Source organism: Kitasatospora sp. NPDC097605, from assembly GCF_040302725.1.
GTDB lineage: Bacteria > Actinomycetota > Actinomycetes > Streptomycetales > Streptomycetaceae > Kitasatospora.
The window spans coordinates 1-185,206 of sequence record NZ_JBEOSF010000016.1; the positions used below are offsets into that span (position 1 = coordinate 1).

Below are 185,206 nucleotides of genomic sequence, written 5' to 3' on the forward strand. Positions count from 1 at the left end.
CGAGGTGGTGCCTGGGGCGCAGGCGCAGGTTGTCGACCAGCGCCTCGGCCTCGATCTGGTGCGGCAGCTTGAGGGTGTACGGGCTGGGCGGCGGGCGGGGCGATGAAGCAGTACGCGCCGGTGTCGCCGTGGGGGACGCTGCTGCTGCTCTGCGCGCTCTCGCTCGCGGTCGGCGCGCCGGCAGCCGCCGTGCCCGCCCGCCCGCCGGGCGGCCGCGCCGCGCCCGCCGGAGGCCGTCGCCGAGGCGTGACGACACCGCTCCGGGCCGACCGCAAGCGGCCCGACGCGGTTCGCCCACGGAACTGTCGGAGCATCAACATCCCTCTGTGAACCGCCCATTACGACATCGCATCGGTTCTCCGCGAGCTCTCCCGAAGCGGCGGAACGGGCCGATCCGCCGCTGCTATCCTCGCCGCGAACCCGGGCCGGAACCCTCACCGCCGGCGGGGTGCGTCCAGGGGGTGGAGCGTGGCCGAGCCGGTGCTCGTGGTGGACTTCGGAACGTCCTCCTCGGCGGCCGCCCAGGACATCCTCACCGCCGACGCCGATCAACTCGCCTCCATGGAGGAGCAGCTGCGCGGCATCGCCGGGCAGGGCGACTTCGGCCCCCATCTCCCGCCCGACCTTCCGCCCGACCTCAGAGGACCCGCATGACCCCCGGCGCCCCGCCGTCCCCCGCCCGCGCCCTCGACGCCCTGCGCGCCGAGACCCTCGCGCTCTACGCCGCGCTGCGCCCGGTCACCACCGCCGGCGGTGCCCGGCACGCGCTGACCGCCGAGCGGCTGGCGGCGGCCGAACGGCGGCTGCGCGAGGGGACGTTGACCGTCGTGGTGTGCGGGGAGTTCAAGCGCGGCAAGTCCAGCCTGCTGAACGCCCTGCTGGAGGAGCCCGACCTCTTCCCCCGCGACACCTACTTCGCCACCAGCCTGGTCACCACCGCCGCCTTCGGGCCCGTCGAACGGGTGGTCGTCACCCTCGACCCGCCCGAGGAGCAGCCCGACGGCGAGCCGGAGCAGTTGGAGATCCCGCGCGAGCGGATCGCCGAGTACGCCACCGAGTCCGGCAACCCGGGGAACGTCAAACGGGTGCGGCTGATCTCCGTCCACCTGCCGAACCCCCGGCTCGCCACCGGCCTGGTGCTGGTGGACACCCCGGGCGTCGGCGCGGTCTATCAGGCGCACACCGCCGTCACGGCGGGCTTCCTGCCGCAGGCGGACGCGCTGGTGTTCGTCGCCGACGCCACGCAGCCGCTGACCGAGAGCGAACTGCGCTTCCTCTCCCGGGCGGCCGCCGCGTCCCGGGCGCTGGACGGCACCGACGGGCTGGTCTTCGCCCTCACCAAGATCGACACCGTCGGCGACTACACCGCGATCCACGCCAACACCCTCGCCAAGCTCGCCGCCGCCACCGGCCTCGCGCCGCAGGACGTTCCGCTGGTGCCGGTCTCCGCCCGCGCCAAGCTCGACTTCCTCGCCGACGGTGACCCGGAGGACCTGGAGATCAGCAACTTCGAGGAGTTCGAGCGGGTGCTCTGGGCGGCGCTCGCCCGGCGCCGGGCCTCGCTGCTGGTCGGCGGCGCGCTGGCCGAACTGGAGGCCTCGGCGCGGACGATGCTCGAACCGGTGGAGGCCGAGCTGCACGCCCTGCTCGACGACACCCGCACCAGGCTCGCCGAACTCCAGGCCGACACCGGGGAACGCGAGCGCCGGATCGCCGAACTGGCCTCCTCGCAGGCCGGCTGGCGCCGCGAACTCGTCGACGCCGTCGCCGATCTGGGCCGCTCCCTGGGTGTGCGGGCGCAGCAGGAACTGGACCAGGTCTGGCACCGGTTCCGCACCGAGTACCTCTACGACGACGCGATGCTCGCCGAACCGGACCGACTGGTCGGCCAGTTGGCCGCCGACGCGGCCCTGGTCACCGGGACGGTGGGCGAACTCGCGGGGCTGCGGGCGGCGGAGCTCCAGGGCGACTTCGCCCGCCGCAACGGCCTGGAACTGGACGCCCGCCCGAGCAGCCGGCTGCCCGAGCCGCCCGTCCCGCCGCTGACCGTGACCGGCCGGCTGGGGGAGGGGGAGCGGCAGGCCCGGGGCGGGGGCCGGCTGCGCGCGGTGTCCGCCGGCTCCGGGATGGGGACGACGGCGGGCGGCCTGGCCGCGGGCGCGATCGGCGCGATCATCGGCACGCTGGTGCTGCCCGGCGCGGGGACGGCGGTCGGCGCCCAGATCGGCTCCTCGATCGGCTCGGTGGTCGGCGCGCTGTTCGGCGGGGTCACGGGGTACCGGGGCGCCGTACGGGACCAGCAGATCGCCGACAAGGTCGCCCGGCGGACCAGCCTGCGCACCGAACTGGAGGCGATGCGAGCCGGCCAGTACGCCCATCTCGCCAACGCCGTCCGGGATTTGACCCGGACCCTGGCGGAGGCGGTGCGGTCCGAGCTGGAGAGCCGGATCGCCCGCGAGCAGGCCTCCGCCCGGGACACCTTGAGCCGGCTGGAGTCCGCCCGCACCGCGACCCGTGAGCAGGCGACCCGGCGGGCCGCCGAACTCGGCCTGGAGCGGCGGCCGTTGACGGAGGTCCGGGCGGGGGTGGACCGGCTGGGCGCCCGGCTCGCGGCCCTGCTGGAGGACCCGCGGTGAGCCCGGCGGGCGGCGGGCGCTGGTGGCGGTTCGGGAGGGGCGGCGGGGAGCAGCCGCCCGCGCCGCCGCACGCCCCGGTCCCGCCGGTGCCCGGGCCCGCGCCGGACCCGTCGCCCGAGCGCTCTCCCGATTCCTCGCCCGAGCGCTCTCCCGATTCCTCGCCCCATGCCTCGCCCGACCCCGAACCGGGTGTGCGCGAGGCCACCGAACGCGCGGTGGCGGAGGCCGCCTCCCTGCTCGGCCCCCGCCACCGCGCCCCGGCGGCCCTGCTCCCCGCCCTTGACGCGCTCGACGGCTACCGCGAGCTGGCCGTCCGCCCGATGCGGGTCGCCCTGGTCGGCCGGGTCAGCGCGGGCAAGTCCACCCTGGTCAACGCCCTGCTCGGGGCCCACCGGGTGGAGACCGGCGCCGAGGAGCTGACCTTCAACGTCAGCCGCCTCACCCACGGCGCCGAGCGCACCGTCACCGTCCACTACAAGGACGGCCGCCCCGCCGACCGCCACCACCCGGACGAGCTGCGCGCCCTCACCGCCCGGGCCCGCGACGACGACCGGGCCGGGCGCGCCCGGCTGCAGGCGATCGACCACCTGGTGGTCACCGACCCCAGCCCGTACCTGCGCTCCTTCGACCTGGTCGACACCCCCGGCCTGGACTCGGTGCTCGGCGCCGACTCCGCCAACACCCTCCGGTTCCTGGGCCGTTCGCCGGACGAGGTGCGGGCGGACTCGATCGGACACGCGGGCAGCGCCGACGCCCTGGTGCTGGTCTTCGCCCGCGGCCTCGCCCAGGGCGAGGAGGAACTGCTCGCCGACTTCACCGGCGCCGGCTTCGGCCCGGGCGCCCCCGGTGGTCCCGGCGCGCCCGGCGCCCCCGGCGGCGCGCTCACCACGGTCGGCGCCCTCACCAAGGTCGAGCTGTACTGGCCCGAGCACCCCGACCCGCTCGCCGAGGGCCGCCGGGTCGCCGACCGGGTGATGACCGCCGCCGGCGGCACCCGGCTGATGTACGACCTGCGCCCGCTCTGCAGCCTGGTCGGCGCCGCCGCCGGGCAGCTCACCGAGGCGGACCACGCCGACCTCGCCGACCTGGCCACCGTCGAACCCGCCCTGCTCGCCCGCCGCGCCGCCCGCGGCCCGTACTTCACCACCCGCCCCTACCCGGACCTCCCCGTCCCGGCCGACCGCCGCGCCCACCTCTTCGGCCTGCTCGCCGGCTACGGCCTCACCCTCGCCTGCGGACTGATCCGCGACGGCGTCGACGACCTGCCCACCCTGCGCGCCGAACTCGACCGGCGCAGCGGCCTGGCCGACTTCCGCCGCCTGCTCGCCGACCACTTCGGCGCCCGCGCCGACCTGATCAAGCTGCGCCGCATCGTCGACCGCGCCCGCACCCTGCCCGACACCCTCCCGGCCGACCTCCTGCCGCCCGACCCGCCCTCCGCCGCCCGCCTCCGCGCCGCCGTCGACCGGGCGGTGGGCCGCTTCGTCGACCTGGAGGTCCAGCAGCACGCCTTCCGCGAGCTGACCGTCCTGCGCGACTGCTACGACGGCCGCCTGACCGGCCTCTCCGATGCGGACATCCTCGAACTCCGCCGAGTCATCGGAGAGTTCGGCACCACCACCCCCGCCCGCCTCGGCCTCCCGCCGCACACCCCCCGCCCCGACCAACGCCGCACCGCCCTCACCCGCCTCGCCCACTGGTCCACCCTGACCACCGACCCCACCTTCGCCGGCCCCACCCGCCGTGCCTGCCAAGTCGTCCGCCGCACCTACGAACGCCTCGCCACCACCCTCTGATCCGCCCCATCCACCGCAGCGACGACCACCTCGCCGCCACCCTTGCCCGACCGCCCGGACCTCTGGCCGGTCCTGCCCGCCCCGGCACTCGGCGCCGAGCCGCCCTGGCCACCGACTCCACCTTCGCCGGTCCGGCCTGTGCCGCAGCTACGGACGTCTCACCGCAGCCCTGGCGTGTCGGAGGGATGTGGCACCATCCTCGTCGTGCTCGATCACCTCGACGACGCGGAGTGGCCCGGACTCTTCCACGCCCTCGGGTCCGCCGACGACACGCCGCGGCATCTGACGGCGCTCCTCGGTGATGACCTCAAGGCCTTCACAGCCGCGTACTCGCACTTGTGGTCCACGACGCTCCGTCACGAGGGCAAGGCCTGGCCCGCCACGGCGCCCACCGCGCTGCGGGTCGCCGAGCTCCTGGACGAGCCGCGGCCGGCGCCGGCCGATCCGTCCCTGCCGGACGGGTTGCTCGCCTACCTCTACGCGGTCGGCCTCGCCGCCGACCTCGGTGACCGGGCCGCGGAGATCCGTGCCCGGGTCGAGGACCGCGCGTCGGAGCTGCGAGCCTGGACGGACGAATACCTGGCGGCCGATCCCGAGGGCCGGTCCCGGATGCGGCAGGACGGTACCGGCCTGGGCGAGCTCGTCCTCGACCAGGCGGCGCTCGCCTGCTTCGACCTGGCGCCCACCCTCCTGCGGCGCGTGCTGCCGCACCTCGCCTCGGACCGCGCCATGCGCCGGGCCTGCGCCGCCGCAGCCGCCGGATCGCCGGCCCGCCACCCTGCGGCCTCGGTGCAACGCCCCACGATTTCGCGGCAGTTGACATCGATGGCCCGGTCCGCAGAGTGCCCGTACGAACGCGCGACGATCCTGATCGCCCTCGGCCACCTCGGCGGCGATACGCGCTCCTGGCTCGCCGACCCGCACAAGGGCGTCCGAACCTGCGCGGCCTTGGCGCCCGGCCTCGCCGGCGATGGCGCGGCGGACCGGCTACTGCGGGAACTGGCGCGATCACCAGGCGAGTTCGCCGAGTCCTTCGGTGACATGGCCCCACCGTTGCAGCTCCGGTTCGAGCCGTACCTCCGCCGGTCCCGCGAGGCCGGATGACGGCGGCGCGCCGGGCGGCCGCCATGCGGATGACGGCGGGACCTGGCACCGTCGGGAGGGGCCGCCCCGCCTCGTCCGAACCGACCCTGAGGGAGCGCATGATGACGATCACGATCCGCCCCGGAAGCACCGTGATGTTCACCGGCGACTCGATCACCGACTGCCGGCGGCGCCTCAGCGAGGACGGCCTCGGGGCCGGATATCCGCTGCGGGTCGCGGGGGAGTGGGGGCTCCGGCATCCGGACCGGCCGGTGACCTGGCTGAACACCGCCGACGCCGGCGACAAGGTGAGGGACCTGGAAGCCCGCTGGCAGGCGGACGTGCTGGACGCGCGCCCGGACGTGGTGTCGATCCTCGTCGGGGTCAACGACGTGCGCTGGCACACCCTCGACCCCGAGGGGCACCTGATCCCGGCCCGGGACTTCGAGGCGGGCTACGACCGTCTCCTCGCACCCCTCGCCGAGGCGGGCACGGAGCTGATCCTCATCGAGCCGTTCCTCCTGCCCGTCGCAGGCGTCGACGGCGTCGACGAGGTCGGTGCGGCGATCGTCGGACCGGAGCAGCGCGAGGAGTGGCGCACCGACCTGGACCCGAAGATCCAGGCCGTGCGCAGGCTCGCCCGCCGTTACGGCGCCCACCTCCTCGCCGCCGACGGCATGTTCGCCGAACTCGCCGCGACCGGCGGAGCCGGGCACTGGGCCGCCGACGGCGTCCACCCGACACCGGCCGGCCACGCCGCGCTCGCGGCGGCCTGGCTGCGCTTGGTGGCGTGACCGGGGCGCCGATGGCCGTCACACCAACGAGAGGAAGGCGTCCACCTCGCGCTCGAAGAGGTCCGGCCGCTCCAGCGGGACCATGTGCGCGGCGCCGGGCAGCACCAGCTCCCGCGCGTGCGGGGCGGCGTCGGCCACGGCGCGGGCGTTGGCGAGGATGTCGGCGCCGTCCAGCTCGCCCACCAGCACCAAGGCCGGCACCGCCAGCTCGCCGAGCCGCTCGGCCGCGCCCGCCTCCAGCGGGCGTCCGGCGCCGAAGCCGGCGGCGTGGCGCAGCACGTTGGCGGTCACCGACGCGCGCAGCCGCTCCCGCAGCGCGCCGTCCACCTCGGCGGGGGAGCGGTGCGGGCCGTCCGCCCACATCCGCAGGAAGTGCTCCACGAACCGGCCCACCCCCTCCTCGCCGCCGGCGCCCAGCGCGGCGATCTGCTGCTCGGTGTGGTGGATGACGAAGGGGTCGGTGAACGGCCGTCCGCTCACGCCCGGCGCGGTGAGGACCAGGCCCGCCACGCACTCGGGGTGGGTGAGCGCGGTGTCCAGGGCGATGCGGGAGCCGAGCGAGAGCCCGACCAGCACGGCGCGCGGGACGTCCAGGTGGGCGAGCAGGGTCCGCAGGTCGTCGTGGTGGGCGTGGTCGCCGCTGACGGTGGAGGAGCGGCCGTGGCCGCGGGCGTCGTAGCGGACGACGTGCCGGCCGCGGGCGGCGAGCCGGGCGAAATCCTCGTCCCAGCTGTGCCGGTCCAGCAGGCCGCCGTGCAGCAGGACGACGGCCGGCCCCGTGCCCTCCGCGACCTCGTAGGACAGCTCGCCGCCCGCGACGGGTACGGCGCCGGTGCGCAGTTCGGTCATGTTCCGTCCGTTTCCCTGTCGTTCCGATCGCGATCTCCGGCCGCCCGCTCCAGCTCGTGGAACACCTCGCCGAGCCGGTCGAGCACCCGCAGGGCGGTGGCCACCTCGGCCGGGTCGAGGTCGCCGAGGTGGCGTCGCAGCGCCTCGTGCTCGGCGCCCTGGAGGCGGGCGAGCACGTCCTCCCCCTGTGCGGTGAGCCGGACCAGGGAGGAGCGCCGGTGCTCGGGGTTGGTGACGGTCTCGGCCAGCCCGAGCGCCTTGGCGTCGTTCACCAGCCGCTGCACGGGCTGCCGGTCCAGGTCCAGCGCCCGCGCCAGCTGCGGCACGGTGCGGGGCCCGCCGCGCCGCAGCGCGTCCAGCACCGCGTGCTGCCCGGCGGTCATGCCCGTCCCGGCCAGCCCGCGCTCGACCGCCCGCACGATCACCCGGTGCACCGGCCACAGCCGACGGATCACGTCGTGCAGCAGCCCCTCCACGGCCGGCCCGCCCTCGCCCACGTCCTCACTGACACTCATGGTGTCATCATGACATCAGAGGTGTCATCTGGGAAGCCGGCCGTCCTTCCTTGAGGGCCCGGATGTCCTCGCCGCCGGGGCGACGGCCCTGTCCGCCTCGCTCGACAGCACCCCGCCGCCCTCACCGCCCTCGCCCTCACCGCCCTCGCCCTCACCGCCGCGTCCTCGCCGCCACCGGCGCCACCGCCTACGCCCCGCCGGGCCCAGGCGATGATGGGCGCGTGTTCTACGAAGATCTCAGCGAGTACGACTATCAGCCCTACGACACCTTCGACGACCCGGAGTCGGGCGTCTGTGCGCTCCGGTACCGCCCGACGTACACCCGGCTGAACGTGGGCTGGCTGGAAGCCGGACACCCCTACCCGACCGGCCCGGTACCCCCCGCCTTCCTGGAGAAGCTGAAGGCCGTCCAGAAGGTCCAGTGGATGAACGTCTGCCTCGGCCGGCACGACTGCGACCTCTGCCCGGACGGGGAGACCCCGGAGGGCAACGGCGAGGTGCGGATCCCGGGCGGGCCCGGCACCGCCTACGCCGCTCCGTTCCTGATCACGCACTACATCACCGCCCACGGCTACCGGCCGCCACAGGTGTTCATCGACGCCGTCCTAGCCGTCGACCTCGATGCCTGGGCCGCCGCCCGCTGGCCCGACGTCCCCTTCCCGTGGGTCCCCGAGGACGCCGAACACCTGTCGGCCTGAAGCGACGTGACTTCAAGTGCGCTCCAGTCCCAGCCTCCCGGTCATGACGAAGGCACTGGTGACCGGCGGGACGAGCGGGCTCGGGCTGGCCATGGCCGCCGCCCTGACGGCGGCGGGGGCGGCGGTCGCACTGACCGGCCGCGCCGGGCGGCGGGCGGAGGAGGTCGCGGCCGGGCTGCCCGGGGCGATCGGCCTCGAACTCGACGTGCGCGACGAGGCGTCCGTGACCCGCGCCGTCGACCTGGCGTGGTCACTTCCCCGCGTGGCTGCGCGAGCACGAGCGCGCCCGAGCCCGCCGCCGGCCGAAACCGGGTTGCCCTCCGAGGGTGTGATCACCTTGGCTGGGCGGCATGACCGAGCTGCACACCGACCGCCTCCTGCTGCGCCGCTGGCGCGACGCCGACCTCGACCCCTGGGCGGCGATGAACGCCGACCCCGAGGTCCGCGAACACCTCGGGGACGTCCTCACCCGGGCCGAGAGCTACGTCTCCGTGGCCCGCTACGAAGCCGACTTCGTGCGGCGCGGCTACGGATGGTGGGCCGTCGAGGTCCGGGCCACGGGGGAGTTCATCGGCTTCGCGGGCCTGGACGACATCGACGACGGCCTGCCGTTCACCGGCGTCGAGATCGGCTGGCGGCTCGCCCGGTCGGCCTGGGGCCACGGCTACGCCACCGAAGCCGCCAGGGCGGTCCTCGCGTTCGGCTTCGACACGCTCGCCCTGCCCGAGATCCTCGCCGTCACCACGGCCCGCAACCTCCGCTCCCAGGCGGTGATGCGCCGGCTCGGCATGACCACCGACCCGGCGGACGACTTCGACGACCCCCACGCCCCCGAGGGCCCGCTGCGCCCCAGCGTCCTCTACCGGCTCACCCCGGCAGGCTGACCCGGTGCTGCTCCCCGCCTTCCCCCGCACCCCCCTGCGGCCCGCCGAACGGCCCGCGATCGCCACGCCGTTCGGCCCGCTGGCCTTCGCGACGACCCTCCCGGGCGCCGCCCTGCCGCCGCTCCCCGACGAGCTGTTCGAGTTCCCGGGCGGCGGCCGGATCGCTCGGTGGACCCACCCCTCGGCCCGCGTCGAACTCCTGCTGACCGCGTACGACCCCGACCTCGACCCCGAGACCTGGCGGCCGCTGACCGACTGCCGGGCGGCGGTCTGGCGGATCGACGCGCTGGCCCCGCTCACCGGCGTGCGGTTCGAGGCCTCGCTGCCGGCTCCGCTCCCCGAGGGCGCGGACACCGGTTGGGACGGCGGCCAGGCACTGGCCGCGTTCACGGTCGAGGACGAGCGCACCCGCCTCACCGTCGGCGGCCACGACGAGGAGGCGATCTGCTGGGAGGGCGGGACGCGCGAACGGCCCCGGCGCTGGGCCGCGCTGCTCGACGAGGTCCACGCCCGGTCGTTCAACGGCTGGGGCGTCGAGTCCGGCGACCACCACGCCATGGCGTGGACCCTGCCGCCGCTGGAGCCCGGCGACCACTGCGAGCTCCCGGTGGTGGCCGCGTGGGGGTCGGTCGACGACGAGACCGAGAACACCTGGTACGCCGTCATGCCGTCTCCGACGGTCCTGCTGCGGCAGGTCGCCGACCGGGCTAGGCTGCGGCGATGACGCGTTCCACCGGCGATGCCGAGACCCCCCTCCCGCCCACGGCCCCGGCCCGGGTGAACGACTACGACGGCTTCGCCGAGGCCTTCTCGGCCGAGACCGAGAACAACCTCCTCAACGCCTATCACGCCCGGCCCGCCGTCCTCGCCCTCGCCGGCGACGTGACCGGCCGCCGCATCCTGGACGCCGGCTGCGGCTCGGGCGCCCTGTCCGCCGAGCTGCGCGACGCCGGCGCCACCGTCAGCGGCATCGACTCCAGCGCCGGCATGCTGGAACTCGCCCGCCGCCGCCTCGGCGAGGACGCCGACCTGCACGTGGGCGACCTCGGCGACCGCCTGCCCTTCGAGGACGCGGCCTTCGACGACGTGGTCGCCTCCCTGGTGCTGCACTACCTGGAGGACTGGGGGCCGACGCTCGCCGAGCTGCGCCGGGTGCTCAGGCCCGGCGGCCGCCTGATCGCCTCCGTCCAGCACCCGTTCGTCGACTACGCCATCCAGAACCCCCGGCCCGACTACTTCGCCACCACCAGCTACACCGACGAGTGGACGTTCAACGGCCGGTCCTACCCGGTGACCTTCTGGCGCCGCCCCCTGCACGCGATGACCGACGCCTTCACCACCGCCGGCTTCCGCCTCACCACCCTCAGCGAACCCCAACCCGACCCGGCCGCCCGAGAGTTGTTCCCCAAGGACTTCCACCACCTCTCGACCAAGATGAGCTTCCTCTTCTTCGTCGTCGAGGTCCCGCAGGCGGCCCCGGCGCCGTGAATCCGTCCGGATCCTGAGTACGCGTACTCACGACCGGCCGCGGCCGGCCCTGGGACGATCCCCGGATGCCGACCTGGTTCCCGGACCTCCGAGGTCACCAGCCGTGCCAGTGGACCAGCAGGAAGTCCTCGACGCACAGGTCCCTGAGTGCGGCCGTCGGCGGCGAGCGCGATCATCGCCCGGCCGCGCAGTTCGACGGCGTCGGCCGGCGCGGGGGCTCGGTGCAGAGCGCTTCGACCTGCCAGCGCGGATCGCTGGTCGCCGCGGTGCACCGGGGCGCGTACGCGTGCACGATGGCCGCGCGCACGTCCTCGGCGAGCCCGGGCACCTCCACCCGTGGCCGCCCCAATCCCTCGTACGAAAGCGGCAGTTCGGCGGTTTCCCCGGTCCGCCGGTACCGCGTCAGCACGGCCCGCAGCCGCTCGTCGACGTCCCGCTCGTCGGCGAGGGCCGTTCCGTCCGTGATGTCGTCCGTGATCTCCTCCATGGTCTTCCACGCCGACGGCCAGGTGGACGGTTGCGGGGCCCGAGGCGGGCATAGGGTGTCGGGTGGATCATCACCTCCAGTGGAAGGTTCGGCACGGATGAGCGGGACGGTCGCCGCGGTCAGCAGCAACGGGGAGTACTCCTTCACCAAGCCCAACCGGGAGAGCATCACGCTGCTCACCGGGCTCGGGGTGGAGGGGGACGTGCACGCGGGGGTGACCGTCAAGCACCGCTCACGCGTCGCACAGGACCCGACGCAGCCCAACCTGCGGCAGGTCCACCTCATCCACGAGGAGCTGTTCACCGAGCTGGCCGAGCACGGATTCACGGTCACCCCCGGGCAGTTGGGCGAGAACATCACCACCCGCGGTATCGACCTGCTCGCCCTCCCGGCCGGCACCCTGCTGCGGATCGGCGCGGAGGCAGTGCTGGAGGCCACCGGCCTGCGCAACCCGTGCCTGCAGATCGACCGCTTCCAGGACGGCCTCCTGAAGCAGGTCGTCGGCCGCGACGAGGCCGGGAACGTGGTGCGCAAGGCCGGGATCATGAGCGTGGTCCGGACCGGCGGGCCGGTCCGCCCCGGCGACGCGATCGAGATCGAACTGCCGGAGGAACCGCACCGCCCCCTCGACCGCGTCTGAACCCCATGCCGGTAGCAGGCGGCGGACCCTGGCGGACGACTTCGGGGACCGGGCGCGCGTAGCCGAGGTCGGTAGGGGTGAGCGCGTCGGCGGGGCCGGCGGCGCGTAGGACGACGTCGAGGAGGTGCGGGCAGCCCGGCCGCTACTCCGTGGCGGGCTCGCTCGCCGTCTCCCCTGAGGTCGGGCCGGACGCGCTCGCGTTCGCCGCGGACGTCCTCGCGGCGGGCGGCCTGCCGAGCGCCGCCGTGGTCGACGTCGGCCAACGGGCCGACGGCACCTGCACCTGGGCGGTGGTCGAGGCCAACCCCGCCTGGGCGAGCGGCGGCTACGCCGCGCCGGGAACAGCTTGTCGACCGGCGGCTTGAGGAACGCCGGCCGGCGCAGCCGCCGCGCCTCGGCCGGCGTGGTGCACTCCACCCGGCGGGCGAGCAGCTCGGCGGGCAGCGTGGTGAGCCAGTCGGCGGGCGGCTCCAGCGGGACGACGCCCAGCACGTCGGCGGTGACGTCCGCGACAGCGGCCCGCCGTACAGGTGCGCGGGCCGCAGCCCGGCGAACTCGGCCGGGACCTCCCAGCGCACGGCGGTGTGCCCCGCAGCCCGCGCCGACGGGCGCGGGTGAGCAGCTGGAGGCCGGTCTCGTTGATCCGGGGCGCGAGCATCAGGAGCGTCATGGGACGGCATGGTGGTCCACCACGTGCGGCCCCGGCCAGCGGGTTTCGGTCAGTACCGGGGCCGGTTGCGGCTCAGGTCGCGGGCGTGCAGCAGGGCCTCGCGGACCAGGGCGGTGAGGCGGGCATTGCCCTCGGTGCTCGTGCAGTTCTGCGGGAAGGGGTCGACGGACCGCCACTCCCCGTCGGTGAGTGGTGGCCTCGGCGGCCCGGGTTCGATTCCCTCGGGGAGGGCCGGCAGCCGGACCAGGAGACCGAAGGTGCCGTACGCGAAGGCGGCGGCCACGCCCTCGAACGCCAGGACCGGCATGCCGTAGAGGGCTTCCACGGGGTGGCGGGGGGCCAACTCGGAGAGCCGGTCGCAGAGGTCGGGGTGCGTGTGCAGCTGCCAGGGGCCGAGGGTGTAGTCGCCCGGGCCGCTGGGCAGGGCCGCCTGCTCGCGGAGGTGGGCGACTAGCTCGCGGTTCTCCGGAGCGTCGAGGAGCGCCGTCACCGGGGCGGGGGCGGGGCGGTGCTTCCGCTTGGGCATGCGAACGATGGTAACCGTTACTGCGCAAGGTAGTTGTGGAGTTGCGCCGCCGCGTGCAGCATCGCCAGCCCCCGGTCCGTGAGCCGCTGCTGCCACCCCGCGAGGGCGGCGGCGAGCGCGCTCGTGCCGCCGGCGGTGCGGATCTGCTCGACGACCGCCGCGATGTCCGCCAGCCGGTAGCCGCCGCGGCGCAGCAGGTGGGCGAGGTCGGCGTCGCGGACGTCGCTCGCGGCGAAGAGGCGGTAGCCGGTGGCGGGGTCGCGCACGGGCCGCAGGATGCCGGCCGCCTCCCAGGTGCGCAGGGTGGCGGGGGTGAGCCCGAGGCGGTGGGCGAGTTCGCCGATGGTGCGGGGGAGCGGGTCGGCGGGGTCCCCGGGGACGGTCGCCGTGGTGAGGTGGTCGACGGCTCCGCGTACGGCGTTGAGGGTCTCGCGGTCGCGGAGCAGCTGGCCGTGCCCGCGGTGGACGGCGGTCAGGGCGTCGTCGGTCCGGTCGTCGTGGACGGCGTTCATGATCGCCCCGGCGGTACGGTGCCCGTACGCTCGCACGAGTGCGAGGAAGGTGCGGAGCGCCACCGCGTGCAGCTCGGTGTAGATCCGGTACCCGGTGGGGGTCCGTTCGGCGGGCGGGAGGAAGCCGTCCTGCTCGTAGTTGCGGACGGCTTGCGCGGAGAGGCCGTGCTCGCGTGCGAGGTCGGCCGGGCGCAGGTTCTTCGTCGTGCCGGGGATGCCAGGGTTGCTGACCACTTTGAGACTTTATAAGAGATTCCTCGGGCTGGGACCGAAAAAGTCTCAACCGGTCTTTCAAAGATACGCTTGAGACTCATGACACAGGACATCCGAGACTTCCTGCCCTCGTCGTGCGGCCTGGTGGCGTTCGGCGAACCGACCCACCAGGAGCCGGCCTTCGGGCGGGCCCGCAACGAACTGTTCGGCCGGCTGGTCGAGCGCGGCTTCCGCTCGATCGTCCTGGAGACGGACCGGGTGGCGGCACTCGCCGTCGACGCCTTCGTCCGGGAGGGGGCGGGGTCGCTGGAGGACGTGATGCGCGACGGCTTCTCCCATGGCTGGGGGGAGCAGGAGCCGAACCGGGAGCTGGTGGCGTGGATGCGCGCGTACAACCGGAACCGGTCTCCGGAGGACCGCCTGGCGTTCCACGGCTTCGACGCCCCGACCGAGAACACGATGGCCCCGAGCCCGCGCCGGTACCTCGAACACGCCCGTGACTACCTGGGGGCCGACCTGGACGTGGCGGCGCTGGTCGGGGACGACGAGCGGTGGAGCCGGGAGGAGGCGGTGCTGGACGCGGCGATGTCGCCGGGCGCCTCGGCGGAGGCGGACCGGCTGCGGGCGGTCGCGGACGATCTGCTGGGAGTGCTGTACGCCCGCGCGGCGGAGCTGATCGCGGCCACGTCGCGGGAGGCGTGGGAGACGGCGCGGACACATCTGACGGCGGGGGCGGGGCTGCTGCGCTACCACCGGCAGGCGGCGCGCCCGATGGAGCCGAGCGACCGGTTGGCGGGGCTGCTCGGCACCCGGGACGAGATCATGGCCCAGAACCTGCTCGCCATCCGGAACGTGGAGGCGCGGCGCGGCGGCACGTTCGTGTTCGCCCACAACGGCCACCTGCAACGGAACCCGAGCGTGTGGCGGATGGGGGAGAAGGACGTGACGTGGAACGGCGCCGGCCGGATCGTGGCAGCCCTGGTGGGTGGGGAGGACTACTTCTTCGTGGCGGGCGTGCTCGGCGGTTCCGGTCCGTGGTCCCTGACCCCGGCGGACGAGGAGCCCCCGCTCGTTGAAGCCGACCTGGTCATGCAGGTGTCGGAGACGAGCTGAAACCGAGCGGGGCGCCGAACTCCCCGGCACGGACGGCGGTCACGAAGGACTGCCAGGAGGCGGAGGGGAAGAGGAGGGCGGGCCCGTCGGGGTCCTTGGAGTCGCGGACGGGCATGAGACCGGGGTGCCCGTCGGCCACCTCGATGCAGCCGTTCTGCCCGCCGCTGTAGGAGCTCTTCCGCCAGGAGCTTCCGATCAGGTTGAGTTCCATGCCCGGTCCTCTCAAGACGTTGGCTCGGAGTGGGAAGTCGACGGCTTCGACTTCCCACTCCCAGCGGCGGGTGTCAGTTGTCGAACTCGCCGGCGCGGACGGCGGTCACGAAGGACTGCCAGGAGGCGGAGGGGAAGAGGAGGGCGGGCCCGTCGGGGTCCTTGGAGTCGCGGACGGGCATGAGACCGGGGTGCCCGTCGGCCACCTCGATGCAGGCGCCGCCACCACCGCTGTAGGAGCTCTTCCTCCAGCAGGCCTCAGTCAGGTTGACATCCATTCAAGGTCCCTCCTTGCAGAGCGAATCATCGCCAGGGAGTCGGCCTGGTTCATGGCCTCGATCTGGAGCCGATCGTAGCCCCTGACCAACGGAAGGACGGCTTCTGCCTCGCGATCCAGGAATCCACGGTGTTCGTTCTCGGAATATCCGAGCACCTTCTGGTCCGGCATGGTAAGGAGGAAAACCATGCGCATGAAGGGTCGGTTCTCGCCCAAGCTGAACGGGGCGATCTGGATCACGATGTTCGGCCGCTGCGCCAGTTCCTCAAGGTGGAGGAGTTGGGCGACCATGACATCCTGGCCTCCGACGAGCCTCCGGATGCAGCTTTCGTCGAGGACGGCGTGGACGAGCGGCGGCGGAGTGCGGTCGAGGCACTGCTGCCGCGTCTGCAGGAAGCTGACACGTTCATCCGCCTGCTCCTGGGTTGCGCCACCCTGTCGGACGTGGCCGGCTTCTAGCGCGGTCGCGTATTGGAGGGTCTGAAGCAGCCCTGGGACGACATCGATCTCGAACATGCGGATCTCGGCCGCCCGCGCCTCGTAGTTGGCGTACTCGGGGAAGCCCGGGACCAACGCCGTGTGCCTGTGCTGCCAGTACATCAGCGTCAGCGTGCCACCGGTCTCCAGCACCTCGTCCGCCTTCATGGCGAACTTCAAGCTGGGCGGGCGGTGGGAAAGTTCGACGAGCGAGACATGGGACGGGTCGCACCCGATCAGCCTCGCCAGTTGGGCCTGCGTGAGTCCACGCGCCTCGCGTGACCTGCGGAGCTGCACTCCGAAGGGAGCCCAGGGGCTCGACTTGGGGTCAAGTTCCTTCTTGTTCATGGTGGTTCCCCCAACGTTCCCCGCAAGCGGGGTCAAGTCGTTCGGCGCTTCCGATGCTAACTCCTCCCGCGCCACCATGGGTACAGAACGTGAAAACCCGACTGCGGAGGGTTCCCATGAGACCTGCCCGAATCCAGCCCCCCACCAAGCTCCACGGCTACGGCGTGCGCTGGGACCCGGGGGCCCGGTGCTACCGGGTGCGCAACGAGTCCTCGGGGGAGTGGCTGCTCGACAACTCCGGCCTCCTCGCGGGGTTCTCCTCCTTCACCGCCGCCGAATCGGCCTACCGGGCCTTCGAGCCGCGCCGGGGAGCCGCCTGATGGGCGCGATCCTCGACCGCGCCACCGCCGACCAGCGGCGCGAGGCCGCCCACGCGGCCGCGGACCTGACCGCCGTCCTCACCCTCGCCGGCGCCAAGCTGCCCTCCCTCGAAGTCGACTGGGACTTCGGCCGCCGCACCGGCTGCTACCTCATCAGCCTCGGCGCCGCCCGCCCCGACCAGATCGAGCGCATCACCGACCTCCTGCGGAAGGGGCTGCGCCATGAACAAGCCCGGCAGCAACCGGCCGACGGCCACTGAACTCCTCACCACCCTCGGCATCTTCGCCGCCGCCGGCCTCGTCGCCCACCTCGCCGCGGCCCTCGCCGACCCCCGCTCCTCCCGCCTGGTCTGGTGGCTGTTCTTCGCCGCCTCCCTCATGACCGGGTTCAGCCGCACCACCACCGGAAAGTAGCCCCCACCATGCGCACCCTGCCCCTGCGCGACCCCCGCCTGCTCGCCAAGCCGCCCGTCTGCCGGCTCGGCACCCAGGTCCTCCTGCGCACCACCGACGGCCGCGTCCTCCTCGTCGACCCCGACTTTCTCGACGGCCACCTCCTCCCCGGCGGCGCCTGCCGCACCAACGAGCCCCCGCACCACGCCGCCACCCGCGTCCTGCACGCCCAGACCGGCCTGCACCGCCCGGTGACCCACCTCCTCGCCGTCGACTTCACCCCCGCCGACCGCTACCTCGAACGCCTCACCCTGGTGTTCGACGGCGGCACCCTCACCGACCACGACGCCGCCCGCATCACCGTCCCGCCCCGCCACCGCAGCAACCTCTTCGGCGCCCGCCTCGCCGACCCCCGCGACCTCCCCACCCTCCTCAGCCCCGCCCAGCACGCCCGCACCCGACAAGCCCTCGCCACCCTCGGCCGGCCCCTCCCCCTCCTCACCCACGGCCAACACGCCGCCGCTTGACCAAGTGCTGTGCCCGGAGTGGGAAGTCGGCGGGCCCGACTTCCCACTCCGGCAACCGTCACACGCCGGTGGCCCCGTCGACGCGTTCCCGGACCAGGTCGGCGTGGCCGTTGTGGCGGGCGTACTCCTCGATCATGTGGACGTAGATCCAGCGGAGGCTGACGTCCTGCTCCATGAAGCGGCCGGTGTCGGTCAGGGCCCGGCCGGCGCAGAGCTCGCGGGAACGCGCGATCTCCGCCTGCCAGGTGGCGAGGGCGGCGTGCAGTGTGGCGTCCTCGGCCAGGTGGAAGCCGCCGTCGGGGGCGGACGGGTCGGCCTGCGGGTCGTAGATGGACGGGACCTGTTCTCCGGCGAACACCCGGCGGAACCAGTTCCGCTCCACCTCCGCCATGTGCTGGACGAGGCCGGTCACGGTGAAGCCGGACGGCGGCACGGACGCGATGGCGGCCTGCCCGTCGTCCAGGCCCTCGCACTTCATGGCGAGGGTGATGCGGTGGAAGTCGAGCCAACTCTCGAGCGTGGTGCGCTCGTCGGCGTTCAGCGGCGGCAGCGGGCGGTCGATGGCACTCATCGTTCGATTATCGCGGCCAATCCGGAATCTCGGCGCACCGACCACACAACAGTTCTCACGCGCGGGAGTACGGCCACAACGGACCCGCCCCGTCTCCGCGGCGGCGCAGCGGGGCGGGTCAGCCGATCAGTCCGACCCGATGCGGGCTCTGGCCGCCTCGGTCGGAGCTCCGTCGGGTGCCGTGGGGTCCGGCTCAGCCGCCGTGGCCGGCCCAGCCGCCGTGGCCGGCTCCGGTGACGGCGACGGGACGTTGTGCGTCTCCCAGGGCCATGACTCCGGGGGCGGGCCGAAGGCGCGACGGCCGGCCCGCACGGTCAGGGTGGCGATGGCGGCGTTGGCGCCACCGCCGATCACCGCGCCGATGCCGAACGGTGCCACTCGGCCGAGCACGATGATTCCCTGCTTGGTCCCGTACTTCGTGACGAAGTTCTTCCCGAGGATCTTGTTGATCTGACGCAACGTCTCGATCGGGACCTTGGCGACGACCTGACGTCCCCAGTGCTGCCCCGTCCGCTCGGCGACCTTGGTGATGGTGGCGGAGCCGCTCCCGCCGAGCATGACGCCCATCACGATCGTCCGGCGGCGCTCGAGTTCGTCGATGGGGACTCCGTGGACCTCGGCGAGCGAGAGCGCGTAGAGGGCGCTCAGCTCAAGGGAGGAGAGGGTCTCGCCGGCTGACAGCGCCAGCGCGACCCCGGTGCCCACGCCGGGCGCCGCCGCGGTTCCGCCGACCGCGGCGCCCGTCCCGGTCAAGGCGCTGACGTACATCCGCTCCAGAGTGCGGATCACCTCCGCCGGTGTCGCCCCGGGGTTCCGCTGCCGGGCGCGGGCGATGTTCTTGCGCACCAGCGGGGTCTGGAGGCCGATGGCCTTGTCCACGAGGTCGAGGACCCGCTGCCCGCGGGCGGCCGCCGCCGGAGCCGGTTCGTCGGGAGCACCTGTTGCCATGCCTTGAACTCCTTGGGTCGTCACGTTCCGCAGAGTCTCCCACCCGAACCGGCCGAGTGGACCTCGCTTCCGGTGAACGAGACCCTCAGGCGTCGTCGAGCCGTTCGTGGAGGTCCTCGCCGAAGCGGGAGCGGTAGACGCCGTGGACGATGGCCGCGGGGGACTGGTAGCCCCGGTGCCGCGGGTCCGACACCACCTCGTCCCACGGTGCCGCCTGGTCCGGGAGCGGCGGCGTGCGGCCCGGATACAGTCGCGCGGCCTCCTCCAGCGCCAGGTCCCCCGCGACCACCGCGCTCCACAGTCCGCGGCCCTGGCCGACGACCCACAGGCACAGGTCCTCGGTGCTGTCCTCGGACCAGACGTCCCCGTCGACGCTCACGCCTTCCGAGAAGTCGGCCAGCTCGTCCGCCGCGGACTCGTAGGCGAGCGCGAAGGCTTCGAGGGCCTCCCGCGGCCGGGACCCCAGCCACGACTCCAGGGCCGACAGCTGAGGGTGGGTCGTCTCCAGGACCTCCCAGAACCAATCGCGCGCCTGATCCGGTTCCATCGGCGGTCAGGAAGCTCCGACGAGGCGGAACGCCAGGCAGACCACGGGCGTGCCGTCCTCCACCCGGGTCCCCAGCCGCTCCCAGTAGCCGCGGTGGCCGGTGCGCCACTCCTCCAGGGAGGCGTCACCCTCGCCCTCCGCCCGGGCGTGCTCCCAGGTGACCTCGGCGAACGGCCTCACCTCCACGCCGGTGATCTCGATGACGCCGACGAGCTCGCCGTCGTCGTCGAGCAGCGCCAGCCGTTCACCGGGGTACTCCAGGCCCTCCGCCTCCTCGGCGTACTCGGCCAGCAGGCCGGTGGTGGCGGTCTTCCGGCCGGCCAGCGCCAGGGCGTTCAGCTCGGCCCTCACCGGGCCCGGGGTGCCCAGCTCCATCGAGCGCAGGCCGTTGACGCGTGGCCACATCCCCTCATCACCTCTTCTTCCGGGTGCCGCGATCGTGTCTCCGGCCGACGATACGGCGGCGGGGCGGCGGGTGGGAGCGAATATGGGTGAAAGTAGGTTAGCCTTACCTAAATTCAGGTGAGAGGAGACGGCCCTGACCAGCACCACCGCCCCCGCGCGCTTCCTGCTCTTCCCGCTCCAGGTGGTCCGGGCCACCCGGGTCACCCCGCACATGGCCCGGATCACCCTCGGCGGCCCCGGCCTCGCCGGATTCGTCAACGGCGGCCTCGACCAGCGGGTCAAGCTCCTGCTGCCGCTCCCCGGACAGACCGAACCCCTCATGCCCGAGGGCGAGGAGGAGTTCGGCTGGTACCAGAGCTGGCGGGCCATGGACCCCGCCATCCGGCCGGTGCTGCGCACCTACACCGTCCGCGCGCAGCGCCACGACCCCGACGAGGTCGACATCGACATCGCCGTCCACGGCGACCACGGTCCTGGCTCGCGCTGGGCCGGGACTGCGGCGCCCGGCGACCGGGTGATCGTCTGCGGGCCGGCGGTCGAGGACGCCGGCGGCGTCGAGTTCCGGCTGCCCGACGGGGCGGACTGGGTGCTGCTCGCGGGCGACGAGTCCACGCTGCCCGCCGTCGCCGCGATCCTCGACGAACTGCCCGAGAGCCTCCCGGTGAAGGTGTTCGCCGAGGTCGAGGGGCCACGGGAACACGCCTACCTGCCCGCCGACCGCCCCGCCACCGAGATCACCTGGCTGCACCGGGGCGCACCGGACACCCCCGCGCTCCCCGACGCCGTCCGCGCCGCCGACCTGCCGGACGGCGCGCCGTACGCGTGGATCGCGGGCGAGGCGGCGGCCGTCCGCGAACTGCGCCGTCACCTGGTCCGCGAGCGCGGGTACGACCGGCGCGCGGTCTGCTTCATGGGCTACTGGCGCCTCGGCCGCACCGAGGACCAGCGGGCCGACGAGCCGGTGGAGACGGACGCGGACTGACGGCGGCGGCGCCCGGATTCGAGGGAGGTCGAAGGGCTTTGCCCGGCCGGCTCGCGCGCGGTGAGACTGGCCGGGCCGACGCGGTCCCGAGCGGGAGCGGCGGCAGTGTCCGGGTCCCACCCAGCAGCGACTTCAGGAGAGTGCCCGTCATGAGAATCGCGCGTTCCCTCGTCCCCCGTGCCGGTGTCGCCGCCGGTGCCGTGCTGATGGCGGCCGGGCTGCTGGGCGGTCCCGCCCAGGCCGCCGACGGCGCCCCGGCCGCGAGCGCACCCGCGGCCGCCGCCGCTGCCGCGGTGTCGGACGCCAACCAGACCGTCATCTACGGCACCGCGAGCCTCAACCGCGGGGAGAGCTGGTCCTCACCGGACGGCAGCACCGTGCTGTACCAGCAGTGGGACGGGCACGTGGTGCTGTACAAGAACAACGTCGCCATCTGGACGGCCGTCGGCAGCTACGGGGTCGGCACCTACCTCTACATGCAGGCCGACGGCAACCTCGTCGCGTACGACGCCGCCATGCGCGCCGTGTGGAACAGCCGCACCCCGTACCACCCGGGCGCCTACCTCGCCGTCCAGAACAGCGGCAACCTGGTCATCTACGCCGGCAGCACCCCGATCTGGTGGTCCAACTACCGCCCCGGCGGCGACCCGACCGACCCCGAGTGCCGCCCGGGCCGCCTCTGCCCGTGACCCGGTAGCGCCGCACCCCCGCGATCCCGCCCCGCCCGGCCCCCGTCCGGGCGGGGCGTACGTGTCCAGGGTGACGCCGGGCGGCGCAAGAACGTGTCGAAGCGGTGTCAATACTCCCTGTCGTCATCTCTTTGAATCGGATACAGCCAACTACCGGCGTTCTGCACCACTCCTGATGCGGAGTCGCCATGATTCTGGTGACTCCGCAGGGCGACGGCTCTGCTGCTGTCGGTCGGAGGAAGCGCTCCGCCGTCCCCGGCCGGCCGCCAGTGGTGGAGTCGTGCGACCGTACGGCCGCCGGTCCCCGGGTCCTCCGGACCCGCCGTCGGCGTGCGGACCGATGAGGGGAAGTCCCTTGCCTTCTGCACCTGCCCGCACACGCCGGCCCTTCTCCGCCCGGGGGCGCCGCCTGATCTCCTTCGCCACGGGTGGCGCCCTGGCCCTCTCGGGATTGGTGGCGCTGGGCGCGCCCGCGCACGCCGCGACCGGCCCGCTCGCCTACGTGGCCAACCTCGGTGGCAACACCGTCTCGGTGATCGACACGAGCACCAACGCCGTCACCGCCGGCGTCACGGTCGGCAGCGGTCCCGCCAACGTGGTGGTCTCCCCCGCCGGCACCCGGGCGTACGTCACCGACTTCGGAGGCAACACCGTCTCGGTGTTCGACACCGCGACCAACGCGGTGACCGCGACCGTCCCCGTCGGCAGCAGCCCGCTCACGGTGGCGCTGACCCCGTCCGGAGCGCTCGCGTACGTCACGAACAACGGCACGGACACGGTCTCGGTCATCGACACCGCGACCAACACGGTCAGCGCCACCGTCACGGTCGGAAGCGGACCGAACGGGGTGGCGGTGAACCCGTCGGGCACCACCGCCTACGTCACGAACAACTACACGAGCACGGTCTCGGTCATCGACACCGCGACCAGCACGGTCACCGCCACCGTTCCGGTCGGCAGCGCCCCCTCGGGCGTGGCCGTCAGTCCCACCGGGGCCTTCGCCTACGTCACGAACAACGGCGGCTCCACGGTCTCGGTCATCGACACCGCGACCAACACGGTCAGCGCCACCGTCCCGGTCGGGACCGCTCCCAACGGCGTGTCGTTCAACGCGGCCGGCACCCGGGCCTATGTCGCCGACGCCGGCAGTGCCACCGTCTCCGTGGTCGACACCGCGACCAGCACCGTCACCGCGACCGTCCCGGTCGGCAACAATCCGGCCCAGGCCAGGATCAACCCGTCCGACACGGCCGTCTACGTCACCAACCAGTCCGACAACACGGTTTCGGTGATCGACACCGCCACCAACACGGTCACCACGACGATCACCGGGTTCACCGGCCCCTACGGCATGGCCTTCGAGCCCGCGCCGCAGACGGCGGACATCGCCGTCGCGCTCGCCGCCCAGCCGCACCTGGGCATCCTGGTGCCCTACCTCCGCTACACCCTCACCGCCCACAACACCGGCCCCGGCGCCCTCGCATCGGCGACCCTCACCGCCACACTTCCGGCCGGTACCTCGGCCACCGCGCTCGCCGCCGGATGCACCTCCGTGGCCACCACGGTGACCTGTGCCTACGGCCCGATCGCCGCCGGCGCGAGCGTGAGCAAGACCTTCCGCGTCCCGCTGAGCCTGCTGACCCTCGGCCCGGTCACCGTCACCGGCGTGCGGACCGCCTCCGCGCCCGTCGACCCCAACCCGGCCAACGACACCGCGGCCGTCACCTGCACCGCCCTCTCCATCGTTCTCGTCAGCTGCCCCTGACCCGACCAGGAGGGGGGTGAGGCCGCAGAGCATCCCCCTGTGGTGTCGTGCGTGGTGAGCCGGTCGGGTTGCCGCGCACGACACCACGTCGTCCGCCACGACCGGAGCGCCGTGGAGCGGCGTGGAGCGGCGTGGACCGGTGTGGACCGGCGTGGAGAACGCGCGTCCGGCCCGACTGTGCGGCTCAGCGACGCGGCGACGACTCAGCGGCGGGGTGGGTCGATCCGGGTGCGGGCCGGGGCGAGGAGGCGGTTCAGCAGCTCGGCGCCCTCAGGGGTGTCCAGGGGGACGGGGGCGGTGCCGAGCGGCTTGACCAGGGGAGTGGTGGCGTCGCGCTCGTAGAGGATGCAGGCGCTGCTCCCCAGGTCCCGCTTGGAGGGCCAGCGCAGGCCGAGCGCCCACGGTGCCTGGCCGCGGATCCAGGCCGCCCAGCGGCGGGTGTGCGGGTAGGCCTCGGGGGTGGAGTGGATCAGCCACTCGTCCTGGTGGACGGCCGCGAGCTGGTCGAGCGTCATCAGGCCGACCAGCGGGATGTCGCAGGTGGTCTCGATCCGCGACAGCACCCGGCCCCGTACCGAGGCGCGCCGGATCCGTCGCCATCCGCGCTCGTCGAAGGGGACGCCGCGCACCAGCGTCTCCATCACCGCCGTCCGCTCCGAGAACCCGGCGTACAGGTACGGCAGATGGGTGCCGTCGCCCTGGTAGGAGCAGAACCGGCCGCCCTCGTAGTGGGTGTCGGACGGGTACGGGTTGAACGAGGTGGCTGGGTAGGCGGCGGAGTGCACCCGGTGCAGGACGGTGCCGGCGGGCAGCACCTCGCGGTGCGGGGTGGCGCGCACGGTCGCGGCGGGGACCTTCACGTCGGGCATGCCGTCACCACTCCGCGATCTCGGCGCGGGCGGCGGCGAGCAGCGCGTGCTCGCCGGTGGTGCCCAGCAGACGGGCGGGGACGGCTTCCAGCCAGGCGTTGGCGCCCAGCCACCAGTCGGCCACGCCCCACGGGTCGTCGTCGGCGTCGAGCAGGCGGTTGACGGCGACGACGACCGGCAGCGGGCGGCCGGAGGCGCCGTCGAACTGGAACGCCGGGAGGCGGACGGTGCCCTGGCGGTCGGTCAGCCGGATGAGGTCGGGGTCGCCGGGGTCGTGCCCGCCGGCCCGGTAGTCGGCGGCGCTGACGGAGTCCGCCGCGAGCAGCCAGTCGTCGGCGTCGGGCGGGGGTGCGGAGTCGCCCGGGGGCGCGCCGTCCGGGGGCGTGGCGCGGTCCGGGGGCGTGGCGCCGGCCTGGGCTGCGGCGTGGTTCGGGGGGGTGGCGCCGGCCTGGGGCGCGATGCGGTTCGGTGGTGTGGCGCCGGCCTTCGACGAGGAGGACCGGAGCAGGGCCGCGGCACCGGTCTGGATGGTGCCCATGGAGTCCCCGTCGCCGTGCACCACGATGCCGATGTGGCCATGAGTGAAGCGCACGGAGTCGCCGAACAGCCCGCGTACCGGGTGCCCGTCCGGAAGGGCGCTGAGCACCAGCCGGATGATCCTGCGCGCGACGCGCGTCGGATCGCCGGTCGTGTCCGCGACGAGTTCCGCGAGCGCGGCCCGGGAGCGTTCGTCGATCGACTCCCAGATCTCGTCCCAGTGCGCGCGCAGCGTCGCCAGCACGATCTCCGGCTCCATCGCCCCCACCCCCGCCCGATCCCGATCCGCGCCCGTCGGCCGTGCGCCAGGGTAGCGGGTCTGGGCGCTGCGCGGGTGGTGATCTCGGATTCGCAAAGGTGGGACGGCCTGGCCGGATCTGCGGCATGATGATGCCTCAGCAGCACCTCGGGGGCGGTGCAGGGTCGCGCGCGGTCAACTGTCGCGTGTCGTCACTCACGACCCGCAACCGGCCTCGGCGGCGCGTGCGGGGGTCCGGACCGTCGGTGTGCCCCCGGTCCGCTCCGCAGGTCACGACTCGCGCTCGGAAGGCGGCCGGTGAGCAGTTCCGCGGGATACGGGTGGTCCTATGTCGACCAGGAGGCCGAGCGCCGCCGGCGGTTGCGCGCCCGGCTGGCCGCCGAGGCCCAGCGCGCCGAGAACCTCCGCCGGGCCGAGGAGCGGCGGGCGGACCTGCGGGCCCGGCTCGGTGAGCTGAGCGAACAGGCCCAGGGGCTGCGCGGCGAGGCCAAGCAGCTGCGGCGCGCGTACCGGACGGCCCGGGTCACCGTGGAGACGGTCACCGTCGGGGCGGGGGCGGACGAGGCCGAGCTGACGCGGGCGATCGAACGGGCGCGGGCGGCCAACGCCCGTGCGGCGCGGGAGCTGGCGGAGGCGGTGCAGGACGTCTGGTCGGCGGTGCTGCCGGAGGCGGTGGCCGAGCCGGAGCGTCCGCGTACGGTCCGCACGGACGGAAACACCGCAGCACAGGCAGCCGGGGCCGCTCAGGCCGCCGAGGCCGCCGAGGCCGCCGGACGCGAGCGGGCCGAGCGGACCGAGCGGGTCCGCGCCGGCGCCCTCGCCGAGGCGCAGACCGTCCTCGACCGCGACGTGCCGCGCTGCGACCCGGCCGACCTCGAACGCGTCGCCGGCCTGGTGCGCGCGCTGAAGGCGGCCGGCACCGTCTCCGACGTGCGGACGACGCTCAACGACCTCGCCGCCCTCGTCCAGCACTCGGTGCGGCGCCGAGCCCGCGAGGAGGAGCGCGCCGAACTGCGCGCCGCCCTGGTCGAACTGGCCCAGGACGCGGAGCCGGCCGACCGGGACCGGCTGGTCGCGGACCTCGCCGCCGCCGACGACCCGGCGTACCTGCGGCCCGCCGTGGAGGCGGCCGTGGCCCGGGCGGACGCGCACCGCCACCGGGCGCCGGTGGCGGAGGCGCTCGCCGAGGTGCTGCGCGCGCGGGACTACCAGGTGGGCGACGGCTTCGCGGACCTGCTCGCCGAGGAGGGCGAGGTGGTGGTCCCGTTCGGCGACCCGGATCCCGGGCAGGCGGGGGCCGGCGCGGGGGAGGCGGACGGCGAGCCGCCCGCCCCCGGGTACGGGCTGCGGCTGGTGCTGGCGCCGGACCGGGCGACCCTGTCCACGGCGGTGGTGCGTCGCGACGACACCGGCAGCGGTGACCGGGAGCAGGACGAGGAGCAGGACGAGGCCGTCCAGCAGTGGTTCTGCGACGAGCAGTTGCCCGCCATCGAGGACGGCGTCCGGGAGCGGGGCGTGCGGCTGGAGCGGACGTCCGCGATGCCGCCGGGCGCGCTGGCGGCCGGTCTGGTCCCGGGCGGGTGGTGGCCGCAGCCGCCGTCCGAGGCCGCCCCGCCGCGCCGCCGCAGGAAGACGGGCGGCGCCGGGAACGAGTCGACCGGCGTCCGCCCCAAGCCGCAGGAGCGTCACCGTGACCGCTGAGCCGCCGCCCCCGTCCGCCGACCGCGCGGACCTGCGCAAGGACGCCGCGCCCGAGCCGTCCGACGACAACCCGAGGCCCGCCACGCCCAGTTGGATCCGCGAACTGGACATGGCGCTCACCGTCTACCCGCAGGTGCTGCTCACCGGCAACGTCCGCGACCAGTACCTGCTGCCCGACGACCACGCCGCCGGCAGCAGCGAGACGCTCGCGCCGTACAGCCTCGGCGGGGTGATCGAGTCGATGTGCGCGGCCCGCGGTTACGGCGCGATCGCCTTCGTCGACCAGGTCAACGACCGCATCGCCCTGCTGCGGCTGAGCGCCACACCGGAGCAGATCCCCCAGGTGATCCGGGAGTTCGTCGAGCGCGACGAGCGGTGGCGGCGCGGCGGGGGACCGGAAGGCTCCGGTGGCAGCGGCTCCGGTGGTAGCGGCTCCGGTGGCAACGGCTCGCGCGGGCACGAGGGCGAGCGCGAGCATGAGGACGACGGCGAGCCGGACATGCTGGACCGCCTGCGCGACGCGATGGTCGGCGTCGTCCAGCACCCCGGGCCGCCGATCGCGCTGGTCGTCCCGTACGCGGGCCGGCTCGGCTCGCCGCAGGCGCCCGTCGCCGGCGAGGCCGCCCGACTCTTCGCCGCCGCAGAGGAGTTGGGCCACACCGCCCGGCCGGTGCAGGGATCGACCGCGGTCACGCCGTACAACACGGTGTTCTGGGTGGTGGAGCGGCAGGAGGAGCTGCCGAGGGAGTTCGCGGTCGGCAGCCGGGCCCTGCGGGTGATCAACGTGCCGCAGCCGCCGCACGACCAGCGGCTGGCCGCGGCCCGGCACGTGGTCGGCGGGCTCGCCCGCTACCAGGCGGTGACCGGCGGACCGTCCCTCGGCGAGGCCGAGACCGCGGTGGCGGCCAAGGCGCTCGCCGACTCCTCGCACGGGATGGGCAGTTCGGAGGTCATGGCGATCGGCCGGATGGCCCTGGACCGCGGCCTGCCCGTGCAGCGGCTCGACGAGGCCGCCCGGCTGTACCGGATCGGTGTGCTGGACAACCCGTGGGCGACCGCCGAACTGCGCGAACGCATCTCCGCGGGCGAGGAGTTCCTCAACGGCAAGGTGATCGGCCAGCCGCACGCCGTCCGCCGTACCCTGGAGATCTTCATGCGCTCGGCGGCCGGGCTCAACGGCGCCCAGGCGTCCAGCTCGCCCAGCCGGCCGCGCGGCACGCTCTTCCTGTCCGGCCCGACCGGCGTCGGGAAGACCGAACTCGCCAAGGGCGTCGCCGAGATGATCCTCGGCAAGGACGCCCGGCCGATCCGCTTCGACATGAGCGAGTTCGCCGAGGAGCACGCCCGGGACCGTCTGATCGGCGCCCCGCCGGGCTTCGTCGGCCACGACGCCGGCGGCGAACTGACCAACGCCGTACGGGCCAACCCGATGAGCGTGCTGCTCTTCGACGAGATCGACAAGGCGAACCCGCGGCTGTTCGACCTCTTCCTGCAGATCCTGGAGGACGGCCGGCTGACCGACGGGCGCGGCGCCACCGTCTACTTCACCGAGTGCGTGCTGATCTTCACCTCCAACCTCGGTGTGAAGGCCGTGGTGATGGACGACCCGGCGAACGACGGGACCGGGGAGGGTGGCGGGGCCGAGGCGGCCGGCTCGGGTGGGACCGGCGGGACCGCGCCGCGCACCACCAAGCGGGAGTTCAACCGCCACGACGATCCGATGCTGGTCCGTCAGGGCCTGCGCGACGCCTTCGACGCCTTCTTCAACGAGCAGATCAAACGGCCCGAGCTGCGCAACCGCTTCGGTGACAACTTCATCCCGATGGACTTCATGCAGGAGAAGTGGGTGCCGCAGATCCTCGACAAGGCCATCGCCTCGGTGGCGGCCCGCGTCCAGGAGGTCCACGGCGCCGCGCTCGCCCTCTCCGACGACGCCTGGGAGGTGCTGCGGGTCGAGGCCACCCGGCGGCTCGACCACGGAGGGCGCGGCGTGCTGACCGCCGTCGAGTCGGCACTGGTCAACCCGCTCGCCAAGGAGGTCTTCCGGACCCCGCCCCGGCGCGGCGAGCGCATCGAGGTGGTGGCCGTCGAGGGCGACGAGGACGGCGAGGGATACCGCTTGGAGGTCGAACGGTGGCCGGGCTGAGCGCCGACGGCGCCGCCGGTGCCGCGTCCGCCGGTGCCCCGGTCGCCGTGGTCGCGCAGGTCTCCCGGCCGGTGACCGCGCTCGGACCCGGCCGGCGGCTCGGCGTCTGGTTCCAGGGGTGCACGCTGGCCTGCCCCGGCTGCATGTCCCGGCACACCTGGGACCGTTCCGCGGGAAGGGAGTTGACCGTCGACCGGTTCGCCGCGCTGTGGCGCGCCGCGCTCGCCGACGGCCTGGACGGCCTCACCGTCAGCGGCGGCGAACCGCTGGAGCAGCCCGCCGCCCTCGCCGCGCTGCTCGCCGCCGCCGACGCGGAGCGCCGCCGGGCCGGCGCCACGGCCGACCTGCTGGTGTACACCGGCTGGGAACCGGAGGAACTGGCCGCCGACCCGGTCACCGCCGCCGCCCTGGACGGGGCGGACGCGGTGATCACCGGCCGCTACCGGGCCGGGCAGCCGACCCGGCTGGTCTGGCGCGGTTCGGCCAACCAGCGGCTCACCACCCGTACGGCGCTCGGCCGCGAGCGGTACGCGCCCTTCCTGGAGCACCGGCCGGAGCGGCCCGAACTCCAGGTCCGGGTGAGCGGGGGCGAGGTCCGGGTGATCGGGGTGCCGCGCCCCGGGGACCTGGGCCGGATCGAACGTGACCTGGTACGGCGCGGCGTGACCCTTCGGGAGACCTCGTGGCGACCGTGATCTACCGCTGCCCGGTGGGCGCGCCGGGGGAGTGTCCGACCTCCGGCACCCGGGGGTACTGCCAGGTGCACATGTTCCAGCAGTTGGAGCGGTACGACCCGGCCGAGGACATGCCTCCGGAGCCGCCGGTGCCGCCCGCTCCGGCTGCTGCGGTTGCTCCGGCTGCTGCGGTCGGCGGTCCCGGGCCGGCGACCCGCCCGGCCCCGGCGCGTCCGGCCCGTCCGGCGCGCCCGCCCCGGGCGCCGGAGGTCCGGCTGGCGCTGGTGATCGCCGGGGTCCTGCTGCCCGTCCGCGCCGAACACCGGCGCGGGGGCGGCGGACTGGCCGTCGGCCGCGACGAGCCCGACTGCGCCGCCGTCCCCGGCCTGGCCGGCCTCGACCAGCTCTCGCGGCACCACGCACGGCTGCGCTGGATCGACGGCGCGCTGCACGTCGAGGACCTGGACTCGACCAACGGCACGTTCGTCGACGGCCGCCGGATCACCGGCCCGACCCGGATCGGGCCGGGGCAGCGGCTGCGGTTCGCGATGGACGTGGACGCCCAGGTGATCGAGATCGACGAGTTCGGCGCTCCCCGGTGAGCCGGGGGCGCGAGGAGGAGAACGGCGCGATGGCCGACACACCGCCGGAGCCGAGCCCGCCCACCCGCAAGCAGGGCCGAGGACAGGGGCGCGGGCAGGACCGAGGACAGGGGCGCGGGAACGCCCCTGCCGAGAGCCCGCGCACCCGCGTCCAGCGCGGCCCCGGCGGCCCGAACGGCGGGGCCGCCGACTCGGCGAGCCCGCGCACCCGCGTCCAGCGTGAGCGCCCGGACCCCGCCGCCGACGGCGCGGTCCCGGGCCCGCGCACCCGGGTGCAGCGCGGTGCGGCCACCCGCGTCCAGCGGCCGGGCGGCCCCACCGCCCCTGCCGACTCCTCCGACTCCACCGACTCCGCCGCCTCCGCCGAGTCCGCCACGCCGCCCGCCGGAGCGCCCACCGACCCGGCCGGTGCGTTCCCGACCGCCCTCACCGACCGCTACCGCCCGCTGAGCCCCGTCGGCTCCGGCAGCGAGGGCACCGTCTGGCACGTCCGCCGCGTAGACGGCGGCGGCGACGCGGCGGTGAAGGTCGGCAACCCCGGCGTGCGGGCCGACACCGAACTGCTCGCCCACCTCGCCGGCGACCCGGCCTTCCGCCGGCACGTCCCCGAGATTTTCGGCCACGGCCAAGTCGAGCACGCGGGCGCGCTCTGCGACTGGATGGCGATGGAGTACCTCCCGGTCACCCTCGCCGACCACGTCGCCGAGCTGCGCGACCGGCGCCGCCTGGACCGGCCCGGCGAGGGCGAGCGGATCATCCGCGAGCTGGTCGACCTGCTGGCGTTCTGGCAGACCACCATCGCGCGCAACCCGGTCGACTTCAAACCCGCCAACATCCTGGTCCGCCCGGCCGGGAAGGGCGGCCGCTCCGCCGCCCAGTTCGTGGTGGCCGACTTCGGCGGCGTCGCCAAACTCACCGCCAGCCGCCGCTTCTCCACCGACATGCAGGTCACCGTCGCCTACATGGCGCCGGAACAGCTCGCCGGCCACAACCACCCGGCCGGCCCGTGGTGGGCGCTCGGCACCATCCTCCACGAGGTGTTCACCGGCGCCGGCCGCTACCGGCGGGCGGACGGCGGGCTGATCAGCGACGAGGCGCTGCAGATCCGGCTGGTGATGGACGCCGAGGTGGACGTCTCCGCGGTCGCCGACGAGCGCCGCCGGCTGCTGCTCCAGGGCCTGTTCACCAAGGACCCGGCCGACCGCTGGACGGCCGAGCAGGTCCGCGCGTGGCTGGGCGGCGGCAGCCCGGAGGTGGTGCGCAGCCGGGTCGACCCGCCGCCGTCCGAGCCCGCGCCGAGCGGGCCGGCGCACCGTCCGCTCGCCTTCCGCGGCCAGGACTTCCACCAACCGGCCGCGCTCGCCGAGGCGATGCTCGGGCGCTCGGCGGACGCGGCGGCGTGGCTGGTCAGCGGCGGGGCACGGCGGCTGCGGGACTGGCTGCGGGACGAGGTCAAGGACACCGTCCTCGACCTGCACTACCTCAAGGACGTCGAACGCGGCACCCCGGCCGAGAAGTCGGCGGCGGCCTCCCGGGCCGTGCTGGCGCTCGGCGCGGCGTTCACGCCGGAGGCGGTCCCGCACGTCCGGGACCGCCGGGTGGACGCCGCCGGACTTGCCGAACTGGCCGGAGAGCCAGACGGGTTGGCGTTCGTCGACGAGCTGGTCGCGGCCGGGCTGCCCGCGCTCGCCGCCCGCTTCGACTGCGGGCACGGCGCCTGCCCGGAGCGGGCCTGCGCCCGGCTGCTCGGGCTCACCCGGCTGGCGGCCGCGCTGACCGCAGTCGAGCGCGAGGCCCGCACCCTCGGCGGCCGGGGCGGCGGCAACGGCGACGGCCGGCTCACCGCGAGCGAGCGCAAGGCCGCCCGGCGCTGGGTGCTGCTGCTCACCGTCCAGCCGGACCAGCAGCGGCGCGCCGTCGTCGGGCGGCTCTCGGTGCTGCCGGGCCCGCTGGCCGGGCTGCCCGGGCCCGCCCACGCGGCGCTCGCCGCCGTCGGCGGGGCGGTGGGCGCGGTGGCGGCGCGGGTGCGCGGCGGTGGGCGGGAACGGTTCCGCCGGAACTGGTCGGAGCTCAGCCGCCGGGCCTTCGCCGCCGATCCGGCCACGGCCGACGGCCGGGGCGTGCTCGCCGCGGCGGCCGTGCTGCAGGTGCGCAGCGTGCGGGCGGGCGGTGCGCGGCGCGGGCGCAACCGGGGGGAGTGGAAGGCGGACGCGCGCGCCTGGTGGGGAGGCGCACGCAGCGCGCTGCCCCGGCGTGCGGTGGCGGCCGTGCTGCTGTTCCTCGCGCTCGCCATCACGCTCTGGTCGGGGACGGTCTGGCGGTTCGCCGTCGACTTCGGAACGGGAGCGCAGGTGCTGCCCGGCGGACCGTTCGGCGGACCGCTGCGGACCGCCGGCGAGTCGGCGGCGCGGGCGACGGCCGGCCAGCTCGGCGCGGCGCTGGTCGCGGCGGTGGCGGTGACGACGTTCCCGGCCCGGGTCGGGCGGCGGATGCTGTTCCTGGCCGTCGCCGCCTCCTTCACCATCGGCTACCTGCGGCTCGGACCGCCGATGACGGTGCTGAAGCCGCCGCAGGCGGTGGTGGACCGCGTGGTCATGTTCGAGGGCGGGTTGGGGAGTTGGGCGGGCGTCGGCGCGGTGGGGGCGGTCGTGCTCGCGCTGGTCCTCAACGGGCGCTCGGTGCGGTGGCTGCTGACGCCCGCCCACGAGGCGTCGGAACGGGCGGCCGGCGACCGTCGCCGCCTCGCCGCCCGCCGCCGCGCCGCCCGCGCGGGCGGGACGACCGGCTTCCGTGACCGGCTGCTGTTCGGCCTCGGCGGGACGCTCGCGCTGACCCTGCTGCTGTGGGCGGCGGTCGAGGTCCGGCTCGCCGTCGTCGACCGGGACCGCCACCTCACCCCGGAGTCCTGGGGCACCGGCCAGACCGGCGCCGGTTACCAGGCCGACTACCTGCTGCTCCTGGCCTTCCTCGCCCTCCTCGCGGCCTGCGCCACCCCGCGCGCGGCCCGCCGCCTCCTGGCCGCCGCCGCCGTCGGCACGGTCACCCTCGGCGCCTGGCCCCCACCCCTGGGCCCCCTGGAAGCCCTCCGCATCCCCGTCCTGGCCCCCCTCTTCCACGACCTCGCCACCCCCTGGGGCCACGCCGCCTTCTGGGCCGCCCTCCTGATCATGCTCCCCCTCTCCGCCCACCTGGCCCTCCACGCCACCCGCCACTTCACCACCCCCACCCCCTGAAAACCCGGCCACCCCGCCCGACTCCCCACTCCACCCCCACCAAGGGCCACCACCACCCTCCCGCACCCGCCAATCTACGCGCATAGATAGCGCACCCGAACGGCGAGCCGGACTCAAAAGTCGGACCCGCCGACTTTCTGCTCCGCCGCCCACTGGGCGCGCACCGCTCGCGGGCGCATGCGGTCGGGCCCCGACTGGCTTTGTGTGTCGTTTACGCCATAGATGTCGCGCGCGAACGGCGAGCTGGATTCAAAAGTCGGCCCGCCCGACTTCCCACCCCGCCGCCCGCCCAGGGCCGACCCCGCCGGTGTGCTTGCCGACCCATCCCTGCCCCTCTCGCACATCGATCTACGCGCATAGATGGGCGGCGAAATGGCGGGCCGGATTCAAAAGTCGGGCCCGCCGACCTTCTGCTCCGCCGCCCACCGGGGTAGCGCCACTCGCGGGCGCACGTGGCCGGGCCCCGCCTGGCTTTGTGTGTCGTTTACGCCATAGATGTCACGCGCGAACGGCGAGCTGGATTCAAAAGTCGGCCCGCCCGACTTCCCGCTCTGCCGCCACGCGCATAGATAGGGGGGATGAAATGGCAGGCCGGACTCAAAAGTCGGGCCCGCCGACCTTCTGCCCCGCCGCCTACTGGGGTAGCGCCACTCACGCGTGCGCGTAGGTGGCATGGGCGAATGGCGGGCCGGATTTAAAAGTCGGCCCGCCCGACTTCCCACTCCGCCGCCCGCCGAAGGCCGGCGTCGCCCACCGGCGTGCGTGGCCAGCCCATTCCCGCCCCTCCAGTGCACCGATCTACGCGCATAGAATAGGCGGACGAATGGTGAGTGGGATTGGAAAGTCGGCTCGCCCGACTTTCCAATCCACTGCCAGCCAAGGGCTAGCCCGCCTGTCGGTGTGCGTGGTCGGCCCGCCGCCCGACCGTCTACTCCATTGCGAGGGGTCCGGGCGGCCAAACTACGCGCATAGATCGCGGGGTGAATGGCGGGCTGGATTGAGAAGTCGGCCTGGCCGACTTCCTGTTCCGTGCTGTGCGGCCGAGTGTCGTCGGGGGTGCCCAGGGCCCGCACCTGCGCGGGGGTGCACCTTGGGGGCGTGGGCTGGAATGGGAACTCGGCGTATCCGACTTCCTGATCCGCCCCTGCGCCGTTGCCGGGTTGCATCCCTGGTCTATGCGCGCTGCTCCGGGGGGCGGAGGCCGGTGAGGAGGACGGTGAGGATGTGGTCGCGGGCGGTGGGTGTGGGGCCTGCGTGTTCCAGGGCGGCGTTGGCGCCTACGAGGAGGGCGAGGAGTTCGGGGAGGGTCAGTTCGGGGCGGACGGTGCCGGCGTGTTGGGCGCGGTGGAGGAGGTCGGCGAGGAGGTCGCGGATCGCCGTCGAGGGGGCGCGCAGGGAGGTGTGGACGTCCACGCCGGCGGCCGCGAGGGCCTCGGCGAACGCGGTCTTGCCCACCGACTGTTCGGCGATCAGCCGGAAGCAGGCGAACAGGGCCTCGGCGGGCTCGGAATCGGCCGCCGCCCGGGCTGCGCCGGTCGCGATGATCTCCAGCCGGCGCACCATCACCGCCTCCAGCAGTGCCTCCTTGGTGGGGAAGTGCCGGAACAGCGTGCCGACCCCCACGCCGGCGGCGCGGGCGATCTCCTCGGTGGGGACGCCGACGCCCCGGGTGGTGAACACCTCGGTGGCGGCGTCCAGCAGCTTGGCCCGGTTGCGGGCCGCGTCCGCCCGGAGCGGGCGGTCCTGAGTGCCGCTCAACTCTCCAACTCCCTTTCCTGATCGATGGCGGGAACGACGGGCGCCCACCCCTGGACAACCGGAGTCGCCAGTCCGTATGGTCTAAACGGAGTCGCTGGTCCGGTTCTGGCGGCGCACATCATTCCGGGGGTTGATCATGTCCGAAACACGGTCGCCGCGCGAGGTCTTCCGCGCACTGCTCGACGGCATCACGGCCGGGCGGTTCGCCGAGCTGGACGGGTTCTACGCCGAGGACGCGGTGGTGGAGATGGTGTTCGAGCCGGTCGGCCCGCGCCTGGTGGAGGGGCGGGCGGCGCTGCGGGAGCGGTTCCTCGCCCTGGGCGAGCGCACGCCGCTGGAACTGAGCGCCCGCGACATCGTGGTCCGAACCACCGACGACCCCGAGGTGGTCGTCGGCGAGTGGGACTACCACGTCCGCCACCGCGGCACCGGCCAGGAGTTGACGGTGGCCAACATCCAGGTGCTGCGCGTGCGCGACGGCCTCATCGTGCACAGCCGGGACTTCCACGACCACCTCGCCCTCACCCGCCTGCTCGGCACCGTGCCCCAGCCGGTCGCCGACCCGGACGCGGGGTAGCCGGCGGCAGCGGCCGCTCAGCGCGCGAGGACCCGGCGCAGCCAGCGCAGCCGCGCGGCGAGGGCGTCCCGGCTGACCGCCGCCCCGGGCGCGACCGTGTCGAAACCGTGGAACGCGCCCGCCCAGACGTGCAGTTCGGCCTCGCCGCCGGCCCGCCAGACGGCGTCGGCGTACGCCACGGCCTCGTCGCGGAAGGTCTCGGCCGACCCCACCTCCAGGTAGGCCGGCGGCAGCCCCGAGAGGTCCGTGGCCCGCGCCGGGGCCGCGTACGGCGGCAGGTCGGGGGCGCCCCGGCGCTCGCCGAGCGCGGCCCGCCAGGCGGTCGCGTTGGAGGTGCGGTCCCAGGTGTCGTGGCCGGCCAACTGGTGGGCGGAGAAAGTGTTGTTGCGGTCGTCGAGCATCGGGCTCAGCAGCATTTGCCCGGCCGGGACCGGTCCGCCGCGGTCACGGGTCAGCAGGGCGAGCGCCGCCGCGAGTCCGCCGCCCGCGCTCTTGCCCCCGACGACGACGCGCCCGGCGTCGATGCCCAGCCGGTCCGCGTGCCCGGCTGTCCACCGGAGCCCGGCGAAGCAGTCCTCCACCGCGGCGGGGTACGGCGCCGCCGGGGCCAGCCGGTACCCGACGGAGACCACGGCGATGCCCAGCGGTTCGGCCAACTCCCGTAGCAGCCGGGGAAGTACGGACCAGGCGTTGCCCGTGACCAGCCCGCCGCCGTGCAGGTAGTAGAGCAGTGGCAGCGGCCCGTCCGACCCGGCGGGCCGCGCGCTCACCAGTCGCACGCCCGCCGCGTCCAGCTCCGCCACCTCGAACCGCCCGCCGTCCCGCAGCGCCTCCACGGTGGGCCGGGGGCGGGTGGCGGCGTCCCGCCGCTGCCAGGCGGCGAGGGTCTCCGGCGTGACCGGCGCCCGCGCCCCCACGCCCAGGGCCGTCAGCGCGGCGTCCAGCTCCGGGTCGAACGGCGGGGGAGCCGCCACCCCGTGGTCCCCGGCCTCCATCAGTGCCCCCTCGCCGGATGCCCGCCGGCACCCCGATCCGTCGAGCTTGCCAGGCTACGCGACGCATGACGGTGCCGGAGTGGGAAGTCGGCCGGTCCGACGTCCCACTCCGGCGCCCGGGGCTACGGGCCCGGCGGGATGTCGTAGACGTGGCCGGGCGTGACGATGCCCGTGATGGCCCGGCCGAGCAGGGTGCTGGGCTCGGCGTTGTCGGCGACGATGTCGGCGTTGAGCAGCACGACGAGGGTCGCGCGCTGCTCCGCAGGTGGATGGCGAGGCTCTCGAAGCCGAACAGCGCGCCGGTGTGGCCGATCCAGCCGTTGATGTGGCGCCTCGGGCGACAGCACGGCGGTGGCGGTGAAGGTCTTGGTCTCGCTGCCGAACCGCATGGTCATCCGGTCGGTCATGGGCGCGCAGGTCTCCTTGTCGGCCACGCCGAAGGCGCGCAGGTAGCGGCCCTGTCCGGGGAGCCACAGGCCGATCCGCACACCGGGGACGCCCGCCCTGCGCATCACCTGCTGGATGGCCTCGTCGAGCCTCGCCCGCAGCGCCGGGCTCAGCTCGCGGGCGTCGGCGGAGTCCTCGGGCGAGGCGCCGGCGCTGTACGCGGCCGGGGCGGCGGGCGGGGCGGCGGGCGGGGCGGCGGGCGCCAGCGGCACGAGTGCGGCGACGGCCAGCGCGGCCGCCGGGAGCGTGCGGGTGGGGGCCGGGCGGTGGAACGGTGCGCGTCTTCTCGTGGTCCGGGGCCTCTCGGTGGCTCGGTGGAGGGGGCTGCTCGGCCGATCGTCGGAGACGAGGCGCCGGCGCTGTACGCAGCAGCCGACGACCCATCCGATCGGCCCTGCGGGACGTCAGCCGGCCGCCGGGTGCTTCGCGCGGTGACGGCGGACGGCGTCGCGGTTGGCGCAGCGCGCGGAGCAGTAGCGGCGGCGCCCGGTCCGGGAGGTGTCGGCGAACACCGTGGCGCACTCCCCGACGGCGCAGCGGCCCAGCCGGTGCATCCCGCGCCCCACCAGATGCAGGGCGGTGCCGGTCGCGACCAGCGCGAACAGCAGGTCGCCGAGCGGGAGGTCCTCGTCGCGGTAGTGCAGGTGCCAGCCGCTGCCCGCGTGGTCGGTCACCCGGGGGTGGGCGGTGCCGGCGGCGAGCATCAGGTTGAGCCGGGCCGCGCGCTCGCGCTCGTCCGCCGCGTCGACCACCGCCTCCCAGGCGTCGAGCAGGGCGTGGGTGCGCGTCAGGTCGGCCGGCGTGCCGGGCCCTTCGACCAGGAGACCGGCCGCGCGGCAGCGGGCCACGAGTTCGCCGGCGCTCTCCGGACGCCGGTTCGTCAGCGCGGCGGCCAGGTGGACGGCGTCCTCGCCGTAAGGGTTGAGGTGCATAGGACCATGACAGCAGCATGGGTCGGCATGAGTCACCACCAAGTCGCCCTCGCGGCCCCCGCGGCCGCGCCGCCCGCGCCCGGCTACCGCTGGGTGATCCTCGGAACGGCCACCTTCACCCAGGCCGCCGCGTGCTTCTTCGTCCAGGGGATCGGGGCGATGGCCGTCCCGCTGCAGGACGCCCTCGGCCTCGGTGCGACCCAGCTGGGCCTGCTCCTCTCCGCCTCCCAACTGATGCCGCTGGTGGGCCTGGTGGTGGCCGGAGAGCTGTTGGACCGGTACGGCGAGCGGTGGGTGGTCGGCCTCGGGGCCGGGGTCGTCGCCGCGGCCCTGCTGGCCGGAAGCCTGGCTCCGGGCTACGCGTCGCTGCTCGCCGTCCTGCTGGTGGTCGGCGTGGGGTACAGCACGATCCAGCCCGGCGGCAGCAAGTCGGTGGCGGCCTGGTTCGAGCCTGCGCGCAGGGGGTTCGCGATGGGCGTCCGGCAGGCCGGGCTGCCGTTGGGCGGGGCACTCGCGGTGGCCGTCCTGCCCCCGCTCGCGGCCTCGCACGGCTGGCGGTCGGCCCTGCTGGCCGGCGGGCTGGTCGCGCTGGCGGGGGCGGGCGCGTTCGCCGCGCTCTACCGGCGGCCGCCCGGGCAGGCCGTCCCCGTCCCCGACCTCCCTTCCCCGGCGGCGAGTTCCGCCCCCGTCGCGGACCGTCTGCGGCTGCTCCGCGAGCCCGCCCTGGTCAAGGCGCTGCTGTCGGGGCTGGCCATGGTGTCGGTGCACAGCGGCCTCGGTGTGCTCGGCGCGCTGTACCTGCACGACGCCACCTCCCTCGGCGCGGGCGCGGCGGGCGCGGTGCTGGTGGCGTCCCAACTGGCGGGCATGCTGGGCCGGATCGGTCTCGCGGCGTGGAGCGACCGCAGCCGTGCGGGGCGCTACCGCCCGGTCCTGGCGAGCATGGTGGCGGCCGTGGCGGGCCTGCTCGCGCTGACCACCCCGCTCGGCCACCATCCGGTGGGCGCCGCCGTCCTGTTCACCTGGCTCGGCTTCTTCGGCATCGGCTGGTACGGCCCGTGGGTCGCCCACCTCGCCGAAGCGGCCCCGCCGGGCCGGACCGGTCTGGCCCTCGGCCTGGTGATGGCGGTCAACCAGGTGGCCGTGATCCTCGCCCCGCCCGCCCTCGGCCTGCTCCGCGACACGACCGGGGACGGCCCGGGCGGCGGGTACACCCCTGCCTGGGCGGCGCTGGCCGCCGTCACCGCGCTGACCGCGGCCCTGACCGCCCGCGAGGGCCGGACGGCAGGGCGGGCGCCCAGGACGCCGGGGCGGTGAGGTCGGCGGTGGTCGGGCCGGTGCGGGCGTCCACCGGGGGGAGGGGGCCGGGCCTGGGTGGTGGGCGTCGGCGCAGGCGCGGTCCGGCCCCGGGTGGGGCGAGCGAGGAAGGGCCGCCACTCGGCCGCTCGTGCCCGAATCGTCGGCGGTTCGGGGGACAGCGGCCGGGAATCCGACACGGGAGGGGCGGGCGGGGGATCCATGGCACGGAAGGGCGTCTACCGGTTGTGCGTCCTCGGAAGGGAGAGCAGTCATGCGTCGTCGGATCGCCGTGGTCGGGATGCTGGCCGTTGTCGGAGTGCTCGCGTCCGCCGTGCCCGCGCAGGCGGCCACGGGGGTGCTGGTGGTGAACGGCGTGGCGCGCCAGAACCCGGCACGGGGGTGTTACCCGACGCTGTCACCGGTCATCGTGCAGAACCTCACCGACGCCACGGTCGATGTGTATTCCGCGGCGAACTGTCAGGGGACGCTCACGCGGGTGATCGCACCCGGGATGTCCGCGGCGACGGTCGGATTCAGCTACTTCGTCAACTGAGCGCCGGACGCCAGGGTGGCCGCCCAGGATGCCAGGGCGGTGAAGTCGGCGGGGGTCAGGCCGGTCCGGGGGTCCACCCGGTGGAGGAGGGCCGGGCCGGGGTGGTGGGCGGCGACCCAGGTGCGGTCCGCTTCGGTGATCAGGTCGTCGACCCAGGCGAACGGGCGGCCGTGCGCCCAGTCGACGATGTCGGGCGTCTTCCAGAACACCCCGCCCTCCGGCTGCGGCCGGGGGTCGGACCAGGAGATGACGGGGAGCTCGGGCAGGCCCAGCAGGGGCGCGAGGAAGTCGTTGGCCTCCTGCTCCCAGAGCGACGGTCGACCTTGCACCTCCAGGATGCAGGCCCGTGCCGCTGACTGGAGAGTGGAACCATGGCTCGCAAGCCTGCCGGACTGGTGCGATACCTCGACCTGCTTCTGCGGAAGTCGCAGGTCGTGAGGGGTACAGCTGCCCGGGACCTCCTGTCGCTGAAGGCTCAGGAGGTGCGGGGCCGGGCGTGGGGCAAGGACAACGGCTACACCATCCGCCGGATCTACCGCGAGAACCTTTCGGCTTACAAGAAGGGCGTGAAGCGCCCCGAGTTCGAGTCGGCGGTACACGCGCTGCTCGAAGGTGAGTCGGACTGCCTGTGGGTGTACGACTCTTCCCGCTACTCCCGTCAGGGTGCGGGCGACGTGCTCAAGATCCTGGACGTCCCGGGCAAGCGCCTGGTGTTCGACCTGGACCGGCTGGACACCGAGATCCCCGCCGACCGCATGCGCATCGTCGGCAAGGCGGAGGACACCCGCGAGTACAGCCGGGTGCTGTCGGAGAAGGTCCGGGACACGAAGGCCACGCAGCGCGAAGAGGGCATGTGGCTGGCGATGCCGCCCTACGGGCTGAAGGTCACGAAGAAGCGCAAGCTCAAGCACGGCAAGTTCTGGCCGGTGATCGAGCGGATTCACCGGGAGGCAGCAGAGGGGAAGTCGAACCGGAAGATCGCGCTGGGGCTGACTGCCGACGGCTTCCGGGCGACGCGGGGCGGGCCGTTCCGCTCGAACACGGTCGGCAAGATCCTGCGCAACCCGGTGTACTTGGGGTGGCAGGTGGTGACGGTGAACGGGCACCACCAGCTCTACCTGAACGCCAAGGGCAAGCCGGTGCCGGTTTTCGCCAAGGGAGTGGAGAGGCTCTGGCGCGAGTTCCGTGAAAGCTGCCCGCGGACCTTGACGGTTGGCGATCATGTCGGGTGTCTGTAGCTGATCTTCTGGCTGTCCTCTTCCCCCAGTTCACGCTGTTGCACGTCGAGTTGGTCAGATCGGTTGGCGGGTCGGTTCGAGTTCACGCCCGGGGCCGGATGCCGGGGGCGACGTGTCCGGGCTGCGGGAGTTGTCTGAGCGCGTGCATTGCGGCTACGAGCGGCGGGTCGGCGACGCTTCGGTCTGCGGGCAGGAGCTGGTGCTTCACCTGCGGATCCGCCGGTTCTTCTGCGACAACGTCGAGTGCGGGAAGCGAACGTTCGCTGAGCAGATCCCGGGGCTGACGTTCTGGTACGGGCGTTGCACGGTGGGGCTGCGGAAGGTTCGGGAGGCAGTCGCTCTGGCACTGGGTGGTCGGGCCGGCGCCCGGCTCGCCGAGCAGATGGCGGTCGGGATCAGCCGGGACGTCCTGATACGCCTGATCCGCTCGTTGCCGGACCCGCTCATAGGGCGGGTTCACGTGCTCGGCGTCGACGATTTCGCCCTGCGCAAGGGCCACAACTACGGCACGGTCCTGGTCGACATCGAGGGCGGCCGCCCTGTCGAGGTCCTGCCCGAGCGGTCGGCCGACGCCTTGGCTGAGTGGCTCACCGAGCACCCCGGCGTTGAGGTGGTCTGCCGCGACCGTGCCCGCTACTACGCGGACGGGGCGGACCGCGGCGCCGGCACGGCGACGCAGGTCGCGGACCGGTTTCATCTCTGGCAGAACCTCGGTGAGGCGGCCGAGAGGCTGGTCGCCCGCCTGCGCCCGCAGTGGGTCCCGCCCATCCCGGAGAAGGAGAAGGTGGTGCTGCCCGACGGACTGCGGGCCCGGCGTATCCGCGAGCGTCACGCCGCGGTTCACGCGCTGATGGACAAGGGCATGGGGCACAGCCAGATCGTGTCCGAGCTGGTCCTGGACCCGAAGACGGTGCGGAAGTTCATGAGGGCCGTCACGGCCGAAGAGTTGATCGGCGACCGTCTCACCGGCCTGCAGAGCAGCCTGGACGGCCACGCCGCCTACCTGATCGCCCGGTTCAACGAGGGCTGCACCAGCGCTGACCGCCTCCACCGGGAACTCGCCGAACGCGGCCTGACCGTCAGCGAGCGGACCGTCCGCCGGTTCGTGCACCGGCTGCGAGACAACGCCAAGTCGGCCACCCGCCCGCCGGTCCCCAAGGTCCGCGAGGTGACCAGGCTGATCCTCACCCACCCCGACAACCGCCCCGAGTCAGGCCGCGTCCTGCTGAAGGAACTCCGCAACCGGTGCAGCGAGCTGGACGACGCCTGCGACCTCATCGCACGGTTCGCCTCGATCCTCGTCAACCGCCGCGGCAAAGAAGACCTCGAACAGTGGAGCGCAGACGCCCAGGCCAGCCACCTGCCCGAACTGCCCGGCTTCGCCACCGGCCTGCGCAAGGACTGGGACGCGGTCATGGCCGGCCTCACACTCCGCTGGAACTCCGGACCCGCCGAGGGTCACGTCAACCGCATCAAGATGCTGAAGCGAGATGTTCGGCCGCGCCAAACTCGACCTCCTCCGCAAGCGCGTGCTCCTCACATCCTGAAGATCACCGAGCGCAGCTTGTCCGAGAGAGTTGGTAAGTCCTTTGACCAGGAGTTCTTCGTCGGTCACCATGCTCCGGTGACAGTTGAGACCACCCTCGTCAAGGTTGACGCGGACCTTCGCGCCGGTCGGATACCCGTTGCTCGTCAGCGCCTGCGCGGCCTGGTGGCCTCGTATCCGGCAGACCTGACGGTCAGGCTGCGGCTGGCCGAGGTCTACCGGTTGTACGGCGAGCCAGCCGAAGCGGGCCGCTGGGCCTATCTCGACGCCGACCGGGACCCGGCCGAGACGGCGGCGTTCGAGGCCCGCCACCCCGACCCACTCGACCAGATGGCAGCCCTCGCCTGGCGCGGTTCCGAGCGGTCAGCGCAAACGGAGACCGCCCGCGAGCGGCTGTGCGGGCTCCGTGAGGCGGCCTCAGTACACGCAGGCCGCCCGATCCACTGGCACCACGTGTACGACCACGCCCAGGATACGGGCCAGGATGACTCGGCCGGGCCGCTGTTCTGCGTTGGTCTTGCCCTCGTCGGCCTGGTGCTCTTGGGCTTCACGGCTCTCGGCGTCGTCACCTTCGTTCGCTGGTGGCTCTGACCCTTCGCCGTCGGCGTCGCTGTCCCGGAGAGCTTTCACGGAACTCGCGCCAGAGCCGTACGAGATCCGGGAGAACGGCCACTTCATTTCCCGCCACCCCTACCGCCACCAGGCCGACGCCGCCGTGCAGCAGTTCCTCGCCGACGGCGTCGAGATCGGGCCGGGGGCACCAAGCCCCACCCCCGCGGCCTCGACCCACCGCTGCTCCACCAGCCCCGCCGGCCGCTGGCACCAAGCCCCACCCCCTCCAGATCGCGTCACCGCTGGCTGCGGCCCCAGGTCTGCCGAGGAACGGAGGGGCGAGTGGGGCCGTCCCCCTACACACTCGGCTACTTGCGCCATCGCCGGGCGCTGGGGGGCTGAGCTGGCGGTTCGTCAAAAACAGAACACCTGACAGGCAGGTCGTGTACGCGCCAGGATGAGCCCACCGGTTGTGCAACTAGGCGGAACCAGACTCACAGGGAGCATCGTGGAGCCTCTACAGTTCATCGGGATCATCTCCAACACGCCGGAGGTCGACTCGCCGACCATCTGGCGCGACCCGGAGAACGGCGATCTGCTCATCCAGTCCTACAAGGCCAGCGATGAGGACTTGAGCCGCTGCAAGGAGGTTGGGTCGATCCCGGGGCACTCGACTGACGTGCCCGACCACGAGACCGTAATCCGCCTCCCGGAAGAAATGATCAAGTTCATCGTGGACCTCGCCGCAAGGCTGGCCACTCAAGAGGACGAGAAGGAGTAGCGTGGCCAATCCGATCGCCACGGCCATGGCGGAGGCTAAATTCTCTGCCGTGCACCTGGAGATGCGCGACAACTACACGCCGAACGACCCACAGTTCCAGCGCTACCGCGAGGGTCTTCGCCACAACCCGGGCGACCGGCCGGAGTGGTTCCAGTACTGGACCAACTTCGCTGGAGAGGCGATTGGCCGCGGTGTGGTCATGCGCCGGGCTCGGATCGTCTCTGAGCCGGTCACGGAGTACATCCGTTACGAGCACCACGTGACCTTCCTGAACGCGGCTATCGGCGAACAGGTTCGCTGGCTTCCGCGCCGGTTGGCGGCAGACATTGCTCTGCCCGGAACCGATCTGTGGATGTTCGATGACTCCAAGATCATGTTCACCTTCTTCTCGGGTGACGGGGATGTGGTGGACCGAGAGTGGACGACCGAACCTGCCGTGGTTCAGCTCGTGAAGAACGCCTTCGAGACCGTGTGGCATAGGGCGACTCCGCACGAGGACTACGTGCTCAAGTAGCCGAAAAAGATGCGTACTTCTCGCTCATCGAGCGTTCATCAGGCCCGGAAGGCTCTAGCCGAACGGCTTAAGGAGATCCGGAAGGACTCCGGGCTTACCGGGCCTGCTCTCGCCCTCGCCTGCGGTTGGAGCAAGTCGAAGTGCTCCCGCATCGAGAACGCGATCACCGCACCGTCCGAGCAGGACATCCGGGATTGGTGCCGCGCCTGCGGAGCAGGCGACCAAGCCGCAGACCTGGTGGCTTCCCTCCGCTCAGTAGAGACCATGTTCACCGAGTGGCGACGCGTGGAGCGGAGCGGGCTCAAGCGCGCCCAAGAGATGGTGCTGCCGCTATACGAGCGAACTACCCGGTTCCGGGCCTACACACCTGGAATCCTGCACGGTCTCCTCCAGACCCGGGACTACACCCGCTCGGTACTCCAAGCCACCCAACGCCGTCGTGTTGCCGTGGACGATGTGGAAGAGGCCGTCCAGGTGCGTATGGAGCGGCAGGAGATCCTGAGAGACCACGGGAAGACCTTCGCCTTCATCATCGAAGAGGCATGCCTGTATCACGGTCTTGGCGGCACGGCGGTAGCCGCCGGCCAGCTCACCCACCTGATTGCTGTCGCGGGCCTGGCGAACGTGAGCCTTGGAATCATCCCGAGGGGCTACTTGCGTCACTCGATGCACGTCGAAGCGTTCTCGCTCTACGACTCGTCGCAGGCCAACATCGAACTCGTCTCCGGGTACCTCCAGATCACACAGCCCTCCGAGGTGGCCATGTACGTCAGCCGGTTCGGGGAACTGTCCATGGATGCCGTGCACGGTGCTGCCGCTCGCAGCCTGATCACAGAGGCGATTGACTCTCTCGGGTGACTGCTGTGCAACCACGTGCAACTTCGTGGCACCGTCTGTAGCCGACTCCCTACGGTCTATCACGCACCCCCACCGCCACGGCGAAGGAGGACAGATCGGTGGCGAGACGCAGCCCCAAGCGTGAGTACCGCGAGGTCGTGAGCGGTCCGAGCAAGAGCGAGTCGAACCGCCCGCCCGCCGACTGGAACCCGCTGGACGACTACCGAGCGGCCAACGCGGCCGGTCAAGCCCCGTCCGCCGGAACGCCGCTCCAGATCGCCGCTGTGCGCTCCACCTGCACCTGTCGGGACTGCGCGGCTCGTCGCACCGGTCTCGCCAACCGCGCCCGGGTGACCCGGAACAGCTCCAGCAACCCCAACCCTCAGCCGGTCTCCCTGAAGGACTTGGAGCCTGCGGAATGAGCACCCTGTCGACCCTCCGGGTGGCTGAAGCGGACGTTGTCGCGGACCGGCCCGACGGCTACCGACGGCACCTGCTGGGCCTGCCAGCGGGAGACCCTGGTCTGCGCGGGCACGCTCCTCCAGGCCCCCGGTGACGACCGGAGCACCTGCCACATGATCTGTGACGACTGCATCATCCGGGCCCGAAGCCCGCGCCGCCTCGCCGCGCTGCGGGCCTCGCTCGCCACGCGGCCGGCGTAGGCCGTGGACGACGGCCAGGACGACTACCGGGAGGCGGCCGAGCAAGCCGCTCGCGGTGAACCGGCCCCCGTACCGGTCGCCGTCGCCTACACGCTCGCCCTGTTCTCGCTGATAGCGCTGGCAACGGCGCTCATCTTCTCAGGACGCTTCTAGCCGACGACCGCTCACCCGCATCCGCCGCACCACCCCGACCCGAGGGAGGCGCACCATGACCACATCGACGCTGAGGTCCCCGAACACGGTGCTCGCCAACGCCGTTGAGGACGCCGTTGACGTCCTGCGGCCCCGCATCGTGGACTCCGACATCGAGAGCATCGACTTCTCGGTGGGCACGCAGATCAACGGGCACCCGCACCTGGGAACCCACCTCGTCCAGAGCCTCGCCTTCCTGCTGGCGGAGCGCGCCCGCGACGAGTTCGGTGTCGACACCCGCGTGGACTTCTGCGCGCTCGACAACTCCCCGGCGGAGACCGTCCGGGCCGACGGCCGGCGGTACCAGCGGGCCTACGCCCACAGCCTGAGCGCCGACGGGATCACGGCGCTCGTCGCCCGGCACTACCTTCCGCTGTTCGACGCCTGCCGCGCCCGGACGAACGTCTCGTACACGGTCAGCACCTACACCCAGCAGCAGGCCACCCCGGCCTTCCGGGCCGAGTTCCTCCGAACGCTGGAGCTGCTGGAGGTGGTCGGCACCTGGCTGTCGCCGAACAGCGGCAGCGCCCACATCCGGCTGCCCTGCCCGGTCTGCAGCTGGGCCGAGAAGTACGCCGACCGGACGCGGCTGGTGGAACTGGACGAGGCCGGCGGCCTGTTCGAAGCCCACTGCTTCGAGCACGGCAGCTACGAGAACGACATCACGCCGCTGGGCGGCGGCTACCTCGACCTCGCCACGCTCTACCGCAACGTCGTCAAGGAACGCTCCTACCGGCCCGACGACCGCACGCTGCACGTCATGGTCAAGGGCGGCGACTGGGTGTTCGGCTGCCAGCTGGTCGACGGCGCGCACGCGGCCCTCGGGCTTCCGGCCGGACCCCTCCCGGTCCGGATCTTCACCCCCCAGATCCTCGGCAGCGACGGCGGCAAGCTCTCGAAGAGCCTGCTGCGCGAGGCCGCCGACCTCGGGCTCGCCCGGGACGAGAACACCCCTGCCTGGGTGCTCGACCCCTCGGCGTGGCCCGGCACCCAGGAGGACTACGTCGACGCGCTGACGGGACTCGGTGAGCTCCTGCTCAGCGACCCCAAGCACCTCTTCCGGTCCTACACCACAACCGCATTGGAACCCCTGATGAGCACCCGCCAGCCTGTAACGCACAACTCCCAGGCGAAGCGCCCCCGCAACCTGCCGATCTACCGGCAGTACTTCGACATGATCGCCAAGGGCGAGAAGACCGTCGAGGTCCGCGTCGCGTACGAGTCGATGAAGCGGATCAAGGTCGGAGACCTGATCAACTTCACCTGCCGCGAGTCGAACTGCCTGACCAAGGTCACGCGGATCGGCAAGTACCGCACCTTCACGGAGATGTTCGGCACCGAGCGCGTGAAGGCCGTCAACCCCCACGCCACCGAGGCCGAACAGCTCGAAGCGATCCGCGCCATCTTCCCGCCCCACAAGGAAGCGCTCGGCGTGCTCACCTTCGAGATCGAGCGGGTGGACCCCTCGTGACACCGACCCGCCGCAAGGTCCTGGTGATCTGCAAGGGCAACCACTGCCGCTCCCCGATCGCCGCGCTGATCATCGCCGAGCGGGCGGGAGGAACCCTCGACGTCCGCTCGGCCGGCACCCGGGACTGGCACGTCGGCAAGCCCGCGCACGCCCTCATGATCCAGGCCGCCGCCGGCTTCGGCTACGACCTCACCGAGCACCGCGGAGTGTTCCTGGACGCCGCACAGCTCGCCTGGGCCGACGACCTGCTCGCGGTCGACGAGGAGACCGCCGAAGCCGTCCAGGCCCTCGCCGGCCCCGACCGGCCGGTGCGCATTCTCGGCAGCGGCATCGCCGACCCGTGGGGCGGCGAACTGAAGGACTTCGCCAGGGCCGTCTTGGAGATCCAGGACGTCACGAGGCCCTTCTACGCCGCGTAGCGACCACCTCGCACCCCCGCCGCCCTTAACCCCCAGCGGCGGGCACGCCCCCGCTCGGTGACCGCCCCTGCTGTCACCGAACGGGGGCACTCCCGATGCCACCAGGAGTAGCTATGTGGGCCAGCACCCCACCCGACCGCCAGGCGATGATCAAAGCTCTCGTCCTCGCCGCGCTGCCCGCCGTCGCCGAACGGTACGCCGCCGGTGTCGGCGTCAGACGGCTCGCGACGGTCTACGGCTGCGACGCCAAATGGCTCCAGGACCAGATGCTCAAGGCCGGATACCGCGTCCGGCTGCTTGAGGAGGCGACCGGCCTGCGGCCCGCCCCTCTGCCGTGGGAGCCCATCACCCTCCCACGCCGAACGACGATGCCCTGACCCCGCAGACCGGCCCCGCCCCGTGCGCGACCACAGCACCGCACGAGGGTGGGGCCTCCACGCCCGAACGGACCCCCGTGCCGCCCAAGATCCCCGAGCCCACCGGCAAGACCCGCACCGATCTGATCACCGCGTACGCGAACCGAACTCCGTTGCTCGTGCTCACCCAAGGCCACGGGGTGTCGGAGGGCACCATGGCCAAGTGGCTCCGGAGGTGGGGAGCCACCAGAGGTCCGGCGGACAGCGACCCCGCCGTACATGGAAATCCTCTTCGAAGCATGGAACCTCCCCTTGCGCAGCCGTAAGGCGGCTGCACGGGTCCGGTAGGAAGCACGGGCACGGAAGCTCGGCACCTACCGCCTGGCCTCGCTGCCTTTGCCGAGGGCAGCCGACAGGGGATCGCGCCGGCCGTGGACGGGAGCAGCTGGCTCCGCCCCGATGCCCCGACCAGCGAGGATCAGCTGTTCTGCTACCGGTCGGAGGCAGGTGGCGCCCTGGGTCCTGCATCTAGCCAGGTGCGCCACCTTCACGTAGCGTGGTGGGTCGGTGGCTGAGGGGGAGGTTGTGATGCAGCGATGGGGATGGTTGTGGGGCGACACGCTGTCGAACATGCAACCGCGGGTATCGAGCATCTTCCACGTCTCCGGTGTCAGCGCCAGGGACGAGCTAGCCTCAGTGATCCGCGCCGAGGTCGATGAGCCCGAATACAGAAGAGTTGCCGACATGATCGAGGCGGCGACTCCTCCTCTTGTGGCTGTGGTCGGAGCTGATGTGCTCTTCGTTGTCCAGCTCGGTGCGAACCTCAAGCCCGTTATGGACCGGTCCTTCACCCGCAAGTACGACGCGGCGTTCGAGTACGCCATAAGGAAGCGGGGACGCGCACGCCCGAAGCTCTGGTGACGGCGATACTCTGAGCTTGGCTGAGGTGAAAGCGGCCATGGCGGGGTTGTGGCCCCGTGCACCTCAGCTCGTTTCCGCAGGTCGGGAACAAGGTGCAAGGGTGATACCTCCTCCCAGGTGGTTGCCCGGACGGTGTCGTACGGGAGGGCGGTGAGCGCCGGACCGTGGTCGGGGTTGAGCCAGACGCGCAAGGGCTTGGGCGGCTTGTTCGGCAGGCCGTACGCGCGCAGCCGGCGGCGCTCGGCGGCGTCCCAGCGCGGGGTCAGCAGCCGGTGCGTCAGGTAGCCCTCGGGGCGGCGGCAGGGCTTCGCCGCGTACGGGTTCAGCGGTCCGTCGACGTCCAGCAGCAACAGCGGCCGCACCTGTCCACCCCCTTGGATCGTTCCCGCACCGTACCGGCCGGCCGGGCGGCGGTCCAGCGGGTTTGACGGCGGGCCGGGTGTGCGGTTGTCTGCCGGGCGGGGGCGGCCGGGGCGGCGGGGCTGTGGGACGGGGAGGACCGGTGGGGGCGGTGGACGAGGCGCGGACGCTGGTCGGGCGCGGGCGTCGGCTGCTGGACGAGCACGACGCGGCGCCCGATCCGCGGGCGGCCGCGATGGCGCTGTCCGGGGCGCTCACCGCGTTCTCGACGGCGCGCACGCTGCTGGAGGAGGCGGGCCCGGGCGCGCCGGCGGGGGCGCTCGCGGAGGCGCGGTTCCTGGTCGGGCTGACGCTCTCGGTGCGCTACTGGCGGGCCGTCGAGCAACCGGAGTTCGCCGAGGACGACGGGATCCGCGCCGCTGTGCTGGCCGAACGGGACGAGGCCGCTGGGCTGTTGACGCTCACGATGGCCGCGTTCGACCAGGACGCGCCGGAGCGGGGAGAGGCGGCGTTCCGGCTCGGGATGCTGCTGCACGCGCGTTACGAGGACGGGGCGAGTGCCGGTGTCACGGATCCGGCGGCCCGCCCCGACGACCTGGACCGGGCGATCGAGGCGCTGCGGCTCGCCTGCCCCGTCCCGGTGCCGCCGGGCCCCTGGCACCGTCCGGCCGAAGGAACCGGGGACACCGACGCCTACGACAGGTACGACGCCTACGACGCCCAGGACCCCGGGGCGCTCGCCAACCTCGGCTGCGCCCTCGCCGACCGCTCCGAGCGCGACGACGCCCCGCCCGAACGGGTGGCCGCCGACCGCGCCGCCGCCGAAGCCGTCCTGGAGGGCCTGCTCGACCGGCTGAGCCCGGCACCACCCGGCGGCCCCGACGGCGCGCCGTACCGCCCGGCCCCCGACGCCGAGCCGGGGCCGGCCGAACTCGCCGACCCGATCGAGTCGGCGGTCCGCGAGTGCCTCGTGCGGCTGCTGCTGGACGAGCGGGACGGCGGCCCGGACGCGGCACGCACCGACCGGGCCGTCGCCCACCTGGAGGCGGTCGCGGCCACCACCGCCGCCGACTCCCCCTACCGGATGCGCGCCGGACTGCACCTGCTCGACCTGTACTGGGCGCGCGGCGACGGCACCCACATCCGCCCGGACGACGCCGCCCACCGCTTCGCCCGGCTCCGCGACCTGCGCCGGCTGATTCCGCCCGGCGGCCCGTTCGGCGGCACCGTGCGCTGGCTGCTCGGCTGCACCCTCGCCGGCAGGGCCGAGCTCCACCGCGACGGCGTGGGCGCCGAGGTCCACGAGGCGGTCGAGGTGCTGCGCGAGGGCGTGGCCGGCATGGCCGAGGACGACCCGGTCCGGCCGCCCTCGCACGCGGTGCTCGGCACGCTCGTCAACGCGCTGCACCAGCACGACCCGCAGACGTACCGCACCGAGGAAGCCGTCCGGCACCTCACCCTGGCCGTGGACACCATGCAGGAGGAGGACCACGGCGTCCGGCGCGGTGACATCCTCCGCCACCTCGCCGACGCCTCCATCGCGAAGAGCCAGTACTCCGCCGACCGGGCCGAACTCGACCGGGTGATCGGCCTGCTCGACGACGCCGGCGCCCGGCCCACCGGCACCCTGTGGTCGGACGAGCACCTGCACGGCTCGCTGGGCGCGGCGATGAGCAAGCGGTTCGCGCTCACCAACGCCGTCGGCGACCTCGACGCGGCGATCCGCCACCAGCGCGCCGCGTTCCGCCGGGCAGCCCCGGACGACGTCAACCGGGTGGTCTACCTGGAGAACCTCGCCGTCAACCTCTACCAGCGCTTCCGCCTCGCCGGCGACCACCAGGACCTGGAGGCCTCCCGCCGCTACACCGAGGAGGTGATCGCCTACCTCTCGCACTCCGAACACCCGGGCGTGGGAAGGCTGCTGGCCGCCCACCGGCCGATCCTCGAACGGACCCGGCTGATGCTGGAGTTCCAGGAGGCCCTGGCGGCCGGCGACGTCCCGCGGATGGCCCGGACGGTGACGGCGCTGGAACCGCTGGTCGACGCGATGCCCGAGGACGACCCGCTGCGGCAGATGGCCCGCGGGGACCTCGGGCTGGCGATGTTCGTCCACGCGCTCCACGGCGGGCAGTCGCCGGAACGGGCGATGGCGGGCGTCGTCCTGATGCTGGACGCGGCGGACCGGACGCCGACGGGCCACCTCTACAAGGCCGTGCTGACCATGCGGGCGGCCGGTGTGGTGAGCCTTCTGGCGATGGGGCCCCCGTTCTCCGAGAGCCGCGCCGAGCAGGCGCTCAGGTACCTCGACCTGCTCATCGCCGACACCGACCCGGCGGGCATGGAGGGGTCCCGGGCCCACCTGATGCGGGCGATGCTGCTGACGGCGCGCTACGAGCACGCGCGGCGACCCGGGGACATCGCCGGGGCGCTGGCCTCCGCCGAAACGGTCCGTGAGCGGATGCGGCACGGGACGCCCACCCAGATGCTGGCGGCGGTGAACTGGATCATCGCCCGGGCCCACCGCGTGCGGCTGGGGCCGGGGGACCGGCGGGCCGGGCGCGAGGCCGGGCTGACCACGCTGCGCCAGACGGCCGCCGCCACCCTGCTCCAGGCGGCGGCCGGCCCGGCCCTGCTGGTGGCCCGGGAGAACGCGGCGCGTGCGCTGACGATCGCCCGCTGGTACCTCGCCGACCGGGACGAGGCGCCGGACGGCGACGCGCCGGACGGCGACGCACCGGACGACGACGCACCGGACGACGACGCCCCCGGCGGCGAGCGCGAGCCGTACCTGCGGGCCGCCGTCGCGGCCCTGGAGCTCGGCCGGGGCCTGGTGCTGCACGCCTCCACCGCCACCACCGACGTCCCGGACCTGCTGCGCTCCACCGGCCACCCCGACCTCGCCGACGCCTGGCTGTCCGGCGGCGCCGCCCAGGACGGCCCGGCCGCCGGCGGCCCCGGCCTCGACGCGGTGCTCGGACTGCCTGGCGGCCTGCTCGCCTCCCTGCCCGGCGGCGCCGAGATCCCGGTGCCGGACGACCTGCGCCGCCGCGCTCTCACCGCGCTCGCCGTCTCCCCGGCCGGTGAGGCGCTGATGGCTCCGCCGGCGGTGGCGGAGATCGCCCGCGCCCTGGGCACGGCGGGCGTCGATGCCCTGGTCTACCTGCTGCCGCCAGGCGCGGGGCGCAGCGGCGCGGCGGTGCTGGTCACGCCGGGCGAGGACGGCGCCGGCGACATCCACCTGCTGCCGCTCACCCTCGTCGGCGTCGACTCGGTCCGCTCCGAGGACCGCGGTCCGCTCGCCGCCAACCGCCGGGCGCACCTCGACCGGCAGGCCACCCTGGTCGCCCTGCCGCCCGGGCACCCGGAGCGGGCGGCCGCCCGGCGCCGCTGGCGGGCCACCCTCGGCGAGCTGTGCGACTGGGCCGGCACCACGGTGCTGCGCCCGCTGCTGCGCCACCCCGCCCTGCGGGCGGCCGTCCGCCGCGGCCCGGACGCGCCGCCCCGGCTGGTCCTGGTGCCGTTCGGCGAGCTGAGCGGGGTGCCCTGGCACGCGGCGCTGCTGAGCAGCGGGCTGCGGGACGGCGGGCGGCCGGTGCGGGCCGTGGAGCGGGCGGTGATCTCGTACGCGGCCTCGGCGCGGCAGTTCTGCGAGGTGGTCCGGCGTCCCCGGCTGCTGCTCGCCGAACGGCCGGTGATCGTCGGCGACCCGACCCGGGAGCTGATGTTCGCCGAGGCCGAGGCGGAGTACCTGCACGCCGACTACTACCCGCACGGCACGCTGCTGGGCTACGTCGAGGACGCCGAGGGGGCGGGCACCCCGGCCGAGGTGCTGGCCGCGCTGCCCGCGCCCGGCCGGGCCGGGGCGTCCGTTCTCCATCTGGCCTGCCACGCGCTGCCGTCCGAGCGGTCGCCGCTGGACGCCTACCTCGGCCTCGCGCCGGACCCGCGCGCCGGGGACCGGGGCCGGCTGCCGGTCGGCGACATCCTGCGCCAGGCCCAGGGCCGCCCGCCGGGCTCCCCGGGCGGCCTGGTCGTGCTGGACGCCTGCGTCAGCGACCACACCGGCGGCGACGTCGACGAGGCGCTCACCCTCGCCAGCGCCTTCCTCGCCGCCGGGGCGACGGGTGTGGTCGGCTCGCGCTGGGAGGTGGTGGACGAGATGGTGTGCGTGCTGATGTACGTCTTCCACGGCCGCCTCGCCGCCGGCGACCCGCCCGCCGAGGCGCTGCGCCGCACCCAGCTGTGGGCCCTGGACCCGGAGCGCCGGCTGCCGCCGGGCGCGCCGGCCGAACTCGTCGCCCTGGCCCGCCGCGGGACGGACGCCCTCGACGTCTGGGCGGCCTTCACCTACCAGGGCGGTTGACGGACCCGGCGGGAGGTCACCCGGCGACCGTGGCCCGGCAGGCCTCGGCGTAAGCCCGGACGAGCGGCCGGTGTTCGTCCTCGCGGCGCCAGGCCAGGGCGTAGCTGCTCGCGCCGATGTCCCGCACCGGGCGGGTGGTGACCCCGTCCAGGGTGACCAGCGGGGAGTTGCCGGCCGCGACCAGGCAGATGCCGAGGCCGGCGATCAGGGCCTCGTAGGTCTCCTCGACGCCGGCGATCTCGGCGCCGATGCGCGGCGGGCGGCCGGCGCGGGCGTCCAGGGCGAGCCAGTGGTCCCGCAGCGGGCCCGCGCTCGCGGGCAGGGCGAGGAACGGCTCGTCGAGCAGGTCGGCGAAGTCGAACTCGGCGCGGGCGGCGAGCGGATGGGTGGTGGGGAGGGCGACCAGGCGGGGCTCCTCGGCGACCACCGTCCAGCGGTAGCGCTCCTGGTCGGGCAACGGCAGCCAGACGAAGGCGATGTCGACGCCGCCGTCCGCCAGGCCCGCCGTCGGGTCCTCCCAACTGACCTGGCGCAGCCGGGTGGTGGCCTCCGGGTGGGCGGCAGCGAAGCGGGAGCGGATGGCCGGGAGCAGGCCGCCGCGGGCCGGACTGGTGCTCATGCCCACCACGAGCGTGCTGCGCTGCTCGGCCTTGGCCGCCTCCACCGCCGCCGCGCCCAGCTCCCAGGCGGCCAGCACCTGCCGGGCGTGCGGTAACAGAGCCCGGCCGGCGGCGGCCAGGGTCACCCCGCGCCGGCCGCGGTGGAACAGTTCGGTGCCCAACCGCGCCTCCAGCGCCCGGATCTGCTTGCTCAGCGCGGGCTGTGACACGTACAGCCGCTCGGCGGCGCGGGTGAAGTGCAGCTCCTCGGCGACGGCGAGGAAGTAGCGGAGGTCTCGGGCGTGGACGTCCAGGGTCATGTCCGTTGGTTATCACCGCGGGTCTTGGACGGGCAACGGCTTTCGGCGGCAGGCTGCCGGTGTCAGGAGTGAAACGGGTGGACCCACGGGGAGTCGTTGTGCACAAGGTGTGGCTGGTGACCGGTGCGAGCAGTGGTTTCGGACGGGCGATCACCAAGGCGGCGGTGGCGGCCGGTGACGTGGTGGTCGGCGCGGCGCGGGGGCCGGAGGCGTTGGGCGACCTGGTGGCCGGGCATCCCGACCAGGTGGAGGCGCTGCGGCTGGACGTCACCGACGCGGCCGCGATCGAGGACGCCGTCCGGGACGTGGTGGCCCGGCACGGGCGGATCGACGTGCTGGTGAACAACGCGGGCCGGACGCACGTCGGCGCCGTCGAGGAGACCACGGACGAGGAGCTGCGGGCCCTGTTCGACCTGCACTTCTTCGGTCCGGCGGCGCTGGTGCGGGCGGTGCTGCCGCACATGCGGGAGCGGCGTTCGGGGGCGATCGTGCAGATGAGCAGCGTGGGCGGGCAGCTGTCCTTCGCGGGCTTCGGGGCGTACAGCGGCACCAAGTTCGCGCTGGAGGGCATGTCCGAGGCGCTGGCGGACGAGGTGCGGGAGTTCGGCGTCAAGGTGCTGATCGTGGAGCCGGGGGCGTTCCGGACCTCGCTGTTCGAGGCCGGCCGGGCCGGGGTGAGCGCGGACAGCGGGGTGTACTCCGCGGTGGGCGGGACCCGGGCCTTCGTGGCCGGCGGGGACGGCGCGCAGGCCGGCGACCCGGACAAGGCGGCGGCGGTGATCCTGGCCGCGCTGGCGGCGGAGCGCACCCCGCTGCGGCTGCCGCTCGGCGAGGACGGGGTGGGCGCCGTGCTCGCCCACCTCGACCAGGTCCGGGAGGACGTCGTCGCCTGGGAGAAGCTGTCCCGGGCCACGGCCTTCGACGCCTGAGAGACGCCCCGCCCGCCGCGTCGGCTACGTCGTGCGCATCGCGTCGACGGCGGTCATCCGGGCGACGCGGCGGGCGGGGAGGACGGCGGCGGCGAGGCCGGTGAGGACGGTGAGGGCGAGCGCGCCGAGCACGGGGAGGACCGGCGGGCCGCCGAGGGTGCCGAGGGTGGCGGTGACGGAGCGGGCGGCCGCCCAGCCGTAGCCGATGCCGAGGGCGGTGCCGAGCAGGGCGGTGGCGAGGGAGAGCAGCAGGGCCTCCAGGGTGAGCATCCGGCGCAGCTGGGTGCGGGACATCCCGATGGCGCGCAGCATCCCGATCTCCCGGGAGCGTTCGCTGATGCTGAGGACGAGCGCGGCGGCGACGCCGAGGCCGGCGATGACGACGGAGAAGCCGAGCAGGGCCATCGAGATCAGCGTCATCCGGTCGAGCAGGGTGCGCAGGGTCTCGGCCTGGGCGGCGGTGTCGGTGACGGTGAGCCCGGGGTGGGCGGCGAGGGCGCGGTCCATGGCGCGCCGGGCGGTGGGCCGGTCGCCGCCGTCGGCGGGGCTGATCCAGACGGTGGTGGCGGGGGCGCCGGGGGCGATCCGGTCGAGGGTGGCCGGGGTGACCAGCAGGGTGGCGCCGCTCTGCAGGGTGAAGGGGAGGGCGCTGCGGCCGGGTTCGACGCGCAGGGGGGTGTCGGGGCCGCCGGCGGCGCCGCTCGCGGTGAGGGCGCGGCCGTCGTCGAGGCCGGCGAGCGCGGTGCCGTCGGCCAGGGCGCGGGCGCGGTCGAGGTCCTCGGCGGTGGGGTTGAGCCCGGCGGGGTCGGCGGCGGCGACCAGGGTGTCGCGCCCGTCGACGCGGACGGTGGCCGAGCGCACCGGGGTGACGGACAGTCCGCGCTCCCCGGCGAGCGCCGTGAGCGCCCCGGCGGGCACGGCGCCGCCGGAGGCGCGCGTCACCGAGAACACGCCGGGCTGGCGGGCGGAGACCGCGGGCACCAGCGAGTCGGAGGTGATGTCCAGGGCGGTGACCGCGCCGACCATCACGGTCACCCCGAGCAGCAGCGCGGAGCCGGTGGCGCCGGTGCGCAGCGGGTTGCGGCGCAGCTGCTGGGTGGCGAGCCGGCCGGCGGTGCCGCCGAGGCGGCGGGCCGGGGCGCCGAGCAGGGCGACGGTGGCGGGCAGCAGCCGGTGGGCGAGCCGCAGCACGCCGAAGAAGCTCGCGATGGCGCCCACGGTGACGGCGAGCAGGGAGAGCGGCGGCGCGGCGAGCGCGCCGAGCACGACCAGCACGCCGCCGCCGGCCAGCAGCAGTGCCGCCCACACGGTGGCCCGCAGGCGGGCGGCGGTGCCGCCCGCCGCGCCGGGCCCGGTGCCGTCGAGCGTGGCGCCGCCGAGCGCGGCGATCGGCGGGACGGCGGAGGCGGCCTTGGCGGGTCCGCGGACGGCGAGCAGGGTGAGCAGGACGCCGAACAGCGCGGCGAGCGCGCAGAGCAGCGGCGAGGGGGCGAGCGAGAGGTGGACCGGGCCGAGGTCGGCGGTGGCGGCGACGGCCTGGCCGGCCGCGCAGATGCCGAGGCCGAGCAGCACACCGGCGGTCGAGGCGCCCGCGCCGAGCAGCAGGCCCTGGCGGCGGATCATCCGGCGCAGCTGGGTGCGGTCGGCGCCGACGCAGCGCAGCAGCGCCAGCTGCCGGGTGCGCTGGGCGAGCACGACGGTGAAGGTGTTGCCGACGACCATCCGGGCGACCGCGAGCGCGATCAGCACGAAGGAGAGCGCGGCGACCAGCACCACGCCGTAGAGGGTGCCGCTCTGCCGGGTGGCCTCGCGCACGGAGGCCTCCCGGGTGTGCACCTCGGGGGCGGGGCCGGTGGTGCCGAGCGCCTCGCGCAGGGCGTCGACGGCGCGGGTCGCGTTGGCGCCGGGGGAGAGCCGGACGTCGAGCCGCTCCGTGACGGGGGCGGCGGTGTACTGGGTGACGGCGCTCTCCGGCACGCCGATGACGGGGTGTCCGGAGAGGCTGGGCGCGCCGCGGCCGTCGAGGGTGCCGGTGAGCCGGGCGGTGGCGGGGGTGCCGTCGGCCCGGGTGAGCCGGACGTCCGCGCCGGGGCGGACACCGAGGCGGCGCGCGGTGTCGGCGTCGAGCAGCACCTCGCCCGGTCCGGCGGGCCAGCGCCCGTCGTCGAGCAGCTGCCAGCGCAGGGCGGGGTCGGCGGCGACGGCGCTGACGACGGCGTCCGCGTCGAGCGGGTGGCCGTCGGCGGTCAGCAGGCCGCCGCGGCCGGTGAGGCGCGGCGCGAGCGCGGCGACCCCGGGAACCCGGCGGGCCCGGTCGGCCGTGTCGGCGTCGAGTCCGCCGCCGGCGGGGCGGGTGATCTGGACGTCCCCGGGGCCGACCTCGGCGGCTGCGCTCTGGCTGAAGGAGTCGACGAGGGCACCGCTGCCGCTGACCGAGGCGATGAGGAAGGCCACGCCGAGGGCGACGGCGGCGCCGCTGAGGAGGAGTTGGCGCAGCTGCCCGCGGAGTTCGGCGAGGGTGTGGCGGTAGGTGGTCATCATTCCCGGTCTGTCGTCCTGTGGCCCGCGCGGGGCGCGTCGTCGCTGGTCACCGGCGGTGTGCCCGGTGATCGACTCCGAGCGTAGGAGGCCGGTCGTACCGGACGGTAGCCACGTGGGTCTGTTCATGATCAACCCGGCGGCGGACGGTGGACCCCGGCGTCTCCTCCTCGGGAGGTACGCCGACCCCGAGGGCCGGGCGCGGGAGCGGACCGCGGGGGCGCACCGCCGCCGGCCCGCGCGGGCCGGCGCCGAACCCCGCCGGCCCCCGCCGGCCCGCGCCGACCGGTTGTCCCGGGGCGTCCCCACTCGTCCCATTGGTCACCCCAGTCCCACGGGTCAAGCTGGTCCAGACCATTGACGCTCCATGCGGGGGCTTCCTAGCATGATCGGCATCGCGGCGGCCGTACGGGGGCCCGCCGCCGATCCGCCGAGCGCGCTACTCCCTCCCACCCTGCGGGCATGTGGCCGGGCGTTGTCCGAGATACCGCCGTCCCGCCGTGAGGCGAGTGCCGAGGAGTGTCATGCCCACGTCCACCCAGGAGTCCGCCCACATGTCCGGCCGGACCACCGAGCCCGCTCCGCCCACCGCCCTCACCGTCGGCCAGGAACGGCTCTGGTTCCTCGACCAGTTGGACCCGGGCGACCCCTCCTACAACATCCCGCTGGTGCTGCGCCTCACCGGCGAGCCGTCGGCGGAGTCGCTGCGCGCCGCCCTGGACGGCGTGGTCGCCCGGCACGAGGCGCTGCGCACCCGCTTCCCCGCCGAGGACGGCCGGCCCACCGCCGTCGTCGACGCGCCGGCGCCCGTCCCGCTCGACCTCGCCGACCTGCGCGGACGGCCCGGGGCCGAGGTGGCCGCCGCCCTCGCCGCACGCGTCAACCGGGGCTTCGACCTCGCCGCCGGGCCCCTGCTGCGCGCCGCCCTGCTGCGCACCGGCGAGCACGAGCACGTGCTCTGCCTGGTGCTGCACCACATCGTCGCCGACGGCTGGAGCCTCGGCCTGCTGCGCACCGAACTCGCCGAGCGCTACGCCGCCCACCGCGCCGACGGCCGGCAGCCCGACCTGCCCGCCCCGCCCTCCTACGCCGCCCACGCCGCCGCCGAACGCGCCTGGCTGGCCGGGCCGGAGGCCGCCGAGGCGCTCGCCCACTGGCGCGAGCGGCTCGCCGGCGCCCCCGCCCTCGACCTGCCGCTGGACCGGCCCCGGCCCGCCGAGCCGGGGAGCGCCGGCGCCTTCCACACCCGGATCCTGCGCGGCCTCGGACCCGAACTCGACGCCTTCGCCCGCGCCCGCCGGCTCACCCCGTTCATGGTGCTGGCCGCCGCCTACCAGCTGCTGCTGCACCGCTGCACCGGCCAGGAGGACTTCTGCGTCGGCGTGCCCACCGCGGCCCGCACCACCGTCGACAGCGAACGCACCGTCGGCTACTTCTCCTCCGCCCTGGTGCTGCGCGCCGACCTCGCCGGCGCCCCCACCTTCGACACCCTGCTGCGCCGGGTGCGCGCCGACTGGCTCGGCGCGCTCGGCCACGGCCGGGTGCCGTTCGAGCAACTCGCCGAGGAGCTGCGCCCCGACCGCGACCCCGGGCGCACCCCGATCTTCCAGACCCTGCTCACCGTGCACACCCAGAGCGGCGGCGCCCTCGGCGAGCAGGCCTTCGCCGACCTGCGCTGCGTGGAGACCGACGGTGGCCACACCGCCGCCAAGTTCGAACTCGCCCTGGACGTCCGCCCGGACGGCGAGGACCTGCACGCCGTCTTCGGCTACCGCACCGACCTGCTGGACGAGCCGTGGACCGTCCGGCTCGGCCGCCGCTTCGACACCCTGCTGCGCGCCGCGCTCGCCGCCCCGGAGACCCCGGTGCACCTGCTGCCGCTGCTCGACGCGGAGGAACTCGCCGAGGCGGCGGGCGGCTCGGCCGGGCCCGCGCTGCCCGCGCACCCGGCCACCGTGCTGGAGGCGGTCGACCGGGCGGCCGCCGAGCAGCCGGACGCGCTCGCCGTCGAGGGGCGGCAGGCGCGCCTCACCCGCGGCGAACTCGCCGCCGCCTCGGGTGCGCTGGCCGCCCGGCTGGCGGCCTCCGGGGTGCGGCGCGGCGACCTGGTGGCGTTCTGCCTGCCGCGCGGGCCGCACGCCGTGGTCGCCATGCTCGCCGCCTGGCGGGCCGGCGCCGGCTACCTGCCGCTGGACCCGGAGTACCCGGCCGCCCGGCTCGCCTTCATGCTCGCCGACAGCGGCGCCACCGCCCTGGTCACCGCCGACGGCGCGCCCGTCGAGGGGCTGCCGGCCGACGTGCCGGTGCTGCCGGTGACCGGGGGAGCGGACGCCCCGCCCGCCGACGCCGCGGCCGGCCCCGACGACCCCGCGTACGTCATCTACACCTCCGGCTCCACCGGCACCCCCAAGGGCGTGCTCGTCCCGCACCGCGCGCTCGCCGCCCGGGTCGCCTGGATGCGCGAGGGCTACCGGCTGACCGCCGCCGACCGCGTCCTGCAGTACGCCTCGCTCTCCTTCGACACCTGCGCCGAGGAGGTCTTCCCGGCCCTCGCCGCCGGCGCCGCCCTGGTCGTCGCCGAGGCCGGCGCCGCGCTGCCCGACCAGCTCGCCGAGCCCACCGCCGCCGGCCTCACCGTCCTCGACCTGCCCACCCCGTACTGGCACCAGCTGGTCGCCGACCTCGGCGCCACGCCCTGGCCGGCGAGCCTGCGGCTGCTGATCCTCGGCGCCGACCAGGTCCGCCCGGAGGCCGTCGCCGCCTGGCGGGCCCGGTTCGGCGACACCGTCCGGCTGGTCAACTCCTACGGGCCCACCGAGACCACCGTCATCGCCACCACCGCCGACCTCGGCGCCGCCGACACCGCCCGGCGCCCGCCGATCGGCCGGCCCATCGGCGGCACCACCGTCGCCGTGCTCGACCGCCACGGCCTCCCCGTGCCGCCCGGCACCCCCGGCGAACTCGTCGTCGGCGGCACCGGCGTCACCGACGGCTACCTCGGCCGGCCCGGCGCCACCGCCCGCGCCTTCGTGCCCGACCCGGACGGCCCGCCCGGTGCCCGCCGCTACCGCACCGGCGACCTGGTGCGCCGACGCGGTGACGGAGCCCTGGAGTTCCTCGGCCGGATCGACGCCCAGGTGAAGCTGCGCGGCTACCGGGTCGAGCCCGGCGAGGTCGAGTCCGCGCTGCTCGCCAGGCCCGGCGTCGGCCAGGCCGCGGTGCTGGTCCGCGAGGACCGGCTGCTCGGCTACGTCGTCCCCGCCGGGCCCGCCGCGCCCACGCCCGGGGAACTGCGCGCCGCGCTCGCCGCCACCCTGCCCGCCCACCTGGTGCCCAACGCCGTCCTGGTCCTCGACGCGCTGCCGCTCACCCCCAACGGCAAGCTCGACCACCGGGCGCTGCCCGACCCCGACACCCGCCCCGACCTGCGCGCCGCCTACCTCGCCCCGCGCACCGAGGCCGAGGAGCTGGTCGCCGAGGTCTGGCAGGAGGTCCTCGGCCTCGACCGGGTCGGCGTCCACGACGACTTCTTCGACCTCGGCGGCCACTCCCTGCTCGCCACCCGGGTCGTCGCCCGCATCCGCGCCGCGGCCGACCTCGCCGTGCCGCTGCGCACCCTCTTCACCCACCGCACGGTGGCCGCCTTCGCCGACGCCGTCGAAGCCGCGCTGGTCGCCGAGCTCGACGCGCTGTCCGACGACGCCGCCGAGGAACTGCTCGCCGCGCAGGACGCCCTGGAAGGGACCGCAACGCCGTCATGAGCACCGAAACCGCCCCCAGTCCTGCCGGGTCCTCCGCCGGGCTCACCGCCGCCAAGCGGGAACTGCTCAGCCGCCGCCTGAGGAGCCGCACCGCCCCCCGGCAGACGATCCCCCGCCGCGCCGCCGACGCGCCCGTGCCGCTCTCCTACGCCCAGGAACGGCTCTGGTTCATGGAGCAGTTCGCCCCCGGCACCGCCGCCTACAACATCCCGGTCGTGCGCCGGCTGCGCGGCCCGCTCGACGTCCCCGCCCTGCGCCGCGCCCTGGACGCCTCCCTCGCCCGGCACGAGACCCTGCGCTCGCGCTACCCGGCCACCGACGACGGCCGCCCGCTGCTGGTCATCGACCCGCCCGGCCCCGCCGATCTCACCCTCGCCGAGGCCGCCGACGCCGCGCACGCCGAACGGCTGGTCGACGAGGCCGCCGCCGTCCCCTTCGACCTGGAGCACGGCCCGCTGCTGCGCGCCCACCTGCTCCGGCTCGCCGCCGACGACCATGTGCTGCTGCTCGTCGTCCACCACAGCGTCAGCGACGGCTGGTCCAGCGAGGTGCTGCTCGGCGAAGTCCTGCGCGGATACGCCGCCCACGTCGCCGGCCACCCCGACCCGCTGCCCGAACTCGCCGTCGAGTACGGCGACTTCGCCATCTGGCAGCGCGAACGGCTGAGCGGCGACCGGCTGGCCGCCGAGGTCGCCCACTGGGCCCGCGAGCTGGCCGGCGTCGAACCCCTGGAACTCGCCTGCGCCGCCCCCCGCCCGCCGCGCCAGACCTTCGACGGCGCCGGCTACGGCTTCGAGGTCGACCGCGCGCTGCTCGACCGGCTGACCGAACTCGGCAAACGGCACGACGCCACCGTCCACATGGTGCTGCTCGCCGCCTTCCAGACCCTGCTCGCCCGGTTCAGCGGCCAGCGCGACTTCGCCGTCGGCTCGCCCGTCGCCGGCCGCCCCGAACCCGAACTCGAACCGCTGGTCGGCATGTTCGTCAATGTGCTGGCGCTGCCCGCCCGGCTGGAGGGCGACCCCTCCTTCGGCGAGCTGCTGCGCCGCACCCGGGACACCTGCCTGGAGGCCTACGCCCACCAGGAGCTGCCCTTCGCCCAGCTGGTCACCGAACTCAAGGTGCCCCGCGACGTCAGCCGCCCGCCGGTGTTCCAGACCGTCCTCGCCGTGCAGAACTACGCCGTCCAGCGCGAGGCCGCCGGCTCGGGTGAACTTCCCCTCGACGTCGAACCGTTCGGCGTGCGCGCCAGCGGCACCCGGTTCGACCTGGAACTCTTCCTCCAGGAGTGGCCGCAGGGCCTGCTCGGCTCGTTCAACTACAACACCGACCTCTTCGCCGAGGCCGACATCGCCCGCCTCGCCGAGCACCTGGGCCGGCTGCTGACCGCGATCGCCGACCGCCCGGACGCCCCGCTGTCCGCCCTCGACGACCTCCCCGAGGCCGAACGGGCCTTCGAGGTCGAGCGGTTCAACGACACCGCCAACGCCCGCCCGGCCACCACCCTGACCACCCTGGTCGCCGAGCAGATCGCCCGCACCCCGGACGCCGTCGCCGTCGCCTTCGAGGACGGCGAAGCCCTCACGTACCGTCAGCTCGACGAAGCGGCCGACCGGATCGCCGTCCGGCTGGCCGCCGAGGGCGTCGGACCCGGCAGCCTGGTCGCGGTCAGCGCCGAACGCTCGCCCGAACTGGTCGCCGGCCTGCTCGGCGTCCTGCGCACCGGCGCCGGCTACACCCCGCTGGAGCCCGACTACCCCGCCGAGCGGCTCGCCTTCCTGCTCGCCGACAGCGCCGCGCCCGTGCTGCTCACCCAGCGCCGGCTGCCCATCCCGGACGGCTGCGCCGCCCGCGTCCTGCTGCTCGACGACCCCGGCGAGTGGCCCAGGGTCCGGGCGCGGACCCCGCTGCCCGCCGGCCCCGCTCCCGACGACACCGCCTACCTGATCTACACCTCCGGCTCCACCGGCCGCCCCAAGGGCGTGCCCAACACCCACCGGGCCATCGCCAACCGCCTCCAGTGGATGCAGGACACCTACCGGATCGGCTCCGGGGACCGCGTCCTGCAGAAGACCCCGGCCGGATTCGACGTCTCCGTCTGGGAGTTCTTCTGGCCGCTGATCACCGGTGCCCGGATCGTCCTCGCCAAGCCCGGCGGCCAGAAGGACGCCGGCTACCTGCGCGACCTCATGGTGCGCGCCGGCGTCACCGTCGCCCACTTCGTACCCGCCATGCTCACCGTCTTCCTCGCCGAGGACGGCCTGGAGCGCTGCACCACCCTGCGCCGGGTGGTGTGCAGCGGCGAGGCCCTGCCGCCGGACACCGCACGGGAGTTCACCACCCGCCTGCCCGGCTGCGCGCTCGCCAACCTCTACGGGCCCACCGAGGCCGCCGTCGACGTCTCCTCCTGGGAGTGCGAGGGCCCGCTGCGGACCGTCCCGATCGGCCTGCCGATCGACAACACCCGCCTGTACGTGCTGGATTCCGCCCTGCGACCGGTGCCGCCCGGCGCCCCCGGCGAACTCCACATCGGCGGCGCCGCCGTCGCCCTCGGCTACCACCGCCGCCCCGGGCTCACCGCCGCCCGGTTCGTCCCCGACCCCTACGGCCCGCCCGGCGCCCGGCTCTACCGCACCGGCGACCTCGCCCGCCGCCGCCCCGACGGCACCCTGGAACACCTCGGCCGGATCGACCAGCAGGTCAAGATCCGCGGCCTGCGGATCGAACCCGGCGAGACCGAGGCCGCCCTGCGCGGCCTGCCCGGCATCGCCGACGCCGCCGTCGTCGTCCGCGAGGACCGGCCCGGCGACAAACGGCTCACCGGCTACCTCGTCCCCGCGCCCGGCGCCGACGAGCCGGACCCGGCCGCCCTGCGCGCCGCCCTCAAGCGCACCCTGCCCGACCACCAGGTCCCCGCCGCCTACGCGGTGCTGCCCGCCCTCCCGCTCACCCCCAACGGCAAGCTCGACCGCCGCGCCCTGCCCGCCCCGCGGGTGCGCCGCGACGCCGGCGCCGCCAAGCCCGCCACCGAGGCCGAGCGGGTGCTCGCCGGGATCTGGGCCGAGGTGCTCGACCTGCCCGAAGTCGGCACCGACGAGGACTTCTTCGACCTCGGCGGCCACTCGCTGCTCGCCACCCAGGTCGTCGCCAAGGCCCGCAAACGGCTCACCGAGGCCGGTGCCCGCCCGGTCAGCGTGATGGACCTCTTCACCTGCCGCACCGTCCGCGACCTCGCCGCCCTCGCCACCCTCGACGAGCAGGACCGCGGCCCGCGCCGCCTGCTGCACCGGCTCACCCGTCCCGTCCCGGCCGACCGCCGCCGGCTCACCCTGGTCTGCGTCCCCTACGGCGGCGGCAGCGCCGTCGTCTACCAGCCGGTCGCCGACCTGCTGCCCGCCGACACCGAGCTGTGGGCCGTCGCGATCCCCGGCCACGACCTCGGTGTCACCGAACAGCACCTGCCCTTCGACGAGTTGGCCGAGCAGCTGGCCGCCGAGGTGCGCGAGCGGATCGACGGCCCGGTCGTCGTCTACGGCCACTGCGGCGTCGGCACCGCCCTCGCCGTCGCCACCGCCCGCCTGCTGGAGGCCTCCGGCCGGGAGCTCGAAGCCGTCTACGCCGGCGCCCAGTTCCCGTTCGCCAAGCCGCGCAGCAAGGTGCTCACCGCGCTCAGCGGCATCGCCGCCCTGGAGCCGCTGCTCGGCGACCGGGTCTACCTCAACTGGCTCACCGGCATGGGCGTCGACACCTCCGAACTCGACCAGGAACAGGTCCGGTTCATCGTCGGCAACATGCGCCGCGACTCCAAGGCCGCCGAGGCGTACTTCACCCGCGCCATCGAGGAGGTCGCCGCCGGCGCGCCCCGGCTGCGCGCCCCGCTGGTCTCGCTGGTCGGCGACCACGACCCGGCCGCCGACTTTTACCAGGAGCGGTACCGCGAGTGGCTGCTGCTCGCCGAGCGCTCCGCCGTCGCGGTGCTCGACCAGGGCGGGCACTTCTTCGTCAAGTACCGCGCGGCGGAGGTCGTCGAGGCCGTCACCACCGTGCACCGCGCCGTCCTCGCCGGGGAGAGCGACACCCTGCCGGCGCGCGGACCGGACAGCTCCTGGTGGTTCCACGGCGAGACCGGCGCACCCGTCTCCGCTGTGACAGAGGCGGTGGAGCCCGCGGCGGACGAGGGGCCGCAGCCCAGCATGGGCCGCTTCCTGGCCGTCGCCGCCGGCCAGTTGGTCTCCATCACCGGCTCGGCGCTCACCGAGTTCGCGCTGCCGGTCTGGATCCTGCTGGAGACCGGCTCGATGGCCCGCTACGCGCTCTACGCCGTCATCGCGATGCTGCCCGGCATCGTCGTCGGCCCGGTGGCCGGCGCCCTGGTCGACCGGCTGGACCGGCGCAAGGTGATGCTCGCCGGGGACGTCGCCGCCGGGGGCACCCAGGCCGCCATGCTGGCGCTGCTGCTGGCCGGACAGCTGCACTCCTGGCAGGTCTACGTGCTGCTCGGCGTGCTCTCCGTCGCGCTCACCTTCCAACGCCTCGCCTACGCCTCCGCGGTGCCCCAGATCGTCCCCAAGCAGTACCTCGGCCATGCCAACGGCGTCGTGCAACTCGCCTTCGGAGCAGCCCAGTTCGTCGTGCCGCTGGTCGCGGTCGCGCTGCTCGCCGCGATCGGCCTGCGCGGCATCCTGATCATCGACGTGGCCAGCTACACGATCGCCGTCGCCATCCTGCTGGCGGTGCGCTTCCCGCGCACCCTGCCGTGGACCCGGCGCGAACCGCTGGTCGAGGAGATCAAGCAGGGCTTCGGCTACTCCTGGCGCCAGCGCGGCTTCCGCTCCATGCTGCTCTGGTTCGCCGGGCTCAACGTCTTCCTCTCGCCGCTGTTCCTGCTCACCACCCCGATGGTGCTCGCCTTCTCCGACCTGGACGGCGCCGCCCGGGTCGCCGTCGCCGGCGGCGCCGGGGCGCTGCTCGGCGGCATCGCCATGGGCTTCTGGGGCGGCCCGCGCCGCCACCGGCTGCGCGGCATGCTCGGTCTGGCCGCCGTCCTCGCGCTGGCCGGCGCCGTCACCGGTCTGCACGCCGGGCTCTGGGTGATCGCCGCCGGCGCGTTCGGGATGTCCTTCGCGCTCTCCCTGGTCAACGGCGTCTACTCGACGATCGTCCAGGTCAAGGTGCCGCAGCGGTTCCACGGCCGGGTGTTCGCGCTGAACACCCTGGTCGCCTGGTCCACGCTGCCGCTCGGCCACGGCGTGATCGCCCCGCTCGGCTCGGCCGTGTTCGGCCCGCTGATGGAGCCGGACGGTGCGCTCGCCCCGGTCTTCGGCCCGCTGATCGGCACCGGGCCCGGTCGCGGCATCGCCCTGATGTACGTGCTGTTCGGGCTCGCCATGCTCGTGCTGGTCGCCGTCGGACTGCGGCTTCCCGCGCTCGCCCGGTTCGACCGGGAGGTGCCGGACGCCGAGCCGGACGACCTGGTCGGCCTGCGCGAACGCGCCCGGGCCGCCGCCGCCCGCCGCGCTGCGCAGGACCGGGAGGCCGTGTGAACCGCGCCGTCCCCACCAGCCTGCCCCAGCTGCTCGCCCACCGGGCCGCCGCGCACCCCGGGCGGACCGCCGTCGTCAACGGCGCCGACCGCCTGGACTTCGGCGCCTGGCAGGCCCGCTCCGGGGCCCTCGCCGCAGCCCTGCGCGCCGCCGGACTGCGCCCCGGTGACCGGGTCGCCCTGCGCCACGGCACCGCCGACTGGGCGGCCTACGCCGTCGCCCACCTCGCCGTGCTGCGGGCCGGCGGCGTCGCCGTGCCGCTCTCCGACCGGCTCGCCCCCGCCGTCACCGCCCACGCGCTCGCCGACTCGGGCGCGGCGCTGCTGCTGCACACCGGCGGCGCGCCGGACGTCCCCGGGGCGGTGAACGCCCCCGGCGTGCGGACGCTCACCGAGGCCGACGCCGCCGGCCATCCCGCCGAACCGGACCTGCCGCCCGCCGACCCCGGCGCGCCCGCCCAGATCCTCTACACCTCCGGCACCACCGGCACCCCCAAAGGGGTCACCGCCACCCACGCCAACCTGGCGTACGGCTGCACCCTGGACGAACGCCGGCGCCCGCTGCGGCACTCGCAGGCCTTCCTGCACGCCTTCCCGGTCGGCACCAACGCCGGGCAGACCATGCTGGTCAACGCGCTCAACGCGCACGCCACCTGCGTCGCCGCCCCGCAGTTCACCCCGCTGCGGTTCGTCCGGCTGATCGCCGAGCACGGCATCGGCAGCGTCTTCCTGGTCCCCGCCATGGCGATCGAACTGCTCGCCTCGGCCGCCCTGGCCAAGGCCGACCTGGGCGGCGTCCGGCTGGTCGGCTCCACGGCCGCCGCGCTGCCCCAGCCAGTCGCGCTCGCGCTCAGCCGGGCCTTCCCGCGCGCCCAGATCACCAACTACTACACCTCCACCGAGGCCGCTCCCGCCCAGATCACCCTGCTGTTCGATCCCGAGCACCCCGACTCGCCCGGCCAACCCGCCTCGCTCGCCGACCTGCGGATCACCGACGCCGACGGCCGCCCGCTGCCGCCCGGCGAGCCGGGCGAGCTGTGGCTGCGCTCGCCCACCGCGCCGCGCGGCTACCTCGGCGAGCGGGACCGGGCGGTGTTCCAGGGCGCCTGGGTGCGGATGGGCGACCTCGGCCGGATCGACGCGGACGGCTTCCTGCACCTGCTCGACCGGGAGAAGGACGTCGTCAAGTCCGGTGCCCACAAGGTCTCCACGCTCCAGGTCGAGAACGCGCTGCACGCCCACCCGCTGATCGCCGACGCCGCCGCGTTCGGCGTCCCGCACCCCGTGCTCGGCGCGGTGGTCGCCGCCGTGCTGGTCCCCGTGCCCGGGTCCGAGCCGCCGACCGCCGCCGAGCTGCGGACCTTCCTGCTCGGCCACCTCGCCGCGCACGAACTGCCGGCCACCGTGCTGTTCCGCGAGGCGCTGCCGCGCAACGAGGGCGGCAAGGTGCTCAAGCGCGAGCTGCGCCGTCTGGTGACCCAGCGCTCCACCGCCGGCGAGACCCCGACCACCACCAGCGAGGCCACCCGATGACCACCGCCCTCAGCCCCGCCCAGCACGGCGTCTGGCTCACCGAGCAGACCCTCGACGCCGGCGCCGCCTACCACCTGGCCGTCACCGTCGAACTCACCGGCCCGCTCGACGCCGCCGCGCTCGCCGGGGCCTGCGCCCAGGTGGTCCGGCAGCACCCGGTGCTCGCCGCCCAGGTGGACCCCGACGGCCCCGCCGTGGGGCCCGGGCCCGCGCCGGAGCTGCGGACCGTCGACTGCCCGGCCGAGGACCTCGACAAGCTGCTCGCCGACGAGTGCGCCGCCCGCTTCGACCTCGCGGCCGGGCCGCTCGCCCGGTTCACCCTGTACCGGACCGCCGCCGAGCGGCAGGTGCTGCTGGTCACCGCCCATCACCTGGCCTTCGACGGCGAGTCCAAGGACCGGCTGGTCGCCGACCTCGCCGCCGCCCACCGGGGGGAGGCGCTCACCACCCCGGCCGGCGCGGTGGCGACCCCGGCCGGTGCGCCGTCCCCCTCGGCCACCGCCTACTGGGCCGAGCGGTGGCGCGAGCCGGGCCTGCCGGCCCTGCCCGGGCTGCGGACCGTCACCGATCCAGGCGCCGCCCCCGGCACCCTGCCCGGACCCGGGCGCTCGGTCGACCTCCGGATCGACGGCGACCGGCACGCCGCACTGGTCGCGACCGCCGAGCGGCTGGGCGTCACCCGCTTCGAACTGCTCACCGCCGCCTGGCACGCGCTGTTGCTGCGCTACGGCAACCCGGCGCCCGCCACCGCCGTCGAGCTGTCCGTCCGCCGCCCCGACGAGCCGGTCGCCGTCGGCCTGGCCGTCAACGAACTGCCGCTGTTCACGGCGCCGTCGGCGGGCTCGGCGTTCGGGGAGTTCGCCGTCGCGGTGCGCGCCGGGCTGCGCGGGCTCTACCCGCACCGGGACGTCCCGCTCGGGCGGGCGGTGCGCGGCCTCACCCCGCGCACCGCGCTCACCCCGCTCTCCATCAGCTACCGCCGCCGCCCCGCCGGCACGCCGGCGCCCGACTTCGGCCCGGGTCTCGCCGCCACCGTCCGCTGGATCGGCTTCGCGGGCACCGCGCGCAACCTCGTCCACCTCCAATTCGTCGACGCCGACGAGGCGTTGGACGTCAGCCTGCAGTACCGGACGGAGGCCTTCGGATCCGGGGCCGCCGAGCGGATCGCCGGCCACTTCGCCACCCTGCTGGACGGCGCCCTCGCCGACCCCGCCACCCCGGTCGGCCTCCTGCCGCTGCTGGCCGCCGACGAGCGCGCCGCCCAACTCGCCGCGCCCGCACCGGAGCCCGGCCTCACCGGGGCGACCGTCCCCGCGCTGTTCGCGGCGCGCGCGGCTGCCACCCCGGAGGCCGTCGCCCTGGTCGCCGACGGCGTCGAGTACCGCTACCGCGAGCTCGCCCGGCTGGTCGCGCACGCCGCCGCCGCGCTCACCCGGCACGGTGCCGGGCCCGGCACCCCGGTCGGCATCGCCCTGCCGCGTGGTCGGGACCAACTCGTCGCCGTGCTGGCGGTGTTGGCGGCCGGGGCGGCCTACCTGCCGCTCGACCCGGAGTACCCCGCCGAGCGGCTCGCCTTCCTGCGCGCCGACTCCGGCCTCGCCCTGCGGATCACCCGCGAGCCGTCCGTGCCGGGCGACCTCACGCCGGACGACCTCGCGCCCACCGCCGCCGCCGACCTGCCCGCCGGCCCCACGCCGGACCACCCCGCGTACGTGCTCTACACCTCCGGCTCCACCGGCACCCCCAAGGGCGTCGAGGTGCCGCACGGCGCGCTCGCCAACCTCCTCGGCAGCCTGCGCGACCACCTCGGCGCCCGCCCCGAGGACCGCTGGCTCGGCCTGACCTCGCTCTCCTTCGACATCTCCACCGTCGAGCTGCTGCTGCCGCTGATCACCGGCGGCCGGGTCGTCCTCGCCCCCGAGGGCGCCCACCGGGACGGCGCCGCGCTGCTCGACCTCATCGCCCGCGCCGGGGTCAGCCACGTCCAGGCCACGCCCAGCGGCTGGCGGGTGCTGCTGGAGGCCGGCCTCGCTCCGTCCGGTGGCGGCCTGACCGCGCTCACCGGCGGCGAGGCGCTGCCCGCCCCGCTCGCCGCGGACCTCGCCGCCGCCACCGCCCGGCTGGTCAACGTCTACGGCCCCACCGAGACCACCGTCTGGTCCACCCTCGCCGAACCCGCCGCCCCCGACGGCCGGGTGAGCATCGGCGCCCCGCTCGCCAACACCCGCGCCTACGTCCTCGACGAGCGCCTGCAACCCGTGCCGTACGGGCTGCCCGGCGAGCTGTACCTCGGCGGCGCGGGCGTCGCGCACGGCTACCGGGGGCGCCCCGGCCTGACCGCCCGCCGCTTCCTGCCGGACCCGTACGGCCCGCCCGGCGCCCGCCTCTACCGCACCGGCGACCTGGTGCGGCGCCACCCCGGCGGCGGACTGGAGTTCGTCGGCCGCGCCGACACCCAGGTCAAACTGCGCGGCCACCGGATCGAACTCGGCGAGATCGAGGCCCGGTTGGCCGGGCACCGCGCCGTCGCCCAGGCCGCCGCCGTCCTGCACGGACCCGACGGGGACCGCCGGCTCGCCGCGTACGTCGTCCCCGCCGGGACCGCCGCGCCCACGCCCGAGGACCTGCGCGCCCACCTCGCGGCCACCCTGCCGGCCGCCGTCCTGCCGGGCACGTACACCGTCCTCGACGCCTTCCCGCTCACCCCCAACGGCAAGCTGGACCGCGCCGCCCTGCCCGAACCGGCCGTCGAGCGCGCCGAGTCGCCCTCCGGGACGGAAGAGGAAGCAGTCGACGGGACCGCCGCCGCCGTCCTCGCCATCTGGCGCGAGGTGCTGCGGCTGGACGACCTCGGCCCCGACGAGGACTTCTTCGACCTCGGCGGCCACTCGCTGCTGATCACCGCGATCGCCGCCCGGATCCGCCAACAGCTCGGCGTCGCCGTCCCGTTGGACGTCTTCTTCGACACCCCCACCGCGCGCGGCGTCGCCGCCGCCGTCACCGATCTGCGTCAGGAGTGAACCCCGTGAGCACCGAAGCCCCGTACCAGGTGGTCGTCAACGACGAGGAGCAGCACGCCCTCTGGCCCGCCGCCGCCCCGCTGCCCGCCGGCTGGAGTGCCGAGGGGTTCACCGGCACCGAGGAGGAGTGCGCGGCCCACGTCGACCGCGTCTGGCCGGACATCCGCCCGCTCAGCCTGCGCCGCCGGCTCGCCGAGCAGGGCGGCGGCGACGCCCGATGACCGCCTATGCCGACCTCGCCCCGGTGCGCGGCCGCCTCGCCGAGCTGGTCAGCGCCGCCACCGACGGGCAGCTCACCGTCGCCGAACTCCTCGCCTCCGAGGAGTCGTTGACCGCCCTCGGGGTCTCCTCGCTGGCCCTGCTGCGGCTCGCCGACAGCCTGGAGGAGGAGTTCGAGCTGCTGATCGACCTCGGCGACCCCGCCCTGCACGCCGAAGGCCTGACCGCCCTCGCCGCCCGCCTGCACGAGCACGCCGGATGAACGGAGCGACCACCGCCGTCCGCCCCGGCCTCACCGTCCCCTTCTCCGGCAGCCGGTCCGGGCGCGCGCCGCTCACCTGGGGCCAGCGCGCCATCTGGCACGCCATCGGCCGCACCGCGCCCAACGACCACTACTTCAACCTCGGCCGGATCCTCCCGATCGCCGACCGCGGCGCGCCCGTCGACGAGGACCGGCTGGCCGTCGCCGTCGCCGGGCTGCTCGCCCGGCACGAGGCGCTGCGCACCCGGCTCGCCCTCGGCGAGGACGGCGAACCGGGCCAACTCCTCTTCTCCGCGGGCGAGATCACGGTCGAGGTGCGTGAGGAGCCCGACCCCGCGCGCGCCGACCGGGCGGCCGAGGAACTGCTGGCCGGTCTCATCGGGCGGCGCTTCGACTACCCGGGGGAGTGGCCCGTGCGGTTCGGCGCGGTGCGCTCCGGCGGGCGGATCACCCACGCGGTGTTCGCCCTGTGCCACCTCGCCTCGGACGGGCACGGCGCCGAGGTGCTGGTGCGCGACCTGCGGCTGCTGGTCCGCCGGGGCTCGGCGGGCCGCCCCGCCGCCGTGACCCCGTACGACCTCGCGCACCAGCAGCGGGGCCCGGCCGGGCGCCGCCGGGGCGCGGCGGCGCTGGCCCGCTGGGAGGCCGACCTGCGGCGGATGCCGCCGACGATGTTCGCCGACCCGGTCGCCGAGCCGTGCGCGCCCCGGTTCTGGACCGGTCGGCTGGTGTCGGCGGCGCTGCCCCGGGCGGTGGACGCGCTCGCGGCCGTCCACCGGGTCAGCGGCTCCACCGTGCTGCTCGCCGCCGCGGGCGCCCTGGTCGCCGCCGACCGGGGCCACCCGTCGGCGGCCGTGATGCCGATCGCCGGGAACCGGGCCGCCGCCGACCACCGCGACCTGGTGAGCACGCTCTCCCAGGACGCCCTGGTCGTCCTCGACCTGCCCGAGGACCTCGACGGCGGCGCGGTCTTCACCGACCTGCTGCCGGACGCCTGGCGGGCTGCCCTGGCCGGCTACCGGGCGGCCGCCTACGACCCGGTGGAGTGGGACGCCCTGCTCGCCCGGATCGCCCGCGAGCGGGGCGCCGAGGTGCACCCGTACTGCTGCTTCAACGACATGCGGCTCGTCGAACGGCCGCTGTCATCCACGGAGTTGCCGACGGCCGAGGAGCTGGCCGCGCTGCGTCGCCGCACCGTGCTGGACTTCCCGGCCACCCAGGAGCTGGTCGCCTGCCGGTACTGCCTCCACCTCACCGGCGACGACTCGGCGCTCACCGTCACCCTCACCGCCGACACCGCCTACCTGCCGCCGGCGGCGATCCACGCCCATCTGCGGGCGATCGAGGAGCTGGTGGTCGCCTCCGCCGCCGGTGCCCCGCCCCGGCTCGCGGCGCTGCCGGGCCTGCTGGAGCGGTTCTCGTGAGGGCGGTCGACCTCGTCCCGCGTCCGCTGGCGAGTGCCGGGGCGACGTCCTGCGCGCAGGGCGGTCGGCTGCGCTTCCGCCTCGGCGGGCGGGGCGTCGAGGGCCGTCCGCTGGTCGGCCGGGTGGTCGTCACCGACGAGGTGAGCGGGGAGATCCGGCTGAAGGCGGGCCTGTCCGGCGTCACGCACTGGGATCTCGACGTCCCTCCGCACTGGCCGAGTTCGCTCTACCGGGCGAGCTTCCACGACGCGCGGCCGGAGCAGCCCGCGCCCGAGCGCGACGCCGAGCACGAGGTGTGGTTCGCCGTGCGCGCCGCCCGTCCCGGCGCGGGCATCCTCGTCTCGGTCCCGTTCGCCACCTGGCGCGCCTACCACCGGGCCGGCCAGCCCGGGCGCGGCCTCTACTACGCCGAGCAACCCGACCGCGCGGCCCGCGTCCGGCTCGACGCGCCCGGTGGCGGCCCGCCGCCCGAGCGCTGGGAGGAGCCGCTGCTGCGCTGGCTGCCCCGGGCCGGGTACCCCGTCGAGTACTGCTCCGGCCTCGACCTGCACGACCGGTCCTTCTCCCGGTTCCTGTCCCACTACCGGCTGTTGGTCGTCAACGGGCACGACGAGTACTGGTCCGCCGGGATGCGCGACAGCGTCGAGGAGTTCACCCGCCGGGGCGGCAATGTGGCGTTCTTCGCGGCCAACACGGCGTGGTGGCAGATCCGGATCGAGGACGAGCCCGACGGCGGCCGCTCGATGGTCTGCCACCGGGACGCCGCCGCCGACCCGGTCACCGCCACCGACCCGCGCCGGACCACCGTCGAATGGTCCGGCTCCCCGGTGGACCGGCCCGAGAACGCGATGACCGGCGTCAGCTTCCGCAACGGTGCGGGCGCGTGGGGCGACGGCATGGCGGTCATCGGCCGCGAGTCCTACACCGTCCGCTTCGCCGAGCACTGGGTCTTCGAGGGCACCGGGCTCGCCGACGGCGACGCGTTCGGGCGGGGCTCGCTCGGCTACGAGACCGACGCCGCCGAACTCGACTGGTCCGCCGGGGTGCCCCGGGCCACCGGCCGGGACGGCACGCCGCGCTCGTTCGCCGTGCTCGCCACCGCCGACCTGCGGCACTGGCGCCGCTACGGGCAGGGCGGCTGGGCGACCATGGGCGTCTTCCGGCTCGGCGCCGGCACCGTCTTCAACGCGGCCACCATCAACTGGGGCCGGGCGCTGGGGGACCCGGTCGTCGACCGGATCACCCGCAATGTGCTGGACCGCCTCGGCGGCTCCGGGCGGTCACCGCACTGGCACACCGTCGGCCGGGCGGACGGCGTCCGCGCGCTCGCCGCCTGCGAGGGCCTGCTGTTCGCGGTGGCCACCGACGGCACCACCCTGCTGCACCGGGAGCCCTCGGACCAGAACCTCCCCTGGACGCCGTGCCCGCCGGTGCCCGGCCCGCTCCCGCGGATCCGCTGCCTCACCGCCCCGCGCGAGGCCGCCGGCCCGATTCCGCTCGCCCTGCTCGCCGTCACCGAGGACGACCGCCTGCTCGTCCGCGACCCCGTCCCCGGCCCGGCCCCCTGGACCCCCGCCGGCCGCACCCCGCCCGGCACGGTGGCCCTCGCCATGTGCGACGGCACGCTCTTCGCCGTCACGCCGCACGACGACACCCTGCACCACCGCCCCGCCACCGACCCGGACGCCCCCTGGCACCCCCTCTGCCCCGCGTCCGGCGCCACCACCCTCACCGTCCTGGGCGGCCGCCTCCACGCCACCACCCCCACCGGCCTCACCACCCGCCCCCCGACCACCACCCCCCACCCGCCCTTCACCCCCACCACCCCCTTCCCCCCTACCCTCACCCTCACCTCCCACCACGGCCGGCTCCTCACCACCACCCCCACCCACCACCTCCTCACCCACCCCATAACCCACTAGCAAGCCCACCGCGCCCGCCCGCAGAAACGCTTCCGCATCCCTGCCGCGGAGTAGGAAGTCGGCCCGCTCGACTTCCTGCGCCCCACAGCGGCTCCCCGCCCACCGCGCCCGCGCGCAGAAGCGCTTCCGCACCCCTGCTGCGGAGTAGGAAGTCGGCCTGCTCGACTTCCTGCGCTCCACAGCGGCTTCCCGCCCACCGCGCTCGCCCGCAGAAGCGCTTCCGCACCCCTGCTGTGGAGCAGGAAGTCGGCCTGCTCGACTTCCTGTTTCCGCGCGAGGTGTCTCTCGCCGGCTCGGCTCTCTCCTCACTCGCCCGCTTCCTCTCAGCTGGCTCCTCGCACCCGGGCGAAGAAACGTTTTGTCTTCCCCGCCGTGGAGTAGGAAGTCGGCCTGCTCGACTTCCTGTGCCCCACAGCGGCTTCCCGCCCACCGCGCTCGCCCGCAGAAGCGCTTCCGCACCCCTGCTGTGGAGTAGGAAGTCGGCTCGCTCGACTTCCTGCGCTCCACGGCGGCTTCCCGCCTACCGCGGCCGCGCGCAGAAGCGCTTCCGCGCCCCTGCTGTGGAGCAGGAAGTCGGCCTGCTCGACTTTCTGCTCCCGGGCGAGGTGTCTCTTGCCGGCTCGGCTCTCTCCTCACTCGCCCGCTTGCTCCCAGCTGGCTCCTCGCGCCCGGGCGAAGAAACGTTTTGTCTTCTCCGCCGTGGAGTAGGAAGTCGGCCCGCTCGACTTCCTGTGCCCCACAGCGGCTCCCCGCCCACCGCGCCCGCGCGCAGAAACGCTTCCGCACCCCTGCTGGGGAGTAGGAAGTCGGCCCGCTCGACTTCCTGCTCCCGGATTTGGTGCGCCTTCTGGCTCGGTCACCTGGTTCCGCCGGGTTGGCTTCGGGTGCGCGGCTGGGTGGAGTGGGAAGTCGGCGGGGCCGACTTTTCGCGCCGTGGGGAAAGGTTTCTGCAAGCGGCGGGGGGTTCATCGGGGAAGGTGCGGGACCATCCGCGGGGAGCCGCCGGGCGGTCGGCCGCCCCCGTGACGGCGTCCGCCCGGCGGGTGGGTGGGTGATTGACGATGCAGGACGGTGGGGGTCGGCGCCAGGGAGTTGGGGTGTCCGGGACGGGGTGGGGGGTGTCCGGGCAGGTGGGGTGGGGTGTCCGGGACTTGACGGGGGACGCTCTGCGCGTCCGTCCCGGACAGCCTCGTCGACCCCTTCCGGTACGGTGTGAGCTTCGAGAGGAGGGGCGGAGCGGATGTCCACAGCACCCGGGGGCGGGCTCAGCGCCGATGAGGCGGTTCGCGCGATGCTGCTCTTCATGCCGAGGGTGGCGGCGCGGTTGAAGCGCACGCCGGTGCCCGAGCGGCTCCGTTCGGCGAACCTGGCGCCCCGGCACCTGTCGATGCTGTCCTACCTGGTGTTCGACGGGCCGATGCCGGTGAACCAGCTGGCGGCGCACCTGCAGGTGGCGCCGACGACGGTGAGCCTGATGGTGAGCGACCTCTGCCGGCAGGGCGTGGTGGAGCGCAGGACCGACCCGGCCGACCGCCGCCGCACCATCGTCACCATCACCGAGGAACCCGAGACCAAGGCGGCGATCGAAGGCTGGCTGGCCAACGGCGCGGCGGCCTGGCGCAGCGCCTTCGAGCCGCTCGCGCCCGAGGAGCGCGCGCTGTTCGTCCGCACCATCGAGGCCTACGAGGAGGGCGCCTCCGCTCCCGTCCGGCCACCGCGGCCCGGGTCCGACGGGGGACACGGACCCGAGCCGCGGTGAAGTCGCGCTGCTGACGCGCGTTCACCGGACCTCTGTCGGGTCGAGGCCCGGCCTGCCGACTACGGTGGACCAGACCACCGGAGGTGTCAACGCGCGGCGCCCGGCGCTACCCGAACGGGCAACTCCCCGCCCCTGCTGCCGGATCAGACCAGCCCGAGCAGCGGGTCCTGGCGCAGGATCGCGCGGTGGACGCCGGCGAGCTCCGCGCCGGGTTCGATGCCGAGCTCGTCGACCAGCCGGCGGCGGGTCCGCTGGTAGAGGGCGAGCGCGTCCGCCTGGCGGCCGGTGCGGTAGAGCGCCCGCATCAGCAGGGCCTGCGGCTGCTCCCACAGCGGGTGACCGGAGGCCAGCCGCCACAGCCGGGCCACCGCCTCCTCCGACCGGCCGAGCGCGAGGTCCGCCTCGGCCGTCAACTGCTCGGAGCCGAGGCGGACTTCGTCCAGCCGGGCGGCCTCCCACTGGAACGCGGGCAGGTTCTGGAGCTCGCCCAGCGCCGGGCCCCGCCAGAGCGCCAGCGCCTCCTGGGCCGACGCGCGGGCGGCGGCCGGGTCGCCGGCGGCGAGCGCGGCCCGGGCGGCGTCGAGCAGCCGCTCGGCGCACCGGTAGTCGAGCTGCTCGTCGTGGACGGAGAGCACGTAGCCGGACGGGCCGCCGAGCAGGCGCGGCGCCGATCCGCCGGTGTCGCCCGGGCGGGCCAGCACGGCGCGCAGGCGGGAGACGTAGCTCTGCAGGGTGTTGAGCGCGCTGGCGGGCTCCCGCCCGCCCCAGACGTTGTCGATGAGCGGGCCGACCGGCACCGGGCGGCCGGGCGAGAGCAGCAGGGTGGCGAGGACCGCCCGCTGCCGGGCGCCGCCGATCGGCAGGGGCACGCCGTCGAACCGGATCTCCAGGGGTCCGAGCGCACACAACTCCCACGCCCCGTGCACTCTGCCCGCTCTACCGTCCGCGCTGCCGCTCACGCTGTGCCACCTTCCCTGTCGTTCGAGCCACGGTGCTCTCCACCGTGAGCGAGAGAAGCGTGCTCTTTGCGCGTAGACGGCCACTCAACAGCGACTAAACGCTTTGACCGTGTGCAGACTTCGTCGGCGATCCACCGCCGCCCTACCCGGCTTACCCGCCTTCCAATCGTGCCGTGCACGTGTTTTGCACGCGGTTTGCACGCGACGACGGACACGCTCTGTGGCGGAAGACGGAGACGACGCGGCCGACCCGGCCGAGGCAGACCGAGAGGGACGAGATGGACTTCCGCGACCGCACCCTGGTGCGACTGGCCGATCCGGAGCAGCGGGACCGGCTGTTCGACCAGCGGTCGCTGGAGAACCTGGTGGCGGCCGGCTACGAGACGGCGGCCGGCGTCACCGGGCCCTACACGGCGGACTTCGCCGAACTGCGGCTCGGCGTCCGGCTGGACCGACCGGTCACCGCCGAGGGCGGCTGGTCCGCGCCCGGCGGCATCCGGCAGGAGGGGCGGTTCACCCTCACCGGCCTCGGCGGGCCCACCGCCGACGCGCTGTGGCGCGGCAGCGTGACGGTGCGCACCGGCGCCGGCGCCGACCGGGTCGACGCGGTGCACGGCGCGCCCCTCGGCCGGGCCGGCGGACCGGAGTTGACCGTCCACTACACGCCGGGCGCCGGGACGCCGCGCCCGGTGGCCCTGCCGGTGCTGGCGGCGTTGCTCGTCCGCGAGAGCGTGCGGCCCGCCGACCTGCTGGCCGAGAGCCGGGCCCTGGCCGACGCGCTGGGCGCGCTCGGCGCGGCGGCGGTGCCGGGCACGGTGCCGCTGGCGCCGCGCGACCGGGCCCAGGTCGGCTGGCTGGTGCCGCCGGCCGTGTTCGACGACCCGGACTGGCCGGGCGGCTCCACCGCCGCCGGGCCCGCCGAGCAGCGGGCCGCCCGCGCGGCCGCGGCCGGCCGGCTGCTGGCCGCCCAGGGGATCGCCCTCCTGGTCGTCCCCGACGCCGTGGCCGGCTGAAGCCGTGCCGACCCGGCACCGCGGCCATCGCCGGGACCACCTGACGCCGTGACCTCCAGAACAGAGAGCAGGAGAGGAAAGCCATGCCCACTGCGTATCCCTTTGTCGACATCGAGATCGACAAGTCCGGGCTGACGCCCCGCGTCCAGCCGTCCAGCGGGGTGATCGCCCTCGTCGGCACCACCCCGGACGGCGCGAGCGGCGGCACCGCCGCCGTCAACGTCCCGTACGTCGTCACCACCCCGGACGAGGCGCGGGCCCTGTTCGGCCAGGACAACACGCTCCAGAAGGGCCTGCTGCTCGCCCTCACCCAGGACCGGCTGCCGCAGAAGGTCTACGGCGTGCGGGTCAAGGGCACCGAGCACGCCGCCGGACTGGCCGCCCTGGAGGCGGTCGACGACGTGTCCGTGGTCTGCCTGGCCGGCGTGACCGACATCGGCACCGAGACCCCGCCGGCCGGCCTGCTCGCGCTGCGGGCGCACGTCGAGGAGATCTCCGCCAAGGGCCTGCGCCGGATCGGCGTCGCCATGATCGACCCCAAGGTGGAGAAGGCGCCGGACTACGTCGCCAAGGTGGTCACCCCGGCGTTGGTCAAGCTGCGCAGCGACAGCGGCCGGATGGTCCTGGTCGCGGCCCGGGGCGCGGACGGCGACGTCGCCGCCGCCACCGCCGCGGTGATCGCCGCGCACCCGCCGCACGCCTCCCTGCTCCTCAAGCAGGTCAAGGGGGTGCGGATCCCGAAGGAGAAGCAGTACGGGCCGTCGGAGATCATCGAGCTCTCCAAGGCCGGCCTCAACCCGGTGATCGACCCCGCGCTGATCGCGGGGGAGGGCCTGCACCTGGCCGAGGGCCAGACCTTCACCACCGACCCCGCGTACGGGTACATCGACCTGCGGCGGGTCGTCGACCACGTGGAGTTCCTGCTCCGGGCCGGGCTGATCGGCAGCGTCGGCGACGCCCGGATCACCCGCACCGGCCTGACCATGCTCAAGCAGCGCACCGAGGGCATCCTCGGCGGCCTGCTGCGCGAGTCGGTGATCGCCGGCTTCGAGGTGCGGATCCCGGTGCTGGAGGTCCTCGGCCGCCCGGAGACGGAGTGGACCCAGGCCGACCGGGACACCGTGCGCGCCGCGCGCGAGCAGCGGGCGGTCGACGTCCAGACCTCGATCACCTACGGCCCGGCCGTGCACCGCCTGCACGTCAAGCTCGCCGTCACCTACTAGCAGCCCGTCAACCCCGCCGAGGATCCTGGGAGCCCGCCACCATGGCCGACTGGAACACCCGCCTGGCCGTCGCGTACATCGACGACGCAGGCAAGAGCGCCGAGATCGCCCCGATCGACTCGATGTCGACCACCTTCAACCTCAACGCCGAGCCGCTGCACTCGCTGGGCGCGACACACATCGGCGTCGTCTACCAGCCGTCGCAGGTCAACTTCTCGATGACGGTGAAGGCCATCGGGCCCGCCGCCGCCGAGCTCACCGCGATCGCGCTGCGCGGCGGCCGCTTCGACATCGTCCTCCAGGAGCAGTCGGGCACCGACTGGTCCTACCGGACCCTCGTCATGTCCGACTGTGTGATCACCGCCTCCGCGCAGTCGGCGACCGTCGCCGGCGCGCCGACCGTGACCTTCTCCGGCTTCTCGCTCGCGGCGAAGGTCGAGGGCAAGTCCGGGCCGGCGGTCGCGATCCCCTGATCCGCGCGCCCGGCCCGGCGCCGGCGGCCGCACCCGGCCGCCGGCCCCGTCCCGAACCCGCGAGAACCCCCGAGAACGCGCGGCGACCCGCGAGAACCCGCGGCGACCCGCGAGAACCCACCCGAACCCACCCGAACCCGCCACGAACCGAGGAGCGCACGTGCCCGAGGCCGCGCACTACCACTTCCCGGTGGAGATCGAGGTCGCGCACGCGCCCCAGGTCGACCACCAGGCCATCGCCGACCTCGTGCTGGAGCGGCTCACCGCCCAGCTCGAGGCGCTCGACCCCGCCCCGCGCCGGGACTGAGGGGGAGGCCGATCGTGTCCAGTTTCCAGCGGTACGGGCCGCCGTCCCTGGTCCTCTCGGACGGGCTGGTGACCGTGCCCCTGTGGGCGGTGACCAGCCTGGACCTGAACCGCCAGTACCAGTACGAGCGGATCGGGCCCGCCGAGGTGCGGGAGACCGTGCGGGTCTCCGGGCTGCTGGTCGGCGCCGAGCGGTTCGCCTGGCGGGCGGCGCTGGAGGCGCTGGCCGAGCACGAGACCGGGACCGGCGCGTTCGCGGCCGGCGCCGTGGCCGGGTCGGCCGGCACCGGACTCGCGGGGGCCGTCGCGGGCGCCGCCACCGGCGCCGCCCGGCCGTTGACCCTGCTGGCCGAGTCCACCATCCGCACCGACCTGCGGATCGTCGCGCTCTCCTTCGCCGAACGGGCCGAACGCCGCGAGGTCGTCGAGGTCTCGCTCACCCTCGCCCACGCGCCCGAGTGGCAGGGCGGAGCGGACGTCCTGGCCGACGCGGCGGTGGCCGGCCTCTCGGCGCTCGCCGACTGGGAGAGCCACCGGGGCCAGGACGGCCGCCGATGAACCGCCCGACGAGCAACCCCGTCAGCAAGCCCCTGAACCACCCGACGAGGGAGGGACACCGTTGAGACCCACCGCACCGATCCTCCGGCTGCTCACCCCCGCCGAGCCCGACCCGCTGCCGCCCGGCGCCACCGTGGTCGACGCCGCGCTGGACGGCGGCCTGCCCGAGTACCTGCCGCTCCACGCCGACCTCGGCGTGTTCGTGGCCGCCGTGCTCGGCCGCGCCGACACCTGGCACGACGCCGACCCGGCCACCGTCGTCAGCACCCCGGCCGACCCGGGCCGGGCCTTCCGGCTGGTGCTGCGCTCCGGCGGCGGCTACGCCGGCGCGCTGCCGCTGACCGCCGGCGCCCGGCGCACCGTCGAACTGCCCGGCTCGCCCCGCCTCGCCACCGAGATCGCCCTGCTGGACTGGGAGTTGCGGGCCGGTTCGGTGCGCGGCGCGGGCCGCCACGGCTCCCGGATCCGGCTCGCCTGGTGGGACCTCGGAGGTGCGCCGTGAGCGACTGGGCCCTGCGGATCACCGGCGGCGCGGCGCCGCTGGAGCTGTCCGGCGCGCAGACCCGCGGTGTGGTCACCCTGCGGGCCGAGGCGGCGCTGCCGTCCGGTCTCGCCGCCGCCACCGTACGGCTGACCGTGCGCGGGCTGGCCGAGGCCGTCGTCGACCGGCTGGCGGCCGGCCCGGGCCCGCTGGTCGCCGAGCTGTACCTGCACGGCTCGGCCACCGCCGCCCGGCCCTTCGACCCGGCGGCCCGGGTGGCGGCCGCGGTCGTCGAGCGGGTGGTGCGCCACCGGGGCCGGTACGGGCCGGAGTTGCGGCTGGACGGGACCGACGAGGCCTACCACCGGCTGTCGGCCGTCTGCCGCACCCCGGTGCCGGCCGGCGACCACCGTACGCAGGCCGCCGAGCTGGCCCGCCGGGCCGGCGTGGCGGTGCAGGCGCACGGCGCGGCCGTCCGCGGCGGACCGCTGGCCGCCGGGCCCAGCCACCTGGAGCACCTGGCGGGCCTGGAACGGGCGCTGGCCGAGCACGACGGCCGCGGCGGACGCGCCCTCGCGCTGTTCCGCGACGGGGTGCTGCACCTCGGCGCCCGGCCGGCCGCGCTGGTCGCGGTGCACGACGTCCGGCCGCGCTGGACCGAGGAGTTGGGCGGCGCCCGCGCCGACCGGCCCGCCGTGCGCCTCGGACTGCCCGGTGACGCCCGGCTGCTGCCCGGCGACCTGGTGCGGCCCGGCGACGGGGCGCGGCCGCTGTACGTCACGGCGGTGCGGCACACCCTCGACCGGGCGCACGGGTTCACCACCGTGGTCGCCGCGGTGGCCACCACCGGGCCCGACGCGGCCTGGGACGGCCGGCCGGGCGCCGCCGACCGGGTCACCGTCCGCTCCGAGCCCGCGGCCGACCCCGCCGCCGCGGCCGCCCGGGCCGTCGCCGGCCTCGGCCGGGCCGCCGCGGCCCGCGCCGCCGTGCCGGAGGTCGCCGAGGTGCGCGCCGCCGACGGGCCGACCGCCACCGTCTGGCGCGGGCTCGCGCCCGGCGACGGCGAGCCGATGCAGCACCGGCGGCTGGAGACCGCCCGCACCGAGCCGGACCGGCTCCCCGGGGTCGGCTACGCCACCCCGTTCGCCTGGGGCCGCTACGGGCTGGTGCTGCCGCGCTACCCCGGCACCCGGGTGCTGCTGGTGCCCCGGCGGGGCCGCGCCGACGACGCGGTGGACGTCGGCGCGCTGTGGCGGGACGGCGAGGGCCCGTCGGCCCGGGCCGGCGACTGGTGGCTGCACCTGCCCGCCGCCGTGCCGGCCGGCCAGCGCGGCGGGATCGGCGACGACCGGCCCGGCGCGGACCCGGGCGACCGTGCCAGCAACGACCTCACCGACGCCGACGGCAACCGCGTGATCGAGGTCGGCGAACTGACCGTCCGGGTGGGGCGCAGGGCGCTGCACGGCGCGGGCGTCCGCCCCGAGCGGGCCCGCGCCGAGAACGCCGTCACCATCGAGCACGCCGACGGCGGGGCGTCCGTGGTGATCGCCGCCGACGGCACCATCACGCTCACCGGCAAGAACCTGCGATTCGAGGCACAGGAGACCATCGCGATGAAGGCGGAGAACGTCAAGGTCGCCGTCACCGGGCACATGGACGTGACCGGATGACCGCCGTCTGGAACCTCGCCGCCGGGCCGTCCACCGAGCCCGGGCCCGGCACCGGGCCGGGGCCCGTCACCACCGACCCGCTCGCCGCCGACCTGCAGCTGCGCGACGGCGACCTCGCCACCGTCACCGGCCCGGACGCCGTCCTGCAGTCGGTGCGCCTCGCGCTCACCACCGCGCTCGGCACCGACCCGCTGGACCGCGGCTTCGGCTTCGACGGCCTGCGGGTGCTCGCCGAGGAGCACACCCCCGAGCTGGTCCGCGAGCGGGTCCGGGTCGCCGTCCTCGCCGTCCTGCGGCGCGACCCCCGAGTGCGGCGCGTCCTTGAGGTCCGGGTCGACGACCCGTCCGGCGCCGACCGGGCCCTGGTGGTCGGCGCGGTCCTGGAAACCGACACCGGCGCGGTGCTGCCGGTGACCCTCACCACCGGAGTGCAACGTGCCTGACCAGTCCGCCCCGTCCGCCCCGTCCGACCCCGGCCTCCTCCAGCCCGGCGAGGCCCCGTACGGGGTCACCGACCGCGGCTTCGTGCCCAAGCCGTACGCCCGGCTGGTGACGGAGCGCTTCGAGCTGGCCCGCGAGGTGTTCGGCGCCGACCTCGACCTCGGCCCCGGTTCGGTGATCCGCCGTCTGCTGGAGGTCACCGCGCTGGAGGACGCCCGCACCTGGTCGGCCCTCGCCGGCGCCTACGACGACGCCTTCGTGGCCACCGCCGGCGGCCCGGCGCTCACCGCGCTCGGCGCCGAACTCGGCCTTCCCCGACCCTGGTTGGAGGCGTCCGGCGAGATCGGGCTGACCCTGCGCGGCACGCCGTCCGGGCCGGTGGTGGTGCCGCGCGGCGTGCGCCTGCTGACCCCGCGCGGCGACGACGTCGCCACCGACGCCAGGGTGGAACTCTCCGTCCAGCAGCGGCAGGTCACCGTCCCGGTGGTCGCCTTCGACCCCGGCCCCGAGGGCAACCTCGACCCGGCTCGCCCCGAGCAGCGGATCACCGCCTGGAACCCGCAGGACCCCTGGCGCACCGAGTTCCTCGCCGGCCCGGGCAGGGCGGGCGCCGAGATCGAGATCGACGGCGCCGCCGCCCGGCTCACCGGCGGTGAGCGGCGCTGGCCCGACGCCCGCTACCGCCGGCTGCTGCTGCGCGCGCCGCGCTCGCTGTGGAACGCCGAGGCGATCCGGCTGGCCGCCGCCATGGTGCCCGGCGTGCGCCAGGTGCAGGTCAGCGACGTCTACGGCGGCCTCGACGTCCACCAGTCGATCTTCGGCACGCTCGACGGCAACTTCATCGACCGGCTGTTCGGCGACGAGGCCACCGCGGCGAGCCCGTTCGGGCTGAACGTGCTGGTCGCGCCGACCCCGGCCGCGATCTGGGGCGGCCCCGGCGGCGGCGGACTGCACGACGCCGTCCGCCGGGCGATCGACGACCTGCGCCCGCTCGGCGTGGTGCCGCGCATCCAGCCCGCCGTGGAGGTCGGCGTGGTGCTCTCCGCCCGGCTGGTGCTGCGCGGCTCCACCACCCCGCCCGACCAGTTGAAGGCCCGGCTGCTGACCCGGGTCGCCGAGTACGTCGACGGCCTCGGCCTCGGCGAGGAGGTCCGGCACGCGGCGGTGCTGGCCGCGATGATGGCCGAGCCCGGCATCGCCGACGTCGTCGACCTCAGGCTGACGAAGTTCCCGCCCGCCCTCGCCACCGCCGTGGCGCCCGCCGGCCCCAACCTGAGGCTGGCGGCCAATGAGATCGCCGTGCTCGTCGAGGACCCGAAGGGGCTCACCCAGTGACCGCGCCCGCGCCGACCGGCGCGCCCGTCGAGACCCCGGCCGCCGCCCACCGGGCCATGGCCGACCACCTGCCCGCCCCGCTGCGCGCCGCCGTGTACGACGAGCCCGTCCCGCTCACCGCGGCCGACGGCCGCGTCACCGGCCGGCTGCCGGGCAACCCGGGCGCCCCGGGCACCCAGGGAAGTGCACCCGTCGCCGCTCCCGGCCGCCCGCTGGTGCTGGCCGGCCCCGGCCGCGACCTCGCCGAGCGCGGCCTGCGGCTCACCGCCACCGTGGCGGGCACCGCCCGACCGCCGCTGCTGCTTCCCCCGTTCACCGAGGCCGACGCGCTGCACCCGCTGCCGCTCGGCGCGGACTGGCCGCCCGGCGCCCCGTTCGAGCTGGCCGCCGCCTGGCTCGACGGCGACGGCACCGCCCACCCGCTGAACGCCGCCGAGGCCGCCGGGCTGCTGCGGGTGCGCCACCTGTCCGGCACCACCGCCCGGCTGCTGTACGTGCTGGGCGCGCCCAAGGCCGAGATCCGCCGCATCGCGCGGCAGATCGCCGCCTCCCGCACCCTGGCCGGCGCGCGCTCCGGCGCGCTCGACGCACTCGGCGCCGAACTCGGGGCGCCCCGCTTCGCCGAACGCCTCACCGTGCGCCCCGACGGCGCGGACGTCGAGCCGGCCCGCGAGAGCGACGAGGAGTACCGCGCCCGCCTCGCGGTACTCCGCCCCTGGGCGGTCCCCTCGCCGCAGGGCCTGGCCGGGCTGCTCAATGGCGCGGCCCCGGACGGCGGGGCGCTGGCCCGGTTCGGCATCTCCCCGCCGTTCACCGTCGAGGACAGCGCCAACGGCCTGGCGATGGCCTTCCGGGTGGTCGCCCCCGGCGGCGAGGCCGACCGGCTCGCGGTGCTCGACCAGGTCCGGGCCGTCCACCTGGTCCAGCCCGGCCCGGACGGCGACGCCGTGCACGCCGCGCGGCCGCAGTCGGCCGACCGCCGGGCCCGCGACGAGCAGCTGCGCGCCGCCCTGCGCGCCGGCTGGACGTTCGCCGACCGCGCCGCCCCGCGGCCCGCGCTGGCCCGCGGCCTGGCCGCCGCCCTGGTCCGGCTGGCGGCCTGCCGCCGAGCCCTCGGCCGAGCCGCCCCCGGCACCGTGCTGCGGGTCCAGGACCCGGCCGGCGGCAGCCGTTACGAACTCGGCGTCGGCGCCGACCTGACCCCGCTCACCGCCGCCGACCTCGCCGCGCTCGCCGCCCGTGTGCGCACCCCCGGACCGGTCCCGGACCCGTCGGTCGACCCGGAGACCCGCGCGCTGATCGCCGAACTGCGCCCGCCCGCCGACCCGGCGGACGACCCGGACGGCCGCTGGCTGCTCGTCCCCTGCGGCCTGGCCACCGTGCACCGGCTCGCCGAGGACCGCCTGTTCGTCTCCCACCTGCCGCTGCACGGCCTGGCCGTCGACCTCGACGCCGACCTGCTGCGCGCCCGGTACGCCGCCCGGCAGGACGAGCGCACCCACGCCGTGCTCGGCGACGGCCTGGCCGCCGCGCTGCGCGCCTGGGCGGCGGACGGCGCGGGGACGACCGTCCTCGCCGACCGGGCGGCCGCCGTGCAGCGGCTGCGCGCCGAGGCCCAGCAGCTGGGCGCCGCCGACCCGGCGGTCGCCGCGTTCCGCGCCGCCGGGCTGCCGGCGGTCGCCAACCCCCTCCCGGCCGTCGAGCAGCTGCCCGCACTGTCCGCCGATCTGTACACCGTGATCACCCTGCCCGGGCAGCTCGGCACCGATGTGCTCGCCGGCCGGGCCGAGGCGGTCGGCAGGCTCCGCCGGCTGGTCGGCCTGCTGCGCGACCAGTGGCTGGTCTCCGCACTGCCGGTGGTGCTCGCCCCGGCCGGCGGAACCGGCACCCGCACGCTCGCCCTGGTGCTCGGTGCCGTCCCGCTGCCGCAGGTCGGCACCAACCTCAACCGCCGCCGCGCGGTGGGCTTCCGCTGGCAGACCGTGCCGCTGCGCGGCTCGCTGACGCTGTCGGCCACCACCGGCCCCGGCACCACGGTGCGCACCGCCGACGGCGGCGTCGGAGTCGTGGTCACCCTCGGCTACGCCCGCCGACGGCGCACCGATCCCTACGAGTTCAGCGTCGACCTGCCCGGCGGCACCCTCGGACACCGCGAGTACGAGGCGCTGATGAACCTGCTCGACCGGGTCCACCCGGCGGGGATCGCGGTCGACACCTCACCGATCCGGCGCGGCCGGGTGGTGCTGGGCGGCGGCCCCGACCCGACCCCGCTCAGCCCCGAGCAGTCCCGGCTCTACCGGGACTACCGCCCCGGCCGCGGCCGCCTCGCCGACCGGGTCTTCAAACCGATCACCGCGGGACTCCAGGTCGGCGTGCGCGCCACCGTCCGCGTCGACACCTACCTCAAGCCTCGCCAGGGGGAGAAGCCGTGACCCAGCCCGTCCCGCCGATGCAGCGGCCGCGCTACTTCGACTACCAGTTCCTGCGCGCCGACGACTTCGACACCGAGCAGCGCTACCACCGCTCCCGCCGGGAGCTGCTCACCGCGCTGTTCTACAGCCCGGGCGTGGTCTCCGGCCTCACCGTGACCTGCACCGACAGCAGCGTCACGGTCGCCGCCGGCTACGCCGTCGACCGGCTGGGCCGGCTGGTCGTGCTGCCCGCCGTGAGCGTGGTCCCCGCCCCCGGCGCCGGCGACCTGACGCTGACGGTCACCGTCCGCTACAGCGAGCGGGCCACCGACCCGAGCGACGAGACCGGCGTGCCCGGCGAGACCCGGTGGACCGAGGAGCCCAGGGTCGAGCTGGTCGGCACCGTCACCCCCGACCACCTCGTGCTCGGCACCTTCCGCCGGTCCGCCGGCAAGGGCACCGTCACCACCGCCGGACGGGTCGCGGCCGGTCTGGTGATCCCCGGCCAGTACACCGTGAAGGGCAACCTGACGGCGGAGGGCGACCTCACCGGCGCCAACCTGAACACCAAGGACGTCCGGGCCACCGGCGCGATCGTCCCCTCGGTGGGCAACACCGCCGCCAGCGGCATCATGTTCCCCCGCGACCCGGGCGGCGGCACCGGTGACGAGGCCTTCATCCGCTACTTCCCGTACAACGGGGAGAACACCCAGCTGGTGATCGGCAACGGCAACGACGTCGACGACCTGATCGACTTCTCCCAGGGGGCCAGGACCCGCTTGCGGATCGGCGGCGGCATGCTGCACACGGGCAAGCTGGACGGCCAGCCCGCCGTGGCCGGCGAGGTGCTCGGCGCGCTCGGCTTCCACGGCCACGGCGTCCAGCACGCCCAGTTCTCCTTCCGGGCCGGCCGGGGCTTCGAGTTCGTCGACCGCAGCGCCGACTGGCCGTCGCTGGACTACGCCGCCGACAGCAAGCCCTACGCCGACGTCTACGCCCGCAACCTCGGCGTCAACGACGTCACCGCGCGCAACCTGAGCGTCAACGACGTCACCGCGCGCAACCTGAACGTCAACGACGTCACCGCGCGCAACCTGGGCGTCAATGACGTCCGCTCCACCGGTGACGTGTACCTGGGCCGGGACAAGACCCTGGTCGGCAGCGGCAACCTCTACCTCGCCGGGCCCGGCAAGACGGTCGTCAGCAACCAGTACTTCGGCGGCAGCGGCCTGCTGCACGTCCAGGGCGGCCTGTCGGTCGGCGACTACGAGCCCGCGCTCAACCGGGTCACTTCCTGGGACGCCAACTTCGGCGGCGGCCTCTACCTCGGCGGCACGATCGGCGACTTCGGCAGCGCCGCCATCCGGATGTACAACAACGGCGACATCCGCAGTACCGGGATCGTCTACGCCAAGGAGAAGAAGTTCCTCATCGACCACCCGCTCGACCCCGAGCGGAAGTACCTCCTGCACACCGCGCTGGAGGGGCCCGAGAACGGCGTCTACCAGCGCGGCGAGGGGCGGCTCGCGGACGGCCGCGCCGTGGTCGAACTCCCCGAGTACTTCGAGGCGTTGACGCTGGTCGAGGGCCGGACCGTGCAGCTCACCCCGGTCTTCGAGGACGACGACGAGCCGCTCTCCGTGCTCGCCGCCTCCCGGGTGCGGGACGGCCGCTTCACCGTCCGCACGGTCGACGGCTCCCCGGCCTCGCACGCCTTCCACTGGGAGGTCAAGGCCGTCCGCGCCGACATCGAACCGCTGGTGACCGAGGTCGGCAAGGCCGATTTCGACCGCCGGCACGAGGCCCCGGCGCCGCCGCCCGCCGGGGAGCCGGCATGACAGCCACCCCCGGGGCGCGGTCCGTCACCGCCACGCCCGGCACCAAGCCGGCCAACGGCGCCTGGGCCGCCGTCACGGTCACCCCCGAGGCCGCGTCCCGGCTGCGGGTCGACGGCAAGCCGCTGCTGCTCGGCGCGAGCGGCGCCTTCCACTTCACCTCCAACAGCGGCGCACTCGACAGCTCCGTCGGCCTCACCGCCGCCGACACCAGGCTGCGCTGCGACGGCCGCCCGGTCCTGCTGACCGGCGACGCCACGTCCGACAGCTACGGCAACACCCTCACCGCGGCCGAGGCCGGCCGCCTGTGGACGGAGCGGCGCCCCGCATGATTCCCCAGGTCACCGTCCCGATCCGGCTGCGCCTCGACGCCACCGCCGCGGCCGAGGGCTCCTACCGTCCCCGGCTGCGGGCCGCACTCACCCGGGCGCTGGCCCGGGCCGGCGCCGACGCGCCTATCGGGGTGGTGACCGCGCCCACGTTCCGCTGGTCCGGGCCCGGCGTCGCCGAGCTCCCGGCCGGAGCCAGCGACCGCGTCGAGCGCGAAGTCGCGGCGCTGATACGGGAGTTGGCGGCGACCCCGGCCCTGCCTGCGGGCGCGGCCACCCCGCCGGCCCGCCTCGACGCCGTCCCGCCCGGGTTCACCCTGCGCCCCCGCTCCGCCTACGACATCGCCGAGGAGGGCCGCCCCGCCGTCTGGCTCACCGAGGCGATGACCGTCCGCGAGGCGGCCCGCCGTCTCTACGGACGTCCGGACGACTGGCGGTTGCTCGTCTACTGGTACAACCGCGACCTCTGGGCCGCCGAGCACGACCTCGCCCGCGACCTGCCGGACGTCGCCGACCGCCCGCTGCCGGCCGGCCGGCGGCTGCGCGTCGAACCGGGCCTGCTGAATGAACAGCTGCGCTCCCGGGTGCAGTTGGCCGCGGCGAGCCGCCAGGTCGGGGAACTCGACCGGACCGGAGGCGCCCGCCTCGTCGTCGAGGGACCGGACCAGAGCGGCCCGGTCCCGCGCGGCAGCACCGTCCGGATCGGACTCCGCCTGCCCGAGGACGTCTACCCCGTCCGGGCCGAGTGGCGGCTGCGCCCCGACCCGGCCTACCGGGCGCTGGCCGGCGGCCTGGTGGACGCGGTCCGCAACGGTCCCTCCGGCAGCCTGTCCGGGCCGGAGAACGCCGAACCCCACCGCTGGGACCTGCCCGCCGACGCTGCGGGCCTGCACATCGTCTCCTGCCGGCTCTTCCGGGACGGCGAGTTCTGGCAGGAGATCTGGACGTCCCTGCTGGTGCTCAACCCCGAGGACCTCGCCCGGATCGTGCTCCGCTCCGGCGCCGCGGCGCCGCCCGGGCCGGCCGCGCTGCGCGCCGGGCTGCAGACCGCGTACGACGAGCGGATGCGGAGCCTCGCCGCGCCCGGGAAGGAGCGGGGCGGCGGCCCGTACCTGGTCGCCGAACCGGAGGGCCGGGCCACGCCGGGCAGCGAGGTCCGCTACCAACTGCTCTGGCCCGACCGCCCGGAGGAGGAGGTGCGGCTGCGCTGGCAGGTCCGCGCCCTCGACCCGCCGGCGCCCGGCGAGTACCGGGGCGAGCTGGGCCGGGGCCGGGCGGCCGTCTCCCCGGGCCTGGCCAGGACCGCGATCCCGACCGGATGGCTCGCCCCGGGCCGCGCCTTCAACGACTTCTGGCAGGTCCGCTGGGCCGACCGGCCCGGGCGCTACGAGATCGGCTGCGAGCTGAGCTGGAGCCGGGGCGTCCGGTACGCGGTGCTGGAGCAGCGGGTCGAGGTCGAGCCCGGCAGCCGCCCGGGGTCGGCGCCGGAGAGCCCGCGCGCGGCCCGCCGCCGGCTGACCGAGGACCTCGCCTTCGCCGACCTGACCCTCGCCCGCGGCGAGGCGGTGCCGCTGCGCGCCGCCTGGGTGGCGGGCGAGGGCGAGCCGACCGGCGTTCCGCTCCAGCTGTACGTCACCACCGCCCCCGACGCCCCGGCCGCCGGGGTGCGGCTGCGGATCTGGGACCACTCGCCGTCCGGGCGCCGCCGGTCCTACGAGGGCGGCGGCGACACCCCGCAGGAGGCGCTGGAGCGGGCGCTCGCCGACCTCGCCCGGGTGCCCTACCCCAAGGGCGTCGTCATCGCCGAGACCGACGGCTTCACGCTGGCCGGGCAGGCGTTCCCGGCGCGCGCCGTCACGGTGCGCTGCTCCGGCGACATCCCGCTCGCCGCGTTCCTGGCCACCTCCTCGACCTTCCTGTTCGTCGGCGGCGCCGTGCTGTCGATCGCCGGCGCCCCGTACGTCGGCGCTCCGCTGATCGCGCTGTCGCAGACCGGCGGGGTCGCGGCCGCCGTGGTCCGGCTGCGCGACCGGGCGCTCTCCGGGGACCTGCGGGCGGACGAGCAGACCCTGATGGACGCGCTGGACCTCGGCGGCAACGTCACGGGGGCCGTCGGCAAGGGCGCGAAGGTGCTGCGGATCACCAAGGGTGCCGGCGCGCTGGAGTTCGTCGGCCAGGTCGACGGTGTCCTCGGGAACGTCCAACTGGTGGTGTCCAACGTGGACTTGGCGTACCGCCTGGACGCGGCGGTGGCGAGCGGCGAGCGGCGGGAGATCCTCGGCGTGCTGGGGGAGGCGGCCGTCTCGGGCGCGCTGCTGAAGCTGGGAGCGCTGGCGGAGGACGCCGCGGAGGACGGCGGCGCCGCCGCCGGGGGAGCCCCGGTGGTGCTGCGGCACGCCACCGTCGATCCCCGGTTCGTCGCGGCGCTGCCGGTCGAACTGCGGGACAGCGTCGAGGTGGTGGAGGACGGTGGGAGCACCGTCCAGGTCCGGCACGACTACGACCGGCTGGGCCGGGCCCGGATGCGGATCGCCGCCGGTCCGGACGCCACCGCCGAGGACGCGGCGCACCACCTGGCCGCGATCCGCGCGGTCCAGGACGCCCAGAGCCTGCGCGGGGGCCTGCGGACCCTCGTCGAGCAGACCGGCGTCCTGTTCGGCGGCGAGTTCGTCCCGGTGCCCGGCACCCGGGCCTGGGACGCCGCGCGGGAGATCGAGAAGCTGACCGCGATGATCACCGCCGAACGGGGCGCCGGCCGTCCGGACCGGGCCAGGATCGCCGACCTGAAGCGGCAACTCGCCGAGCACCGGCGGACCCTGGCCGAGCGGAGCACCGAGCAGGGCGGCGTGATCGCCGCCGAGGACCGGCGCCGCCGCAAGCGCGGCGAGGAGCCGGTGCGCCTGGACCCGGCCGGCCAGACCCGGGCGGCGGAGAAGGTGCGGCGCACGGACCGGGCGCTCGCCCGGTCGGCCGCCGCGACCTCGGAGCAGACGGCCGCCGCCGGCGCGGCCGGCCAGGAGCTCGTCCTCCAGGCCGAGGTCCGTCCGCCGCGCCCCGCCGCGCTGGACGGATGGTTCGGCCGGACCGGCCGGCTCCCGGACGAGGACCGCATCGCCGCGCTCGACGCGCTGGTGGCGCAGGGCGGCCGTTCACCGCAGGAACTGGAGTACCTGGCCTGGTTGCGGCGCTCCTGGGCGCTGCGGCAGGAGGCCGCGGAGGCCGGCGGCGCGGTCCGGGCCGGCGGGGGAGAGAAGGCCAACCTCACCACCGCGCGCGAGGCCGGTGCCGAGGAGGTGCGCGAGAAGAGCCGGCCGCTGATCGAGGTGATGCGCAAGAAGGGGCCGAACTACCGCGACCGGAGCCGGATCGACTTCGACGAGGTGACCGGCCGCGAGGACTGGCGGGCCAGGGTGGCCCGGGCGGTCGCGGAGAAGACGGCGCTGCCGACGCTGGACACCGACCACCTGGTGGCGCTCGACCGGATCACCCAGCTGGACGAACTCGTCCCGGTGCTGCGGCTCTACCTGGCGGCCTCGCGCGGGGTCCGGGCGGAGCTGTACGAGCACCTCAAGAAGCTCGGCGACCACGAGGACAACCTCTGGCGGATGGACGGCCCGGCCAACCGCAGCAAGAACAACCGCAGTTGGCACGAGATCAGCTACGACGAAGCGGCCCGCTACGGCTACACGCCGAAGCAGGTGAACGCGATGCGGGTGAAGGAGGACGCGGCCCTGGTCGCCCTCCTGGGCCGGATCGAGAAGCTGCGGCTGGACTACACGCCCCGGGTGCACGGCGGGGGCGCCGGGCGCTGACCCGGGTCACCGGGCATGGGCCCCCGGCCCGCTGCACGTCCGCTGCACGCGGGCTGCACGGGCCGGGCGGCAGGCTCTGATCAGCACGGACGCGGGCCGGGGGACGGCCCGCGCAGCACGGAACGATGGGGGAAACGGCCATGAAGTTCGTCAGTCGCGCCGAGTGGGGCGCCCGGGCGGCCCGCAACGGCCACCCGGTGGTGCCGGCCAACCGGGGCGTCAAGGTCCACTACCTGGGCGGCCCGTACAGCGCCGACGAGCACACCACCTGCGCGGGGTACATGCGCAAGGTCCAGAACAGCCACATGGACGGCAACGGCTGGTCGGACTTCGCGTACAACCTCGCGGTCTGCGAGCACGGTTACGTCTTCGAGGGCCGCGGCCGCAACGCGCAGAACGCGGCCAACGGCAACACCACGCTCAACCGCGACCACTTCGCCGTCCTCGCCTTCGTCGGCGACAGCGGCCACACCAGCCCGACCGCCGACCAGGTCGCGGGCCTGCGGGACGCCATCGGCCATCTGCGCGCCAACGGCGCCGGCCGGGAGATCCGCGGCCACCGCGACGGCTACGCCACCGACTGCCCGGGCGGGCCGCTCTACCGGCTGGTCACCTCCGGCGCGCTGGAGCCGGGCACGGGACCCGGCGCCGGAACGCCCGCCGACGGCTGGGCGCCGTTCCCCGGGGCGGAGTGGTTCCGCGGCGGCCCCCGCAGCCCGCTGGTCACCGCGATGGGCCGCCGCCTGGTGGAGGAGGGCTGCGGCGCCTACCAGCAGGGCCCGGGCCCGCAGTGGAGCGAGGCCGACCGGCAGAGCTACGCCCGCTGGCAGCGCAAGCTCGGCTACGCGGGCACCGACGCGGACGGCTGGCCCGGCGCGTCCTCGTGGGCGCGCCTGCACGTCCCGAAGGCCTGACGCCCGGTCAGCGCGAGGAGCCCGCCGCCCGCCGCCCGGACCCCGGGCGGCGGGCTTCGCGCCGTGCGCGCTCAGTCCGCCGGAATGTGCGCCAGCATCCGCTCCATGCCGCCGATCCAGTTGGCCCGCAGCGCGGTGATCGCGCCCGGCAGATCGTCCGCCAGCAGCCGGCGGGCGATCTCGCAGTGCTCCGCCGACTCGCGGGCCACCGGCTCGTCCTCGGCGACGACCAGGTTCTCGTAGCGCCGCATCCCGGCCTTGACCCGGGTGAGCAGGTCCAGCAGGCGCTCGTTGGAGCAGCCGCTGAGCAGCAGGCCGTGCCACTCGTCGTCGCGCCGGTCGACCGTGGCGTGCTCGGCCACCTGGTCGGGGAAGCCCTGGGCGAGGTCCAGCAGCCGGGGGGCGACGCTCCGCAGGTGCTCCGGGTCGGAGGACTCCAGCGCCAGCGACTCCAGGGCCGCCACGATGGCGACCAGTTCGCGGAACTCCTTGCGGCTGACCGGCGCGAAGCGGAAGCCCCGGCCCTGGCTGCTCTCCAGCACGCCCTCGCCCGCCAGCGCGATCAGCGCCTCGCGCAGCGGCGTACGGCTGACGCCGAGTTCGGCGGCCAGCACGGCCTCGTTGACATCGGTGCCCGCCGCGAACTCGCCGCGGGTGAGCCGGTCCATCAGCTCGTCGCGGATCTGCTCGCGCAGCGGACGGCGCTCGATCGCCATCGCGTCCCCCTGACTCCCGGACGGGCCGTCCGGATCGATGCACACCTCTTGACCCGCCCCAGTGTACTGCACTATGCATTCTGAATACAAAATGCGGAACGACGCCAAACGGGGTTTCCCGACCCCGGGGGAGCGGAAGGAGCGGCATGGGCCTGACACGGATACCGGGTCTGCTGTTCGGCGGTGACTACAACCCCGAGCAGTGGCCCGAGGAGGTGTGGCGGGAGGACGTCCGGCTGATGGCCGAGGCCGGCGTCAACCTGGTCACGGTCGCGGTGTTCTCCTGGTCCCGGCTCGAACCCGCGCCCGGGGCCTACGACTTCGGCTGGCTGGACCGGGTGCTCGACCTGCTGCACGCGAACGGCATCGCCGTCGACCTCGCCACCGCGACCGCGACCCCGCCGCCCTGGCTGGTCCGCGCCCACCCCGAGGTCCAGCCGGTCGACGCCGCCGGCACCCGGCTGGAGTTCGGCTCGCGCCAGGGCTACTGCCCCTCCTCCCCGGTGTTCCGCGCCGCCACCGTCCGGCTGGCCCGCGCGATGGCCGAGCGCTACCGCGAGCACCCGGCGCTGGCCATGTGGCACATCGGCAACGAGTACGCCGACCACACCGCCGAGTGCTTCTGCGAGGAGTCCGCCCGTGACTTCCGCCGCTGGCTCCAGGACCGCCACCGCTCCCTCGACGGCCTCAACGCGGCCTGGGGCACGTCCTGCTGGGGCCAGCACTACACCGACTGGACGCAGGTCGAACCGCCCCGCAAGGCCCCCGGCCCGGTCAACCCGGCCCAGCTGCTGGACTGGCGGCGGTTCTCCAGCGACGCGCTGCTCGCCTGTTTCGAGGCCGAGCGCGCTGTCCTCAAGGAGGTCACCCCGGACATCCCGGTGACCACCAACTTCATGAGCGTGCTGCGCGACCTCGACTACTGGACCTGGGCCGCCGCCGAGGACGTCGTCACCGACGACGCCTACCCGGACCCGGCCGACCCGCGCGCCGAGATGAAGGCGGCGCTCAGCTACGACCTGATGCGCTCGCTGAAGCGACAGCCCTGGCTGCTCCTGGAGTCCGCGCCGAGCGCGGTCAGCTGGCGCGCGGTCAACGTCCCCAAGGACCCGGGGGTGATGCGCCTGCACAGCCTCCAGGCGCTCGCCCACGGCTCGGACGGCGTGATGTTCTTCCAGTGGCGCCAGGCCAGGTACGGCCCGGAGAAGTTCCACTCGGCGATGCTCCCGCACGGCGGCACCGGCACCCGGCAGTGGCGCGAGACGCTGGCCCTCGGCGCGGACGTCCGGCGGCTGGCCGAGGTGGCCGGAAGCGACACCCGGGCCGAGGTCGCGCTGCTGCTCGACTGGGCCAGCTGGTGGGGACTGGAGGCGCCCGAGTCGATGCCCTCCGACCGGCTGCGGCTGCACGAGCTGCTGCTCTCCTGGTACGCGCCGCTGCACGCCCGGGGCGTGGCGGTCGACCTGGCCCCGCCGGGGCGCGACCTCTCCGGCTACCGGCTGGTGATCGCCCCCAACCTCTACCTGTGCACCGCCGAGCACGCCGCCGCGCTGGCCGCCTTCCCCGGGCAGCTGGTGGTCGGCCCGTTCAGCGGGGTGGTGGACGCCGACGACCAGGTGCACGAGGGCGGCGCGCCCGGGCCGCTGCGCGAGCTGCTCGGGGTGCGCGTCGAGGAGTGGCGCCCGCTGCCCGACGGCGCCGTCCAGGACGTCGTCACCACGGACGGCACCTCGCTGCTCGCCCGCACCTGGACCGAGTGGCTGGAGACCTCCGGGGACGACACCGAGGTGCTGGCGCGCTACCGGGGCGGCCCGCTGCACGGCCGCCCGGCCGTCACCCGGCGCGGCGCCGCCACCTACCTGAGCTGCCTGCCCGAGGACCCGGCCCCGCTGCTGGAGGAGCTGCTGGCCGCCGCCGGGATCACCGGCGTCACCGGTCCCGGGCTGCCCGCCGGGGTCGAGGCCTGCCGCCGCGGGCCCTACCTCTTCCTGCTCAACCACGGCACCGAGCCCGCCACCGTGCCGCTGCCGGCCGGCACCGGCTTCACCGATCTGCTGACCGGCCGCCCGCTGCCGGGCGGCCCCGTGACCGTCGGACCGCGCGACGCCGTGGTCCTCAAGCCCCGACCGACCGAGTCCCGACCGACCGAGTCCCGACCGACCAAGCCCCGACCGACCGAGCCCCGACCGACGACGCCCTGAGGAGTGTTCGTGGCCCACCCCTACATCCCCAACGCGGGGCCCGAGACGCGGGCGGCGATGCTCGCCGAGATCGGCGCCCCCGACGTCGCCGAGTTCTACCGCGACATCCCCGCCGACCTGCGCCTGGACCGCCCGCTCGACCTGCCCGAGCCGTTCGCCGACGAGCAGGGCCTGACCCGGCACGTCCGCGGCCTGCTGGCGCGCAACACCGACCCGGCCGCGCTGCTGAGCTTCCTCGGCCACGGCTGCTACCCGCACTACGTACCGGCGGTCTGCGACGAGGTCAACGGCCGCGGCGAGTTCCTCACCGCCTACGCCGGCGAGCCCTACGAGGACCACGGCCGCTTCCAGGCGCTCTTCGAGTACGTCTCGATGATGGCCGAGCTGCTGGAGATGGACGTCGTCAACGTCCCCGTCTACGACGGCTACCAGGCCGCCGGCACGGCGCTGCGGATGGCCGCCCGCCGCACCGGCCGGGCCAGGGTGATGGTCAGCGGGGCGCTCGCCGCCGACAAGCTGGCCAAGATCCGCGACTACCTCTCGCCGGACATCGAGGTGCTGCTCGCCCCGGTCGCGGCCTCCGGCGAGATGGGCGGGGTCGAGCTCGACGACAGCTTCGCCGCCCTCTACCTGGAGACGCCCACCGTGCACGGCGTCGTCGAGACCCGCGGCCGTGAACTCGCCGACCTGGCGCACGGCGTGGGCGCGCTGCTGGTGGTGGGTACCGACCCGATCTCGCTCGGCGTGCTCGCCCCGCCCGCCTCCTGGGGCGCCGACCTGGTCTGCGGGGACATCCAGTCGCTCGGCATGCACCCCCAGTACGGCGGCGGCCAGGCCGGGTTCATCGCGAGCCACGACGACGAGCCGCTGGTCGCCGAGTTCCCGTCCCGGCTGTTCGGCATCGCCCCGACCGCCGTCCCCGGCGAGTACGGCTTCGGCGACGTCTTCTACGACCGCACCTCCTTCGCGCTGCGCGAGGAGGGCAAGGAGTGGGTGGGCACCGCGGCCGCCCTGTGGGGCATCACCGCCGGCGTCTACCTCGCGCTGATGGGGCCGCGGGGCATGCGCGAGATCGGCGAGACGATCCTCGCCCGCACCCGGTACGCGATGGGCGCGCTGGCCGCCGCCGGGGCCGTGGTGCGCCACCAGGAGTCCCTGCACTTCCGGGAGTTCGCCGTCGAGGTGCCGGACGCCGACGCGCTGCTCGCCGCGCTGCACGGGCGCGGCATCCTCGGCGGGGTGCGGCTCGGGCCCCGGGAGGTGCTGGTCTGCGTCACCGAACAGCACTCCATCGCCGACATCGACACCCTCGCGGCGGCCGTCCAGGACGCCCTGACCACGCCCGGAGACGCCCAGTGAGCGCGCACGACGCACCCGAACCGTTCGCCACCCTGCCCGTGGCGCCCAAGCCCGCCCTGCGCCGCTTCCACCAGGCCCGCTGGGACGAGGAGATCGTCTTCGAGCTGTCCCGCCCCGGCCGGCGCGGCGTGGGCGTGCCCGCCCCGGACGCCCCGCTGGTCGAGCTGCCCGAGGGCGTCGCCCGCCGCACGCCGCCCGCGCTGCCCGAGCTCTCCCAGAACCAGGTGGTCCGGCACTACCTGCGGCTCTCCCAGGAGACCCTCGGCGCCGACTTCAACATCGACGTCGGCCAGGGCACCTGCACCATGAAGTACAGCCCCAAGGTCAACGACTCCTTCGCCCGCGACCCCCGGGTGGCCGCCCTGCACCCGCTGCAGCCCGAGTCCACCGTGCAGGGCGTGCTGGAGATCTACTGGCGGCTGGAGCAGATCCTCAAGGAGATCTCCGGCATGGCCCGGGTCTCGCTGCAGCCCGGCGCCGGCTCGGCGGCGATCTACGCCAACATCGCGATGATCCGCGCCTACCACGCCGCCCGCGGCGAGGGGGAGCGCCGCGACCAGGTGATCACCACGATGTTCTCCCACCCCTCGAACGCCGCCTGCGCCAAGGTCGCCGGCTACGAGGTGATCACCCTGATGCCGGACGCCGAGGGCAACCCCGACATCGAGGCGCTGCGCGCCGCCGTGGGACCGCGCACCGCCGCCCTGATGATCACCAACCCGGAGGACACCGGGATCTTCAACCCGAGGATCCGCGAGTTCGTCGACCTGGTGCACGCGGCCGGCGGCCTGGCCTGCTACGACCAGGCCAACGCCAACGGCATCCTCGGCATCACCCGGGCCCGGGACGCCGGGTTCGACCTGTGCCACTTCAACCTGCACAAGACCTTCTCCACCCCGCACGCCTGCGGCGGACCGGCGGCCGGCGCGTGCGGCGTCTCCGAGGCGCTGGTGCCGTTCCTGCCCGGACCGGTCGTCGACCGCGAGGGGGAGGCCTTCACGCTCACCGTCCCCGAGCGCTCGGTCGGCAAGATCCGCCCCTTCCTCGGGGTCACGCCCAATGTGGTGCGCGCCTACGCCTGGGTGATGGCGCTCGGTGCGCAGGGCCTGCGCGAGGTCGCCGAGACGGCGGTGCTCAACAACAACTACCTGCTGGCCAAGGTCGCCCGGATCCCCGGCGCCTCCGTCCCGTGGGCCGATCGCCGCCGGGTCGAGCAGGTCCGCTACTCCTGGCAGGAGCTCGCCGAGGAGACCGGGGTGCACTCGGAGGAGATCGGCATCCGGGCGGCCGACTTCGGCGTGCACTACTGGACCAGCCACCACCCGTACGTGGTGCCCGAGCCGTTCACCCTGGAGCCGACCGAGTCCTACTCCCGGGAGGACCTCGACGAGTACGCGGCGATCCTCGCCCATGTGGCCGACGAGGCCCGCAAGGACCCGGAGTTCGTCCGCGGCGCGCCCTACCGGCAGACCGTGCACAAGACCGACCCGACCGCGCTGGACGACCCGGCCCAGTGGTCGCCCAGCTGGCGCGCCTACCTGCGCAAGCACGGCGCGAAGCGGCCGGGATGATCGTCGGACTGATCGTCAACCCGGTCGCGGGCCTGGGCGGCGCCGTCGCCCTCAAGGGCAGCGACGGGCCGGACGTCCAGGCCAGGGCGCTGGAACTGGGCGCCGTCCCCAGGGCCAGGGCCCGCGCCGCCGCCGCGCTGCGCGCCCTGCACGTCCGCCGTCCGGAGGCCCTGGTCCGCACGGTGGCCGGGCCGATGGGGGAGGACAGCGCGCTCGCGGCGGGCGTCCGGTACGAGGTCGTCCACCGGCCGGTGGGGCCGAGGACCGGCGCGGCCGACACCCGGGCGGCGGTGGCGGCGCTCGGCGCGGTGGACCTGCTGCTGTTCGCGGGCGGCGACGGAACCGCGCGCGACGTGCTGGACGCCGGGCCGCGTCCGCCGGTGCTCGGCGTGCCGGCCGGGGTGAAGGTCTACTCCGGCTGCTTCGCGGTCAGCCCGGCCGCGGCGGGCGCGGCCGCCGCCGGCTTCGACGGGCGGACCGCCGAGGCGGAGGTCGTCGACCTCGACGAGGAGGCCCACCGGGCGGGCGGCGTCGGCGCCCGGCTGTACGGGACGGTCCGGGTGCCGGCCGGGCGGGCCCGGCTGAGCGGGCGCAAGACCGGCTCCTCGGCGGCCCCGCCGGGCTCGGCGGAGTCCATCGCCCGGGCGGTGGTGGCGGCCATGCGGCCGGGCACCGCGTACGCCCTCGGGCCGGGCGCCACCACGCTCGCCGTCGGGCGGGCGCTCGGCCTGGAGTTGACGCCGCTGGGCGTGGACGTCGTCCGGGACGGCTCCCTGCTCGCCCGTGATGTCACGGAGCAGCGGCTGCTCACCCTTGCCATGTCACAGGTGACGCACGGCGTGCTGTCGGTGATCGGCGGGCAGGGCTTCGTGATCGGGCGGGGCAACCAGCAGTTCAGCCCGCGGGTGCTGGACGCGCTGGCCGGGATCGTCGTGCTCGCCACCCAGCAGAAGCTCGCCGCGCTCGGCGGGCGGCCGCTGCTGGTGGACAGCGGCGACCCGCTGGCCGACGCCGCGCTCGCCGGCCATGTCCGGGTGGTCACCGGCCACCGTGAATCCGTGCTGTACCGCATCCAGTCGGCGAGTGAGGAGCTCTCATGACCAACCACACCCCCCACACCGGGTCCCTGCGCAACAAGGTGGCCATCGTCACCGGCGGTGCCTCCGGCATCGGCCGGGCCACCGCCAAGCTGTTCGCCGCCGAGGGCGCCGCCGTGGTCGTCGCCGACCTCGCGGACGCCGGCGAGGTCGTCCGCGAGATCGAGGCGGCGGGCGGCCGGGCCCTCGCGGTGCGCGCCGACGTCTCCTCCGAGACCGACTGCGAACGGATCGTCACCATCGCCGTCGAGACCTACGGCGCCCTGCACGTCCTGTTCAACAACGCCGGGATCATCCGCCGCCAGACGGCGCTGGAGATCTCCGCCGACGACTGGGACCGGGTGATGGCCGTCAACGTCCGCTCGGTCTACCTGATGTGCCGCTTCGCCGTCCCGGCGATGACGGACGGCGGCTCGATCGTCAACACCGGCTCCGGCTGGGGGCTGAAGGGCGGTGGCAACGCGCTCTCCTACTGCGCCTCCAAGGCCGCGGTGGTCAACATGACGCGCGCCCTGGCGATCGACCACGCCGCCGCCGGGATCCGGGTCAACTCGGTCAACCCGGGCGACACCATGACGCCGATGCTGCGCGACGAGGCGCGCCAGCTCCAGGAGGAGTGGGCGGTCTTCGAGAAGGACGCCGCCGACCGGCCGATGGGCCGGGCCGGCTCGCCGGAGGAGATCGCCGCCGCCGTGCTGTTCCTGGCCGGCGACGCCAGCAGCTACATGACCGGCTCCGCCCTCGTCGTCGACGGCGGCGGCCTCGCCTGACCCGTCCCGCTCCGTCCCCCACCCTCAAACCCTCACCCCCCACCCTCAACCCCCCTTCAGGAAAGCCCAGGAGGCATCCGATGTCCGCTTTCACCAGAAGGACAGCCCTGGTCGCCGCCGCGACCGCGCTGGCCGCCACCGTCACCGCGTGCAGCGGCACCAACGGCGCGGGCGGCGCCGGCGGCGACACGGCCGACGGCGGCAAGGTCACCCTGCGCTGGTCGACCTGGGGCTCGGCCGAGGACACGGCGGTCTTCAAGGCCTTCACCGACGAGTTCGCCAAGCAGCACCCGAACATCACCCTCAAGCTGGAGCAGGTCGCCTCCTACGACGACTACCAGCCCAAGCTGCTCACCCAGCTCACCTCCAAGACCGCCCCCGACGTCTTCTACGTCGGCGACGACTACATCGGCAAGATGGTCGCCGACGGCGTGCTCTCCCCGCTGGACGCCCAGCTCGCCGGGCCGGACAGCCGCAGCAAGCCCGCCGACTTCTTCGAGGGCATCTACGGCGGCGCCAAGAAGGACGGCGTCACCTACGGCGTCCCCAATGACACCAACCCCGAGGTGCTCTGGTTCGACAAGAAGGCCCTGACCGCCGCCGGCATCACCGAGGACCCGGCCGCGCTCAACGAGGCCGGCCAGTGGACCATGGCCAAGTTCCTGGAGATGAACGCCAAGCTCAAGGCCGCGGACCGGACCGGCACGATCTTCTGGAACTGGTACGGCGCCAACTACAGCGTGGTCAACGGCTTCGGCGGCAAGGTCTGGGACGGCGGGAAGTTCGTCGCCACCGGCGACCCGAAGACCCGCCAGGCGCTCAAGACCCTCGCCGACGGCTACCGGGACAAGACCTTCGCCTCCGCCGACCTGCTGCCCGAGGGCAACGGCGCGGCCACCCAGTTCGTCAAGCACAAGGCCGGCTTCTACGCCGGCGGCCGCTGGGTGATCGAGGGCATCGACAAGGGCGGCGACCGCACCGGCTACGACATCGTGCCGTTCCCCTCCGAGTCCGGGCAGCCCATCCCGGGCGCCGTGGCCGCCTCCTACCTGGCGATCAACAAGGACAGCAAGCACCAGAAGGAGGCCTTCACCTTCCTGACCGAGTTCGTCAGCAAGGAGGGCCAGCAGTTGCGGCTCAAGGGCGGCAGCGGCGTCCCGTCCGTCCGCGGCGCCGAGAGCCTGGTCACCGACGGCAACTACCCGCCGCACGCCAAGACCTTCCTGGACGTGCGCGACCGGGGCTTCGCCAACTACCCCGAGGAGGCCGCCGTCCCCGGCCTGACCAAGGCGATCAACGACCAGCTGTTGAAGATCTGGGAGGGCAAGGTCGGCTTCGACGAGGGCATGACCCAGCTGCAGACCCTGGTCGACGGCATGAAGGGCAAGCAGGGGTGAGCGCCGTCACCGAGACGGCGGCCCGGCGGCGCAAGAGCTCCGCCGCCGGGCCGGCCCCGGCCGCCCCCGCCGCGCGCGGCGGCCGCGAACCGCTCTGGCGCCGCCGCGACCGCCGCTGGGCCCTGGTCTTCCTCGCCCCCCAACTGCTCGGGCTGCTGGTCTTCCTGGTCGGCCCGCTCGGCTTCGCCGTCGTGCTCTCCTTCATGCGCTGGGACGGCCTCGGCGACGCCACCTGGGTGGGCCTGGACAACTTCCGCGCCCAGCTGACCGACCCCGAGTTCGGCCGCGCGGTGTGGAACACCCTCAAGATCGGCCTGATCACCGTGCCCGGCGGCCTGGCCCTCGCGCTGCTGATCGCGCTCGCCCTGCACGGCGTGCGCGGGCGCACCGCCTACCGCGTGGTCTACTTCCTGCCCGTGGTGACCAGTTCGGTCGCGGTGTCGGTGATCTGGCAGATGATCCTCGGCGGCGGCGCCGACGGCATCCTCAACGGCACCGTGCACGACCTCTTCGGCATCACCCTGCCCGACTGGCTGGCCGACCCGGACTGGGTGGTGCTCGCCGTCGCGGTGGTGACCGTCTGGTCCTCGCTCGGGCTCAACGTCGTGATCTTCCTGGCCGGCCTCGCCACCGTCCCCACCAACCTGCTGGAGGCCGCCCGGATCGACGGCGCCGGGCCCTGGCAGACCCTGCGCTCGGTCACCCTGCCGCTGCTGTCGCCCACCGTCTTCTTCACCGTGGTGGTGTCGGTGATCAGCTCGTTCCAGGCCTTCGACCTCGTCTATGTCCTGGTCAACCCGGACCACAACGAGGGCGCCCAGACCATCGTCTACAAGGTCTACGAGCAGGGCTTCCGGGAGTTCCACTTCGGCCTCTCCAGCGCCGCCGCGCTGCTCCTGCTGCTGCTCACCCTGGTGGTCACGGCGGTCCAGTTCCAGGCGCAGAAGCGTTTCGTCCACTACGAGTCCTGAGGCGCCGCCATGACCGTCCGCCACACCACCGCCCCCCGGCAGCTCCTCCTGCACAGCGCGCTCGTGCTCGGCGGCCTGCTGATGCTCTTCCCGTTCGTCTGGATGGTGCTGACCTCCTTCAAGGGCGTCAGCCAGATGATCAACGAGCCGCTGTCCTGGCTGCCCTCGCCCTGGCGCGCGCAGAACTACCCCGACGTGCTGCGCGAGGTGCCGATCGGGCGGGCCTACTGGAACAGCATGTACATCGCGGCGATCACCGTCGCCGCCACCCTGCTCACCGGCGCGATGGCCGCCTACGCCTTCGCCCGCATCCCGTTCCGCGGCTCCGGGCCGCTGTTCGGCCTCTTCCTGGCCACCCAGATGGTCCCGGCCCAGGTCACCATCGTGCCGCTCTACATCATGCTGGCCAAGCTCCAGCTGATCGACTCCCACCTGGCGCTGATCCTGCCCGCGATCGCCAACCCCTTCGCCGTCTTCCTGCTGCGCCAGTTCATCCGGGCCGTCCCGGTCGAACTGGAGGAGGCGGCCCGGATCGACGGCGCCGGCCGCTGGACGATCTTCTGGCGGATCGTGCTGCCCAACATCCGGCCCGGCCTGTGGACGCTCGGCATCATCGTCTTCCTGGCCAGCTGGAACAGCTACTTCTTCCCGCTGGTGTTCCTCAACACCTCGGAACTGTTCACCGTCCCGCTGCTGCTCGACTCCTTCAACTCCCAGCGCGGCGGCATCGACTACGGGCTCACCGCGGCGCTCTCCGCGATGACCGTGGTGCCGATGCTGATCGCCTTCCTGATCGGGCAGCGCAAGATCCTCAACAGCATGGCCTCCTCGGGCCTGGGAGGGCGCTGATGTCCGCCTCGTACCTCGAACTCGACCTGGTCGAGCGGCCGTTCACCGAACGCGGCGCCCGGCTGCTGGTCACCGCGGGCGCCGGCCCGGCCGACGGCCTGCGGGTCGCCCGGGCCGAGTACGAGACCCCGCTCGCCGCGACCACCGAACTCACCGGGCTGCTGCTGCACGACGCCGACGGGCGCCCGCTGCCCGTCGTCTCGGCCACCCCCGTCGAGGTCGCCTTCGCCGGCGGGGCGTCGCTGCTGTTCGCCGATCCGGCCACCCTGGTGCTCGCCGGGCACGGCGCGCGGGCCTCCTGGCGGCTGCCGGACGGCACCGGGCGCACCCTCGCGGTGGACGGCTGCCACGTCCTGGTGGGTCCGCCGGGGGAGTGGTCCGCCCCCGCCGTGCGCGCCGCGTCCGAGGCCCGCTGGGCCGACTGGTTCGCCCGGATGCCGGCCGTCCGCCCCGACCTCGCCGAGCGCGCCCGGACGGCCTGGTGGACCCTGGCCGTCAACCTGCTGCCGATCGCCGGCCGCGAGGGCCTGGTCCCGTCCAAGTTCGGCTACATCGGCGTCTGGAACTGGGACGCCCTCTTCCACGCCGTCGCGCTGCGCCACGGCGATCCGGCGCTCGCCCGCGACCAGATCCTGCTCTTCCTGGACCACCAGCTGCCCGACGGCCGGCTCCCCGACGTGGTGCACGAGCACGGCGTCCTGGCCGACACCACCGACCTGCCGCGCGCCGATCACGCCCGCCTCGCCCAGCACGTCGGCAGCGCCAACGGCGCGCGCCCCGAACGCGCGCCGGTCCCGGTCACCAAACCGCCCCTCGCCGCCTGGGCCGTCTGGAAGGTCCACGAGACCGATCCGGACGTCCCCTTCCTGGCCGCCGCCTACCCCCGGCTGGTGCGCGCCCACGAGTGGTGGTTCGCCGCCTCCGACCCGGACGGCGACGGCCTGCCCGAGTACCTGCACCCCTACTCCTCCGGCCTCGACGACAGCCCGGTCTGGGACTACGGACCGCGCGCGGAGCCGCCCGACCTCAACTCCTACCTGGTCCTGGAGGCCGACCGGCTGGCCGACATCGCGGCCGCCCTCGGCCGCCCCGCCGAGGCCGACCGCTGGCGCGAACGCGCCGCCGCGCACGCCCGGTTGCTGGTCGCCCGGCGCTGGGACGGCACCCGCTTCACCACCCTGGCGGCCGGCGCGCCGGTGCCGGTGCGCACCGCGCTCGACCTGATGCCGCTGTTCACCGGCCGGCTGCCCGCCGGGATCGCCGCCACCCTGGAGCGGACCCTGCGCTCACCCGCCTACTGGGGCGAGCGGCCGGTACCGACGGTGGCCTTCGACGACCCCGCCTTCGACCCGGAGGCGATGTGGCGCGGGCCGGTCTGGCTGAACGTCAACTACCTGCTCGCCGAGGGCCTGGAGCGTTCCGGTTTCCCGGAGACCGCCGCCGAGCTGCGCGAACGGACCCTCGCCATGGTCCGGGACGCGGGCGGCCTCTACGAGTACTGGAACCCGCTGACCGGTGCCCGCGCGGCCCGTGCGACCTCCGGCTTCGGCTGGTCGGCGGCGCTCTTCCTGGACCTCGCCAGGGCAGTCCGATAGTCCGACTGTTTCGTTCGGCCCTAGTGATCCGATGGTCCGTCACTACTCTTTCCCCACGAACGGAGGCCCACCACGGCCGGGATCCCGGCAGGGACGGAGTACCGCGCATGCGAACGCCGCTCAGGAACACCCTCGTCCTCCTCGTGACCACCCTGCTCGCCGCCGCGGCGGCCCTGACCGCCGCGGCCCCGGCGAACGCGGTCGTCGGGGGCGCGGCGGTGACCGAGGGCCAGGCCCCCTACCTGGTCTCGCTGGCCCGCGGCTCGCACTTCTGCGGCGGCGCCGTCCTCGACCCCACCACCGTCGTCACCGCCGCCCACTGCGTCGCGGGCGTGAGACCCGCTGCCCTCACCGTGCGCGCGGGCAGCCTTCAGCACGCCTCCGGCGGGGTCCTGGCCAAGGCCGCGGCCATCGTCCTGCATCCCTCCTACGACCCGACGACGGTCGACTACGACCTCGCCCTGGTCCGCCTCGCCACCCCGCTCCCGGGCGGCGGCATCGCCGCGGTGCCGCTCGCCGCCCGGGGCGCCGACCCGTCCGCCGGCGGCGCCCGGGTCTCCGGCTGGGGCGCGACCGTCCAGGACGGTCCGCTGTCCTCCGCCGCGCGCATCGTCTCCGTCCCCCTGATCGCCCGCGCCGAGTGCCGCGCCGAGTACGGGTCCGCCACCATCACCGACCGGATGCTCTGCGCCGGGGAGGGCGCCGGGGGCAAGGACGCCTGCCAGGGCGACAGCGGCGGCCCGCTCGTCCTCGACGGCGTGCTGGTCGGCGTCGTCTCCTGGGGCCTGGGCTGCGGCCGGCCCGGCTACGCCGGCGTGTACACCGGGATCGGCGCGCTGCGCTCCTGGATCGACGCCCGGCGCGCGGCCGCCTGACCTTCCGCCCGACCCTCCTGCCGGCCTTCCTCCGGTGCGTCCGAATCCCGTTGCGCGGGCGGCGGCGGGCCGGTGATGATCCGTGGCATGAGTGCCGACCCTGCCCTGCACCCCTACCCCAAGATCCCGGCGCGCGGCGGCGTCGCGGCCTCCGGCGCCCGCGCCTGGGTCGCGGTGGAGAAGGTGCACGGAGCGCACTTCGCCGTCGTCTGCGACCGGGCCGGTGTGCGGCCCGCGAAGCGGCGCGAACTGCTCGGGGACGACACGCTGGACGACTTCTTCGGCGTCAGCCGGATCTGGCCGGCGCTCGCCGTGGCGGCGGCCCGCTTCGCCGCGGCGGTGCGGGCGTCCTCGGACCCGGCGGCGGTGGTGACCGTCTACGGCGAACTCGCCGGCGGCGGCTACCCGCACCCCGAGGTGCCCGCCGCCGACGGGGTCCAGCCGGTGCAGACCGGCGTCTGGTACGCCCCGGGCCTGCACTGGCTGCCCTTCGACGCCACCGTCGAGACCGCCGCCAGGCGGGTCTGGCTGGCCGACCGCGCCCTGCGGGAGGCCGCCTCCGCCGCCGGACTGGTCTGCGCGCCCGTGCTCGGCCACGGCGCGCTGACCGCGCTCCAGGAGCTGCCCGCCGCCTGCCCCACCCGCGTCCCGGCCCTGCTCGGCCTGCCCGCCCTCCCCGGCAACCTCGCCGAGGGCTACGTCCTCAAGCCGGCCGGCCCCTGGCCGCCCGAGGCCGGGCCGCGACCGCTGCTCAAGGTCAAGCAGCCGGCCTTCGCCGAGGACGGGCGTTACGACGGCGCCCGCCCCTACCTGCCGCCGCCGGACGGCGCCGCCGGCGTCCCCGGCTGGCTCCTGGTGCAGGCCACCGCCCTGCTCACCCCCACCCGCGCGGCGGCCGCCGTCAGCAAACTCGGCCCCCGCACCCCGCCCGCCGTCGTCGCCGACGAGATCGCCCAGGACATCACCGCCGAACTCGCCGAGGCCCTCGGCGGCCTCCCGCCCGCCACCCGCCACGTCCTCCACCACGCCCTCACCCCGGCCGCCCGCGCCCTGGCCGCCTTCGACGCCGCCGACCGTCGCACCCGCTGAACCCTTGCGGCCGGGGGGAGTTGACGGGTGCGGGCGGCCCCCGTTAGTTTGCCTTTGCTTTCAAAGCAAACGAGGGGAGTGCCGGCATGGGCTGGAACGAACGGGTCATCAAGGAGTTCCGGGAGAACAACGGCCGGGTGGGCGGAGCGTTCGAGGGCGTGCCGCTGGTGCTCCTCACCACCGCCGGCCACCGCACGGGCAAACCGCACACCACCCCGGTGGTCCAGCTGCGCGACGGCGGCCGCCACCTGGTCTTCGCCTCCAACGGCGGCGGCCCGGAGCACCCCGACTGGTACCACAACCTGCTCGCCTCGCCGCAGGTCACCATGGAGATCGGCACCGACGAGGGGCACGTCAAGCCCTTCGCCACCCGCGCGGTCGTCCTGGCGGGCGAGGAGCGCGACCGGCTGTACGAGCGGCAGTGCGACATCAACCCGGCCTTCCGCGAGTACCGGGAGAAGACCACCCGGGTCATCCCGGTGGTCGCCCTGCACCCGCTGGACCTCTCCGCCGACAGCGAGCGCAACCGGATGATCGGCCGGCAGCTGATCGTCCACCACAACGAACTGCGCGCCGAACTCGCCGAGGTCCGCGCCGCCGTCCAGGCCGCCCTGACCGGCGGGAGCGCCACCCGCCCGACCGCCGACCTCTCCCGCCAACTGCACCGCCGCTGCCTCACGTTCTGCTACGGCCTGCAACTGCACCACACCCGCGAGGACGGCTCCTTCACCGCCTTCGAGCAGCACTTCCCGCACCTGCGGCCGGCCATCACCCGCCTCCGCGAGGAACACCGGACGGTCGAACACGCCCTCGCCCGCCTGGAGCGGCTCCTGGACGCCGCCCTCGCCGCCGAGACCGACGACCTCCCCGCACTCACGGCCGAACTCGACCGGGTGATCGACGGCCTGGAGGACCACTTCACCTACGAGGAGCACCACCTCCTCCCCGCCCTGGACCCCCGCCCGTAGCCGGTGGGACCCGCCCCCTGACCCGGCCCGACGCACCGGAACCGCCCCACCGCCACCACCACACCACCGCCGCTGCTGCCGGGGGGCCGCGCCGGGGGCGGTTCGTCCTGCCGCCTGGCCGGGCGTGGCGGGTCGGAGTCGGGGGCATACTGGGCGCGCCGGGCGAGGGGAGGGATGGCGGGTGGTGGAGCGGACGTTGCGGGGGGTGGTGGCGCTCGCGGAGGCGGTGGTCGAGGTGGGTGTGGCCCCGATGGGGCTGGACGTGCCGGTGGCGGGGCTGGATGTGTTCGACCGGGCGGAGCCCGGGGCCGATCCGGGGGCGCTGGTGGTGGCCGTCGGGGTCGATCCGCGCTCGGAGCGGGCCGTGGCGCTGGTCCGGGCGGCGGGGCGCGACCGGGCGGCGGCGGTGGTGTTCCGCGAGGAGGGCGCCGGCCCGCCGAACAGCGCGCTGCGCGCCGCCGCCGACGAGGCCGGCACGGCGGTGCTGTTCCGCCGGACCTGGGCGGACTGGGCGCAGCTGATCGGCACCCTGCGGGCCGGGCTGGCGGTGGCCGAGGAGGCCGAGGTGGCCAATGTGCCGCTCGGTGACCTGGACGCGCTGGCCGAGGCGCTGGCCGCGCTGGTGGGCGGCGCGGTGACGATCGAGAGCCCGGACTCCCGGGTGCTCGCCTACTCCTCCAACAACCGGGACGTCGACGACATCCGCCGCTCCACCATCCTGGCCCGCCGGGTGCCGGCCGAGCGCCGGGCGGCGATGCGCGAGGACGGCTTCTTCGCGCTGCTGCGCCGCACCCCGGGCGCGCTGCACCGCCGGGCCGACGGCACCGCCCCCGAGCGCGCGGCCGTCGCGGTGCGGGCCGGTGAGGAGGTGCTGGGCTCGCTGTGGGTCGCGCCGACGGGGTGCCCGCTGCCGCCGACCGTCGCCGAGGCGCTGCGGGCGGCGGCCCGGATCGCGGCGCCGCACCTGCTGCACGACCAGGCCCGCCGCGCCGGGCAGCGCGAACTGGTGCTGGAGGCGGCCCGCGCCCTGCTGGCGGGGCGCGGCTCGGCGGACGTGCTCGCCGCCCGCACCGGACTGCCCCCGGGGGAACCGTGCGCCGTACTGGCGATCGCGCCCGCCCCCGTCGCCGCCCCCGCCGGAGCGGCCGCCCCGGTCACCGGCGGACGGCTGGCCCGCTCCGCGCGCGCCGTCTGCGCCCGGCGCGGCCACCCCGCCGTGGCGGTGGCCGCCGACGGCGCCGCCCGGGTGCTGCTCGGCGGCCTGGAGCACGATCCCCGGCAGGCCGCCGCCCGGCTCGCCCGGCTCGCCGACGCGCTCGCCCGCGAGCTGTCCGAGGAGTTCGGCCGCCCGGTGCGGATCGGCGTCGGCGAGGTCAGGGCGGCCCTCGACCGGGCGGCGGAGTCCGCCCGCACGGCGGACCAGGCACTGCGCGCCCTGCGCCTCGGCCGCTCCCCGCACCCGCGCGCCGCCGCCACAGCCGGCGAACTGGCGGACACCGTCGCCCTGTTGAGCATCCTGGACGCCCTCCGGAAGCAGCCGCCGGCTCCGGCCACCTCCGTGGCACGGCTGGCCGCACCCGCCGCCGGAGCGGGGGAGGAGGTGCTGCTCGGCACCCTGCGCGCCTACCTGGAGCACGCCGGCGACAGTGCCCGGGCCGCCGCCGCCCTCGGCGTGCCCGCCAGCACCTTCCGCTACCGCAAGCAGAAGGCCGAGAAGCTCAGCGGCCTCGACCTGGACGACCCGGACGCCCGCCTCCTCGCCCACCTGCAGCTGCGCCTGCTCGCCCTGGACGCCGCGGAGCGCGAATGACCCCGCGGGCGGGGACGGTTCGGGCGGCGCTCAGCCGTGCGGTGCCCGAGGGAGCCGCCAGTCGCCGCCGCGGTCCTCCTTCGACCAGCGTGCGACGAGGCCGGGGATGCGCAGGAGGCAGGCCAGGGCGGTGACCGCCTGGAAGGCGTCGACGGCGCGCCGGGTCATCGGCAGGCCCAGGCGCAGCAGCCGCGGATCGACCTCGGCCTGGATGCGGTCGACGAAGGGCCGCAGCACGGTGTCGTAGGTCGCCAGCGCGGTCGGCAGATCGTCCGGCCGCCGATTGATCTCGCCGGCCAGGACGTAGGCGCCGACCAGGCCGCCGGAGACCCCCATGCCGCTGTAGGGGGACGCGCAGTGCGCGGCGTCCCCGGCCAGCACGACGCGGCCCTTGGACCAGGTGTCGGTGCGCACCTGGGCGATCTCCTGGGAGTGGAAGAAGGGGCTGGTCCGCATGCCCTCGATGAAGCGCTCGGTCTGCCATCCGGCGTCGCGGAACCTGCTCGCCCAGAACTCCTGCCGGCGCTCGACGGGCTCCCGGTGGATCGCCGAGGCTTCCTCGGACTCCTCGCGCAGCACGAAGTGGACCTGGGTCTCGGTCGGGTTGTGGCTGCGGCGCATGATCTGACGGCCGCCCGGGACCATGTAGGTGCTCCGGATGTCGCTGTCGGAGTCGATGCGCGGGACGAACCAGTACGCCAGGTGGATGCCGACCCGCCAGTACGGGTCGAAGCCCTCCGGGAGGATCGCCCGGCGGATGCGTGATCCCTGTCCGTCCGCGCCGACCAGGAGGTCGAACTCGCCGGACGACCCGTCGGAGAAGCGCGCGACGACCCCGTGCGCGTCCTGCTCGAAGCCGTCCACGCTCGTGCCGAAGACGTACTCGGTGTCCTGCCTGGTCGCCTCGTTGAGGATGCGTATCAGGTCGCCGCGCATGATCTCGTACTCGGACGTCAGGGTCTGGCGGCCCTTCCCCGAGGCGTTGGCCATGATCGTCGCTCTGGTCCTGCCCCGGGCGTCGACGAAGGCGACACCCTTCTCGTCCACGAGCCTGCCCCGGACGTCGTCGAGCAGTCCCATGCGGCGCACGGCCTCGATGCCCTGGCCCCGGAGGTCGACCTGGGCGCCGGTGGCCCGCAGCGCGGGGAAGCGTTCGACGACGGTCACCCGGTGGCCGCCCCGGGTCAGCCAGAAGGCCAGCGCCTGTCCCGCGACTCCGCCGCCGGCGATGAGGACGCGCAAGGATCGCGTTCCCGAGCCCTGTGTCATGTCCACCACCCAAAATCTATCGGTGAATGATTTCTTCCAGAGTTCTCTATCGGCGATAGATTGTCAACGTGACGAAGATGAACCGTGAGACCGTGGTCGCCGAGGCGCTCGACCTGCTCGACGAGGTCGGCCTGGACGCCGTCAGCACCCGGCAGCTGGCCAGGCGGCTGGGCGTCGAGCAGCCGTCGCTGTACTGGCACTTCCGCACCAAGAAGGACCTCCTGGCCGCCATGGCGCAGGCCGCGATGGCGCCCCATGCGAACGCACCGCTGCCGACGCCCGGGGACGACTGGCGCGCATGGTTCCTGGAGAACACCCGCAGCTTCAGGCGCACCCTGCTGATGCGCCGCGACGGCGCACGGCTCCACGCCGGCTCTACGCCCACCGCGGACCTCGACCGGATCCGCCGCAAGATGTCCTTCCTGGTCGACTCCGGCGTGCCCGAGCACGACGCACGGATGGCGATGCTGGCGGCCGGCCGCTTCGCGGTCGGCAGCGTCCTGGAGGAACAGGCGGACTCCGGCCCCGGCGACGGCCCGGACCTGCCGGCCGGCCTGCCGCCGATCGATCCCGAATCGGCGTTCGAGGCGGGTCTCTCCCTCATCGTGGACGGCTTGACCCCGCGCGTCACGGCGTAGGGCGCGCTCGATCTCCCCGGGCACGACCGGTTCGCCGCCCGCGACGGCGATCCGGCCCCGCCTTCGCCGCCGGGCGCCAACCCGCCCGCCCCGGTGGCGCCGTCCGGTCGGGTGACGCGGGGCCGCCCCCGGAAATCCGCGCCGTGGGACGAAGACGCGGACGCCGACCGCCCGGCAGCCTGGTGCCACGCCCGGGGCGACCCCGTCCCCCGCCCCGGGCGTCCGACCACCGACGAGCCCGTGGAGCGCGACACCATGACTTCCCTTCAGCCCGCCGCCCGCCGCGAACTCGTCCTGCGCGAGGCCGTCCGCGGCCGGTTGCTCGACCCGGAGGACGCGCTGCTCGCCGCCTTCGTCGACCTCGACGGCGTGGCCGCGAGCGTCGCCGAACTGCACCGCGCCTTCCCGGCCGACGTCGAGGTCCTGCACACCTTCGCGGCGAAGGCGAACTGCCTGGTCCCGCTGCTGGCCCGGCTGCGCGAGCTGGGCATGGGCTGCGAGGTGGCCAGCCCCGGCGAGTTCGCCCAGGCCCTCGCGGCCGGCTTCGACCCCGCGCGGATCGTCTTCGACTCGCCCGCCAAGACCCGCCGGGAGCTGGTCGGGGCGCTGGAACTCGGCGCCGCCGTCAACATCGACAACTGGCAGGAGCTGGAACGGGTCGACGACCTGCTGCGGGCCGGCGCCTCCGCCTCCCGGATCGGGGTGCGTGTCAACCCGCAGGTCGGCGCCGGGACGATCGGGGCGATGAGCACCGCCACCGCGACCTCCAAGTTCGGCATCGCCCTGGCGGACGAGGGCACCGCGGAGCGGCTGGTGGAGGCGTTCCGCGCGCGCCCCTGGCTCACCTGGGTCCATGTGCACGTCGGCTCGCAGGGCTGCCCGCTGGACCTCATGGCCGAGGGCGTCGCCCAGGCCGTCGCCTTCGCCGAGCGGGTCAACGCCGAACTGGGCCGCCGCCAGGTGGCGGGCATCGACCTCGGCGGCGGACTGCCCGTCAACTTCGCCGACGACACCGCCGCCCCCGCCTTCGCCGACTACGTGGGACGGCTGCGGGCGCTGGCCCCGGAGCTGTTCGACGGCCGGTACCGGCTGGCCACCGAGTTCGGCCGCTCGCTGCTCGCCAAGAACGGCTTCACCGCCGCGTACGTCGAGTACACCAAGGACTCCGGGGGCCGCCGGATCGCCGTCACCCACGCCGGCGCCCAGGTCGCCACCCGCACGGTGTTCATGCCGGACGCCTGGCCGCTGCGGATCAGCGCGCACCACCCCTCGGGGGCCGCCAAGGACGGCGCGCCGCTGCCGCAGGACGTCGCCGGGCCCTGCTGCTTCGCCGGTGACCTGCTCGCCAAGGGGCGTCCGCTGCCGCCGCTGGAGCCGGGCGACCTGGTCGCGCTGCTCGACACCGGCGCGTACTACGCGACGACCCACTTCCAGTACAACAGCCTGCCCGAGCCGGCCGTGCACGGGTTCACGGTGGACGCCGGGGGCGCGGTGCGCTTCGTGCCGCTGCGCCGGGCCCAGCGCGTCGAGGAGCTGCTCCGGCCGGTCGGCTGACCCGGCAGCGGGTCACGATTCGGTGACGGACAGTCAGAACAGCAGACCGGAGGGGGTTCCCGGGCGGTGCGGCCGGGGTATCACCCTGCCGCGACCGCCGCTCCCGGCCGCGGTGCGACAGCCTCAGCTCGTCGAAGGAGGCCTCGTCATGTCCCGAACCCCCGCCGATGTCCGTCCCCCCGTCGACCCCCGGGCCCAGGACGTGCGCACGGTGCGCCGTCTGCGCCTCGGCATCGGTCTGCTCGGCTTCCTGCTGCCGATCGTGCTGCCCGTCGGCAACAGCCTCACCTCCGCCCGGATCGCCCTGCTCGACTCGATGAGCGCGTCCTACTACACCCACATGCGCAATGTCTTCGTCGGCGGCCTGTGCGCCATCGGCGTCTTCCTGATCTGCTACCGCCACGACCGCCGGGAGGACCGGCTGAGCTCGGTGGCCGGGGTGCTGGCGATCGGGGTGGCGCTCTTCCCGACCGAGCCGCCGGACTCCGTCACCGCGCACCCCAGCGGCGTCCAGACGGCCGTCGGCACGGTCCATCTCGCCTGCGCCGCGGGGCTGTTCGCCGTGCTGGCGTACTTCTGCCTGCGGCTGTTCGCGGACTCCCCGGCCGGGGGCGGGCGGCGCCCCGCGCGCGACTGGGTCTACCTGGTCTGCGGCTGGGTGATCGTCGCGGGCATCGGGGCGGTCGCCGTGGCCGGGGTGCTCCACCTGGCCCGGGACTGGCCGCTGACCGTGCCCTACCTGGGCGAGGCGGTCGCCGTGCTCGCCTTCGGCGTGGCCTGGCTGGTGAAGAGCGAGGCCCTCACCGGTCTCGCCCCGCGCCCGGCCCCGGCCACCGCGCCCGCCGGCCCCTGAGCGCCGCGGGCCGCCCGTCCCGGCCCTCCGCCCCGGCCGCCCGACCGGGCCGCAGGCCTCCGCCGATGGCAGGATGCTTGCGGCCGGTGTCGGACCGGCCGGGGCGTACCGCGGCCCCCGTCAGGCACCGCGGGGGAGCGAGGGAGGTCCGATGGGCCGCAGCAAGCACCATGTGGCCGTCCTGGTCCTGGAGGGGGCGAAGCCGCTGGACGTGGGCATCCCCGCCCAGGTGTTCTCCAGCCGGCCGAGCATGCCCTACACGGTGCGGGTCTGCGGTCCGGCGCCCGGGCTGGTGACCGGCGGCGACGGCCTCTCCTACCACGTGGCCGAGGGCCTGGAGGCGGTCGAGCACGCCGACACCGTCTTCGTGCCCGGCTACCGCGACCCGGCGACCACCGAGCCCCCGGCGGCCGTCGTCGAGGCGCTGGTGGCCGCGCACCGCAGGGGCGCCCGGCTGGCCGCCATCTCCACCGGCGCGTTCGCGCTGGCGGCCACCGGGCTGCTCGACGGCAAGCGGGCGACCACCCACTGGCACTACGCCAAGGCGCTGGCCGAGCGCCATCCGCGGATCCGGGTCGACGAGAACGTGCTGTTCGTCGACGAGGGCGCCGTGCTCACCTCGGCCGGCGCGGCCTCCGGCATCGACCTCTGCCTGCACCTGGTGCGGCGCGACCACGGGGTGGGCCTGTCCAACCACGTGGCGCGCCGGCTGGTGGCGGCGCCCTACCGCAGCGGCGGCCAGGCCCAGTACGTGCCGCGCAGCGTGCCCGAGCCGCTCGGCGACCTGTTCGCCGACACCCGGGAGTGGGCGCTGGCGCACCTCGCCGAGCCGCTGACGCTGGAGGGGCTGGCCCGGCACGCCCGGGTCTCCGCGCGCACCTTCTCCCGGCGGTTCGTGGAGGACACCGGCTACACGCCGATGCAGTGGGTGCTGCGGGCCCGGGTGGATCTGGCGCGCGAACTGCTGGAGCGCACCGACCTGGGGGTGGAGCAGATCGCCGACCGGGTCGGGCTCGGCACCGGCGCGAACCTGCGGCTGCACTTCCACCGCGTCCTCGGCACCTCGCCGACCGAGTACCGCCACACCTTCGCGGCTCGCGCCGAGGAGTGACGGCGGCCCCGTGGCGGGGTTGGCGGGGGGTGGCGAGATCCTTGCGGTCGCTGGCGAGGATGCTGGCGGGATCCTTGCGCACCATGTCGATCCGGCCCCTGTCCGGCCCGTTCGGATTCTCCGATGATTGAACAGTCATCAAACGAACGGACCACCCGGACCGCCCGGCCCGACCCCAGGGAGCCCTCATGACCCGCATCGCCATCAACGGCTTCGGCCGCATCGGCCGCAACAGCCTGCGCGCCCTGGTGGAGCGCGGCAGCGAGCTGGAGGTGGTCGCCGTCAACGACCTCAGCTCCGTCGACTCGCTCGCCCACCTGCTCCGCTTCGACAGCTCGCTCGGCCGCTTCCGCCACCCGGTGCGGGTCGAGGGGGACGTCCTGGTCGTCGACGGCCGCCGGATCAAGGTGCTCGCCGAGCGCGACCCCGCCAACCTGCCCTGGGCCGAGCTCGGCGTGGACATCGTGCTGGAGGCCACCGGCCGCTTCACCTCCGCCGAGGCCGCCCGCGCCCACCTCACGGCCGGCGCCAGGAAGGTCCTGGTGAGCGCCCCCTCCGACGGCGCGGACGTCACCCTGGCCTACGGCGTGAACACCGACGCCTACGACCCGGCCGAGCACGTGATCGTCTCCAACGCCTCCTGCACCACCAACGCGCTGGCCCCGCTCGCCTCCGTGCTGGACGCACTGGCCGGCATCGAGCACGGCTTCATGACCACCGTGCACGCCTACACCCAGGAGCAGAACCTCCAGGACGGCCCGCACCGCGACCTGCGCCGCGCCCGCGCCGCCGGCGTCAACATCGTGCCGACCACCACCGGCGCGGCCAAGGCCATCGGCCTGGTCCTGCCGAACCTGGACGGCAAGCTCTCCGGCGACTCCATCCGGGTGCCGGTCCCTGTCGGCTCGATCGTCGAGCTGAACACCACGGTCTCCCGCGAGGTCACCCGCGAGGAGGTGCTCGCCGCCTACCGCGACGCCGCCGACGGCCCGCTGAAGGGCATCCTCGACTACGCCGACGAGCCGCTGGTCTCCGGCGACATCACCGGCGAGCCCGCCTCGTCGATCTTCGACGCGGCCCTCACCCGGGTCGACGGCAAGCACGTCAAGGTGGTCGCCTGGTACGACAACGAGTGGGGCTTCTCCAACCGGGTCATCGACACCCTGGAGCTGCTCTCCCAGGGCTGACGGCCCCCCCGGGCCGCCGGAACACTGCGCTGACGTGACACGGATGTTGCGCCCCATGGCGATCCTCCGGCGGCCCTTGAGCGGCCCCGCCCGCTGTGTGACGGTGGACGGCACCCCCCGCCGGTCACCCGCCCGGGCGGGGCGAGCCGAGGAAAGAGGACACCGGTGCCGTCGCACGCGCAGCCCCTGCGGAAGCTGGGATTCCTGACCATCGGGCTGTTCGACCCGGCCGACCCCGCCCGGGGCCACGAGTCGACACTGCGACTGGTCGAACTCGGCGAGCGGCTGGGCTTCGACAGTGCCTGGGTGCGCCACCGCCACCTGCAGTACGGCATCTCCTCCCCGATCGCCGTACTGGCGGCGGCCACCCAGCGCACCAGCCGGATCCAGCTCGGTACCGCGGTCATCCCGGTCGGCTGGGAGAACCCGCTGCGCCTCGCCGAGGACCTCGCCACCACCGACCTGCTCTCCGGCGGCCGGCTCAACCCGGGCGTGAGCGTCGGGCGCCCCGGCCACTGGGAGCAGGTCTCCGGCGCGCTCTACCCGGACACCGCCGAGGCCGAGGACTTCGGCTACCGGCGGGTGAGCCGGCTGCTGGGCTTCCTGCGCGGGGAGCCGGCCACCGACTTCAGCGGGGCCGAGGGCATCGAGGTGTACTCGGACAAGGTCCAGCCGGTCTCGCCCGGCCTGGCGGACCGCCTCTGGTACGGCGGCGGGAGCCTGCGCTCCGCCCGCTGGGCCGGTGAGCAGGGGCTCGGCCTGCTCACCAGCAACGTGGTGCGGGCGGAGGAGTCGCAGGACTTCGCCGAGATCCAGCGCTCGCAGATCGCCGCCTTCCGCGCGCACCACCCGCTGGGCGCGCGGGCCCGGGTCTCGCAGGGGCTGGTGGTGATCCCGACCGACAGCGCCACCGCGGACCAGCGGGCGCGCTACCGGGAGTACGTCCGCGGCCGCACGCCCCGCACCGCCGCCCCGCAGGGCCCGGCGCGGGTGATGTTCGCCCGCGACCTCGTCGGCAGCTCCGCCGGGATCGCCGAACAGCTCTACGCCCACGCCGGGTTCCGCGAGGTGGACGAGGTGGTGTTCGCGCTGCCGTTCACCTTCGGCCACGAGGACTACGCCCAGATCCTCACCGACATCGCCACCGTGCTCGCCCCGCTGCTCGGCTGGAAGCCGGCCACCGGGGCCTGAGCCGTCGGAGCCCGAGCCGTCAGAGCCTGAGCCGTCAGAGCCTGAGCCGTCGGCGGCGGGCCGTCAGAGGCGCTCGGGCACCGGGTTGCCGACGGCCTCGATCGCCCGCCGCACCGGGACCTTCAGCAGCACGGCGAAGCCGATGACGAAGAACACCAGCAGCGAGATGATCGCCGAGCGGTAGCTGCCGGTGACCTGGTAGGCGAGGCCGAAGACCAGCGGCCCCATCCAGCTGGTGCCGCGGTCGCTGACCTTGTACACGCTGAAGTACTCGGCCTCCTTGCCGGCCGGGATCAGGTGCGAGAACAGCGAGCGCGACAGCGCCTGGCTGCCGCCGAGCACCAGGCCGATCATGCAGGCCAGGGCGTAGAACCAGGCCGGCTGGTGGGCCGGCATGAAGTACCCGAGCGCGAGGGTGACCACCCAGCCGGCCAGGGAGCCCAGGATGGTCCGCTTGGCGCCGTACCGGTGGGCGATCCGGCCGAGCAGCAGCGCGCCGGCGATCGCCACCACCTGGACCAGCAGCACGGCGGTGACCAGCGAGGTCTGGTCCATGCCCAGCTCCTCGCTGCCGTAGAGCGAGGCCTGCGAGACGACGGTCTGGATGCCGTCGTTGTAGCAGAGGAAGGCGGCCAGGTAGAGCAGGGTGAGCGGGTGGCGCCGCATGCCGCGCAGGGTGCGGCCGAGTTCCCGCAGGCTGCCGGCGGCGGGCTCGTCCCTGACCGCCGCGGGGGTGGTGCCGGGGAGCACCCCGGCGCGGGACGGCAGCCGGAGCATCGGCACGATGGTGAACAGCGCCCACCACAGCCCCGCCGAGGCCAGGCAGATCCGCACGGCGGTGCCCGAGGAGAGCCCGAACGTCTCGTGGCCCTGGAACAGCACCAGGTTGGCGATCAGCAGCAGCCCGCCGCCCGCGTACCCGTACGCCCAGCCCTTGGAGGACACCGCGTCGCGCTCGTCGGGCGACGCCAGGCCGGGCAGGTAGGCGTAGGAGAGCGCGACCGACACCGCGTACGCGAGGTTGGCGACGACCAGCAGCGCGCCGCCGAGCAGATAGCGGTCGCCGCCGAGGAAGAACATGCCCATGGTGGCGGTCGCGCCGAGGTACGCGAAGCCGCACATCAGCTCCTTGTGCCGCCCGGTGCGGTCGGCGACCGTGCCGGCCAGCAGCATCGCGCCGACCGAGAGCAGCACCGAGAAGGAGACCGTGTAGGGGAAGTACGAGCCCGCCCGGATCGACAGGCCGAAGGGGTGCACATCGCCGTCGGCGTCGGCGGCCTCCTTGGCGACCGAGGTCAGGTACGGCCCGAGGAACACCGTCAGGACGGTGGCGGAGAAGGCCGCGTTGGCCCAGTCGTTGATGTACCAGCCGACCTGTATCCGGCGCAGCGCGCGGCCGTCGTCGTCGGTGGCGGTCGCCGGATGCCCCGGCTGTTGGGTCGTGGTGCTCATGCTGTTCCCATCCCCGTGCTGGAGCCGTCGCCGCCGGGGTGCCAGCGGCCGCGCTCGCGGAGGACGTCGCGCAGGACGTCGATGCGATCGGCCATGATGCCATCCACCCCCAGGTCGAGCAGAGAGCGGATGCGTGTGGCGTCGTCCACGGTCCAGACGTGAACCTGCAGGCCGAGGCGGTGCGCGGCGCGCACGAAGGCCCGGTCGACCACCCGCACGCCCCGGTGCCGCTCGGGCACCTGGGCACAGAGGCCGGCCCACGGGGCCCCGCCGCCGCGCAGCAGCGGCCCGGCCAGTGAGCGCAGCCGCAGCCGGGCGACCTCGCGCGGGCCGAGCGAGGTGGCCAGCCGGGGCCCGGCGGCGGCGCGGACGGCGGCGATCCGGCTGTCGGAGAACCCGCCGACGCAGACCCGGTCCCAGGCGCCGGTGCGGCGGATCGCCTCGACCAGCGGTCCGACGGCCGGCGCCGCCTTGACGTCGATGTTGAACCGGGCGTCGGGGAAGGCGCCGAGCAGGTCCTCCAGCAGCGGGACCGGCTCGGTGCCGCCGATCCGGGCCTGCCGGACGGTGTGCCAGGGCAGTTCGGCGACCGCCCCGGTGCGGTCGGTGACCCGGTCGAGCCGGTGGTCGTGGAAGGCCACCAGCGCGCCGTCGGCGGTGGCGTGCACATCGGTCTCCAGGTAGCGGTACCCGAGGGCGACGGCGGCCTCGAAGGCGGCGAGCGAGTTCTCCGGGCGGCCGAGGTCGCCGCCCCGGTGCGCGAAGGCGAGCGGCCCCGCGTGGTCGAGGAAGGGGTGCATGTGGTGCTCCGTGCTCTCTGCGCTGCGCTCCGCGTCTCCGCGCGCTGCTCCCTGGTGCGTGACATTGTTACATCCAGTGTCAAGTTGTAACGCCCACGGGGCCCGCGCGGCCGCCTATCATGCCGGTGCGGAGGGGGCCGCCCGGCGCCCGCCGCGTCCGTCGCTCACGCACCGCCCAGAGAGGAGCCCCCCGAGTGGGTAGCACTGTCGAGACGCTGGAATTCCAGGCCGAGACGCGCCAGTTGCTCCGGCTGGTGATTCACTCGATCTACTCGAACAAGGACATCTTCCTGCGCGAGCTGATCTCGAACGCCTCCGACGCGCTGGACAAGCTGCGGCTGGAATCACTGATCGACTCCGGCCTCGACGCCGACACCTCCGACCTCCATATCGCCCTGGAGGCGGACCCGCGGGCCCGGACGCTGACGGTCCGCGACAACGGGATCGGCATGAGCCGCGAGGACATCGTGGAACTCATCGGCACCATCGCCAAGTCCGGCACGGCCGGCCTGCTGGAGAAGATCAAGGAGACCGACGACGCCGCCGCGGCGCAGAGCCTGATCGGGCAGTTCGGCGTCGGCTTCTACTCGGCGTTCATGGTCGCCGACCGGGTCACCCTGCGGACCCGCCGGGCCGGCACCGAGGCGGGCACCCAGTGGGAGTCCGACGGCGAGGGCACCTACGAGATCCAGGCCGTCGACGGCCTGCCCGTGGGAACCTCGGTCACCCTGCACCTCAAGCCCGCCGACGGTGAGGACGGGCTGGCCGACTACCTGGCGGAGTGGAAGATCCGCCAGATCGTCAAGCAGTACTCCGACTTCATCCGCTGGCCGATCCGGATGGCGAGCGAGCGCACCGACGCCGACGGCGCCACCACGGAGCAGGTCGACACCCTCAACTCGATGAAGGCGCTCTGGGCCCGGCCGCGCAGCGAGGTGACCGAGGCCGAGTACACCGAGTTCTACCAGCAGATCAGCCACGACTGGCTCGCCCCCGCCGAGACCATCCACATGCGCGCCGAGGGCACCTTCGAGTACGAGGCGCTGCTGTTCATCCCCGAGCAGGCCCCGTTCGACCTGTTCTCCCGGGACGCCAAGCGCGGCGTGCAGCTGTACGTCAAGCGGGTGTTCATCATGGACGACTGCGAAGCGCTGATGCCCGAGTACCTGCGCTTCGTCAAGGGCGTGGTGGACGCCCACGACCTGTCGCTGAACATCTCCCGCGAGATCCTCCAGCACGACCGCCAGATCCGCGGGGTGCGCCGGCGCCTGGTCAAGAAGGTGCTCGGCGCGCTGAAGGACGTCCGGACCAAGGACGCCGAGCGCTACCTGAAGCTGTGGGAGCAGTTCGGCCGGGTGCTCAAGGAGGGCCTGCTGGAGGACGGTGACAGCACCGCGGCGCTGCTGGAGCTGGTGTCGGCCGCCTCCACCCACGACGCGGAGCGGCCCACCAGCCTGCGCGAGTACGTCGGGCGGATGAAGGACGGCCAGGAGGCGATCTACTACCTGACCGGCGAGGACCGCGCCACGGTGGAGAACTCCCCGCACATGGAGGCGTTCGCCGCCAAGGGGTACGAGGTGCTGATCCTCACCGACCCGGTCGACGAGGTCTGGGTCGAGCGGGTGCCCGAGTTCGACGGCCACCGGCTGCAGTCCATCGCCAAGGGCCAGGTCGACCTGGACGAGCCGGCCGAGGGCGACGAGGCGGCCGGGGCCGAGAAGGCCAAGCGCGAGCAGGAGTTCGCCGCGCTGCTGCCGTGGCTGACGCAGGCCCTGTCCGGGCAGGTGAAGCAGGTCCGGCTCTCCTCGCGGCTGACCACCTCGGCGGCGTGCGTCGTGGGCGACGCCCAGGACATGACGCCGACCCTGGAGAAGATGTACCGCGCGATGGGGCAGGAACTGCCCCCGGTCAAGCGGATCCTGGAACTCAACCCGGCGCACCCGCTGATCACCGCGCTGCGCGCGGCGCACGAGGCCGACCCCGAGGACCCGGCGCTGGCGGAGGTCGCCGAGCTGGTCCACGGCGGCGCGCTGCTCGCCGAGGGCGGTGACCTGCCCGATCCGGCGCGGTTCACCCGGCTGCTCACCGACCGGCTGGCCCGCGGCCTCTGACCGCGCCCTCCCCGCGACCCCGGCCGCAGTCCTGCGGCCGGGGTCGTCGCGCATGGTCCGCCATTCATTTCAGTTTATTCATTGCCCGGGCGTCACCCCGTCCCGCACCGTGCGCATCCCTTGACGCGGGCCGCTCAGGTTCACCACCCTTGGTGCCTGGCCGAGCCGAGGTGACGAGGCGTCAAATCCCGGTACATCTCAGCTCATGGGCCGCCCTGTCGACCACCCGTCATGGAAGGAGATGTCCGTCATGAAGAAGATCGTCGTCCGCAAGACCGGCCCGGTCCGTCTGACCAGCACGGCTCGCGCGCTGTACCTGCCGTGGGACTGCATCGTGACCCAGCAGCTCTGATCCGTACCCCGGGCACGGGGCAACGCGGTGCCGGCCGGGTGCGTCACGGCCGGCACCGCTCCGTCCCCTCCCCACCCCTCCCGTCCTCCGCCCACCTCCTACAGGAGGATCCGTGCACTCCTCCGTGGACAGCGGCTCCGACGCCCCGGGCCTCGACCCGGACCGTCCGCTTCCCCTGCGCCGGCTCGTCTACCTGGAGGAGGGCGACGAGGTCACCATCGGCAGCCCCGAGACCGACACCTACGCCGTCTTCCCGGCCGACGGCGCCGAACTGGTCCGGCTGCTCGCCGACGGCGTCACGCCCCGTGAGGCCGCCGAGCGCTACCGGCAGGCGCACGGCGAGAGCGTCGACATCGCCGACCTGGTCGAGGTCCTCGCCGATCTCGACCTGCTGCGCCCCGCCGGCGAGGCGCCCGCGGCGACGGCCACCGGGGCCGCGCCGGTGCGCTGGCAACGCCTCGGCCGGGCGGTCTTCAGCCCGCCCGCGCTGATCGGCTACGCGCTGCTCACCGCGCTCGCCGCGGCCGAGATGATCCGGGTGCCCGCCCTGGTCCCCGGCATCGACAACCTGTTCTTCAGCCCGTCCTACACCCTGGTCGTCGTCCTGCTGTTCTTCGGCCAGGCGCCGCTGCTCGCCCTGCACGAGGCCTTCCACGCACTGGCCGGGCGACGGCTCGGACTGCGCTCGCGGCTCTCGGTCGGCCACCGCCTGGTCTACCTGGTGCTGGAGACCTCGCTCGACGGGCTGGTCAGCGTGCCGCGCCGGCAGCGCTACCTGCCCATCCTGGCCGGCATGCTGGCCGACGTCCTGGCGATCGCCGTCCTCACCCTCGCCGCCGACCTCCTGCGCGGGGTCGACGCGGGCGCCGCCCGGCTCTGCCTCGCGGTCGCCTACGCCACCGTGCTGCGGCTCGCCTGGCAGGGCTTCTTCTACCTGCGCACCGACCTCTACGTCCTGCTCTGCACCGCGCTGGGCTGCGTCGACCTGCACGCCGCCGCGAGCGACGTGCTGCGCAACGCCGTGCGGCGGGTCACCGGACGACCGCAGGCGGACCTGTCGGTCCACCACCCGGTCGACCGGCGGGTCGCGCGCTGGTACGCCTGGCTGATGGTGACCGGCTACGCCTTCACGCTCACCATGTTCGCCGGTGTCGTCGTGCCGACGGCCTACCGGCTGCTGCACGACATGTGGCTGCGGCTGACCGGCCAGGCGTCGCTCGCCGGGCGCCTCGACTCGCTGCTGCTCATGCTGCTGAGCCTCGCCCAGACCGGCGCTGTCGTGGTCCTCGCCCTGCGCGAGCGGCGCGCCGTCCGCGCCTCCCGTGCCGCCCGCACCGCCTGACGCCGTACCGCCCGTCCCCACGTCACCGCACGAAAGGCAGCTGTGCCATGGCCGAACACCGCCACCACTGGGTCCGCGCCGCCCGGCGCCCCGCCCGCGTCGAGGCCCGCGACCGGCTCGACCTGCCGCCCGTGCTCGCCGTGGTGAACGCCGACCGCCGGCTGCGCGGGCCCTACACCGCCGTCGGCTCGCTGCTGCGGGCGGTCGTGCCCGACGCGCTCGCCCGCTGCCCCGAGGCCGTCACCGGGCACGACGTCGAACTCCTCTCCACCACCCCGGAACTGCGCGACCTGGTGCCCGCCACCCGTGAGACGCTCACCTCGCTCGCCGTGCCCAAGGAGCGCACCCGCTTCTACTCCGCGCTGCGCACCCTGCGGATCGCCCACGGCCTGGTCGAGTTCCTGGAGGCGTACCTGCGGGCGGCCGACGAGGGCCCGCGCACCCTGGTCGTCGACGACGCCCACCGCGCCGACCCCACCGACGGCGAGTTCCTCGCCGTGCTGCTGCGGCGGATCGACCCCGGGCTGCTCACCGTGGTGGTCACCACCGGTACCGAGGCCCTGGAGCGCCCGGACGGCCCCGGCCGCGAGGCCCTTCCGGACGCGCTCGCCGCGTACTGCGTGCCGCTCGACGGGCCCGAGGCCGAGCCGGCGGACCCGGGCGCACCGGACGCCGCGCTCGGCCGCGCCCACATCACCGGCGACGGCACCGGCGACGACCCCGCCGAACTGGCGGCCTACCTGGCCCTGCCGGCCGACGAGCGCGCCCGGCTGCACGACCTTCGCCGCGCCGAACTGGAGACGGTCGGCGAGTCCTCGCTGCGGCTGGGGGCGATCACCTGGCACGCCGAGCACGGCAGCGACCCGTCCGGCGTCGGCGCCGACATCCTGCGCCACGCCCTCGACCACTGCATGGACCTCGGCTACTACCACGCCGTCGTCGGCCTCGGCGAGCGCGGCCGCCGGCTGGTCACCCATGAGAGCCACCCCACCCACTGGTGGGCGTTCACCACCAAGATGACCACCTCCTTCGCCGCGCTCGGCCTGGCGGAGCGCGCCCTGCCGCTGTACGACGAGGCCCGCACGCTCAGCGCCCTGCCCGAGGTCCACATGCAGGCCGCGTACGCCACGGCGATGCTGCACACCCGGCACTTCGAGGCCGGCCGGCGCGACCACGGGCTGGCCCGTGCCTGGGTCAACCAGGCGATCGCCTTCGCCCACTGGCACCCGGACCCCAAGGAGCGCGAGGCGCGGGTGGTGTTCAACCGCAACGGGCTCGCGCTGATCGAGGTCCACCAGGGCCGCCCGCAGGCCGCGCTGGAGCTGCTGGACGCCTGCATCGCGCGGCTGGACGAGACCCTGGAGCCGCACGAGCACGCGCTGCACCGCTCGGTGCTGCGCTACAACCGCGCGCAGGTGTACGCGGCCCTCGGCCGGCACGCCGAGGCCGTCGCCGACTACGCCGCGGTGATCGAGTGCGACCCCAACTACGCCGAGTACCACTTCGACCGGGGCATGCTCTGGCGCGACCTCGGCGAGCCGGAGCGGGCGCTGGCCGACTACGACCGCGCCATCCGGCTCTCCCCGCCGTTCCCCGAGGCGTACTTCAACCGGGCCGACGTGCTGGCCGAACTCGGCGACACCGAGGCGGCGGTGGCGGACTTCGGCTACGTCCTGCAGCTGGACCCGGAGTTCGACGACGCCCGGCTCAACCGGGCCGCGCTGCTGCTCGACGCCGGCGCGTACGAGGCCGCCGGGGCGGATGTCAGGGCCGGGCTGGCCCGCACCCCGGACAACGCCCGACTGCTCTGTCTGCAGGGGCAGTTGCTGGCCGCCGGGGACGATCCCGGGGCCGCCGCCGACGCCTACGCGGCCGCGCTCGCCGCCGACCCCGAGTACGCCGAGGCGTGGGCCCTGCTCGGCGAACTCCGCTACCGGCAGGGCGACCTGGACGGGGCGGGCCGCAATCTGGCGCGCGCCGTCGAGCTGTCCGCCGAGCCGGGCCTGCGGTTCAACCTGGCCGTGGTCCACCACGACGCCGGGCGCTACGGCGAGGCCGTCCGGCTGCTGGACGAGGTGGTGGACTCCACCGAGGACGTGGACGCCCGGCTGCAGCGGGCGCGCTGCCTGATCGGCCTGGACCGGGCGGAGCCGGCCAGGGCGGACCTGCTGGCCTGCCTGGCGGCCGACCCGGACTCCGCCGACCAGGTGTACGCGCTGATGCCGGAGCTGGCCCGGTCCTGAGCCGGTCCTGAGCCGGTCCTGAGCCGGTCCTGAGCCGGCCCTGAGCCGGCCCGGAGCCGGTCCTGAGCCGGTCCGTCCCCCGGTCCTCGCTGCCGGTGACCCCGGGGCCGGGGGTGGACCTCAGCCCGGCACGCCGCCGTCGTCCGCCGACGCGGCGCGCACCCGCCGCCGGACGTGCGCCATCACCGGCGAACTCCGGTACGCGGCGGCCACCTTGACCAGCCAGGCCGCCTCCTCGCGCAGCCCGGCCACCACCGGGTGCGGCACCCACCCCCCGCCGGGCCCGGCGGGGAAGCGGCGCCCGGCCCGGGCGGCCTCCAGCGCGGCGGCGATCGCGGCGGCCTCCACCAGCACCGCGAACTCCTCCGGACCGGTGGGGCGGGCGACCTCGCGCACCCAGAGCGCCACCCGGGGGTGCAGATGGGGGCGCAGGGCCAGCTGGCCGTCGCGGATCTCGATGATCCGCCGGTAGAGCGCGAACCGGATCTCCCGCCGCCCGCCCGCCGGGCCGAACTCGCGCTCCGGGGTGATGAGTTCGATCTCCGGCAGCTCCGAGCGCAGCACCGACCAGAGCGGTCCTAGCCGGCGGTGGTCGCACCAGGCCCGGGCCCGCCCGCCCGGGTCGGCCCGCCGGGCGGCGTCGCCCGCGGCGCGCCAGACCCGGCCGGCGCGGCTCCGGCGGCTCCGGTCAGCCACGCCGGACCGCGGTGCGGTGTCGCGGGCGGTCCAGCGCGTAGCCCAGCCGCAGGATCCGCTCGGCGAGCCGCGCGGTCACCGTGGCCCGGGGCCGTTGCAGCACCCGGTGCAGGGCCAGCGAGGCGACCAGCTCGGCTTCCTGCTCCTGCCGCTCCGAGTACACCGAGCGGCCGAGCACCCGCTGCACCAACTCGCCCGGCAGCCGGGGGAGGAGGGCCTGCGAGACGGCCGCGCCCAGCCCGGTGCCGCCGGTGTGCCCGCAGAGCAGGTGGCCGATCTCGTGCAGCACGATGTGCTGCTGGTGCAGCGCGGTGGTGTCGACCGGGTAGCCGATGTAGTCCGCGCGGTCGGTGCTGACCAGCGCGCCGCAGGGCGCGTGGACGGGCCCGGAGAGCGGGATCAGCTCGATCGGCCGGCCGCGCCGCCGGGCGAGCGCCCCGGTCAGCGCCGGGAGGCCGAAGGGCTCCGGGAGCGGCATCGACTCCGCGACGGTGCGACATCGCTGCCAGAGCCCGCGCTCCACCCCATCCGGATGCCCCACGTCCATTCCCCCTGGTGCTCGCCCCGTCCTCGGCCGGGAGGCGATCCTACGGACGGGGACGCGCCGGGAGAACCGCTTCGACGCCGATTTCCGCTACCTGCCGCCGCGAGCCGCCGCTACCTGCCGCCGCCGGCCTCCAGCCGGGCGATCGCCTCGATCATGTCGCGGATCGTGCCGAGCCCCTCGGGTGACAGGGTCACCGCGCGCAGCGCCACATCGCGCACACCCGCGTCCCGCAGCGCCCCGAGCAGCGCCAGTTCCTCGGCGATCCGGGCGCTCTGCCGGTCGTCGAAGAAGTACATCGGCGGGACCTGGAAGAACTGGGCCAGGGCTTCGAGGTGGCGCTTCGTCGGATTGTCGCGCCGGCCGGTGCGCAGCTGCCACAGATAGGTCGCCGAGAAGCTCTCGCCGGTCGCCTCCCGGCAGGCGCGGGCGACCTCCTCATGGGTGTACGGCTCGCGGTCGGGACGGCGGACCACGTCGAACAGCCGGTCGATCTTCCCGGCGAGCGTGGACGCACCGGAGTCTGCGTCGGGCACCGCACACCTCTCCCCCCACCCCGTGCACACGCGCGGCGCGGGTCCGAATCGAGCACTCGCGACGGTCGCCCATTCTAGTGGGCCCCCACCCGGACGTGGAGGCGCCGGACGGCCCGTCACTTCGCCTCCGTCACCACCTTGACGAGTGACGGTGCCGACTGCCATGCTGACGTCACCACCTCAACCGGTGACGACGGGAAGCTCGTCGGGCCCCGGGGGGTGGCCGGACAGTTTCGATCGGATGGGGAGCACCAGTCATGGCAGTCAGCTACACCGCCGTTGTCGACGTCGACGGGGAGGGCCGCAACGGCGGTCGGGTCCGCTCCTCGGACGGTCTGCTGGAGACCGGCCTCGCCATCCCGAAGGAGTTCGGCGGCGTCGGCACCGCGACCAACCCGGAGCAGCTGCTGGCCGCCGGCTGGGCCGCCTGCTTCCTCGGCGCCCTGCGGCTGGCCGCGGGCAGCCGCGGGATCCGGCTCACCAGCACCGCCATCACCGCCGAGATCACCCTCACCCACGGCGACGACGGCGAGTTCGGCCTCTCCGCCGTGCTCAACCCGGTGCTCGGCGGGGTGGACCAGGCCACCGCCGAGGAGCTGGCGCAGGCCGCCCACCGGACCTGCCCCTACTCCAGGGCGACCCGCGACAACATCCCCGTCACCATCAACGCCCGGGCCGCCGACGCCGCCTGAGCGAACCGGACCACCTGACCGCGGGTCCCGCGCCCGTCCCCCCGGCGCGGGACCCGCACCACGTTCAGCCGCTCTCGCCCGGCGCCGCGGCCCCGCCCGGCTCCGCGAGCGCGTACAGCACGGAGCGCCGCTGCTTGTGGCGCCGGATCCGGCCCTTGGCGACCAGGGCCTCCAGGGTGTTCCGCACCACCTGGGGCGTGGGATTGCGCTTCGGGTGCTTCGCCATGAGCTCCGCCCGCAGCTCCTTCGCCGGGCACGGCTCGTCACGGCCGCCCAGCAGGTCGGCCAGCAGGTCGCCGAGCAGCGGCTGACGCGTCCTGGCCCGCGCGCCGGCGACGGGCTCGTCCTGCGGCTGCTCGGGCAGCCGCGCCGGATCCGTGAAGCCCTCGTACCGCTCGGCCAGGCTCAGGATCTCCGCCAGCAGGGCCTCCTCCTGCCGCAGCACCCGCAGCTCCTCGGCCAGTTCGCGCTGGCGCTGGTGGTTGAGCTTCAGGTCCGAAGCGGCCTGCTCCACATAGCGGGACCGGAGCGCGGAGGCTGGCTGGCGGGTCACAACCGTTCTCTCCCTCGACATGGACGGTGCTGCGCATGGTACCCAGGTCGAGGGACACCGGCCGCTCCGGCGGATCTCAGTGCAGGCCGGCCGGAGCGGTCTTCTTCCGTGCGCGGTAGGCGGCGGCCTTGATCTTGTTGCCGCAGGATTCCATGCCGCACCACTGGCGCCGCATGCCCCGGGAGCGGTCGATGTAGATCCGGGTGCACTCCGGATTGCCGCACTCCTTCAGCAGCGGGACGTCCGGGCCGCTGAGGAGTTCGACGGCGTGCCGGGCGACGGTCGCCAGCGCCTGCTCGGGGGTCGCCTCGTTGTGCCGGCCGGTCACCGTGAGCTGCGGGGTCACCGGCGCCTTGCGGGCGGCGGCGTTGAGCACGGCCAGCGCCTCGCGGTCGAACTCCTCCCCGGCGACCCGGTTGGTGACCAGCCGGTAGACGGCCTCGCGCACCGTCTTCGCCTCCCGGACGTCGCGCTCGTCGCCGGGCGTGATCGTGTCGACCAGTCCGCAGTCGAGGTGCCAGGCGTTCAGCCGCTCCGGCGTCACGAACATCTCGAAGCGGATCGTGCGCCGCGCGCGGAGGGTGGCCGCGAAGTCCAGGGCCGGATGTCCGCACACGAAGACATGGTCAAGATTCACATCACCATGCTGACAGGTGACTGTGGTCGGCGCAAGGACGGGTCGGGGCACCCCGGGGCCGGCCGGTCGTCTCCGGGCTACTCCACGCCTCCCACCAGGGGCGGGCCGTCGGCCTGCCTGCCCGCCCCGTGGCCGGCCGGCCGCGTCGCGGTGTCCTGGTCGAGGACGTAGCAGCGCAGGTCGATGTCGTCGGGCAGGCGTGGCGCGCGGTCCCCGAGCAGCAGGGAGCCCACCGTGACGAGGAAGGTCCTGGTCACCGCGTCGCTGCCCTTCTTCGTCCGGGGCGACTGGTAGAGCAGGTATCCGGCGGCCAGCAGGCCCTCGCCGTCCAGGTCCGGTGCGGCGAGCAGCCGCAGGGCCGCCTCGAAGATGGTGTCGTTGTCGGCCGGGTCCGCGGTGACGGTGTAGAGCGGGTGGCCGACGGCCTTCAGGTGGCGGACGTCGGTGCCGCGCTCCTCGGCCCTGGCGGCCAGTTCCCGGTAGAGCCGGGTGGCGGCGGCGCCGCGCAGCAGGCGGTTGCCGTGCACCCGGCGCCCGTCGGGCAGGCGGACGACGTTCTGCAGGACGTCCTCGCCGGGCGCCTGTCGCGCGAACCGGCGCTCGGCGTACCGTCCGTAGCGGAGCATCACCCGGTAGGCGGGGGTGTCCAGGCCGCCCCGGAACAGCTCGGCGTCCGGGTCCCAGACGCTGCCCTCGCGCAGCCGCTCGACCGGGCCGAACATGTCGTAGTTGGGGTTCGCCGCGGTGATCGGCGTGCGGAACCGTTCGGGGAGGTAGGGCACCTGGCGGCCCGGCGGTCCGCCGTGGCGCACGGCGTACCGATAGCGCCAGTCCACCAGTTCCCGGTGGACGGTGCGCAGGGCGTCGACGCGCGCCGGTGACGCGGTGCCGGCGGCCCAGAGGCCGGCCAACCGCTCCCGGGCGGCCTCGGCGGCCCGCGCCTGCCGGTGGGCGAACGCCCGGGCGGGTGCCTGCCGGGCCGGGTCGTCGGTGCGCAGCGCCAGCGCGGGAGTGGGGAAGCGCTCGGCGGTGATCGGGCCGCGGTTCACGGTCGCTCGCTCCTTCGGTGCGCTCGGGACCCGTCGGCACCGTGATGCCGGCCGGAGGCGGTGCGCCGGGACGGGCGCGGCGGACGCTCACCCGCGCCGGTGCCGCCGGTGCCGCCGGTGACGCAGGTGGCGTCGGGCCGGTCGGGGCAGGAGCACCGGCAGGCCCGACGGCGGAGACGCCGGGCACCGACCGCGGGTGACGAGTACCGCGAGCCTTCGGTGCCGACCACCGTGCTCCGCACCGCCGGCTTCCCCATACCTGTAGGCGTACCCAGGGACGGCTACCGCGATGCGGCACACCGGAGTTCACGGCCCCGCCACCGCCGGCGCAGCCAGCGGTCGTGGCTGGCCAGGACGATCGCGCCCGGACCGCCGCCGAGGGCCTCCTCCAACTCGTCGCAGAGGCGCGGGGAGAGGTGGTTGGTCGGCTCGTCGAGCAGCAGCAACTGCGGCGGGCGGGCCACCAGCAGGGCCAGGGCGAGCCGCCGGCGCTGGCCGACGGAGAGCCGGCCGACCGGCTTCTCCCGGTCCGCCGGGTGCAGCAGGCCGAGCGAGTCCAGCGGCACCCGTTCGGCGCGCTCGGCGCCCAGCGCCAGCTCGTAGGTCTCGCGCACGGTGCGGTCCGGCCGCTCGAACACGGTGTCCTGGGTGAGCAGTCCCACCGTGAGCCGGGGCCGCCGGCGCAGCTCGCCCTCGGCGGTGACCCGTCCGGCGAGCACGGCGAGCAGCGTCGACTTGCCCGCGCCGTTGCCGCCGGTGACCAGCAGCCGCTCGCCCGCCGCGACGTCCAGGGTGACGGACGCGAGCCGGCCGGGCACCCGGACGTCCCGCAGTTCCACCAGGTGCTCCAGCGGGTCCGGGCCGTCCGCGGGGTCCTCCGCGGGCACGCCCGCGGCCAGCGCCGGGGCCGCGAACCGCAGCGGGCGCGGTGGCTCGGCGACCTGCGCGCGCTCCAGTTCCTCCAGCCGCCGCGCGGCGTCGCGCACCCGCCGGGAGATCTGGTTCTGCACCCGGCCCGCCCGGTGGCCGTAGCCCATCTTCTCGTTGTCGCGCCGCCCCCGGTCCGGCGCGACCCGGTGCGCGCTGACGCCCGCCGACTCCCGCAGCTCCGCCAGCTCCCGCTGCTCCTCGGCGTGGCGACGCTCCCAGCGCTCCCGCTCGGCGCGTTTGGCCGCCAGGTAGGAGCTGTAGTCGCCGCCGTGGCGGACCGGCCCGTCCGCCGCCGGGTCGAGGTCGAGCAGATCGGTGCAGACCGCGTCGAGGAACGCCCGGTCGTGGCTGGCGGCGACCACCGTGCCGGGCAGGGCGCGCACCTGCTCCTCCAGGAAGGCGGCGGCCTCGTCGTCGAGGTGGTTGGTCGGCTCGTCCAGCAGCAGCGCCGAGGGGCGGCGGACCAGCAGCGCGGCCAGGGCGAGCCGGCCGCGCTGCCCGCCGGAGAGCGAGCCGAGGACGCGGTCGTGGGCGAGCGCGCCGAGGCCGAGGCCCGCCAGCACCAGCTCCGCGCGCCGGTCGGCGTCCCAGGACTCCCGGTGCCGGGCCCGCTCCAGGCGCCGGCCGTAGGCGTCGAGGAGCTCGCGGTGGCCGGGGGAGTCCTCCGGGACGCGGGCCAACTCCTCCCCGAGCCGGTCGAGTTCCGCGAGGTCGGCGCGGGCCTCGCGGAGCGCCTCGTCGAGCACGGCGGCGACGGTCGCGCCGGCGTCGAAGGGCATCTCCTGGTGCAGGAAGCCGAGGTCGGCGGGGCGTGAGACGCGCCCCGCGTCGGGTTCGTCCACACCGGCCAGCACCCGCAGCAGGGTGGACTTCCCGGTGCCGTTCTCCCCGATCAGGCCGATCCGGCGGCCGGGGGAGGCGATCAGGTGGACGCCGTCGAGGACGCGGCGGCCCGCGAGGTTGCGGACGAGGTCGTGGGCGAGCAGGGCGGGCTGGGACATGGCGAGCCTCGGAGACGGCTGCGGACAGCGGGACGGACCACCGCTGCCCTGGGCGGGCATGGAGAGGGGCACGACGGAACGGACCACCCCGCCGGCGCTTCCACCCGCCGCCCGGTGGCCGTCAACTCCGGATCTCACCCGGAGATGTCGTCGTCACCCGCCATGTCCGCCACTCCTCGATCCACCGCTTCCGGACCCCCGGAGCGTAACAGGCACCTCCGACACCCCCGCCGGCCCCGGCGGCCCGCACCCCCGTGGTGCGGGCCGCTCCGGGCTATTCGAAGGGCACCCCGGGGCCCTCCAGCAGTTCCAGCAGGAAGTCGTCCCAGTCCAGGCCGTCCAGCTCCGCCCCGGCCGGGACGGCCCGGTAGGTGGCGTCGAGCCACACCGTCAGGGGCGCCGTCGGCAGCTCGAACAGGGCCTCCAGCTCCGGCGATTCGAGCAGCAGCCAGGACGACGGCCGCTCCTCGCGCTGTGTGGGCCACATCCGGACGTCCCCGCAGCCGCTCATCGTCGCCAGGCCCCGGTACAGCAGCTCCCGGCCCAGCCGCCAGACCAGCCCCGGCCCGCGCTCCGCCAGGAACTCCACGGTGACCACCGCGGGCGTCGCCGGGTCGAACCGGAACTCCGCCTGCCCGGGCAGACGGGTGAACTCGTCGAGCAACTGGTCGACGGCCAGGAGCAGCGCGGGCACCGCCCCGGGCGCCGGGCGCGCCCGGGGCGGCGAAGTGTCACGGTCCATGGATGGCGAACCCCTCAGGTGATGGTGGGCATGTGCGCCCCACTCTCCGCCGCCGGAGGCCCCCCGCGCATCGGTCACTTGACGGTGGTCCCGGTCGGAACGGCGGTGCCGCCGAGCAGGGCGGTGGTGGTGGCGTCCCAGTCGACGGTGGCCAGTTCACGGCCGGCTGGGACGAGGGTGTAGGTGTGGTCCAGCCAGGTGGCGAGGGGTGCGGCGGGGAGTTCGAACAGGGCGGCGGTGTCGGTGGCGAGCAGCCGCAGCCAGGCCTTCGAGCGGTCGGGGGAGGGACGGAGCCGGACGGCGCCGTGGCCGCTCGGGGCGCGCAGCCCGCTGTGCAGGAGGTCCCGGCCGAGGTGCCACCGGGCGTGCGGGCCGCCGGGGACGGTGAACTGCGCCGTCACCACCAGGGGGAGCACGGGGTCGTAGCGGAACTCGGCGCCGACCGCCTGCCGGGCGCCGACGCCCAGGACGCGCTCGATCTCCAGGGTCAGTGCTGGCCGGTGGCCGTTCATGGCGGGTGGGCCCTTCGCTGGACGGAGCTGGCCGACCCACTCTCGCCCGTGCGGCGGCGCCGTCCCTAGGTCAGGTGACCACGGGAACGACTGTCACCGCGGTCACTCCACCGGCAGCCGGCCCAGGGCGTCGCGCAGCGCGGCCCGGGAGGTGATGCCCAGTTTGGGGAAGACCCGGTAGAGGTGGGAGCTGACCGTGCGCGGCGACAGGTGGGTCTGCGCGCCGATCTCCTTGTTGGTCAGTCCGCCGGCGGCGAGTTCGGCGATCCGGCGCTCCTGCCAGGTCAGCGTGGCGAGGTTGGCCGAGGGCGCGCGCAGCGGCGCGCCGGTGGCGCGCAGTTCGGCCCGGGCCCGCTCCGCCCAGGTGGGCGCGCCCAGCCGTTCGAAGGTGGCGACGGCGAGGTTCAGGGCCGGCCGGGCCTCCCGGCGCCCCCGGGTGTGGCGCAGGTGGACGCCGTGCGCGAGCCGGATCCGGGCCAGTTCGAAGGGGAGGGCGGCGGCGGCCGGGTGGGTCTCGGCGCGGTGGTAGAGGGCGTCGGCCTCGTCGGGGTCGGTCGCGGTCATCGCCAGGGCGCCGTAGGTGATCACGGCGAGCCGGGGGGAGACGTCCGGCAGCCCGGCCTCCTCGGCGGCGAGCGCGTGCCGGCGGGCCTGCTCGGCGCGGCCGGTGTGCAGCGCCGCCTCGACCAGGTCGAGCAGCGTCCGGGGGGCCTGGTGGGCGTAGGGCGTGAAGGAGCCGGGCGCGGTGATGCCGATGGCGTGCAGGTAGGCGGCCTCGTAGTCGCCCTCGGCCAGCGCGGCGGCGGTGCCGATGGCGTCGGCGATCTGGGTGAGGAAGCCGAGCCCGCGCGGGCGGGCCCAGCCGTCGACCGCGGCCCGCAGCTCCCGCGCCTGCTCGGTGCGGCCCCGCAGCGCGGCCAGCAGGCCCAGGTAGGCCCGGGTGTGGTGGGCGAACAGCGCGTGCCGGTGCTCGGTGGTGAGCTCCAGCAGCCGCCGTCCGGTCCGCTCGGCCTCGTCCCACTCGCCGACCGCCAGCTGGTCGAGCATGATCACGTGCAGCATGACCACGCCGGACATCCTGGCCCCGGTCGCCACCTCGCGGTCGACGGTGCGCTGGAGGTACGGCCGGTACTGGCTGAGGGTGTCCACGTGGTACGCGGAGACGGCCAGCCGGCTGACGTCCCAGGGTTCGAGCGCGCTCGGGTCCGCGAAGGCGTCGTGCACCCGCGCCCGCACGTCGGCGCCGCGCCGGACCACGTCGCTCCAGGCGTCCTGGTAGATCCGCGAGGCCGGGGGCACCAGGTCGCCCAGCGAGTCGAGCAGCTCGTGGGCGGGTTCCCAGTAGGCCGCGTCCCCGGCGTACTGGCTGATCGCCAGCAGCAGGTTGACCAGCCGGGTCAGCACCTCGCCGGGCTCGCGCACCCCGCCGGGCCCGGGCGCCCCGGCGGCCCGGAGCTCCTCGATCGCGGTCACCACCCGGCACCCCGAGGAGCGTACGTCCCCGTCCTCGTAGAAGGCGGTGTAGGCCGAGGCGAGCACCGCCGCCGGCGACTCGCCCGGTCCGGCCGCCGGGTCGGAGCGGAGCAACTGCCGGGCGCGGTCGGCGAGTCCGGCGTGGCCGGCGATGAACGCCGCGTCGCCCAGCCGCCGGGAGCGCTGCGGGTGGTCGGTGCTCAGCTCGGCGGCCCGGGTCAGCCACGCCACGGCGGTCACCGCGCTGCCGCGCCGGGTGGCGGAGTCGGCGGCCGCCTCCAGCGCGGCCGCGACCCGCTCGTCCGGTTCGGCGGCGGCGGCCGCCAGGTGGACGGCGTGCCGCTCGACGTCGGCCCGGTGCGCCCGGGCCAGCACGGCGTGCGCCGCGCGCCGCTCGTCCGCGGTCGCCAGCTGGACGACCGTCGAGCGCACCAGGGGGTGGCGGAACACGAAGTCGCCGCTCAGCGGGTCGGTCTCCAGCAGGCCGCGCGCCGCGGCCTCGCCGACGTCCGCCATCCGGTAGCGCGCCCGGTCGGCGGGCCCGGCCGCGGTGCCCGCCCCGACGCCGTCCAGCGCGCCGCGCAGCAGTTCGGCGCGCACGGCGCGCCCGAGCGTCCCGATCCGGGTGCCGTACACCTCCTGGAGGCGCCGGGGGAGCGGCACGCCGGTGAAGTCCAGCGGTTCCTCCGGGCGGTCGGCCGCCCGGCCGCCGCGGCGCACGTGCGGCGGCAGCTCCAGCAGGGCCAGCGGGTTGCCCCGGGCCTGGTCCAGGACCAGCCGGCGCAGCCGGGGGTCGAGACCGGGGTGGTGGCGGTCCAGCAGCCGTTCGGAGGCGCGCTCGGAGAGCGTGGCCACGGTCAGCCGGGGCAGCGCGGCCGTGTCGAAGCCGGACGGGGTGTCGTCGCGCAGGCCGACCAGCAGCTTCACCGGGTCGCCGGTGAGCCGCCGCCCGACGAAGCCGCACACCTCGGTGGTCGAGGCGTCCAGCCACTGGCCGTCGTCGAGCACCAGCAGCAGGGGCTGCCGGGACGCGGTGCGGGCGAGCAGGTCGAGGACGGCGATGCCGAGGGTCAGGACGGACGGGGGCGGGCCGGAGCTGCGGCCGAACACCACGTCGAGCAGGGCCCGCTGGGCGTCGTCCAGCCGGGCGATCTCCGGGAGCAGCGGGTGCAGCAGCTGGTGCAGCCCGGCGTAGGGCAGTTCCGACTCGGCCTCCGCCCCGGCGGCCCTGACCACCCGGTGTCCGTCGGCCGCCGCGAGACCGGCGACGTGGTCCAGCAGGGTGCTCTTGCCCACGCCGGTCTCGCCGCCCAGGACGAGGGCGCGGCCCCCGGGCGCCGTCATGAACCCGGACAGCTCGGCCTGTTCGCGGTCCCGGCCGACCATCGCCGCGTTGAGCGGTTCCACCCGTCCCCCACATCCTTCTTCGTGACACACCCGGCTGCCCCGGGGTGCCCCGGCGCAAGAGACTAGATGTTTCGGTGGTGGTTCGTCACCTGGCGGTGGCCGAAAGGGATTCTCGGGCCAGGGCTCCCACCTGCGGATTCGCGGCGCCGGGCGGATGGTCGCCATTCACACCTTTCCGTTCCGCCCGCGAGACACATGTCTCGATTTCAGGTGTGCCGGCGGACGGTGGCGCGGGCCGCCCGCTCGATGCGCCGGCGACGAGCCCGGGCCGGGAGACGGCGACGGAGTGCGAGGCGGCGACCTCGGGGTAGCCGTCGGCGCGCAGTTCGGCGATGACGCCGCCCCAGCTGGAGCCGTCGGCGAAGGCGCCGTGCTCCAGAACGACGGTCGGCCGGGCGCGGCCGGCGGTGTCCCCGGTCGCGCCGCTGGCGGTGCCGGCGAGCACCAGTCCCGCCGCGAGGGCGGCGACCGCCCCCGTCGGCAGCCGTCCGCGTCCACCCTTGAGGCCCACCATGACGAATCCCTCCCGGATGCCCCGGTCACGGTCGGGGCGCCGGCCGCTCCGACGTCGTCACCACCCTGACTGGTGACGAAGGTGCCATGGCGCTCCGTCACCTGTCAAGCCAGTGACGGTCACGCCCGCAGCAGGGCGTCGACCCGGGCGGCCACCGCCAGCAGCTCCCGGTCGGCCGCGCGCCGTCCGACGAGCTGCAGGCCGACCGGCGGCGAGCCGGTGACCGGCAGCGGCACCGTCACCGAGGGCAGGCCCGCGGTGGCCGCGGGGGAGGTGTTGCGGATCAGCGTGGCGAAGGTGGGCGCGCTCCGGCCGTTGAGCGGGAGGGTGTCCTCGTAGCGGTGCAGCGGCCGGGCGCAGACCGGGACGGTGGGGCTCGCCAGCGCGTCCAGGCCGTGCGCGGCGAGGAGTTCGGCGTACGCGGCCCGCATCGCGCGGCGCTCCGCGACCGCCGCCGCCAGCGCGGCGGGCCCCGGGTGTCCGGGGCCGGCGGGCAGGGCGCCGGCCTTCAGCAGCGCGCCGACGGCGGGGTCGCCCACCGCGTCCAGCACCTCCTCGGTGCTGAGCCCGGTGCCGTGGACCTCCAGGTAGCGGCCCATGGCGGCGGCGAACTCGCCGAGCACCAGCGGCATCCCGATCCGGGCGTCGTACCCGGCCAGCGGCGCCGTGTCCACCGGCACCCAGGTGGTCCGCCCGGCGGCCAGACGGTCGACGGCCGCCTCCCAGGCCTCCTCGACCGGGCCGTCCAGGTCCTCGGCGAACACCTGCCGGGGCAGTCCGAGCCGGAGCGGGCGGTCCAGGGGCGCCGCGCTCCCGGCCTCCCCGGTGACCAGCGCGTCCAGCGCGGCGAGCCGCTCCAGGGTGCGGGCGATCGGCCCCGGGGTGTCCCGGGTGGTGGACAGCGGTGTGACGCCGCCGGCGGGGTAGCGCCCGGCGCTGGGCCGCAGCCCGTAGACGCCGTTGAGCGCGGCCGGGACGGTGACCGACCCGCCGGTGTCGGTGCCGAGCCCCGCGTCCACGACGCCGGCGGCCACCGCGGCGGCCGTCCCGCCGCTGCTGCCGCCCGCGAACAGGGCCGGGTCGGCGGCGTTGCCGACGGCGCCGAAGGTGTGGTTGCGGGAGGTGGCGCCCATCGACAGCTCGTGCATGTTCGTCTTGCCCAGCACGATCGCCCCCGCCGTGCGCAGCGCGGCCACGACGGGCGCGTCGGTACGGGGCGTGAAGCCGGCGAGGGCGGGGGTGCCCGCCGTGTTGGGCAGGCCCGCGACATGGATGTTGTCCTTGACCACCAGGCACCAGCCGGCGCGCTCGCCCCGGGCGTCCCGGCGCTCCGCCTCGGCGAGCGCGCCCGCGGTGTCCAGGGTGATGAAGGCGTTGAGGTGCGCGGTGGCGGCGGCCCGGTCGAGCGCCGCCGAGACCGTGGTGCGGACGGGGCCGGATGCGGCCATGGGGGAGTCTCCTTCGCTGCGCTCCGGTCGGGACGTCCAGCCTCGGGCGCCGACGCGGTGACCGGGGCGGAGGCGCGGCCGCCGTGGCCCGTCCGGGTGATGTCGCCCGGACGGGCCACGCCCTCGGTCAGGCGGGGACCACCCGGTAGCTCAGCGCCGCCGCCGGGAGGTCGGACTGGGCCAGCGAGCCGGTCGCCCACGGGTGGGCGCCGGTGCAGCCGGCGCCGGTGTACAGCACCACCGAGGCGGCGCCGTCGACCACCTGCGCCGAGCGGACGGGCCCGGCCAGGGTGTGGCAGGTGCCGAGGTCGCCGAGGTCGACCACGGTCACCGCCCCCGTGCCGCCGGCGCCCGCGTAGAGGTACCCGCCCTCGTGCAGCGGGGGCCACCCGGCGGCGTGCGCCGCCCCGGCGCCGAGGCCGACCAGGACCGCCGCCGCGGCCGCTGTACGGAGTGTCGTCCGGAGGCTGACCATGCAGAACCACCTCTTCCCTTCCCGCAGGTGACGCGAGGCCCGGTGCGCACGGAGCGGCCGGGCCCTCGCCCCGGCCGAACCCGGCCGGTGGCAGCAGAGCCTGGCACGGCCGATCACGCGCCGGGGAGTGCGGAACCGGTCAAACACCCGGCTCGTCACCGCCTTGACAGGTGATGAATCGGGGCGCATCCTGAACCCGTCCGAGGTCTGGAGGATGGTCATGAGCAGCGAACGCACCGACGATCCCGCCGCCGAAGCGAGGCTCGCCCGCTTCGGCAGGCTCCCCGAGCGCATCCGCTTCGAGGACATGACCGAGGAGGTCCCGCCCGGCCCGGGCGACGGCCCGCGCGACACCTATCACCCCGACGGCGTCTTCCGCTTCTACAACTGCCTGGCCGCCGACTTCGGCCTCTAGCGGCCCCGCCGCCCGGGTGAACCGGCGGACCGGCGGAGCGGCGCGGCGGACCCCGGCGCGGCCGGGGGAGATGATCGCCGGGTTCACGGGTGCCCACGCCGCCGGAGGCGCACATGCGGATCCTGCTCGTCGCGAGCGCGTTCAACAGCCTCACCCAGCGGGTCCACGCCGAACTGCGGGACCGGCGCCACCCGGTGGAGGTCCACCTGGCCGGCGACGACGGGGCGCTGCGCACCGCGGTGCGGCGCTTCGCCCCGGACCTGGTGGTCGCGCCGATGCTCACCACGGCGTTGCCCCGCGACGTCTGGTCCACCGTCACCTGCCTGGTCGTGCACCCCGGCCCGCCGGGCGACCGGGGCCCGTCCGCCCTCGACTGGGCGATCCACGAGGGCGCGGACGTGTGGGGCGTGACGGTGCTCCAGGCCGACGAGGTGATGGACGCCGGCCCCGTCTGGGCCGCGACGCCCTGCCCGCTGCCGCCCGCCGCCAAGAGCGACCTCTACCGCAACGAGGTCTCCGACGCCGCCGTGGACGCGGTGCTGCGGGCCGTGCGGCGGTTCGCCTCCGGCACCTACACCCCCCGCCCGCAGCACGGCCCCGACTGGCGGGCGCTCGACCACACCCGGCCGTACCTGCGCCAGGAGGAGCGGCGGATCGACTGGGAGCGCGACACCACCGACACCGTGGTGCGCAAGCTCCGCGCCGCCGACTCCCGGCCCGGCGTGCTGGACCGGCTGCTCGGCGGCGAGTGGTACCTGCACGGCGGCCACCCCGAGCGGGCGCTGCGCGGACGCCCCGGCGAACTCCTGGCCACCCGGGCCGGGGCGCTGTGCCGGGCGACCGCCGACGGCGCGGTGTGGATCCCCGAGCTGCGCGCCCGCCGCGTCCCCGGCGGGCCCGCCACCTTCAAGCTGCCGGCCGTCACCGCCCTGGGCGAGGCGCTGCCCCGCCTGCCGGAGCTGCCCGCGCCGCTGATGCCGGCCGCCGGTGACCCCGGCTGGTCGGACCTCCGCTACACCGAGGACGGGCCGGTCGGCCTGCTGCGCTTCTCCTTCCCCGGCGGCGCGATGAGCACCGCCCACTGCCGCCGCCTGCTGGACGCCTACCGCTTCGCGCTGACCCGGCCGACCTCGGTGCTGGTGCTCGGCGGCGGCCGGGACTTCTTCTCCAACGGCATCCACCTCAACGTGATCGAGGCGGCCGCCGACCCGGCGGCCGAGTCCTGGGCCAACATCAACGCCATCGACGACCTGGTCGAGGCCGTCCTCACCACCACCGACCGCCTGGTGGTCGCCGCCCTCGGCGGGAACGCGGCGGCCGGCGGGGTGATGCTGGCGCTGGCCGCCGACGAGGTCTGGTGCCGCCGGGGCGCCGTGCTCAACCCGCACTACCGGCTGATGGGCCTGCACGGCTCGGAGTACTGGACGTACACCCTGCCGCGCCGGGTGGGCGCGGCGCAGGCCCGCCGGCTCACCGAACGGGCGCTGCCGGTGAGCGCCGCGGCCGCGCTGCGGACCGGGCTGGTCGACCGGGTCCTGCCCTGCGCCCCGCAGGAGTTCGGCGGCGAGGCCGCCCGGCTGGCCCGGCTGACCGCCGCCTCGCCGACGGTGCACGGCCGGATCGCCGCGAAGAAGGCCGCCCGCGAGGCCGACGAGCGCGCCAGGCCGCTCGCCGACCACCGGGCGGCGGAGCTGGCCGTGATGCACGCCCAGTTCTTCGACCCGCACGCGCCCTACCACGCGCTGCGCGCCGCGTTCGTCCGGAAGCTGCCCGCCCCCGCCGCGCGGGCGTGACCCGGACGGCCCAACCGGACGGCGGCCGTTCGGACGCCGTCCCCGTACGTCACCCGGCTGCGTGGACCGGCGGGACCCGCCGGAGGCTGTTATGACGGTTCTGAGCCATTCTGTCCGGCTCCCAGTTCCGAGGAGGCATCCTCATGGGTGCTGCAGCAACCAGCGCCACCACCGACACCGACGTGGTGCACATTCTCTGGATCAACGCGGGCCTGAGCTGCGACGGCGACTCGGTCGCGCTGACCGCGGCCATGCAGCCGAGCATCGAGGAGATCGTCACCGGTGCCCTGCCGGGCCTGCCGAAGGTCGCCGTGCACTGGCCGCTGATCGACTTCGAGTGCGGTCCGGTGCAGGGCGCCGACACCTTCGTCGAGTGGTTCTTCAAGGCGGACCGCGGCGAGCTCGACCCGTTCGTCCTGGTCATCGAGGGGTCCATCCCCAACGAGCGGATCAAGGCCGAGGGCTACTGGTGCGGCTTCGGCGACGACCCCGTCACCGGCCAGCCGATCACCACCAGCGAGTGGCTGGACCGCCTCGCCCCCAAGGCCACCGCGGTCGTCGCCATCGGCACCTGTGCCACGTACGGCGGCATCCACGCCATGGAGGGCAACCCGACCGGCGCCATGGGCGTGCCGGACTACCTCGGATGGGGGTGGAAGTCCAAGGCCGGCCTGCCGATCGTCTGCGTGCCCGGCTGCCCCATCCAGCCCGACAACTTCGCCGAGACCCTGACCTACTTGCTCTACCAGCTGGCCGGCTCCGCGCCGATGATCCCGCTGGACGACAAGCTGCGCCCCACCTGGCTGTTCGGCGCCACCGTGCACGAGGGCTGCGACCGCGGCGGCTACTACGAGCAGGGGCAGTTCGCCACCGACTACGGCACCCCGGAGTGTCTGGTGCGGCTCGGCTGCTGGGGCCCGGTGGTCAAGTGCAACGTCACCAAGCGCGGCTGGATCAACGGCATCGGCGGCTGCCCCAACGTCGGCGGCATCTGCATCGCCTGCACCATGCCCGGCTTCCCCGACAAGTTCATGCCGTTCATGGACCCGCCGCCCGGCTCGACGGTCTCGACCCGGGTCAGCCGGACGTACGGCTCGGTGATCCGCCGGCTGCGCGCGATCACCCTCAGGACGGTCGACAAGGAACCCCGGTGGCGCCACAGCGGGCACACCCTGACCACCGGGTACCGACCGCCGCAGTGACCGGACGGGCCGCCGCGCCCCGGGCGCGGCGGCCCCGCCGTCCATCCCCCCTCCCGTCTCCAGAAGGGCACGACAGACACGATGACAGCGACGAGCAGGGCGGCCGGGGACGGCAACGGCCTGGTGGAGATGTCCTGGGACCCGATCACCCGGATCGTGGGCAGCCTGGGCATCCACACGAAGATCGACTTCAAGCAGAAGAAGGTCGCGGAGTGCTACAGCACCTCCTCGGTCTTCCGCGGCTACAGCGTCTTCATGCGGGGCAAGGACCCCCGCGACGCCCACTTCATCACCAGCCGGATCTGCGGCATCTGCGGCGACAACCACGCCACCTGTTCGGTCTACACGCAGAACATGGCGTACGGCGTGAAGCCCCCGCACCTCGGCGAGTGGATCATCAACCTCGGCGAGGCCGCCGAGTACATGTTCGACCACAACATCTTCCAGGAGAACCTGGTCGGGGTGGACTACTGCGAGAAGATGGTCCGCGAGACCAACCCCGGCGTGCTGGAGCGCGCCGAGCGCACCGAGGCCCCGCACGCCGGAGACCACGGCTACCGGACGATCGCCGACATCATGCGCTCGCTCAACCCGATCGAGGGCGAGTTCTACCGCGAGGCGCTCCAGGTCAGCCGCTACACCCGGGAGATGTTCTGCCTGATGGAGGGCCGCCATGTGCACCCCTCCACGCTCTACCCGGGCGGGGTCGGCACGGTGGCCACCGTCCAGCTGTTCACCGACTACCTGACCCGGCTGATGCGCTACGTGGAGTTCATGAAGAAGGTGGTGCCGCTCCACGACGACCTCTTCGACTTCTTCTACGAGGCGCTGCCGGGTTACGAGGAGGTCGGCCGCCGGCGCGTCCTGCTCGGCTGCTGGGGCAGCCTCAACGACCCCGACCACTGCGACTTCACCTACCGCAACATGACCGACTGGGGCCGGCGGATGTTCGTCACCCCCGGCGTCGTGGTCGACGGCAAGCTGGTCACCAACGACCTCACCCGGATCAACCTCGGCATCCGCATCCTGCTCGGCAGCTCCTACTACCAGGACTGGGAGGGCCAGGAGCTGTTCGTCACCCACGACCCGCTCGGCAACCCGGTCGACCCCCGCCACCCCTGGAACCAGCACACCATCCCCGCCCCGCAGAAGCGCGACTTCGACGACAAGTACAGCTGGGTGATGTCCCCGCGCTGGTTCGACGGCACCGACCACCTCGCCCTCGACACCGGCGGCGGCCCGCTCGCCCGGCTGTGGTCCACCGCCCTGTCCGGGCTGGTCGACATCGGCTACGTCAAGGCCACCGGGACCAGCGTGCGGATCAACCTGCCGCGCTCGATGACCAAGCCGGAGACCACCTTCGAGTGGAAGATCCCGCAGTGGAGCAACGCCCTCGAACGCAACCGCGCCCGCACCTACTTCCAGGCCTACGCGGCCGCCTGCGCCCTGCACTTCGCCGAGAAGGCGCTGGCGGAGGTGCGGGCCGGGCGCTGCCAGACCTGGGAGCGCTTCGAGGTGCCGGACGAGTCCATCGGCTGCGGCTTCACCGAGGCCGTGCGCGGCGTGCTGTCGCACCACATGGTGATCCGGGACGGCAAGATCGCCAACTACCACCCCTACCCGCCCACCCCGTGGAACGCCAGCGTGCGCGACAGCCTCGGCACCCCCGGGCCCTACGAGGACGCCGTGCAGAACACGCCGATCTTCGAGGAGAACCCGCCGGACGACTTCAAGGGCATCGACATCATGCGGGCCGTCCGCAGCTTCGACCCCTGCCTGCCCTGCGGCGTGCACATGTACGTCGGCGGCGGACGGACCGTGCAGCAGATGCACGTGCCCACCGGCCTGAGCGGGCTCACCGCATGACGGCGGAACAGACCGGGCTGCGCGTCCAGGAGGCCCTGGACCGGCTCGACGGGCTCGACGGGCTCGGCGGCGACGGCGCGGCCCAGCAGGCCGGCGAGCAACTGGTGCGCGACCTCATGGACTTCTACCACGACGGCCTCGCCCGGATCGTCGGAGCGCTGCCGGCGCCCGCCCTCGCCGCGCTGCTGGACGACCCGGCGGTGGCCGCCCTGCTGGTCCTGCACGAGCTGCACCCCGAGGACACCGCCGCCCGGATCCACCGGGCGCTCGCCGCGCTGCCCGAACCGGTCGAGCAGGCCGGCTTCGACCCGGCCACCGGCACCGTCCGGCTGCGCCGCACCCGGGCCGGCTGCGGCTGCTCCGAGGAGGACATCGAGGCCGCCCTCGCCTGTCACGCGCCCGAGGTGACGGCCGTGGTGTTCGAACGCGGGCCCCAGCTGCTGCAGATCGGCACCCGCCCGGGCGCCCCGGCGGAGGCCGCCCGGTGAGCACCCGTCAACTCTCCCGGCCCGGCACCGCCCTGCTGCGCCGGCTGCGCGAGCCCGTACCGCCGCAGCCGGAGCGCTGCGCCTTCTGCGGCCAGGGCGTCCCCCCGGCGCACCGGCACCTGGTGGACACCGAGGAGCAGACCCTCACCTGCGTCTGCACCGCCTGCGGACTGCTGTTCCGCGACCCGGGCGCGGCCGGCGGCCGCTACCGCCACGTCCCCGACCGCCACCTCACCGACCCCGACCCCGACCCCGGCCACCGGATCGGCGAGCAGGCCTGGACGGCTCTCGGCATCCCGGTCGGCACCGCCTTCCTCTTCCGCAACGCCCGGCAGGACCGGCTCGTCCTGCTCTACCCCGGCCCCGGCGGGGCCACCGAGAGCGAACCCGACGAGGCCGCCTGGCAGCGCGCCCTCGGCGGCAGCCGGCTCGCCGCCGCCCTGGAACCCGACGTCGAGGCGCTGCTGCTGCGCCGCACCGACACCGGGATCCACTGCCTGCTGGTGCCGATCGACGCCTGCTACGAACTGGTCGGCCGGCTGCGGCGCTGCTGGAAGGGGTTCGACGGCGGCGCCGAGGCCAGGGCCGAGGTCGACGCCTTCTTCGCCCGGCTCGCCGAACGGGCCCGGCCGCTGCGAGAGGACGGACCCCGGTGACCCCGCTGGCCTTCTCCTGCACCGCCGTCCGGGCCGCCGAGCACGCCGCCGGGCCCACCCTGCTCTTCCGGCTGCGGATCACCGCGCCGCCCGAGGCCCGGGTGCACGCCCTGGCGCTCCGCTGCCAGCTGCGCATCGAACCCGCCCGGCGCGGCTACGACGAGGCGGAGGCCGGGCGGCTCACCGACCTGTTCGGCGAGCGGGCCCGCTGGGGCACCACCCTCCACCCGGTCGAGTTCGCCCAGGTGCCGCTGATGGTCCCCGGCTTCACCGGCGAGACCGAGCTGGACCTGCCCGTCCCCTGCACCTTCGACCAGGACGTCGCCGCCCCCCGCTACCTGCGGGCGCTGGACGGCGGCGACGTCCCGCTGCTGCTGCTGTTCTCCGGCACCGCCTTCGCCGGCCCCGGCGGCTTCCAGGTCTCCCCGGTGCCCTGGGACCGGGAGGCGACGGTGCGGATGCCGGTGCGGGTGTGGCGGGAGGCGATCGACCGGCACTTCCCCGGCTGCGGCTGGCTGCGGCTGCCCGAGGAGCTGATGGACGCGCTGCTGGCCTACCGCTCGCGCCGCGCCCTGCCGTCCTGGGAGGCGACCGTGCGCGAGCTGCTGGCCGGCGCCGCGGTCGGGGAGGCGGCCCGGTGACCGCCACCGCCCGCACCGGCCGCACCGCCTTCACCCCCGAGGTCGGGGCCGGGTTCGCCCACGCCCGCCAGATCGCCGACGCCGTCCTGTTCGAGGGCTATGTGCTCTACCCCTACCGGGCCTCGGCCGCCAAGAACCGGCTGCGCTGGCAGTTCGGCGTGCTCGTCCCGCCCGGCTACGGCGCCGACCGCGGCGAGCACTTCCACCAGCGCACCGAATGCCTGATGGAGCCGCGCCCCGGCGACCGGCTGGCCGTCGAACTGCGCTTCCTGCGGGCGCGGAGGCGCACCGTCGAACGGGCCCTGCCCGGCGGCGGCTTCCAGGAGGTCGACGAACTGGAACTCGCCGACCGGGTCCTGGTGCCCTGGGACGAGGGCGTCGAGGACAGCGTCGAACTGGTCGTCCCCGTCGAGGAGCTGGCCGACGAGCTGGTGCGGCCGTTCCACCTCCCGGCCGGCCGGGAGGTGGAGCCGCTGCGCGCGGACGGCGCCCCCGTCGGCCGGCTGCTGCGCCGCTGGGAGCGGACCGACGGCCTGCTGCGGCTGAGCGCCCGCGAGGTGCCCGGCCCGTACGGGGTGCGGCTGCTGACCGCCGTGGTGGAGAACACCACCGACTGGACGCCGGGGCCGGACGACGGGCGGGACACCGCACTGGCGCGCTCGCTGGTCTCGGCGCACCTGCTGCTCGGGCTCGACCGCGGCTCCTTCCTCTCGCCGACCGACCCGCCCGAGTGGGCCCGGGGCGCCGCCGCGGAGTGCCGCAACGAGCACACCTGGCCGGTGCTGGCCGGCCCGCCCGGCCGCGACCGGGTGGTGCTCTCCTCGCCGATCATCCTGGAGGACCACCCGGCGATCGCCCCCGAGAGCCCCGGCGCGCTCTACGACGCCACCGAGATCGACGAGATCCTCGCCCTGCGCACCGCCGCCCTGACGGACCGCGAGAAGCGCGAGGCCCGGGGCACCGACGAGCGGGCCGGCGCGGTGATCGACCTCGCCGACTCGATGCCCCCGGAGGTGCTGGAGCGGCTGCACGGCGCCGTCCGGGGCCTGCGCGAGATCACCGGCAACGCGCCCGGGCAGCCCTGGTGGGACCCGGGCGACGACCCCGAGGTGGACCCGGAGCACGACCGGGTGCTGGTCGACGGCCGCGAGGTCGGCGCCGGCAGCCGGGTCCTGCTGCGCCCCGGCCGGCGGCGCACCGACGCCCAGGACCTCTTCCTGGACGGCCGCACCGCCGTGGTGGAGGCCGTGCTGCACGACGTCGACGGCGCGGTGCACCTGGCGGTCACCCTGGAGGACGACCCGGGCGCCGACCTCTGGCGCGCCCAGGGCCGCTACCGCTACTTCCAGCCGGACGAGATCACCCCGTTGGAGGGCCCGTGACGGACGGAAAGGTACTGGTCGCCGGGGTCGGCAACATCTTCCTCGGCGACGACGGCTTCGGGGTGGAGACGGTGCGCCGGCTGCGGGAGCACCCGCTGCCGGCCGACGTCGAACTGCTCGACGTCGGCGTGCGCGGCGTCCACCTGGCGTACCGGCTCCTCGACGGCTACCGGATGCTGGTGCTCGTCGACGCCACCGCCCGGGGCGGCGAACCGGGCACCGTCTACCTCATCGAGGCGGACACCGGACCGGTGGCGGCGCCGGTGCTGGACGGGCACCGGATGGGCCCGGACGCCGTGCTCGCGCTGCTCGGCACGCTGGCCGCCGGGACGGGCGGCTCGCCGCCCGGCCGGGTCCTCGTGGTGGGGTGCGAGCCGGAGTCGCTGGAGGAGGGGATCGGACTGAGCGCACCGGTGGCCGCCGCCGTCGAGGAGGCGGTCCGGATGGTCCTGCGGACCGTCGGTGCGCGCCCGCAAGCCAACAGAGAGGCCTCATCATGCTGAAGTACCTGCGGCGCGTGGTCGTGCTGACCGTGCTCGTGGCGGTGATCTGGCAGAACCTGGACGACATCAAGCGCTATCTGCGCATCCGCCGGATGTGAGCGGGGCGTTGGTGCGTCCGGTGTAGTCCCGGGCGCGGCGGCGGCGCGGCTGCGGACCGCTGCCGCCGCCGCGGTCTGTAATGGGGCCTGTCGCCGCCAGCCGGGAACGGGGCCCCATGCACGAGATGTCGATCGCCACGGCCGTCGTCGAGCAGGTGGACGCCGCGGCGCGCCGGCACGGGGCGGACGCGGTCGCCCGGGTGCGCCTGCAGATCGGCGAGCTGGCCGGGGTGGTGCCCGCGGCCCTCGACTTCTGCTTCGAACTGGCCTGCGCCGGAACGCTGGTGGCGGGCGCCGTGCTGGAGACCGAGGCGGTGCCGGCCCGGGCCAGGTGTGAGCCGTGCGCGGTCGAGTGGGCCGTCGGCATGCCGCCCGACCTCGGCTGCCCGCACTGCGCCGGCGGCCGGGTCGAACTGCTGGCGGGCCGCGAACTGCAGATCCTCGGCGTCGAGTGGGCCGGGCGCCCGCCCGGCGCCGGTACCGGTGCCGGACAGGAAGGCTGAACCCATGTGTCGCACGGTGGAACTCCGGCAGGCGGTCCTCGCCCGGAACGACGACGGGGCCCGCGCACTGCGCGCCCGGCTGCTCGCCCGCGGCACCGTCGCGGTCAACCTGCTGTCCAGCCCGGGCAGCGGGAAGACGGCGCTGCTGGAGGCCGAACTCGGGCTGGCCCGGGAGCGCGGGATCGCCGTCGCGGCGCTCACCGCCGACCTCGCGACCGAGAACGACGCGGTGCGGCTGGCCCGTTCGGGCGTGCCGGTGAAGCAGGTGCTCACCGACGGACTGTGCCACCTGGAGACGGAGATGCTCAGCGGGCAGCTGGACGGCTGGCTCCCGGACGGGACCGGACTGCTGTTCGTGGAGAACGTCGGCAACCTGGTCTGCCCGGCCTCCTACGACCTCGGGGAGTCGCTGCGGGTGGTGCTCGCCTCGGTCACCGAGGGGGAGGACAAGCCGCTGAAGTACCCGACGGCGTTCGGGCTCGCCAACCTGGTGCTGGTGACCAAGGCCGACCTGGCGGCGGCGGTGGAGTTCGACGAGGCCGCGTTCCTGGCGAGCGTCGCCCGGGTCAACCCGGGGGTGGAGGTGGTGTTCACCTCGGCGCGGACCGGGCAGGGGGCGGGGGAGCTGCTGGAGCGGGCCCTCGCGGTGCTGGAGGGCGCCGAGGTCCACCGGCCGGTGATGGCGGGCGCGCCGCAGCACGGGCACGGGCACTCCCACGGGCACTCGCACGGGCACGCGGCCGCGGAGCGGTCGTGACGGCAGGTCCGGCGGCGGCCGGCCCGGTTCGCCGCAGGGTGGCCGTCAGCGGGGTCGTCCAGGGCGTCGGCTTCCGGCCCTTCGTCTACGCGCTCGCCACCGAGCTGGGCCTCGCCGGCAGCGTCACCAACACCGGCGAGGGCGTGCTGGCCGAGGTCGAGGGCGGGCCGGAGGAGGTCGAGGCGTTCTGCCGCCGGATCGCCGGCGACGCGCCGCCGCTCGCCCTGGTCGCCGCCGTGGAGCACGCGCCGCTGCCGCCCACCGGCGCCCGCGGCTTCGCCATCGCACCGTCCCGGCACGGCGGCCCGCGCCGGACCCTGGTGCCGCCGGACACCGCCACCTGCGCCGACTGCCTCGCCGAACTCGCCGACCCGGCCGACCGCCGCCACCGGCATCCGTTCATCAGCTGCACCAACTGCGGACCGCGCCACACCATCGTCACCGGGCTGCCCTACGACCGCGCCAACACCACCATGGCCGGCTTCCCGCTCTGCCCGGACTGCGCCCGGGAGTACACGGACCCGGCCGACCGGCGCTTCCACGCCCAGCCGGTCAGCTGCCACGCCTGCGGGCCCCGGCTCGCCCTCGCCGTCCCGGGCCGACCGGCCGTCGAGCGCGAGGCGGCCCTCGACGGGGCCCGCCGGCTGCTGCGCGAAGGGGCGGTCCTCGCCGTCAAGGGCATCGGCGGGTACCACCTGGCCTGCGACGCGCGCAACGCCGGGAGCGTCGACCGGCTGCGCCGGCGGAAGCGCCGCGGCGCCAAGCCCTTCGCCCTGATGGCCCGGGACCTCGCGGAGCTCGCCGCGCTGGTGCGGGTCGGCCCGGTCGAGGAGGAGCTGCTCACCGGCCCCGCCCGGCCGATCGTGCTGCTGCGCCGCTCCGGCCCGGGCCTCGACGCGGTGGCGCCCGGCAGCCCCGACCTCGGGGTGATGCTGCCGTACACCCCGCTGCACCACCTGCTGCTCGCCCCGCCCGGGCCCGGGCTGCTGGTGATGACCAGCGCCAACCTGTCCGGCGAGCCCATCGTGACGGACGACCGGGAGGCCCTCGACCGGCTCGCCCCGCTGGTCGACGGCTGGCTGACCCACGACCGGGCGATCCACGTCCCCTGCGAGGACTCGGTGGTGCGGGTGGTCGACGGGGAGCAGCTTCCGCTGCGCCGCTCGCGCGGCCACGCGCCGCTGCCGGTGCCGCTCCCCGTGCCGGTGCGGCCCGCGCTGGCCGCCGGCGGGGACCTCAAGAACGCCTTCGCGCTGGCGGAGGGCGGCTACGCCTGGCTGTCCGGCCACATCGGGGACATGGACGACCTCGCCACCCTGGGCGCCTTCGACCGCGCGGTGGCCCAGCTGGGGGCGGTCACCGAGGTCCGGCCGGAGGTAGTGGTGGTGGACCGCCACCCCGGCTACCGGTCCGCCCGGCACGCCCGGCGCACCGTCCCGGCGGCGGAGGTGCGCACCGTGCAGCACCATCACGCGCACATCGCCTCGGCCATGGCGGAGCACGGCCTCGACGGACGGCGCCCCGTCATCGGCGTCGCCTTCGACGGCACCGGCTACGGCGACGACGGCGCGGTGTGGGGCGGCGAGGTGCTGCTCGCCGACTACGACGGCTTCCGCCGCTTCGGGCGCCTGGCGTACGTGCCGCTGCCGGGCGGCGACGCGGCGGTGCGGCGCCCGTACCGGACGGCGCTCGCCCACCTGTGGGCGGCGGGCCTGCCGTGGACCGCCGACCTGCCCGCCGTCCGGGCCTGTCCGGGAGACGAACGCAGGGTTCTGAGAAGGCAGTTGGAGCGCTCGCTGAACTGCGTGCCGACCTCCAGCATGGGCCGGCTGTTCGACGCGGTGTCCGCGCTGGCGGGGGTCTGCCCGCTGGCCGGTTACGAGGCGCAGGCGGCGGTCGAGCTGGAGGCGGCCGCCGTGGAGCACGGCCCGGCCGACGGGTACGCCTTCGCGCTCCGCCGCGAGGACGGCGTGCTGGTCGGCGACCCCGGGCCGGTGCTGGCGGCGGTGGTCGCGGACCTCGCCGCCGGGGCGCCGGCCGGCCTGGTCGCCGCCCGCTTCCACGCCGCGGTGGCCGGCCTGGTCCGCGCGCTGTGCCGGGCCGCCCGCGCGGACAGCGGTCTGGAGACGGTCGCGCTGACCGGCGGGGTCTTCGCCAACGCGCTGCTCTCCGCCGACTGCGGGCAGGGCCTGCGGGCCGACGGCTTCACGGTGCTGCGGCACCGCCGGGTGCCCCCCAATGACGGCGGGCTGGCGCTCGGCCAGCTGATGGTGGCCGCCCGGGCCGGCGGCCCGGGCGCCGGTTGAGAGGAGAGGGCGGATGTGCCTGGCGGTGCCCGGCAGGGTGATGGAGATCGAGGATCGGGACGGGACGCGGATGGCGGTGGTCGACTTCGGCGGCGTCGTCAAGGACGTCTGTCTGGAGTACCTGCCCGATCTGGCGGTGGGTGAGTACGCCATCGTGCACGTGGGGTTCGCCCTGCAGCGGCTGGACGAGGAGTCGGCCCGGCGGACCCTCGACCTCTTCGCCGAACTCGGCCTGTTGCAGGAGGAGTTCGGTGACCCGTGGGAGGCGGCGGCCGGGCCGGCCGGAACGGAGGAGTGGAATTGAGGTACCTGGAGGAGTTCCAGAACCCGGAGTTGGCGGGCGGGCTGCTCGCCGACATCCGGGCCGCGGTGACCAGGCCGTGGGCGCTGATGGAGGTGTGCGGCGGGCAGACGCACAGCATCATCCGGCACGGCATCGACCAACTGCTGCCCGAAGGGGTGGAGTTGATCCACGGGCCGGGCTGCCCGGTGTGCGTGACGCCGCTGGAGGTGATCGACCGGGCGCTGGCGATCGCCGCCCGGCCCGGGGTGATCTTCTGCTCCTTCGGCGACATGCTGCGGGTGCCGGGCACCGACCGCGACCTGTTCCGGGTGCGGGGGGAGGGCGGGGACGTGCGGGTGGTCTACTCGCCGCTGGACGCGCTGCGGATCGCCAGGGAGAACCCGGACCGCGAGGTGGTGTTCTTCGGCATCGGCTTCGAGACCACCGCGCCGCCGAACGCGATGGCCGTCCACCAGGCCAGGAAGCAGGGCGTGCGCAACTTCAGCATGCTGGTCTCGCACGTCCGGGTGCCCCCGGCCGTCGAGGCCATCATGAACGCGCCGGACTGCCGGGTGCAGGCCTTCCTCGCGGCCGGACACGTGTGCAGTGTGATGGGTGTCGAGGAGTACCCCGCGCTGGCCGAGCGCCACCGGGTGCCGATCGTGGTCACCGGCTTCGAGCCGCTGGACATCCTGGAGGGGATCCGGCGCACCGTACGGCAGTTGGAGCGCGGCGAGCACACCGTCGACAACGCGTACCCGCGGGCCGTGCGGCCGGAGGGCAACCCGGCGGCCCGGGCCATGCTGGCGGACGTCTTCGAGGTGACCGACCGGGCCTGGCGGGGGATCGGCGTCATCCCGAGGAGCGGCTGGCGGCTCTCGCCGCGCTACCGCGACCACGACGCCGAGTACCGCTTCGACGTCTCCGGGATCACCACCCGCGAGCCGGCGGCGTGCCGCAGCGGCGAGGTGCTGCAGGGGCTGCTCAAGCCGAACCAGTGCGAGGCCTTCGGCACCGTCTGCACCCCGCGCACCCCGCTCGGCGCCACCATGGTGTCCAGCGAGGGGGCCTGCGCCGCGTACTACCTCTACCGGCGGCTGGGCGCGCCGGGCACACCGGACGCTTCGCGGGAGGCGAGCCCCGTTGGCTGACACCGAGACCCTGACCGAACAGGCCCTGACCGAACAGGCCCCGGCCGAACGGGCCCCGGCCGCGCCGGACTTCTCCGGCTGGAGCTGTCCGCTGCCGCTGCGCGACCACCCCCGGGTGGTGATGGGGCACGGCGGCGGCGGGGCGATGTCCGCCGAGCTGGTGGCGGGCCTGTTCGCCCCGGCCTACGGCGGCCGGACCCTGGCCGGCCTGGCGGACTCCGCGGTGCTGGAACTCGGCGGCGCCCGGCTGGCGTTCTCCACCGACTCCTACGTGGTGCGGCCGCTGTTCTTCCCCGGCGGCAGCATCGGCGACCTCGCCGTCAACGGGACGGTCAACGACCTCGCCATGAGCGGGGCGCGGCCCGCCTACCTCTCCTGCGGCTTCATCCTGGAGGAGGGGGTGGAGATGGCGGTGGTGGACCGGGTGGCGAAGGCCCTGGGCGCCGCCGCCAGGGCGGCCGGGGTGGAGGTGGTCACCGGGGACACCAAGGTGGTCGAGGCGGGGCGCGGCGACGGCGTCTACCTGAACACCGCGGGCATCGGGCTGGTCCCGGCGGGTGTGGACATCGCGCCCGGGCGGGCGGTGCCGGGCGATGTGGTGATCGTCAGCGGGGACATCGGGCTGCACGGTGTCGCGATCATGAGCGTCCGGGAGGGCCTGGAGTTCGGGGTCGCGATCGAGAGCGACTGCGCGGCGCTCGGCGGGCTGGTCGAGGCGATGCTCGCCGTCACCCCCGACCTGCATGTGCTGCGCGACCCCACCCGGGGCGGGCTGGGCGCGGCGCTCAACGAGATCGCGGCGGCGGCCGGCGTCGGCGTGGTGGTGAGCGAGCGCTCCGTCCCGGTGCCGCCCGAGGTGGCCAATGCCTGTGCCGTGCTGGGCCTCGACCCGATGTACGTCGCCAACGAGGGCAAGCTGGTCGCCTTCGTGCCGCGCGGGGAGGCGGAGGCGGTGCTCGCCGCGATGCGGGCACACCCGCTGGGTGCGGGCGCGGCGGTGATCGGCGAGTGCGTGGCCGGGCACCCCGGCATGGTCGTCGCCCGGACGGCGTTCGGCGGCACCCGGGTGGTCGACCTGCCGATGGGGGAGCAGCTGCCGAGGATCTGTTAGCCCTTGGCGCGCACTGGGCCCCGGCGGACGGGAGGGTCGTCCGCCGGGGCCCGGCCGCGTCCGGTCGCCCACGAACTCCGGTCGGGGTAGCGTCACCGGTGGTCACCGGGCCGTCGCGGACCGCATGCCCGGGACGGGCGCGGGCGAGGCCCCGCGGTGGCCCCGCCGTTCCACGCGCCGACCCGACAGGAGCGATCCACCGTGGCCCTACCCACCACCTTCGACCAGCGCGCCACCGAGTTCAGCCTCCCGCTCGCCTACAACCTGGCCAAGGCCGCCGACCTCGCCTACAAGGACGAGGCCACGATCGAGGCGCAGGCCCGCGACTGGGGCTTCGACACCGTGCGCCACCACCACACCCGCTTCACCCCGCCGTTCCCGCTGCAGGACACCCAGGCCTACACCATGGCCGGCGAGCACATGATCGTCACCGCCTTCCGCGGCACCGAGGCCCAGCAGATCCGCGACTGGCTGACCGACAGCACCACCCCGCCGTGGCCCGGCCCCGCCCGCACCGGCTACGTCCACCACGGCTTCGCCGAGGCCCTGGAATCCGTCTTCCCCGACGTCGCCAAGACCCTCGCGGACCTGCGGACCGGCGGGCAGAGCGTCTGGTTCACCGGCCACAGCCTCGGCGGGGCCCTCGCCATGCTGACCGCCGCCCGGCTGAGCCTGGAGGACCCCCGGCTGCGGGCCGACGGCGTCTACACCTTCGGCCAGCCCCGGACCTGCGACCGGCTGCTCGCCGCCGCCTACGACAAGGGCCTGCAGGGGCGCACCCACCGCTTCGTCCACGACAACGACATCGTGCCGCAGCTGCCCCCGGAGCCGGCCTTCACCCATGTGGAGACGCTGCACCGGATCGACTCCGCGGGCCGGGTCCGGGAGCGGGCCGGGCTGGTCGCCGGGCTGGCCGACCACGCCAAGGGCCTGGGCGCGGCCGCGTTCTCCCCGGACGGCGAGGGCATCCGCGACCATCTGATGCGCAACTACCTCGCCGCCCTGGAGAAGGCCCTCGGCTGACCGCGCCGGGACGACCCGGCGGCCCCGGGTCTCAGGAGCTGCGGCCGACCGGGTCGGACTCGCCGGCCGAGAGGCCGGGGAGTCCGTCGATGCTGGCGCGGTTGTGGGCGGCCCGGTAGGCGCGGGTCTCCTGGACGTCGTGGCGGGCCGCCCAGCGGTCGAGCGTGCTGCGCTCCTCGATGAGCGACATCCGGGGGACGCCCCAGCCGCAGGAGTCCGAGATCCGGTCGCAGTGCACCACGATGATCGACCGCACGCCCGGGTGCGGTCCGAACTTGGCCAGCAGTTCCGGGAATTCGGGTTCGTGCAGGGTGACGACGCGCCCGGTCCCGTAGAGCCGGACGATGATCGCCCGGCGGTCGAAGCCGCAGAACATCACGGTGATCCGGCCGTTGTCGCGGACGTGGGCGACGGTCTCGATGCCGCTTCCGTCCAGGTCGAGATAGGCCACCGTGGTGTCGTCGAGCACCGTGAAGGTGTCGGCGTACCCCTTGGGCGAGACGTTGACGCGGCCGCCCTCGGAGGGCGCGGTCGCCACGAAGAACATCGGCTGCTGCTCGATGAACGCCCGGGTCTGGGCGTCCAGTCGCTGGTAGACATTCCCCATGCCACGAACCCATCGTCGATATTCCGGCAGGATGGTGCCGGGGGAGTCCGCGGTCGCCGGAGCCGTCGCTCCGGGGTGTCCGTCCAGGCGTCATTGCCGAGAAGGCGCGTGAAATCCGCGCAGTGAAATCCCCCGATTTCCAGTGGCCCCTGGGAATGCTGCGGGAACGGCATGCCGCCATTCCCGTCCCGAGCCCCGGTCAGCATGCCAGCCGACCGTGGGGCGGGCAACCCCGATCGGTGCGGGATCTCGAATCCTGAGACCCTGAGGTGTGGTCAAGTCGGGCAAGTCGTGCCAGATTTGGTGCAGTCACGCCTGATCAGCGCAAGGGCGGGCGAAGCCGGGGGATCGGACCGCCGGGCGGGCGGGTGACGCCGCCCGGCGGCCTATTTGGTCTAGACAACCGATCGCAGGGCTTGCTAGCTTCGCATTTGTTGATCACCGGAACGAGCCCGCCGATGCGTGGACTTCGGACTTTCACATCCGCTCCTCGGAACATCGGGGCCGGCCGCTTCTTCCGTCGATTTCGCCGTACGTCTCCACGCGGGATGGGGCCTGAATTCGGGGTGTTCAGATGTCTGTTCGCGAATCTCGCGCCGTATCCGTGCGCTTCGCCGGCCTCCGGGCCGGTTCGGCGCCGCTGAGCTGGGGGCAGCATGCGATCTGGAAGTCCATCAAATGGCTTGGCGCACAGGCCCATTACTTCAACATCCCGCGCACCCTGGCGGTCCCCGCGGGGTGCTCGACGGACCAGGTCGTCGACGCCGTCTGGCGGTTGATCGACCGTCACGAGGCGCTGCGCACCACCTTCTCCGAGACGCCGGACGGGCCGGTGCAGACCGTGGCCGGCGACGGCGCGGCCGAGGTGGCCGTGTTCACCGCCGAGCGGCCGGTCCCGCCCGAGGAGGCGGCCGCGCTGGCCCAGCGGCTCGCCGACCGGCCCTTCGACCACGCCACCGGGTTCGGCATGCGCTACGCGGTGGTGACGGTCGACGGGGCGCCGAGCTGGCTGCTCCTGGTGGTCTCCCACCAGTGCACCGACTTCTACGGCATCCGGCTCCTGGAGGCCGAGTTGCGGACCCTGCTGGCCGGCGGGGAGCCCGACCCGGTCGACTGGTACCCGCTGGACCAGGCCCGCTTCCAGCAGGAGGGCGAGGGCGCGGCGCGCGGCCGGGCCTCGCTGGACTTCTGGCGCCGGACGCTGACCCGGGTGCCGCGCTCGCACTTCGACTTCGCGCCGGCCGGGACCGACCCGGAGGACCCCGAGCGGTTCGTCCGGCTCCGGCTGGACTCACCGGCCGGCGCGGTGGCCGCCGACCTGCTCGCCACCCGGTGCCAGGTCAGCACCAGCACCGTGCTGCTGACCGCCGCGGCGGCCGTGATCGCGGCCTACTCGGGGCACGACACGGCCGTGCTGCAGCTGATCGCCGGCAACCGGAACGAGCCCCGGCTGCGCGCCATGGTGGGCGCCCAGACCGAGAACGCGCTGTTCGTGCTCAAGCTGGCGGACGGCACCTTCGAGGACGCGGTGCGCCGCTGCTTCCTGCCCGGCATGTCGGCCTACCGGTTCGGCGAGTACCACCCGCCGTCCATGGACGCCGTGCACGACGAGGTCCGGCTGCACCGGGGCGTCGGACTCGACCTGTCGTCCTTCTTCAACGACGTGCGGATGAACGACCGCTGGGAGTCGCTGCCGCCGACCGACGGGTCGGCCGAGCAGCTCGCCGAGCTGGCGCGGCGCAGCACCGTCTCCTTCATCGGGGCCTGGCCGCGGCAGGACGCCAAGTACTTCGTCCACGTCCAGTACATGCCCGACACCCTGCACCTGTTCCTGATGGCGGACACCGCCTACCTGCCCCGGCCGGTCGTCGAACGGCTGCTGCGGGCGATGGAGGACCTGCTGGTCCGCAGCGTGCACGGCGAGGTCGCGGTCCGCGAGGCGGCCGGACCGGAGCGCGCCCACCGGCCGGAGGGCTGGGCCTTCGCCGACGCCTGCTGGTTCGACCCGGCCGAGACCGGCCGGCTGGTCTCGGCGGCCGCCGACGGCGCGCCGGTGCGGGTCGCCGTGACGCAGGACGGCCCGGCCCGGCTGGTGGCGGACCTGACCGCCACCGGGCCGGCGGTCGACCTGGCAGCCCTGCACCGGGCGGTGGTCGCGCTCGTCGACGGCCGCACCGATGTCGTCGCCCCCCACCACTACCGCGTGTTCACCCCCTCCGGCGAGCTGCTCGCCGAGGGCTCGGGCCGTCCGTAGCCGGGCCCCTCGTAGCCGTGCCCCGCACCGCCGGGGCACCGGCGCCCCATGACCGACCAGCGGAGAGAGGCCACCACCCATGACCACTGCCACGATCTGGGACCGCGAGGTCCAGGCGGCCGTCGACCGGCTCACCCGGGCGGCCGAGAACGAGTACTACAACCCCTACAAGACCTTCGACTGGCCCGAGGCCATCGAGCCCGGCGCCAAGTGGCTCAGCGACGACCTGCTGAGCGTCCACGGCACCGGCCTGGAGGGCGAACTGACGCCGGAGCAGCTCCGGCTGCTGGGCAAGTGGGAGAGCATCAACTTCTACAGCCTCAACGTGCACGGCATCCGGGAGCTGATCCTGGAGGTGGTCAACCGCATCCACATGCCCGGCTACGAGATCCCCACCCGGTTCTTCCACCACTTCGTGGGCGAGGAGAACGAGCACATGTGGTTCTTCGCCGAGTTCTGCCTGCGCTACGGCGGCCGGATCTTCCCCGACCTCACCATGGCGTTCCCGCGCCAGGAGTTCTCGGCGGAGTTCGAGAACTTCATCGTGTTCAGCCGGATCCTGGTCTTCGAGCAGATCGTCGACCACTTCAACAGCCGGATGGCGGCCGACCCGACGCTGCCGGAGACCATCCGGGCGATCAACCGGATCCACCACCAGGACGAGTCCCGGCACATCGCGTTCGGCTGCCAGCTGGTGCGCGCCGTCCACGAGCGGCTGGTCGCCGCCGGTGACGAGCGCGAGCTGGCGGCCGCGGCCGAGTACGTCGAGCGCTACATCACCCTGACCCTGCAGCAGCTGTACAGCGTCGAGGCGTACCGGTCGGCCGGGATCGCCGACCCGCTGGCGTTCCGCGCCCGGGTGCTGGCGGCCCCGGCGCGGGCCGCCGCGCACGAGCAGATCGCCGCCCGGACGTACGCCTTCTACCGCCGCATCGGCATGCTCGGCTGACCCGGCCGCCGCCACAGCGCCACCCCGTACCCGCCGCCCTCAGAGGAGTCCCCACCGCCATGTCCGACACCGCACTCGCCCCCGCCCTGCGGGACCCCGGCCCGGGGCTGGTCGTGCTGGAGCCCGACCGCGCCCGGCTGTTCCAGGAGCTCGACGCCCTCTTCGCCGGCATCGCCGACCGGCTCGCGGGCCGCCCCGTGCTCGGCCCGGCGCTGCTGCCCGCCGCCGGGCTCGCCCGCCTCGACTACTTCCGCAACTTCCCGCACCTCGGGATCGCGGCGGCCCGGTTCGACGAGCAGGCCGTCGAGCGGCTGTCCGCCGGCACGGCCCCGCAGGAGCTCGCCGGCGGCGTGGCGCCCACCGGCTACCTGCTGCCGTCGGCGACCTGCTACGGCCTGCTGCTCTCGCTGGAGGGCGCCGAGGTCGGGCCGGGCCTGCGGCTGACCGCGGTGGGCCGCTGCTTCCGCAACGAGACCCACTACGAGGGCCTGCGCCGGCTCTGGGGCTTCCACATGCGCGAGGTGCTGTACGTCGGCACCCAGGACGGCGCCGCCGCCCACCTGGCCCGCTCCAGGGAGCTGATCCTGGCCCTGGCCGGGGAGCTCGGGCTGGAGCTCGGCTACGAGCCCGCCAACGACCCGTTCTACGACAAGGACGGCTCGCGGGCCCGGCTGACCCGGCTCGACCCGGTGAAGTACGAGTTCACCGCGCCCGACGGCACGGCGATCGCCTCCGTCAACCGGCACCGCAACTTCTTCGGCGAGCGGCTCTCGCTCACCTCGGACGGCGCCACCGCGCACAGCTCCTGCACGGCGTTCGGCGTCGAGCGGTGGGTGCACGCGATGCTGCTGGCGCACGGCGACGCCGGCCGGGCCCTGGAGCGGGTGGCGGCCGTGCGCGCCGCCCGCGCCGACCACCCCGCCTGATGCGGGACCCGGCGGTGGCCGACGCCCGGCTGGCCATCGGGGCGCGGGCGCTCGGCGTGCGCTTCCCGCTGGTGCAGGCGGGCATGGGCGGCGTGGCCGGCCCCCGGCTGGCCGCCGCGGTCAGCGGGGCCGGCGCCCTCGGCACCGTCGCGCTCTACCGGAGCACCCCGGCCGGCTGCGCCCGGCTGGTCGCCCGGACGGCGGAGCTGACGGACCGGCCGTTCGCGGTCGGGGTGGTGCCCGAGGTCGCCGGGCCGCTCCTGCTGGCGGAGCAGCTGGCCGCCGTGCTGGCCGCCGCCGACCGGCCGCTGGTGCTGACCAGCTTCGGCCCGCCGCCGGCCGGGTTCTCGGCCACCGCGAAGGCGGCCGGGCACCGGCTGCTGGTCCAGGTCGGCTCGCTGGAGGAGGCCCGGGCGGCGCTGCGGCACGGCGCCGACGTGCTGGCGCTGCAGGGCGAGGAGGCCGGCGGGCGGCACCTGGGCGGCACGGCCGTCCGGCGGCTGCTGGCCGAGGCGGTCGCCGGACGGCTGCGGGTCCCGCTGCTGGTCGCGGGCGGACTGCACAGCGGCCGCCAGCTGCGGGCGGCCGCCGCCGCGGGCGCCCACGGCGCGCTGGCCGGCACGCTGTTCGCCGCCGCCGCCGAGTCGGACGCCCACCCCGAGTACCGCCGCGCCCTGGTGGCCGCCGGACCGGGCGCGACGGTGGTCACCGACCGGTTCGCGCTCGGCTGGCCCGGACGCCGGCACCGGGTGCTGGCCGGGCCGGTCACCGACGCCGAACGACCGCCGCCCGCGGCGATCGTCGGCTGGCTCACCCAGGACGGCGTCCGCCACCCCGTGCCGCGCGGGGCCGCGACCGTGCCCACCGTCCGGGTCGAGGGCGCCGTCGACCAGATGGCCCGCTACGCCGGGACGGGCAGCGCCGCGATCCGCGCGGTCCTGCCCGCCGCCCGGCTGATCGAGCGCCTGCGGGCCGAGAGCGCCGCGGGCGCACCAGGATTCCCCCCTTCCCACCCCCAGTGACACTCCCAGTGAGGACCGCACCGTGCAGAGCATCATCGAGTGGATCGAGCAGAAGAACCCGGACCTGCGGGAGGAGATCCTGCCGGACACCGACCTCATCGAGGCCCGGCTGATCAACTCGCTCGACTTCCTGGAGTTCATCTACCTGCTGGAGCAGGTCTCCGGCCGCACCGTCGACCTCGACCAGGTCACCGTGGACGACTTCCGCTCGCTCAACCGGATCCGCGAGGTCTTCCTCACCGGTCCCGCTCCGACCGCCGCAGGCTGAGACGAGGCTCCCGTGCAGACGACTTCCCCTCTGGGCGGCTACCTCGCCCGGCGGGCCCACCGCTGGCTGCCGGTGCTGCGGCTGCTGCCCCGGGCCGGGCGCGCCACCGTGCTGCTCGCGGTGGCGTTCAACGCCGCGCTCGGGCTGCTCCCGCTCGGCTTCGTCTACGGCATGAGCCTCGCCCTCGACCGGCTGCCGGCGGTGGCCGACGGCGCCGGGGGCTGGGGCCGGGTGACGGCGGCCTTCGCGCTGGCGATCGGCGCGTTCGTGGTCCAGCAGGTGCTCGCCCCGTTCCAGCCGGCGCTCAGCGAGTCGGTCGCCCGCCGGGTGGACGGCTACTGCGTGCGCCGGCTGATGGCCCGCTCGCTCACCGGCGCCCCGCTGGCCGCGCTGGAGGAGCAGGCCTGCCTGAACCTGCTCAGCGACACCCGGACGGCCTTCGACCGGATCACCTCGACGCCCGGCGACGCGGTCGCCGGCACCCTGTCGCTGATCGCGCGGTACACCCAACTGCTCGGCGCCGCCGTCCTGGTGGCCGTGGTGCTGTCGCCCTGGGCGGGCGCGCTGGCGCTGCTCACCGCACTGGTCATCCGGTTCGGGCAGCGCGGTTCGCTCGGCCGGTTCGCCGCGCTCTGGAAGGGTCTGGCGGGCGCCCGCCGGGAGATCGACTACCTGCGCGGCACCGGCGCGGGCTCCGCGGCGGCCAAGGAGATCCGGATCCTCGGCCTGGCCGACTGGTTCACCGCCCGGCACGCCGCCGAGAGCGGACGCTACCTCGCCCGGCTCTGGGAGGGCCGCCGGCGGATCCTGTTCTGGCCGTTCGTCGGCTTCACCCTGGCCGGCCTGCTCGGCGGCGCCCTGGTGCTCCGCGAGCTGGCCGACGCGGCCGCGCACGGACGGCTCGACCTGCTCGCCCTGGCCGTCGCCCTCCAGGCGGTGCTGATCCCGATGCGGTTCGGCGTGTACTTCCCGGAGAGCGACACCAAGACCCAGTTCGGCGTGCAGGCCTACCACGCGCTGCTGGAGTTCGAGCAGCTGACGGCCGCGCCGGCCACCGCCGACGGCGCGGCCCGCACGGCGCTGCCGGACGGCCGCCCCGAGCGGTCGGTCCGCTTCGAGCGGGTCGGCTTCCACTACGGGGCGTCCGGCCCCGCGGTGCTGGACGGGCTGGACCTGGAGCTGGAGGCCGGGCGCTCCACCGCGATCGTCGGCTTCAACGGCGCCGGCAAGACCACCCTGGTCAAGGTGCTCACCGGCCTGTACGCGCCGGTGTCCGGCCGGCTCACCGTCGACGGCACCGACCTCGCGACGGTCGAGCCCCGGGAGTGGCAGCGCCGGATCGGCGCGATCTTCCAGGACTACGTCCGCTACGAGCTGACCGCCCGGGAGAACATCGTGCTGGGCGCGCCCGGCGTGCTGGACCCGGCGGCCTCCCGGGCCGCCGTCGAGCGGGCGGTCGACCGGGCCGGTGCCCGCGAGCTCGTCGACGCGCTGCCGTACGGCCTGGACACCGTGCTCTCCCAGCAGTACGAGAACGGCCAGGACCTGTCCGGCGGGCAGTGGCAGCGCCTGGCGCTCGCCCGGGCGCTCTACGCGGTGGAGGCCGGCGCCCGGCTGCTGATCCTGGACGAGCCCACCGCCCAGTTGGACGTCCGCGCCGAGGTGGACTTCTTCGACCGCTTCCTGACCACCACCGCCGGGCTGACCAGCGTGATCATCTCGCACCGGTTCTCCACCGTCCGGCGGGCCGACCGGATCGTGGTGCTGGAGGGCGGCCGGGTCGCCGAACAGGGCAGCCACGACGAGCTGATGGCCGCCGACGGCCGGTACGCCGAGCTGTTCCACCTCCAGGCCCGGCGCTTCGAGGACGCGCCGACCGACCCCGACCCCCTGCTGGAGGTGACGCCGTGAAAGCCCTGGCCCGCATCGCGGTCCTGCTGATCTCGATGGCCCTGCGCGGCAGCCGGGGCCGGCTCTACGGCTCGGTGGCCCTGCTGCTGCTCGGCTACCTGGCCACCCCGGGCATCGCCCTGCTGCTGCGCCGGTTCACCGACGCCGCGCTGGCCGGCCACGCCGGCACGGCCGGCACCCTGGCGTTCGGCGCCGTCGCGCTGCTGCTCGCGGAGCTGATGTTCGGCCACTTCGCCCACCTGCTCTACTTCGAGCTCGGCGAACTGGAGGAGTCCGCGCTCCAGGAGGAGCTGCTGACCCTCTCCAACGGCACCCACGGCCTGGAGAACCACGACAGCCCGGAGTTCGCCGACACCCTGGTGCTGATCCGCGAGGACCTGCCGAAGACCCGGGCGGCCCTGGAGGCGCTGCTCCAACTCGGCGGACTGACCCTGCAGATCCTGATCAGCACGGCGATCCTCGCCACCCTGAGCCCCTGGATGGTGCTGCTGCCGCTGGCCGCCGTGCCCCCCGTGGTCCTCGGCCGGCGCGCCCAGGCCCTGGTCGAACGCGCCAAGGAGCAGGCCGCCCCGCAGATCCGGCTCGGCCGCCACCTGCTGGCGCTGGCGACCACCGCGGCCTCGGTGAAGGAACTGCGCCTGTGCGGCACCGAGACCGAGCTGCTCGCCCGCCACCGCGCCGCGTGGGACACCACCACGGCCACCCTGCGCCGGGCCCACGTCCGCGCCGCCGCCCTGCGCGCGGCGGGCCAGACGGTCTTCGCGGCCGCCTACGGCGGCGTCGTCCTGCTGATCCTCTGGCAGGCCGGCCACGGCCGGGCCGGCCTCGGCGACGTCGTGCTGGTGATCACCCTCGCCGCCCAGGTGAGCGTCCAGGTGGCCGGCGCCCTCGGCCTGCTGACGGTGCTCCAGGGCGCCGGCCGGATCGCCGAGCGGATGGCGGACCTGCGCCGCTGGTCGGCCGGCACGGTGCGGCCCGGCGGGGAGCGGGCGGCCCCGGAGTCCCTGCGCGAGGGCATCCGGTTCGAGAACGTCGGCTTCGGCTACCCCGGCAGCGACCACAAGGTGCTGGACGGCGTGGACCTGTTCATCCCGGCCGGCCGCACGGCCGCGCTGGTCGGCGAGAACGGCGCGGGCAAGAGCACCGTGGTCAAGCTGCTCTGCGGGCTCTACCAGCCCACCGAGGGCCGGATCCTGGTCGACGGCGTCGACCTGCGGGAGCTCTCCGCGGAGCAGTGGTCGCGGCGGATCGCCCCGCTCTTCCAGGACTTCGCCCGGCTCGAACTGCTGCTGCGCGAGAACGTCGGCGTCGGCGCGCGGGAGTCCATCGGGGACGACGCGGTGCTGACCGCCGCGCTGGCCCGGGCCCGGGCGGAGCGGATCGTCGAGCGGGTCCCCGGCGGCCTGGACGGCCTGCTCGGCCGCGGCTACGGGGACGGCGCGGAGCTGTCCGGCGGCCAGTGGCAGACCCTCGGCCTGGCCCGCTGCCTGGTCCGCCGCGATCCGCTGCTGATGCTGCTCGACGAGCCCGCCTCCGCCCTCGACGCGGCGGCCGAGAACAGCCTGTTCGAGCGCTTCGGCGACGAGGCCGCGCTGGCCGCCCGGGCCCGCGGGGCGGTCACCCTCTTCGTCTCGCACCGCTTCTCCACCGTCCGGATGGCCGACCTGATCGTCGTGCTGGAGAACGGCCGGGTGCTGGAGAGCGGCAGCCACGCCGAGCTGATGGCCAACGACCTGACCTACCGCGAGCTCTACGACCTGCAGGCCCGCGCGTACCGCTGAGACCGAACCCCGCTGAGACCGAACCCCGCCGGGACCAGAACCCCGCCGGGACCCGAACCCCTGGCCCGAAGGAGCACCCGGATGACCCGCGAACAGTTCTACGAGAAGTTCATCGCCCTGCTGCAGGAGGTCAAGCCCTTCCCGGGCGAGGCCCCGCAGCCCACCAGCCGGCTCTGGGAGGAGGGGTACGTCGACTCGCTCGCCCTGCTCGACATCGTCGCCTTCCTGGAGGACCTGGTCGGCCACGAGATCGACCTGACCGGCGACGCCATCACCGCCTTCTACACCATGAAGGCCATGTACGACGCCCACCTCCAGGACCGGGACGACGCGTAGCCGCACCGGACGTTCGTCCGGACGTCTCGGATGTATCGGACGTTTCGGATGTTTCGGAAGCTTCGGAAGGAGAGACCCATGCACGCCGACGCCCTCGTGGTCGGTGCCGGCATCGCGGGACTGACCACCGCCGCCCGGCTCCTCCAACTCGGGCTGCGGGTCGACGTGGTGGACCGGGCCGACGGGATCCAGGCGGCCGGGGCCGGGATCATGCTGCACCCCAACGCCCTCGCCCACCTCGACCACCTCGGGCCCGCCCTGGCCGCGGCCGGCCGCCCGATCGCCCGCCAGATCACCACCGACCCGGACGGCACGGCGGCCGCGCTCGACTGGGCCGCCGTCTGGGGCGGCGACCGGCTGCCGCTGGCGATCCAGCGCCGGACGCTGTCCGACCTGATGCTGCGCCACCTGCCGCCGGACACCGTCCGCTGGTCCGCCGAGCCGACCGGGCTGACCCGGGCCGACGACCACGTCGAGGTGGCCTTCGCCGACGGCGACACCCGCCGCTACGGCGTGGTGCTCGGCGCGGACGGGATCAACTCCTGGACCAGGCGCCACGTCGATCCGGCGGCGCGGCCGCGGTACCTCGGCCACCTCTACTGGCGCACCACCGTCGAGAGCGTGCCGCCGTTCGACTTCGACGACTGGCGGATCTGGCGCTCCGGCGGCCACTTCTTCGGCGGCATGCCGATCGGGGGCGGGCGCCACCACGTCTTCCTCCAGGCCGGGCTGGCGGACCCGCCGCGGGTCGCCCCGGACCGCGCCTACGCCGAGATGGCCGCGATCGCCGCCACCATGGGCCCGGCCGTCGACGCCCTGGTCCGCTCCCTGGACCCGGAGGACCGCTACAACGTCCGCCCGGCGCAGGGCCTGTCCGTCGAGCGCTGGGCCGACGGCCGGGTGGCGCTGGTCGGCGACGCCGCGCACTCCTTCTCGCCCGCCACCACCCAGGGCGGGGCGATGGCGATCGAGGACACCTCGGTGCTGGCCGACGAACTGGCCCGCCACGGCGTCGGCCCGGCGGCCCTGGCCGCCTACCAGGCCCGGCGGCTGCCCCGGGTGCGGGACTTCGCCCGGATGGCCCGGCTGCACGGAACGCTGTCCTCCGCCGTCCAGGCCCGCCTCGCCCCGGGACGCACGCCCGGCGACGGCACGCCGACCGGCTCGGCGGCCTGGTTCCGCCGGCTCTACCGCCCGTTGATGGACGCGGCCTGACCGGCCCCCGGCAGCACAGGAGAACGACCCATGACCGGAAGGACACCCCGATGACCGGTAGCCGCAGCGCCGGCCCCCACGGGCCGAGCACCCTCGCCGGGGCGGTGCGGCCGATCACCGTCGCCAGCGTCGTCGAACTGATCCACCGCCGGGCCACCGCCCGCCCGGACGCCCCCGCGCTCGTCCACGGCGAGCGGACCTGGAGCTTCGGCCGGCTCCGGCAGCGCGTCCTGGAGCTCGCGGCCGGCCTCGCCGAGGCCGGCGTCACCGAGGGCGACCGGGTGCTGCTCTGGGCGGACCGCACCCCCGAGGTGGTCGCCGCCGCACTCGCCGTTATGGCGCGCCGCGCCGCCTACGTACCGCTCGACCCGACCTTCCCCGCCCAGCGGGTGGAGGCCATCGCGGCCGGCTCGGAGCCGGTGCTGCTGCTGCACGACGGCGGGGCCGACACGATCCAGCCGCCGCCGCTGCCGGTGCCCCGGATCGACCTGGCGGACCTCCCGGCGCTCCGCGAGGCGCCGCTCCCGGAGCTGCCCGGGCCCGCGGACACCGCCTACGTCATCTTCACCTCCGGCTCCACCGGCACCCCCAAGGGCGTCCTGGTCGAGCACCGCTCGCTGGCCAACTACGCGCTCTGGTGCGCGCACACGGTCGGCCTCGCGGACGGCGCCGACGGCCTCGGGGACGGCGGCAGCCCGCTGTTCGGCAGCCTCGGCTTCGACCACGCCCTCACCTCGCTCTGGCCCGCGCTGACCGCCGGGCGGCCGGTCACCCTGCTGGCCGGGGTGTGGGACCAGCAGACCCTGTTCGCCCCGCGCCGCCACCCCTACACCCTGCTCAAGGTCACCCCCTCGCACCTGCGGTTCTTCGAGCGCACCGCCCGGCCCGCCTACCGCGACGCCACCCGGCTGCTGATGTTCGGCGGCGAGGCCCTGGACCCCGCGCTGATCGCCTCGGCGGGCGAACGCCTCGCCGGGGTGCGGCTGATGAACCACTACGGGCCCACCGAGGCCACCGTCGGCTGCTGCTTCAACGAGTTCGACCCGGCGGCGGTGCGCGGCCTGCCGAGCGTGCCGATCGGCCGGCCGATCTGGAACACCCGGGCCTATCTGGTGGACGACCGGCTGCGCCCGGCGCGCCCCGGAGAGCCGGCCGAACTGGTCGTCGCGGGCGCCGGGGTGGCCGCCGGCTACCTCGGCCGCCCGCCCGGGGACCCGTTCATCGACGAGGCCGACCTCGGCGGACCGGCCGGCCGGGCCTACCGGACCGGCGACCGGGTGGAGCTGCTGCCCGACGGCACCCTGCTCTACCTGGGCCGGGCCGACGACCAGCTCAAGGTCAGCGGCTACCGGGTGGAACTCGGCGAACTGCGCCGGCACGCGCTCGCCGTCCCCGGGGTCGGCGACATCGCCTTCGACATCGTCGCGGGCGCGGTCGAGAGCCTGGAGGCCTACCTGGTCCTGGCCGGCGCCGCACCGGCGTCCCCGGAGGCCGGGGAGGCCGCCGTGCGGGCGGTGCGCCGGGCCCTCGCGGCGGCGCTGCCGCCCACTCTGGTGCCGCGCCGGATCCGGGCCGTCCCCGAACTCGTGCTCAACGTCAACGGCAAGTGCGACATCGCGGCGACCCGGGCCGCCGCCCAGGCGTCCGCCGCCGCCCCCCAGTCCCGTCCGGGCCGATCCCAGGAGCACGTGTGAACACCGACCGCGAACCGGCCGTCTACCTCTCGGGCATCGCGGTCGAACTGGGCCGCCGGGTCCCGATCGCCGAGCTCGACGACCCCTCGGTCGCCGCCGAGCTGGAGAACCTGCACGCGGGCGGCCTGCGGCACTGCCGGGTCGCCGGGCAGGACGTCGTCGAGCTCGCCGCCGCCGGTGCCCGCCGGACCCTGGCCGCCGCCGGACTGACCGCCGTGGACGCCGTGGTGCACGCCACCGACTCCCCGTACCGGGAGACCGCGACCAAGGACGGCTGGGCGGTGCTCGCGGGCGCCGGGGTGCCGACCGCGCCGACCGTGGTGGTCGGCGGCAGCGCCTCGGCCAACCTCGCCGCCGCCCTGCGGGTGGCCACCGGGCTGCTGACCGCCGAGCGGCTCGACACGGTGCTGCTGGTCAGCGCCGACCGGGTCACCGGGGCAGGGCGCTACCAGCCGGTCGGCGTCACCGTGCTCAGCGACGGCGCGGCCGCCTGCGTGGTCGGCGCCCGCCCGTACGGGCCGGCCTACCGGGTGCTCGGCGTCTCGACGGCGATCAAGGCCGACGCGGTCGAGGTGAGCAACTCGCTCAAGGCCGCCCAGCTGGTGAAGCTCGGGGTCACCGAGGCGCGCGAGCGGCTGCTCCGGACGCTGCCCGAACCCGACCGCGGCTTCCGGCACCTGATCACCGGGAACTACAGCCTGGCGACCCGCACCTTCCTCGCCCGGCTCTGCGGAACCGACCCGGCGGCCGTGCACACCCCGGCGGTCGCCGAGCTCGGCCACAGCTACTCGGCGGACCTGCTGCACGGGCTGGAGTCGCTGCGCGAGCGGGGCCTGGTCGAGGAGGGGGAGCGGGTCCTGGTCCTCGCCACCAGCCCGCGCTCCTGGTCGATGATCGCGCTGGAGTACGCCGGGGGCTGAGCGGCCGGGCGCCGCGTCGGACGCCGCCTCGGGCGCTACCCGGCGTCCAGGAACGCGCCGACCAGCGCGGTGAAGCGCCCGGGCTCCTCCACCCACGGGCGGTGGCCGGACTCCGTGAGGACCTCCAGCCGGCTGCCCGGGTGGGCGGCCGCCGCCGCGCGGGCCGGCGCCGTTCCGACCATGCCGTCCGAGGCGCCGGCCACCACCAGGACGGGGGTCCGCGCGGCACCCAGCCGCGCGACCCGCTCGGCGAGATCGCGCGGACCGGCCGAACCCGCGTAGAAGGCCTCCCGCAGCCACGGGTGGGCGCAGGCCCACTCCGGCGGGTACTCGGCCGTCCGCTCCTCGGTCCAGCGGTGCCAGAAGAACGGCAGGATCCGGCGCTGCAGGGCCGCGAGCTCCTCGCCGGAGTGGCCGCCGCCCGCCAGCAGCAGGTCCGCCGCCGCCGCGTCGGCGTACCACGGCTCGGCGGACCGCGAGGCCCGCAGCTCCGTCAGCTCCTTCTCGTCGACCTCGCGCCCGGCCCGCCCGACCGGCGCGACCAGCACGGCGCGCCGCGCCCGTCCGGGGAAGGCCGCCAGGTACTCCTGGGCGGTCAGGCAGCCGGCCGAGTGGGCCAGCAGGTCGAAGTGCTCCAGGCCCAGGTGGACCCGCAGGGCCTCCAGGTCACGGGCCTGTTCGACGAAGGAGACGGTCCGCCGGTCGGCCGGCACCCCGGAGCGCCCGGCCGCCCTGGCGTCCGCCAGCACCAGTCGCCGCCACCGGTCCAGACCACCGAGGTTCCCCAGGTAGCGCAGGTCCATCCCGGGGCCGCCCGGCAGCACCACCAACGGCTCACCGTCCCCGGTGACTTGGTACCAGATCGGGCAGTCGTCGTAGGACGGGAGGCTCGGCATGATCGTCAGCCTTCCATGCCGGAACCCCGTTTGTCATCAGCGAAGATGGGCGGGATCCGGTGCGGCGCGCCGCGGCCCCGCGCGTCCGGTGCGCGGGGCCGCGGTACGGGCGGGGTCACCGTTCGTGGAGCGCCCAGCTGCTGCTCTCGACCTTCACCGAGCCGGGCAGCGCGATGAGTTCGGGCTTGAACAGCGGCGCCGCGCCCATCGCGGGCTCCCAGGTCGCCAGCTTCTCGTCCTGGGGGACCTCGATGTGCCGGCCGGCCGCGAGGTCGGCCACCACCCTCAGCAGCAGGCGTACCCCGAGCGGGGCCAGGTGGTCGCGCCACAGGCTCTGCGCGGTCGAGCCGGGGGGCACGAACAGGTGCTCCTGGGCGGCGAGCGGTCCGGCGTCGGTGCGCTCGGTGAGGTGGTAGACGCTCCCGCCGGTCACCTTGTCGCCGTCCCGGATCGTCCACCGGATCGCGTCCCGGCCGCGGTGCAGCGGCAGCAGGCTGGGGTGGTAGCCGATGGTCGCGATGCCGGCCCGGGCGCGGGTGCGGCGGCCGAGGAACGCGTGCGAGTGCGCGGCGATGATGAGGTCCACGCCGTCCGGGATGTGCTGGGCGCGCAGTTCGGCGGAGTCCGTCCACGGCAGGTCCCGGTGGAACGCCCAGGAGCGCAGGCGGTCCCAGCACATCGCGTCGCCCTCGTCGGACCTGCCCTTGCGCAGCCGGGGGGCCGCCGCGCCGACGATCTTGTGCCCCTGGTCCAGCAGGGCTTCCGCGACCTGTACCGCGAACGCCCCTTGTCCCGAGATGTAGATGTTCACCTGTCCTCCTGCGCTCGCCGGTCCGGCGCTGCCAGCCCGGAGTGGTCGGGGTCGAACCGCACCGGCATCGTGGAGAACCCGGTCAGGAAGTTGGACCGGATCGCCGTCGCCTCGCCGGTCTGCTCGAAGCCGGTGGTGAAGTCCCGCAGGGCCGTGAGCAGTTCGGCGATCTCCACCTTGGCCAGGTACGAGCCGACGCAGAAGTGCGGCCCGTAGCCGAAGGCCAGGTGCTTGTTGGGGGTGCGGCCGAGGTCGAACACCTCGGGCCGCTCGAAGACCCGCTCGTCACGGTTGCCGGAGGCGTGCCAGAGCGTGACGACCTCGCCCGGCCGCAGCCGCACGCCGTGCAGCTCGGTCTCCCGTTCGACGCTGCGCCCGAAGTGCATGGTGGGCGACGCCCAGCGCAGCACCTCGTCCACGGCCGTCTCGACGGCGACCTCGCCCCGCTTGAGCCGGCGCCACTCCTCGGGCCGGGCCGCCAGGGTGCGGACGCAGTCGATCATCGTCAGCCGGCTGGTCTCGTCCCCGCCGATGATCAGGCTGTAGCAGTTGAGCACCACGTCCTCGTCGGAGAGCGGCACACCGTCGATGGAGCTGGCGATCAGCATGCTGATCACATCGTCGCCGGGCGATTCGCGCCGCTCCTCGACCACGTCCATGAAGTACATCAGGATCTCGTTGCGGGCCATCTCGGAGTCGACCTCGTCCACGGAGTCGTCGTCGGCCGACAGCGCGGTCTTGGTCAGGCTGAGCAGGTAGTCGCGGTCCTGCTCGGGCACGCCGAGCAGATTGGAGATGGTGGTCATCGGGATCCGGCCGGCGATCTGCTCCGCGAACTCGCAGCCGCCGGACTCGACGGCCGCGCGGATCCAGCGCCGGGTGTTGACCCGGACGGTCCGCGCGACCTGGTCGAGCACCCGCGGCGAGAGCACCCGCTGGAGGATCTTGCGCAGCTCCAGGTGCCGGGGCCCGTCGGTGACGGCCAGCATCCGGCCGGCGCCGGCGTCACCGCCCTCCAGCAGGGTGACCAGCACATTGCCGCGCTGGGAGGTGAAGTTCACGTTGTCCCGGTAGGTGGTCAGGATGTCCTCGTGGCGGGAGAGCACCCAGAAGCCCCGGCGGCCCTCGGCCGGCGGGTTCCAGTGCAGCGGGGCGGTGTCCCGCAGGGTGCGCCAGAACCCGGTGAGGTCGTGGTCCGCGAAGGTGGCCGGGTCGCCCAGGTCCACCACGGTGTCCGGTGCCGGGGTACGCACGCTCACCAGTCCGTGCGCCAGAAGCGGCGCGGCCGGAACGGGTAGGTGGGCAGCGGCACCCGGTGGCTGGTGCCGCCCGCGTGCAGGGCCTCGAAGTCCACCTGACGGCCGGTCACCCAGGCGGCGGCCAGCTCGGCAAGCGCCGCCGCGTCGGTGCCCGACGGCACGATGCCGTGCTCGCCGCGCCCGAAGGCGTCCGGGTCGGTGCGCGGGGCGGCGGCGGTCGAGGCGGCCGCGCCGGCGGCGTCGTCGGCCAGCGCCGCGATCAGCTCCGCGCGGCTGCGGACCACGGCGGCCCAGCGGCGGGCCATCACCTTGCGGCCGAGGTTGAGGCTGAAGCAGACGTCGTCCAGCCGGAGTCCGGGGTCGGCCTCCAGCCACGCCCGCAGCCGGGCGCGCTGCTGCGCCAGCGCCTCGTCGTCCAGCGCGGACAGGGTGGCCAGCCGGGGCCGGCCGGTCTCCTCGGGGGCGCGCTCGGCCGCGGCCGGCGCCTCCTCCAGCAGCAGGTGCGCGTTGTAGCCGCCGCCGCCGATCGAGGTGATGCCCGCGCGGCGGATGCCGGACTCCGGATCCCAGTCCGCCCCTTCGAGCTGCGGCACGAAGGGGGTGGCCGGGAAGTCGAGGTCCGGGTTGACCTCGGTCAGGTTGATCGTCGCCGGGAGCGTCCGGTGGTACAGCGACAGCGCGGCCTTGATCGCGCCGAAGCCGCCCGACACCACGCCGCCGTGGCCCACGTTGCCCTTGACCCCGCCGATCGAGGTGGTCGCGGTCTGCTTCCCGAAGGCCATGCTCGCCGCGTGCACCTCCAGCTCGTCGGTCATCGGCATGCCGAGGCCGTTCGCCTCGTACATCGACACGGTGTCCGGGGTGACGCCGCCGACCTCCATGGCGCTCGCGATGCAGGCGCTCAGCCGCTCGGGCTGGGCCAGGCCGTAGGCCATCGCGCTGACACCGTTGTTGTTGACGGCCGAGCCCTTGACCACGGCGTAGAGGTGGTCGCGGTCGGCGACCGCCCGGCCGAGCGGCTTCAGCAGCACGGTCACCACGCCGCTGGACAGCGCGGTGCCGGTGCCGCGGGCGTCGAACGGGCGGCAGTGGCCGTCCCTGGACAGGATGCGGTTCTCCTCCCACAGGTGGCCGCGCGGGTGCGGCAGGCGGACCATCGCGCCGCCGGCGACGGCCAGGTCGGTCTGGCCGAGCAGCAGCGACTGGCAGGCCAGGTGCACCGCGTAGTGGAAGCCCGCGCAGACGGCGGCGACCGTGACGGCCTCGCCGGTGAGCCCCATGTAGTACAGCGCGTTGGAGGTCATGGTGTCCGGCGACCAGGCCAGGCTGGCCTCGATCGCCTCCGGGCCGACCGACACCCGGTCCGGCGGGGAGCTGTAGAGCGCGGCGGTCTGCGGGTTGTTGGCGCCGTACATGCCGACCTCGGCCTTGAGCCGCTCCGGGTCGTAGCCGCCGTCCTCCAGCGCCTCCCAGGCGCTCTCCAGGTAGAGCCGGTTCTCCGGCGTCATCGCGGCCGCCATCCGGTCGCTGATGCCGAACACCGACGGGTCGAACTGGTCGTAGGTGTCGAGCACGCCGCAGGCCCGGACGTAGAACGGGCTGTGGATCAGGGTCTCGTCGACGTGGATGTCGTCCTTGGCCAGGAAGCTGATGGACTCCCGGCCGTGGACCAGGTTGTCCCAGAACTGCTCCTTGGTGCGGGCGCCGGGCGCCCGCAGCGACATGCCGATGACGGCGACGTCGCCCGGGTCGTACTCCTGCTCGGGGGTGTCGGTCATGGGAAGGCTCCTGCTTCGTGTCGAGGGAGGGTGGCTGAGTGACGTGCTCCGGCGGCTCAGCGGCCGGTGGCGCCGCCGCCGCGCCCGCGCAGCGCGGTCCGGCGGGCGGTGGCGCGCCGGCGGGCCGACTCGACCACCTCGGAGGCGGCGCCGCTGTCGTCGTCGAGCCAGCGGGCGAGGGAGGCGATGTCCCGGAAGCTGAACAGGTCGGGCACCCGCACGCGCCGCTCGAAGCGCCGGGTCATCAGCCGGGCGAGCCTGACCAGCAGCAGCGAGTCGCCGCCCAGGTCGTAGAAGGCGGACTGCACGTCGATGCCCGCGGGGTCGAGGTCGAGCAGTTCGCCCCAGATCTCCGCCAGGGCCACCTCGGTCGGCGTGGCGGCGGCCGTCAGTGGTCCGCCGGCGCCGGCGGCCGGCGGCTCGGGGAGCGCGTTGCGGTCGAGCTTCCCGCCCGGGCCCAGCGGCAGGGCGGCCAGGAACACCAGGGTCGACGGCACCATGTACTCGGGCAGTTCGACGGCGAGCCGTCCGGTGATGGCGCTCTGCAGCCCGGCGTCCAGCCGGGGGCCGTCGGGCGCGGCGCCGTCGCCCGCGGGCACCACGTAGCCGATCAGCCGGGTGCCCCGGACGGCGGCGGCGGCCTCCCGCACCTCGGGGCAGCCGGTCAGCCGGGCCTCGACCTCCTCCAGCTCGATCCGGTAGCCGCGCAGCTTGACCTGGTGGTCGGTACGGCCGAGGAACTGGAGTTCGCCGTCGTCGGTGAACCGGACCAGGTCACCGGTGCGGTACATCCGCGCCTCACCGCCGGCGAACGGGTCCGGCAGGAAGCGCTCGGCCGTGGTCTCCGGCCGGTTGACGTAGCCGTGCGCCACGCCGGCGCCGCCGAGGAAGAGCTCGCCCGGCTCACCGGCCGGGACCGGCGCCAGGTCGCCGTCCAGCACGTAGACCCGGTCGGTGGCCGTCGGCCGGCCGATGGTCGGCTCCTCGGTGCCCTCCTCCGGCACCGGCCCGAAGGAGCAGAACACGGTCCCCTCGGTGGGGCCGTAGGCGTTGAACACCCGGACGGCGGTGGTCTCCCGGTAGGCGCGGTCCACCAGCTTGCGGCGCAGCGCCTCGCCGCCGAACACGATCGAGCGCACGTTCGGCGGCAGCGCGCCGGCGTCCAGCAGGCCGTTCATGACCGACGGGACGACGTTCAGATGGGTGATCCGGTCGGCGTACCGGCTCTCCGCCAGCTGCACGGCGCTCTCCACGAGGATCACGGCGCCGCCGCGGCAGAGCGCGTTGAAGACCTCCATCACGGACATGTCGAAGCAGACCGAACTGGCCGCCGAGATGCCGCTCAGGTCGCAGCCCTCCAGGGCGCGGTCCAGCTCGGCGAGCATCGCCACCAAGCCGCTGTGCCGCACCGCCACGCCCTTGGGCCGGCCGGTGGAGCCCGAGGTGTAGATGATGTACGCGGTGTCCTCCGGCACGACCGCCGCGGGCTTCGCGCCCGGCTCGGTGGTCACGGTCTCGCCGAGCACCACCAGGGTCGGGCCGGTCGGGCAGTCGCCCCGGGAGACGGGCGTGGTGAGCACCAGCCCGGTCCCGCTGTCCTGGACCATGAAGGCCAGCCGGTCGGCCGGGTAGTTCGGGTCCAGCGGCAGGTAGCAGGAGCCGGAGCGCAGGACCGCCAGGAGTCCGACCAGCAGGTCGGGGGTGCGCTCGACGCAGAGGCCGACCGGGACGCCGGGCCCGGCGCCCTCGGCGGTCAGCCGTTCGGCCAGCAGCCGGGAGCGCTCCTCCAGCTCGCCGTAGGTCAGGACGCCGGCGTCGGAGTAGACGGCGGTCGCGTCGGGGTTCTTGACCGCTTGCGCGAGGAACTCGGAGTACAGGGTGTCGGTCACTGGTCCGTCTCCTTGGGGAGGCCGGCCGGCGTGAGGTCGCCGAGGGCCAGGTCGGGGCGGGCGATCGAGTCGAAGAGCACGGTGCGGTAGAGCGCGAGCAGCGCGGTGACGGTCCGCCGGTCCAGGTAGCTCGGCTTGAACTGGACGTGGCCGGCCACGCGGCCGTCGATGTCGGCCATCGAGATCTCCAGGTCGAACTTGGCGAGGTGCCGGCGGACCTGGAGCGGTTCCAGGGGCAGGGCGCCGTCGGGGGTGAGCGGGTCGCCGACGCCGTGGAAGAGCTTGACGGAGCGCGGGAAGGCGTCCGAGGAGAGCCAGTTCACCACCACGTCGAACCACGGCGAGCGGCCCTCGACGCGCGGCGGCTTCAGCTGGGAGGCCAGCAGGTCGAGCGGGTAGTCCATGTGCTCCAGGAGGCCCAGCGAGAAGGCGTGCACCTCGCCCAGCAGGGCGCGGAAGCTGCGGTCGGGAGCCGGGTTGGCCCGGACCAGCACGGTGTTGAGGTAGTAGCCGACGGCGGACTCCCAGCCGGGCTCGGACCGTTGGGCGATCGCGGTGGCCAGCACCGCGTCCTCGGTGCCGACCGCGCGGTTGAGGGTGGCGAAGAACCCGGCCAGCACGACGGTGCTGACCGACACGCCCTCGCGCACCGCGAACTCCCGCAGCAGGCGGCTCTCCTCGGCGCTCCAGCGGAACGCGAGGTCACGGCCCTCGTAGGTGACGCCCGGCGGCCGCTCCTTGTCGGACAGGTCGAGGTGGGCGGGTGGTTCCTCCAGCTGGCGCGACCACCAGTCCAGCGCCGCGTCGGCCGCCGGCCCCGCCAGCCACCGCCGCTCGCGGGCGACGAACTCGGTGTACGGGGCGGCCGGTTCGCGCTCGGCCGGGTCGGCGCCCTGGTAGAACTCCTGGATCTCGCGGATCATCACATCGGCCGACGCGGCGTCCGAGGCGATGTGGTGGACGAGCACCAGCAGGTAGTGGTCGGCCGGTTCCCGGGTCAGCAGGACGATCCGCACCAGCGGCCCGTTGTCCAGGTCGAGCGGTTCGTGGCCGCGGCGGGCGAGTTCCTCGCGGGCCTCCTCGGGGTCCAGACCGGAGCCGTCGACCACGGTGAACTCGTACACCGGCTCGTCCAGGATCACCTGGTACGGGTGGCCGCCGGCCTCCACGAACAGCGTGCGCAGGGCGGGGTGGCGGTCCAGGACGGCGCGGACGGCGCGTTCGAGGGCCCGCTCGTCGATCGCGGTGCGGATCCGGGCGGTCACCATGAAGTTGTAGGGCACGGCGTCCGGGGCGACCATCTGCATGAACCAGAGCGAGGCCTGGCCGTGCGAGGCCGGGGCGACCCGGAGGCCGAGGCCGTCGGCGCGCAGCTGCTCCAGGGCCGGTCCGTCGGTGGGCTCCAGCAGCCCGCGGGCGTCCAGTTCCTCCACCAGCTCCTCGGCGTCCAGCTCGGACAGCTCGTCGAGGAAGCTCCGGTGCGGCTCGGGTGCCGGCTCCGGTGCGAGGACCGGCACCGGGACGGCGGCGGGGGGGACGGGGGCGGGGGCGGGGACGGGCGCCGGGGCGGGCGCGGCCGGCGCGCCGTCGAGGGCGACGAAGTGGGCGACGACCTCGGCGATGCTCCGGCCGTCCAGGAACACCACCGGCGAGACCCGGTGGCCGAGCAGCGACTGCATCCGGTTGACCAGGCGGATCGCCAGCATCGAGTCGAGGCCGAAGTCGCGCAGGGCGGCGCCGGCGTCGAACCGGCTCACCGGCACGCCCAGGGCGTCGGCGAGTTCGGCGAGCACGACCTCCTCCAGCGGCCGGGCCGCCGCCGGCTCGACCGTCCGCACCGTCTCCACGGGAGCCGGCCGGGGCACGGCCACGGTGGCGGCGGCCTGCGCCGGCGCCGGGGCGGCCTCGCGCCGGGGCTCGGTGTCGATCCAGTGGCGCTCCTTCTGCCACTGGACCAGCGGCGTCTCCACGACCTCGACGTCATCGGCGAACAGCGAGTCGAAGACCAGCGGCAGGCCCCGGACGTACAGCGAGGCGGCGGCGCCCAGCAGACAGCGCAAGTCGCTCTCGCCGCGCCGCAGCGAGTTGATCGCGTGCACGCCGGTGGCGCCGCGGGTGAAGGCGATCTCCTCGACCGCGCCGCGCAGCGTCTCGTGCGGGCCGATCTCGATGAAGGTGCCGACACCCCGGTCGACCAGCGCGCCGATCGTCTCGGCGAACCGGACCTGGTCGCGCAGGTTGTGCACCCAGTAGTCGACGTCGGCGACCGGGTTCACCGTGTCGGCCAGCGCCGTGGAGTGGAAGTCGATCCGCGGCGGCAGCGCGGTGATGCCCTCGATGCGCTCGCGCAGCGGCTCGATCAGCGGGTCCATGCCGGGGCTGTGCACCGGCCGTTCGACCCGGATCCGGCGGGTCGGCACGCCGTCCCGCAGCAGCTCGGCCTCCAGGGCGTCGACGGCCTCGGGCGAGCCGGAGACCGCCGCGCTGGTGGGGCTGTTGACCACCGCGACGGCCGCCTGCCCGGTGTGGCGGGCGAGCCGCGGCAGCAGCTCCGCCTCCGGGAGGTCGACCGAGATCATGGCGCCCGCGGCGGCCTTGTGCTGGAGCAGGTGCGAGCGGGCCACCACGACCCGGGCGGCGTCCTCCAGGGAGAGCGCCCCGGCGACGCAGGCGGCCGCGGCCTCGCCCAGGCTGTGCCCGACGACCGCGGCCGGCTCGATGCCGAGGTCCAGCCAGACCTGCGCCAGCGAGACCTGGAGCGCGAACAGCACGGGCTGCTGGAAGTCCATCTCCTCGTACCTGGCCCGCTCGGCCGGCGCGGCGAGCAGGTCGAGCACCGAGTGGCCCCCGGCCGCCCGCACGGCGGCGTCGCAGGCCCGCATCCGGCGGCGGAACCCGGCGTGCGTGCGCAGCAGTTCGCGGCCCATGCCGACCCACTGGGTGCCGCCGCCGGAGAACACCAGCGCCACCCGCCGGTCGGGGGTGCCGGAGACCGCGCCCGTGACGACGTCCGGGTGCGGCTGCCCGGCGGCGACCCGGGCGAGGCCGTCCAGGACGTCCTGCCGGTTGCGGGCGAGCAGGGCGATCCGGTGGCCGTGGTGGCTGCGCCGGGCGGCGAGGGTGTAGGCGAGGTCGGCGACCCGCAGGCCCGGGTCGCGTTCGACGTGGTTGGACAGCTCGCGGCAGGTGTCGGTCAGCGCCTCCGCGGTGCGGGCCGAGACGGTGACGAGCTGCGCCGGCCCGTCCGGTGCCGCGTCGCCGTGGCCCGGTGCGAGGTGCCGCCCCCGGTCGCCCGCGAGGAACGGGTGGGCGGCGACGGGCAGTCCGGCGGTGTACAGGGCGCCGAGCGAGCCGAGCAGGACGGCGGCCTCGTCGGCGCCGCGCCGCAGCGAGGGCAGGGTGACCGCGGGCAGGATCTCCGCCACCGACTTGAGCAGGACGGGGTGCGGGCTGATCTCGATCACCGCGTCGACGGCGTGGCCGCGCAGCTCCGTCAGGGCGTCGACCATCCGGATCTCCCGGCGCAGGTTCTCCGCCCAGTACTCCGGCCCGAGTTCCGCGCCGTCGACGAGGGCGCCGGTGACCGAGGAGATCATCGGCACCCGGGTGGTCCGGGGCACGATGCCGTCGAGTTCGGCCTTCAGCGGGGCGAGCACCTGGTCGACCAGCGGGGAGTGCGGCGCGTGGCCCATCCGCACCCGGTGGTTGGTGACGCCGTCCTCGGTGAGCCGCCGGACGAGCTCGTCGATCTCCTGCGGGGTGCCGGTGACCAGGGTGGAGCCCAGCCCGTTGCGGCCGGAGACGGTGAGCCCGCCGCTCAGGTACGGCTCGACCGCGTCGACGGGGGTCATCACCACGATGCCCTCGCCGCGCCCCACCGCCAACTGCTGGAGCAGCCGGCCGTGGTGGGCGGCCAGCCGGGAGGCGTCGTCGAAGTCGAGCGCGCCGGCGATGTGCGAGGCGGCGAACTCGCCGACGCTCTGGCCCAGCACGACGTCCGGCTCCACGCCCAGCGCGCGCCAGGTCTCGGCGAGCGCGACCTGGAGCGAGAACAGCAGCGGCTGGAAGACGTCCATGTCGTCGAGGCGGCCGTCGGGGGAGAGCAGCTGGTCGACCAGGGAGAAGCCCAGCAGCTCCCGCATCCGCCGGTCGGAGGCCATCATGGAGCGGCGGAACACCGGCATGCCGGCGAGCAGTTGGCGGCCCATGCCGACCCACTGCGAGCCGTTGCCGGAGAACAGGAATGCCACCTTGGGCCGGCGCCCGGCCGGCTCTCCGACGCTCAGTCCGGGGGCGCTCGCACCGGCGGCGAAGGCGTCCAGTCGGGTCCTGAGCTCGGCCATGTCCTGGGCGGCGGCGGCCAGCCGGAACGGGCCGTCACCCGGGGTGCGGCGGCAGAGCGCGCGCAGGTCGCTCTCGTCGCGCAGCGCCAGCGCCCGTTCGGCCAGCGCCTCCCGGCTGTCCGCGGCCAGCAGGAGCAGCGAGCTCTCGGGGCGCGGCAGTTCCTCGACGGCGACGTGGCAGATCGCGCCGCCGAACCCGAAGGAGCTGACGCCGCCGCGGCGGGCGTCCGAGCGGCGCGGCCACGGCGTCAGCCGGTCCTGGACGGTGAGGTTGTAGGCGTCGAACATGATCTGCGGGTTCGGCGCGCTGTAGTGCAGGCTCGGCGGCAGGACGCCGTTGCGCATCGACAGCGCCAGCTTGACCAGGCCGACGATGCCGGCGGCCGCCTCCAGGTGCCCGACGTTGGACTTCACGGAGCCGAGCCGCAGCGGTACCGCGCGCTCGCCGCCGCCCAGCACCGCGCCGATGGCGTTGGCCTCGATCGGGTCGCCGAGCGGGGTCGCGGAGCCGTGGCACTCGATGTAGTCCACCAGGTGCGGGTCGATGCCGGCCCGCTGGTAGGCGGTGCGGAGCATCTTCTCCTGCGCCTGCGGGTTCGGCGCGGTCATGCCGTTGCTCAGGCCGTCGTTGTTGGAGGAGCTGCCCTTGATCAGGCAGTACACCGGCAGGTCGCGCTCCAGGGCCACGCTCAGCGGGGCGAGCACGACGACGCCGGCGCCCTCGCCGCGGACGTAGCCGTCGGCCCGGGCGTCGAAGGACTTGCAGCGGCCGTCGGGGGCGAGCGCGCCCATCGCGTCCATGGCGGTGTAGTAGTCGGAGACGAAGCTCAGGTTGACGCCGCCGGCCAGCACCAGGTCGCTCTCGCCCAGCCAGATCGACTGGCAGCCGACGTGCACCGAGACCAGCGATCCGGCGCAGGCGGCGTCGATCGCCATGCTCGGGCCCTGCAGGCCGAGGACGTAGGAGACGCGGTTGGCGATGATGCCGTCGTGCATGCCGGTCGCGGTGTGCGGGGTGATCTGGGCGTCGGGGCCGCGGTAGTGCGCGAGCGCGGCGTAGTCGCCCCAGCAGGAGGCCATGAAGACGCCGGTGTCGCTGCCGACCAGGCTGTGCGGCGCGATGCCGGCGTCCTCCAGCGCCTCCCAGGACAGCTCCAGGATCAGCCGCTGCTGCGGGTCCATCTGGACGGCTTCGCGGGGCGAGATGCCGAAGAACAGCGGGTCGAAGCGGTCGATGCCGTCGATGAAGCCGCCCCAGCGGACCCGGTCGTTCAGCAGCTCGCGCCGTGCGGCGGGCACCGGTCCGACGGCGTCGCCGCCCTCGACCAGCAGCCGCCAGAAGGCGGACGGGTCCGGCCCGCCGGGGAACCGGCAGCCGATGCCCACGATCGCGACGGGCTCGTTCGAGGGCGCGCGGCGGACGGTGGTGCTCGGGGCGGGCCCGGCGGCCCGCGGGCCCGCGACCAGGGCCCGGGCCAGGCCGTCGACGGTCGGGTACTGCCACATCCAGGTGGCAGGTACCTGCCAACCTAGGAATTCGGTGAGGGCGGCCGCGAGGGAGACCGACCTCAGCGAGTCCAGTCCGTAGCGGTGCATCGGCGCCAGGCGGTCCACCGAGGCCGGGGGGACGTCCAGCAGTTCGGCGAAGCGGGCGAGCAGGAACTCCGTGACGGCGGGCAGGTCTCGCACTGCGCGTCCTTGGGGCATGGCGACTCCCTCAGCAGGGCGGATGGACGGACGGGTGGGGGGCATCGCCACCACCCCCGGGCTCCGGCTGGACGCGGTGGTCACCGCCAACCCGGACCGCCGGGCGCAGCTGCGGCGCGAGCACCCCGACGCCCGCG

160 protein-coding genes and 3 pseudogenes are annotated in these 185,206 nt (G+C 74.8%); 116 read left to right on the plus strand and 47 right to left on the minus strand.

Features of this window, described 5'->3' with window-relative positions; translation table 11 throughout:
• Nucleotides 1-468 precede the first annotated feature (468 nt).
• From ABTX81_RS19320 to ABTX81_RS19340, 5 genes are all read left to right on the plus strand, one after another.
• A complete protein-coding gene (locus tag ABTX81_RS19320) occupies nucleotides 469-654 on the plus strand; it encodes a hypothetical protein (protein WP_350547090.1) in 186 nt (61 codons plus the stop codon).
• Nucleotides 651-2,636 carry a dynamin family protein gene (locus tag ABTX81_RS19325; protein ID WP_350547093.1) on the plus strand — a complete coding sequence of 662 codons (1,986 nt, stop codon included), beginning with the start codon at nucleotides 651-653 and terminating at the stop codon, nucleotides 2,634-2,636. The genes ABTX81_RS19320 and ABTX81_RS19325 overlap by 4 nt, the downstream gene beginning before the upstream one ends.
• Nucleotides 2,637-2,827: 191 nt before the next feature.
• Nucleotides 2,828-4,432 carry a dynamin family protein gene (locus ABTX81_RS19330; protein WP_350547096.1) on the plus strand — a complete coding sequence of 535 codons (1,605 nt, stop codon included), beginning with the start codon at nucleotides 2,828-2,830 and terminating at the stop codon, nucleotides 4,430-4,432.
• Nucleotides 4,433-4,636: 204 nt separating this feature from the next.
• Nucleotides 4,637-5,536, plus strand: a complete 900-nt coding sequence (locus ABTX81_RS19335; RefSeq protein ID WP_350547099.1) for a hypothetical protein — start codon at nucleotides 4,637-4,639, stop codon at nucleotides 5,534-5,536.
• Between the two features lie 101 nt (nucleotides 5,537-5,637).
• The gene (locus ABTX81_RS19340) at nucleotides 5,638-6,309 is read left to right on the plus strand and encodes an SGNH/GDSL hydrolase family protein (RefSeq protein ID WP_350547102.1); all 672 of its coding nucleotides are present in this window, start codon (nucleotides 5,638-5,640) and stop codon (nucleotides 6,307-6,309) included.
• Between the two features lie 18 nt (nucleotides 6,310-6,327).
• On the opposite strand, the gene ABTX81_RS19345 is transcribed toward ABTX81_RS19340, so the two are convergent.
• Nucleotides 6,328-7,158, minus strand: coding sequence for an alpha/beta fold hydrolase (locus tag ABTX81_RS19345; RefSeq protein ID WP_350547105.1), 831 nt, complete (start codon nucleotides 7,156-7,158; stop codon nucleotides 6,328-6,330).
• Nucleotides 7,155-7,673 (minus strand): MarR family winged helix-turn-helix transcriptional regulator, encoded by a 519-nt coding sequence (locus ABTX81_RS19350; RefSeq protein WP_350547108.1) that lies wholly within the window; start codon nucleotides 7,671-7,673, stop codon nucleotides 7,155-7,157. The genes ABTX81_RS19345 and ABTX81_RS19350 overlap by 4 nt, the downstream gene beginning before the upstream one ends.
• A gap of 221 nt (nucleotides 7,674-7,894) precedes the next feature.
• Here ABTX81_RS19350 and ABTX81_RS19355 point away from each other — a divergent pair, with 221 nt between their 5' ends.
• The 5 genes and pseudogenes from ABTX81_RS19355 to ABTX81_RS19375 all read left to right on the plus strand — a co-directional run bounded on the left by ABTX81_RS19355 (nucleotide 7,895) and on the right by ABTX81_RS19375 (nucleotide 10,743).
• Nucleotides 7,895-8,371, plus strand: a complete 477-nt coding sequence (locus tag ABTX81_RS19355) for a DUF7919 family protein (protein ID WP_350547111.1) — start codon at nucleotides 7,895-7,897, stop codon at nucleotides 8,369-8,371.
• A gap of 43 nt (nucleotides 8,372-8,414) precedes the next feature.
• Nucleotides 8,415-8,600 (plus strand): annotated as a pseudogene (locus tag ABTX81_RS19360) (SDR family NAD(P)-dependent oxidoreductase); the annotation flags it as partial.
• 121 nt (nucleotides 8,601-8,721) lie between these two features.
• Nucleotides 8,722-9,255 (plus strand): GNAT family N-acetyltransferase, encoded by a 534-nt coding sequence (locus tag ABTX81_RS19365; protein WP_350547114.1) that lies wholly within the window; start codon nucleotides 8,722-8,724, stop codon nucleotides 9,253-9,255.
• A 4-nt stretch (nucleotides 9,256-9,259) separates the two neighbouring features.
• A complete protein-coding gene (locus ABTX81_RS19370) occupies nucleotides 9,260-9,979 on the plus strand; it encodes a hypothetical protein (RefSeq protein ID WP_350547117.1) in 720 nt (239 codons plus the stop codon).
• The gene (locus tag ABTX81_RS19375; RefSeq protein WP_350547120.1) at nucleotides 9,976-10,743 is read left to right on the plus strand and encodes a class I SAM-dependent methyltransferase; all 768 of its coding nucleotides are present in this window, start codon (nucleotides 9,976-9,978) and stop codon (nucleotides 10,741-10,743) included. The genes ABTX81_RS19370 and ABTX81_RS19375 overlap by 4 nt, the downstream gene beginning before the upstream one ends.
• 172 nt (nucleotides 10,744-10,915) lie before the next feature.
• Here ABTX81_RS19375 and ABTX81_RS19380 read toward each other — a convergent pair whose 3' ends face one another.
• Nucleotides 10,916-11,230, minus strand: coding sequence for a hypothetical protein (locus ABTX81_RS19380; RefSeq protein ID WP_350547122.1), 315 nt, complete (start codon nucleotides 11,228-11,230; stop codon nucleotides 10,916-10,918).
• Between the two features lie 97 nt (nucleotides 11,231-11,327).
• Here ABTX81_RS19380 and ABTX81_RS19385 point away from each other — a divergent pair, with 97 nt between their 5' ends.
• Together ABTX81_RS19385 and ABTX81_RS19390 are read left to right on the plus strand one after the other, a co-directional pair.
• Nucleotides 11,328-11,870: an MOSC domain-containing protein gene (locus ABTX81_RS19385; RefSeq protein ID WP_350547125.1), complete on the plus strand. Its 543-nt coding sequence runs from the start codon at nucleotides 11,328-11,330 to the stop codon at nucleotides 11,868-11,870.
• A gap of 77 nt (nucleotides 11,871-11,947) precedes the next feature.
• Nucleotides 11,948-12,235, plus strand: coding sequence for an ATP-grasp domain-containing protein (locus tag ABTX81_RS19390; RefSeq protein ID WP_350547128.1), 288 nt, complete (start codon nucleotides 11,948-11,950; stop codon nucleotides 12,233-12,235).
• 354 nt (nucleotides 12,236-12,589) lie between these two features.
• On the opposite strand, the gene ABTX81_RS19395 is transcribed toward ABTX81_RS19390, so the two are convergent.
• Both ABTX81_RS19395 and ABTX81_RS19400 read right to left on the minus strand, forming a co-directional pair.
• The gene (locus ABTX81_RS19395; protein ID WP_350547131.1) at nucleotides 12,590-13,066 is read right to left on the minus strand and encodes a hypothetical protein; all 477 of its coding nucleotides are present in this window, start codon (nucleotides 13,064-13,066) and stop codon (nucleotides 12,590-12,592) included.
• Between the two features lie 17 nt (nucleotides 13,067-13,083).
• Nucleotides 13,084-13,812 carry a TioE family transcriptional regulator gene (locus ABTX81_RS19400; protein WP_350547134.1) on the minus strand — a complete coding sequence of 243 codons (729 nt, stop codon included), beginning with the start codon at nucleotides 13,810-13,812 and terminating at the stop codon, nucleotides 13,084-13,086.
• Nucleotides 13,813-13,890: 78 nt separating this feature from the next.
• Here ABTX81_RS19400 and ABTX81_RS19405 point away from each other — a divergent pair, with 78 nt between their 5' ends.
• Nucleotides 13,891-14,904: an erythromycin esterase family protein gene (locus tag ABTX81_RS19405; protein ID WP_350547137.1), complete on the plus strand. Its 1,014-nt coding sequence runs from the start codon at nucleotides 13,891-13,893 to the stop codon at nucleotides 14,902-14,904.
• Here the strand turns inward: ABTX81_RS19405 and ABTX81_RS19410 are convergent.
• From ABTX81_RS19410 to ABTX81_RS19420, 3 genes are all read right to left on the minus strand, one after another.
• Nucleotides 14,879-15,115, minus strand: coding sequence for a DUF397 domain-containing protein (locus ABTX81_RS19410; protein ID WP_350547139.1), 237 nt, complete (start codon nucleotides 15,113-15,115; stop codon nucleotides 14,879-14,881). The genes ABTX81_RS19405 and ABTX81_RS19410 overlap by 26 nt on opposite strands.
• A gap of 73 nt (nucleotides 15,116-15,188) precedes the next feature.
• Nucleotides 15,189-15,392 (minus strand): DUF397 domain-containing protein, encoded by a 204-nt coding sequence (locus ABTX81_RS19415; protein WP_350547140.1) that lies wholly within the window; start codon nucleotides 15,390-15,392, stop codon nucleotides 15,189-15,191.
• The gene (locus ABTX81_RS19420; protein WP_350547142.1) at nucleotides 15,377-16,216 is read right to left on the minus strand and encodes a helix-turn-helix domain-containing protein; all 840 of its coding nucleotides are present in this window, start codon (nucleotides 16,214-16,216) and stop codon (nucleotides 15,377-15,379) included. Before ABTX81_RS19420 ends, ABTX81_RS19415 begins: the two co-directional genes overlap by 16 nt.
• Nucleotides 16,217-16,332: 116 nt before the next feature.
• Here ABTX81_RS19420 and ABTX81_RS19425 point away from each other — a divergent pair, with 116 nt between their 5' ends.
• Genes ABTX81_RS19425 through ABTX81_RS19440 form a run of 4 tightly spaced genes read left to right on the plus strand, consistent with a single transcriptional unit; the run spans nucleotide 16,333 to nucleotide 17,456 of the window.
• Entirely contained in the window at nucleotides 16,333-16,536 is a 204-nt protein-coding gene (locus ABTX81_RS19425) for a hypothetical protein (RefSeq protein ID WP_350547145.1), read from the plus strand.
• Nucleotides 16,536-16,796 carry a hypothetical protein gene (locus tag ABTX81_RS19430; protein WP_350547148.1) on the plus strand — a complete coding sequence of 87 codons (261 nt, stop codon included), beginning with the start codon at nucleotides 16,536-16,538 and terminating at the stop codon, nucleotides 16,794-16,796. Before ABTX81_RS19425 ends, ABTX81_RS19430 begins: the two co-directional genes overlap by 1 nt.
• Entirely contained in the window at nucleotides 16,759-16,950 is a 192-nt protein-coding gene (locus tag ABTX81_RS19435) for a hypothetical protein (RefSeq protein WP_350547151.1), read from the plus strand. The genes ABTX81_RS19430 and ABTX81_RS19435 overlap by 38 nt, the downstream gene beginning before the upstream one ends.
• A gap of 8 nt (nucleotides 16,951-16,958) precedes the next feature.
• Nucleotides 16,959-17,456 (plus strand): NUDIX hydrolase, encoded by a 498-nt coding sequence (locus ABTX81_RS19440; RefSeq protein WP_350547154.1) that lies wholly within the window; start codon nucleotides 16,959-16,961, stop codon nucleotides 17,454-17,456.
• A 58-nt stretch (nucleotides 17,457-17,514) separates the two neighbouring features.
• On the opposite strand, the gene ABTX81_RS19445 is transcribed toward ABTX81_RS19440, so the two are convergent.
• From ABTX81_RS19445 to ABTX81_RS19460, 4 genes are all read right to left on the minus strand, one after another.
• Nucleotides 17,515-18,027: a DinB family protein gene (locus ABTX81_RS19445; RefSeq protein ID WP_350547157.1), complete on the minus strand. Its 513-nt coding sequence runs from the start codon at nucleotides 18,025-18,027 to the stop codon at nucleotides 17,515-17,517.
• Between the two features lie 126 nt (nucleotides 18,028-18,153).
• On the minus strand, nucleotides 18,154-18,975 hold the full coding sequence (locus ABTX81_RS19450) for a hypothetical protein (protein ID WP_350547160.1): 822 nt from the start codon (nucleotides 18,973-18,975) through the stop codon (nucleotides 18,154-18,156).
• A gap of 85 nt (nucleotides 18,976-19,060) precedes the next feature.
• A complete protein-coding gene (locus ABTX81_RS19455) occupies nucleotides 19,061-19,522 on the minus strand; it encodes a hypothetical protein (protein WP_350547163.1) in 462 nt (153 codons plus the stop codon).
• A 6-nt stretch (nucleotides 19,523-19,528) separates the two neighbouring features.
• The gene (locus ABTX81_RS19460; protein ID WP_350547166.1) at nucleotides 19,529-19,927 is read right to left on the minus strand and encodes an ASCH domain-containing protein; all 399 of its coding nucleotides are present in this window, start codon (nucleotides 19,925-19,927) and stop codon (nucleotides 19,529-19,531) included.
• Between the two features lie 181 nt (nucleotides 19,928-20,108).
• On the opposite strand from ABTX81_RS19460, the gene ABTX81_RS19465 reads away from it, so the two are divergent.
• The 3 genes from ABTX81_RS19465 to ABTX81_RS19475 all read left to right on the plus strand — a co-directional run bounded on the left by ABTX81_RS19465 (nucleotide 20,109) and on the right by ABTX81_RS19475 (nucleotide 23,363).
• Complete coding sequence (locus tag ABTX81_RS19465; RefSeq protein ID WP_350547169.1) at nucleotides 20,109-20,909, plus strand: siderophore-interacting protein; 801 nt, start codon at nucleotides 20,109-20,111, stop codon at nucleotides 20,907-20,909.
• Nucleotides 20,910-21,058: 149 nt separating this feature from the next.
• Nucleotides 21,059-21,598: a hypothetical protein gene (locus tag ABTX81_RS19470; protein WP_350547172.1), complete on the plus strand. Its 540-nt coding sequence runs from the start codon at nucleotides 21,059-21,061 to the stop codon at nucleotides 21,596-21,598.
• A gap of 355 nt (nucleotides 21,599-21,953) precedes the next feature.
• Nucleotides 21,954-23,363, plus strand: coding sequence for a YVTN family beta-propeller repeat protein (locus ABTX81_RS19475; RefSeq protein ID WP_350547175.1), 1,410 nt, complete (start codon nucleotides 21,954-21,956; stop codon nucleotides 23,361-23,363).
• Nucleotides 23,364-23,566: 203 nt separating this feature from the next.
• Here ABTX81_RS19475 and ABTX81_RS19480 read toward each other — a convergent pair whose 3' ends face one another.
• Entirely contained in the window at nucleotides 23,567-24,232 is a 666-nt protein-coding gene (locus ABTX81_RS19480; RefSeq protein WP_350547178.1) for an RES family NAD+ phosphorylase, read from the minus strand.
• Nucleotides 24,233-24,236: 4 nt separating this feature from the next.
• The gene (locus tag ABTX81_RS19485) at nucleotides 24,237-25,028 is read right to left on the minus strand and encodes a hypothetical protein (RefSeq protein ID WP_350547181.1); all 792 of its coding nucleotides are present in this window, start codon (nucleotides 25,026-25,028) and stop codon (nucleotides 24,237-24,239) included.
• A gap of 297 nt (nucleotides 25,029-25,325) precedes the next feature.
• Here ABTX81_RS19485 and ABTX81_RS19490 point away from each other — a divergent pair, with 297 nt between their 5' ends.
• The 5 genes from ABTX81_RS19490 to ABTX81_RS19510 are packed head-to-tail and all read left to right on the plus strand — an operon-like array spanning nucleotide 25,326 to nucleotide 33,384.
• Complete coding sequence (locus ABTX81_RS19490) at nucleotides 25,326-26,729, plus strand: hypothetical protein (protein ID WP_350547184.1); 1,404 nt, start codon at nucleotides 25,326-25,328, stop codon at nucleotides 26,727-26,729.
• Nucleotides 26,719-28,875 (plus strand): AAA family ATPase, encoded by a 2,157-nt coding sequence (locus tag ABTX81_RS19495; protein WP_350547187.1) that lies wholly within the window; start codon nucleotides 26,719-26,721, stop codon nucleotides 28,873-28,875. Before ABTX81_RS19490 ends, ABTX81_RS19495 begins: the two co-directional genes overlap by 11 nt.
• Nucleotides 28,863-29,570: a 4Fe-4S cluster-binding domain-containing protein gene (locus tag ABTX81_RS19500; protein ID WP_350547190.1), complete on the plus strand. Its 708-nt coding sequence runs from the start codon at nucleotides 28,863-28,865 to the stop codon at nucleotides 29,568-29,570. The genes ABTX81_RS19495 and ABTX81_RS19500 overlap by 13 nt, the downstream gene beginning before the upstream one ends.
• A complete protein-coding gene (locus ABTX81_RS19505) occupies nucleotides 29,558-30,151 on the plus strand; it encodes an FHA domain-containing protein (protein WP_350547193.1) in 594 nt (197 codons plus the stop codon). The genes ABTX81_RS19500 and ABTX81_RS19505 overlap by 13 nt, the downstream gene beginning before the upstream one ends.
• Nucleotides 30,152-30,180: 29 nt before the next feature.
• Nucleotides 30,181-33,384, plus strand: coding sequence for a protein kinase domain-containing protein (locus ABTX81_RS19510; protein ID WP_350547196.1), 3,204 nt, complete (start codon nucleotides 30,181-30,183; stop codon nucleotides 33,382-33,384).
• Nucleotides 33,385-34,557: 1,173 nt separating this feature from the next.
• On the opposite strand, the gene ABTX81_RS19515 is transcribed toward ABTX81_RS19510, so the two are convergent.
• Nucleotides 34,558-35,142, minus strand: coding sequence for a TetR/AcrR family transcriptional regulator (locus ABTX81_RS19515; RefSeq protein WP_350547199.1), 585 nt, complete (start codon nucleotides 35,140-35,142; stop codon nucleotides 34,558-34,560).
• A gap of 136 nt (nucleotides 35,143-35,278) precedes the next feature.
• Between ABTX81_RS19515 and ABTX81_RS19520 the strand changes: the two genes are divergently transcribed.
• Nucleotides 35,279-35,719 (plus strand): nuclear transport factor 2 family protein, encoded by a 441-nt coding sequence (locus ABTX81_RS19520; RefSeq protein WP_350547202.1) that lies wholly within the window; start codon nucleotides 35,279-35,281, stop codon nucleotides 35,717-35,719.
• A 17-nt stretch (nucleotides 35,720-35,736) separates the two neighbouring features.
• Here ABTX81_RS19520 and ABTX81_RS19525 read toward each other — a convergent pair whose 3' ends face one another.
• The 3 genes from ABTX81_RS19525 to ABTX81_RS19535 all read right to left on the minus strand — a co-directional run bounded on the left by ABTX81_RS19525 (nucleotide 35,737) and on the right by ABTX81_RS19535 (nucleotide 38,093).
• Complete coding sequence (locus ABTX81_RS19525) at nucleotides 35,737-36,714, minus strand: alpha/beta hydrolase (protein ID WP_350547205.1); 978 nt, start codon at nucleotides 36,712-36,714, stop codon at nucleotides 35,737-35,739.
• Nucleotides 36,715-36,836: 122 nt separating this feature from the next.
• Nucleotides 36,837-37,373 carry a serine hydrolase gene (locus ABTX81_RS19530; protein ID WP_350547208.1) on the minus strand — a complete coding sequence of 179 codons (537 nt, stop codon included), beginning with the start codon at nucleotides 37,371-37,373 and terminating at the stop codon, nucleotides 36,837-36,839.
• A 192-nt stretch (nucleotides 37,374-37,565) separates the two neighbouring features.
• Entirely contained in the window at nucleotides 37,566-38,093 is a 528-nt protein-coding gene (locus ABTX81_RS19535; RefSeq protein WP_350547211.1) for a CGNR zinc finger domain-containing protein, read from the minus strand.
• A 27-nt stretch (nucleotides 38,094-38,120) separates the two neighbouring features.
• Here ABTX81_RS19535 and ABTX81_RS19540 point away from each other — a divergent pair, with 27 nt between their 5' ends.
• Both ABTX81_RS19540 and ABTX81_RS19545 read left to right on the plus strand, forming a co-directional pair.
• Nucleotides 38,121-39,410, plus strand: a complete 1,290-nt coding sequence (locus tag ABTX81_RS19540) for an MFS transporter (RefSeq protein ID WP_350547214.1) — start codon at nucleotides 38,121-38,123, stop codon at nucleotides 39,408-39,410.
• 253 nt (nucleotides 39,411-39,663) lie between these two features.
• The gene (locus ABTX81_RS19545) at nucleotides 39,664-39,945 is read left to right on the plus strand and encodes a hypothetical protein (RefSeq protein WP_350547217.1); all 282 of its coding nucleotides are present in this window, start codon (nucleotides 39,664-39,666) and stop codon (nucleotides 39,943-39,945) included.
• Here the strand turns inward: ABTX81_RS19545 and ABTX81_RS19550 are convergent.
• A pseudogene (locus ABTX81_RS19550) lies at nucleotides 39,930-40,253 on the minus strand (hypothetical protein); the annotation flags it as partial. The gene ABTX81_RS19545 and the pseudogene ABTX81_RS19550 sit on opposite strands and share 16 nt — an antisense overlap.
• Before the next feature lie 63 nt (nucleotides 40,254-40,316).
• Between ABTX81_RS19550 and ABTX81_RS19555 the strand changes: the two are divergent.
• The 12 genes from ABTX81_RS19555 to ABTX81_RS19615 all read left to right on the plus strand — a co-directional run bounded on the left by ABTX81_RS19555 (nucleotide 40,317) and on the right by ABTX81_RS19615 (nucleotide 49,434).
• The gene (locus tag ABTX81_RS19555) at nucleotides 40,317-41,183 is read left to right on the plus strand and encodes a recombinase family protein (RefSeq protein WP_350547220.1); all 867 of its coding nucleotides are present in this window, start codon (nucleotides 40,317-40,319) and stop codon (nucleotides 41,181-41,183) included.
• A 112-nt stretch (nucleotides 41,184-41,295) separates the two neighbouring features.
• On the plus strand, nucleotides 41,296-43,320 hold the full coding sequence (locus ABTX81_RS39675) for an ISL3 family transposase (protein WP_502892808.1): 2,025 nt from the start codon (nucleotides 41,296-41,298) through the stop codon (nucleotides 43,318-43,320).
• A gap of 418 nt (nucleotides 43,321-43,738) precedes the next feature.
• On the plus strand, nucleotides 43,739-44,062 hold the full coding sequence (locus tag ABTX81_RS19570; RefSeq protein WP_350547223.1) for a hypothetical protein: 324 nt from the start codon (nucleotides 43,739-43,741) through the stop codon (nucleotides 44,060-44,062).
• Nucleotide 44,063: 1 nt separating this feature from the next.
• Entirely contained in the window at nucleotides 44,064-44,576 is a 513-nt protein-coding gene (locus ABTX81_RS19575) for a DUF6879 family protein (protein ID WP_350547226.1), read from the plus strand.
• 9 nt (nucleotides 44,577-44,585) lie between these two features.
• Nucleotides 44,586-45,434 carry a helix-turn-helix domain-containing protein gene (locus ABTX81_RS19580; RefSeq protein WP_350547229.1) on the plus strand — a complete coding sequence of 283 codons (849 nt, stop codon included), beginning with the start codon at nucleotides 44,586-44,588 and terminating at the stop codon, nucleotides 45,432-45,434.
• Nucleotides 45,435-45,532: 98 nt separating this feature from the next.
• On the plus strand, nucleotides 45,533-45,835 hold the full coding sequence (locus ABTX81_RS19585) for a hypothetical protein (RefSeq protein WP_350547232.1): 303 nt from the start codon (nucleotides 45,533-45,535) through the stop codon (nucleotides 45,833-45,835).
• A gap of 36 nt (nucleotides 45,836-45,871) precedes the next feature.
• Nucleotides 45,872-46,075, plus strand: coding sequence for a hypothetical protein (locus ABTX81_RS19590; protein WP_350547235.1), 204 nt, complete (start codon nucleotides 45,872-45,874; stop codon nucleotides 46,073-46,075).
• Nucleotides 46,076-46,078: 3 nt separating this feature from the next.
• Nucleotides 46,079-46,228, plus strand: a complete 150-nt coding sequence (locus ABTX81_RS19595) for a hypothetical protein (protein WP_350547238.1) — start codon at nucleotides 46,079-46,081, stop codon at nucleotides 46,226-46,228.
• A gap of 55 nt (nucleotides 46,229-46,283) precedes the next feature.
• Nucleotides 46,284-47,738, plus strand: a complete 1,455-nt coding sequence (locus ABTX81_RS19600; protein ID WP_350547241.1) for an ASCH domain-containing protein — start codon at nucleotides 46,284-46,286, stop codon at nucleotides 47,736-47,738.
• Nucleotides 47,735-48,157, plus strand: coding sequence for an arsenate reductase/protein-tyrosine-phosphatase family protein (locus ABTX81_RS19605; RefSeq protein ID WP_350547244.1), 423 nt, complete (start codon nucleotides 47,735-47,737; stop codon nucleotides 48,155-48,157). Before ABTX81_RS19600 ends, ABTX81_RS19605 begins: the two co-directional genes overlap by 4 nt.
• 113 nt (nucleotides 48,158-48,270) lie before the next feature.
• Nucleotides 48,271-48,534, plus strand: coding sequence for a hypothetical protein (locus tag ABTX81_RS19610; RefSeq protein WP_350547247.1), 264 nt, complete (start codon nucleotides 48,271-48,273; stop codon nucleotides 48,532-48,534).
• A 546-nt stretch (nucleotides 48,535-49,080) separates the two neighbouring features.
• Complete coding sequence (locus ABTX81_RS19615) at nucleotides 49,081-49,434, plus strand: hypothetical protein (RefSeq protein WP_350547555.1); 354 nt, start codon at nucleotides 49,081-49,083, stop codon at nucleotides 49,432-49,434.
• Between the two features lie 83 nt (nucleotides 49,435-49,517).
• Here the strand turns inward: ABTX81_RS19615 and ABTX81_RS19620 are convergent.
• Nucleotides 49,518-49,787 (minus strand): annotated as a pseudogene (locus ABTX81_RS19620) (hypothetical protein); the annotation flags it as partial.
• A 149-nt stretch (nucleotides 49,788-49,936) separates the two neighbouring features.
• Between ABTX81_RS19620 and ABTX81_RS19625 the strand changes: the two are divergent.
• A complete protein-coding gene (locus ABTX81_RS19625; RefSeq protein ID WP_350547249.1) occupies nucleotides 49,937-54,157 on the plus strand; it encodes a CHAT domain-containing protein in 4,221 nt (1,406 codons plus the stop codon).
• A gap of 16 nt (nucleotides 54,158-54,173) precedes the next feature.
• On the opposite strand, the gene ABTX81_RS19630 is transcribed toward ABTX81_RS19625, so the two are convergent.
• A complete protein-coding gene (locus ABTX81_RS19630; protein WP_350547252.1) occupies nucleotides 54,174-55,076 on the minus strand; it encodes a LysR family transcriptional regulator in 903 nt (300 codons plus the stop codon).
• Nucleotides 55,077-55,174: 98 nt separating this feature from the next.
• On the opposite strand from ABTX81_RS19630, the gene ABTX81_RS19635 reads away from it, so the two are divergent.
• Nucleotides 55,175-56,005: an oxidoreductase gene (locus ABTX81_RS19635; RefSeq protein ID WP_350547255.1), complete on the plus strand. Its 831-nt coding sequence runs from the start codon at nucleotides 55,175-55,177 to the stop codon at nucleotides 56,003-56,005.
• Between the two features lie 24 nt (nucleotides 56,006-56,029).
• On the opposite strand, the gene ABTX81_RS19640 is transcribed toward ABTX81_RS19635, so the two are convergent.
• Complete coding sequence (locus tag ABTX81_RS19640; RefSeq protein ID WP_350547258.1) at nucleotides 56,030-58,543, minus strand: ABC transporter permease; 2,514 nt, start codon at nucleotides 58,541-58,543, stop codon at nucleotides 56,030-56,032.
• A gap of 524 nt (nucleotides 58,544-59,067) precedes the next feature.
• Here ABTX81_RS19640 and ABTX81_RS19645 point away from each other — a divergent pair.
• From ABTX81_RS19645 to ABTX81_RS19685, 9 genes are all read left to right on the plus strand, one after another.
• The gene (locus ABTX81_RS19645; protein ID WP_502892809.1) at nucleotides 59,068-62,304 is read left to right on the plus strand and encodes an amino acid adenylation domain-containing protein; all 3,237 of its coding nucleotides are present in this window, start codon (nucleotides 59,068-59,070) and stop codon (nucleotides 62,302-62,304) included.
• Nucleotides 62,301-67,847: a non-ribosomal peptide synthetase/MFS transporter gene (locus ABTX81_RS19650; RefSeq protein ID WP_350547261.1), complete on the plus strand. Its 5,547-nt coding sequence runs from the start codon at nucleotides 62,301-62,303 to the stop codon at nucleotides 67,845-67,847. Before ABTX81_RS19645 ends, ABTX81_RS19650 begins: the two co-directional genes overlap by 4 nt.
• Nucleotides 67,844-69,379: a class I adenylate-forming enzyme family protein gene (locus tag ABTX81_RS19655; protein WP_350547264.1), complete on the plus strand. Its 1,536-nt coding sequence runs from the start codon at nucleotides 67,844-67,846 to the stop codon at nucleotides 69,377-69,379. The genes ABTX81_RS19650 and ABTX81_RS19655 overlap by 4 nt, the downstream gene beginning before the upstream one ends.
• Complete coding sequence (locus ABTX81_RS19660) at nucleotides 69,376-72,399, plus strand: non-ribosomal peptide synthetase (RefSeq protein ID WP_350547267.1); 3,024 nt, start codon at nucleotides 69,376-69,378, stop codon at nucleotides 72,397-72,399. The genes ABTX81_RS19655 and ABTX81_RS19660 overlap by 4 nt, the downstream gene beginning before the upstream one ends.
• A gap of 5 nt (nucleotides 72,400-72,404) precedes the next feature.
• Entirely contained in the window at nucleotides 72,405-72,620 is a 216-nt protein-coding gene (locus tag ABTX81_RS19665; protein WP_350547270.1) for an MbtH family protein, read from the plus strand.
• Nucleotides 72,617-72,880, plus strand: a complete 264-nt coding sequence (locus ABTX81_RS19670; RefSeq protein ID WP_350547273.1) for a hypothetical protein — start codon at nucleotides 72,617-72,619, stop codon at nucleotides 72,878-72,880. Before ABTX81_RS19665 ends, ABTX81_RS19670 begins: the two co-directional genes overlap by 4 nt.
• Nucleotides 72,877-74,304, plus strand: a complete 1,428-nt coding sequence (locus tag ABTX81_RS19675) for a condensation domain-containing protein (RefSeq protein ID WP_350547276.1) — start codon at nucleotides 72,877-72,879, stop codon at nucleotides 74,302-74,304. Before ABTX81_RS19670 ends, ABTX81_RS19675 begins: the two co-directional genes overlap by 4 nt.
• Complete coding sequence (locus ABTX81_RS19680) at nucleotides 74,301-76,226, plus strand: N,N-dimethylformamidase beta subunit family domain-containing protein (protein WP_502892810.1); 1,926 nt, start codon at nucleotides 74,301-74,303, stop codon at nucleotides 76,224-76,226. The genes ABTX81_RS19675 and ABTX81_RS19680 overlap by 4 nt, the downstream gene beginning before the upstream one ends.
• Nucleotides 76,227-77,466: 1,240 nt before the next feature.
• Nucleotides 77,467-77,985 (plus strand): MarR family winged helix-turn-helix transcriptional regulator, encoded by a 519-nt coding sequence (locus tag ABTX81_RS19685; RefSeq protein WP_350547279.1) that lies wholly within the window; start codon nucleotides 77,467-77,469, stop codon nucleotides 77,983-77,985.
• A gap of 143 nt (nucleotides 77,986-78,128) precedes the next feature.
• Here ABTX81_RS19685 and ABTX81_RS19690 read toward each other — a convergent pair whose 3' ends face one another.
• Entirely contained in the window at nucleotides 78,129-78,944 is an 816-nt protein-coding gene (locus ABTX81_RS19690; RefSeq protein WP_350547282.1) for an AfsR/SARP family transcriptional regulator, read from the minus strand.
• A gap of 278 nt (nucleotides 78,945-79,222) precedes the next feature.
• On the opposite strand from ABTX81_RS19690, the gene ABTX81_RS19695 reads away from it, so the two are divergent.
• From ABTX81_RS19695 to ABTX81_RS19760, 14 genes are all read left to right on the plus strand, one after another.
• Nucleotides 79,223-79,957, plus strand: a complete 735-nt coding sequence (locus ABTX81_RS19695) for a hypothetical protein (RefSeq protein ID WP_350547285.1) — start codon at nucleotides 79,223-79,225, stop codon at nucleotides 79,955-79,957.
• 83 nt (nucleotides 79,958-80,040) lie between these two features.
• Complete coding sequence (locus ABTX81_RS19700) at nucleotides 80,041-81,180, plus strand: phage tail sheath protein (protein WP_350547288.1); 1,140 nt, start codon at nucleotides 80,041-80,043, stop codon at nucleotides 81,178-81,180.
• A 41-nt stretch (nucleotides 81,181-81,221) separates the two neighbouring features.
• Complete coding sequence (locus tag ABTX81_RS19705; RefSeq protein ID WP_350547291.1) at nucleotides 81,222-81,653, plus strand: hypothetical protein; 432 nt, start codon at nucleotides 81,222-81,224, stop codon at nucleotides 81,651-81,653.
• 160 nt (nucleotides 81,654-81,813) lie between these two features.
• Nucleotides 81,814-81,960, plus strand: coding sequence for a hypothetical protein (locus ABTX81_RS19710; protein ID WP_350547294.1), 147 nt, complete (start codon nucleotides 81,814-81,816; stop codon nucleotides 81,958-81,960).
• Between the two features lie 14 nt (nucleotides 81,961-81,974).
• On the plus strand, nucleotides 81,975-82,517 hold the full coding sequence (locus ABTX81_RS19715; RefSeq protein ID WP_350547297.1) for a hypothetical protein: 543 nt from the start codon (nucleotides 81,975-81,977) through the stop codon (nucleotides 82,515-82,517).
• A 61-nt stretch (nucleotides 82,518-82,578) separates the two neighbouring features.
• Nucleotides 82,579-83,019 (plus strand): hypothetical protein, encoded by a 441-nt coding sequence (locus tag ABTX81_RS19720; RefSeq protein WP_350547300.1) that lies wholly within the window; start codon nucleotides 82,579-82,581, stop codon nucleotides 83,017-83,019.
• Complete coding sequence (locus ABTX81_RS19725; protein ID WP_350547303.1) at nucleotides 83,016-84,668, plus strand: hypothetical protein; 1,653 nt, start codon at nucleotides 83,016-83,018, stop codon at nucleotides 84,666-84,668. The genes ABTX81_RS19720 and ABTX81_RS19725 overlap by 4 nt, the downstream gene beginning before the upstream one ends.
• Nucleotides 84,665-85,111 carry a GPW/gp25 family protein gene (locus ABTX81_RS19730; protein WP_350547306.1) on the plus strand — a complete coding sequence of 149 codons (447 nt, stop codon included), beginning with the start codon at nucleotides 84,665-84,667 and terminating at the stop codon, nucleotides 85,109-85,111. Before ABTX81_RS19725 ends, ABTX81_RS19730 begins: the two co-directional genes overlap by 4 nt.
• Complete coding sequence (locus ABTX81_RS19735) at nucleotides 85,104-86,444, plus strand: baseplate J/gp47 family protein (protein ID WP_350547309.1); 1,341 nt, start codon at nucleotides 85,104-85,106, stop codon at nucleotides 86,442-86,444. The genes ABTX81_RS19730 and ABTX81_RS19735 overlap by 8 nt, the downstream gene beginning before the upstream one ends.
• Entirely contained in the window at nucleotides 86,441-88,876 is a 2,436-nt protein-coding gene (locus tag ABTX81_RS19740) for a hypothetical protein (protein ID WP_350547312.1), read from the plus strand. Before ABTX81_RS19735 ends, ABTX81_RS19740 begins: the two co-directional genes overlap by 4 nt.
• A complete protein-coding gene (locus ABTX81_RS19745) occupies nucleotides 88,873-90,693 on the plus strand; it encodes a hypothetical protein (protein ID WP_350547315.1) in 1,821 nt (606 codons plus the stop codon). The genes ABTX81_RS19740 and ABTX81_RS19745 overlap by 4 nt, the downstream gene beginning before the upstream one ends.
• Complete coding sequence (locus ABTX81_RS19750) at nucleotides 90,690-91,022, plus strand: hypothetical protein (protein WP_350547318.1); 333 nt, start codon at nucleotides 90,690-90,692, stop codon at nucleotides 91,020-91,022. Before ABTX81_RS19745 ends, ABTX81_RS19750 begins: the two co-directional genes overlap by 4 nt.
• Nucleotides 91,019-94,831: a hypothetical protein gene (locus ABTX81_RS19755; RefSeq protein WP_350547321.1), complete on the plus strand. Its 3,813-nt coding sequence runs from the start codon at nucleotides 91,019-91,021 to the stop codon at nucleotides 94,829-94,831. The genes ABTX81_RS19750 and ABTX81_RS19755 overlap by 4 nt, the downstream gene beginning before the upstream one ends.
• Before the next feature lie 140 nt (nucleotides 94,832-94,971).
• Nucleotides 94,972-95,745 (plus strand): peptidoglycan-binding protein, encoded by a 774-nt coding sequence (locus tag ABTX81_RS19760; protein WP_350547324.1) that lies wholly within the window; start codon nucleotides 94,972-94,974, stop codon nucleotides 95,743-95,745.
• A 71-nt stretch (nucleotides 95,746-95,816) separates the two neighbouring features.
• Here ABTX81_RS19760 and ABTX81_RS19765 read toward each other — a convergent pair whose 3' ends face one another.
• Nucleotides 95,817-96,461 carry a GntR family transcriptional regulator gene (locus ABTX81_RS19765; RefSeq protein WP_350547327.1) on the minus strand — a complete coding sequence of 215 codons (645 nt, stop codon included), beginning with the start codon at nucleotides 96,459-96,461 and terminating at the stop codon, nucleotides 95,817-95,819.
• A 146-nt stretch (nucleotides 96,462-96,607) separates the two neighbouring features.
• On the opposite strand from ABTX81_RS19765, the gene ABTX81_RS19770 reads away from it, so the two are divergent.
• From ABTX81_RS19770 to ABTX81_RS19830, 13 genes are all read left to right on the plus strand, one after another.
• Nucleotides 96,608-98,662, plus strand: coding sequence for a beta-galactosidase (locus ABTX81_RS19770; protein ID WP_350547330.1), 2,055 nt, complete (start codon nucleotides 96,608-96,610; stop codon nucleotides 98,660-98,662).
• Between the two features lie 9 nt (nucleotides 98,663-98,671).
• Nucleotides 98,672-100,021 carry an aminomethyl-transferring glycine dehydrogenase subunit GcvPA gene (gene gcvPA, locus ABTX81_RS19775; protein WP_350547333.1) on the plus strand — a complete coding sequence of 450 codons (1,350 nt, stop codon included), beginning with the start codon at nucleotides 98,672-98,674 and terminating at the stop codon, nucleotides 100,019-100,021.
• Nucleotides 100,018-101,592, plus strand: a complete 1,575-nt coding sequence (gcvPB, locus tag ABTX81_RS19780; RefSeq protein ID WP_350547336.1) for an aminomethyl-transferring glycine dehydrogenase subunit GcvPB — start codon at nucleotides 100,018-100,020, stop codon at nucleotides 101,590-101,592. Before gcvPA ends, gcvPB begins: the two co-directional genes overlap by 4 nt.
• Nucleotides 101,589-102,692, plus strand: a complete 1,104-nt coding sequence (locus ABTX81_RS19785; protein ID WP_350547339.1) for an ATP-NAD kinase family protein — start codon at nucleotides 101,589-101,591, stop codon at nucleotides 102,690-102,692. The genes gcvPB and ABTX81_RS19785 overlap by 4 nt, the downstream gene beginning before the upstream one ends.
• A complete protein-coding gene (locus ABTX81_RS19790; protein ID WP_350547342.1) occupies nucleotides 102,689-103,459 on the plus strand; it encodes an SDR family NAD(P)-dependent oxidoreductase in 771 nt (256 codons plus the stop codon). Before ABTX81_RS19785 ends, ABTX81_RS19790 begins: the two co-directional genes overlap by 4 nt.
• Before the next feature lie 80 nt (nucleotides 103,460-103,539).
• On the plus strand, nucleotides 103,540-104,856 hold the full coding sequence (locus ABTX81_RS19795) for an ABC transporter substrate-binding protein (RefSeq protein ID WP_350547345.1): 1,317 nt from the start codon (nucleotides 103,540-103,542) through the stop codon (nucleotides 104,854-104,856).
• A complete protein-coding gene (locus ABTX81_RS19800) occupies nucleotides 104,853-105,827 on the plus strand; it encodes a carbohydrate ABC transporter permease (protein ID WP_350547348.1) in 975 nt (324 codons plus the stop codon). Before ABTX81_RS19795 ends, ABTX81_RS19800 begins: the two co-directional genes overlap by 4 nt.
• Nucleotides 105,828-105,836: 9 nt before the next feature.
• Entirely contained in the window at nucleotides 105,837-106,676 is an 840-nt protein-coding gene (locus tag ABTX81_RS19805; protein ID WP_350547351.1) for a carbohydrate ABC transporter permease, read from the plus strand.
• The gene (locus ABTX81_RS19810) at nucleotides 106,676-108,271 is read left to right on the plus strand and encodes an amylo-alpha-1,6-glucosidase (RefSeq protein WP_350547354.1); all 1,596 of its coding nucleotides are present in this window, start codon (nucleotides 106,676-106,678) and stop codon (nucleotides 108,269-108,271) included. Before ABTX81_RS19805 ends, ABTX81_RS19810 begins: the two co-directional genes overlap by 1 nt.
• A gap of 107 nt (nucleotides 108,272-108,378) precedes the next feature.
• Complete coding sequence (locus tag ABTX81_RS19815) at nucleotides 108,379-109,146, plus strand: serine protease (protein WP_350547357.1); 768 nt, start codon at nucleotides 108,379-108,381, stop codon at nucleotides 109,144-109,146.
• A gap of 87 nt (nucleotides 109,147-109,233) precedes the next feature.
• On the plus strand, nucleotides 109,234-110,235 hold the full coding sequence (locus ABTX81_RS19820) for an RNA ligase family protein (RefSeq protein WP_350547360.1): 1,002 nt from the start codon (nucleotides 109,234-109,236) through the stop codon (nucleotides 110,233-110,235).
• An 86-nt stretch (nucleotides 110,236-110,321) separates the two neighbouring features.
• Nucleotides 110,322-111,203 carry a nitroreductase/quinone reductase family protein gene (locus tag ABTX81_RS19825; protein WP_350547363.1) on the plus strand — a complete coding sequence of 294 codons (882 nt, stop codon included), beginning with the start codon at nucleotides 110,322-110,324 and terminating at the stop codon, nucleotides 111,201-111,203.
• Nucleotides 111,204-111,387: 184 nt separating this feature from the next.
• Nucleotides 111,388-113,013: a helix-turn-helix domain-containing protein gene (locus ABTX81_RS19830; protein WP_350547366.1), complete on the plus strand. Its 1,626-nt coding sequence runs from the start codon at nucleotides 111,388-111,390 to the stop codon at nucleotides 113,011-113,013.
• 30 nt (nucleotides 113,014-113,043) lie between these two features.
• On the opposite strand, the gene ABTX81_RS19835 is transcribed toward ABTX81_RS19830, so the two are convergent.
• On the minus strand, nucleotides 113,044-114,255 hold the full coding sequence (locus ABTX81_RS19835) for an FAD-dependent monooxygenase (RefSeq protein ID WP_350547370.1): 1,212 nt from the start codon (nucleotides 114,253-114,255) through the stop codon (nucleotides 113,044-113,046).
• 104 nt (nucleotides 114,256-114,359) lie between these two features.
• Here ABTX81_RS19835 and ABTX81_RS19840 point away from each other — a divergent pair, with 104 nt between their 5' ends.
• The 6 genes from ABTX81_RS19840 to ABTX81_RS19865 all read left to right on the plus strand — a co-directional run bounded on the left by ABTX81_RS19840 (nucleotide 114,360) and on the right by ABTX81_RS19865 (nucleotide 120,816).
• Nucleotides 114,360-114,920, plus strand: coding sequence for a TetR/AcrR family transcriptional regulator C-terminal domain-containing protein (locus ABTX81_RS19840; RefSeq protein WP_350547543.1), 561 nt, complete (start codon nucleotides 114,360-114,362; stop codon nucleotides 114,918-114,920).
• A 255-nt stretch (nucleotides 114,921-115,175) separates the two neighbouring features.
• Nucleotides 115,176-116,474, plus strand: coding sequence for a type III PLP-dependent enzyme domain-containing protein (locus tag ABTX81_RS19845; protein WP_350547373.1), 1,299 nt, complete (start codon nucleotides 115,176-115,178; stop codon nucleotides 116,472-116,474).
• Nucleotides 116,475-116,622: 148 nt separating this feature from the next.
• Entirely contained in the window at nucleotides 116,623-117,327 is a 705-nt protein-coding gene (locus ABTX81_RS19850; RefSeq protein ID WP_350547376.1) for a DUF998 domain-containing protein, read from the plus strand.
• A gap of 151 nt (nucleotides 117,328-117,478) precedes the next feature.
• A complete protein-coding gene (locus ABTX81_RS19855; protein ID WP_350547379.1) occupies nucleotides 117,479-118,438 on the plus strand; it encodes a GlxA family transcriptional regulator in 960 nt (319 codons plus the stop codon).
• Between the two features lie 188 nt (nucleotides 118,439-118,626).
• Nucleotides 118,627-119,625: a type I glyceraldehyde-3-phosphate dehydrogenase gene (gap, locus tag ABTX81_RS19860; protein ID WP_350547382.1), complete on the plus strand. Its 999-nt coding sequence runs from the start codon at nucleotides 118,627-118,629 to the stop codon at nucleotides 119,623-119,625.
• 165 nt (nucleotides 119,626-119,790) lie between these two features.
• Nucleotides 119,791-120,816 (plus strand): LLM class flavin-dependent oxidoreductase, encoded by a 1,026-nt coding sequence (locus ABTX81_RS19865; protein WP_350547385.1) that lies wholly within the window; start codon nucleotides 119,791-119,793, stop codon nucleotides 120,814-120,816.
• A 63-nt stretch (nucleotides 120,817-120,879) separates the two neighbouring features.
• Here ABTX81_RS19865 and ABTX81_RS19870 read toward each other — a convergent pair whose 3' ends face one another.
• The gene (locus ABTX81_RS19870; protein WP_350547388.1) at nucleotides 120,880-122,268 is read right to left on the minus strand and encodes an MFS transporter; all 1,389 of its coding nucleotides are present in this window, start codon (nucleotides 122,266-122,268) and stop codon (nucleotides 120,880-120,882) included.
• On the minus strand, nucleotides 122,265-123,068 hold the full coding sequence (locus ABTX81_RS19875) for a glycerophosphodiester phosphodiesterase family protein (RefSeq protein ID WP_350547391.1): 804 nt from the start codon (nucleotides 123,066-123,068) through the stop codon (nucleotides 122,265-122,267). The genes ABTX81_RS19870 and ABTX81_RS19875 overlap by 4 nt, the downstream gene beginning before the upstream one ends.
• Before the next feature lie 194 nt (nucleotides 123,069-123,262).
• On the opposite strand from ABTX81_RS19875, the gene htpG reads away from it, so the two are divergent.
• From htpG to ABTX81_RS19890, 3 genes are all read left to right on the plus strand, one after another.
• Nucleotides 123,263-125,179 carry a molecular chaperone HtpG gene (gene htpG, locus ABTX81_RS19880; protein WP_350547393.1) on the plus strand — a complete coding sequence of 639 codons (1,917 nt, stop codon included), beginning with the start codon at nucleotides 123,263-123,265 and terminating at the stop codon, nucleotides 125,177-125,179.
• A gap of 464 nt (nucleotides 125,180-125,643) precedes the next feature.
• The gene (locus tag ABTX81_RS19885; RefSeq protein WP_350547396.1) at nucleotides 125,644-126,873 is read left to right on the plus strand and encodes a hypothetical protein; all 1,230 of its coding nucleotides are present in this window, start codon (nucleotides 125,644-125,646) and stop codon (nucleotides 126,871-126,873) included.
• 47 nt (nucleotides 126,874-126,920) lie between these two features.
• Entirely contained in the window at nucleotides 126,921-129,116 is a 2,196-nt protein-coding gene (locus tag ABTX81_RS19890; protein ID WP_350547399.1) for a tetratricopeptide repeat protein, read from the plus strand.
• 120 nt (nucleotides 129,117-129,236) lie between these two features.
• Here ABTX81_RS19890 and ABTX81_RS19895 read toward each other — a convergent pair whose 3' ends face one another.
• The 3 genes from ABTX81_RS19895 to ABTX81_RS19905 all read right to left on the minus strand — a co-directional run bounded on the left by ABTX81_RS19895 (nucleotide 129,237) and on the right by ABTX81_RS19905 (nucleotide 130,892).
• The gene (locus tag ABTX81_RS19895; RefSeq protein WP_350547402.1) at nucleotides 129,237-129,812 is read right to left on the minus strand and encodes a DUF6545 domain-containing protein; all 576 of its coding nucleotides are present in this window, start codon (nucleotides 129,810-129,812) and stop codon (nucleotides 129,237-129,239) included.
• Nucleotides 129,805-130,353, minus strand: coding sequence for a ParH-like protein (locus tag ABTX81_RS19900; RefSeq protein WP_350547405.1), 549 nt, complete (start codon nucleotides 130,351-130,353; stop codon nucleotides 129,805-129,807). Before ABTX81_RS19900 ends, ABTX81_RS19895 begins: the two co-directional genes overlap by 8 nt.
• A 116-nt stretch (nucleotides 130,354-130,469) precedes the next feature.
• The gene (locus tag ABTX81_RS19905; protein WP_350547408.1) at nucleotides 130,470-130,892 is read right to left on the minus strand and encodes an XRE family transcriptional regulator; all 423 of its coding nucleotides are present in this window, start codon (nucleotides 130,890-130,892) and stop codon (nucleotides 130,470-130,472) included.
• Between the two features lie 257 nt (nucleotides 130,893-131,149).
• On the opposite strand from ABTX81_RS19905, the gene ABTX81_RS19910 reads away from it, so the two are divergent.
• Complete coding sequence (locus tag ABTX81_RS19910) at nucleotides 131,150-131,584, plus strand: Ohr family peroxiredoxin (RefSeq protein WP_350547411.1); 435 nt, start codon at nucleotides 131,150-131,152, stop codon at nucleotides 131,582-131,584.
• Between the two features lie 64 nt (nucleotides 131,585-131,648).
• On the opposite strand, the gene ABTX81_RS19915 is transcribed toward ABTX81_RS19910, so the two are convergent.
• The 10 genes from ABTX81_RS19915 to ABTX81_RS19960 form a co-directional block, all read right to left on the minus strand.
• Nucleotides 131,649-132,137, minus strand: coding sequence for a hypothetical protein (locus ABTX81_RS19915; RefSeq protein ID WP_350547414.1), 489 nt, complete (start codon nucleotides 132,135-132,137; stop codon nucleotides 131,649-131,651).
• Nucleotides 132,138-132,213: 76 nt separating this feature from the next.
• A complete protein-coding gene (locus tag ABTX81_RS19920) occupies nucleotides 132,214-132,774 on the minus strand; it encodes a CGNR zinc finger domain-containing protein (RefSeq protein WP_350547417.1) in 561 nt (186 codons plus the stop codon).
• 77 nt (nucleotides 132,775-132,851) lie between these two features.
• Nucleotides 132,852-133,823: a hypothetical protein gene (locus tag ABTX81_RS19925; RefSeq protein ID WP_350547420.1), complete on the minus strand. Its 972-nt coding sequence runs from the start codon at nucleotides 133,821-133,823 to the stop codon at nucleotides 132,852-132,854.
• A gap of 281 nt (nucleotides 133,824-134,104) precedes the next feature.
• Nucleotides 134,105-135,754, minus strand: coding sequence for an ABC-F family ATP-binding cassette domain-containing protein (locus tag ABTX81_RS19930; RefSeq protein ID WP_350547423.1), 1,650 nt, complete (start codon nucleotides 135,752-135,754; stop codon nucleotides 134,105-134,107).
• 274 nt (nucleotides 135,755-136,028) lie between these two features.
• Nucleotides 136,029-136,496 carry an SsgA family sporulation/cell division regulator gene (locus tag ABTX81_RS19935; protein ID WP_350547426.1) on the minus strand — a complete coding sequence of 156 codons (468 nt, stop codon included), beginning with the start codon at nucleotides 136,494-136,496 and terminating at the stop codon, nucleotides 136,029-136,031.
• Between the two features lie 74 nt (nucleotides 136,497-136,570).
• The gene (locus ABTX81_RS19940) at nucleotides 136,571-137,008 is read right to left on the minus strand and encodes an SsgA family sporulation/cell division regulator (RefSeq protein WP_350547429.1); all 438 of its coding nucleotides are present in this window, start codon (nucleotides 137,006-137,008) and stop codon (nucleotides 136,571-136,573) included.
• 102 nt (nucleotides 137,009-137,110) lie between these two features.
• Nucleotides 137,111-139,867, minus strand: coding sequence for a helix-turn-helix transcriptional regulator (locus ABTX81_RS19945; RefSeq protein ID WP_502892815.1), 2,757 nt, complete (start codon nucleotides 139,865-139,867; stop codon nucleotides 137,111-137,113).
• Nucleotides 139,868-139,973: 106 nt separating this feature from the next.
• Nucleotides 139,974-140,402 carry an alpha/beta fold hydrolase gene (locus ABTX81_RS19950; RefSeq protein ID WP_350547435.1) on the minus strand — a complete coding sequence of 143 codons (429 nt, stop codon included), beginning with the start codon at nucleotides 140,400-140,402 and terminating at the stop codon, nucleotides 139,974-139,976.
• A 119-nt stretch (nucleotides 140,403-140,521) separates the two neighbouring features.
• Entirely contained in the window at nucleotides 140,522-141,850 is a 1,329-nt protein-coding gene (locus tag ABTX81_RS19955; RefSeq protein ID WP_350547438.1) for an amidase family protein, read from the minus strand.
• 127 nt (nucleotides 141,851-141,977) lie between these two features.
• Complete coding sequence (locus ABTX81_RS19960; protein ID WP_350547441.1) at nucleotides 141,978-142,325, minus strand: hypothetical protein; 348 nt, start codon at nucleotides 142,323-142,325, stop codon at nucleotides 141,978-141,980.
• Between the two features lie 220 nt (nucleotides 142,326-142,545).
• Between ABTX81_RS19960 and ABTX81_RS19965 the strand changes: the two genes are divergently transcribed.
• The 17 genes from ABTX81_RS19965 to ABTX81_RS20040 all read left to right on the plus strand — a co-directional run bounded on the left by ABTX81_RS19965 (nucleotide 142,546) and on the right by ABTX81_RS20040 (nucleotide 158,503).
• Nucleotides 142,546-142,740: a hypothetical protein gene (locus ABTX81_RS19965; RefSeq protein WP_350547444.1), complete on the plus strand. Its 195-nt coding sequence runs from the start codon at nucleotides 142,546-142,548 to the stop codon at nucleotides 142,738-142,740.
• A 113-nt stretch (nucleotides 142,741-142,853) separates the two neighbouring features.
• A complete protein-coding gene (locus ABTX81_RS19970) occupies nucleotides 142,854-144,533 on the plus strand; it encodes a hydrogenase maturation protein (RefSeq protein ID WP_350547447.1) in 1,680 nt (559 codons plus the stop codon).
• A 143-nt stretch (nucleotides 144,534-144,676) separates the two neighbouring features.
• Nucleotides 144,677-145,735 carry an NADH-quinone oxidoreductase subunit B family protein gene (locus ABTX81_RS19975; protein WP_350547449.1) on the plus strand — a complete coding sequence of 353 codons (1,059 nt, stop codon included), beginning with the start codon at nucleotides 144,677-144,679 and terminating at the stop codon, nucleotides 145,733-145,735.
• Nucleotides 145,736-145,816: 81 nt separating this feature from the next.
• Nucleotides 145,817-147,601 carry a nickel-dependent hydrogenase large subunit gene (locus tag ABTX81_RS19980; RefSeq protein ID WP_350547452.1) on the plus strand — a complete coding sequence of 595 codons (1,785 nt, stop codon included), beginning with the start codon at nucleotides 145,817-145,819 and terminating at the stop codon, nucleotides 147,599-147,601.
• The gene (locus tag ABTX81_RS19985; protein WP_350547455.1) at nucleotides 147,598-148,089 is read left to right on the plus strand and encodes a NifU-related iron-sulfur-binding protein; all 492 of its coding nucleotides are present in this window, start codon (nucleotides 147,598-147,600) and stop codon (nucleotides 148,087-148,089) included. The genes ABTX81_RS19980 and ABTX81_RS19985 overlap by 4 nt, the downstream gene beginning before the upstream one ends.
• Nucleotides 148,086-148,745, plus strand: coding sequence for a DUF5947 family protein (locus ABTX81_RS19990; RefSeq protein ID WP_502892811.1), 660 nt, complete (start codon nucleotides 148,086-148,088; stop codon nucleotides 148,743-148,745). Before ABTX81_RS19985 ends, ABTX81_RS19990 begins: the two co-directional genes overlap by 4 nt.
• Nucleotides 148,742-149,386 (plus strand): DUF6084 family protein, encoded by a 645-nt coding sequence (locus tag ABTX81_RS19995; protein WP_350547458.1) that lies wholly within the window; start codon nucleotides 148,742-148,744, stop codon nucleotides 149,384-149,386. Before ABTX81_RS19990 ends, ABTX81_RS19995 begins: the two co-directional genes overlap by 4 nt.
• Nucleotides 149,383-150,768 (plus strand): hypothetical protein, encoded by a 1,386-nt coding sequence (locus tag ABTX81_RS20000; protein ID WP_502892812.1) that lies wholly within the window; start codon nucleotides 149,383-149,385, stop codon nucleotides 150,766-150,768. The genes ABTX81_RS19995 and ABTX81_RS20000 overlap by 4 nt, the downstream gene beginning before the upstream one ends.
• Entirely contained in the window at nucleotides 150,765-151,271 is a 507-nt protein-coding gene (locus ABTX81_RS20005; RefSeq protein ID WP_350547461.1) for a hydrogenase maturation protease, read from the plus strand. Before ABTX81_RS20000 ends, ABTX81_RS20005 begins: the two co-directional genes overlap by 4 nt.
• Nucleotides 151,265-151,369 carry a DUF6893 family small protein gene (locus ABTX81_RS39680; protein WP_502892813.1) on the plus strand — a complete coding sequence of 35 codons (105 nt, stop codon included), beginning with the start codon at nucleotides 151,265-151,267 and terminating at the stop codon, nucleotides 151,367-151,369. Before ABTX81_RS20005 ends, ABTX81_RS39680 begins: the two co-directional genes overlap by 7 nt.
• 116 nt (nucleotides 151,370-151,485) lie before the next feature.
• Complete coding sequence (gene hypA, locus ABTX81_RS20010; RefSeq protein WP_350547464.1) at nucleotides 151,486-151,872, plus strand: hydrogenase maturation nickel metallochaperone HypA; 387 nt, start codon at nucleotides 151,486-151,488, stop codon at nucleotides 151,870-151,872.
• A gap of 4 nt (nucleotides 151,873-151,876) precedes the next feature.
• Complete coding sequence (hypB, locus tag ABTX81_RS20015; RefSeq protein WP_350547467.1) at nucleotides 151,877-152,629, plus strand: hydrogenase nickel incorporation protein HypB; 753 nt, start codon at nucleotides 151,877-151,879, stop codon at nucleotides 152,627-152,629.
• Nucleotides 152,626-154,935 carry a carbamoyltransferase HypF gene (gene hypF, locus ABTX81_RS20020; protein ID WP_350547470.1) on the plus strand — a complete coding sequence of 770 codons (2,310 nt, stop codon included), beginning with the start codon at nucleotides 152,626-152,628 and terminating at the stop codon, nucleotides 154,933-154,935. The genes hypB and hypF overlap by 4 nt, the downstream gene beginning before the upstream one ends.
• Nucleotides 154,936-154,948: 13 nt before the next feature.
• The gene (locus ABTX81_RS20025) at nucleotides 154,949-155,239 is read left to right on the plus strand and encodes a HypC/HybG/HupF family hydrogenase formation chaperone (RefSeq protein WP_350547473.1); all 291 of its coding nucleotides are present in this window, start codon (nucleotides 154,949-154,951) and stop codon (nucleotides 155,237-155,239) included.
• Entirely contained in the window at nucleotides 155,236-156,369 is a 1,134-nt protein-coding gene (hypD, locus tag ABTX81_RS20030) for a hydrogenase formation protein HypD (protein ID WP_350547476.1), read from the plus strand. Before ABTX81_RS20025 ends, hypD begins: the two co-directional genes overlap by 4 nt.
• Nucleotides 156,362-157,480 carry a hydrogenase expression/formation protein HypE gene (gene hypE, locus ABTX81_RS20035; RefSeq protein WP_502892814.1) on the plus strand — a complete coding sequence of 373 codons (1,119 nt, stop codon included), beginning with the start codon at nucleotides 156,362-156,364 and terminating at the stop codon, nucleotides 157,478-157,480. The genes hypD and hypE overlap by 8 nt, the downstream gene beginning before the upstream one ends.
• Nucleotides 157,481-157,681: 201 nt before the next feature.
• Nucleotides 157,682-158,503: a lipase family protein gene (locus ABTX81_RS20040; RefSeq protein WP_350547479.1), complete on the plus strand. Its 822-nt coding sequence runs from the start codon at nucleotides 157,682-157,684 to the stop codon at nucleotides 158,501-158,503.
• Nucleotides 158,504-158,534: 31 nt separating this feature from the next.
• Here the strand turns inward: ABTX81_RS20040 and ABTX81_RS20045 are convergent, their stop codons facing one another.
• The gene (locus ABTX81_RS20045; RefSeq protein WP_350547482.1) at nucleotides 158,535-159,110 is read right to left on the minus strand and encodes a pyridoxamine 5'-phosphate oxidase family protein; all 576 of its coding nucleotides are present in this window, start codon (nucleotides 159,108-159,110) and stop codon (nucleotides 158,535-158,537) included.
• A gap of 574 nt (nucleotides 159,111-159,684) precedes the next feature.
• Here ABTX81_RS20045 and ABTX81_RS20050 point away from each other — a divergent pair.
• From ABTX81_RS20050 to ABTX81_RS20100, 11 genes are all read left to right on the plus strand, one after another.
• A complete protein-coding gene (locus tag ABTX81_RS20050; RefSeq protein WP_350547485.1) occupies nucleotides 159,685-161,364 on the plus strand; it encodes a condensation domain-containing protein in 1,680 nt (559 codons plus the stop codon).
• A 79-nt stretch (nucleotides 161,365-161,443) separates the two neighbouring features.
• Complete coding sequence (locus ABTX81_RS20055) at nucleotides 161,444-162,313, plus strand: diiron oxygenase (RefSeq protein ID WP_350547488.1); 870 nt, start codon at nucleotides 161,444-161,446, stop codon at nucleotides 162,311-162,313.
• A gap of 59 nt (nucleotides 162,314-162,372) precedes the next feature.
• On the plus strand, nucleotides 162,373-163,239 hold the full coding sequence (locus ABTX81_RS20060) for a class-II aminoacyl-tRNA synthetase family protein (protein WP_350547491.1): 867 nt from the start codon (nucleotides 162,373-162,375) through the stop codon (nucleotides 163,237-163,239).
• Complete coding sequence (locus tag ABTX81_RS20065) at nucleotides 163,239-164,261, plus strand: NAD(P)H-dependent flavin oxidoreductase (protein WP_350547494.1); 1,023 nt, start codon at nucleotides 163,239-163,241, stop codon at nucleotides 164,259-164,261. The genes ABTX81_RS20060 and ABTX81_RS20065 overlap by 1 nt, the downstream gene beginning before the upstream one ends.
• Nucleotides 164,262-164,283: 22 nt before the next feature.
• The gene (locus ABTX81_RS20070; RefSeq protein WP_350547497.1) at nucleotides 164,284-164,529 is read left to right on the plus strand and encodes an acyl carrier protein; all 246 of its coding nucleotides are present in this window, start codon (nucleotides 164,284-164,286) and stop codon (nucleotides 164,527-164,529) included.
• Nucleotides 164,530-164,541: 12 nt separating this feature from the next.
• Nucleotides 164,542-166,440, plus strand: coding sequence for an ABC transporter ATP-binding protein (locus tag ABTX81_RS20075; RefSeq protein ID WP_350547500.1), 1,899 nt, complete (start codon nucleotides 164,542-164,544; stop codon nucleotides 166,438-166,440).
• Nucleotides 166,437-168,221, plus strand: coding sequence for an ABC transporter ATP-binding protein (locus tag ABTX81_RS20080; protein ID WP_350547503.1), 1,785 nt, complete (start codon nucleotides 166,437-166,439; stop codon nucleotides 168,219-168,221). The genes ABTX81_RS20075 and ABTX81_RS20080 overlap by 4 nt, the downstream gene beginning before the upstream one ends.
• Nucleotides 168,222-168,302: 81 nt before the next feature.
• Nucleotides 168,303-168,557: an acyl carrier protein gene (locus ABTX81_RS20085; protein ID WP_350547506.1), complete on the plus strand. Its 255-nt coding sequence runs from the start codon at nucleotides 168,303-168,305 to the stop codon at nucleotides 168,555-168,557.
• Nucleotides 168,558-168,635: 78 nt separating this feature from the next.
• Nucleotides 168,636-169,772: an FAD-dependent monooxygenase gene (locus ABTX81_RS20090; protein ID WP_350547509.1), complete on the plus strand. Its 1,137-nt coding sequence runs from the start codon at nucleotides 168,636-168,638 to the stop codon at nucleotides 169,770-169,772.
• A gap of 50 nt (nucleotides 169,773-169,822) precedes the next feature.
• Nucleotides 169,823-171,466, plus strand: coding sequence for an amino acid adenylation domain-containing protein (locus ABTX81_RS20095; protein ID WP_350547512.1), 1,644 nt, complete (start codon nucleotides 169,823-169,825; stop codon nucleotides 171,464-171,466).
• Nucleotides 171,463-172,386, plus strand: a complete 924-nt coding sequence (locus ABTX81_RS20100) for a beta-ketoacyl-[acyl-carrier-protein] synthase family protein (protein ID WP_350547514.1) — start codon at nucleotides 171,463-171,465, stop codon at nucleotides 172,384-172,386. The genes ABTX81_RS20095 and ABTX81_RS20100 overlap by 4 nt, the downstream gene beginning before the upstream one ends.
• A 35-nt stretch (nucleotides 172,387-172,421) precedes the next feature.
• On the opposite strand, the gene ABTX81_RS20105 is transcribed toward ABTX81_RS20100, so the two are convergent.
• From ABTX81_RS20105 to ABTX81_RS20130, 6 genes are all read right to left on the minus strand, one after another.
• The gene (locus ABTX81_RS20105; protein WP_350547516.1) at nucleotides 172,422-173,282 is read right to left on the minus strand and encodes an alpha/beta fold hydrolase; all 861 of its coding nucleotides are present in this window, start codon (nucleotides 173,280-173,282) and stop codon (nucleotides 172,422-172,424) included.
• Between the two features lie 115 nt (nucleotides 173,283-173,397).
• Entirely contained in the window at nucleotides 173,398-174,093 is a 696-nt protein-coding gene (locus tag ABTX81_RS20110; RefSeq protein ID WP_350547519.1) for a formyltransferase family protein, read from the minus strand.
• Nucleotides 174,090-175,352, minus strand: coding sequence for a cytochrome P450 (locus ABTX81_RS20115; protein ID WP_350547522.1), 1,263 nt, complete (start codon nucleotides 175,350-175,352; stop codon nucleotides 174,090-174,092). Before ABTX81_RS20115 ends, ABTX81_RS20110 begins: the two co-directional genes overlap by 4 nt.
• A complete protein-coding gene (locus tag ABTX81_RS20120) occupies nucleotides 175,349-177,130 on the minus strand; it encodes a beta-ketoacyl synthase N-terminal-like domain-containing protein (protein ID WP_350547525.1) in 1,782 nt (593 codons plus the stop codon). The genes ABTX81_RS20115 and ABTX81_RS20120 overlap by 4 nt, the downstream gene beginning before the upstream one ends.
• A 56-nt stretch (nucleotides 177,131-177,186) precedes the next feature.
• Nucleotides 177,187-179,019, minus strand: a complete 1,833-nt coding sequence (locus tag ABTX81_RS20125; protein ID WP_350547528.1) for a non-ribosomal peptide synthetase — start codon at nucleotides 179,017-179,019, stop codon at nucleotides 177,187-177,189.
• A complete protein-coding gene (locus ABTX81_RS20130; RefSeq protein ID WP_350547531.1) occupies nucleotides 179,016-185,051 on the minus strand; it encodes an acyltransferase domain-containing protein in 6,036 nt (2,011 codons plus the stop codon). Before ABTX81_RS20130 ends, ABTX81_RS20125 begins: the two co-directional genes overlap by 4 nt.
• Nucleotides 185,052-185,206: the final 155 nt, after the last annotated feature.

Bases quoted from the DNA above. Each gene is read 5' to 3' on its own strand.
- ABTX81_RS19325 (WP_350547093.1), top strand. From the start codon at position 651: ATGACCCCCGGCGCCCCGCCGTCCCCCGCCCGCGCCCTCGACGCCCTG.
- ABTX81_RS19340 (WP_350547102.1), top strand. From the start codon at position 5,638: ATGACGATCACGATCCGCCCCGGAAGCACCGTGATGTTCACCGGCGAC.
- ABTX81_RS19345 (WP_350547105.1), bottom strand. From the start codon at position 7,158: ATGACCGAACTGCGCACCGGCGCCGTACCCGTCGCGGGCGGCGAGCTG.
- ABTX81_RS19350 (WP_350547108.1), bottom strand. From the start codon at position 7,673: ATGAGTGTCAGTGAGGACGTGGGCGAGGGCGGGCCGGCCGTGGAGGGG.
- ABTX81_RS19365 (WP_350547114.1), top strand. From the start codon at position 8,722: ATGACCGAGCTGCACACCGACCGCCTCCTGCTGCGCCGCTGGCGCGAC.
- ABTX81_RS19375 (WP_350547120.1), top strand. From the start codon at position 9,976: ATGACGCGTTCCACCGGCGATGCCGAGACCCCCCTCCCGCCCACGGCC.
- ABTX81_RS19380 (WP_350547122.1), bottom strand. From the start codon at position 11,230: ATGGAGGAGATCACGGACGACATCACGGACGGAACGGCCCTCGCCGAC.
- ABTX81_RS19385 (WP_350547125.1), top strand. From the start codon at position 11,328: ATGAGCGGGACGGTCGCCGCGGTCAGCAGCAACGGGGAGTACTCCTTC.
- ABTX81_RS19395 (WP_350547131.1), bottom strand. From the start codon at position 13,066: ATGCCCAAGCGGAAGCACCGCCCCGCCCCCGCCCCGGTGACGGCGCTC.
- ABTX81_RS19405 (WP_350547137.1), top strand. From the start codon at position 13,891: ATGACACAGGACATCCGAGACTTCCTGCCCTCGTCGTGCGGCCTGGTG.
- ABTX81_RS19410 (WP_350547139.1), bottom strand. From the start codon at position 15,115: ATGGAACTCAACCTGATCGGAAGCTCCTGGCGGAAGAGCTCCTACAGC.
- ABTX81_RS19415 (WP_350547140.1), bottom strand. From the start codon at position 15,392: ATGGATGTCAACCTGACTGAGGCCTGCTGGAGGAAGAGCTCCTACAGC.
- ABTX81_RS19420 (WP_350547142.1), bottom strand. From the start codon at position 16,216: ATGAACAAGAAGGAACTTGACCCCAAGTCGAGCCCCTGGGCTCCCTTC.
- ABTX81_RS19425 (WP_350547145.1), top strand. From the start codon at position 16,333: ATGAGACCTGCCCGAATCCAGCCCCCCACCAAGCTCCACGGCTACGGC.
- ABTX81_RS19430 (WP_350547148.1), top strand. From the start codon at position 16,536: ATGGGCGCGATCCTCGACCGCGCCACCGCCGACCAGCGGCGCGAGGCC.
- ABTX81_RS19435 (WP_350547151.1), top strand. From the start codon at position 16,759: ATGAACAAGCCCGGCAGCAACCGGCCGACGGCCACTGAACTCCTCACC.
- ABTX81_RS19440 (WP_350547154.1), top strand. From the start codon at position 16,959: ATGCGCACCCTGCCCCTGCGCGACCCCCGCCTGCTCGCCAAGCCGCCC.
- ABTX81_RS19445 (WP_350547157.1), bottom strand. From the start codon at position 18,027: ATGAGTGCCATCGACCGCCCGCTGCCGCCGCTGAACGCCGACGAGCGC.
- ABTX81_RS19450 (WP_350547160.1), bottom strand. From the start codon at position 18,975: ATGGCAACAGGTGCTCCCGACGAACCGGCTCCGGCGGCGGCCGCCCGC.
- ABTX81_RS19455 (WP_350547163.1), bottom strand. From the start codon at position 19,522: ATGGAACCGGATCAGGCGCGCGATTGGTTCTGGGAGGTCCTGGAGACG.
- ABTX81_RS19460 (WP_350547166.1), bottom strand. From the start codon at position 19,927: ATGTGGCCACGCGTCAACGGCCTGCGCTCGATGGAGCTGGGCACCCCG.
- ABTX81_RS19470 (WP_350547172.1), top strand. From the start codon at position 21,059: ATGAGAATCGCGCGTTCCCTCGTCCCCCGTGCCGGTGTCGCCGCCGGT.
- ABTX81_RS19480 (WP_350547178.1), bottom strand. From the start codon at position 24,232: ATGCCCGACGTGAAGGTCCCCGCCGCGACCGTGCGCGCCACCCCGCAC.
- ABTX81_RS19485 (WP_350547181.1), bottom strand. From the start codon at position 25,028: ATGGAGCCGGAGATCGTGCTGGCGACGCTGCGCGCGCACTGGGACGAG.
- ABTX81_RS19510 (WP_350547196.1), top strand. From the start codon at position 30,181: ATGGCCGACACACCGCCGGAGCCGAGCCCGCCCACCCGCAAGCAGGGC.
- ABTX81_RS19520 (WP_350547202.1), top strand. From the start codon at position 35,279: ATGTCCGAAACACGGTCGCCGCGCGAGGTCTTCCGCGCACTGCTCGAC.
- ABTX81_RS19525 (WP_350547205.1), bottom strand. From the start codon at position 36,714: ATGGAGGCCGGGGACCACGGGGTGGCGGCTCCCCCGCCGTTCGACCCG.
- ABTX81_RS19535 (WP_350547211.1), bottom strand. From the start codon at position 38,093: ATGCACCTCAACCCTTACGGCGAGGACGCCGTCCACCTGGCCGCCGCG.
- ABTX81_RS19540 (WP_350547214.1), top strand. From the start codon at position 38,121: ATGAGTCACCACCAAGTCGCCCTCGCGGCCCCCGCGGCCGCGCCGCCC.
- ABTX81_RS19545 (WP_350547217.1), top strand. From the start codon at position 39,664: ATGCGTCGTCGGATCGCCGTGGTCGGGATGCTGGCCGTTGTCGGAGTG.
- ABTX81_RS19555 (WP_350547220.1), top strand. From the start codon at position 40,317: ATGGCTCGCAAGCCTGCCGGACTGGTGCGATACCTCGACCTGCTTCTG.
- ABTX81_RS19570 (WP_350547223.1), top strand. From the start codon at position 43,739: ATGAGCCCACCGGTTGTGCAACTAGGCGGAACCAGACTCACAGGGAGC.
- ABTX81_RS19580 (WP_350547229.1), top strand. From the start codon at position 44,586: ATGCGTACTTCTCGCTCATCGAGCGTTCATCAGGCCCGGAAGGCTCTA.
- ABTX81_RS19600 (WP_350547241.1), top strand. From the start codon at position 46,284: ATGACCACATCGACGCTGAGGTCCCCGAACACGGTGCTCGCCAACGCC.
- ABTX81_RS19610 (WP_350547247.1), top strand. From the start codon at position 48,271: ATGTGGGCCAGCACCCCACCCGACCGCCAGGCGATGATCAAAGCTCTC.
- ABTX81_RS19630 (WP_350547252.1), bottom strand. From the start codon at position 55,076: ATGACCCTGGACGTCCACGCCCGAGACCTCCGCTACTTCCTCGCCGTC.
- ABTX81_RS19640 (WP_350547258.1), bottom strand. From the start codon at position 58,543: ATGACCACCTACCGCCACACCCTCGCCGAACTCCGCGGGCAGCTGCGC.
- ABTX81_RS19645 (WP_502892809.1), top strand. From the start codon at position 59,068: ATGCCCACGTCCACCCAGGAGTCCGCCCACATGTCCGGCCGGACCACC.
- ABTX81_RS19650 (WP_350547261.1), top strand. From the start codon at position 62,301: ATGAGCACCGAAACCGCCCCCAGTCCTGCCGGGTCCTCCGCCGGGCTC.
- ABTX81_RS19660 (WP_350547267.1), top strand. From the start codon at position 69,376: ATGACCACCGCCCTCAGCCCCGCCCAGCACGGCGTCTGGCTCACCGAG.
- ABTX81_RS19670 (WP_350547273.1), top strand. From the start codon at position 72,617: ATGACCGCCTATGCCGACCTCGCCCCGGTGCGCGGCCGCCTCGCCGAG.
- ABTX81_RS19675 (WP_350547276.1), top strand. From the start codon at position 72,877: ATGAACGGAGCGACCACCGCCGTCCGCCCCGGCCTCACCGTCCCCTTC.
- ABTX81_RS19685 (WP_350547279.1), top strand. From the start codon at position 77,467: ATGTCCACAGCACCCGGGGGCGGGCTCAGCGCCGATGAGGCGGTTCGC.
- ABTX81_RS19695 (WP_350547285.1), top strand. From the start codon at position 79,223: ATGGACTTCCGCGACCGCACCCTGGTGCGACTGGCCGATCCGGAGCAG.
- ABTX81_RS19700 (WP_350547288.1), top strand. From the start codon at position 80,041: ATGCCCACTGCGTATCCCTTTGTCGACATCGAGATCGACAAGTCCGGG.
- ABTX81_RS19705 (WP_350547291.1), top strand. From the start codon at position 81,222: ATGGCCGACTGGAACACCCGCCTGGCCGTCGCGTACATCGACGACGCA.
- ABTX81_RS19730 (WP_350547306.1), top strand. From the start codon at position 84,665: ATGACCGCCGTCTGGAACCTCGCCGCCGGGCCGTCCACCGAGCCCGGG.
- ABTX81_RS19750 (WP_350547318.1), top strand. From the start codon at position 90,690: ATGACAGCCACCCCCGGGGCGCGGTCCGTCACCGCCACGCCCGGCACC.
- ABTX81_RS19755 (WP_350547321.1), top strand. From the start codon at position 91,019: ATGATTCCCCAGGTCACCGTCCCGATCCGGCTGCGCCTCGACGCCACC.
- ABTX81_RS19760 (WP_350547324.1), top strand. From the start codon at position 94,972: ATGAAGTTCGTCAGTCGCGCCGAGTGGGGCGCCCGGGCGGCCCGCAAC.
- ABTX81_RS19765 (WP_350547327.1), bottom strand. From the start codon at position 96,461: ATGGCGATCGAGCGCCGTCCGCTGCGCGAGCAGATCCGCGACGAGCTG.
- ABTX81_RS19770 (WP_350547330.1), top strand. From the start codon at position 96,608: ATGGGCCTGACACGGATACCGGGTCTGCTGTTCGGCGGTGACTACAAC.
- ABTX81_RS19785 (WP_350547339.1), top strand. From the start codon at position 101,589: ATGATCGTCGGACTGATCGTCAACCCGGTCGCGGGCCTGGGCGGCGCC.
- ABTX81_RS19790 (WP_350547342.1), top strand. From the start codon at position 102,689: ATGACCAACCACACCCCCCACACCGGGTCCCTGCGCAACAAGGTGGCC.
- ABTX81_RS19795 (WP_350547345.1), top strand. From the start codon at position 103,540: ATGTCCGCTTTCACCAGAAGGACAGCCCTGGTCGCCGCCGCGACCGCG.
- ABTX81_RS19805 (WP_350547351.1), top strand. From the start codon at position 105,837: ATGACCGTCCGCCACACCACCGCCCCCCGGCAGCTCCTCCTGCACAGC.
- ABTX81_RS19810 (WP_350547354.1), top strand. From the start codon at position 106,676: ATGTCCGCCTCGTACCTCGAACTCGACCTGGTCGAGCGGCCGTTCACC.
- ABTX81_RS19815 (WP_350547357.1), top strand. From the start codon at position 108,379: ATGCGAACGCCGCTCAGGAACACCCTCGTCCTCCTCGTGACCACCCTG.
- ABTX81_RS19820 (WP_350547360.1), top strand. From the start codon at position 109,234: ATGAGTGCCGACCCTGCCCTGCACCCCTACCCCAAGATCCCGGCGCGC.
- ABTX81_RS19825 (WP_350547363.1), top strand. From the start codon at position 110,322: ATGGGCTGGAACGAACGGGTCATCAAGGAGTTCCGGGAGAACAACGGC.
- ABTX81_RS19840 (WP_350547543.1), top strand. From the start codon at position 114,360: ATGAACCGTGAGACCGTGGTCGCCGAGGCGCTCGACCTGCTCGACGAG.
- ABTX81_RS19845 (WP_350547373.1), top strand. From the start codon at position 115,176: ATGACTTCCCTTCAGCCCGCCGCCCGCCGCGAACTCGTCCTGCGCGAG.
- ABTX81_RS19850 (WP_350547376.1), top strand. From the start codon at position 116,623: ATGTCCCGAACCCCCGCCGATGTCCGTCCCCCCGTCGACCCCCGGGCC.
- ABTX81_RS19855 (WP_350547379.1), top strand. From the start codon at position 117,479: ATGGGCCGCAGCAAGCACCATGTGGCCGTCCTGGTCCTGGAGGGGGCG.
- gap (WP_350547382.1), top strand. From the start codon at position 118,627: ATGACCCGCATCGCCATCAACGGCTTCGGCCGCATCGGCCGCAACAGC.
- ABTX81_RS19870 (WP_350547388.1), bottom strand. From the start codon at position 122,268: ATGAGCACCACGACCCAACAGCCGGGGCATCCGGCGACCGCCACCGAC.
- ABTX81_RS19875 (WP_350547391.1), bottom strand. From the start codon at position 123,068: ATGCACCCCTTCCTCGACCACGCGGGGCCGCTCGCCTTCGCGCACCGG.
- ABTX81_RS19890 (WP_350547399.1), top strand. From the start codon at position 126,921: ATGGCCGAACACCGCCACCACTGGGTCCGCGCCGCCCGGCGCCCCGCC.
- ABTX81_RS19910 (WP_350547411.1), top strand. From the start codon at position 131,150: ATGGCAGTCAGCTACACCGCCGTTGTCGACGTCGACGGGGAGGGCCGC.
- ABTX81_RS19930 (WP_350547423.1), bottom strand. From the start codon at position 135,754: ATGTCCCAGCCCGCCCTGCTCGCCCACGACCTCGTCCGCAACCTCGCG.
- ABTX81_RS19935 (WP_350547426.1), bottom strand. From the start codon at position 136,496: ATGGACCGTGACACTTCGCCGCCCCGGGCGCGCCCGGCGCCCGGGGCG.
- ABTX81_RS19940 (WP_350547429.1), bottom strand. From the start codon at position 137,008: ATGAACGGCCACCGGCCAGCACTGACCCTGGAGATCGAGCGCGTCCTG.
- ABTX81_RS19945 (WP_502892815.1), bottom strand. From the start codon at position 139,867: ATGGTCGGCCGGGACCGCGAACAGGCCGAGCTGTCCGGGTTCATGACG.
- ABTX81_RS19950 (WP_350547435.1), bottom strand. From the start codon at position 140,402: ATGGTGGGCCTCAAGGGTGGACGCGGACGGCTGCCGACGGGGGCGGTC.
- ABTX81_RS19955 (WP_350547438.1), bottom strand. From the start codon at position 141,850: ATGGCCGCATCCGGCCCCGTCCGCACCACGGTCTCGGCGGCGCTCGAC.
- ABTX81_RS19960 (WP_350547441.1), bottom strand. From the start codon at position 142,325: ATGGTCAGCCTCCGGACGACACTCCGTACAGCGGCCGCGGCGGCGGTC.
- ABTX81_RS19965 (WP_350547444.1), top strand. From the start codon at position 142,546: ATGAGCAGCGAACGCACCGACGATCCCGCCGCCGAAGCGAGGCTCGCC.
- ABTX81_RS19970 (WP_350547447.1), top strand. From the start codon at position 142,854: ATGCGGATCCTGCTCGTCGCGAGCGCGTTCAACAGCCTCACCCAGCGG.
- ABTX81_RS19975 (WP_350547449.1), top strand. From the start codon at position 144,677: ATGGGTGCTGCAGCAACCAGCGCCACCACCGACACCGACGTGGTGCAC.
- ABTX81_RS19980 (WP_350547452.1), top strand. From the start codon at position 145,817: ATGACAGCGACGAGCAGGGCGGCCGGGGACGGCAACGGCCTGGTGGAG.
- ABTX81_RS19985 (WP_350547455.1), top strand. From the start codon at position 147,598: ATGACGGCGGAACAGACCGGGCTGCGCGTCCAGGAGGCCCTGGACCGG.
- ABTX81_RS39680 (WP_502892813.1), top strand. From the start codon at position 151,265: ATGCTGAAGTACCTGCGGCGCGTGGTCGTGCTGACCGTGCTCGTGGCG.
- hypA (WP_350547464.1), top strand. From the start codon at position 151,486: ATGCACGAGATGTCGATCGCCACGGCCGTCGTCGAGCAGGTGGACGCC.
- hypB (WP_350547467.1), top strand. From the start codon at position 151,877: ATGTGTCGCACGGTGGAACTCCGGCAGGCGGTCCTCGCCCGGAACGAC.
- ABTX81_RS20025 (WP_350547473.1), top strand. From the start codon at position 154,949: ATGTGCCTGGCGGTGCCCGGCAGGGTGATGGAGATCGAGGATCGGGAC.
- ABTX81_RS20045 (WP_350547482.1), bottom strand. From the start codon at position 159,110: ATGGGGAATGTCTACCAGCGACTGGACGCCCAGACCCGGGCGTTCATC.
- ABTX81_RS20050 (WP_350547485.1), top strand. From the start codon at position 159,685: ATGTCTGTTCGCGAATCTCGCGCCGTATCCGTGCGCTTCGCCGGCCTC.
- ABTX81_RS20055 (WP_350547488.1), top strand. From the start codon at position 161,444: ATGACCACTGCCACGATCTGGGACCGCGAGGTCCAGGCGGCCGTCGAC.
- ABTX81_RS20060 (WP_350547491.1), top strand. From the start codon at position 162,373: ATGTCCGACACCGCACTCGCCCCCGCCCTGCGGGACCCCGGCCCGGGG.
- ABTX81_RS20065 (WP_350547494.1), top strand. From the start codon at position 163,239: ATGCGGGACCCGGCGGTGGCCGACGCCCGGCTGGCCATCGGGGCGCGG.
- ABTX81_RS20085 (WP_350547506.1), top strand. From the start codon at position 168,303: ATGACCCGCGAACAGTTCTACGAGAAGTTCATCGCCCTGCTGCAGGAG.
- ABTX81_RS20090 (WP_350547509.1), top strand. From the start codon at position 168,636: ATGCACGCCGACGCCCTCGTGGTCGGTGCCGGCATCGCGGGACTGACC.
- ABTX81_RS20095 (WP_350547512.1), top strand. From the start codon at position 169,823: ATGACCGGTAGCCGCAGCGCCGGCCCCCACGGGCCGAGCACCCTCGCC.
- ABTX81_RS20105 (WP_350547516.1), bottom strand. From the start codon at position 173,282: ATGCCGAGCCTCCCGTCCTACGACGACTGCCCGATCTGGTACCAAGTC.
- ABTX81_RS20120 (WP_350547525.1), bottom strand. From the start codon at position 177,130: ATGACCGACACCCCCGAGCAGGAGTACGACCCGGGCGACGTCGCCGTC.